Origin of the sequence: Rhizobium sp. YS-1r (assembly GCF_000757525.1) — a bacterium.
Lineage (GTDB): Bacteria > Pseudomonadota > Alphaproteobacteria > Rhizobiales > Rhizobiaceae > Neorhizobium > Neorhizobium petrolearium.
In genome coordinates, this window is sequence record NZ_JPYQ01000024.1 from 338,747 (window position 1) to 509,860 (window position 171,114).

A 171,114-nucleotide genomic window follows, 5' to 3' on the forward strand; every position below is an offset into this window, starting at 1 on the left:
TCGATGCGAGGACCATGCCCCAAGCAGCGTCGTCGGAAGGCAGGAAAAGAGCCGTCGCACGCTGTTTTTTATTGATGTCGATGAGCATGCCCTGCAGCATCGTGAGGCTGGCGGCATCTCCGAAATGAGAGAAGACGAAAACGGGAAAACCCGCGTTCGCCACCGCCCCCAGAAAGGCGTCGATATTGTCGAGCACAACAGATGCTTTTCTCGCAGCCAGTGATGCTCTGAGAACCCCAAGCACCGCATCGATGGGAAGATCGGACGAACCGGCGTCGACAACCTTCGCCCGTCGTCGCAATTCGCCGCTCAGGGCCGCAGTCGCCCTGCCCTTGATGTGAAACCAGCGTCGCTTGCCAGACCGAGGCAGGTCCGGCGTCGTGGCCGCAAGAGAAAGAAGCAGATCGTGATGAGCGGCAGGAACATCTCCGACGACGACAATCACATCAGCGCGACGCTGTACTTCCGTCGCCGTCCCAAAGAACCCGCCGATATCCGTATGCAGAGCGACCTGATGAACGAGATCGCGACCGTTCACATGGTCATAGGTCGCCCCGACCTGCTCTGCCAACGCTATCAGGCAGCGGCATCCATGGATGTCCGAATCGAGGGAGAATACCGGGCAGCGGCTTTTTGCCAGAAGCTTTGCCGCCTGCTCGATTGCTGCCGGCAAAGGAACTGTTCGGCTGCCGATCCATGCAACCATCACACTCCGAAACTTTCTGGTGCCGACCTGAATTTATCCGTTCTTCGCCAAATGTGAAGTCCATCCGGCGAAAAATGCAGTCAGCTATCGTATTTCAAGTACGCAAATCGCTGATCGGTATTGGGGGTACCTTCCAGAGCCCCACCTTCCTTGCCTGGCTCCCACTGGACGACGTCCTCAATCTTCCTGGCGAGTTCGAAATCCTTGTCGGTAACGCCTTTTGCCGCATGATTCGTCAGCAAGACCTCCACCCAGGCGTAGGATGCCTTGATATCCGGATGATGCCATGCCGCCTCTGCCAGATGGCCGACGGTATTGATGACCATCAACGTGGATTTCCAGCCATGCGTTTTGTATTTGCGGCGAATCCAGCCGTTTTCGTAACGCCAATGCGGAAGCTCCGCCTGCAGTTTCGAGACGATCTCGTCCTCCGAATAAACGTGCTCCCGTCTCCGTGCCGTCTCGTCGCTCATCGCAGATGCTCCTCGTTTCTTTCACCCGCCGCTTCACGCCGGCTTGCGCCGGTAGCAAAATAGGATAACATGAACTGAGGGCCCGATTATCAAAAAGTTCAGAATTGAACCGATGTCGGACTCCGTCTCCATTCAAGTTCCTGGCCGCTTGCACCTCGGATTTTTGGATATCCCTGGAAAGGACAGCTCGCGCTTTGGAAGCATCGGCCTGCCTCTCGATGGCATATCAACCAGGCTGGAAGTATCGAGGGCGACGAGGACCAGTGTTCATGGCAATGAGAGCGCCCGCGTATTCTCGCACCTGGCGGCTCTCCGATCCCATCTCGATCTCGCCGATCATCATCAGATCACCGTGTTCGAGACCATTCCCGCTCATGCCGGATTGGGATCCGGGACCCAGCTCGCGCTCGCCGTTTCGGCGGCTCTTCGGACATTGCACGGTCTGCCGTTTCGCGTCAGCGACGATGCCGCCTTTCTCGGGCGCGGCGCGCGATCGGGGATCGGCATTGCGGCTTTCGAAGAAGGCGGTCTCATTTTTGACGCCGGCAAGGCCAAGGACGACCTGACGCCGACCGTCATTTCCCGCATCCCGTTTCCGAACGAATGGCGCATCATCCTGGTCCTGGACAGCAGCGCCCAGGGCATTCACGGAGACGCAGAAATCAAAGCCTTCCGCACACTTCCACCGTTTCCTGAGGAGAGCTCCGCTTCGATCTGCCGCCATGCGCTGATGGAGATCATGCCTGCCTTGATTGAGAAGGACATCGCGACGTTCGGCAATGCGATCACGGCGATCCAGCAGAAGCTCGGCGATTATTTCGCGCCGGCTCAAGGCGGGCGTTTCGCCAGTCGGGCGGTAGAGGAAACGCTCACGAGGCTTGCTGAATGTGGCGCAGTGGGTATCGGACAAAGCTCCTGGGGGCCAACAGGGTTCGCTTTTGCTGAATCGCAGGTTGCGGCCGAACGCATCACCGCCGCCTCTGCGCTGCAGGATACCCAGACGACGATCCGTATCGTCGCCGCCAGAAACAATGGGGCGACGATCACGCGAAAGACAAAACCAGCCGAATTTGAGCTGGCATACAAGAACCGCTGCTAGGGGAGGCAAAGCAATGGGCCGGAAAACCATTCTTCATATGCTCACGCCGCTGAGACAGATGAGCCCCTTCGACGTCAACATGGCTCTTGATGCGGGTTATGATCATGTCATTCCCTACACGGATGTGGCGCTCGCCGACGTGACCGGCCTCGTTCAGGATGCAATCTTCTCGCGCCCACCGGATGCCGGTGTCTCCACCGGTGTTTTCATTGCCGGGCGAGATACCGTCCTGGCGCTCGACATGATCGATGCCGCGAGAGCGGCAATGGTGCCTCCCTTCGAAATTTCGGTTTTTGCCGATCCCGCCGGTTCGTTCACGACGGCTGCGGCAATGGCGGCCAAGGTCGAGGCGGCGCTCAAAAAACTGCATGGCCGAAGCCTTGCCGGAACAAAAGTGACGATTTTCGGAGCGACCGGCGTCGTCGGTTATTGCACGGCCGTGATATCCGCCAAGGAAGGCGCAGACGTCACGCTGGCGGGCCACGACGGAACGAGCCGCGTAGAAGAGATAGCGAAAGCCATCGAGGCCCGTTTTGGCGTCACGGTGACGGCGGCCGATGGCTCGACGGAAGAGAAAAAGACGGGCTTGCTGCAGGAGACCGAGGTTGTCCTGGCCGCAGCAAAAGCCGGCGTCAGAGTAATCTCGGCTGGGCAACTTCACTCGGCGACGCATCTGCTCATCGCGGCGGATGTCAATGCCGTACCGCCCTCGGGTATCGAAGGCCTGGCGGCCAATGCAAAGGCCGATAAACTGGGCGAGACATCGGCGATCGGCATCGGTGCTCTCACCATCGGAAACCTTAAATACAAGACTCAATCCGGCCTGTTCAAACAGATGATCGGCACCGAAAAACCGGTCATCTACGATTTCCAGGATGCTTTCGCCCTTGCCCGCAGCATCGAAAAATAGCCCTGCCATCCTGATCGCGGCCATTTCCGGCCGGTCACTTGCCGCAGCAGCGCGCCGCGCCGGTTTCAGACCGCTGGTGGCCGATCTCTTTGGCGACTCCGATACTGTCGCTCTGGCTGAGAGGACTGCACAACTTCCCGGCAGCATACGCGATGGAATCGACGGCGGAAAAATAGTCGACATCCTGATGGGGCTGGCACGAGAGGAGGAGCCGGTCGCACTGGTATATGGCTCAGGTTTCGAGCGTAGCCCCGACATCCTCGATATGCTCGCCCAAACCTTTCGGATTGCCGGAAACAGTGCTGCGACGATACGCGCGGTCAAGGATCCCGCAGGCTTGTCTCGCCTCTGCCGGGATCTCGATATCAGGCATCCGGCAATCCGCTTCTCCGCGCCGGAGCAGAACGGCTGGCTTATAAAGCTCGGCGGTGGCGCCGGAGGCTCGCATGTCCGGCCCGCAGGGGCGGCAACCCTGGAGAATGGCTATTATTACCAGAAGCTCGTCCAGGGCAACAGCATCTCGGCTCTCTTCCTGGCGCAGTCGGGAAGCGCCCGTATCGTGGGCTTCAGCCGGCAATGGTCCGCGCCCTCACAGTCTTCGCCCTATCGCTACGGCGGCGCCGTGCGGCTTAGGCGCTTCGACCGTGACAAGAAAAGGCAGATCACCGGCTGGCTCGACAAACTGACGAAGCGCACCGGCCTCGTCGGTCTCTGCAGCGCTGATTTCATCGATGGGCCGGACGGCCTGCACCTCATCGAAATAAATCCACGGCCGGGCGCAACGCTCGATATCTTCGACAGCGAAGAGGCACCGCTGCTCGCCGCGCATTTGAGTGCCGTGCGGGGCGAGAACATCACGGTGCCGACCTATCGCGGAACGAAAGCTTCGGCAATCGCCTACGCACCCTATGACATCTCCCGTTTTCCCCAGATCGAATGGCCTAACATGACGGCCGATCACCAGAACCCGGGATCGACGCTCTGCGCCGATGACCCTGTTTGTACCGTCCTGGCTCAGGCACGATCCGCCGCCGCAGCCGAACGGGCCGTGAAACGTCGTGTCAACGAAATGGCGGAACATTGGAAGGAAGGTTTCCAATGATGAACGGCAAAGCCCACCTCAATAGAAGTGCCCAGCGCATCGTAGATCGGATCATTGCCGATGGAGAGCGGCTAGGCATTACCCATACTCGCGGAACGCTCGGAGAACATCTGATCGATGCCGGCGCGGACAGTCCCGGCGGGCTCGAAGTGGGGCTGCGGATGACGGAAATCTGCATGGGCGGCTTGGGGACCGTCTCCATGGCGCTCGATCGCCACAATGAACAGTGGCCGCTAACTGTCACAGTCCATTCCTCGCAGCCGGTCCTTGCCTGCCTCGGCAGCCAGTACGCCGGCTGGCGCCTCACGCACGAGAAATATTTCGCCATGGGCTCCGGTCCTGCACGCCTTCTGGCACGCGTGGAGCCGTTGTTCGAGGAAATCGCCTATAGCGAAACCGACGCTTCCACATCCGTCCTCGTGTTGGAGGCAGACAAACCTCCTCCCCCCGCCATTGTCGAGAAGGTGGCGGCTGCGACCAGGCTGGCGCCTGAGGCCCTGACTTTCATCTATGCCCCGACACAAAGCCTTGCCGGCTCCGTGCAGATCATCGGCCGCTCCCTGGAGGTCGCCCTTCACAAGGCACACAGCCTCCACTTCCCCCTGGACAACATCATCGACGGGGCGGGATGCTCGCCGGTTCCGGCTCCTCATCCCGATTTCCTGCAGGCCATGGGGCGGACGAACGACGCTATCATCTATGGTGGGCTGGTGCAGCTGTTCGTTCGTGGCAGTGCATCCGCCGCACGCGAACTCGCCGAGCAACTGCCGAGCAACAGGTCACGCGACTACGGGCAGCCTTTCGCGGAAACCTTCAAGAAATTCAACGGCGACTTCTACGCGATCGATCCGCATCTCTTCAGCCCGGCCGAAGTGATCGTCACGGCTGTCGAAACCGGTGAGACTTTCCGTGCCGGCGAATGGAACAGGCAGATGCTGGAGCAATCTCTTGGCTGAACAGATAGCAATCTCCGATAAAATTCTCATCGTTTCCGACAAGCCCGACAGTCAGGTGAAACAGCTACGGCGCTCCTTCCGAGAACTCGGTTCAGAGACGCTCTTCTGCCCGCTTGCCGATATCGCGTTCGATACGCGCTACCCTTCGGGCATCGACATTCCGGCACTCGAAGGCGCTCTTCCGGCAGGGGTGATCGTCCGCTCCATCTCCGGCGGCACTTTCGAAGCGGTCACGCGCCGCCTCGGCATCCTGCACGCCCTCACGCATCTCGGAGTACCAGTTTGGAACTCGGCCAAGGCGATCGAGCGCTGCGTCGACAAATCGACAACCACGTTTTTTCTCGCGAATGCAGGCATCCCGACGCCGCAGACCTTCGCCGTGGAAGGTCCCGACAATGCCAAAGCCATCGTCGAGCGCGAGGTGTCTCACGGTCCGCTCGTGCTGAAACCGCTCTTCGGCTCGCAGGGGCGCGGAATCAGCCTCATCCGTTCGATCGAGGACCTGCCCGATCCTGATGATGTCGATAACGTCTATTACCTGCAGCGTCTGGTCGTGCGGAATGGGCCACCCTATCGGGACTACAGGATATTCGTCAGCAACGGCGAAATCCTCGGCATGATGGGACGCTGCGCCGACGGCTGGATCACCAATATCGCACGCGGAGCAAAGGCGGAATCTGTCGCAGGGCCATTGCGTCAGAAGCTTGAGGAACTTGCGCTTGCCGCGACCTCGGCCATCGGCACCGACTTTGCCGGCATCGACATCGTTCAGGGGTGCGAAGGCAATCTCCTCGTGCTGGAAGTCAACAGCATGCCCGCCTGGACCGGTCTGCAATCCGTCGTTCCCGTCCGCATCTCCGATTGCATCGCCCGGGCAATGGTCGAGCTTCTCAATCCTGACATCAAGGAAAGACCTGCCGCATGACGCTGACGCGGCAGCAGATCATGATCGCCTATCTCGGCGCTTGCCGGGCCGAGATCGAAGCCTTGAAACCCGGCAATGTCCATCGCTTCGCCGATGGCCACCGGATGACCGCGACCCAGTTCATTGAAAGCGCCGAGGTCAGCGCGCCGCTGGTTTGCGAACCACGAACATCGGTCGGCCGGCGCATTCTCGGCGCAGTGACGGCGACGCGCGAAAAGGTGGGAACGAACACCAATCTCGGCATCCTCCTGCTCTGCGCACCGCTCGCCAAGGCCGCCGAAAGCGCCACGACAGACTTCCGTAAGGACCTCGTCCGGACATTGGACGACCTGGACGCCGACGATGCGCGCGACGTCTTCGCCGCCATCCGGTTGACCAATCCGGGAGGACTTGGAAGCGCCGAAGAACAGGATGTCCGGGAGGAGCCGACCGTGTCCCTCCTCGAGGCAATGGGCATGGCCGCCGACCGCGACATGATTGCGAGACAATATACGACCGGCTTTGCGGACATATTCACCGGCGGCCTGTCTGCATGGACGGGAGCGGCAGACAGGGGCGAAGAGGACATGTGGCCGACGATCTTCGTCTACCTTCATTTCCTGTCGTCATTTCCCGACAGTCATGTCGGGCGCAAGCACGGCATCGATCTCGCCGAAGAAATCCGGAAAGAGGCGGAGATGATACGCCGCACGGTAACAGACGAGATGAACCCATCGAGGCGGGAAAAGGTCCTGCTGGCCTTCGACAAACAGCTCAAGGACATGGATATCAATCCCGGAACCTCCGCCGATCTCACCGTGGCCACGCTTTTTGTCTGCAAGATGAACTTCGGCTTGCATAATCCCGACTTAAATGGTTGAATTTGATCGGCGAACAAATCTTACTCGCTGCTATCTGGCCAACCGACCCAATCAAAGGGTGCTGCGAACAAGGATAGCTGTCCATCGAGCGCGTGTCTCGTGTGGTACGGCTTCTTTGGACGAACGCATTTTTGACCATACGGTACAAGGGAGGAATTGGCCGTGGCAAAGATTAGCAAGGTAATGGTTGGTGAGTCTCTCGTTGGTGAGGGAAATGAAGTCGCTCATATCGATCTTCTGATCGGACCGCGCGGAAGTGCCGTGGAAACGGCATTCTGCAACGCACTCACGAACAACAAGGACGGGTTTACATCGCTGCTGGCGGTCATCGCGCCGAACCTGGCATGCAAGCCTAATACGATACTGTTCAACAAGGTCACCATCAAGGGTGCAAAACAGGCCGTGCAGATGTTCGGCCCGGCACAGCACGCAGTTGCAAAGGCAGTGCAGGACAGCGTTGCCGAAGGCATCATCCCTGCGGAAGAGGCAGACGACGTCTTCATCTGCGTCGGCGTCTTCATCCACTGGGAGGCCGAGGACGATGCCAAGATCCAGGACTATAACTACCGGGCGACGAAGGAAGCGATAGAACGTGCCGTGACGGGCAAACCGACCGCAGCGGAAGCAACCGCTCAGCGGGACACCGTCAAGCATCCTTTCAGCGCTTAGACAAGCAGCAACCCCGCACAGAGCGAGTCGCCCGTGGAAACAGGCGGCCTGTTGCGCCGGTTGTCGAGGCTTCTAGGCTTCAGCAGCGCGCCGTCTTCAAGCGCGAACCGTTGAGGATGGCAACGCTTCGGGTTCGTATCGAAAGAATGGAGTGGGAGGTTGAGCATGCGCTCATCCCCGCTCCACAATCAAAGCCATATTGAGAGGCTGTGTACCCGAGAGAAGAGGCAAAAACTTCTTCTCTCGGATATATTTTACTTATCCATGAAAGCGGAGATTTCCGCCCCGTCGAGCTCACCGCTATGCAACGAGGTCGCAACGAGAGCGCCTGCAATACCCATGCTGTACAGCCGTTCCAGGTCATCCACGTTGCGGACACCGCCCGCCGCGATGATCTCACGGTTTCCGGAGGCATCCTTGATGGCCTGCAGACGATCGAAATCGGGTCCGCGGCGCGCTCCCACCTTGTCGAGGGTCATGACAATCACCCGTTTTGGCCAAAGGTGAGGATGCGAAAGGATGGACGGAGGCCCCAGGAAGGCACCGCCACGAAAATCGAGGGAGAGGATCAGTCTCGGATGCGTGCCGAACGCGCCGAGAACATCCGTATCGGCCTGGCTTTCCGAGCCAAGAACCGCGAACGTCTGCGAATCTGCAAGCACCGCTCCGACGTCCTTCGCCTCTCGAAAGCCGGCATCGAGCCAGACATCGGGTTTCGGCCGCAGAAGAAACAGAGGGTCGGCGGTCGCGGAAGGGCTCGAGCCCTTCTCGATGGCATCGAGATCGGCCACATAGAAAACCGGAAACGGATGGATTCGGCGCAATCCTTCGGCGACGCTTTCGATCGTCGGCGTCGGGCTGAGTGGCGTCTCAATGGGCTTATAGCTCTCGCGCATGCCCATCTGCGCGCGCACCACAAGGCCGTCTTTGACGTCGAGAACTGGAATGATAAGCAATGATCAAACCTCGGTAGAAACGATGACTCCCATGAAAGCCGGAACTGCGGGAGAAGAAAAGGAAACAATTATCGGTTGGGACATCGGCGGCGCGCATTTGAAGATGGCGCGGGCCGAACACGGCCAGATTACGCTTGCCACGACCCTCAAGGCATCGATGTGGCTCGGGCTTGACCAGGTGCGCGAGGCGCTGAATCGGTTGCGACCGCTTTTTCAAAGCAATGCCACCCATGTCTTCACCATGACAGGCGAGCTGTCGGATGGCTTTCCGTCACGAGAAGACGGTATTCGCGGTATCCTGGACTTCATCGATACAGAGTTCGGCCGCGACAATGTCCGTATCTATGCCGGCCGTGCGGGCTTTGTCGATCTTTCCCATGCCTACGATCTCGGCCCCGACATCGCCTCGGCCAATTGGCATGCAACGGCTGAATTGAGTGCGAGGACGGAGACGGACGGCCTGTTCGTCGACATGGGGTCCACAACCACCGACATCATTGCGTTCCAGAATGGAAAGCTTCGCAACGCGGGTTATTCCGACGCGGAGCGCTTGTTGACCGGCGAGCTCGTCTATACCGGCTTCACACGTTCCGCGCTGATCGGAATAGCCGAACGGGTTCCTGTGCGCGGCACGATGACGCCGCTGATGAACGAATACTTCGCCAACACCGCCGATCTGGGGCGCATTCTCGGAACTCTGGACGAGGCGGACGATCATTATCCCGCCGCCGACCGTAGAGCCAAATCGCTTGCAGGCTCCATTGGGCGCCTCGCCCGCATGGTCGGCCGCGACAGCACCGATCTCGACGAAAGCGAATGGATCGATATCGCCCGCTGGTTCAGCGAGCATCAGCTGCGCATGATCTATAACGGCGCATTCATGGTCGCCGGCAATGCCCGGCTGAACCCGGCCGCTCCCATCGTAGGGGCGGGGATCGGCCGCCCGCAGATCATGAAGCTCGCCAGGCGCCTGGAGCGGCCCTATGTCGATTTCGGCTCCCTCATCGCATCCTCGCAGGAAGCTCGGGACCACGCCAGCAAGGCAGCACCTGCCGCCGCCGTTGCCCTGCTCTGGTCCAAACGCGAAAAGCCATAAGGACGGCCTTTTGCTCGCGACCTCCCGACAAACGCTTCAATGCGTGGCACGGTGGGCGTTCACCCGTTCCATCAGCCAATCCCAGGCCTGCCGCTCGTCCGCCCCGGCCGTCTTCTCGATCGCGATCGTCAGATAAGCGATTTCGGAATCGATCTTTTCCTTCGGCAGCATTTGCAGCCTGCTCACCAGGATCGCGAGTTCCAGAACAGCGGCCTTGGCGCGGTTCATTCCCGTGAAGGGTGCGTGCGTGGCTTCGGCAACGACCTTGCAGAAATAGCGGGGGCGTATCTCGTCCTCTTTGACGGAGGCGACCTGCAGGACGGAATGGCTGAGCGCCGCCTGCAGACGCGGGACCGGGCAGCCTTCCACCGCAACGACCGGCCAGTCCCGCCGCCCGGTGAGGCAGCCTGCGAAAATCCGCATGTCATCCGTATAATTGGCGATGGCGAAAGGCACGGCAGTGAGGTTTTCAAGCGTCGTGGAGGGCCGGAAGGGCGCGATAACCCAGCCGTCATCCTGTGCGATGATGCCGAGCGGGGCGATATGCACGCGCCCTTCGGCGCTCACCGTCGTCACGATCGTTTCCCGAATATAGGTCATGAGCCTTCCTTCTTCGCCCGGAGCGTATGCCCGGCCTCGGCAAGCCGGGTGCGATCCTCGTTTGTCCGAGGACTCGCCACACCCCAGGCGAGTGGTTCGTCCTGCGAATAGCGTTTGCCCAGCTTCCAGGCGATTTCCGCCTTCATCAGTTCTGCGCCAAGATAGAAGGCATGCGCACCGTCCTGCGCGACATTGAGGGAAGGAAAGAGATCGAAAGCATCCTTCGCCGTCCAATGACCCTGATTGCTGAAGACATGAATGCCGTCCGGAGCGGTCATGATCCGAAAATTGGCGTCGCGCACGGTCTCAGCCAGCGTATCGATATCCGCAATGCTGCTGGCGAAGGGCGAGCGGTCGTGGATCTGCAGGAGGCCGGCATCGTAGCCGCGCGGCAGAGCATGATCGTTCTTCGCGGCAAACATGATCCGGCGCGCCCGATCATGCTCCTCCACTGTGCGCACCGTATGCGGACTGACGTTGACGACCAGCACATTGGCAATCGCCAGCTCGGAACAGAGGCCAGCAAGGATCGCCGTGACCCCTGACGAGTCCGCGTCCGTCAATTCGGTCAGATTTCCGGTGCCCATCATCATCTCGACATCCGGCCAGCGGCGTCGGGCCTCGATGAAGCGTCCCACAGAGGCTGCAAAGCCGAAATGGATCGGATCGAGAACCGGATCGGCGATGAAGGATATCCCGGCTTTCCGCGCCGCATCGATGGCACGCCCGAGGGAATCAAGCTCTCCCGGCACCGCCGGAACGAGGATGGACGTCACCTCATATCGAGTGGCGATGTCGATGGTCTTTTCGTTGAGGCTCAGGAGATAATCGACGCCGGATCGTGCGGCGAGTTCCAGCTCGCCGGGATTTGCCGAGTCGACGCTGACGGAAAGTCCCTCGGCCTTGAGTCGACCGATCGTTTCCGCCAGATGGAGGAAGGGCGTGTCGGGAAGACAGCCGAGGTCGATCACGTCCGCCCCGGCAGATGCAAGGGCTTTGGCCCGTTGCAGCAGGTCATCCAGCGAAAGGGTCGATGCATCGACGATCTCGGCGAAAATGCGCATGTCGTGGCGCGAGAGGTCGGGCACCTTTCCGGCCCGGCCAAGATAGATGGGTAGGTCCGCAACCTCGCCCGGTCCGCGAACGAAAGGGACGCCGAAGGTATTGCTCAACCGCTCCAGATCCCCTCTGAAACGCCCCGGCAGGACGACCCGGTCCGCTTTCAATGGACGAGGCAGGCGCCGGCTGACGATCTCCTCCGTCATCAGGGCGGCGACCTTCACGCCAATGTCGATGATCTCGTAAGTGAATGGCGTCGCTCCTAGTCCGGCGAGAACATTTGCGAGCCTGGTTTTTGCCAGGTGTCCGGTCAGGAAGACGAGATGCTCAGCCACTGCCCTCGACCACTCCCTTCCGGCGCGCCACCGCCAGTTTTAGATCGGCAAAGGATTCGACGACTTCGGTGTATTCAAAGGCCTTGAGACGTTCGGTGTTCTCCAGATCGATTGGCCGGGGATAAACTTTCACCATTCCGTGCGGCGCCATCGTCTCCAGTTCCGGCGCAGTGTCGCATGCGAATACGATCGACGGCAGACGGCATTTGCCGGCCTGTGCATAGACATTCGTGGCGATCGTATCGGAGATGCCGGCCACGCATTTGGCAACCGTGTTCGACGTCGCCGGAGCGATCACGACGCTATGGTAGACGCCGTGATAGAATTCGCCGACCGGAACAGCGCTCGCCGTCTTGTCGCGCAGCACGCGCGTCGTGTCCGAAAAATCAAGCTTCAGCCCGTACATCCTCAAAACCTCGTCCGCCGCCTTCGTCACGAAGACGTCGCAATGGTCGAGCGATCGGATCAATTCGAAACATTCGACGAAGAAATGGCCCGATCCGGTCAGAACCCAGGCCCAGCGCGGCGTATGAAGCCGCGTCATCCGCGAGTTTCTCCTCCAGCCGCCTCGCGCATCCGCACGCGGCGTCCCGGTATGCGCGTCATAGGCAACTCCGCCAGCTGCAAACGCAGCGATGACGGTCCGGCAATGTACAAGCTTGTCTCCTCCCCAAGCAGTTCCGGCAGCATGGCATCCACCACGCCATTGTCAACCAGCGCTTGCAAGTCCCGGGCGCCCGGATCGACCTGCTTGCACAGCAGGAGATGTCGGCTGTCGATCTGCCAGCACAGCCAGGCGGCAAGCGAGTCGGACGTGACATCCCAGGATTGTGCGATATCGGCACTGCGTGTCATTTGCGAAGGAAGCCATACCGGTACTCCGCCTTCCGCAACGATCATTTCGAGATCATGGAGCGAACGGGCCGGCTGAAAGCGCGGATGCCGTTCGGCAATCACGATGCCGAACTGCTCCATGGCGAGTATGGCCATCTCATGCGCTGCTGCATCCGAAAAATGCATCTCCTTCTGCGAGAAGCGCACCTGATCGGCAAACGGCCCACCGCCGGGGACGATCACCAAGGGCAAGGTCGCCGATGCCAGCACGGCAATCCATTGTTCCATCTCGATGCGACCGGCCGTGCTTCCTCCAAGCTTGACGACCAGCGGCGTCATACCACTTTCCTTCCTCCGTCGCCGGACGCCACGACCCGAAGCGGGTTCGACGACCGGGCGCTTTCCCTTTTCCGCTCGATCTGCACTCCGACACCACCTGGCCCAAGTTCCAGCTTCTCCACCCGCACGACCACACGGGCTACACGCGGATTTTCGAGAATGAATGCGGCTATCTGCTCGACAAGCGTTTCGACCAGGTCGACATGACCTCGTCCGACAATCGCACGGATGCCGTCCATGATGAGGTCGTAGGATACGATATGGTGCATGTCCTTCGGATCGCGGGTTACGCGAAGTACATCCGCCGTGACGTCGAACCGCACCTTCTGAGGCTTGCCGTGTTCGAAACTGTAGGCACCGATATGCACCGGCAGGACGAAATCCCGCACGAAAATCTGATCCGTGCCGAGATCCTCGTCTGCCGAACCGGGAAAATATCCCCGCGCCGCCAGGAGCTTGAGGTCGACGCCGGAAGGCTTTTCGGCGGGCCGGTCTCCAGGAATAAGAGCGCGGATTTTTGCCGTCGCTTCGGCGTCGATATCGCCATTCCGGGACAAGCCTTCGCAGAGCGCGCCGCGGAAGCCCAGATAATCCGGCTTGCTCGGCAGCAGTCTTGGAATGTCCGGCGCTTCCAGCGATCCCGCAAGACCGACCATCAATCCGTGCCGGTGCCCTTCGGCCACGAAATCGGGAATGTGATCAGGCGGCATATGATCCAGCAATCGCCCTTTCGATTTGTCGTCGGTATCCAGCATGATGCCGTAGAAACCGGCTTTGGCGAACGATGTCATGACGTTCTCCTCATATCGATGATCGGCAAAAAGGACGGCGATCAGTTTCTTCCGGCCGGCAATATCTGCCAAAGCCTCCACACCTGCCGCGATGGGAGAGGACGGAAGAAATCCTATCTTGATGAAATCCACCCCTGCCGAGGCTATCTCCTCGACCTTTGACCGCAGCGCCGCGGGATCGCCGGAAAACTCTCCGCAGGCGGCACTGACGAGCCTTTTGCCGGAGACGAAACCGCCCACATCGACGATGTGCCGGATATCGGCCGATCCAAGCGCGCCGCGCGCCGGATCCTTGAGATCAATGATATCCGCTCCCGCCTGCAGAGCGATCTCCGCTTCCTGGCGATTTTGAACACTGGCCAGCATCAACGTCATAGGACGCCTCTCCGCGTACCGCATTTCTCACGGCAAGGACGAGAAAAGCTGAGTACAAGTATTGAGTTTATCGGGGATTGGGCTACAAACATAGTGGGCACCTCATCTGTACAGCGCGTCTGCCTTCGCGGAAGGCCGGCGCAGGGCGTGGTATGACCATGAAGAGTACGGTGCCTAATACTCTTATATTTTTATTCGCTTGTTTTTTGCTCCTCGTCAATGCGCCGCAGTCGATGGCGCAGCAAAACCCGGCCGCTAAGCCCGCAACCGAGATCCGGATAGGCTATATTCGAGCTTATGAGCCGCAACTGGCCCTTTCGGTTTTGGATATCCCTCCGGCGGATGAAGGTGTCGCGGGGGCAAAGGTTGCTATCAACGACAACAACACGACCGGCAGGTTTCTCGGGCAATCCTTCACTCTGGACGTGGTTCAGACGAAGCGGGATGAGGATGTTGTCCCCGTATTCCGGGAAATGCTGGTCCGGGGCGAGAAATATGTGCTGACCGACATCTCGGCCAGGCAATTGCTCTCCATCGCCGATCTCGCCAAGGAAAACGGCGTGCTTCTTTTCAACGTAGGATCGACGGACGATATCCTGCGTGAACAGGAATGCCGCTCCAACGTCTTCCACACCGCTCCGACCCGGAGCATGCTTGCCGATGGCCTGGCTCAGTATCTGATCTGGAAGCAATGGCGCACCTGGGTCCTTCTCTATGGTTCCCACGAACCGGATCAGCTTTTCGCCGACGCGATCCGGCGGTCGGCGAAGCGCTTCGGCGCCAAGATCGTCGAGGAACGGCTCTACAAGGATACCGGCACAGCCCGCCGCACCGACAGCGGCGTCGTTCAGGTCCAACGGCAGATGCCGGTCTTCACCCAGAACCTGCCGGCACACGACGTGGTGATCGTCGCGGATGAAAGCGAAGTCTTCGGCAGCTATGTTCCCTACCGGACCTGGGATCCGAGGCCGGTCGCCGGAACAGCCGGCCTCATCCCATCCTCCTGGCATCCGGCCAGCGAGCAATGGGGCGGTTCTCAGATCCAGAACCGCTTCGTGAAAGCGACCGGACGCCGCATGCTGGGCAAGGACATGCAGGCTTGGACGGCCGGCCGCATTCTCGGCGAGGCGGCGACGCGGACCAACAGCAATGACCCCGCAAAAATCGAAGCCTTCCTGAAAGATGAAAATTTCTCGCTGGCGGCGTTCAAGGGGCAGAAGGTGACCTTCCGACGGTGGAATTGGCAACTTCGTCAGCCGATCTTCCTCGGCGACGGCCGCGGCGTGATCTCCACCTCACCACAGGAGGGATTTCTTCATCAGTTTTCCGGACTCGATACATTGGGGATAGATCAGCCGGAGACGGCCTGCAAACTGAATTGATAAACGGGAATGGGAGGAGAGAATGCGCAGACATGCTTACCTGCTGGCGGGAACCATCGCGGCTGTCGTCGATGTAGGGCCATCCTGGGCCAATGCCGTCTATGTCTCGAATGAGAAGGACAATACCGTCACAGTCGTCGATTCCAAGACGATGGAAGTAACGAAGACGATCGAGGTGGGGCAGAGACCGCGCGGGATCACGATTTCCCATGATGGGAAGCATCTTTACGTCTGCGCCAGCGACGACGATACGGTGGAGATCATCGATACCGCGACTCATCAGATTATCGGAACGCTGCCATCCGGTCCGGACCCTGAACTTTTCGTGCTCTCTCCAGACGGCAAGACCCTTTATGTCGCCAATGAAGACGACAATCTCGTCACCGTTATCGACGTCGACAGGAAAAGCGTGATCTCCGAGATACCGGTCGGCGTGGAGCCTGAGGGCATGGGCATCAGCCCCGATGGCAAGACGATGGTGAATACATCAGAAACCACCAACATGGCGCATTTCATCGACACGTCGACCCATGAGATCGTGGCGAACGTGCTCGTTGATTCACGCCCGCGTTTCGCCGAGTTCAAGCCGGACGGATCGCAGGTCTGGATATCCGCGGAAATCGGCGGCACGATCTCCGTCATCGACAACGCCTCCAGAGAGGTCGTCAAGAAGATCACCTTCGAAATCCAGGGCTTACGCTCGGAAGCGATACAACCCGTGGGCGTGCGAATCACGGCGGATGGCAAGAAGGCCTATGTCGCGCTCGGGCCTGCCAACCGGGTGGCCGTTGTTAACACGGAAACCTACGAGGTCGAAAAATACATCCTCGTGGGCCAGCGCGTCTGGCAATTGGCGTTCACGCCGGACGGCAAGAACCTGATCAGCACCAACGGCCTTTCGAACGATATCACCTTCATCGACACGGAGAGCGATGAACCGATCAAGTCCGTCACTGTCGGGGCGCTGCCCTGGGGTGTGACGGTCGCACCCGACTGATCCATATTTCGATTTTTTCAAAGGGAGGAAGACATGTCGAAATTCACAGCTATTGCCTTTGCCGCGCTCATCGGCGCCCTTTCGGTGCAGAATCAGGCCTTCGCCCAATCCGCCGATAGCGACGATGACGACGATGCGCCCAAGGTCACGCGCGCCAGCCAGAATGTTCCGGAATTGATCCTCGGATCGAAAGACGACAACTTCGCCGTGAACCAGAAGGATTTCGAACTTATTGCAGGACAGGGCTACCGCTGGAAAATCACATCTGCGGCCGGCCTCGAATACAAATTCATGACCGATCTGTTCCGTAACGTCTGGATGAACCAGATCGTCATCAACGATCTCGAAGTTCACATGAACGGCGCACCTGCATGGCTGGAATTCGATTCCGAAGGAACGATAAACGTCCAGTTCACAACGGTGCGGCCAGGCGAATACACGTGGTCGGTTCCCGATTTGGCGGGCAAGGGCATGACGGGCAAGATCATCATCAAGTAGCCGAACCAGGTGTGGCCCCATGCGGGCCGCGGCCAAGCCGCCGCTTGTGAAAGGCAATACGATGAAGCTGCAATCCCGTTTAACAGAAACGTCCCAAGATGAGGAGAGAGCGGCGGCGGCCGCTCTCGAACTCGCGTCTGTCAGCTATAGCTATGGCCAGCGAAAGGCGCTCGACAATGTCTCGTTTTCCATAGAACCATCGCGGTTCACCGTGCTCCTGGGGCTTAATGGCGCCGGCAAGACGACACTCTTCTCGCTCGTCAGCCATCTTTTCTCGCCGCGAACGGGCCGCATTCGCGTTTTCGGCCAGGATATCAACCGCAATTCGGGTCCGGCGCTCAGGCGCCTCGGCATCGTGTTCCAGGCACGCACCCTCGATCTCGATCTGAGTGTCCGGCAGAATCTCCTCTACCACGCCGCCTTGCACGGTATCGGGACGCGCGTGGCGCGGCCGCGGATCGACGAACTTCTTCAGTCGATCGATATGACCGACCGTATCGAGGAAAAGGTGCGCGGCCTTTCCGGCGGACAGATCAGGCGGGTCGAGATCATTCGCGCCCTGTTGCATCGCCCCTCCCTGCTGCTGCTCGACGAAGCGACGGTGGGACTCGACATCAAGTCGCGCGCGACCATACTGAAGGACATCCGCGCGCTCGTTCAACAGCAAGGGATCAGTGTGCTTTGGGCGACCCATCTGATCGATGAGGTCGGACAGGCGGATCAGGTTCTGGTTCTCGACCAGGGAAGGCTCGTCGCCGATGGCCAGGTGTCGACCATTCTTTCTGAGACAGGCACGGAGACAATCAACCAGGCATTCTCAAAACTGACCGGCATCGCGGATTTGAATGTTCGGGGAGGAAGGCCATGACCGATGCAGCCAGAACGTTCGCGGGTTCACCGTCGGAGAAATGGAAGGGGTTCACCCCGATCCAGTATCTCGTCTGTCTCAAGGGTATTCTCCAACGAGAATGGCTTCGATACCTTTCGCAGAAGGAACGTTTCGTCTCCTCCCTTGTTCGTCCCCTGCTCTGGCTCTTCATTTTCGCGGCCGGTTTCCGGCAGGTGCTCGGTGTTTCGATCATCCCACCCTACGAGACCTATGTTCTATACGAGGTCTACATCACGCCGGGATTGTGCGGGATGATCCTCCTCTTCAGCGGCATGCAATCCTCACTGTCGATGGTCTATGACCGCGAGATGGGCAACATGCGCATCCTGCTCGTCAGTCCCTTTCCCCGCTGGTACCTGCTGGTCTCCAAGCTTCTGGCGGGCGTCGCCGTTTCCCTCCTCCAGGTCTATGCTTTTCTGGCGATTGCCTGGTTCTGGGATGTCAAAGCACCGGTCGGGGGTTATATGCTGATCCTGCCTGCGCTCTTCTTCTCCGGATTGATGCTCGGAGCGCTCGGCATGCTGCTGTCGTCCCTCGTCAAGCAGTTGGAGAATTTTGCAGGCATCATGAACTTCGTGATCTTTCCCATGTATTTCGCCTCCTCGGCACTCTATCCGCTCTGGCGAGTGCAGGAGGCGAGCCCCCTGCTCTATCAGATATGCCTCCTGAACCCGTTCACCTATGCGGTTGAGCTCATCCGCTTCGCCTTTTACGGCCGTATCGAATGGATATCGCTGATCGTCGTCGTGGCCGTCACGCTCGCCCTGCTCGGCGGAGCTATTCTGGCCTATAATCCCGCACGCGGTCTCACCGTCCGCAAACAGGATATGGGAGGAAGCCAATGAGCCGATATGTTCCTCTGATCGCAATGCTCGCCGCGCTATCGGCCATACCGACGGCCTTCGCCGCGGCTAATGCCGATCCCGACTGGCCTTGCATTCAACGCAAAGTGCCCGAGATCTCGATCGGCCAGGTTTGGAACGGGGACGAACTGCCCGAAACGGCCAAGCAGTGGGACAGGGATCCTCGGGTGTCCGATCTTGCCGCCGAACTCGTCAAGCGCAGCAATCCGATCGAAAATGCTCGCAAGCAGGTTTCGGATTATGCCGCGACCCTGCCGAAAGAGCAGGTGCATGAAAAGTTGGAGCAACTTTTCATGGGGGTGTTCGACAAGATCAATATAGAGCGCGGCCAGATCATCTCTGGCATTGCACGCTATGCCGAAAAGCAAAGGCAGCTTGCGGCTGATGTCAGAAAGAAGGCCGCGGAAATCGACAGGATGCGAGCCGCAGCCGATACCGACCAGGCGGAGCTTGCCAGGCATGACCAACAGCTGACATGGGAGACGCGCATCTTCGAAGAACGCGTCCAGTCGCTAACCTATGTCTGCGAAGTTCCGACGCTGATCGAGCAGCGGCTCTACAGCATTTCGAAGATTATCGATGAGACGATGCAAAAGAACTGACATTCCGGTCGGCGAGAGATCAGATCAAACACGATGACCGGTGTGTAGCCAGCCATCGAATGGCTCACGTCCATCTCTCACGCAATATGGCCGAGACGTTTGACACGCCTCGGCCATTGATCGTGGTGGCAAAGCCTCAGTTCTGCCAGCTCTTCACGAGTTCGTCGTAGTTGATGGTGATCGGCTTTTCTTTCTCGTTCTCGACCTTCAACTGCGGCGCGAGATTGCCTTTCGAGACGGCGTCCTTGTTCCAGTATTCGAGGTCATGCTCCTCGGCAAGCTTGGGACCGATATCGCCCTGGACGCCGGCACGTTCGAGGCGCTGCAGCACCTTCTCCTGTTCGGCGCAAAGCGAATCCATCGCTTCTTGTGCGGTTTTTGCACCCGAAGACGCATCACCGATCGCCTGCCACCACAGCTGGGCAAGCTTCGGATAGTCCGGGACGTTGGTGCCGGTCGGCGACCACTGCAGACGAGCCGGCGAGCGATAGAACTCGATCAGGCCGCCGAGCTTGGGCGCACGGTCGGTGAAGGACTTGTGGTCAAGCGTGGACTGACGAATGAAGGTAAGACCGACATGGCTCTTCTTCACGTCCACGGTCTTTGATGTCACGAACTGCGCATAGAGCCAGGCTGCCTTTGCGCGATCGTCCGGGGTGGATTTCATGAGCGTCCAGGAGCCGGCGTCCTGATAGCCGAGCTTCATGCCATCCTTCCAGTAGACACCATGTGGGCTCGGAGCGAAGCGCCACTTCGGCGTGCCGTCCGAATTGACCACCGGCAGGCCTTCCTTCACGAAGTCAGCGGTAAAAGCGGTATACGTGAACATCTGTTGGGCGACTTCGCCCTGCGACGGTACCGGACCCGATTCCGAGAAGGTCATGCCCTGTGCAGCCGCCGGCGCGTAGGCCTTCATCCAGTCGAGATACTTCTGGATCGAATAGACGGCCGCAGGACCATTGGTGTCGCCACCGCGCGCAACGCATGAGCCCACCGGACGAGACTTCTCGTCGACCTTGATGCCCCACTCGTCGACCGGCTTACCGTTCGGAATACCCTTGTCGCCGTTACCGGCCATCGAGAGCCAGGCATCCGTGAAGCGCCAGCCGAGTGACGGATCCTTCTTGCCGTAATCCATATGGCCATAGACCTTCTTGCCGTCGATCTCACGGCCGGTGAAGAACTCCGCGATATCTTCATAGGCAGACCAGTTGACCGGAACGCCGAGATCGTAGCCGTACTTCGCCTTGAAATCCGCCTTGTTCTTCTCGTCGTTGAACCAGTCGTAGCGGAACCAGTAGAGGTTCGCGAACTGCTGGTCGGGCAACTGATAGAGCTTGCCGTCCGGCGCGGTGGTGAAGGACTTGCCGATGAAGTCGTCGATGTCGAGGTTCGGGTTGGTGACATCCTTGCCTTCATTCGCCATGAAGTCAGTCAGGCTGCGCGCCTGCTGATAGCGCCAATGCGTGCCGATGAGGTCGGAGTCGTTGATGTAGGCGTCGTAGATGTTCTCGCCCGACTGCATCTGCGTCTGCAGCTTCTCGACCACGTCGCCTTCGCCGATCAGGTCGTGAGTAATCTTGATACCGGTGATTGCCGTGAAGGCAGGCGCCAGCACTTTGGATTCGTATTCATGAGTGGTGATGGTTTCGGAGACGACCTTGATGTCCATGCCGGCGAAAGGCTTCGCCGCGTCGATGAACCACTGCATCTCCTTTTCCTGCTCGGCGCTGGAAAGCGTCGACATGTCGCCGATTTCCTTGCTCAGGAACTGTTTTGCCTCCTCCATCCCGGCGAAGGCCGAGCCGGTCAGTGCCAGCAGCATGGCTGCCGTTGTCGTCATAAGATGCCGTCGCATGATATCCTCCCAGAGTTTGCGATTGCACGTTCAGTTCGAGGCAGCCGGTATTCTGGTCGCCCGTATCAGCTTGCCTTTAGACGAAGCGGAAAACGCCGATGGCGTAGACCACCGCTATGGCAAGAGCCCACCACAGGTTGGGACCGACCAGCCCCAGCCATGCAAGATGAATGAATGCAGCCCCGAGCAGCGAGATGAAGAGCCGGTCTCCCCGCGTCGTTTCAAACCGCAGGATGCCGACGCGCGGCGAGCCTCCCGGTGCAAAATATTCCCAGACGCTCATGCCGATCAGCAGCATGAGGATCGTCAGGAAGAACAACGCCGTGGGAAGCGTCCAGGCCATCCATGAAAAGTTCATGCGTGCTTCCTCCTTGTCAGACGCGGCCGAGCGCAAAGCCCTTGGCGATGTAGTTTCGGACGAAATAGATGACCAGCGCGCCCGGCACGATGGTGAGCACACCCGCGGCGGCGAGCACGCCCCAGTCCATCCCGGCAGCAGAGACCGTACGCGTCATGATTGCGGAGATGGGTTTTGCCGCCGTCGTCGTCAGCGTGCGGGCAAGAAGCAGTTCCACCCACGAAAACATGAAGCAGAAGAAGGCGGCCACCCCAATGCCGGAGGCGATCAGCGGCGTGAAAATCCTGACGAAGAAGCGCGGGAAGGAATAGCCGTCGATATAGGCCGTCTCGTCGATTTCCTTCGGCACGCCGGACATGAAGCCCTCCAGGATCCAGACGGCAAGTGGCACGTTGAACAGGCAATGCGCCAGCGCAACCGCAATATGTGTGTCGATGAGACCGAAGGCGGAATAAAGCTGGAAGAAAGGCAGGGCGAAGACCGCAGGCGGCGCCATCCGGTTCGTCAGCAGCCAGAAGAACAGGTGCTTGTCGCCGAGGAACCGATAGCGCGAGAAGGCATAGGCAGCCGGCAGCGCCGCAAGCACCGAAATCACGGTATTCATCACCACGTAGATGATCGAGTTGATATAACCCGAATACCAGGACGGATCGGTGAAGATCACCGTGTAGTTCCTGAGCGTCGGGTTCTGCGGCCAGAGCGAAAAGGTGCCGGTAATCTCGGCATTTTCCTTGAAGCTCATGTTGATGAGCCAATAGATCGGCAACAGCAGGAAGACGATGTAGATCGCGGAAACGAGCCAGGAGAAATTACCGGCAGGCTTGTATTTCGTAGGCGAAGCCATGGCTCTCTCCTTTCTCAACGGTTCGCGTCGCTGCTAGTCATCACGGTGTAGAATATCCATGAGAGCAGCAGGATGATCAGGAAATAGATGATGGACATGGCAGCCGCCGGCCCGAGATCGAACTGTCCGACCGCCATCTTCACGAGATCGATCGACAGGAAGGTGGTCGAATTGCCGGGGCCTCCGCCGGTCACCACGAAAGGCTCGGTATAGATCATGAAGCTGTCCATGAAGCGCAGGAGCACGGCGATCAGCAGCACACGCTTCATCTTCGGCAATTGGATGTAGCGGAAAACGGACCAGCGCGAAGCGCCGTCGATCTTGGCTGCCTGATAATAGGCGTCCGGGATGGAGACCAGACCGGCATAGCACAGAAGCACGACCAGGCTCGTCCAATGCCACACATCCATGATGACGACGGTAATCCAGGCGTCGATCGGATCGCGGACATAGTTGTAGTCGATGCCGAGCGCCCAGAGCGTGTGGCCCAATAATCCGATGTCCACCCGGCCAAAGACCTGCCAGATTGTGCCGACCACGTTCCATGGAATGAGGAGCGGAAGCGCCATCAGGACGAGGCAGACAGGAACGCCGATGCCCTTCTTCGGCATGTTGAGCGCGATGAAGATGCCAAGCGGGATTTCCAGCGCCAGGATGATGAAGGAAAAGAGGAGGTTGCGCTGCAGCGCTTCCCAGAACCTATCGGAATGCAGGATATCGTCGAACCAGTCCGTACCGGCCCAGAAGAATTCGTTGTTGCCGAAGGTGTCCTGGACCGAATAGTTGACCACGGTCATCAACGGGATCACCGCCGAGAAGGCGACGAGCAGCAGGACCGGCAGCACCAGGAACCAGGCCTTGTTGTTCCAGGTCTTCTCCATGATCAGCCCTCCCCGCCGACGCGCCACGAATCGGCATAGATATTGATGGCTGCGGGGTCGAAGGTAACGCGTGGCTCGGATGGGATTTCTGCATCTTCTTCCGCAACAATGGAGATCGGCTGGCCTGCGAAGCTCGCGCGCACGATCTTAAGCCGGCCGATGTCCTCTATGCGGGTTATGCTTACCGGCATTCCCTCGCTGCCGATCCGAACAAATTCCGGGCGAATGCCGAGTTCAATCTTGCCGACGCCCGAGATATCGGGAGCGTAATCAAGCGAAATCTTTTCGTCGCCAATCGTCACGGTGCTCCCGTCGATCTTGGCGGGCAGCACGTTCATACCGGGTGAGCCGATAAAATAGCCGACGAAAGTATGCCGAGGACGCTCGAAGAGTTCTGCCGGCGTGCCGATCTGGACAATCTGGCCATCGTACATGACCACGACCTTGTCAGCGAATGTCAGTGCCTCCGTCTGGTCATGCGTCACATAGACCATCGTAAAGCCGAACTGTTTGTGAAGCCGCTTCAACTGCGAGCGCAGCACCCATTTCATATGAGGATCGATCACCGTCAGCGGTTCGTCGAACAGGATGGCGTTGACGTCGTTGCGCACCAGTCCGCGCCCGAGCGAGATCTTCTGCTTCTGGTCGGCTGTGAGCCTCTGGGCCTTGCGCTTCGCCCAATCCGAAAGATCGATGATCTCCAGCATCTCGCGGACACGCCGGTCGATTTCCGGTTCAGGGACACCGCGGTTTCTCAATGGAAACGCCAGATTGTCGTAAACTGTCATCGTGTCGTAGATGACCGGGAACTGGAAAACCTGCGCGATGTTACGGGCCTGAGTGGACAGATTCGTTACGTCCTTTCCGTCGAACAGGATACGGCCGTGGGACGGCTGCAGGAGGCCGGAGATGATATTGAGGAGGGTCGTCTTTCCACAGCCGGACGGGCCAAGCAGCGCGTAGGCGCCACCGTCGTGCCATTCATGATCGATTTCGCGCAGCGCGTAATCCTGATCGGATTGTGGGCTGGCTCCGTAGGCGTGGCGGATATGGTCGAGGGTGATGCGTGCCATATCTTTCCCCTCAATAGGCCGCGGCGGTCGCGATGGCGCGCCCGTTCGTTCCGAAAGCCATCAGATGGCGGGTGTCCAGGAAGACCTCGATTTCCGTGTCAGGATCGATATCGTGGATTCCCCGCGCCAGCATGACCCAGCGAATCCCCTTGAAATCGAGGTGAACGAAGCTTTCCGAACCGGTGATCTCGGAAATCTGGGTCCTCGCCCTGATATGCGCCGAACTGGACGTCTGCGCCGAAAGTCCGAGATGATGCGGGTGAAAGGCGACCGTCATCGGTCCGTCCGCGACGTTAGCGAGATGCGATGGCACCGGCATGCCATCGGAGTCCCCATGCCGGAACGAGCCGCCCGACTTGATGACTTCAATGAAGTTGAGCGGCGGATCGGCGAAGGTCTTTGCGGTAATGAGATCAGCCGGTCGGCGATAAACATCAATCGTCGGACCGAACTGCGTCACCCGGCCTTCGCAGAGTGTGACTGTATTGCCGCCAAGGAGAAGCGCCTCCGAGGGTTCGGTCGTCGCATAGACGAAGATCGCACCAGATTGCGCAAATATCTTCGGCAGTTCGACGCGCAATTCCTCGCGCAGCTTGTAATCGAGGTTGGCGAGCGGCTCGTCCATCAGCACAAGACCGGCATTCTTGACGAGGGCACGGGCAAGTGCCGTCCGCTGCTGCTGGCCGCCGGAAAGGTTGAGCGGCGTGCGGTCAAGATAAGGCGTCAGCCGCAGGAGGTCGGCAGTCTTGCGCACTTCCCGGTCGATCGTCGCCGCGTCCTTGCCGGCGATCCGCATTGGGGAAGCAATATTCTCGTAGACGGTCAGGGACGGATAGTTGATGAACTGCTGATAGACCATCGCAATGTTGCGCTTCTGTACCGGCACGCCGGTGACATCCACACCATCGAAATTGATGGATCCATCCGTCGGGCGATCAAGGCCTGCCATCAGCCGCATCAACGAGGTCTTGCCCGAAAGGGTAGGGCCGAGCAGGACATTGAGCGTTCCCCGCTGCAACGTCAGATCGGTGGGGCGAATGTGGTATTCGCCTCCTGCCATTTTCGACACATTGCGCAATTCGAGCATTGATGCCTCGGGCCTCCCAACCCTCGGTTCAGTTGCGGTTTCCTTGCTTCGCCTATGCTGCGCGGCGGATTCCAGCCATATAGTCCTCCAGTCGCACAGCCTCATCAGCCGTCAGCAACAGTCCCTGCTTGGTGCGGCGCCACAGAACGTCCTCCGCCGTTAGGGCCCACTCTTTCTCCATCAGCCAGCGTATTTCGATCTCGTAGAGGGAGCCGCCGAAATGGCGACCGAGATCGCCGGCGACAGCGGCGTTGCCGAGAATGACCGCAGCATTCGTACCATAACAGCGCACGAGGCGTTCGGCATGTCTTGTCTCGATGAACGGATAACGCTGCCGAAGCGACTTCACTTGATCCTTATAGCTGACGACAGGGAAATCACCGCCCGGCAGCCGGCTTTTGGCCGTCCAGGGTGCCGCCTTGGCGCCGATCGCCTCGCCAATCTTCTCCAGAGCGTGCTCTGCGAGCCGGCGATAGGTGGTCAGCTTGCCGCCAAACACGTTGAGCAGCGGAGCACCCTCGGCTTCGTCAACTTTCAACACATAGTCGCGCGTGGCTTCCTGCGCTTTTGACGCGCCGTCGTCATAGAGTGGCCGGACGGCGGAATAGCTCCAGACGATGTCCTCCGGCCGCACGGGTTCCGAAAAATATTCGCTGGCCGCGCCGCAGAGATATCGGACTTCTTCATCGCTGATCTTGACGTCCTTTGGATCGCCTTTGTAGTCGCGATCCGTGGTGCCGATCAGCGTGAAGTCGCGTTCATAGGGAATGGCAAAGATGATGCGATTGTCCGGATTCTGAAAGAAGTAGGCACGCTCACCGTCGAACTTCTTCTTCACGACGATATGGCTGCCCTGAACGAGGCGGACATTGTGAGCCTCGTTACGGCCGAAGACACCGCGGATGACGTGGTCGACCCACGGGCCCGCGGCATTGATAAGCATTCTCGCCTTATAGCTCGCGGTCTTGCCGGAAACAGCATCAACCGTATCGATCGACCAAAAGCCGTTCTCACGCTTGGCGGAGACCACCTTGGTGCGAGGCATGATCAACGCACCCTTGTCTGCCGCATCGCGGGCGTTCAGCACCACCATCCGGGCATCATCCACCCAGCCGTCGGAATATTCGAAAGCCTTGGTGAAAAGCGATTTGAGCGGCTTTGCAGCAGGGTCCGACCGCATGTCGAGCACGGCGGTCGGAGGCAGCAGCTTGCGGCCGCCCAGATGGTCGTAAAGGAAAAGGCCGAGGCGGATCATCCATGCCGGCCGAATTCCGCCCTTGTGATAGGGCAGAACGAACCGCAGCGGCCAAATGATGTGCGGCGCCATGGCCCAGAGGGTTTCGCGCTCCATCAGCGACTCGCGCACAAGCCGGAATTCGTAATGTTCAAGGTAGCGCAAGCCGCCATGGATGAGCTTGGTGGCGCCTGATGATGTGCCGGAGGCAAAATCGTTCATCTCGGCGAGAGCGACGGAATAACCGCGCCCGGCCGCATCACGCGCAATGCCGCAGCCATTGATGCCACCGCCAATCACGAAAAGATCGAAAACCGCTTTGCCCGACATTTCTTATGCACCAATTTCGCATTGCAGCATTATGCGCGATTACGAAAGATAAATTCATCTAAATCGAAACAAAATCGAATGTCAAAAGATATTCTTCGAAACCGCTTTCGCACCTTCATCGCCATTCTGAACATTCGTCTCGATCAACCGAACGTCGCGTTCCGCGCAGATTTGTCTGATAGACGGGACAGGGCAGTGATCGGTGATGAAGGTGTGGACCTGGGATATATGGCCGATACGGACCGGGGCAGTACGCTCGAACTTGGAGGCATCGGACACGAGAATCACATGCCGGGCGTTGGCGATAATGGCTTGGGCAACCTTCACTTCCCGGTAATCGAAATCGAGTAGCGCTCCGTCTTCATCAATCGCCGAGACACCGATCACGGCGAAATCCACCTTGAACTGGCGAATGAAATCCACTGCCGCCTCGCCCACAATACCGCCGTCCGATCCGCGCACGACGCCGCCGGCAATCACCACCTCGATGAAGGGGTAGACCCTCAATCTGTTGGCAACGTTGATATTGTTTGTGATGACCATCAGGTCCTTGTGGTCCACCAGCGCCTCGCCGACGGCTTCGGTCGTGGTGCCGATATTGATGAAAAGGGACGAGTTGTCGGGGATAATCGCGGCCGCCATCCGGCCGATCGCCTGCTTTTCCGTAGCAGCCATGGAGCGGCGCGCATCGTACTTCACGTTCTCGTTGCCGCTCGGGAACACCGCCCCGCCATGGATCCGCGTCAATGCCCTGCTATCGCACAGATCGTTGAGATCCTTGCGGATCGTCTGAGGCGTGACCCCAAAGCGGGCGGAGAGGTCATCGACGAGAACTCGTCCATGCTCCTTGGCAATGGACATGATTTCCGACTGCCGACTGCTGAGCAGCATTGGGTCTCCTCCGGCGGTTTCGCTTTTTTCATTTTACGGCAAAACGAAAGATCGCCAAGTACCCGTTCTCACTGTCCTGACTTATCCTTCCCGTGTCGGAGAAGGGGTTATCCGCCCTTTTGGGGGAGGCGGATACATCCTTTCCTGCGAGCCCGGGCATTCATCCACTTAGCGGTGCGTAACGCCGACGGCTTGGAGGATAGCCTGTGCTTGCAAGCGACCTTCATAGGCCGCATGGTACACGCCTTCCTGCGCATGTTGGTGGCTTCGCTGCTCTGCGCAAAATTGTGCCCCGTATCGGCGGGGAAGATCCGGAGATGCTTCTATGGAATTGAAATGGCTGGAGGATTTTCTTAGCCTTTCTCATTTCATGAACTTTACGCTTGCGGCTGGCGACAGGCACATCACCCAGTCGGCATTGAGCAGGCGCATCCGGCAGCTCGAGGAATGGGTCGGGCTTCCGTTGATAGATCGTTCCACCTACCCGGTGCGACTGACGCCTGCTGGAGAAAGCTTCCTGCCCCGCGCGCGCAAGACAGTTGAAATGTTGATCGCGCTTCGCGAAGAGACACAGGAGCAGCATGCCGCTCCTCAAGACATCCTCTCCTTCGCCACCATGAGTACGCTGGTTCTCACGTTCTTTCCGGTCTGGATGGAGAAAATCGAGGCAGACGGGGAGTCGTTCCGGACGCGCTTCACGGAGGCTTACTCCTCTTTTTCCAACAATGTATCGAAGCTGTTCCGCAATGAATGCGACTTCCTTCTGACCTACGCGCATGAGTGTGTCCCCGCGATCAAGGAATTGTCCGACTATCCCTATCTCACCCTTGGGTCGGAACGCGTCATCGCCATTTCAGCCCCGACCGACGACGGCGCTCCCATTCACCAGGTATGCGCCGACGGAACGCCCGTAAATTATCTGAGTTATCGGGATAGTTCCTTCTTCGCCCAGGCACTCCCCAAGACCATCTTTGACAAGACTGCAATCCGCTTGAATACCGTTTATGAAAACGCGATGTCGGCCGCCCTGAAGGCCATGGCCGTGTCCGGTCACGGCGTCGCCTGGATTCCCGAAAGTCTGGCAGTCAACGAAATGAGCACAGGGCAGCTCGTTCGGGCAGCGGACCCGTCACTCGACATGGAGGTGGAGATCAGGCTCTACCGTTCCTACCGTTTGCGCAGCAAGCGTGCAGGACAGTTCTGGAGACGTGCCGAAGAGGTCGGCATGCTCGCCGACCGCGTCGTTCCTTGATCCAGCCGATATTTGCCCCGAGGCCTGCTTCTTCAAGCCGCTGTCGTGCGATTGTCGAAGAGCTGTTCAAGAAAGCTCATATTCGTCAGTTCGTCGAGCGCTTCGAGAGTCGCGTAAAGTGCTTCTGCATCCTTGAGGCCTGCGACACAATCAAGGAACTTCGTCCTGCGGTCCTCTTCTGAAAAGGGGTCGGCAAGACCACCCCGCGCGAAGAAACGTTCCTTTTCGTAGACATGGCCGCCATCGAGTGTGATCCTTAACCGATGTGGCAGCTGTGTTGCGGCACGTTCTTCTGCCGGAGTGTAATGGGTCATCGAAATCTTCGCGAGCAGCGGGTCCCGCACCAAAGCGGCCACGCTTGGCGGCGTGAAATCCGACAATGACAGCTTCTTGCGGCGCAAGGCGAGGGCGAGGCAATATTGCATGGAGAAGCGTGCCTCCATCTCGTTGACTGGCTTGGTATAAGGGAGATTGCGAAAATTCGCGATACCGACATGGCATTCCGCGGAGACGACGGCGTCGGCATCAAGCGGCACCTCATGCAGGAGGTCGAGCGCCATGTCGACGACCAAATGTGTCGAGCCGCAGCAGGGGTGTCGCTTCGGCATGAGCCCGATGGTCTCGATGACATGATCACGGGTGCACGCGATAGACTCGCGATCATAGCCCACAGGGTCCGATCCGCCGAACATTTCGAGGAATCCCTGCGGCCCTTCGAGAATGTCCGATCTGCCGTATAATCCTTCGGCTGCCAGCAAAGCCGCTTCGACAGCGTTGCGGGCCGCCATTCCGGCATGGAACGGCTTGGCGGGAGTGCCGAATTGTCCCTTCGTGCCGGACGCCATGCTTGCCCCCAGGGAAAGGGCCCGGGCAATCCCGCCGGCGTCCAGTCCCAGGAGCTTTGCCGCTCCCGCCGCGGTACCGATGCTGCCGATCGTTGATGTGCCATGCCATCCGGCGGTGTAGTGTGATCCGGCAACGCCGCTGCCGACAAAGGCCTGTGCCTGGAGCGCCACAAGATAGGCATCCACCAGCGCACGGCCGCTTGCTCCGGTCCGGCCGGCAATCGCGAGCAATGCCGGCACGATGACCGCCGAGGCATGGCTCATGCCGGGTTTGAAATTGTCGTCGTAATCGAGCGCATGTGCCGCCGTGCCGTTCACAAGAGCTGCAACGGAGGGAGACTGGCGCGCGCCGGTCACGAGCGGTGCTTCGTCCACGGACTGCGACCCGAAGGCGCGGCTGACCGCCAGGCTGCTGATATCGCCCCGGCCCGCGTAGAGACAGGCAAGCGTGTCGGCGATCGCCTCGCGGGCAAGCCTCCGGGCAGTATCCGTGGTTGCCGGTGGTGCGGCGCACCATGCCGCAATGGTTTCGATAACGCTCATTGTCATGGGACTCATTGGTAAACCGTTCGGAGGAAACACAAATCCAGCTGCGGCCGACGAGAGACGCAGATGGCAGGAAGCAGGAATTCGGAAAGCCGTGCTCAGGACGTATCTATCGCGGCCAGCAGATGCCGCAGCAGCCGTCCCATACCAAAGTTCTTGACCTCGCGTCCGGGTATTTCGGTATCGACGCGGTGGATCACGACCATATCCAGTGCCGGCATGACCAGGCAGTAATGACCGCCGGCCCCAAGCGCCGCATAGCTGCCTTTCGGCGTGACGACACCTGGCAGGAAGACGCCGTCCCTCTCCAGCCACCACATGTAACCATAGGCGCCGCGTGTACCGGCGTGCGAATAGGGCATGACACATTCATGTGCCCATCCGACCGGGAGCACTGGCGCCCCGTTCCAGACCCCCCGCTGAAGGAAGAGTTGCCCGAAACGCGCGAGGTCACGGCTCGACATGCGGAACGGGTAGGCGGGATGGTCGCTGATGTCGAACGTCTCGTGCCATCCATCCGGTTTGTCGCCGTCAAGCGAGAAGTCCTCCATGCCGATCGGGCCGGCAATGCGGCGAGCGAAGGCCTCATGAACAGTCTCACCGGTCAAGCGGGTGAAGATCGTGCCGAGCGCGTTGAAGTCCCAGTTGTTGTAACACCAGAAGGTTCCGGGCGCGTGGGAATGTCGTGTCTCCTTGATCCGTCGCATCCAGACGGTTTCGTAACCGGCTGGATGATAGATGCCGGAACGGGCGGTCAGCAAGTCATAGACGGTGGCTTGCCTCTCGATGTCGCTCAGCCCCTCCCGGTCGTCGATGCCGAGGCTTTCCAGCGTCGCCGAAAGATCGATCCTGCCGCTTTCCACCTCGAAGCCGATCAGGGCGGCAAGGAAACTTTTGCGGATGGAATGGCAGAGGAATTTTCGCGCCGGATCGCCGAGAGAGAAAGCCACCTTGCCGTGACGAATGACGAGCAGCATGTCGGTCGCCTGTGATGCCGCGCAGGCGCGGACCGCCTCCAGCGCCCCCGGCCGGAAGCCGGCAGAGCTTTCGCTGCCATGCCATTCCCATTCAAGGTCAATCGGATCGTCTTTCTTGAACGCGACCTCGACATTCATGCTCCAACCTCCTCGCGGCGTGCCACCGCCTCGATGCTGGCTTCGAGAAACGCTCGCGTGTAGTCCTCCCTCGCCTGGAAATGGCGGATCTGTTCTGCGCTCAGCTCCTCGATGATCCGCCCCTGATGCATGATCCCGGCGCGCTCGCAGATATGGGCGATCACCGCAAGATCGTGCGACACCATGAGATAGGTCAGGTTGCGCTCGCGGCGCAGGCGCTTCAGGAGGTTCAGGATTTCCGCCTGCACGGAGACATCGAGAGCCGAGGTCGGCTCGTCCAGCAGAAGCACGTCCGGCTCGATGATCAGCGCCCTTGCAATCGCCACGCGCTGGCGCTGTCCGCCGGACAGTTCATGGGGATAGCGATAGCGGAAGGACGGGCCGAGCCCGACGGCCTCCAGTGTCTCGGCGATACGTTCCGACGGGCGGTCGAAGCCGTGGATGGCGAGCGGCTCGGCCAGAACCCGTTCCACGATCTTGCGCGGATGCAGGCTGCCGTAGGGGTCCTGGAAGACCATCTGCACGCGGCGGAAGAAGTCTTTGCCGCGCTTCTTCGGCAATTCACGAGCCCCGAGGACGAGCGCACCCTCGTAATCGCTGTTCAAGCCGGAAAGAGCGCGCAGGATCGTCGACTTGCCGCAACCCGATTCACCGATAAGGCCATAGGCCCCCCCTTTCTGGATACGGAAGGACACATCATTGACGACGCGGGTGCGCATGTTCTGGGCACCGAAGCTGATGGAAAGGCCGATGGCCTCTATCAGGGAACGATCGGGCGCGCTCATACAAGGACTCCGTTGCGATAAACAGGCCCGTCGAGCCAGGAGGGATCACGGACCGGTACCCTCAACTCGTCCACCGGATGGTCGAGGCGTGGCAGGCTTTCGAGAAGCGCCTGCGTGTAGGGATGGCGGGCCTGATGCAGGTCCCGCGCGGGAAGATCCTCCATGATCCTGCCGGCATACATGACGAGAACCCGGTCGCAGAAGCTGGCAACCAGATTGAGGTCGTGGCTGATGAACATCAGGCCCGTTCCCCTCCGGCTCACCAGTTCGTCAAGGATCGTCAGGACCTGGCGGCGCACCGTCACATCCAGCGCGGAGGTCGGCTCGTCGGCGATGATCAGGTCCGGCTCGGGGATCAGCATCATGGCGATCATGATGCGCTGCCCCATGCCGCCGGATACCTCATGCGGAAAAAGATCGAAGACGCGCTTCGGCTCGCGGATCTGCACCGCTTCCAGCATGGCAAGCGCCTTGGCCTTGGCTTCGGCAGGCGGCGCATTGTGATGCAGCCGGTAAGCCTCGACGATCTGGTTGCCGATGCGCATCAGCGGGTTGAGCGAGTATTTCGGATCCTGCAGGATCATCGAGATATGATTGCCGCGAATCCGGCGCATGTCCTTTTCGCTGGCGACCAGGAGGTCCGTGTCGCCGAACCGCATGTGCTTGGCGGTGATTTTCGCGCCCTTCGGCGTCAGTTTCAGCAGCGAGCGTCCGGTGAGCGATTTGCCGGAACCGGATTCGCCGACAACCCCGACCTTCTCGCGGCCGATGGTGAAGGAGATCCCCCGGACGGCGTCATGATTGCGATGCGCGCCGTGAAAGCGGATCCTGAGGTCCTCAACGTCGATGAGCGGCTTATCCATGGCGGGGGTCCAGAACGTCGCGCAGTCCGTCGCCGAAAAGATTGAAGGCGAGGCTGGTCAGCAGGATGGCGGAACCGGGAATGGCGGCGATCCACCAGCTCGTCATCACGAACTCCCGGCCGGAGGAAAGCATGGTGCCCCATTCCGGGCTCGGAGGCTGTGCCCCGAGGCCGAGGAAGCCGAGGCCGGCCGCCGTCAGGATGATCGCCGCCATGTTGAGCGTCACGCGCACGACGACGGAGGGGATGCACATAGGCACGACATGCCCGAAGATGATCCGCAATTTCGACGCGCCCTGGAGGCGGACCGCCGCGATATAATCGGACTTGCGAATGGTCAGGGTTTCGGCACGGGCGAGACGTGCAATCGGCGGCCAGGATGCAAGCGAAATCGCGATGATCGCATTCTCGATGCCGGGACCCAGGGCAGCGACGAACGCCAGCGCGAGAATGAGGTTCGGGAAGGCGAGGAAAATGTCGACGATGCGCATCAGAACCGTATCGACCCAGCCGCCCAGGTAACCGGCTGTCGTGCCCACCAGCAAACCGATGGGCGCAACGATGACGGTGGTCAGAAGAGCGATGTAGAGGGTGATCCGCGCACCATAGATCAGGCGGCTATAGACGTCGCGGCCGAGTTCGTCGGTACCCAGCCAATGTTCCGCCGAAGGGGGCAGGAGGCGCATCGCGAGGTCCTGCTCGAAGATGTCATGCGTCGCCAGAAGCGGCGCCAGAAGCGCAGCGGCAAGAATGACGACGATGACGGCAAGGCCGAACAGCGCCGAAACATTGGAACGCAATCGCCACCATTGCAGCCAGAGCTGCTGCATGCGGGCGTGAAAAGGGGAAGTGGGCACGGGCGCATGCAACCATGCGCCGAGGCCGGAGAGTGAAATGTTCTGGGACATCAAGGCTTTGTCGGTCATGGCGGCCTCACCGGGTTCTGGGATCGACGACGCGATAAAGGACATCGCAGAAGAGATTGAGGGTGACGAAGATGATACCGACCAGAAGCGAGCACCCGACCACGGCGTTCATGTCGCCGACAAGCAGGGCGTTGGTCAGGTATCGGCCGAAACCCGGCCATGCGAAGACCGTTTCGGTCAGTACCGCGCCCTCGAGGAGGAAGGCATAGGAAAGGGCAACGACGGTCACGACCTGCACGGCGACGTTGCGAAAGGCGTGGACCCAGACGGTCCGTCCCCAGGAGAGTCCCTTCACGCGCGCGGTTATGATGTATTCCTGGCCAAGCTGCTCCATCATGAAGCTGCGGGTCATGCGGCTGATATAGGCAAGAGCGCCGAAGCCGAGAATCGAGGCGGGCAGGATGATGTGACCGAAGGCATTGCGAAAAACATCCCATTTCCCCGTGATCGCCGTGTCGACCAGATAAAAGCCGGTAATCGGCTCGATATCGAACTCGTAGATGAAGTCGATACGCCCCGGTCCGCCGATCCAGCCGAGCGTGGCGTAGAAGATCACCAGTCCCATGAGGCCGAGCCAGAAGTTCGGCGCCGAATAGCCTATGAGGCCGGTGAAGCGGATCACATGGTCGATCCAGGAGTTCCGGTACATCGCCCCAAGCACGCCGGCCGGGATGCCGAGCCCCGTGCCGATAATGATCGACAAGGTCGCGAGCTCGATCGTCGCGGGAAACACACGAGCGATATCTTCGATAACCGGTTTTCCGGTGGTCAGAGCCTGTCCGAAATCAAGCGACAGTATGCCCTTCAGATAGATGCCGAACTGATACCAGAGCGGTTTGTCCATCCCGAGCGAGCGGGCCATGTTGTCATAGGCTTCCTGGGTGGCATTGTCGCCGAGAATGGCGACAACCGGATCGATCGGCAGCATCCTGCCGATGAAGAAGGTCAGGGCCGCAAGACCGAACAGGGTCACCAGAACCGGCAGCAACGTCTTGCCGATGATCCTCCCAACGAGGAATAAGGGGTTCGGCCTGAGGTCCGTCCCCGCATTGTCGCGGGGAACGGAGGTGGTGATTTCCGCCATGGACTCGCCTCCCCTATTTGGAGGCGGACGTGTAGTAGACGCGGAACCCGTTCCAGCTCCAATCCTTCACCTTGTCGCTCATGCCAAGGATGTTGTACATCTGAAACATGATGGCCATCGGGCCTTTTTCCATCACATCCTTCTGAAGCGCATAGTAGATTTGGTTGCGCTTTTCCGGATCGCCTTCAAGAAGCGCTTCCTGGACACGCTTGTTGAAATCCTCGTTCTGGAAGGCGGCGCGCCATGCTGGAATCTGCGTCAGTTTCGCTTCCGCGCGATTGTCCGGGTTGTAGACGAGGCGCGAGGCATTGCCATGCGCATCGGGAACGCCGGTCTGCCAGGCCAGCATGCCGCTCTTGAACTCGCGGCCGCGAATGCGGCTGAAGAGCTGGGCATTGGCCATGCGTTCCAGATTGAGCTTGACGCCCACCTTGGCCGCGTTCTGCTGGATGCTTTGGGCGATCGGCGCCGAATGCGGCAGGGTGCCGAACAGGACATCGCTTTCAAAGCCGTTCGGATAACCCGCTTCGGAGAGAAGTGCCTTCGCCTTTTCGAGATCGAGCGTAAAGGGCTGGCCTTGCTTCTCATCCAGAGCGCCCACAGCGCCGAGCTGCGCAAAGCTTGCACGCGGCACGCCGAGATAGGTCATGACCGACTTGGCGAGCCCGTCATAATCGATGAGATAGCGCATCGCCAGGCGCACTTTTTCGTTCTGGAAGACCGGGTCGGCCACGTTGAAAACCCAGAAGAAGAGCTGCGGCTTCAGTACGCGCTCGATCTTGAGGCCCGGCTTGCCGTCGAGATCGGCCAGATCGTCAGGTGAAAGATCGCGCGCAATGTCGACATCGCCCTGGATCAGCAGGAGGCGTTGCGTTCCCGGCTCGGCGACGTGGCGGATCAGAACGCGGGAGAGCTTTGGCTTGGTGCCGTAATATCCGTCGTTCGCCTGAAGAACGACGGATTCACCCGCGTTCCACTGCACCAGCCGATAGGGACCGACGCAGGCAGTGTTGGTGGCGAGATACTTGTTACCGAGGTCGCCATTCACCTGCTTCTCCATGAGCGTCTTCATGTCAAGAAGCGAAGAGACGCGGTTGGCGCCGATCGCCTGGAGAATGAGGTTGGTCGGATAGGGCTTGTCCAGCTTCATGACGAGCGTGTTGTCGTCCGTCGCCGCGATGCGTTCCTTCACATTGTCCTTGCTGAAGCCATATTCGGTAAGTGTCGACGCATTGCCGTAACCCAGCTGAACGACACGTTGCATGGACCAGGCAAGCTCCTTGGCGGTTGCCGGCTCGCCGCTCGGGAACTTCATGTTCTCATTGAGATGGAACGTGATCTGCATGCGGTCCGGCGAAACATCCCAGCTCTTCGCCAGAAGAGGAACGACCTTCGATTCGTCGGCGGGATCGAAATCGACCAGCGAGTCGCAGGTGTTCTGCATCAGTTCGCTGGTCACGACTTCACCGATCTGCGCCGGGTCGAAGGTGCTGATCGCATCGATATTCCAAGCCATGACGAGCGCGGAATCCGGCGTCGCGGCAAGGGCCGGCGGGCTGATTGACGAAAGGAAAACGCCGGCTGCTGCGGCAATCAGGCCGCGGCATTTGATAATTTGCTTTCTGGTCATGTTCTCAATTCCCCTTTTTTGATTGTTGACTGAAACAGGTGCCACTCGAAGCAATGCTGAAGGAATTTCAGGCCGCCTCCTTCGGGCGCGGCTGCAGCGGGGGCGTCACGTCGGCCGGAATGGGGCACACATAGGGCGTCCTGCCGACGCGCTCCTGATGATCCTTTTTCGCTGCAGCAAGCAGCTCGGCGTCGCTAAAAACGTCGATCGCGGTGGTGGCCATCATCTTGGCGGCATGGGTCATCCCCTTGTGAGCGGCGGGCATCTTGCCCTGCGCCGTCACCTGCCAGGAATGGCCGGGCGTGCCGATGGCAATCGTCGCGGCATGTGCCTGCACGGTCGGCATCACCCAGCTCACGTCACCGACGTCCGTGGAGCCGATCATTGGTTCGCCGCGGACATCGAGCGGTACGATGAAATCGCAGAGCGGTGTCTCCTGCCGGCGCGGAATGCCGACGGCGCGATAGGCGTTGTTGATATCCTCTTCGCTCAACGTCGCCTGAATCTTCGCCGCGAAGGCCTTGTCTTGCGCATCGAAAGGTATAGGCCCAAGGCGCTCAAGATTGCGCTGCATGGCTTCTTCCAGCGGGCGGTTCGGCAACAGATTGGAAACAGCACTCATGATGGAGATGTGAACCGTCGTCCCCGTCATCATTGCAGCGCCTTGCGCAACCTGTTTCACACGTTCGTTGAGCTCCTGCATGCCCTTGAGATCTCGAGAGCGGATGGCATAGCGGACGGCGGCCGTTGCCTGCACCACGTTCGGCGCGATGCCGCCGGAATCGAGCATCGCATAGTGGATGCGGCTGTCGGAGGGAACGTGCTCGCGCAGATAGTTGACGCCGACATTCATCAGTTCCACCGCGTCGAGCGCGGAGCGGCCGAGATGGGGCGCTGCGGCGGCATGCGAGGCCCGGCCGGTAAATCGGAAATCCATGCGGGTATTGGCGAGCGAAAGTGCGCGTGCCACTTCCGTGAAGGCGCTCGGATGCCAGGTAATGGCGATGTCGACACCATCGAACGCGCCCTCGCGGGCCATGAAGGATTTCGCGGCACCGCCTTCCTCGGCCGGGCAACCGTAATAGCGCACGCGGCCGGGTTTGCCGGACTTCTCCAGCCAGTCCTTGATCGCCGTCGCCGCCAGCATTGCAGCGGAGCCGAGCAGATTGTGGCCGCATCCATGGCCATGCCCATTGCCGGGCAAGGGGCGCGGCTGGGCGACACCCGCTTCCTGGCTGAGCCCTGGCAGCGCATCGTATTCACCGAGGATGGCGACGATCGGGCCGCCCTCGCCTGCCTCGCCCATCACCGCCGTCGGAATACCGGCCACGTTCTCGGTCACGCGGAAGCCCTGCTGGCGCAGCATGGCCGCATGCTCGGTCACGGAACGATATTCCGTATAGGCTATTTCCGGCATGCCCCAGACGCGGTCGCTCAGGGCCTCGAACTCGGTCCTGTGATTATCGACCAAGTCCCAGATCAGGTCGCTGTTCTGCATCGCTCACTCTCTCCAATCCATACTCGTCATCAAAGATGTTTTTCGAGGAACCGGGCGAAGGCGGAAAACACCGTTCGGCGGTTCTCTATCCGGGCAAAGCCGTGGCCCTCGTGGTCGACGCGCAGGTACTCGCAAGGGTGACGCAGACCGCTGAGGCAGGAATAGACGGTCTCGCTCTCTCCGATCGGTACGCGCGGATCACGATTGGCGTGGACAAGGAGCAGCGGCGCCTTCATGCGGGCGATCCGGTTGATGGGGGAGAAGCGCTCCAGCGCCTCGCGCATCACCGCCGGCTCGCCATATTCGGCGGCACGCTGCTGGCGCCCCCACGGACCGGTGGCGAGCAGATGGGTCAGGAAATTGCAGACACCATAGAAATCGACGCCAAGCGCCCACAGATCCGGATCCTCCGTCAGCGCGGACAGCACCATGAAGCCGCCATAGGAGCGACCGAAAATGCCGATACGTGCCGCGTTCACGTCCTTACGCGCGCCGATGGCAAGCCGAATGGCCCGCAGGTCTGCGACCGAGTCCATGCGCTTCTCACGGTCATCGAGTTCATGCCAGGCGCGGCCATAACCGGTGCTGCCGCGGACATTCGGGGCGACCACCATCACACCTTGAGAGACCAGGAACTGCACATCGGCGCGGAAGTCCGGTTTCCATTGCATCTCCGGGCCGCCATGCACGATGAAGAGCACGGGATATCCAGTTTCGGGGGGTGGGGAAGTCGGCTGATAGACGAGAGCCGGCACCATCCGTCCGTCGAAGCTTTCGAAGCGTTCCACGAGAGGTTCGACGAAGGAACCGGTATCCGTCCCCGCACCATCGACCGTCACCAGGGGTTCGAAGCTGCCGTTCTCCGGATCGAGTTTCCAGATACCGGGCAGCGTCGCCGCACCTTCGAGCGGGAAGACAAGCGATCGGCTGTCGGGAGTAAAGGCAAGCGATGCCACGACGCCGGGCGGGTGCCCCTCGAACATCCGGATGGAACCGCCGTCGCGGTCGCAGAGGCCGATACGGCTCCACCCCTCATCGTTGAGGACGAAAGCGATTTTCTGCTGGTCGGGCGAAAGCGCCAGCGCCTCGACGTTGCTTCCCGGCTGTTCGAAAATGTTTGCCGTCTCTCCGCCCTCGGCTGGAAACTGCCGGATGCCCATGAAATCGCTTCCCTGATCACAGACGGCAAGGCCGCCACTGCCGTCCTTGAACAGGCGGGCGGCGAGATATCGAGCACGCCCTTGATGCGGCATAAGCGGCGTCAGGCGTCCGGTCGCGATATCGAGGCGGTACATGTCCTGATCGTTGCCGGAGCGCAGGGACTCGCGGACGAGCAGCGATTGCCCATCGGGAAAGAAAGCCAGGACTTCCCGCATGCTGTCCCCCTCGCGGACGCAGGTCGCCACCTGCGTCGAGAGGTCCATGACATGGATGTCCATGTCGTGAGGCGAGCGAGCGTTGGAGGCATAGGCGATGCGTTGCCCATCCGGAGACCAGGCACCCCATAGATGAACGACACCGAGCGCATCCGTCAGCGCGACGGGTGGACCGGATGTGTCCGGCAGGAGCCAAAGCTGATGGCGTTCGTCGCCGCCGCAATCCGTCGTGAACAGGATATCCCGACTTTTCGGGTTGAAGGCCAACGCGCCGACTGGCTCCGGCATATCCGTGACCTGTCGTGCCGCGCCACCGGCAAGCGGCCTGATCCATATCTGGTTGAAGCCGCTTGCGTCGCAAAGGTATGCGAGAAGTGTTCCATCAGGGGATATCGCCGGCGATTTCACCGAACGGATTTCAAGAAAGGGCGCGATGGCGGCCGCATCGAAGGTAGACATCATCCTGCTCATGCGCATTCCCCCTCTTTGGGGGTGATCGGGGTCATTCGCTTGCGAAGCCGCTCGGTCGCCGCCTTCAGCTCATCGAAAAGAGGGCCTTTGGTGGATTGGTGGTTTGCTTCGGTGACGATCGAAAAGCCGGCTTCCGGCCAGGCACGATGCAGTCGCCAGGCGGAAAGCATCGGCGTGACGGTGTCGTATCGTCCCTGCACGATTTCACAGGGAAGATGTCTGATCCGATCGATGTCGCGCAACAATTGTCCTGGTTCCAGAAAAGCACCATTCACGCAGTAATGAGTGAAGAGTCTCGCCACGGCGAGCGCTGCTGTCGGTTCCATCAATGCGGCCACATGGCCCGGATCGGGAAGGAAAGTCTGGGTTTTCGCGGAAAAGCCGCGCAGGCTTAAGGCAGCCGCCACTTCCTCATGTGCGTTGCCGCTCGTCAGGCGTCGGTAATAGGCAGCAAGGAGGTCGGCGCGTTCCTCTTCCGGCACGAAACTCGCGAACTCTTCCCACTGATCGGGAAAGATCGAACGTGCGCCATGGAACCACCAATCTATATCTTCCTGTCCGGCCAGGAAAATACCATGCAGTCGAAAGCCGAGGCATCGTTCGGGATGCGCCTCACCATAGGCCAGCGCAAGACAGCTGCCCCACGAACCACCGGCCACAAGCCACCGATCGATCCCAAGCTTTTCGCGAATAGCCTCAATATCGGCAATGAGGGCATCGGTCGTGTTGTCGTGGAGGCTTGCAGACGGGACGGAACGCCCGGCACCACGCTGATCGAAAGTGACGACGCGGAATGCCGATAGGTCAAATGTCTCTACATGCTTGCGGGAAATGCCGGCGCCCGGCCCTCCATGCAAAACCACGACCGGAATGCCGTCATGAGCACCATATTCCTCGATATAGAGCTGGTGACATTCGTCGACCGGCAGATGAAAACGGCGCCTTGCCTTTTGTTCGTCCATCGCAAAGACTCTAGCCCAATAAAAATGGTCCACCGGCTAGCCACCGGAATGCCTACAAAATAGGCGAGACGATATTTTGGGCATGATGGTCCAGATCGGATAGAGCGTCTAATGCTAATTGCAAATAGCTCATTCCGATTTGGAATAGTTTTATCTCCGCAACATAGGCTGGTTGCCAGGAGGCGCCGCAAAGTGGACTTCTGGTCACCGAAGCCCCGACCGGACGACCCGCCCGGGGGCCGCACAGATCCCCCTACCAGGGCGGTCCGCTCTGCGCTTGCTTAGGTCAAGTCAGACAACGATCACCGCGATGACCGCTACGCAATCGCCGGCCTTCACCAATCCCGGAAAATGCCGTGCGCACAAGATGCCATCCATCTTTGCATGGATTTCGATAGGCGGTGCCCCGGTTCGTCCGGTTGGATAGATACGAGCCACCACGGCCCCCTCGCGGACCTCGTCTCCGAGGTCAAAGATAGGCTCGATCAACCCGCCCTCCTCGGCGAAGGAAAAGCAGTTGCCGTCCGGCATATCGAGCCAGGTCGTTTGTCCGGCCTCAGCCCCTCCCGCGACGATGCCGGTATGGCGCAGCACGTTCATGACGCCGCGCTTGGCGATGCCCGCGCTTTTTGCCGTCGCCGTGCCGCCGCCGCCAAGCTCGGTAGTGATGAAGACCTTGCCCATTTCCTCGGCCGCGGTGTCGTACATGCCGACCGCGTCGATTTCGAGCATCTTCATCGAATAAGGTGCGGAAAACGCCTCCACCAACTCGAAGGCACGAGCTTCCTGATCCTTGTCCGGCAGGATGTGCGCGGCGCAGAACGGTAGGAAATCCAAAGTTCTACCGCCCGAATGGAAGTCGAGGACGATATCGGCGCGAGGCAAGAGTTCCCGCTGGAAGTAGTCCGCGATCTTCTGCGTCACCGTCCCGTCCGGACGGCCGGGAAAGCTGCGGTTGAGATTACCCCTGTCGATCGGCGACGTCCGCGTTCCTGCTACAAATGCCGGATAGTTCATCGCCGGAACGATGATCACCGTGCCGCTGACGTCCTGCGCCTTCAGGCAGCGCGCGAGATCGAAGAGCGCAATCGGCCCTTCGTACTCGTCGCCGTGATTGCCGCCAGTCAGGAGTGCGGTCGGTCCGCTCCCGTTGCGGATGACCGTGATCGGGATCATCACCGATCCCCAGGCGGAATCGTCGCGGCTGTAGGGCAGCCGCAGGAAACCGTGCTGCACACCCTCGGTGTCGAAATCCACCGTCGGGCTGATCGGCGACGGCCGTAAAGCTGTCTCGCTCATCGCCGTCTCAATCCTTGACCATCAGCTTGCGCGGCACGTTCGCCAGGCATTCGACGCCGGTATCGGTGATGAGGATGCTCTCCGTCGTCTCGAAACCCATGTCCTCCAGCCAGAGGCCGGTCATGAAATGGAAGGTCATGCCGGGCTTCAACTCGGTGCGGTCGCCGGGGCGCAGGCTCATCGTGCGCTCGCCCCAGTCCGGCGGATAGGAAAGACCGATCGGGTAGCCCGTGCGGTTGTCCTTGACGATCCCGTACTTCTTCAGCACCGCAAAGAAGGCGTTGGCGATGTCCTCGCAGGTATTGCCGGGCTTGGCGACCGCGAGACCGGCTTCCATGCCTTCCAGCGTCGCCTTTTCCGCATCGAGAAAGGCTTGCGTCGGCTTGCCGAGGAAGACGGTGCGCGACAGCGGCACGTGATAGCGATTGTAGCAGCCGGCGATCTCGAAGAAGGTGCCCTCGCCCTTCCTCATCGGCCGGTCGTCCCAAGTCAGATGCGGCGCCGATGCCTCCCTTCCCGACGGCAACAAGGGCACGATTGCCGGATAGTCGCCGCCGATCCCGTCGACGCCGCGCGTGCCGGCATCGTAGATCTCGGCGACGAGATCGCATTTGCGCATGCCGACCTCGATCTTGTCGAAGATTCGCGCATGCATCGCCTCGACGATGCGTGCCGCATTGCGCATGTACTTGATCTCCGTCTCGCTTTTGACCGCGCGCTGCCAGTTCACCAACGCAGTCGCATCAACGAAGCGGGCATTCGGCAGGTGTTTCTGCAGGGAAGCGAAAGCGGCGGCCGAGAACCAGTAATTGTCCATCTCGACGCCGATCGTCAGCGTGCCGAAGCCGCGATCCGTGAGGATGCCGCAGAGGTAATCCATCGGATGGCGCTCGGTCGACTGCACGTAGTGGTCCGGATACCCGACAATGTTTTCATGCTTCAGATACGCCGTGAGCTTGGCACCGTTGGCGTCCTGTCCGCGGCCAAACCAGATCGGCTCGCCGGACGGCGGCACGATGACGGCCTGGTGCACATAGAACGACCATCCGTCATAACCCGTCAGCCAGGCCATGTTGGATGGATCGCTGACGATCAGCAGGTCGATCCCCTTCGCCTCCATGGCGCGCCGTGTCTTTTCCAGCCGCGCGGCATATTCGCCGAGCGAGAATTTGAGATTGGGCTGGGTCATGTTTCTTCCCTTCATTATCCGGCACAAGGCCGGCTCAGCTTTCGAATGCGGCGCCAGCGCCGGCGGCATCCGCTCGCGCGAAGGCAAGCGTGGCGATGGCGGTATCCTGGATGCCCGTACCGGTGAGGTCGGCAAGCGTGATCTGTCCGACGCTCTCGCGACCGCGGCGAAGGCCGGCGACGACTTCACCGAGTTGCGGAAACTCCGCATCCGGTGAAACGAGCCCTGCCTCTATGGCATGATGTAGCTCCCCCAGCCGCCGCGCCTGTTTCAGGCTGTCGGCGACGTAGACATCGGCTTTGGCAATCGCCGCCGGATCGATCTCGTTCTTGTGCTCGGCATCGGAGCCCATGGCAGTCATATGCTGGCCGGGCCGCAGCCAGTCTGCCTTCAGGATCGGCTTTTCAGACGGCGTGGTGGTGACGATGATATCGGCACCCGCGACCGCGGCCTCTGGATCGGCCTCGGCGCGAACCGGAAGCCCGAGTCTGGTCGTCAGATCGGCAGCCACGGCCTCTGCTTTTGCGGCGTCGCGTGCCCAGATACGGGCCTCGCGGATCGGACGGACCAGCGTCAGAGCCTCAAGCTGAAGGCACGCCTGCATTCCCGCACCGAAGATCGCCCCAACGCTCGAGTCCGGACGCGAAAGATGTTTTGCGGCTACCGCGCCGGCCGCGGCCGTCCGGACATCGGTCAGATAGCCGTTATCGAGCAGCAGTGCCTGCACCAGACCAGTGCGGCTGGACAGGAGGACCATCATGCCGTTGGTGCTCGGCAGGCCGATCTTCGGATTGTCGAAGAAGCCGGGGCTGATCTTGATGGCAAAACCTTCGATGCCCGGCACATAGGCCGTCTTCACATCCACCTCGCCGCGATGTTCGGGAATATCAAGTCGCAGGATAGGCGGCATGGCGACCGGCTTGGTGGCGAGCGCATGGAAGGCATCTTCGACACAAGCAACCGCCTCACGATCGAGCGGAACGAGCTTGCGCAGGTCTTTTTCGGTGAGAATGACCATCCGGCTCATGCGGCGTCCTTTCCATAGATCACGTCGCCGTTGATCACCTGCCGGTGCTGTTCCATGTCGACGTTGCGGCCGGAGAGAATGGCGACGATCGGGCCTCGACTTGCGACCTTGCCCGCCAACAGCGCCGCGATGCCGACGGCTGCAGCACCTTCGATGACTTCGCGCTCAACGGCATAGGCATGCCGCATCCCGGCCGCGATCTCGGCTTCGGAAAGCAGAACCACGTCATCGAGAAGTTCGTGGCACATGGGAAAGGTGACGCGGTTATCGAGGCCTATGCCGCCGCCGAGCGAATCCGCAAGGCTCGGCAGTTCCTCGACCAGAACCGGCCCGCCGGCATCAAGACTCGCCTTCATTGCCGCACCGCGTTCCATCGTCAGGCCGATGACTCGAGCCGATGGTTTCAAACCTTTCACAGCAGCGGCAATGCCGGCCGCAAGCCCGCCACCGGACAGCGGCACCAGAACAGTCTCGACCTCCGGCACCTGCGCGACAATCTCAAGGCCGAGCGTGCCTTGCCCCGCGACGACCGCCGGATGATCGAAGGGCGGCACCACGACCAGCCCCTCTTCCGTGACCAGCCTGTCCACCTCCTCCTGCGCCTCGTCCTGCGAACCCCCGATGATGCGAACACGAGCGCCGAGACGACGGATTTCCGAGACCTTGTTTTCCGGTACGAGCGACGACATGCAGATGGTCGCCAGCGAGCCTTCCGCTCTCGCGGCAAAGGCGAGCGCCCGGCCGTGATTGCCGGTAGACGCGGCCACGACGCCCCGTGCGCGCTCTTCTGCAGAAAGGGACAGAACGGCGTTGGTCGCGCCGCGCAGCTTGAAGCTGCCGGTGGTCTGGTGATGCTCCAGCTTCAGATGAACCGGCACACCAACGCGTTCACTCAGCGCGCCCGACTCCCCCATTGGGGTGCGGAGCACGCGGCCACCGACACGTGCCGCAGCGGCACGGATATTGTCGAGCTGAACTGGCAAGATTTTCTCCCTCATCAGCTCAGCCTTCCGGATAGGGCTTCGTCATCAGCATGCCCAGTTCGGGACGCGGTGCAATTTCGCCGCAGAGCCGCAGACAGGCCCAGGCTGTGGCGAGATTGCTGCTGACGACCGGCTTGCCGATTTCGGCTTCGATGCGTGCTGCGGCCTGAGCGGCTCGGACCGCCGTACAGGAGATGAAAAGCGCCTGCGACTCCGGCGCCATTGCCTCGCGGGCAAGCGAGACGATCTCGTCCGGGGCGATGCGCGCCATCTCGCGATCGTCCTCGAAACCCAGGCAGGTGAAACGATCGATCGTGAAGCCGAGGCCGGCGAAATAGTCGGCCATCGGCCGGCTCGTTTCCACGGTATAGGGCGTCAGGATCGAGATCCGGCTTGCCCCCACGGCCTTGAGGCCCTTCACGGATGCCGCCGTCGGCGTCACGACGGGAACATCCGGCTTGGCGACGCGGATCGCCTCCTCGATCCGGGCATCGCCGATCACCACCGAGGCGGAGGTGCAGGAATACATGACCGCATCCAGCGCCTCGTCCGGCAGGATAAGCGAGGCGCCTTCGGTCAGCACCGGCTGCATTTTCAACAGGTTCTCCGGCGTCGTCGGATTGGCATAGGGAATGCGGCTGACATAGACGCCGATGCGCTCGCTCGCGACCATGCGCTGGAAATCGGCTTCCGTCGTGTGGTCGGTGGCGAGAATGATGAGGCCGATCCGCTTTTGAAGCGGGCGGTCGTCCAGTCGCGGCTTCCCACCGGCGAGGCTTATCTCAACAGAAGTCATCTCAGTCATCCATCCGGGCATAGCGTTCCTCGAGCCAGCGCAGCCCGACGACCGAAACGAGGCTGACCGCGAGGAAGAAGACGCCGACCAGTGTCATCGGCTCGATGTAGCGGTAGTTGCTGTTGGCGATGCTCTTCGCCTGGTTCATCAGCTCCAGCACGGTGATGGCCGAGAGCAGCGGCGTTTCCTTGAACATCGCGATGAAATAATTGGCGAGCGCCGGGATCATCGGTGGCACGGCTTGCGGCAGGATGACATGGATCCAGGCTTGCCGTGTGGTGAGATTGGCCGCTCTCGCCGCTTCCCACTGGCCGCGCGGCACGTTCTCGATGCCGGCCCGATAGACTTCGGCCGTATAGGTCGCATAGTGGACGCCGATGCCGATCACACCCGCGACCAGCGGAGACAGCCGGATGCCGATATCCGGCAGCACGTAGAAGATGAAATAAAGCTGCACGAGAAGCGGCGTGCCGCGGATGAATTCCGAGACGAAGCCAACGGTGCGCGAGACCGCGGCGATCGGCGAACGGCGCGCAATGGCGAGCGCGAGGCCGATCACCGCAGCCACCGCCGCACCGAGAATGGTCGCCAGTATGGTGATCTTGAACCCTTCGAGAAGGGTCGGCATGATCTGCCAGACGAAATCCCAATCCCATTCCATGGTCAGGTCCTCACGCCATCGAGGCTGCGCGTCATCCGCCGCTCCAGCCAGCGCATCGCCGTTGAAATCGCCCAGGCCATGACGAAGTAGAGAATGAGGATCGTCGTGAAGGGGACGAGCGTATTGCCGGTCTGAGCACGGACGACCTGCGCCTGAAAAGTCAGGTCCGTCAGCGAGATCAGCGATACGACGGCCGTGCCCTTCAAAAGCTCGATGGCGTTGTTGCAGAAGGTGGGCAGCATCAGGGGCAGCGCCTGCGGCAGGATTACATGGCGCAGGCGCTGATAGCGGGAAAGATTGAGGGCGATACAGGCCTCCCCCTGCTCCCGTCCAATCGCCTTCACGGCACCGCGGACAACTTCTGCGCCGTAAGCGCCGACGTTCAGCCCCAGCGCCAGAACCCCCGCCTGAAGGGGCGTGAGAGTGAGCCCCGCAAAAGGAAGCACGAAATAGACCCAGAAGAGCTGCACGAAGATCGACGTGCCGCGGAAGAACTCGATATAGGTCGTGGCAAGCGCCCGCACGACGAAGAAGCGCGACAGCCGGCCGAGCCCGGCCAGGAAAGCCATCACCAGCGCGAGAGCCGACCCCATAATGGTCAGCTGCAGCGTTACCAGTGCGCCCTCCAGAATCAGCGACAGATAGCCGGACCAGTCGATCATCAGGCTTTGTTTCCCAGTCTCTTCCGACGAGTTTGCCCTCATCCGCCTGCCGGCACCTTCTCCCCGTGAGCGAGGGAGAAGGCCGACACGGCACCACCGGTGCACCCGGCGTAAGGGGCAAATTCTTTACTGCGCGGCAGCACACTGCTTGTCGCGGGTGGTCGACATCGCAGCCTTGGCGGAGAATCCGTAGGGTTCGATGAGCTTGGCGAACTCGCCAGAATCCTTCAGCTTCTTGAGCTCCACATCAAAGGCATCGCGCAGCGCTACATCCTGCTTGCGGAAGGCCGCGCCATCGCAATAGACCGGCGCACCGACGACCGGTGCGACGACCTCAAGGTTTGGATCCTTCGCCTTGTCGAGCAGATCGTGGATCGAAAGAACCGGAAGCGAATAGACATCGATGCGACCGTCCTGAAGCATCTTGAGACCGCTCTGCCCGTCCGGCACGACGATGACACGATCGCGAGGCACGCCGGCCTGAAGCGCGAGCTTCTCCTCGGTGCCGCCGCCGGGTGCCCCGATTTTCGCATTGGTGTTGTCGGCGATGTCCTTGTAGCTCGTCAGCTTCAGCGGATTGCCCTTCTTGACGGCAAAAGCTTCCGCATCGCAAAGGATCGGCTCGGAATAGGCAACCGCGTTGCAACGCTCCGGCTTCATGAACAGACCGGCGGTAATGGCATCGTGACGGCCGGCCTGAAGGCCGGGGATCATCGCGCCATATTCGGAGATCGAGGCAACGACCTCCTTGACGCCGAGACGCTCGAAAATGACGCGGGCGACATCAGGCGCCGCACCCGACACCTTACCGTCGGCACCGACTGCCGTATAGGGCGGCTCGTTGGCGATGGCGATACGGGCAAACCCCTGCTCCTTAAGCTCCTCCAAATCCGCTGCGGATGCAGACATGCCGCCGGCAACGGCGATAAAGGCCGCGATGCTTGCAGCGGTTGCGAGAATTCTTGTCTTCATTGTTCCCTACTCCTCTGGTTTCCTGATTATGTCTTCGGGCTATGTCGCCGCCGCCGGCGGTCAGACGCGGTGCCCCGCCGCGATGATCTTGCGAAGGAACGTCTGCGTGCGCTCCTGCCTGGGATTGCTGAAAATCTCCTCCGGCCTACCTTCCTCAACGATCTTGCCGCGATCGAAGAACAGCACGCGATCCGCAAAATCGTGGGCAAAGCCCATCTCGTGCGTCACAAGAAGCATGGTCATGTCGGTCTCGGCCGCGAGCCGCTTCATGACACTCAGCACTTCTTCGACGAGTTCGGGATCGAGCGCCGACGTCACCTCGTCGAACAGCATGATCTTCGGAGAAAGCGCGAGCGCGCGGGCGATCGCCACACGCTGCTTCTGGCCGCCGGAAAGCTGCGCCGGTACGCTCTTGGCCTTGTCCGCCATGCCGACCATGTCCAGCAATTCCATCGCCCGCTTTTCGGCGTCTGAACGCGCCACGCCCTGGGTCAGCATCGGCGCCAGGGTGATGTTGTCGAGAACGCATTTGTGCGGAAACAGATTGAAGTGCTGGAAGACCATGCCGATCTTCTTGCGCATGCGATGAAGATGGCGCTCGTCGGCGGGAACCAGATCGGCGCCCTTCTTCATGTGATAAAGCTGCTCGCCGTCGACCTCGATATGTCCGCCGCTGATCGACTCCAGCGTCATCAGGATGCGCAGGATCGTCGTCTTGCCCGAGCCGGAAGGGCCGATCAGCGCCAGCTTCTCCCCCGGCATCACATCCATTGATAACCCGTCGAGAACGGTCAGCGGACCGAACCTCTTCACGATGTTGTCGATACGGATGATGGGTGACGGCATTCATGTCTCTCCCTGTTGAGACAAGCAATGCATCAACGATGACGGCCTCTCGAAATCATGTCAATTCGGAAAATAATATCATGACAATATTTGTTGACCTGCACAATCGGCAGGCGCCAGCATCAAATCGCAAGCAGCAGCTCTTGAGGGTTTCCCTGCGCCAGCGAAGCAACGATCCCGAGCCCGGTACGCAGTTCGCTCTCCGTCGTCGAGCCGAGCGAGATGCGGACGGCCGGCGTCCACCCGTGATCGGTCGTATGGAACGATTTGCCGGGCGCGATCCCGACGCCGCGCAACCGCGCCTGCGCCACGAAGGCATCTTCGGTATGACCGCAGGAAAGCGGCAGCCACACATGCAGACTCTGGGGATGCGCCCGATACGGCAAACCCGCCAGCATTTCGGCAGCGATGGCATGACGGCTGGCAAGCGCGCGGCGCTGCCAGGCAACCAGTTCCATGGCCGTGCCATCGGCGACCCAGCGCGTCGCGATCTCCGCCATCGCCGGCGTTGCCATCCAGTTGGAGACCAGATGTCGGTTCGCGACGGCGGCAACATAGCGGTCCGGCGCGACAAGATATCCGATCCGCAATCCCGGAACAGTCGTCTTGGTAAATGTCGTCACGTAGAGCGTCCGCTCCGGCGCAAACGCGGCCATCGGCGGTGCGCGGCCCTCGACCATCGGGCCGAGAACGTCGTTTTCGATGATGGCAATATCATGCCTGGCGGCAACCGCTGCAAGCGCCTCCCGACGACCCGCGCTCATCAGAGCGGCCATCGGGTTGATGACCGAAGGCTGCAGAAAGATCGCCCGGATCGGACCTTTGCGGCAGGCCTCGTCCAGCGCTTCGGGGATCATGCCCTCCTCGTCGATCGCCAGCCCTTCGAGATGCAGGCCGAGATAGGTCGAGAGCGGAACGAGCGTATGGTGGCTGACTACTTCTGTGGCGACCGTCGAACCGGGCGGTGCGACGCTCATCAACGCCGTTGTCATCCCCGACGTCGCCCCGTTGGTCAAGCTGACATTGAGCGGCGAAACGTCCAAACCGCAACGCGCCAGCCATTCAGTCGCGACGGCGCGATGACGCGGGAAGACCATGTTGGGCCGGAACGACAAGGCGGAACTCGCCGGCAGGTTTTCAGAGAGCCAGGCAAAAGCCTGCCGCATCTTCTCGACATGGATCTGCTCGCAGACCGGTTTCAGGATCGAAAGGTCGATAACCTCGCCAAGCCTCTCCGGCAGGTAGGGTGGTTCCGGCTCGCGTGGCTGCGTCTGCACGAAACTGCCACGCCCGATCTCGCCGGAAATCAGCCCGCGGCGGATGAGATCGTCATAGGCCCGGCTGACCGTCTGGACCGACAGGCCAAGATCGTCGGCCATACGGCGATGGGTCGGCAGCTTGGTCCCGTTGACAAGCTTTCCCTCCTGAATAGCGCGCGCGATCTGCTCGGCGAGCGAAAGATAGGCCGGTCGGCGGAGCTGGGATGGATCGGGACGCCAATTTGTCATGAATTCGACTGTGCTTAAAATCAGTTCAATTGACAATGGCAAAACGAATTTTCATTGTCTTTCTCAACAGTGATGCAGACAGGAACCTCCATGAAGCTTGACGCCATAGACTTACGCATTCTGGAAGCAGTCCAGAATGATGGCCGCATCACGAAGCTGGCGCTGGCGGAAAAGGTCGGCCTCTCTCCGACCCCCTGCTGGATGCGCCTGCGCAAGCTTGAAAAGGCGGGCATCGTCGCCGGATATCATGCCCGGCTTGCGCCGCGAAAGATCGCGCCGATCGCCAGCGTCATGGTGGAGATCACGCTCGCCAACCATCGCCAGATCGATTTCGACCGTTTCGAGCGGGTCGTGGCGGCGATTCCGGAGATCACCGCCTGCTGGTCCGTCGGCGGCGGCGTCGACTATATCGCGAAGATCGTTGCTTCCGATATCGACGCCTACCAGCGCCTGATCGACAACCTGCTCAACCGCGAACTCGGCATCGAGCGCTATTTCACCTACATCGTCACTAAGACCGTGAAGGAGGAAACGGGCGTGCCCCTTGCTGCTCTCTTCGGGAGAGACGATAGTCAGCAGCCCTAGACAATCTCTCTGCAAGGCCGGGTCAGTTTAGACCATCTCTCTCTTTTCCCGCTCAGGAATGGACAATCTCTCGCTTCAGCGAGGCGATACTTGAGCCACGACCCTGAACGAGGATCTGGCCATGACCGCAATTTTTGCTCGCCCCGCCTATCACGAGGCCCTGACGCGTCTCACCGACCGTCACCTGCTGCGCGATCTAGCCTATGTGGATGGGCGCTGGGTTGCCGGCGCCGGGGGCAGCAGCTTTCAGGTCACCGATCCCACCTCTTCTGCGACGCTTGCCTGGGTCGCGAGCCTCGGCGCGGAAGAGACCAGCGCGGCAATCGATGCCGCCACGGCCGCCTTTCCTGCTTGGCGGGCAAAGTTGCCGCAGGAACGGGCAGCAATCCTCAGGGAATGGTGCCGCCTGATGCTGGCAGCCAAGGAGGATCTAGCCCTACTCATGACGCTGGAACAGGGCAAGCCGCTCGCCGAATCCCACGGAGAGATCGACTATGCGGCCTCCTTCATCGAGTGGTATGCCGAGGACGGCAAGCGCGTGAATGCGGAGAGCGTCACCAGCCATCTCCTGGGCGCGGAAATGATCGTCCGGCGGGAAGCGCTTGGCGTCGTTGGCGTCGTCACCCCGTGGAACTTCCCCTCCGCCATGGTGACACGCAAGGTGGGGGCAGCGCTTGCCGCCGGCTGCACGGTCGTTGCCCATCCCTCCTCCGAAACGCCGCTTTCAGCACTCGCGCTTGCCGAACTCGCCGAACGCGCCGGAATACCGGCGGGCGTGTTCAACGTCGTGACGGGCGATGCCGCCACCATCGTCGGTCGACTTTGCAAAGATACACAGGTGCGGGCGATGAGCTTCACCGGTTCCACCGAGGTCGGCCGGCTGATCGCCACTCAATGCGCACCCACGATGAAGCGGCTGGTGATGGAACTCGGCGGCCATGCGCCCCTGATCATCTTCGACGACGCCGATATCGATCGCGCCGCCGATATCGCTATTGCCGCCAAGTTCGCGACCTCTGGCCAGGACTGCCTCGCCGCCAACCGGATATTCGTCCAGCGACCCATCCTCGATGCGTTCAATGCGGCTTTCGCCAGGCGGATCGCCGCTCTGAGGGTCGGCGACGGGCTTGCCGAAGGCGTGGATATCGGCCCGCTGATGCATGAGCGGGCCGTGATGAAGGTCGAGGCGCAGGTGAAGGATGCGCTCGACAAGGGCGCAAGACTGCTGGCTGGCGGCGAGCGGCACAAGGCCGGTCCGCTTTTCTTCGAACCGACGCTTATCACCGATGTGCCGGCAGATGCGGCCATCATGCGCGAGGAAACCTTCGGACCGGTCGCGGCCGTCACGGCCTTTGACACGGAAGAAGAAGTCGTCGCCCGCGCCAACGACACCGAATACGGGCTCGTCGCTTATGTGGTCACCGAAAACGGCGCGCGACAGATGCGCCTTGGGCGCGCGCTCGAATATGGAATGGTCGCGATCAATCGCGTGAAGATCACCGGCGGGCCGATCCCCTTCGGCGGCTGGAAACAGTCCGGCGTCGGACGCGAGGGCTCCCGCCACGGCATCGAGGCCTTCACCGAACTCAAATACCTCTGCATCGACACCACCGCCTGAGTGGTCCCATAACCTTGAAGGATAGAACCATGCTCGAAAGAAACAACGAACTCACCGCTTGGGACCGGGACCATTTCTTCCATCCGTCGACCCATATGGGTATGCATGCGCGCGGAGAAACGCCAACCCGGGTGATCGGCAGCGGCGAAGGTGTCTACATCACCGACAAGAACGGCCGCACCAGCCTCGATGCGTTTGCCGGTCTCTACTGCGTCAATGTCGGCTACGGCCGCCAGAAGATCGCCGATGCCATCGCCGAACAGGCAAGGAATCTCGCCTATTACCACGCCTATGTCGGGCATGGCACGGAAGCCTCGATCACGCTTGCCAAGATGATTGTCGACCGGGCGCCGGAGGGCATGTCCAGGGTCTATTTCGGCCTTTCCGGCTCCGATGCCAACGAGACCAACATCAAGCTGATCTGGTACTACAACAACATCCTCGGCCGGCCCGAAAAGAAGAAGATCGTCTCGCGCTGGCGTGGCTATCACGGCTCCGGCGTCATGACCGGCAGCCTCACCGGCCTCGAACTCTTCCACAAGGCCTTCGATCTGCCGCGCGTGCCGATCGTACATACAGAAGCGCCTTATTATTTCCGCCGGCCGGACCGGTCGATGAGCGAGGAACAGTTCTCGCAAAATTGCGCCGACAAGCTGGAGGAACTGATCCTCTCGGAAGGTCCAGAGACGATCGCCGCCTTCATCGGTGAGCCGATCCTCGGCACCGGCGGCATCGTTCCGCCGCCGAAAGGTTACTGGGAAAAGATCCAGGCCGTGCTTCAGAAATATGAAATCCTGCTCGTCGCCGACGAGGTCGTGACCGGCTTCGGCCGCCTCGGCACGATGTTCGGCTCCGACCATTACGGCATGAAGCCGGACCTCATCACCATCGCCAAGGGTCTGACTTCCGCCTATGCACCGTTGTCCGGCACAATCGTCTCCAACCGTTTCTGGCAGGTCCTCGTACAGGGTTCCGATCAGCTCGGTGCGATCGGTCATGGCTGGACCTATTCAGCCCATCCGATCTGCGCGGCAGCCGGTATCGCCAATCTCGAACTGATCGACGAGATGGGACTGGTGCGGAATGCCGCCGAAACCGGGGGCTATTTCCGCTCCAGGCTTGCCGAAGCCGTTGCCGACCACAAGCATGTCGGCGAGGTGCGCGGTGACGGCCTCATGGCAGCGGTCGAATTCGTGGAGGACAAGGACGATCGGAGATTCTTCGATCCCTCTCAGAAGATCGGACCGCAGATTGCAACTGCACTTCTGGAGCGCGGCGTCATCGGCCGCGCGATGCCCCAGGGGGATATCCTCGGCTTTGCGCCGCCCCTTTGCCTCACGCGTGAGGAAGCGGATATCGTCGTAAAGGCGACGGCTGAAGCGATCGAAAATGTCTTCGCCAACCGCTGACGGGAGAAAAGACATTATGGTTTCAATCCCCGAAACGATGGCGGCGGTCCTGCTGACCGGCCACGGTGGGCTCGACAAGCTCGTCTACCAGCAGGACGTTCTGGTGCCGAAACCTTTCGCGGGTGAGGTTCTCATCCGCGTGACAGGCTGCGGTATGAACAATACCGATGTCTGGGTGCGCCAGGGTGCCTATGGCACCGAGGATGACCCCGGCGCCGTCTCCACCTGGCGGCGGCAGGGCAACACGCTCACTTTCCCACGCATCCAGGGCGCCGATACCGTCGGCCACGTCGTCGCTGTCGGCGAGGGCGTCGATCCGGCGCGGATCGGCGAACGGGTGATGGTCGATTTCTCCATCTATAACCGTGAGGACGACAGCCTCGCGGACATCGATTACATGGGGCACGGCCGCGACGGCGGTTATGCCGAATACATGACGCTGCCGGCCGAGAACGCTCATGTGGTTGACACAGACATGAGCGACATCGAGCTTGCCACGTTCTGCTGTGCCTATCTGACCGGCGAGCGAATGCTGGAGCGGGCGAGGCTCTCAGCCGGTGAACGGGTGCTTGTCACCGGTGCTTCGGGCGGCGTCGGCTCGGCGATCATCCAGCTTGCGCGGGCGCGCGGCGCCATTCCCATCGCCGTCGCAGGCCCCGGCAAGGAAAGCGCCATGCTCGATATCGGTGCCGAAGCGGTGGTGACGCGCGGCAAGGGCGATCTCATCGATGCCGTGGCCGAGGCGACAGGCGGCGAACCGATCGATGTCGTCGCCGATCTCGTGGCCGGCCCTATGTTCAATGATCTCCTGAAAATCCTACGTCCCGAGGGCCGCTACACGACCGCAGGCGCGATTGCCGGCCCGGTCGTGCAACTCGATCTACGCACGATGTATCTGAAGCAACTGGAACTGCACGGCTCCAGCCAGGGCAGCCGCGCCGATTTCCGTCGCCTCGTCGGCTATATCGAAAGCGGAAAAATCCGGCCGCTGGTCGGCGGCGTCTATCCGCTGTCGGAATTCCACCGGGCGCAAACGGATTTCATGGCCAAGAACTTCGTCGGCAAACTGGTCGTCGTTCCCGACCCCTGAAACGCTTCGGTCGTCAACGTCCGGAAGGCGCCGAAGCCGAACCTGGGAATGCGGCGCCCTTTATCTTGATCGTTCCACGATTTCCACGCATCGGAGCACCCTTTGGCACTCCGATGCGTGGAAATGTTATTGCAGGGGCCATCTTGCGGTCCGGGCCTTATCACTGTGGCGAGTTCACTGCAGCAGAGCTTCCGCTGCCGTCGTGCCGCACCGGAGATCAAGCCACGAGCACGTTGTCTCCCAGATTGAGGCCGATCAGTAATGGGTCGTGGTCCGACGTTCCATAGACATCGTCATTATAGAAGTCCGGGTTCTTGAACTCGGTGGAATAGCTGAGCAGATCGGGTTCCTGCGCATTGATGTGCCATTCCGCCACACCGCTGACCTGGCTGGCAAGAGACTGCGAAGATAGCCCCTGATCGAGCGTTCCCTGCTGTCCGTCGAAGATGTAACTGAACGCGTTCTCCTGGCCGATGAAGCTATCGATCAGATCAGCATAGCCTGCATCCCGAAGGGCATCCACCGGATCTTCCTGGGCATAGGAATTGAGGTCGCCGATAATCAGGACATCATTATCGCTGACGCCGTTTTGCACAAGATAGCCGTCAGGATTGTCAGCCGACAGCCATTCGGCGAGTTGCTGTGCGGCTGCCGTCCGCGTGGCGTTGAAAGCGCCCTGCCCGTCCCCCTGATCGGCATCGGCGCCCGTACCGGTACCGCCCTTCGACTTCAGATGATTAACCGAGACGGTGAATTGCTCGCCGGTGCTGATCTCCGCAAATGTCGCCGTCACGGCCGGCCGGCTCTGCTGCTGGTCACCGTCGTCGAAGACAAGGAAATCAGATGCGACGAGGCTGACCTCGTTGGTCTTGTAGATGAGGCCGGTGGTAATGGCATCCGTCCCGATAAAGCCGTCGGAACCGGGTTCGGTCGGGTCTACGAAGGCATAGGTTACGCCTGGTTCGGCGGCCGCGTTCAAGGCGTCGACGAGGGTTGCGATTGCCGAAGCATCGTCGAAACCATTGTTCTCCAGCTCCTGCAGGCCGAAGACGCTGGCGTCGATCTGCAACATTGCTTCCACGATCTTGTCGGTCTGACGCGCCAGATCCTCCGCAGTGGTCGCACCGCGAGGCTCTAGATTGTTGGGACCCGACCCCGCACCGGAGCCATCATCCAGGGTGGTGAAGAAGTTGAGAAGATTGAAGCTGGACACCGTCAGCCGGCCACCGAGATCGTCCGGCGCATCCGGACGGGCAAGCCCGTTGGTCGTCTCGTCGACCGGCAGGACGCCGTCGACCAGCATCTTGTATTCACCGAAACTATAGCTGAGGACACCGTCGACCGATCCGACGAGCTCCGCCCCGAGCCTCAGCGTCGGCCCGTCCTCGGTGAATGTATCGCCGGCATCCAGATAACCGTTGCCGTTGTCCCCGACAGAGGCAGGGACATAACGGAACTCGTCCGGATTCTGGGCGGACGAACCGTCGTCCAGGGTCAGCCGATTGTTGGCATTGGCCTCCATCAGCGCCTGGATCTCTTCCTGCTGCGTGGTGGGGTCATAAATCTGAGTGGGCTGATATTGGGAGCCGGCAGACACCGTGATTTCGCCATAACGGTCGAGATCGAAATTCTCGATCACGGTCAGCGGGTCATCCGTGCCGCTTGCCAGCGTAATCGCCATTCCCTCGTAATGTTCGAGATTGGCGGCAAAGTCCGGTGAAAGAGTGATCGCCGCCGAGCTCGGCTGAGCGTTGCCGCTCGAAATGGAGATGATGTCGGTGACATCGGTGATTTCGGTAAAATCGAAATATTCGGCCACCGTTCCGGCGACTTCCACATAGTCGCCGACGGTCACGCTCGGAGTTCCCCCGGTAAAGACGAAGATGCCTTCCGAAGTAGTGCTGTCCCCATCGGCATCGCCGTCTTCCTCCTGAAGGTAGAAGCCGTCTGCAACCGTGTAAGTCACGATTGCAGAAACGAGCACATATTCGCCGACGAGGAAGCTGGCAGTACCGCTGCCCTGAACCTCGGAAATGAGATAGGCGGTCGGCTCACCGCCACCGCCGGGATCACTTTCATTGGCGGCACCTGGGGTCTGGTCCTGGGGACCGACCCAATCGGCCGGACCGTCACCGGTCCGCTGCAGCGACAGGCCTGCAGTCTCGTTGCCCGCCTCCGCCACACCGATATCGGTCGAGGTCGTGCCCGCAGCCGCTCCGTTCGACGCCGTAAAGCTGCCTTCATAAGACAGGAATTCGATCAGCGTTCCGTTATCGGAGAGCGCCACGCCGTCCGGCGCGCCGTTCTGGACGCCGTTGGCCGGCAACTCCCATACGTAATAGTCGTATTCGCCGTCCGAGGTCATCGAAAGGCTGGAAACGTCCGCCGAACCATAGGTGGAGCCGCCATTTCCGTTATAGAGTTCGACCAGGAGTCCGGAGACATCGGCGCCGACAGCGACGCGGATCTCGATGAATTCGCCCGTATCGGTGCCGGCATTGTCGTAGTGGATTTCGTTGATGCGCGGTGCGACGGGAGCGGCTTCATCCGCCCCGTTGATAGCAATCGTAACGTCCTGTTCGGTCCCGTCCGTGCTCACGACTGTGAAACTGTCGGTGAGGCTCTCACCATCGCCGAGCGCATCGACAGCAGCATTGTCGTTGTCGAGCGTATAGGTCCAGTTGCCTTCTTCGTCGATGCTGTAGGTACCGTAGCCCATAACGCTCGACTGGTCGCCCGCAGCTCGGAAGCGATCGTCATTATCGACGTCGTCGGCGACGAGCCGGCCGGTCGCGGCCGGCGTTCCCGATCCGGCACCACCAGCCTCGGTTACCAACCCGCTAGCATCTCCGGTAATGACAGCGGCATCATTCGCACCGGTGATCGTCACTTCCACGGTTGCAGTGCCGGTGCCGCCCCTGCCGTCGTCAACCGTATAGGTGAAGCTGTCGACGGCGGTTTCGCCTTCGTTCAGGTGCTGGAAAATACTGCCTGGATCGTAGGAGACGACACCGCTCGCAAGCGAGACGGATGCGCCGGCCGTGCTTGTCCCCGAAACGGCAGTGACCGAGATCTGGTCTCCATCGAAGTCCCGGTCGTTCGCAGTCAGGTCGCGCGCACTGATCGCAAGTGCGCCGTCCTCATCCGTCGACACTGCATCGTCGCCGGCAAGCACGGCATTGTTGCGGCCATCGAGATAGAGCGTATAGCTGCTCGCGGTAAAGCGGATGGCTTCGATATCGTTGAGGATATCCTGATCACCATCGGCGTCGGTCATCGTAAAGAAGATGTCGGACAGGCGTGTGATCTGCGGCAGGCGATAATCGGATATGCTTCCCGAATAGATCGCAGTGTCGAAACCCCGCCCGCCGGAGATCAGATCGCTGCCGTCGCCGCCCTCGATCTGATCATTTCCGTCCCCCGCAATGACTAAGTCATTCCCCGCGCCTGCCTCGATGCGGTCATCACCGCCAAGACCGGTGATGATGTCGTTACCTGGGCTACCCTCGATATGATCGGCCAGGCGGGTCCCAAAATAGAGCCGTGGGAGGGAAAAGAAGAAGGACATCTATGCAACCCCTTGTTGGAGGACGATGGATGGCTTGACATAGCAGCCGACTACGACAGTCGCTTGACATATGCTAATTAGCAAGGACGGGCAGGTCCTACGTGCCGATCGTCTATGCTTAGCGACGTCTTCGGCTTAGTCCTCCCGAAACGCCCGATTGAAGCTGTCAACGATCGGTCTCGTCAGATACTCGAAAAAGGTGCGCTCGCTCGTCTTGATGTAGGTTTCCACCGGCATGCCGGGATAGATCTGCTCCATCTTGATTTCCGGCGGCAGCGCATCGGTCATGCGCAACCGCGCGGTGTAGTAGGGCTGGTCATTGTTGTTCTGATCGACCAGCCGGTCAGCCGAGAGGTAGAACACGGTCGCATCAACGGTCGGCGTCGTGCGGGTATTGAGCGCGCTGAAGCGCAACCGCGCCTCTTGCCCCACCTTGATGACGTCCACATCCTGCGGGGAAACGCGTGCTTCAATCATCAGGCTGGATGCGGTTGGAAGAAGTTCGAGCAGGGTGTCGCCCGGACGGACAACACTCCCGCGGCTGTTAAATGCCATTTCAACGATGATCCCGTCGCTCGGCGACCGGATCACGATCCGGTCTAGAATGGCCTTGGCCGCACGTCGCTGCTCATCGGCGTCAGCAATTTGGACGCGCACCTCGTTGAGCTCGGAGATTGCCGTCTCGACGCGCTGCGTCTTCAGCCTGGCTATTTGTTCCTCGGCTTCGGCGATTTGTGTGCGCGATGTCAGAATGGACGCCTTCGTCTGGCCAAGCTCGCCCAGAAGGTCGGCCTCGCTTCGCAGCAGAGCCGTATACTCGGACCGATCCGTCAGGCCTTTGTCCAGCAGCCCCTTCTTCCGTTCTGCTTCCTCCTGGACGACCTCGATCTGCCGTTCCACTGCGATCTGCTGAGCTGCCATTCCTTCGATCTGATCATTCAGCGCATTGATACGTTGCTGCAGGATGGCAGCTTCCTGACGGTGGCGTGCCAGGCGTGCCGTGAATTCGGCCGACTGCTCGGCAAGGACGTCGCTTTCGCCTCCCGGCCCGGTCGTTCTTTCGAGACTTTCCGGAAAGACAAGCTGATCGACGCCATCCCGCTCGGCCGTAAGCCGCGTGGCGCGTGCCGAAAGGGCAACGAGTTGCTTCTGGATTCGATTGTACTGGACGAGAGCACTGGTTCCATCGAGTTCGAAGAGCGGTTGCCCGGCTTTGACGCGGGCGCCTTCCTGAACGAGAATCTTGTCGACGATACCACCTTCCAGATGCTGAACACGCTGGTTTTGCCCGGCAGCAGCAACGACACCCGGCGCAACGGCGGCGCCGGCCAGCGGAGCAAGCGATGCCCAGGCGCCAAAACCAAAGATGAAAAGAAAGGTCGCGCCAAGCCCGACAGCCGCGACCCGCCGCGTACTGGTCGGAACACCTCTGGCCCAATCTGCTTTGTCGTTCATCTCCGTCATTCTCCGGCAGCTGCCTCAACGCCTGACATCGGTGACACTGGCAAACTGTCCAAGCACAACAGGCTGCGAGGCATTGCCGGCACCCCGCCTTTGGCTCTCCCGCAGAGCCTGCGCCTTTTCGGCCTGACGCCGAAGTACCTCCTCGCGAGGGCCGTATTCTTCCAGGCTTCCATCACGCATGACCATGATGCGGTCCGCTGTTTCGACGACCGAGCGTCTTTGCGTTGCGATGAGGACGGTGATCGCCTCCGCTTTCGCCATCGCAAGCGCTCGCTCTAGAGCCTTCTCGCCCTCAATATCGAGATTTGCGTTCGGCTCGTCGAGGACCAGGATCTTCGGCTTGCCGAAGAAGGCCCGGGCGAGGCCAACACGTTGGCGCTGCCCGCCGGAAAGCTGGAAGCCGCCGGGTCCGATCATCGTGTCGTAGGCTTTCGGCAGTTTCAGAACGAGATCGTCCACCTGCGCTTCCTGGGCTGCGCGGACGATGGCCTCGCTGGAGGCATTCGGATCAAAGCGGGCGATATTCTGCGCGATGGTTCCCGGCAGAAGCTCGACGTCCTGCGCGAGATAGCCGATATATTGGCCAAGACGATCGGGGTTCCAATTGCGAATGTCGGCGCCGTCGATCCGCACAGCACCCGATCTCGGCTCGATGGCTCCGATCAGCGTGCGCATGAGGGTGGTTTTTCCCGCCCCGGAAGGCCCGATGATGGCCACACATGCGCCTGCGGGAATCGTCGCGCTGATGCGCTTCAACAATGGCTCGCCGGCCTGCGCACTCGCGCGGCCCGCTGCCTCACTTGCCGGAGGAAAGACAATGACCGCTTCGAAGCTCACCTCGCCCTGCGGGGCAGGAAGTTCCGTGCGCGTCTCGGCCGGTCTCACGACGGCAAGAGCCTCGGTCAGGCGCTTCCACGCCTTGCGCGCTTCGATAAACCCCTTCCAGCCACCGATTACCTGATCGATAGGCTGGAGACCGCGCCCCGAGATCAGTGAGGCGGCGAAGATCATCCCCGCTGTCATCTCGCCGGCAAGCACGAGATAGCCGCCATAACCGAGGGTGGCGATCTGGAGGCTCAGGCGCAGGACGCGCGAAAGGCCGGCAAAGAGGGCATTGGTTGAATTCACCCGATCCTGTGCGGCAAGAGACAGCGCCTCCTCCGAACCCCAGCGATGGACGATGTTGGGTCTCATTCCCATCGCCTTCAGGCTTTCCGCATTCCGGACGAAAGCCTGGGCGGCAAGCGTCGCATTCATCTGGCGAGTGCCGGCATCGCCTGCTGCCTTGTCGCTCGCCCACTGGTTGGCTATCGCGATCGCGACGAGGACGACCACCCCCATCACTGTCAGCCAGAAGAGATTTGGATGGATAAGATAGAGAAGCGCGATGAAAAAAGGAGCGAAGGGCAGATCGAGAAAGGCGAAGAGCCCGCGCCCGGAAATAAAGCCTCGGACGGTCTGAAGGTCGCGAAGCGGCTGGACATCGCCAAGGCTTGCGCGGGGACCGGCCATCGAAGCCTGAAGTGCGTCCGCGCCAACCGCGACTTCGAGACGGCTGGCGAGCCGGCTGGCCATGATCGCACGCACGCTATCGACGATACCAAGCAGAAAAAGAGTGCCGAGAGCAATGATGGAAATATAAATCAGCGTCTCGATGGAGGCCGATGGCAGCACTCGATCATAGACTTGAAGCATGTAAATCGGCTGAATAAGCAGCAGCAGATTTACGACGAATCCAAAACCGAAGAGCCCCGCAAGACCCCGGCGAAAAGTGGCGGCAAGTCGCTCTCCGCCCCGCATTCGTAGATGGTCTCCTCGCAATATCTTCTCCGATTTGCCGAGCGCCATCGGTCGTCGCCGGCGATGATCCCTTTCCTGCATCATACGCATGTGACGAAGAAATGACACACGGATGATATGCCCCAAGTTTGCGGCTGCGGCATCGCCTTAACGTCAGGCGATCAAGTGAGGCGACGAAAGAAACAGCACGAGTTGCGAATATCCGGGCCTTGACATGCTGTTCCTGAGTCTAAACTTGGTAAGATGGTCCCCCGAGCGACAAGGCGCCAACGGATGGGAAAACGGCTGGCCCGCCAGCCGTTACCGTCATCGCTGGCGACGAGTGACGGGAGCGCATTTCAAACGAGCAAGTCATTCGCCGTTTGATCATTCAGGGAATAGGCGTGAATGTAATCTATCTGGAATTCCGCTCCGTCATTGAAATCCTCGGACGGAGTCCCAGCCAGTCCCCCAACCGCGAGATTGACGAGCATATACATTGGATCATGCATGTCGGAGGGGGTGTCGGCGTGCGCAACGGCCACGTCGTCGAAATACCAGACAATCTGGTCCTCGCCCCAAAGAACACCGTAGGTGTGGAAGCCATCCGTGCTCGGAACCTTGACCGCCGTGGAATCCTTGGTCTGCGAGCCCGTCTCGTTTGAGTGGACAGTGACATGCACGGTATTTGGGTCCTGCCCCCGCATCTCAACGACGTCGAGTTCAGGAGGCCAGGAACCGTCTTCGGGCAATAGCCAGAATGCCGGCCAGGCGCCCTGCTCCGTTGGCATGTCGGCGCGGATCTCGAAATAACCATAGGTCTGGGTGAAAGAGGAATGCGTGGTGAGGATGCCGGATGTGTAGTCGTAGCCATCGATCTGCGACTTGAGAGCATCCGGCGTTGGAGCAGCCGTGATGGTTAGAACGCCGTTATCGACCGAGAATGGATTGACGGCGGCAGTCCCCGCATAGGAGGGATTGATATACCATTGCAGTTCATCGTTTCCGGGCAGCGTACTGCCTTTTTCGGGTGCCCACCAGAACTTCGAATCCCAGGTGCCTTCATCGCCGTCGCGCAACGACAAGGTGTTGAATTCGTCGGCGAAAGTCAGCGTGAGAGCCGACCGATCGAGCGTGAGCTGGAACTGATCCGCACTGAGATCGTCGGCGGTCGTGTCTGCAAGGACAAGGCTCTCGCCGCCACCAAGATCCAGCCGCAGGTCGGCGCCCTCCTGCGTGGCGTGGCTGAGGACCTGATCGAACGTCGACAGCCCGTAGCTGTTCAATCGGATCGTATCGTCACTGCTGAAATCGACAATGAGGTCGCTGCCGTTGCCGCTGGTGAGGATGAACGTGTCGGAACCGCCGCCGCCGATGAGGACATCGTTTCCATCACCGCCATCGATCGTCTGGCTGCCTGAAGCACCGGAGATGATATTGTCGGCATTGTTGCCGAAGGCGTAACGGCCGTTGCCCGTGACAGTCAGGTTCTCGAAGTTCTCGGGTAACGTATAGCTCATCCAGGTATTGATGGTGTCGATACCCGCGTCCGAGGCTTCCACTGCACGATTGATGCTGGAATAGAGATAGTAGATATCGTCGCCGGTACCGCCCCGCATCGTGACATTGACCGAACTGTCGCCCCATATCGAATCGTTGCCGGCGGTGCCATAAAGCACGGGGCCTGAGCCGGTCGCCGAGAACCAGGCGCGTGATGCACCGCTGTAGTAGAGTGTTTCACCTACGGCATTCTGTATCGACTGCGACATGGTCAGCTCCTTTGGTTGCCTCCCATGTCGACGCTAACATTGCAGCACCATCATGGCACGCCTAAAACGTCCGGGTGGCTGATTCTCGGGCATAGCCTCCCCTCATGCTTACCATCCCCTCATTATCGGCACATGGGCTGTTCCGATCTGGAGCACGCGTCAACGGCTGCTCCTCGCCAGGCTCGGCAACATCGGGCACGGCGGTTTCGACATGCTGAGTTCTGGCGGCATAAGATCTCGGTTCACCTGTTACAAGCACGAAACCAGGTTGTCGGTCTGCGCCTGCGTCAGCCTGCCATTGGCTGTTTTGCCGTCGTGCTCTGGTATATCGAGAAGGCCCGCCACGATGCTGTCTACGAAACTCTCGGCATAGACTGCGTTATCGTGCTTACTCATCTTGGCAAGCGGGCTTCAGGCTGAATGCTGCTTTAGGATCGGTGCTCGATCAGCACCAATTGAGCTACGAGGAGAGTTGTGATGTAAACGCCTCGTCTTCGACTGCAATGACGAGGCCAAGGTGCCGAACACTCGCCGCCAACATGGTTACTTCTGACGGTTTCACCCGGCTGACCCTCAAGGCGAGATCCTAACAGGCTTTCCCTCTTCCGCCTTGTAGAAATACTGGCTCGCCACCAGCCACCCCTTGAGCAGCCGAAGCGGCGGGATGCAGGTCAGCAGCATGAAAGGGATGGTGATCAGAAGGTGGACCCACCAGGCCGCCTGGAACTGTACCTCCAGCCAGACACCGAGAAGGACGCTCGGCACGCAGGCGAAGCAGATGACGAAGAAAGCCGGACCGTCCGCCGGATCGGCGAATGAGTAATCCAGTCCGCACGCTTCACACTTTTGATTGAGCGTCAGGAAACCCTTGAAGAGGTGCCCTTGGCCACAACGCGGGCAACGGCCGCGAACACCGGTCTGCATCGGAGGGAGAGGAGGCCATTCGTTGTCCATGACGTCATTCCTTGTAAAGCCACTCAACAAGCACATTGAATGCAATCATTTTCATACATGACTGCATTCAATATGTCGATTGGCCAGAACGCCGCAGCCATCCTGGGGCATCACGCCTCGCAATGATGAAGGATCGAATCAGAAAAAGGAGCCTGCCATTTCGGGCGAATTCTCGAGCGCATGCCCCATGAATTCGAGGGCGCCCTTGAGGGTATCCCTCCGAATCGGGCCGCCGAGGCACACCCGGACCGCTTCCGGCGCAGGGCCATCCACGGTGAAGGCATCGCTCGCTACGACGCCGATACCGGAAGAGCGCATGTGACTGCCGAAGGTGGAGCGGGTCCATCCTCCGGTCAGCGGCAGCCAGATGTTGAAGCTGATCGGATCGCCGCGATAGCTTCCCTTTGGCAGAATATCAGCCACAAGCTCCTGGCGGGCAGCCGCCTCCGCGCGAATGAACCGTAGGATACTGTCAGCCGTACCGTCCTCGATCCAGCGGGTGGCAAGCGCCACCGAGAGCGGCGAAGCCATGACACTGTTCGCGCGCATGGCGCTCACGAAAGGCCAAGCAGCCTTGGTATCCGGCGCCACGACATAAGCGAGCCGAAGACCGGCGCCAATGCATTTGGCAAGCCCCCCGATGTGCCAGGTGAGATCCGGCGCCATCGTTGCAAGCGGCGGCGGCGCATGCTGCGGAATGAAACCGTAGGCGTCGTCCTCGACAATCGGAACATGGTATTTCCTCGCAACCGCGCAGATCTCTTCCCGGCGCTTTTCCGGAATCGTCAGCGTCATCGGATTCTGAAGCGTGGGGTTGAGATATAGCGCCTTAGGCTTTCTCATCTCGCAGGCCTCGGCAAAAGCGGCAGGGATGATCCCCTCCTCATCCATCGGCAGGCCTGAGAGGTTCAATCGGAGTTGGGCAGCGATCGAGCGCATGCCCGGATAAGTGATATTTTCCGAGAGCACCGTCTCGCCGGGCTTGGCCAGCATGCCGAAGATGGAAAGCAGCGCGGGATGTGCGCCGGGGGTCACGAAGATACGCTCTTGCGAGGGCACCAGACCACGCCGGCTGAGCCAGGCGGCAGCCGCCTCCTTATCCATACCCGCGCCACCAAAACCCTGATAGCGCAGAAGCGGGACAAGGTTTGTGGCAACGGCGGAAAGCCCTTCCCGCATGCGGGCAATGAGATCCGGATCATCAGGCTCCGGCGGCATGTTCATGGAAAAGTGGACGACGGACGTGCGTCGGGGATCGGGAGTCGCATCGGAAACAAAGCCGCGACGCTCCCTGTCGGCACCGCCGGTGACGAAAGTTCCACGTCCGACATGCGAACTGACGAGGCCGCGCTTCTGTGCTTCCAGATAACCGCGTGCCACGGTGGTGAAGTCGATCTCGAGCTGTCTGGCGAGATCCCTCTGCGGCGGCAGCCTGTCCCCGACAACCAGGTGCCCGCTTCTCAGATCCATCTCGATGACATCGGCGATCGCCATATAGCGAGGGCCATTGCTGCGGGTCAGATCGGGTGTCCAGGTCTTCATGGCATGCGGCATCCGGTAAATCAGGTACAATTGACCGTATATTGTTGCCCTATACCGATGTCACGTTCAAAAAACGGACATTGCGCCGCACCGCACGCCCTGCACGCGCGAAACTTTCTCTACAGCGGCAAACCTCTACCGCAATGATCGCATATTGAATGCATTCATTTCATTCATTACTGATCTCGTTTTTTGCGGGGAACTGCTCGTTATTTCGCCCATACAAAAACCGCCGCCCGCCATTGATCGCATAATTGAATGTAAAAATTGGTATTTTGACTGCATTTTAGGCAAACTCAATATTGGCACGGTGCTTGCAATTGGATGGCAGTACCCCGCAACGGGGCCTGACTTCAAACACAGGAGCCATTCATGCCCGCAGTTACCGCACCGGCCCATGCTGATGGGGACTTTTTCGTCGACTACGAGGAAAAGGTCTTCGAAGACGTTCAGGCCAAGGAGGGCGAAAAAGCCCTCATCACCTTCCACACCGTTGCCTTCGAAGGTTCGATCGGCCTCGTAAACCTGCTGCAGGCAAAGCGCCTCAAGCGGAAGGGTTTCGAGACCTCGGTCCTGCTTTACGGCCCTGGCGTTACGCTCGGCGTGCAGCGCGGCTTCCCCAAACTCGGTTCGGAAGCCTTCCCCGGCCACCTCAATTTCAACAACCAACTCAAGGGTTTCATGGAGGAAGGCGGCAAGGTCTATGCCTGCCGTTTTGCGCTGCAGGCGCTTTACGGCCATGGCGAACCGTCACTGATCCCCGGCATTACGCCGATCAGCCCGCTCGACGTGTTGGACCTCATCCTCATCCACCGCCGCGACGGGGCCTTCATCCTCGACACCTGGACGCTCTGAGCGGCAGGGGGCGGAGTCTCCTCCGCCTCCTTCATCTGAAACCGAAGGATTCCGTCATGGAGAACAAAACGATCGCCAGGAAATCGATGGTAAGGGCCGCAGCCGCGCAGATCGCGCCGGACCTCACCTCCCGCGAAAAAACCCTTGCCCGTGTGTTGGAAACGATCCGCGAAGCGGCGTTTAAAGGGGCGGAACTCATCGTCTTTCCCGAGACATTCGTCCCCTGGTATCCTTATTTCTCCTTCGTGCTGCCTCCGGTCCTTTCCGGCCGCGAGCATCTGCGCCTCTATGAGGAAGCCGTCAGCGTTCCCAGCACCGCGACCGATGCGGTCGCAGCCGCCGCCCGCGAACATGGCATCGTCGTGGCGCTTGGCGTCAACGAGCGCGACCACGGCTCGCTCTACAACACCCAACTTCTCTTCGATGCCGACGGCAAGCTCATCCTGAAGCGCCGCAAGATCACGCCCACCTTCCACGAGCGGATGATCTGGGGCCAGGGCGACGGCTCCGGCCTGACGGTGGTCGAAAGCAGCATTGGCCGGCTCGGCGCACTCGCCTGCTGGGAGCATTACAATCCGCTCGCCCGCTACGCGCTGATGGCACAGCACGAGGAGATCCATATCGCCCAGTTCCCGGGCTCTATGGTGGGGCCGATCTTCGCCGAGCAGATGGAAGTGACGATCCGCCACCACGCGCTTGAGAGCGGCTGTTTCGTCGTTAACGCCACCGGCTGGCTCACCGACGAACAGATCGCTTCGATCACACCGGACCAAGACCTGCAGAAGGCGCTGCGCGGCGGCTGCATGACGGCGATCGTCTCGCCGGAAGGCAGACACCTCGCCCCGCCGATCACCGAGGGCGAGGGCATCCTCATCGCCGACCTCGACATGAGCCTCATCGTCAAGCGCAAGCGGATGATGGATTCGGTCGGCCACTATGCCCGCCCCGAACTCCTGCATCTCGTCATCGACGGCCGCGCCGCGGCACCGATGGTCGCATCCCAGAATTCTTTCGAAACCGCACCCGTTAGGAGCAGCACCGATGGACACCACGACGACGCGTCTTCCGACCGAGATCCTGATCAACGAGTTGCAGTCCTTCGGAGCCAGGCTGGTTGATCCGAAGGCAGGGCACGAGAGCCGCCGGGGCGGTGCCGGCCCTTCCGACCACAAACCGATGACCATAGACGGCGTGACGGTCATGGTGCCGGTCCACACAGCGCCGGCTTTCGAAAGCCCCTATCTCGTCGAAAAACCGGACGAGACGGGCAAGAGCCGCATCAGCCGCGACGGGCGTATCCTCGGTGAGGTCTCGTTCCCGCTCCGCCCGCGCTTCTACGAACGCTCAACGGCAGACGGCATTCCCTATTCGCAGATCGCTGTTCTGCACGGCCGCGATGTACTGGCGACGACCGTGCTCCAGACCTGCATCCGCTACCAGAGCCGCACGAAAACCTGTCAGTTCTGCGCCATCGGTCAGTCGCTGGCTGCCGGCCGCACCATCGCCCGCAAGACACCGGAACAACTGGCGGAAGTTGCGAAAGCCGCCGTCGAGTTGGACGATGTCAAGCACATGGTCATGACGACCGGCACGCCGAAAGGACCGGATCGCGGCGCAGCCGTGCTTGCTGAAAGCGCCCGCGCCATCAAGGCGGCCGTCGACTTGCCGATCCAGGCGCAATGCGAACCGCCGGAAGACGACATCTGGTTTTCGATCATGAAGGGTGCAGGCGTCGATGCGCTCGGCATGCATCTCGAAGTGGTCACGCCGGAGGTCCGCGCCCGCATCATGCCCGGCAAGGCGCAGGTCTCGATCGGCAAATATATGGCATCCTTCAAAGCGGCCGTGGAAGTCTTCGGCCGAGGCCAGGTTTCGACCTATATTCTCGCCGGTCTCGGCGACACACGCGAAGCGATCCTCGACATCTGCGAGAAACTGGTGGCGATCGGCGTCTACCCCTTCGTCGTGCCTTTTGTTCCCATCTCGGGAACGCCGCTCGAAAGCCACCCGGCGCCGAAGCCGGATTTCATGCATTCGATCCTCGCCCCCCTTTCGAAAATGCTGGCCGACGGCGGCCTGAAGGCTGTCGACATCAAGGCGGGCTGCGGCAAATGCGGCGCCTGCTCGGCCCTTTCCACCTATGAAAGGATGCTGGCCAGATGATCTTCGAGCCCTTCGCACCCTATCAGGCCGGCGAATTCCAGGTGAAGTTCGCGAGATCCGCTTGGGAGCGGCAGGAGGCGCATGCGCTCCGCCGCGCCGTATTCTGCGAAGAGCAAAGGATCTTCAACGGCGACGATCGTGATGCGATCGACGACCATGCAATCCCGATCGTTGCGCTCTCGATGATGGGCGTCACAGCCGACAGGCTGGTCGGCACGGTGCGCATCCATCAGGCCGAGCCTGGCCTCTGGTGGGGCTCACGGCTCGCGGTACATGCAGATTTCCGCAAGATCGGTGCGCTCGGCGCAACGCTTATCAAGCTCGCCGTGTCGTCGGCCAACGCCATGGGCTGCCATACCTTCCTCGCCAATGTGCAGGTGCAGAACGGTCTGCTCTTCCGCCGCCTGCACTGGGACGTGGTCGAGGAATTCGAGATCTACGGCAAGCCGCATCTCAGGATGAGGGCGGATCTCGCCTGGTATCCGCCCTGCCCCACGCCGGAAGCAGGCTTCGTCGCCCTCCCGAAAAAGGCGGCATGACCATGGCGGCGATCGATATCCCGGCGCTTGCCGTCAAACTTGCCGCCTCTTCGAGCATAGCCGCCAAGGCGGATATCGGCACGGTCGCCGCCGGCCTTAGCCTTGCCGGCCAGCCGGTTGCTGTCGGCGACGATTGCGCCGCGCTGCCGGATGGTGACGGCTTCTTCCTCTTCGCCATCGAGGGCTTCATCAACGAATTCGTCGCCGCCGATCCCTGGTTCGCCGGCTGGTGCGGGGTGATGGTCAACATCTCCGACGTCGCTGCCATGGGCGGACGACCGGTCGCGGTCGTCGATGCTGTCTGGGCGAACGGCGAGGCGGGTGCCACTCCTGTTCTGGAAGGGCTGCGGGCGGCGGCAAGGGCCTATGGCGTGCCGATCGTCGGCGGACACACGAATATCCGCACTGATCGCGGACAGTTGTCCGTCGCTATCCTCGGCCGGGCAAAAAAGCTGCTGACCAGCTTCGACGCAAAGCCCGGCAATCTGCTGATCGCCGCGATCGACCATCGTGGTCGTTACCGCGAACCTTTCAACAACTGGGAGGCGGCGACAGACGCCCCGCCTGCCCGACTGCGCGGGGATCTCGAAATCCTGCCCGAAATCGCCGAGGCCGGGCTGGCTTTTGCCGCCAAGGACATCAGTCAGGGCGGCATTCCCGGCACTGCGATCATGCTGGCGGAATGTTCCGGCGTCGGCATCGAGATCGATGTTTCCGCCATTCCCGTTCCGGATGGTGTTGTGCTCGACCGCTGGCTCGCCACCTTCCCGAGCTTCGGCTACCTGATCTCCACCTCGGCGGAAAATGCCGAAGCCGTTCTTCAGAAGTTCACCGCGCGCGGCATCGTGGCCGCCGTCATCGGCACCGTCACTGCCGGCAGCGAGGTCGCCATCAATGCCGATGGCAACCGCGCGGTTATCCGCGACCATGCCGAAACGCCGCTCCTGCGGCTTGGGCGACGGGAGGATGCCGCATGATTCGCCCACTCCGCATCGCCATGCTGGCCCATTCCACCAATCCGCGCGGCGGCGTGGTACACGCCATGCAGCTTTCCGAGGCATTGACCATTCTCGGTCACGAGGTCGTGCTGCATGCGCCGGATGCCAAGGGAACGGGCTTCTTCCGCACACCCGCATGTGGGACCATGTGCATTCCGGTCGAGCCGGCACCTGCGGACATGACGGCGATGGTAGAACGGCGGATCTCCGACTATGTACGACATTTCGAAAGCCCCGCAGCCCGCCACTTTGATATCTTTCACGCCCATGACGGGATTTCCGGCAATGCGCTTGCGACGCTCAAGCAACATAGCCTCATCCCCTTCTTTGCCCGGACCGTCCACCATATCGATCAGTTTGCCGATCCCCGGCTGATGGAGCTGCAGGACCGCTCCATCGATCCGGCGGACATTTTCTTCACCGTCAGTGCAGCATGGCAGCGGGTGCTGTGGGACCGCGGGCTTAACGCCACCGTTGTCGGCAACGGCGTCGATGTCGAACGCTTCGCGCCTGTCTGGAGCGGCGAGCAGACGGCGCTCCGCGACCGCCTGAAGCTGCCCCCGGGCCCGATCTTCCTCAGCATCGGCGGCGTGGAGGCGCGCAAGAACACGATCGGCATTCTCGAGGCATTCCGCCAGCTCCGCGCCGTTCGACCCGATGCCCTGCTTGTCGTCGCGGGCGGAGCTTCGCTGCTCGATCACAGCGGTTACCAGGAAGAGTTCCGGTCCGAGCTCGCCCTGCTGCATGATAATGCTGCCGCCGTGCATCTGATCGGCCCCGTCGCGGACGATGATATGCCCAATCTCTACCGGCTTGCCGATGCCTTGGTTTTCCCCTCCCTGAAGGAAGGTTTCGGTCTGGTGGTACTGGAAGCAATGGCGAGCGGCGTGCCGGTCATCGTCTCTTCGATCGCGCCATTCACCGAATACCTCACCGCCGACGATGCGATCTGGTGCGATCCCCATCATCCGGCATCGATCGCTGAAGCCATGGCGCTTTCCCTCGTGCCGCGGATCCGCGAGCGCGTCATCCCGTGTGGCCTGGAGGTCGCTGGCCGGTTCTCGTGGCGCCGCGTCGCCGAGGCCCATCTCTCCGCCTATGCGACATTGAAGGAGGCTGCCAATGCCTGAAATGCGGTTCGTCATCGCCTGGCCGGATGGCCGGGAGGAAACCTGCTATTCCCCTTCGCTGGTCATCAAGGACTTTTTTGAAGAGGGCCGGACCTACCCGATCCGCGAATTCCTCGACTTGAGCCGCAAGGCGCTGACCATCGCCAGCGATCGCGTCGAAGCGAAATATGGCTATCCCTGCTCACTCGCACGCGGCCAGCTTGCCCGCATCGAGACGGCCGGCGCACTTTTCCTCAACGACGCCGAAGCGCGTGTCCGCTGCCAAAGCTTCATCCTCTGAAAGGATCTCTCCCAATGACCTTGTCCCTCAAGCCGCATTATAGTGCCGTCGTCATCGGCGGCGGGCAGGCCGGGCTTTCAGCCAGCCATTATCTCAAGAAGCACGATATCGATCACGTCGTCTTCGAAAAAAAGACTGTTGCCCACAAGTGGAAGGACGAACGCTGGGATGCCTTCTGCCTCGTGACACCGAACTGGCAGTGCCAGCTTCCCGATCATCCATACGACGGCGACGATCCGCACGGCTTCATGGTCAAGGACGAGATCCTTGCCTATGTCGACCGCTTCGTGAAGAAGGTGAATGCGCCGGTTCTGGAAGGCACGGCAGTCACCTCGGTCGAAAAAATCGGCGATCTCTTCAAGGTCGAGACTTCGGCGGGTATGGTCACCGCCGACAGCGTTATCCTCGCCACCAGCCTTTATAGCCGGCCTGCGATCCCGCGCGCCGCCGAGCGCCTGCCGGAAGAGATCGTTCAGCTCCACACGATCGATTACCGCAATCCGAACCAATTGCCGGAAGGCGCTGTCGTCGTCGTCGGCTCCGGCCAGTCCGGCTGCCAGATCGCCGAGGACCTGCATCTTGCCGGCCGCAAAGTACATATGGTCACCGGGAACGCACCGCGCTGCGCCCGCTTCTACCGCGGCCGCGACGTCGTCGACTGGCTCTCCGACGTCGGCCAGTACGACATCACCGTCGAACATGACGGCATGACGAAAAAGAAGCACGACACCAATCATTACCTCACCGGCCGCGATGGCGGACGCGACATCGACCTCAGGAAGTTTGCACTGGAAGGCATGTCGCTCTATGGCCGCATGTCTGGCGTGGCGGCAGGAAAAATGCTGTTCTCACCGAATCTGAAGGATAATCTGGACGCGGCCGACCGGGTCTATAATGGCATCAACGCACTGATCGACCGCCATATCGCCGAGAAAGGTATCGATGCGCCGCCGGCAAGCGTCTACATGCCCCTCTGGGAGCCGTCGAGCGAACCCGTCGAACTGGATCTCAAGGTCGAAAACGTAACCTCAGTCATCTGGGCGACCGGTTTCAGTCCGGACTGGTCCTATGTCGGCCTGCCGATCTTCGATGGCACCGGCTACCCCGTCCAGCGGCGGGGGGTGACCGGCATCGACGGCGTCTATGTGCTGGGCCTGCCCTGGCTCTGGACCTGGGGGTCCGGTCGGTTTCTCGCCGTCGGCAAGGATGCCGAGCATGTCGTCGACCATCTCGCCGATTATCTGGAAGCCGGTCAGCCGGCGCTCAGGCAGGCGGCAAGTCGTTGACGCTGCACCTCGCCATCGATATCTCGCCACACGCGCCTTCTCCCCGCGAGCTGATGGAACGTGCGCTCGAACCTCATGTCCTTCTCGGAATGCCGCACCTCAATCCTTACGGTCTTTCCGAGACCTGGCTGATGAAGGAACTGGGGCACCGGCATTGGGTGCTGCTGGCCATGCGGCTTGGCATGGAGAACGCGGACTTCCGAACGCCCGATGGTCGGGAGGTTTATGCCTCCCTATGCGCGACGTCGCTGCGGAAGGCGCGCCTTGAACTCGCCACGGCAAATGACGTCCTGACCATCCGCTCGTCCGTGGCACAAGTGTCCCGGACGCAATGGTCCAGCCGTCACTGGCTGGAAATCCGCGGCTTCTGCATCGGTGAAGTGGAGCTCGTTTCCGCTTTCGTCCATCGCACGGTTGAGGGCGATAACCGCACATTGGCGAGAGTGGGCCATTGGGGAGCACTGGCCGAACCGTTTACCAGGAGCGAGCTCGCAGCCACGGCGGCCTCCTTCCGCCGCGGAACTGCCGAGAGCCATCTCGGCATGTCGATCCCGTTCGATGCGGCTCTGCTCAGCCATAGCTTCAGGCCAAGCCCCCATCAGGAGTTCAACGGCGCCGGCCTGTTCTATTTCGCGGAATTCCAGGCAATTGCAGACCGCGCCGTTGAAACATGGTTTCCCGACGAAATCGGCTCCTTGACCCGCCGAGATGCCTTCTTCACGGGCAATATCGTACCTGGAGAAATGGTGACGGCCCGTCTCAGATATCTTCAGAAATCGGAGAGCCTCCGATATGCCTGCGAATTGACGCGAGAAGATGGAACAAGGATAGCCTGCCTGTTTGTGGAGGGGACGAAAGCGACTCGGCGCGCTATTCGTTAATCACCGGCTCGACAAGCCTTGCCAGATTTCGCAACGACTCCCGCCAGCCGAGATAGCAATCCTCGACAAGAATGACGTCCTGCCTGCGCCATATCCATTCGGTCCCGAGGGCGTCAATCAGGCGCAAAGGTCTTCTTGACCTTCCCCTGTTGGAAGGCTCAACATCTCCATCCTGGATCTAGTAGGCAGCCAGCCTGTTTGACGAAGGTCAAAGCCGGCAGCAACCGTTTTTATTAGCATGTGACAGCGGCGGGAATGAGCTGAGAATGGATCTGTGCATGCAGAAAAGGCTGATCTGGAGTGCGGTCGCGGCGCTCATCGCAGTCGCCGTTCTTTTCGGTGCCGGGGCATCCCATGCGTTGCTTCGGCCCTGCTCCAGCGAGCACGCCTCCATCAGCCATAACAACGTGGAGGAGTACCGTTCCACGAAAGGAGAGCCGGCTCCGGCGGACAAAGCCTGCTGCGCTGATGTCTGCGGCGCGTGTGTCCTCATCATCCCGGTGCGGAATACCGTCGCGGTGCGGCAAACACCTATGATCGCCCGGTTCGGTGAACTGCACGACCATCTCCTGGGACAGGTGCCTTCCCCCGGGCTGGAGCCTCCTCGACCTGCTGCCTGATGACATGCTCGCCTGACCGGTGAGCCAACTTCCTTCATCAGCATTGTCGGCACGCCGACACAGATCGAGAGGCATATCATGTATCGCCGTCAATTCCTGAAGACGCTGGCCAGTGCGGCAGCCGTCTCGCCTATCCTCAATTTCACCCCCGCCTATGCAAATCCCGCTCCCACTGATCTGGTCATCGGAAGGAGAATCCTGGAGGTCAATGGCAAGGCCGCGTCCGTCTTCGGACTGGCTGACCGCAATGGGAACCCTGGCCTCACTCTGGACGCGGGCGCCGATTTCAACGTCCGCCTCATCAACGAGACATCCGAAGGCACCCTCATCCACTGGCATGGCCTGACGCCGCCGTGGCAGATGGATGGTGTTCCGGACAATCCGGCCGCTCTGCTTCCCGGCAAGGAGATACGGGACTACGAGTTCCCTGTCGGTCCCGGCGGCACCCATTGGATGCACGCCCACACCCTGCAGGAACAGAGCCTGCTCGCCGCACCTCTGATCGTGCGGACTGCCGAGGATCGCGCCCGCGATGAACAGGAGGTCGTCATCCTGCTTCACGATTTCTCCTTCAAGTCACCCGAAGAACTGTTGGAGGGACTGAAGGGTAGCGGTTCGGGTCACGGCGGAATGCCGATGGATCATCAAGCCATGATGTCGATGATGACGAACATGCACGGTCAGCATCAGATGCCGAGGAACGGCACGCCGGGGATGGGCACGCCGGGGATGGGCATGTCGACTATGGACCTCAACGACATCGAATACGACGCCTATCTCGCAAACGACCGCACCCTTGACGACCCGGAGGTCGTCAGGATCGAGAACGGCGGCCGAGTTCGCCTGCGGATCATCAACGGTGCAACCGCCACCGCCTTCACCATCGATACCGGACGCGTTGTCGGCAGCCTTATAGCTGTGGACGGCATCGATATCGCGCCCATCTCGGCCAGCCACTTCCCGATCTCGATGGGTCAACGCCTCGACATCCGGCTGGAGCTTCCTCCAGGCTCCGGTTCGTACCCGGTCCTGGCACTGCGCGAAGGTGCAAGGGAGCAGACCGGCATCATTCTCGCGACCAGGGATGCGACCGTTGAAAAGATCGACTCCACAGCTTCGGGAACCGGTCCCGCTCTCGACCTCGGCCTGGAGCAAGAACTCCGGGCTGCGACACCTCTTGCCGCCCGGTCGCCCGACCATCAATTTGTGATGGAACTAACCGGCGACATGGCTACCTACACTTGGAGCCTCGAAACCAGCGAACCGCTGAATGTAGCCAAAGACCGGCGGGTAAGGCTCATCATGCGCAATATGTCGATGATGGCCCATCCCATGCATCTGCATGGACATCATTTCCAGGTCGTCGGTATCAACGGCCAAGTCCTGAGCGGAGCCGTCCGGGACACCGTGATGCTGACGCCGATGGCAGAGATCGTCGTCGACTTTGATACCCGCAATCCCGGACGGTGGCCGCTCCATTGCCATCACCTCTATCATATGGCCACGGGTATGATGACGTTCATCACCTATGACGGCGCGATCTGATCAGGAGACCGACATGGCACACGACCATCATGGACATGCCCACCACGATCATGATCATCAGCATGAAACGAACAAGACGGGGCCTGCAAAGGCTCCGTCACAACCCTCTATCGGAGAAGGCGTGGTCTACACCTGCCCGATGCATCCGCAGGTCAGGCAGATCGGACCGGGTAACTGCCCCATCTGCGGCATGACGCTTGAACCGGAAATGCCTGCGGTCGAGACGGGGCCAAGCCCGGAATTGGTCGACATGCAGCGTCGCTTCTGGATCGGGCTGATGCTGACCTTTCCGGTGCTTGCGCTGGAAATGGGCGGTCACCTGACGAACCTCCACATGCTCCTCGGTGCGCAAACGTCGAACTGGATCCAGATGGCTCTAGCCACCCCCGTCGTCCTCTGGGCAGGCTGGCCGTTCTTCGAGCGGGGTTGGAAGTCCATTGTGACGCGCCACCTCAACATGTTCACCCTCATCGCCATGGGCACTGGGGTCGCGTGGATTTACAGCGTCGTGGCGACAATCCTGCCGCGCATCTTTCCGGACACGTTCCGTTCCGCCGAAGGCGCGGTCGCCGTCTATTTCGAGGCAGCGGCCGTAATCACGGTCCTGGTGCTGCTCGGTCAGGTTCTGGAGTTGCGAGCCCGCGAACAGACAGGCGGCGCGATCCGTGCCCTTCTCGATCTCGCCCCCAAGATGGCGCGGCGCGTGAGGGCTGACGGTGCCGACGAGGACATCGGTCTTGACGCGGTGGCCGTCGGAGACAGGCTCCGCGTTCGCCCCGGCGAAAAAATACCAGTCGACGGTACCCTTCTGGAAGGACGAAGCTCCATCGACGAGTCCATGATCACCGGGGAATCCATGCCGGTGACCAAGGAGGTCGGTTCAAAACTCATCGGCGGGACGATGAACCAGACCGGGGGCTTCGTCATGGAAGCCGGAAAGGTCGGGCGCGATACGATGCTGTCGCAGATCGTCCGGATGGTCGCCGAGGCACAGAGGTCCCGGGCTCCCATCCAGCGCCTGGCGGACGAAGTGTCCGGCTGGTTCGTTCCGGTAGTGATCGCAATCGCCATCGCATCCTTCATTACCTGGATGCTGATCGGTCCGGAGCCCAAGTTCGCCCATGGCCTGGTCGCGGCCGTCGCCGTCCTGATCATCGCCTGTCCCTGCGCGCTCGGCCTGGCGACCCCGATGTCGATCATGGTTGGTGTCGGACGCGGCGCAAGGCTCGGCGTGTTGATCAAGAATGCCGAGGCATTGGAACGCTTCGAGAAGGTCGATACGCTGGTTGTGGACAAGACTGGAACCTTAACCGAAGGGCGACCGAAGGTTACGGCAATCGCGCCGCACGAAGGTATTTCCGAAACAGATCTGCTCCGGCTTGCGGCCACTCTGGAACGGTCGAGCGAGCATCCGTTGGCGCTTGCCATCGTCAATGCCGCACATGAACGTAACGTTCCCCTTGGCGATGCCCAGGATTTCGACAGTCCGGTGGGCAAAGGCGTGACGGGCACTGTCGAGGGCAGGAAGCTCGTCCTCGGCAGCCACAGGATCATGGGCGAGGCCCATATCGATGTGTCCGGCATGGCATCGAAAGCCGAGGAATTGCGCAACGAAGGCGCGACCGTGATCTTCATGGCCGCCGATGGCGTCCTGGCTGGGCTCTTCGCTATCGCCGATCCCATCAAGGCGACCACGCCGGAAGCCGTACGACAGCTCGTCGACGAGGGCGTCCGGGTGGTGATGCTGACCGGCGACAACAAGACGACCGCTCAGGCCGTTGCCCGCAAGCTCGGAATTTCGGAAGTCGAGGCGGAAGTTCTTCCAGAAGATAAGAGCAAGATTGTCGCTCGGCTTCGCAGCCAAGGCCGGATCGTTGGGATGGCCGGGGACGGCGTAAACGATGCCCCGGCGCTTGCCGCCGCCGATGTCGGCATCGCCATGGGTACAGGAACCGACGTGGCCATCGAAAGCGCGGGGGTCACCCTCCTGAAGGGCGATCTCCAGGGTATTGCACGCGCCCGACAGTTAAGCCGGACGACGATGCGGAACATCCGCCAGAACCTTTTCTTCGCATTCATCTACAATGCAGCGGGCGTCCCTGTCGCGGCGGGCATCCTCTATCCCGCCTTCGGCGTCCTGCTGTCTCCCATCATCGCTGCTGCCGCTATGGCGTTGTCCTCCGTCAGCGTGATCGGCAACTCCCTCAGACTCAGGAGTGCTCGCCTATGACTTCATCCCGCGTATGGCTGTTGATGGCGGCCTCCTTCGCCGTCATCGTCGTTTTCTTCATCCTCCGCGAACACTGGGCCCATGCATTGGGTCTCGCACCATACCTCCTCCTGCTGGCCTGCCCGCTCATGCACCTCTTCCACGGCCACGGCCGGCATGGAGGACACGATCATAAGGACCGCACCCCGTGAGCTATTTGCGCTCCGCATCCAGCACGAACTGCCGGAATATGCCTTCAACGCCCGGAAGGCGGCCGAAAGCGGAAGGTTGACCAATCCTGCGAGGTCACCATCCAGGAGGACCTGGTGTCGGTTCTTCTCCTTGGCGGTCGTAACAGAGGAAAAGCACGGACAAGCCAAGCTTCCCAGCTAATTCCAGCCCTTGCCGCTTACCGAGAACCATCATCGCGGTCGCCCAGGCATCGGCGCTCGTGCAATCTCCTGCGATCACCGTCGCCGAGGCGGGTGGCTCTTTGAGCGGCATCCCGAGCCGTGGATCCATTGTGTGGGAGAGGCGGCGTCCGCCGACGTCCACCCAATGGCGATAGTCACCGGATGTAGCGACAGCTGAATCCGTAAGCTCAATTATGGAATGCGCGGCGCGTTCGTGAAGATCAGGTTTCTCGACCGCAATCGCCCAGCCTCTGCCATCCGGCTGCTTGCCGAGCGCGCGCAGCTCTCCGTCGATCGCGAAAAGGCCCGCTTCTATGCCGTGCTGGCTTGCGGTTTCCGCCAGCCGATCGACACCATAGCCCTTGGCGATGCCGTTGAGGTCAAGGCGCATGTCGGCATGTTTGCGCGCTCGCTGATTGGCCGGATCTAGCTCCAGCATGTCATAGGCCGGATTGCGGCGTGCGAGGCGGGCAACCTTTATTGCCGTTTCGTCAGCCTCTGCAACTCCAAAACCCCAGGCGGCGACGGCGTCGCCCATGCCGATGTCGAAGGCTCCGCCCGAAGCTTCGCCGATGGCCAAACCGATCCCGAGCACCTTCATCAGGTGTTCGGGGAGGGCTACCCATTCGCCGGATGCGGCAGCGTTCAGGCGATTGAGATCGCTTTCGAGCTTCCATATGGACATCTGCCGGTCGACCTCTGCAACAGCGTCCGCCATGGCAGCGTGGACTTCTACGGTCTTGAAGTCGCCCGGCATGTGGAAGAGCGCCGACCAGCGGGTCCCCATGGAAGGCCCGTTCAGGGCATGACGGGTGAGATCAGTAAACGTCTTCGGCATAACGGCCCTCCGCCTTGAGTGTCGCGAGACTGACGCCTTGGGGCGCCAGGATATCGGAAAGAGCAGTGGCCACCCCCGCTGCCATCTCACGACCGCCGCAGACCAGGATCTGGCCGCCCGCCGCAATCAGCTTGCCGATCCTTGCGCCGTCTTTGCGCAGGATGTCTTGAACATAGGCCGGGTTCGCGGTTCGCGAGAAAGCGGTGGCAACGTCCGCCAGACGGCCTTCCGTCTTCCAGTTCGACAATTCCTCCGCATAAAGGGCGTCGCTCGCCGGATGGCGGGTTCCGAAATAGAGATACATGGGTCGGCTCGCCTTGTTTGCACGGGCAAAACCCGCAAGCGGTCCGAGGCCGGTACCGGCACCGATGAGGATGACCGGCTTGCGACCGCGTGCCGGACGGAAGCCCGGGTTGGAGCGAACGAAGGCGGTCACCGACTGGCCCGGCTCAAGTGCCGTGAGTTGCCGGGAACAGAGGCCGCCCGGCCGCTTGCGGACACAGATCTCGAGGAACCCGTCCTTTGTGCCCGAAGCGAGCGAATAGAAGCGCGGCACGTCCGAACCTTCGGGCAGGACGCCGACCAGGTCGCCCGCCTCGAACCGAGGAAACGCCTTGCCGGTCAGGCGCTGCCGGAAGGATGTCTTCGGCAGGGAAAAGCGCAGGATGACGGTGGTCGCCTGAACGTTTGCGCCGTAGTCGCGGCGCGCGATCAGCGACAGTTCCCAGGCCTTCGGTCTGGTCGGCAGATGGTTGAGCTCGAAGCCGAGACCGAGTGTCCGGGCAAGATCGCGGCCCCAACGTGCGAAATCCTGTGGCGACTGGCGATCCACGGTGTCGTAGGGCAGCAGCGTGTCCCAGCCCTTTTCTTCCGCGGCCCGGGCGACGTCGGCTGCGAAACCGCAATAAGCGGGGAAGCTGCGGTCGCCGAAGCCGAGAACGGCAAGCGAAAGACCCTGCCTGACGGGTGTACGTCGGAAGCACTCGATAAAGCCGCGCGCCGATGCCGGAGCTTCTCCGTCGCCATAGGTCGCGGCAAGCAAGATCAACTGCCGGGCGCTGGTCCATCGCGCCGGATCGAATGACGACATGGGTCCAACATGCACCTGCATGCCCTGCTCGGAGAGGGATTTCCGAAGCGTTTCGGCAAAGCCCCAGGTCGTGCCGCCCTCACTGCCGACAAGAATGATCGTGTCGGCGTGATTTGCTGGAGCCGAAGCCCCCCTCCGCTCGCCACGCCCCCTGAGCCAGACGGCCAGGCCTGTCCAGCAGAGGATGGGAACAGAAAGTGCGGAGAGACCGAGAAGCAGGCCGAGCCAGGCCATGCCCTGACCTGTGTGCAGCATGGCGAGGAAATTCGTCACGCGATCGAACCAGTTCGCATCGTTCCAGGCCAGCAGTTCACCATTGCCCTGGTCGATATAGCCTTCGCCTGCATCCGTCTTGATGGTAAACGCGTCGGTTGCATCGCCGGCAGCAGGAAAGCTGAGGGAGCGAAGTGTGCCGACCGGGGTCTCCCGCAGAACGGTTATGGAAGCGACCTGAATGCCCGTAGCGCCGCTGACTTCCGATGGAAAGGGCGGAGCGCCGGCGCCCTCGGGCAGATAGCCGAACGTTGCGGCGGTCATCCAGAGAGCCGTCAGCGACGACAGCAGGAGGCCGGGTAGCGCAAGCCGCGATATGACCGCATGAAGGCGTCTATCGCCCGTACCCTTGGCGGGTTTCAGGATATAGCGCCAGCCGCCCGCGCGGCGTGCCAGCAGCAAAAGACCGGAGAGGGCCAGCGTCAGCATCGCCGCTGCTCCACCGGCGACTACGAGGCGGCCGGTATCGCCGAGAAACAGCGAGCGATGCAGATCGGTAAGCCACCGCTCGAGGCCGGATGTGTCGGCGCTGCCGACGGGCGTGCCCGTTGCCGGATCGATGACGGAGGAAACCGGTTGGTCGCCATCGAAATAGTATGCCGTGATCCGGCCGGACGGTGCGCGCCTGATCTGCTCCACCGTGGGTTCTACGGCCTGGATCCGCGCGGCGAGTTTGGCCACGCTGATCTGCTGAGCGGCAGGGGTAGTGAGCGCCTCGGAGGTCGGGAAGACCGAAAGTGCCGTACCGCTCAAGGCAATGACTGTGAGGAGCGCAGCGGCGACCAGCCCGAACCAGCGGTGGAGCGACCGGATCATGGCAATTTTCCTTCGTGATTAACGCGTATAGGTGAAGTCGGCGACGTAGCGGCTGCCCGTGGCCGCCTGGCCAGATCCGGCCGAGGTCAACGGCACGACAACCTCGTTGGGGCTGTCGCGCATGTCTTCGACGGCGGAATCGATGTGCAACTGATAGCCGGCATCAAAGAGGGTATCGGCAAGATCGAGTGTGATCTTGAGCGAGCGGCCGGAACCGACGCTGGCGCCGGTAATGCCGTTGATTTCGCCCGTGTCGCCGCCTGTGGCGCGATACCAGCCGCTCAGGTGCTCGTAGTAGCGGGCCTTGCCGCCGGCCAACCACAGGCTGCCGACATATTTGCCCTGCGCATCCGTCACGTAATAGGCGAGATAGGCTCCGTCTCCTCCGTAGCTGCGCATATTGGTGGTGAAGGTCACCTCGCCTGCAAGCGCAAGACCGGGCGCCGTCAGTGCGGTTGTGACAGCCAGCATGGCCAGAAAGGATTTGATCCTCATTGTTATTCTCCGGTTCGGGACTTGTCAGTTCATCTGGGCACGCGGCTTGCTGCCGGGCATGAAGAGGCCGTTGCCCGGAGGATTGGTATTTTGCTGCACGGGAGCGCCACGATCGCCGTAGGCAGCACGGCCTTCGTCATCATCATCGTCATCGTCGTGGGCAGCGTAGCGGCCGTCCTCGTCGCCGTGGCGGCGATGTCCCTCACGATGGCCTTTGCTCTCGTGCTCGCGGTAGTCCGCCTTTACGATGTCATTCCTTGTGCCGTTGAATCTCAGTTCATCGAGTGGCAGGGCCTGGCTGGCGAAGGCGGCGAGAATGGCGGTGCCGGCGACAGCGGCAAGAAGAAGTCTGCGGTTGATCATGGGTGGATCTCCTTTGGGGTTGGCGACCATCGGGATCACCGGTGGCCGTGGTGTTCCTCGATTTCGATGACATCGAGCGTCACTGGATCGATTTTCGCTTCGAAGCGACGACCGGTCTGGTCCGTGCCATAGACCTCGTAGCAGCCGTCATCGATCTTGATGCGTCTCAGCGTCCAGCCGCGTTCCTCGGCAAGTGCGCGGACCGCCTCGCGTCCTTTCCAGTCGCGGAGCGGAGCGTCGCAATATTCCCTTGCCTGGGCTGATGTTGCCGCCATGATTGCAAGGGCCACGGCTGGCAGGATGCCGGTCTTCATCGTCATTTCCTCTCTTTGTCGGAACGATCATTCAGCCCGCAAACTGACCGCCACCTGACAGACGCCGGAACTTTGCTTCAGCTTCCCGTAAGCTGCCGGGTGGACTAGAGAGGAGGGTAAAGGGAGAAATCCGGCATGAGAGTTCTGCTGATCGAGGACGATACGGCATTGGGGGCGGCTATCCGGGATCAGATCGCCGCGGATGGTCATTCCGTCGACTGGATGGGTCGCCTCGACGAGGCGCGCGATGCACTCGCCACGGCCGCCTACGATCTCGTGCTGCTTGACTTGATGTTGCCCGACGGCCTCGGCATTCCCTTCCTCAAGGCCTTGAGGGCCCGCGGCGACGTCACGCCCGTTATCATATTGACGGCGCTGGATCAGGTTTCCGACCGGATCGCCGGGCTGAACGCCGGCGCGGACGACTACTTGGTCAAGCCCTTCGACCTTGCCGAACTCTCCGCCCGTATCGGCTCTGTCGCGCGTCGCTATACGGGGAACCCAAACCCGATCGTTACGCTTGGACCGCTGGAAATCGACCTTGCCGCCCGCAGCGTCAGGCTTAACGGCAAGCCGGTGGTTCTGACAGCGCGCGAATGGGTGCTGTTCCAGGCCTTCGTCCAGCGTCCCGGCCAGTTGCTGTCGAAATCGCAGCTTGAGGAACGGCTCTATTCCTTCGACCAGGAAATCGACAGCAACGCTATCGAGGTCCATGTCAGCCGCTTGCGCAAGAAGCTCGGCGCGCACGTGATCGAGACCGAGCGCGGACTGGGCTATCGATTGGGGCGGCCATGAAGATGATGTCCTCGCTTCAGGCCCGGCTGGCGATCGCGGTCGGCGTTTCCGTGACCGTCCTTTGGCTCGCGGCCGCCATCGCCACCGCGCATCGACTCGGACAGGAAATGGAAGAGGTTTTTGACGACGGTCTGAAAGCGACTGCGGAACGCGTCCTGCCGATCGCGCGGCATGACCTGCGAGAGAGACATCCGGGACGTGAAAGCATCGACGATGATGACGAAGACGACATCAGTCGTGACGCGCGACCTGAACGAGAAGCTCGCTACGGCGAGGACGTCACCTTCCTCCTGCGCGACAAGCAAGGCCGTGTATTGCTGAGTTCGCGGGGAGCGGACGCCTCGATCTTTCCTCCTTTTGAGAGGCAGGGATTTTTCCGTACCCGGACACATCAGCTCTACTATATGGCAAGCGCAGACGGCAACTTGACCATCGCCGTGGCCGAACCGCTGGATCACCGCCGGGAGCTGTCGCAGAAAATGCTGCTCGGTCTGCTGTTGCCGCTTTTGGTCGTCATTCCGCTCAGTCTGGTGGCGATCCTGTTCGCGGTCCGGGTTTCGCTGCGTCCGGTCCGCGCTCTCCGACAGGAACTGTCCCTGCGCGGAGCACAGGATCTGTCACCCTTGCCGGGCAATCGCTTGCCAAGTGAACTCCGGCCTATTTCCGCCGGCATCAATCAGCTTCTCACCCGGCTGAAGGCCGCTTTCGATGCCGAGCGCACCTTCGCGGCAAACGCGGCGCATGAACTTCGGACCCCTGTTGCCGGTGCGATCGCGCAGGCGCAGCGCATCCGCACCGAGACGAAGGAAGCGCTGACGGCGCAGCGTGCGAACGAGATCGAGACGACGCTCAAGCGGCTGATGCGCATGTCGGAGAAGCTGATGCAGCTCGCGCGTGCAGAAGGTGGTAGGCTTCGTGCCGACGAGCCCTCCGACCTTCGGATCGTGGTCCGCATGATCGCCCAGGATTTCGAGCAGGCCGGCGAGAGGCGGCTCGCACTCACCCTGCCGGCGGCGCCTGTGCTGTCGCTGCTCGATCCCGACGCAGTTGGCATTCTCGCCCGCAATCTCATAGAAAACGCATTGAAACATGGTGCGCAGGATCGTCCGGTCGAAGCGACGCTTGAGGCGGACGGCATGCTTTGCATTGCAAACGATGGGCCGCCGCTTCCGGCCGGGGCGATGGACCGGCTGACGCGCCGGTTCGAGCGCGGCACTGGCAAGATCGGCGGTGCGGGCCTGGGACTCGCGATCGTCAAGGTGATCACCGACCGGGTCGGAGCCACCATCGACGTGATATCCCCCCGCCCGGTTATGAACCAGGGTGTTGAGGTCCGCGTGAGACTACCTGTCGTTCGCCAATGATCCGCGGTTGCCTGGTGTTTAAAGAGCGCTCGATATCGAACGCAGATGAGCTTCACACCTTTGCGCTTGGCTGCAGGACGGGGGCCATCTGAGCTCCCGGAATGCGGACCGAAAGGAAATTAGTTCACTCTCTTCCTTCAAAACCAGCACCATCAATACAACCACCCAACGGCCATTGCCCGCCCCGATGATCAGGTTGCATCGCTCCGAATTGCCGATTTTGCGCCTCAATTCACGCAGTAGCGCCCTAATAATTCGGACACGCCGCGCATGAATTAGTGCTGGTAAAATCCGGTTCCTCCGGCAGATTAGGCAACCTTAGATAGGCGCACCGATTCACAACCAGCGGAGCAATCCCTCCATTGTGAAGGCGAATTTTCATCGTAGCCAGCCAGGAGCGGTAAATGACAGCCACCACATCCACCTTGCAGTTCTATCTCAATGGGAAATCGGTGACTATCGAAAGTCCCTCCCCCTCGATGTTGCTCGTTGACTATCTGCGATCACCCGAGGTGCGGCTAACGGGTACAAAAAAGCCGTGCGGGCAAGGCGGGTGTGGTGGCTGCACCGTCATTCTTTCTGATTGGCCGGATGGGGGTCTCATCAGGCACCGCGCCATCAATTCCTGCCTGCGCCGGCTCTGCTCGCTGAATGGAATGGCGATTACAACGATCGAGGGGACAGGCAGCCTGGCCGCCTCGTTGGCCGCTTATCCCGCCCATCATCCGACGGCCTCACGCGGTGGCCCGGATTTCCACGATTCCTTACCCTCCAGCCTGATCGAAGCGGTCAGGCAGGTGAAAGCAAGCAACAAGGGTGATCTCGCACTTGCCGCCGGGCCCGATATCTCTCAAATCAATCCCGTTGCCCATGCACTCTCAAGCAATAATGGCAGCCAATGCGGCTATTGCAGTGCTGGATTCGTGATGAACATGTCGGAGTTCATCACGAACAACCCCCAGGCCACCAAGCAAGATATCGAGGACATTTTCGACGGCAATCTCTGCCGTTGCACGGGATATCGCCCAATCCTCACCGGCATGAAAACGATGGCCAGCGACTGGAACTCGGAAGATGAGGACAGTCGGATGAAGTGCCTGGAGGACCCGGAAATCGATATTCCGAAAGGTACACCGGTCAAAATCGACGCACCGGCCTCGCCATTTCCGGTGGAACCTCTAGATGTCCCGGGGTCGGTGCAATGGTTTACACCATCGAACATGGATGAACTGGCAGCGGACGCGGCCGACCTTACGAATAGCGGCAAGACATTCCGTTTCATTCACGGCGGAACGTCCTACGGGGTCTACAAGACCGAATTCGAAACCGTCGATGCCTTTATCGACCTGCGATACGTGCAGGAACTGCAAGGCAAACCCAGCCCGGCATTTCACGACCAGCTTGATTACACGCTTCCCGCCGCCACCACCTACAGTGAGCTCATCGAATTTATCACCAACCTCGACGATGACTCTCCCGATTTTGCCGCCATCCTGTACATGGCGAAACGAACGGCTGGACGGATCGTGCGGAATGCCGCTTCGATCGGCGGAAACTTCATGCTTTGGCTCCACCACATCGCGAACGGCAGCGGCGAACCGTTCCCGTCTGACCTGACGCTTGCCCTGATCGGCACAAACATGACGATCACCTATTACGAACTGGATCTCGTCAATAGAGTACCTGGACAGCAGTCGACCGAGCAGGTCGATACGCTGCTTGCCAAGATCCAGACTGATCCCACGTTCCCGAGCAGAATTGTAGTCGTCAGCTTTCAGATCACTCCCGCCCGTACTTCCATCACGGATCTTTATGAGCGCTATCACTCCTTTGCCCAGAAGGCGGCGCTGCGGGAGGTGAATTCGCATTCGATCGTGAATTCGTTCATTTCATTCGATGTCGATACCCAATCGGGGACTTTGGATAGCCCTTCCAAGATTATATTCGGAGGGATCAATGCCTCGTATTGGAGGGCATCGGCCATTGAGAACTCGTTTTCGACTGGCAGTATCTTCTCGTATGAAAACCTGCTGTCCGCCTGCGCGCAACTCAAGGCAGACGTAACGCAAGCTCTGGCGGATTCCGCAGCTCGAAGGAGCGAGGCTCCATGGGAAGGTTTCACCGACGAGTACAAGGCGAACCTTGCCGTCGCGATGCTTTACAAGGCGGGAGTTGCGGTCTTTGTAAAACTGGGCTTCGCCATGCCGGTCAACGCCAATTCCGCCGGAGAAATGACCTGGGGAACCTGGCCGGTCAGCGATGGCCGCCAGGATTACACGGCGCAGAATTTCAAGGCGCCAGTCGGTCAGCCATATGTCAAAACGACGGCTCTGGAGCAGTGCTCGGGCCGCACAAACTATACCCACGAACTCGCCTATCCCCAAGGAACCTTGCATGCCGCTTTTGTGCAGAGCCGCAATGCCCTGGCCCGGTTTTCATTCCAGTGGGAAGGCTACGGGATTCAACCCGGTGATCTCAACGACAAGCTGGCGGACATGTTCCCGCACTTCCGCCGACTGCTGACATGCGAGGACGTACCGGTCCGGCCTGCCAATTTCCAAGGCATGGGCGGCGATCAACCCATGTTTGCCGAAGGCTCCGTTCTTTATTTCGGGCAGGCGATCGCAATGGTGCTTGCCGATACCGAGGAGGATGCCAACCTGATTGCCGACTATGTTTCCGAACATTGCCTCGGCTATCAGCCGATCAATTGGGATGCGAACTGGCAAGAACCGATCTTGACGATTGAGGACGCCATCACAAAGGAGAGTATCTTCCCGGACACTCCATCCACAGCAGCGTATCTCTGCCACATTTGGAAGGTGACCCGCCTGCGCAGCCGATTTGATTGGATGGCCTCCCAGCCAGCCATCCCGAGCGACTTCGACGCAGAACCAGTGACGACAGACAACGTGCCTGTCGACGGAGCGAATTGCATTCGGGTGGTGAATAACCAGAAAACCGGCGGTCAAGCGCACTTCTACATGGAAACGCAAGCCTGCCTGGCAATTCCGGCGGACGACGGAAGGATCATCGTCAACTCATCGACCCAGAGTCCGATGGAGATGCATCAGACAGTCGCCTCGGCACTGGGACGACAATACAACAAGGTCAAGATCCAGACGCGATTGCTGGGTGGCGCCTTTGGCGGAAAAACCGAGCAGGCGCGTTTCACGACGGGGCCGACGGCCGTGGCCGCGGCAGTGATGGATGCGCCCGTTCGGCTGGCGATGGCTCGCGACAGCGATATGACGATGATCGGCAAACGGCACGCCCTTTATGGAGTGGGACAGATAGCCGTCGATGACGGCTCGGCGCGTCCGGAAGACAGGGGGAGGATTAAGGGCACGCATCTGACTCTCTGGGCAGACGGTGGCGCATATTATGACTGTTCCTTCGTGGTCACGAACTGCATCCAGACCCGCATCGATAACGCTTATATGATCGACAACTTCGAGAGCCAGATCGATGCTTGCAGGACCAATACGCCGCCAAATACGGCGATGAGAGCATTCGGGGACGTTCAGGCGACCAATATCCTTGAGAACCTGATAGACGATGCCGCGACCGCGCTTGGCCTTCGCCCAGAGGATTTACGGGAGAAGAATTTTTACCAGCGGGGTGAAGTCACTCCTTACGGCCAAACCCTGACTGCCTGTTACATGCTGGAGGTCTGGAACTACCTGAAGGCAAAATGTCAGTTCGAATATAAGCTTATGGACGTCCAAGCCTACAATGCGCAGAACAAATGGAGGAAGCGAGGCATTGCGCTCATTCCCGTCAAATACGGGTCGGGATACAATTTCGAGCAATTGAAGCAATCCTCCGCGATCGTCGTCGTCAACCAGTCGGACGGCTCGCTGGTCATTCATCAGGGCGGCGTCGACATGGGCCAGGGCTTGTTGACCCAGGCCAGGCAGGTGGCTGCGTATGTGCTCAATATTCCACAGTCGCTCATCCATGTGGAAAGTCCGCAAACGGATACGACTCCCAACACCAGCAGCACCGGCGCCTCGACGGGAACGCCCTATAGTGCGGAGGCGGTCAAACGCACCTGCGAGCAGCTTCGGCAAGAGCTGACCGAATTCGGCTATAGGCTGCTCAAAGACAATGGAAATGACTGGTGTCAAGCGCACGGGTTTGACTTCTGGAACTATGGCGAGGCCGGCTGGAACACGGAAGTCACCATCAACAACAACACAGCCTTGATCTGGCAAAACCTGGTTAATTACGCCTATGTACAGCGACTGCCGCTGACCGCGACGTTCAACGCCAATATCGAGCACGGCGACTTCGATATGCCGGTCCTGACCTTCAAGCAGGCCGGAGATCAGCCGAATATCCCAGGCATCACCCGGGCGAACGTCCCAACGGTCACAGATGTGCAGAACCAGTTCGTGGGGTTCACCTACTCGGCAGCCTGTTCGGTTGTCGAGGTCGACATCCTCACCGGTGAGACCAAGATATTGAGTTCCGATGTCGTTTACGATGTTGGCTGGAGCCTGAATCCTGCGCTCGATGTCGGGCAAGTCGAGGGCGCCTTTGTCCAGGGCATAGGCTTCCTCATGACCGAAGATCTCGTCTATCAGCCTGAAACCAATGCAGGAAACGAGAAGGGGCAACTCAATACGACCAACACATGGCGATATAAGATCCCTGCTCAGGTCACGATTCCGCTCGAATTCAATGTGTCGCTGTTTCCGCGAAACGATCCATCGGTCGTCAACATCCCACCGGACGATCAGGGGATCTTCTCCGCCAAGGAAGTCGGCGAGCCGCCCCTGGTGCTTGCGAATTCGGTTTTCTTTGCCATCAAGGATGCAATCCGGGCGTCGAGAGTAGAACGCGGGCTCTCCGGCCTATTCAACTTGAGAGCACCTGCCACGGTTCAGGAGGTGCGTTGCGCATGTGCCGTCGACCTGCCTAGTTAGGGCAGACCTTCCAGGGACGGCCGGCTTCGGAGACTTCAATCAGCGTGTATCGGACGCGACGGTCGGCGCGGCCGAGCGCCTGTTGACGGCTACATAATCCATGAACTCGTTCTTAAGGACTTCGATAAATGCCGCCAGATAGCTGGGATGGACGCGTCCCCCCGGTATGAGCATGGAGATCCGGGCAGGCTCGATCGTTCCCTCGAAAAGCGGAACCCAGGCCAACGCCCCTTCGCTGACTTCCTTCTCGACGCCAAGCGAGGTAAGAAATGCAATGCCGAGGCCAGCGCGCACGAGCGCCTTCAATATGCCGGGACGCTCGGCGTGAGCGATCACTTGGCCAAGGGGATAATTGCCCTGGAACAGGACGTTGAGCCCGCTGTGGGAAAGCCAATCCCGCCCCGGAGCGATCAGCGGATAATCGGCGCAATCGGATAAGGAGACGACCGATCGCCGTGCGAGCGGATGGTCTTGCGTCATGATGACACCGATCGGCTCGCTCACCGTGTAAACAGTCTCGGCCCTGACATTGTCGCTGACGTCGTAGGCCAGCACCACATCGGCATCCTTCGCCAACAGCTCATTGGTGATGCGCTGATTGTCACCGGAGATGATCGTGTAGTCGACGTGCGGAAAGCGCTGATGCAGTTTCGTCATTGCGCCTGGAAGCACATGTTCGGTGAAAGTCTCCGCGGCCGCAATTCTGATCGTACCTCGAACCCCGCCGCGCAGGCTGCCGATCTCCTGCTTCAGCAGTGCACTTTCGCGGTTCCAGCGTCTGATATGTCCGAGCAGCACTTCTCCCGCCGCCGTCGGTCGTATGCCACGCGGCAACCGCTCGAACAATTCGATACCGAGTTCTTCCTCGAGCAGGAGGAGTTGGCGATTGATCGCCGAGGACGCCACATGCAGGCTTTCGGCAGCCTTTCTGATTGAGCCATGCCGAATGGCAGTGTCGAAATGAAGTAATGCCGTGCGTAAAAGGGCCATCGCTTACACCCCGAAGCGATCCAATAATTCGTGCAGTAAGCGCGAAATTTACTGCTGGTGCAACGCTTTTGATGATGCTTCTATTCCGATGCTTGAACGAAAGTGCCGCTAGAGCACCGTCAGGCGATGCCGGAATGCCGCCTTGCCGTTCTTATCCTTGCCGGCTTCCACATGGGGAACAGGATGATAGCATCACCTTTGGCAGTAGGAGGCGGCGACTTCGCTTTATCGCCAAGCGCCGCTGAGGTTGCGAAAACGATGCCCGCGGCCATAGAAATCAGCAACGTATCCATGTCCTTTCCCGGCAATGGCCGCCAGGTTGATGTGCTGGAAGATATCAGCCTGACCATCCCCCGCGACCAGTTCGTTTCGGTCGTTGGCCGTAGCGGATGCGGAAAATCCACGCTCCTGCGCATCATCAGCAATCTCATCGCGCCATCGAGGGGTAACGTCCGCATCAACGGGATGAGCAGCGAAGATTACCAGCGTCGGCGCAAATTTGGCTTCGTGTTCCAGGAGGCGTGTCTCTTCCCCTGGAAAACCGCGCTCCAGAACGTGGAATTGCCGCTTGAGATCATGGGGATGAAGTCGACGTCCAAGCGGCGCGAAAGAGCCCGCGAGCTTCTCGGTCTGGTCCGTCTCGATGGATTTGAGGATCACTATCCGGCCCAGCTTTCCGGTGGAATGCGCCAGAGGGTCGCGATCGCCCGAGCTCTATCCTACGAGCCGGAGTTCCTGCTTATGGACGAGCCCTTCGGTGCGCTCGACGATTTCACACGTCGCGAGATGCATGACGAGCTCATCAACATCTGGAAATCGCGCAGCCTGACGGTGCTGTTCGTCACGCATTCCCTTTCCGAAGCGCTGTACCTCTCCGACCAGATCGTCGTGATGGCACCACGTCCGGGCCGCATAAGGGCGGTCGTGCCCGTGATCGAACCGCGTGTAGCCGATCCCGCGATCCGGGCGAGCGCCAATTATGCTCGCCAGATCCAGCAACTGGAGACGCTGCTTCATGAGCAATGACAAGACGACACCCGGCTCTCGCAGCCGTTCCGGCGCGTTTCGGCGTGCTGCGGAACTCGGCCCCTCTCTTGCATTGTTTCTGGCCGTTGCCTGCCTCTGGGAAGCAGCAGTGCGCCTGTTCCAGATTCCCGGATACCTTTTGCCCGCACCGAGCGCGATTGTCGGCAAGATGTACGCCGTGCACGGAATGCTGCTCGATAATCTGATATCGACAATGACGGCCGCCTTTCTCGGCTTTGCGATCGGCACGGCCTTTGCCGTTCTTCTGGCTGTTCTTTTCCTCTACTCGCGTATTGCAGAACGCGCGCTTTTCCCTTGGGCAATCACGCTCAAGACAATCCCCATCCTTGCGATTGCGCCGCTGCTCACCATCTGGCTGGGTTTCGGCCTGGCGCCGAAGGTCGCCATCGCTGCGATCGTCTGCTTCTTTCCGACACTCGTGAATGCCACGAAGGGTTTTCGCACCATCGATCGCCAGTCGCTCGAATTCATGACGATCATCGGGGCCTCGCGCAGCCAGACGTTCCGTCACGCCAGGCTTTACGCCGCCCTGCCCTACATCTTCGCAGCCGCCAAGATCAGCTCCAGCATGGCTGTCATTGGAGCGATCGTCGCCGAATTCACGGGAGCCAATCTCGGGATCGGCACGGTTATCGTCACCGCCGGCTATCAGCAGGATTCCGCGATGCTCTTTTCCGCAATCGTCGTCTCTTCGGTTGCCACCATCCTCATGTTCTATCTCGTCGTCGCCGTCGAAAAACTCTGCCTCTTCTGGCCGGAGGCCACCGCCGATGTTTGATCAACCCTTTCCGGAGAAACCCGTCATGACAGCTGGCTTCAAGACCCTGCTTGCCCTCGTATTCCTATCGGCGGCCTGCCTGTCGACGGCAGTACCTGCCTCTTCCGCCGATGAGATCTCGCTGCGCCTTCCGTGGCTCCTCAACGTCCAGTCGGCAGGCTACGTGATGGCAAAGAAGCAGGGCTTTTATGAACAGGCAGGACTAAACGTCGAGATCATGGCTGGGGGGCCGAATCTCAATTCGACGGCACTGGTGGCCTCTGGTGCCAATACCTTCGGGACCAACGACGTCAGCCAGATCATCCTGGGCGCAGCGAACGGCATGGACCTTGTCATGGTGGGCGCCTGTTTCCAACGTCATCCGGGCGGCGTGATCTCGCTGGCATCGGAAACCATCGAGAAGCCGAAGGATCTCGTCGGCAAAAAGCTCGCGTATAACGAGGGAGGGCCATGGGTCCTCACACGGGCAATGCTGGCAAAGGCAGGTGTTGCCCTCGACCAGGTTCAGCTTGTGGTCTCGCCCAGCACCGAACTGCTGCTCAACGGTTCAGTGGATGCAAAAACCGGCTTTGCCATCAACGAGGCCGTCGCACTCGATCTACAGGGTCAGAAAACCTCAGTGCTCTTGCCCTCCGACTACGGCGTGCAGACCTATGCCGAAGTCATCTTCACGACCCGAAAGATCGTCGATGAAAATCCCGATCTCGTGAAGCGGTTCGTGGCGGCGACGCAGAAGGGATACGACTACGCCTTCGCCCATAAGGAGGAGACGGTGACAGCCGTCCTGGAGCTCAACAATCAGCTCGATCCAAAACAGCAGGCCGAGCAGCTCAAACTTCAGCAGGACTACGTCTACACGGACTTTACCAAAACCACCGGCGCGTGCGCCTTCGATGGTGATGTCATTCGCGAGACGAAGGCAACACTCATGGAGTTCGGCGGCCTCACGACAGATGTCGATGTGGAGACGCTCTATTCCACCGACTTCGTTCCCCACAAATAAGCGTTTCAAGAGGAAACACGGCCATGAACGTCCAGCACACGCCCATCCATCCGGACGGGGTTCAGATGCACCTAAAGATCAAACCGGGCGACGTCTCGCGTTACGTGCTGACACCGGGAGATCCGGGACGAGTCCCTGTCGTGGGAAGCAGTTGGGATACCTATGAGGAGGTTGCGCATTTTCGCGAGTATCGGACCGCTCGCGGCACGCTCGACGGCGTGGATATCACCGCATGTTCCCACGGCGTTGGCGGCCCTTCGACGGACATTGCGGTCGTGGAACTGTCGAACTGCGGCGCCGACACCTTCATTCGCGTCGGCTCCTGCGCGGCTTTGCAGCCGGAAATCGAGCCCGGCGACCTCGTAATCTCGACCGGCGCATTGCGTCTGACGGGCACGGTGGATGCCTATGTCGACAGGTCCTACCCGGCTGTCGCCAATCACGAAGTCCTTATGGCGCTGATCCAGGCAGCGGAAGAGATGGGCGAAAAATACCATCTGGGTCTGGCAGCCAGCGTGGACAGTTTCTACGCCGGCGAAGTCAATCCGATGCCCGGAGGTTTCTGGCAGTCGAAGATGGACCACGTTCTGGAGGACCTGCAGCGGTCCAAGGTTGCCAATTTCGAGATGGAAGCAGCAACGATCTTTACGCTGGCTCAGCTCTTCGGCTTCCGGGGAGGGATGATCTGCTCAGTGGGAGCAAACCGCATCACGCGCAAGCGCGCGGATTCGGCGGACTCTATCAAGCGCTGTTGCGCCGTCGCGAGCCGCGCTGTCGTGATCCTGGCTGGCTGGGATGCGAGGAAACAAGCGGCCGGCAAGCCTCATTTCTTTCCATCGTTGATTGCCGATCTGGCTTAGGACGACGACATGTCGCCCAAGATCATCTTTGACACTGACCCCGGCATCGATGACGCGACGGCACTGCTGTTTCTGAACGCGTGCCGTAACATTGAGCTGCTCGGCATCACCACAGTGTTCGGCAATGGCAACATCGATACGGTCACCCGCAATGCGCGCTACCTGAAGCGTCGTTTTTCCATTGCCGTACCAATTGCCCGTGGAGCGGATCGTGCCCTGGGACTCAGCGCCTCTCCGCCGCCGATCCATGTGCATGGGATCAACGGTCTGGGCGATGTGCCGATCGACGAAAACGACCTTCCCCCGCTTGATCCGCGTCCGGCCCATCGCTTCATCATCGACCAGGTGCATGCCTTTCCGCATGAGGTCACGTTGCTCGCCGTGGGTCGACTGACCAACCTCGCCTTGGCACTTTCGGAAGACCCGACGATTGCGAAGCGAGTGAAGGAAGTGGTGATCATGGGAGGGGCGTTCGGCCTTGCCGGTCCCAACGGCAACGTCACCCCTGTGGCGGAGGCCAACATCATAGGCGATCCGCATGCCGCCGACTTGGTGTTCGCTGCGTCCTGGCCGGTGACGGCCGTCGGACTTGATGTGACCCGGCAGGTGATCATGCTACCTGCAGATATCGAGATATTGGCCCGCGACGGCGGCGATGCCGGCCGGTTCATCGCCGAGATATCGCGACACTATATGACCTATCATCGGCGATTCGGGCTCGACGGCTTCTACGTCCACGATTCAACGGCGGTGGCCTTTGTCCTTGATCGCTCGCTATTCGAGACTCGAAAGGGACCGATCAGGGTCGCTACCGACGGGATAGCAATCGGCCAGACCATTATGAAGGACCGATCGACTTTCCATCCGCCGGGCAATTGGGACGATGCACCTGATCAGTCGATCGCCACCTCCGTTGACTGCGATGGTGTGCGGCGTTTGCTCATGGAAGCCTATCTGACGTCAGATGCCGCTCACCTCAGGACTGCGTAAACCGGAGATTGTCCGGCCGCAGGTCCATGAAATAGAACGTGGTCGGGCGCCAGCTGATCGAGCGCTTGATGGCGTAAGCTTCGGAAGGTTGATAGAGGATGGTGCCCGGAGTTTCCTCTTCCCACTGATCGAGCATCTTCACGAAGAGTTCCTTGCGCTTGGCCGGATCGGTCTCGGCCTCCAGCGCGCGGCCGGCATCATCAAATGCCTTGGCCGACGCCGCCTCCCAGTTGCCAGCGGTCTGGATCTCGCCTGCCGGCCCCCAGGCTACCCAGAGAGCACCAAGCGGATCGGGCAGACGGGTGGAATTCGACCAGTTGAAAACCTGCGATCCCGGGCCGCGCAGCGCCGCACCCTCGACCACCTGAAGCTCTGCGTTGATGCCTACGGCCTTCCACATCTCGATGAGAATCTGGGCCGCCTCCAAAGCGTTGGTATAGTAGCCGGCCTGGGTGCGGTAGGTGATCTTCTGGCCGTTATAACCGGCTTCCTTGAGAAGGGCCTTCGACCTCTCCGGATCGTAAGGCAGCTTGCGGCCTTCGACATACATCTGGCCATATTCCGGATAGTTGTGGCTGGCTGGAACCTTCGCATTGCCGAGCCAGAGCGTGTCGACCAGCTTCTGGCGATCGATGGCGCTGGCTAGCGCCTGGCGCACACGCTTGTCGGCGAGAACGGGATCGCGGGTATCGAAGACCAGGACATGCGAATTGGCCAGAACGACCGAACGCACGTCAATATCTTGATAGGCGCCGACGACAGCTTCTTGATCCGGGGGAATGTTGGTGATGAGGTCGAATTCACCGGAGACGAGGCCGGCGACGCGGGCGGCAAGCTCCGGAACCGCCCGGAAGGTAACCCGCTTCGCAGTCGGTTTGCCGAGGAAGTAGTCGTCGAAAGCCTCGAGAACCGTGGCATCACTCTGGTTGTGCGAGACGACCTTGTAGGGACCTGTGGCAACCGGCGCACGTGAATAGCCTTCGAAGCCCATTTCTTCATAGGCACGCTTGTTGACGATCCAGGCACACCAGGAGGCGAGGCGCTGCTCAAGCAGGACATCCGGGACACGCGTCGTGAAGCGAACAGTGTATTTATCGACAGCTTTCACATCGGAAAGGATGCTGAAATAGGCTTTACCGCCGGGAATCTGAGCCTTTTCGCCACGCAGGCGACCATCGCGGAATGTATAGGCCACGTCATCGGCCGTCAGCTCGTCGCCATTATGGAACTTTACGCCCTGGCGCAGCGTAACGATGAGCTCGGACGGGCTCTTGCGCTCCCATGAGGCGGCCAGATGTGGCTTCAGTTCGGAACCGCCGCCATCTGGAGAACCCAGGAAGTCTCGGCGGATCAGTGTGTCGAAGATCGAATAGGTTACACGCGTGCCGACATTTGAGAGTTCCCGCGCCGGTTCCAGCGTTGCGGGCAAAGCCGCAACGGCCACCGTGAAGTCGGGGCGCTCCCCGTCCGCGGCAAAGGCAAGTGGAGCATTGAGGATGAATGGGGTGACTACCGCCCCTTGCATGAAATGACGACGCTTGATCGAATACATGGAGTGCTCCAACGTTCCTGGAATATATTGGCGAAATCCGGATGGTGGCCCCCTGCTAGGCGGGCTTCATAACAGGGCGGTGACCCCAAAATGAACTTTAAATGACCGTTTTCAGACAGGTTGCGTCGCCTGTCCAATGACCTCAACCGCAAGTGAAGGATCATTGACCATCACTGCGTCAGGACCGTTGAAGCAGAGCTCCGCCAAGGCATCCGCCTTGATGAGTCCGACGGTGCCATCCATCGGATCGCCGGTCATGATCACCGTTTTCAAGCCGAGCCGCCGCAAGTTCGCGAGATTGTCTGCGGAAGCATCCGCCTCCCAGAGGCGGGCCCAGATCCCCCCACGAAGTGCGAGCGCCGGATAGTCCCCGATGTTGGAAAAAAGCCCGAGAGTCGGACATTGTGGAAGATGGCTGTGGACGACGTCGAATGCGTCGAGCGATCGCACACCGAAAGCAATCCGCCCGTCAGCTGTCCTCGATTCCAGAGCTGCGATGCATCGTTCCAGCGCTGCCTGTTCATGAAGTTTCGTATCCAGCAGGATGGAAGCGCGTCCGCCGATCATATCGATAGCGTCCGTCATTGCGACGAGGCCGGGACGAAGGCTGCGCAGCTCGTCCATGTCGAGCTCGGCAACCTTTCGCGGATCGCTGCAAAGACGTTTCAGGTCCGCATCATGAAAAGCGACCGGAATACCATCCCGGCTGAGACGTAAATCGGTTTCGATGAAATCCGCCCCTGCCGCAATCGCCGCCTCGAAAGCCTCGAGGGTGTTTTCCGGCGCGACGGCGCTCGCCCCGCGATGGGCGCCAACAAGAGGCGAACGAGCGGGGTATCCGTTCCAGATTGTCGTGCGCAACGCCATACCTTTCAATTAGCCCTCTTTGTCGATGGTCGGATCGAGGCGATCCCGCAGCCAGTCACCGAATAGGCTCATGGCCAGTGTTGTGAGGAAGATGATGATGCCGGGCAGAACTGCGATCCACCATGCGTTGAGCAGATAGCGACGGCCCTCGCCGAGCATGAGGCCGAGCGACGTATCGGGAGGCTGGACGCCGAGACCGAGGAAGGACAGCGAGGTTTCGAGCAGGATCGTACCCGGGAAGTTGAGCGTCGCCTGCACGACGAGCGACGCGGCGATATTCGGCAGTAGGTGCTGGAACACGACTCTCCCCGTTCCGGCGCCGAATGCCTCCACGGCACGGATGTAATCCGCAGTTTGCTCCGAAAGCACCAGCCCGCGCGCAAGGCGCGCATAGCGCTCCCATCCCTCGAAGCTCACTAGGATGATGAAGAGCACGATGTTGTTGCCGAAGAAGGCGAGAAAGGCGATGGCGATGAAAAGCGAGGGAAGCGCCGTTTGCACGTCACAGAGCATCATCGCGACCATGTCCACGATCCCTCGGAATCGCGCTGCGGCAAGTCCCATCAGCGTTCCCATGACTGCGCCGATCAGCGTGCCGAGGGTTGCGATCAGGATGGATGTCCGCAGGGCATAGATCATCCGGCTCAGCACGTCGCGGCCGAGATGATCGGTGCCGAGCAGGTGATCCGCGCTGCCGCCGGTCATGAAAGCCGGAGGCCGGAAGCGGGCGGTCAGATCCTGCGTCGTATAATGGATTGGCGCCAGCAAATCCGCGAATATGGCGATGAGGATCATGGCCAGGAGCCAGCCGATGCAAAGCACGATGACGGGCGACGCACCCCAGAGCCGCAGTGTCGAGCGGACGTCGACCTGTTCCGATGCACTGCTCATCCGGCACCTCCCAATGTCCGCGCGAGAGAGACCTTCGGGTCCAGAAGCGCATGCAGAATATCGACGAAAAGATTGGAAAGGACGATGATCAGCGTGATCATCAGGATGACTGCCTGGACGACGGGTAGGTCACGCATGTTGACGGAATCGACCAGCAGGCGCCCGAGCCCCGGCCAGGCAAAGATGGTTTCGGTGACGACCGCGCCCGAGAGAATAAGGCCGATCTCGATACCGAAGAACATCAGGAGCGGCACCATGGCATTCGGCAATGCATGGCCGAGGATCACCGCAAGCTGGCTCAGCCCTTTCGCGCGGGCCGTGCGGATGAACGGTTTTCCCATCACTTCCAGCGTGGCGGTTCTGGCAAAACGGGCGACCCGGCCGGCAAGCGGCAGCGCCAGAGTGATGGTAGGCAGGATCAGGTGGACTGGGCTCGACGAACCGGAGGATGGGAGGACACGAAGCTGCAACGCGAATACCAGGATCAGCAGGATGCCGAGGAAGAAGACCGGCATGGAATAACCGAGCACGGCGGCCGCTATCAACGATCGGTCGACGGCGGTTCCGTGTCGAAGGGCGGCTGTGACGCCGAGCGACATCCCGATCAGTGTAGCAAGCAAAAAGGCCGAGCCGCCGAGGAGAATGGTCTTCGGTATCGCTTGCATGACCAATTCCGTTGCCGGTAGATCGCTGGCGAAAGATTCACCGAGATCGCCGCGGGCAACGCGGCCGAGGAAGTTAAGATACTGGACGACAATCGGCCGATCGAGTCCCCACTGCACCCGGTAATCCTGGCGTATGTCCGGCGGTGTTTCCGGGGGCAGCAGCTCTTCAGAGGGGTCGCCGGCTGCGCGCAGGATCACGAAGACCAGAGTGACGCAGAAAAGCAGCGTGACCAGGGAGCGGACGGCGCGAAAGCCTATCGCCTTCAGGCTCGACATCTTCATCTTACGCAACGTCCTCGCTGGCTGCTCTGACAGGATTCAAAGGCGCGCGCGTTCGGGCGGGCGACGGGTCCGCCTGGTTTTCCGAGGGCGAACCGGCCAGATGGCAGGAAACCTTCCGACCGCCGCCAAGCTCGGCAAGCGCCGGCATCTCGCTTTTGCATCGGGCGACTGCGGCGGAGCAGCGCGGATGAAATGCACAGCCACTCGGTTGGTTTGCCGGATTGGGTGGCTCCCCCCGCAGCATGATGCGTCCGCCAAGCTTCGTGCCGGGAACCGGAGCCGCCGAAACGAGTGCACGCGTGTAGGGATGAGCCGGGCGAGCGAAGAGATCGTCCGCTTCTCCTTCCTCAACAATGCGTCCCAGATACATGACGGCTATCCGATGGCTGACCTGACGAACAACGCGAAGGTCATGACTGATGAAGATCATCGCCAGTCCCAATTCGGCCTGCAGATCGGACAAGAGATTGACGACCTGAGCCTGGATCGAGACATCGAGTGCGGAGACCGGTTCATCGCAGACCAGCAGGTCCGGACGGGTGACCAGCGCCCGCGCCAGTACCACGCGTTGGCGCTGCCCGCCGGAGAGTTCGTGCGGATAGCGGCGGGCAACCGCGTCGGACAGGCCGACGGCGCGCAGCAGTTCGCTGACGCGGGCGTCGCGCTCCCGCAGGCTGCCGGCTTGATGGATGTCCAGCGGCTCCCGCATCTGCTTCGCAATCGGCAGTCTACGGTCGAGCGCGGCCAGCGGATCCTGATAGATCATCTGCATGCGCATCCGTGATTTCCGCCATTCGGGCGAGCCGATGACGGGAAGCGGCCTGCCGTCAAAAGAGATCGCGCCACGCGTCGGCGGCTCGAGCCCGAGGAGGAGCCGTCCCGTCGTCGATTTGCCGGAGCCCGATTCCCCGACGATGCCGAGCGTCTCGTTGCGGCCGACCGAAAGCGTCACATCCGAAACGGCATGGACGACGGAAGCGTTGCCCCAGATATGCCGATTAAGCTCATAGCTGCGCGCGATATTCCTTGCGTGTAAAAGCGGTGCACTCATGCTTCGATCCGCTGTTCTTTCTGCCTGGAATAACGGATCGCTGCGGGCGGTTGCGCCTCGCTTACCAGGCAAGCGACACTATGGTCACGGCCGATGCCGGCAAGCAGCGGAATCTGTTCATGGCATTGCGTCTCTGCAAATGCACAGCGCGGGGCAAAGGAACAGCCGGCCGGCAGACTGCTCGCGTCCGGCACGGTTCCGCCGATCGCCGTGAGCCGTCGTCGCGGCCCATCGATGGCGGGCAAGGATCCCATGAGGCCTTGGCTATAGGGATGCGCCGGGTGCTCGAAAAGGCGTTCCACCGGTGCCTCTTCGACGATGCGGCCGGCATACATCACCGCCACCCGATCACATACCTGCGATACGACTCCGAGATCGTGGCTGATAAGGACGAGCGCCATTCCGGTTTCGCGTTGGGTCAGCGCCAGGAGATCGAGGATCTGCGCCTGGATAGTCACATCGAGCGCTGTCGTCGGCTCGTCGGCGACCAGCAGATCCGGTTGTCCGGCAAGTGCCATGGCAATCATCACCCTCTGGTTCTGGCCGCCGGAAAATTCATGCGGATAGGCATTGAGTCGCCGCTCGGCATCGGGGATGCCGACGAGATCGAGCAGCCGCTTTGCTTCCGCCTTGATCGCGGCACCGGAGAGGCCGCGATGCAAGGCGAGCGTTTCGCCGATCTGGCGTTTCACCGTCAGCATCGGATTGAGCGCGCTGACGGGATCCTGGAAGATCATCGCGATGCGCCCACCGCGGATACCGGTGAACTTGGAGTCGGGCATGTCGAGAAGATTCCGGTCATTCAGCATGACCCGGCCGGAGACTTTTGCCTTGGGAGGCAGGAGGCCTAGCGCTGCAAGCCAGGTCACCGATTTTCCCGACCCGGATTCGCCCACGAGGCCGAGGGTCTCGCCCGGACCAATCGCCAGATCGATTCCGTGGAGAACCCTGACGCCGTTGAAGGAAACGGTTAGTTCTTCGAGCGTGATGCTGCCGCGCATGTTGGTCGCTCCTGCTTGGGACGGCGAAGGGGTCCGTCGGCAAAAAGACAGACCATTCGTCAGCTAGACAAATCGACTCATCCGCGCATACCCGGGCACGCGCGGATCATGTTTTGGAATTTTCGACGATCGGCGACCGCAGGAAGACACCGCGGTCTCTTCTACTGCAAGCGCGCCATGTGCCCGTTGGTGTGCAGCTACTAGCGGAGGCAGATGACCGTTGCATGACGGTCTGACGGAAAAGAGGGTCCACTTCGCCGTTTTCGAGTATGACCATAGCCCACGGGTATCCATATCGTTTTCATCCTACTTGGATGCCTTCCGACCTCCCTCATTTCACAGTCGGGTCGATCCGGTCGCGCAGCCAATCGCCCATGATCGAGACTGACAGCGTTGTGACGACGATCACCGCTGAGGGCATCAGCATGATCCACGGCGCCGACTGGACATAGTCGCGGCCGTAACCCACCATGTTGCCAAGGCTGGTCTGCGGGGGCTGCAGGCCGATGCCGAGGAAGGACAGGCTCGATTCCAGGAGGATGACGCCGGGAACATTGAGCGTCATGGCAATCACGATCGTCGCGGAAATGTTGGGCAGGATATGGCGCAGATAGATGCGCCCGGGTGATGCGCCAATCTCGCGCGCAGCCGCCGCATAGCCTTGTGTATTGGCGGAAATGGCGAGACCGCGCGCGATGCGCGTCACCTGTTCCCAGCCGTAGAGACCGAGCAGCATGACAAAGATCGGCAGCGAATTGCCGAGGAAGGCGAGCACGGCGATCGCGATGATCATGAAGGGCATGGCAAGCTGTGCATCCACGATCGTCAGGATGACCTGGTCGACCCAGCCGCGGAAATAGGCGGCGATGAAGCCGAGCGTCACGCCGACGATTGTTGAAATGAGCGTGGCGCACAGCGCGATCGTGATCGAAACACGGATCGAGGCGATCGCCCTCGACAACACATCGCGGCCGAGCTGATCGGTGCCGAGAACATGGTTGAAGGTGCCACCAAAAAAGACCGGAGGTTTGAGCCGCGCCAGCACGTCCACGGCCATGAAATCATAGGGCGTCAGAAGCGGCGCGAAGATGGCGATGAAGACCATCAGCGCCAGCCAGGCAATCGCCAGGATGACCATGGGCGGCCAGTCCTGCAGAAAGGCCTGCAATCCGCTTTTTTCGGTGAACACACTGCCATCGGTCGAAAGTCCGTCCTGTTCGATGGCCATGTCACGCCGCCTGTGTTTTGCCGCCGCGCATGCGCGGGTCGATCAGACCGTAGAGAAGGTCGATGAAGAGATTGGAGAAGACCATCATCACGCCGATCAGAAGCAGGATGACCTGCACCACCGCCAGATCGCGTGACTGCACCGAAGAGACCAGCAGCCGGCCGATGCCGGGCCAGGAGAAAACGCTCTCTACGACGACTGCCCCGCCCACAACATTGCCCAGCATGAAACCGAAGACGGTTACGATCGGTATCGCCGCATTCGGCAGAACATGCCGCGTCACCACCTGTCTCGAGCGGACGCCCTTGGCGGCGGCGGTGCGCACGAAAGGCCGTCCGAGCACTTCCACCATGGAAGAGCGGGTATAGCGTGCGACTGTCGCCGCTCCCGCGATGCTCAGCGTCGCGATCGGCAGGATCATATGGTAGGGCGTCGCATAGCCGCCGGAGGGTAGCCAGCGGAGCTGCACCGCGAAGATCAGCGCCAGAACCAGGGCCAGGACGAAGGCAGGCACGGTGAAGCCGAAAACGGAGGCCGACATGATCAGCCTGTCGAAAGTCGAGTTGCGGTAGAGCGCCGCGGTCATGCCGGCAGCAACGCCGATGATCGTCTTGAGGAACAGCGTCGGCACCATGATCCACAGCGTCGCCGGCAGCCGGGCCAGTACGGTTTCCATTGCCGGCCGGTTCTCGCGCATGGAATTGCCGAGGTCGCCGTGAAGGACCGCGATGATATAGCGATAGAACTGCACCCAGATCGGCTGATCGAGTCCCCATTCGTGACGGAAGGCATTGACCACTTCCTGCGGCGTAGCCGGATCGAAGAAGCGTTCGGCCGGGTCGCCCGCAAGCCGGAGGACGATAAAGGCGAAGGTGACGATGATGAACAGCGTCACCAGGGCGCGCAGGAAACGCGTCGAGACGAATTGCAACATCAGGCAGCCTCCCCATTGGCAACCGCTACGCCGGCGGTCGACGGATTGTTGACAAGATGGCAGGCAACCGCCCGCCCGCCTTCCGACATGAGTTCCGGTCGCTCGATGCGACAGACGGGCTTCACCTGCGGGCAGCGGGTATGGAAGGGACAGCCGGGCGGAACATTGACCGGGTTCGGCGGATCGCCGGCCAGGATGATGCGCTCGCGCGCCGACCGACCCTTTCGCGGCACGGCGGAGACGAGCGCACGGCTGTAAGGATGCAGCGGCTGATGGAAGACCTCGCCCGGCCGGCCGATCTCGACAATGCGCCCGAGATACATGACCGCCACCCGGTCGGCGATCTGGCGCACCACTTTCAGATCGTGGCTGATGAAGACGCCGGTAAAGCTGTTGCGGGCGCGGATATCCTGGAAGACGTTCAGAACCTGCGCCTGAACCGAGACGTCAAGCGCCGAGACCGGCTCGTCGCAGACCAGGAGTTCCGGCTCCATGACCAGCGCCCTGGCGATGATGACGCGCTGCCGCTGGCCACCGGAAAGTTCGTGCGGGAACCGATCGCCGTGGTGCGAGGAAAGGCCGACATTGCCCATCACCGCCCGTACTTTGGCACGACGTGCATCCCGAGTAAGGTCCGGGAAATGGACGATGAGCGGCTCGCCGATCTGCTCACCTATGGTGATGCGCGGATCGAGCGCGCCGAGTGGATCCTGGTAGATCATCTGCATGCGCCGGCGCATCCGTCGCCAGGCGAGATCGGGCACCGCGCCGACCTTCTCGCCGCCGAACACGACCTCGCCCGAGGTTGGCGGGATGTGGCCGAGCAGCAGCCGCGCCGTGGTCGATTTGCCGCTGCCGCTTTCGCCGACGATGCCGAGCATCTCACCCGGTACCACGTCGAAAGTCAGTCCATCGACCGCTTTCAGCGTTTTTGTGCGGGCAAACAGACTGCCCCGCTGGCGGAGCCTGTAATGGCGCGTGAGGTTCTTGACGGTAAGCTGACCTTTCATCACACCAACTCCGCAGCGATCTCTACAGGAGCAGGCAGGCGAGCATTGGCCGGCGGTAGTATGTCGCCGAGCTTCACGCAGGCGGCCCTGTGGCGTCCGTCTGCCCCGGCATCGATCATCGTCGGCACGGCCCACTGGCATTCGGGACCGGCGACGGCGCAACGAGGTGCGAAGGTACAGCCGGACGGCAGCCGGTCCGGCGGCGGCACGGAGCCCGGAATGGCGAGAAGCCTCTGGCGCGGCCCGTCGATCGACGGAATGGCATCGATCAATCCACGCGTATAGGGATGGGCAGGATTATCGAAGAGATCAGCCGTCGGGCTGTCCTCCACGATACGGCCGCAATACATCACCACCACCCGCTCGGTCATTTCGGCGACCATCCCGAGATCGTGGGAGATCAGAACCAATGCCATGTTGCGCTCGCGGCGCAGATCATCGAGGAGATCAAGGATCTGCGCCTGGATGGTGGCATCGAGCGCCGTCGTCGGCTCGTCGGCGACAAGCAGGTCCGGATTGCCGGCAAGCGCCATGGCGATCATCACCCGCTGGTTCATGCCGCCGGAGAACTCGTGCGGATATTCGCCGAGCCGCTGGCGCGCATTGGCGATGCCGACGCGGTCGATCAGGCGCTCGGCCTCCCTGCGGGCTGCCGCGCCGGTCAAGCCCTGATGCAGGCGCAGCGCCTCGCCCAGCTGCCAGCCGATCTTGTGAAGCGGGTTGAGCGAGCTCGAGGGGTCCTGGAAGATCATCGCGATGCGGCCGCCGCGGATTTCGCTGAGCCGGGCATCGTCGGCGCCAAGGATTTCCCGCCCTTCAAGCCTTACGGAGCCACCGACCCGGGCATTGCGGCCGAGAAGCCCCAGCACCGCCATCCAGGTGATTGACTTGCCGCAGCCGGATTCGCCGACGATGCCGAGCGCCTCGCCGCGCTTGAGTGGGATATCGATACCGTGCAGCGCACGGGTGAAGCGATAGCGGCCTTCAAACTCGACGGTGAGGCCACGGATATCCATGAGATCGGTGGATCCGGTCATGCGCCTGCCTCCGTAGCTGGATCATTGGGGGATACTGGAACGCCAGGCCCGACCTGCAACAAATATCGCTCGGCGCCTTCGAGGATGACGCAGCTCAGCACCTGCCGCATATAGGCGCCGGTATCCACATTGATGCGGTTCGGGAGGCTCTCGACCTCCTGGCGCGGCGTATGGCCATGAACCACCACCTTGCCGAAATTCTTCCGCGAGAGGAGAAATTTGTCGCGTATCCATGTGAGGTCATCGAGCCGCTGATCGGTAAGCGGACGATCCGGGTCGACGCCGGCATGGGCGAAGAAATAGTCCCCATCGCCGTGCCACAATGGCAGCGAAAGCACGAATTCCTTGTGACGAATGGGGATTACGGCCGCAAACATCTGCTGCAATGCGACGGCGCGGCCGATATCGGCAATGCCCGCGAGAATGTCGCCTTCCTTCAGCCCATAGGAGACGAGCGTTTCAAGCCCGCCCTTCACCGCCCAGGCCGAGAGGACAGAAGGATCGGTCAGGAAGGTCGCCAGCCAATGATCGTGATTGCCGCGCAGGCACATGATCTCGATACCGTCTCCCCGCCGCTCCCGAGCCTCGATGATCGCTTCGACAACGCCCGCCGAATCCGGTCCGCGATCGATGAGGTCGCCGAGGACGATGATCAAGGCCCGATCCGCCGGATGGCGCTTCATATCCTCGGCGATCGCAGTCCACATGGCTGCGAGAAGGTCTGCTTGACCATGCACATCACCGACCGCATAGACGCGTCCGCCAGAGATCGCAGGATTGACGGCATCCTCGAATTCCGGCCAGGGCTCTCCCTGACGTTCAATGGCAAGCGGGCGGCGATGATGGCGCATGGCAACGAGAGTTCCGGATGACAAAAGCGGGGGCGCTGAAGCACCCCGCCGCCCTTCGATTACTTCTTGATTGAGAAGGAGCCCGGACGGAAATCCATCACGAACATCGCCGACGGCTTCCACTGGATGTCGGCGCGCTTGCCGTAGAGGATGGCATTCTGGTGCAGGACGACCATCGCCGGGTCTTCAGCCTCGATGATCTCCAGTGCGCGGGCGAAGGACTTCTTCACTTCAGCCTTGTCGGTTGAGGTGTTCAACACGTCGCAGAGCTTATCGAACTCGTCGTTCTGCCACATGCCGCTCTTCGGATTGGTCTTTGTATTATACGAACCGTAGGGGCAGTTATTGGCAAGCAGCGCAACCGGATAGGCGAAATAGGCCGTGTTCGACAGGTCAGCCATCATGCGATCCGGAGCCGGATCGTTCGGGTTATCTATGACCGAGAAGTCGATGTTGAAGCCAATTTTGCGGAGATTGTCGAGATCGAACTGCGCGACCGTCAGCTCGTTCGGATAATAATCGTTGTGGACGCGATAAGTGATCTTCTCGCCCTTGTAGCCGGCTTCCGCGAGAAGTTTCTTGGCAAGCTCCGGATCATAGGCCGGCGACTTGAAGTCCTCGACGAAAAGATCGCCGAACAGCTTGTGCTGGAAGCCCTGCGGCACGGCGGTCATGCCACCCCAGAGCGAGTTGACGATCGTGTCGCGGTCGATCGAATGCGAAAGCGCCTGGCGGATCAGCTTGTTCTTCAGCGGACCGTTGTTGGTGTCGAGCGCGATGAAGCGGATATTGGCGACGGGGCCGCCGACGACGTCAAAATCCTCGGTATTCTTCAAGAGTGGGACCTGGTCCGGGCCGAGGTCGCTGACGATATCGTATTCGCCGGACATCAGGCCGTTCACGCGGCTCGCCGCTTCCGGAACGACCATGAAGTCGAGCTTGGCGATCGGCGGCTTGCCGCCCCAGTAATCGTCATGGGAAACGAGATGGATTGCCGAACCCTGGTCGACACCGACGACCTTGTAGGGGCCGGTCGCAACAGGATGAAGCGCGTAGTCTGCCCAGGACTTGGCCTCCTGGAAGCCGCGCTTGGAAATGATCGCCGCATAGTTGACGCGGGCAAGACGGGCTTCCGTATCGAGCGTCGCCTTTTCCATGACGAAGCGGACCGTATAGTCATCGACCTTCTCGACCGACTTCAGCAGCGGCCATTCCGACTTCCGGTTGGCGGCTGTGATGGCCGGCGGGACGATGCCCTTCGTGCCGTCGGCGTGGGTGAAGGTTGTCTGGCCGGCCTCACGGGCTTTGACCTGTTCCGGCAGGCGGCCGTAACGTTCGTCGGAGAACGAGAAGACAACGTCATCGGCCTTCATCTCGTCGCCGTTGTGGAACTTGACGCCATGGCGGAGCTTCACTTCCAGCGTCGTGTCGTTCAGCCACTTCCATTCGGTGGCGAGGCCGGGCCGGGCGCTAAGATTGGGGTCGGAAAGATCAAGCTCGATGAGCTGCTCGAAGATCATGTTCTGGTATTTGCGGGCGGCGGTCCCGCCGTTGTCGCTCGTGTCGAGCGTACCGGCCGTGCCCATGCTCTGCAGGGCGACTGTGATGTTTGGCCGGTCCTCGGCAAAGGCGGCATGGGAAAGGAAAGTGCCGGCGAGCAAGGCGCCCGCGAGCGACAGGGTTTTGAGGTTCTGGATCATTGCGAAATCTCCTTCAAGGGGACATGCAGTGGAAAGTGAGACCGCCTTGTCGGGCGGCATGGCTTCGCCGCTCGCCGACTGGCGCTGTCCCGCCGGCGCTCGGTATCTCGAGGTCTCGATGTCTTACCGGGGCGCCCGGTCAGGCCGGGCGCATCGTCATGGAACGATCAATCCTGCAGTTCTGCGACCCTTGCAACGTCCATTCCAGCCGCCCTCTCGGTCACAAGATCAGCTTCGTCGACATAGGGACGTTCGCCGACATGGCCGATAATGATGCGCGACACCTTGCCGTCGATGGCCGCCGTGAATTCCTTCACGACCGGGGCCGGCACGGCTTCGCCGTCTTCGAGGAGCTCGAACATCGGCCGGCCGGTCATGCTGGCTGCAGGTTCGAGGCCAAGAAGTGCGAGAATGGTCGGCGCAAGATCGTAAATCGCCGTGCGCGAGGCGACGACCTCACCGCCGCTCTTCAAGCCGGCGCCCTCACCGATCAACACGGCCGCCAGTTCCACGGCATGCAGACCTCCGTGCGACCCGCCGCCGAGCGGAATGCCGCTGTAGCTGCCGGCGTCGCAGATCGACGTGCCCGGAACGCCGAATTCGTTTTCAGCGTCGGTGCCTCGAAGGTTGATGTAGAGGTCCGGTGCACGGCCATGCGCGGCACCGGTCAGTTCCAGCGCCAGCGTGCCGGCGATGATGCCCTCCTGCGCACCCGGCTCGACCGCCCGGGTGAAGGTGGCGCCATACCAGGGTTGCGCGGCGAGCGCATCGAAAACGCCCTGCAACAGGCCCTTGTCAAATTGCTTGAGCCAGAAGCCCGGTGCGCGCCCCTTCCGATAAAGCACATCGATGTCGTTGTCGAAGCGCGTGTCGGCGGCGATGCCGGCCTGCTTCAGGGCATCGCCGACGGAAATGAATTCGTTGATTGTCGAGTGGCCGTGGTCGGAGGTGACGAAGATGACAATGTCGTCCTTTTCCGGCTGCCTGTCGCGCCATTCGAGAAGATTGCCGATCGCCGCATCGCAATCGCGCATCGAGGCGAGCATACCTTCGGCGCCGAGACCATGACGATGTGAAGCGCTGTCCACTTCGGTGATCCAGATGATTGCAGCCGCCGGCTTTCTCTGCGGCCAGACGGTATCGGTGAAGGCGGCAACGGCCTGGCGTTCGGCGCCACGGTCGAAGCCGTTGGCCGGAACCCGGTGCTGCTCGGCTATGTCGACGGCGAGCTCGGGCGGGAAGCCGATCGCCGGATGGCGGACGTTGAAGCCGGCTTGTCCCCAGTCCGCCCCTTTCCAGTTGAGCGCAGTGAACGAACCCTGCCCGCTCGAATTGACCACCGCGAAGGATTTGCCGTTCTTGGCGAGCGTTTCGGAAAGATTGGTGGCCGTCACCATGCCGCCGACGATGCGGCGCTCGCCGGCACGCCAGTCGTGGACCGTATCCGTACCGGTCAGGCGGCCCGAGCCGTCGCGGGAATAGAACTCATTGCCGAGAATACCCGTCGTTTCGGGGCGGGCGCCGCTCGCAAGTGCAGTCAGTGCCCCGCGCGTCTCGCTCGGGAACACCGTGCGATGATCCTTGCTCGACACACCCCGCGCCCGCATGGCAGCGAGATTGGGCATAGTGGTTTCGTTGATCATGTCGGGGCGCAGGCCATCTATGCCTACAACGATTACATGGCGGATATCAGCCATTGTCATTGACCTTTTCTTGCAGGTGCGGAAATTCGGACACCTCGGGTGAGGCGGATTGCTCGGGATAGAAAACGCTGGCGCCCGCCTCGGTCAGAAGCCCGGCAAACGGCTCGTCGAGCGGCATATCGGTCACGAAGGTTTCTATGCCGGCGAACGGAATGCTGCGATAGCGGCCGACGGCGCCGATCTTGGTGTGATCGCCGACATAGATGCTGGCGCGGCTCTGCGTCGCAAGCCGGGTCTTCAGCTCCATATTGTGCTTGGTCCGCTCCACGAGCCCGAACTCAGCGTCGAGCCCATAGACGCCGATGATCGACAGGTCGAAGCTGCAATTGCGGATCGCGCCGAACACTTCGTCGCCGAACAGCGTCTTGGCGTTCCAGTCGTAATCGCCGCCGGTCAGGATCACCTTATGGCGCTGGCCTGCCTGCAGCGCGTCGCCGATCGCCGGCATGTTGGTCATGACGGCGACCGGCGGACCGTTGCGCATCGCCTGCGCGACCGCAAGAACCGAGCTCCCGCCCGTCATGAAGATCCACTGGTCCGGCTGGATCATCGCCGCCACCAGCGTGCCGATCGCCTGCTTTTCCGCCCGTTCCATGTTGACGCGCTCGTCAAGTGCCGCCTCGCGGCCGGAGGGGATGGCTCCCCCATAGACCCGCTGCAGCGATCCGCCCCGCTCCAGGGTAACCAGATCGCGGCGGATCGTCTCGGTCGATACCCCGAAGGTTTCGGCAATCGCGCTGATCGACATGCCGCTGCCGCCATTGACCAGGCGGATGATGGTTTGGTGTCGGCTGGCTGCCGGAATCTTCGACATAGACGATCGCCTCTTCTGATGGCGGTGTTCTAGGACGCAAACATTGCAGCGGCGTGACACATTTTTGAACTTATGTTGTCAGTTCAACAAAGCCACACAAACTCCCACATTTTTCTCTGCGCATCGTCCAACGGTCAGTTCAGATAGGTGCATCTAACTAAGCCGAACATACGCGCATATCCGGATTGCTAGACCGCAATTGCAACCAGGCCCTCGCCTTCAATTTCGTAGGCACACCCTCGTTCGTCATCCACGGGACAACCTTCGGCAGCGTCCCGGATGAAAAGGGACTGAAGGTGGCGATCGCCGAGGCCCGGGCAGCCTGATTCATGATTGCAGGAAAGTTGGGTCTTGGCCGAACGCAGTCCGCCTCAACATCCTCGGCGCCGCACTGGACACGTTACACAGTGCGAGTGCAGACGGTTGTTTCAGATCAATGAATTTGGTGACCGACCAGGGGTTAGATACTCCAAAACCGATAATGCAAAGTGGTAATTGATACCCATCGCACGGAGGCATCATGGCGAAGATCATCCCCTGCCCCAACTGTGGGCAACTTAACCGGCTGGATGACAAGCGGGATGGAAAATTGGCCCATTGCCCGGCCTGCAAGTCGCCGCTGTTCACCGGCCGGCCGATTTCCCTGCACAAGGGAAATTTCGACCGTCAGACTGGCTCCGACGATCTCCCGGTAGTCGTCGACTTTTGGGCATTGTGGTGTGGTCCCTGTCGTGCAATGGCTCCTGCCTTCGAGGCCGCTGCCGCCGCTTTCGAGCCCGGGGTGCGCTTCGCTAAGGTGGACACCGAAGCGGAACAAGGCCTTGCTCAAAAATACGGAATTCAGGCCATTCCCACCTTGATATTGTTCAAGGGAGGAAGGGAACTCGCCCGGCGCAGCGGCGCGATCAGTGCCGGCGCGCTCAGGCAATGGCTGGAGCAAGCGGGCGTCGCATAAACTAGCGATCTGCAGCAAGCTCCTCTCAAATCTGGCAAGCTCTTCAACCGCGATCATCCTCGACGTGGCCGATAATCACGCTGCTTCGCCCGTCGCTGTTGCACGGTGACAGAGATATCGAGCATCTGATTGGTGCGCTTATCCTGTCAATTACCGGATGCCTCGCGCACGATGTCGTCAAGGAGACTGTTGACGTCATCCCGGGCCTCTCCTTCCGGTAGTCGGCGAAACCCGACCTTCACGGTTCCGGGCGCTGCCTCTGCCTCATAGGCGAAGAGCACGTAGGGACAGAAGCCGATGTTTGCGAGATCTGCCTCCATTGCCTTGCGGGAAACGGTCGCCGAACAGAACTGCATGAACTCCGCCTCGCGGTAGAGCACTTTCCCGGCGCCGACATCGCCTGCCGTACGCGCCAGCATCTCGGCAACGTGGCCGTGATAGTCCACCACATAGCCTCGATTGACGATGGCGTCCTCCAGATCGGCTAGTACCTCCGCAAAGGGTGCCTTGCTTTCATAGATCTTCAAAACGTCCGACGCCGTTGCCCCGGTGCACCCCAGGGCCGCCGGCAGAGCGACCAGCGATGCCATCACGATCTTTATCATCTTCTCCTCCCATATCCTCATCGCAGAAAAGATCAGCCTAGCCGAGACTTCAAAAACATGCAAAAATATAAATGTATAAATAGGAGGAGCATCATGGCGTCGTTGAGTGTCTATGAGGCATCGGGGCGATCAAGCCGCAGGGGGTTTCTGGCGGGCAGTCTCGCCCTTGCGGCATCCGCAGTCCTGACGCGGCCGGCTCATGCGGTCGGTCGAGTTTCGATGGGCGACAGCGAATTCATCACGGTCAGCGACGGAACACTGACGTTACCCATGGGGTTCCTGTTTCCGGACGTTCCAAAGGATGAATTGCAGTCATTCCTGGTCGCCCAAAACATGCCGACCGATGCTCTGCATCCAGACTGCAATGTAACGCTGCTCAGGCAGAAGGGGAGACTGGTCATATTCGACGTCGGCTCAGGCGCCAATTTCATGCCGACTGCCGGAATGCTTATCGACAATCTCGCCGCCGCCGATATCGACCCTGGCAGCGTCACCGATGTTGTCTTCACCCACGCGCATCCGGATCACCTTTGGGGCGTAACCGATGATCTGGACGAGCTGGTCTTTGCCAATGCCCGTTATCACATCGGGCAAGCGGAATGGGACTTCTGGTCTTCGCCGAATGCCCTGCAAGCTGTCTCTGCGGATCGGCAGACCTTTGTGGTCGGCGCCCAGAACAGGTTTGCCGCACTGAAGGACCGGATCGCGTTCCTCAAGCCCGGGCAGGAGATCCTGTCAGGAATCGAGGTCATCGATACCGCCGGTCATACGCCGGGGCATCTCTCCTTCATGGTCCATGGTAGCGGCGACCAGACATTGATTGGAGGCGACGCGCTCAGCAATACAGCCATATCTTTCCGACATCCGGAATGGCGTACGCAGAGCGATCATGATCCGGAGCGCGGCGTCGCGATGCGCCGGCAGTTGCTTGCTCGCCTCGCAGGCGACAAGGCGCGGATCATCGGCTATCACTTTGACCACGAAGGAATTGGCCGCGTAGAGCAGCGAGAAGGTGCCTACGCTTTTGTACCGGGGGCCTGAGCGGCGACCGTCTCGAGCTATCGGTCAAGGCTGACGGAACTCTCGCGAAAGATTGCCAATCCGGAGCCCTCGATGAGATAGGCGAGACCGATTCTGGCGCCGAGCGCTATCGAAGCGAAAGCGAGCGGTGCCGAGATGGCGAGTGCGGAAACGCCGGTAATCCCTTGTCCGATCGTGCAACCCATGGCGAATACGCCGCCGACCCCCATTAGGAGCGCGCCCAGCAGGTGCCGGCTCAATTCCCGTGCATCGTCGCAGGCTTCCCAGCGCACGGTGCGGCGAACCTGCGCATTGATGGCCGAGCCGATGATGACGCCCATGACCAAACCGACACCATAATCGGGCACACTCCCGGTAAATGTCATGAGTTGAAGCAGGGCATCGCCCACCGGAACGACGAAGGAGCCGGCTTCGAGCTGGACGATTTCGAAGGAATTCCTTGAGGCCAGAGTGGTGGCAACCCAGCCGAAGGCAATGACTGCTCCAATGGTCATTCCCGCACCAATGGACCACCACCGACGCCGGTAATCGGAATCCCGGAATACCCAGCCGAACATGGCAAGCGCGACGATGCCGGCAATGGCAAGACGAAGATCGACGCCGGTGAAGTAGGACGCAACAAGCCCGACGGATTGCCCGCCGGCGAAACCGAAGTCAATCGCCAGGTTGTCCACGATCGGCACGCGCGCCTGGGCGATCAGCCCCTTCTGAGCGGACAGCGCGCTGACGCCGAGGATGATGAGAACGACAAGGGATCGCAGGCTTCCGCCGCCAAGCCTGACGAGCGCGCCGAAGCCGCAGGTGCCGACGAGCGCCATGCCGAAGCCGAACATCACGCCACCCAGGATCGCTCCGGTCCAGGCGAAGCTCGAACGGATGTAGAAGCTCTCGTCGGATGCGGCAAGCCCCAAGGCCTGAAGGCTCTGGGTCAGGACAAGAGCGGTCGCAGCGGCGAGAATCCAGGTTCTCAGGCCGGTGCTGTCATTGGCATACCAATAGCGCTCCAACGCGGACATCGTGCAGAAACGCTGATTGCGGGCCACAAATCCGAGCACGCAACCGGCAAGCAGCCCGGCAACGGGCAAGAACCAAGCCGATGCAACGATATTCTCCATTTTATCCTCCCGCGAACCCTCCCCGGTTCGCAAAGGTCGTAACGCCAGTCCCTCCGTTGACTGGTGTTACGATGGCTTCTCACCCTGTCGCACCGGTGCGCAGAAGAGCTCGTAGAGAGAGCCTATCACGGGTGCGATCTCCTTGTTGGCAAGTGAATAGTAGATCACACGCCCATCCCGGCGGGTCGTGACAAGGCGATCAAAACGGAGGCGCGCCAGTTGCTGCGATACGGCGGCCTGCGGCATTCCCATCGTGTTTTCCAGCTCCGAGACGGATTTTTCGCCTTCGGTGAGCAGGCACAGGATCAGCAATCGGTCCTCGTGCGACAAAGCCTTGAGCAGCTCACTCGCCTTTCGCGCCTGCGCGAAGAGCTTCTCCCGCTCTTCCGGCGTTTGCAGCGTGTTCAACTGTGGCAGGCTCATTCGCCCATACCTCCTAATTCGCATCCGGGCCCATATTGGCAGAAAGGACCACGCAATGTCCATTTCCTACGGAAGCTTGGCGATCAACTCATCGATTGAAAACCAGAAAAACTCATCTCCCGTGTAGCCGCGCAGGCGGCCGATCTCCTCACCCTCATCCATCAGGATGAAAGTCGGCGTAAACCGCTCCCGCTGTATATGGTCGAGATCCTCAGGCCACGCCTCGGTGATGTCAACGCGGCGAAGAGGCGCGCGTGCACCCTCTTCCGTCTTCGGCCATGCGGGGGCAATCTCGGCATTGAAGCGTGCGCACCAGACGCAACCCGGCTGCTCCAGCATGACCAGCTCGGCCGCCTTCCCCGAAGTCGCACCGGTGAGGATGAGCACCGCAAGAAGGGTCGATGTCCGCAAGGATGGAGAAGCGTCCGAAATCATCATTTGCAACATATAGCATTTTCTGAATACATGTGGCAATGCTGTGATGCAGGGTGGTCTTGGGAGGGATCGAATGCTTGATGTCAGCGTGGGGGGCGCGTTACTGGCTGGGTTGCTGTCATTCGTATCGCCTTGCGTTCTGCCCATCGTTCCACCTTACCTGGCCTGGCTTGCGGGGGTGAGCTTCGATCGATTGCGGGATGCCCAGCCGAACCCGGACGACCGGCGACAGGTCATATTTTCAGCAGTCTCTTTCGTTGCCGGCTTCTCGACGGTTTTCGTTGCCCTGGGTGCGACAGCGAGCCTGATCGGCAAGACGATCGCCCAATATTTCAATGTGCTTTCGGTGGCGGCAGGCGTGGTGATCATCGTCATGGGCCTGCACTTCCTCAAAATCCTTCAGATCGGGATGCTCTATCGGGAAGCGCGGGTACAGGTTACGGAGAAGCCTGCTGGTTTGGCTGGCGCCTTTTTGATGGGTCTGGCCTTCGCCTTCGGCTGGACGCCGTGCGTGGGACCGGTTCTGGCCGCAATTCTGTTCGTCGCAGGGGGAGAAGGGACGGCGACGCGCGGAAGTATTCTGCTGGCTGCCTATTCCCTTGGCATCGGACTGCCCTTCATCGCTTCGGCCGTTTTCGCCAGCCGGTTCCTTGGTTGGGCGGCGCGCTTCCGGCGACACATGCGTAAGGTGGAGGTCGCGCTCGGCCTCTTCCTGATCGTGACGGGACTGCTTTTCATGACCGGACAGATGTCGACGATTTCGCTTTGGCTCCTCGAGACATTTCCGGCGTTTCAGACAATCGGGTAGGAGGTCGCAATGCCGCAATTCGTTTTTCTGGCGTTCTTCGCCCTCTTCGTCAGTGCTTCCGCCGGAGCGGCTGCAACGATCGGCGAGGATGGCCTTCACAAGGAAGAGTGGTTTTCGACGACCTTTCGCGACATTGCGGAGGATATTGCCGAAGCCAAAGCCCAGGGTAAGCGCCTGGCGATCGTGTTCGAGCAGCGAGGTTGTATCTATTGCCGCCAGATGCACGAGAAGATTCTCTCCGATCCGGATGTGCGCGACTACATCAAAGCCAACTTCCTCGTCGTTCAGTACAACATGTTCGGCGATGAGGAAGTGACGGACCTCGACGGCGAGGTGCTGACGGAAAAAAGCGCTGCCCGCAAATGGGGTTATATCTTCACGCCGACGGTTGTCTTCCTTCCCGAAGATGCCGGGCCCCGGGTCTCCGTCAGCAAAGCCGCCGTCGCGACGATGCCGGGAGCTTTCGGCAAATGGACCTTCCTCAACATGTTCCGGTGGGTGCGCGAAAAGGGGTATGAAGGAAACGAGCATTTCCAGACCTATCACGCGCGCATTATCCAGGAACTCCGCAACTCGGGGAAGCTCATCGGCGAGGACTGATGCGTGTCGGCAACTGATATATTCAAAGATTTATATTTTTCTATTGATGGCCGTTGAACATAGCGCTATCGTAAAAATGGAGGCTTGAACCGGTCATGCCGGTTCGGTGAGTTTGGGAGGACTCATGACAATGAAGCGTTTCCTGACCTGTGTCGCGGTGCCTGCTTTCTTGTGCAGTCAGGCTGCGGCGGTAGAAATTGCGCCGGACGCCGTCAAGATCGACGAAATGAAGGTCTCTCAGTCTCTGACTGGTGCGACCGGGAATGCCGAAGAGGGCGCGAAAGTTCTGGCGAATCGCGGCCTTGGAAATTGTCTTGCCTGTCATGTCGTCACACCGCTTGCCAAGGAACAGTTCCACGGCAACGTAGCCCCTGCCCTGGATGGCGTCGCCGACCGCTGGTCCGAAGCCGAGCTGCGGGCAATCGTGGTCGACGCAAAGCGGGTTTTCTCCGAAGAGACCGTCATGCCCGCCTTCTACAGCCTCGAAGTCGGCATCAACGTCCGCAAGGACCTGGCTGGAAAGACGATATTGACGGCACAGCAGGTCGAGGACGTCGTCGCCTATCTCACGACGCTGAAGGGCTCAAAGTAATTTTCCGGAAGAGGAGATGAATGCATGAAGATCAACAGGCGACAGATGCTGAGCCTCTCGGCGGGCGCAGCACTCTTCTCGATAGCGGGACATCGCTCCACATGGGCGGATGTGCCGGCTGCCGAAAAGCGAATTATGGACTTTGCAGGCGGCAAGACGCCCGCATCCGGCAAGATCACCTTGACTGCACCCGAGATCGCCGAGAACGGCAACACGGTCCCGATCTCGGTAAACGTCGAAAGCGCGATGACTGGCGGAGACATGGTCGACTCCGTCATCATCATCGCGGATGGCAATCCGAATCCGGAAGTGGCCACCTTTCACTTCACCGCACTGAGTGGCACGGCTGTCGCGACGACCCGCATGCGCCTTGCCAAGACACAGAACGTCATCGCCGTCGCGAAGATGGCCGACGGCTCGGTTTTCATGGACAAGAAGGAAGTCAAGGTGACGATCGGCGGTTGCGGCGGCTGACGACAACAGAGGTGGAAGGAGACTAGTCAAATGGCAGCGCAACCAAAACCGCGTATCAAGGTTCCGAAGGAAGCGAAAGCTGGCGAGGTGGTGTCGATAAAGACCCTCATCAGCCATGAGATGGAATCGGGCCAGCGCAAGGACAAGGACGGCAAGGTCATCCCGCGCAAGATCATCAACAAATTTGCATGCGAGTTCAACGGGGCTCCCGTTTTCTCCTGCGATATCGATCCGGCGATCTCGGCCAATCCCTATTTCGAGTTCAGCGCAAAACTGATCGAAAGCGGCACGTTCAAATTCACGTGGATCGATGACGATGGCGCTATCTACACGGATGAACAGAAGATCACCGTAAACTGAGCATTGCACCCGCCGCAACGGGCGGCGAGTGCACACCCATCGGTCGTCATCGCCTTATTGGGGAGGTTATCTTGGGAGGGATAACGATGAAGAGACTATCCGTCTTGCTGCTGGTATCGGTGGCATCTATCTCGGGATTGGCAGTGATGGCCTACGCCGATCCTGTCGATGATACCCTGACCATCGATGATCGCGAGATGATCATAAGGGCGAAGGCGCCGGAAGGGCATCCGTTCGATGAAGTGCTGTCCGGTTGGCTTTTCCGGGAGTCGGAAACCCGTGCGACGGAAGCCGATTCGTTCGCCAATCCGGGAATGCTTGCGGTGGAACGCGGCGAGGAACTCTGGAACACCGTCGATGGATCGATGGGGAAATCCTGTTCCTCTTGCCACAATGATGCATCCGCGACGATGAAGGATGCCGGCGCGCATTTTCCCAAGTGGGATGCGAAGGCCAGGAAGCCCGTCAACATCGAGATGAAGATCAATGACTGTCGTACCGAGCGTATGGGTGCCGAACCCTACAAGTTCGACGCGGAGGAGCAGGTGGCGCTGACCACCTATATCAAGCACCAGTCCTTGGGCACTCCGGTACAGATCGACCTGTCTGAGGGCGAAATGCAGTCGTGGTGGGACAAGGGCAAGGAACTCTACTATACCCGTACGGGCCAGTTGGATTTCTCCTGTGCCTCCTGTCACGAGAAAAGCATGGGCAAGTTCATTCGCGCCGATCACCTCAGCCAGGGGCAGGTCAACGGATTTCCGACTTACCGCTTCAACACCGCCGGCATGGTCTCCCTCCACAATCGCTTCCGCGGTTGCATCCGGGATACCCGCGCCGAAATGCCAAAGGCCTTTTCGGACGAATTGATGGCGCTTGAGGTCTACGTCACCTGGCGCGGCACCGGTCTTTCGGTCGAGACGCCTGCGGTTCGCCAATAACGGGACCGACGACCAAGATTGTTTCTCATGCGCGGAGGGTTCGAAGCAGTCCCCTCCCTTGGTTATGGAGTCCTTGATGTTATCGAGACGTGAAATGCTCATGGCCGGCGCAGCCCTGTCGGCCATCGTCGGCTCCGGGCTTGCCGGCAAGTGGTCGAGGGTAGCCGCGCAGCAGTCTCTGAGCGAGGACGATCTCCTCCGCTTCGAACCGCTCGGCAATGTGACGATCCTTCATCTCACGGATATACACGCCCAGCTCATGCCGGTTTATTTCAGGGAGCCGTCGGTCAATCTCGGTGTTGGTGATGTGGCGGGCCTGCCGCCGCACGTCACCGGTTCCGATTTCCTTCGCCTCTATGACATAAAGCCCGGAACCCCCGAGGCTTACGCGTTCACCTCCGAGGATTTCGTGGCGCTTGCCAAGGGGTACGGCAAGATGGGTGGGCTGGACCGGATCGCGACGATCGTCAAGCGGGTCAGGGCCGAGCGCGGCGAAGATGTCTTGCTGCTCGACGGCGGCGACACCTGGCAGGGTAGTTACACCTCCTACCAGACCAAGGGTCAGGACATGGTGGACGCCATGAACGCGCTTGCACCCGACGCCATGACGGGGCACTGGGAGTTCACCTATGGTACGGAACGCGTCCAGGAGATTATCGAGACCCTTCCCTTTCCATTCCTCGGAGGGAACATTTTTGACGCCGAATGGGACGAACCCGCCTTCGATGCCTATAAGATGTTCGAGAAGGGAGGCGCCAAGATCGCGGTCGTTGGACAGGCGTTTCCCTATACGCCGATCGCCAACCCGCGCTGGATGTTTCCCAACTGGTCCTTCGGTATTCGCGAGGAGCAGGTCGCAAAGAACGTTGCGGCCGCACGCGCCGATGGCGCGGACATCGTCGTGCTGCTTTCCCACAACGGCTTCGACGTCGACCAAGCCCTCGCATCACGCGTGGGTGGAATCGACATCATTCTGACGGGACATACCCATGATGCGATTCCGGAGCCCGTCCTTGTCGGCAAGACCTTGCTGATTGCCTCCGGCTCGCATGGAAAGTTCATCACACGGCTCGATCTCGATATCCGGAATGGGGCCTTGAGGGGCTATCGGCACCGGCTCATCCCGGTGTTCTCGGATATCATTACGCCGGATCCCGAAATGTCGAAGGCAATATCCGACATTCGGGCGCCGTATCAGGCTGAACTCTCGCGAGAACTCGCGACCTGCGACGGTCTCCTATATCGGCGCGGAAACTTCAACGGAACGTTCGACGACCTGATCTGTCAGGCTCTGCTCGACGTACGCGAGGCGGATATAGCCCTCTCTCCGGGCTTCCGCTGGGGCACGTCAGTCCTGCCCGGGCAGAAGATTACCGTCGAGGACCTGCACAATGCCTGCTCCATGACCTACCCGAACGCCTACCGCAACATGATGACCGGTCAGATGCTGAAAGACATCCTGGAGGACGTGGCCGACAACCTGTTCAACAAAGACCCCTACTATCAGCAGGGCGGCGACATGGTCCGGGTGGGCGGCATGGGATATTCGATCGATCCCGAAGCGGCGATCGGATCCCGCATTTCCAGCATGGTCTTGCTGAAATCGGGCGAGCCGATCGAGGCTTCGAAAGAATACGTCGTTGCGGGTTGGGCCTCGATCAATGAAAGCACGCAAGGACCGCCGATCTGGGACGTCGTGGAGCAGTACCTGACGCAAAATCCGGTCGTCAGCGTGGAAGAGAACCAATCCGTAAAAATCATCAATCGGAAGTCATGAGGCAAAGCCTCGTTGGCAGACGGTTTGCGACGTGATATATAGAAAAAATTGAATATGTTTTATGAGTCATCTGTTCGGGAGGAACTGATGAAGACCGAGACAACCAAGACAACGCGCCGTGCCCTTCTCAGGGCCGGATTTGCAGGCGGCGCGGCGGCACTTGCCACCGGCACGGCGGCCGGTGCACGGGCCGCCGACGATCCGGCAATTACCGAAATCCAGGATTGGAACCGCTATCCGGGCAAGGGGGTGGATGCAACGCCTTATGGCTCGCCTTCTTCATTCGAGGCTCATGTCATCCGCAAGAACGTGCCCTGGCTGACCTCCGATCCCATCTCGTCAGTCAATTTCACGCCCCTGCATGAGATCGACGGTATCATTACCCCGAGCGGCCTGTGTTTCGAACGTCATCATGGCGGCATTGCCGAGATCGATCCGAACGCGCATCGGCTCATGGTTCACGGCATGGTGGACAAACCCCTTGTCTTTACGATGGCCGACCTGAAGCGCTTCCCAAGGGAGAACCGCGTCTACTTCCTGGAATGCGCGGCGAATTCGGGGATGGAATGGCGCGGAGCGCAATTGAATGGCTGCCAGTACACGCATGGCATGGTGCATTGCGTCATGTACACCGGCGTCCCGCTCAAGACTATCCTGAATGAGGCAGGCGTGAAGCCGGAAGGCAAGTGGCTTCTGGCGGAAGGAGCAGACGCTTCGGCGATGACGCGATCGATCCCGCTTGAGAAGGCATTGGACGACTGCATGGTCGCTTTCGGAATGAACGGAGAGGCGCTCCGTCCCGAACAGGGCTATCCCGTCCGCCTCGTGGTTCCCGGCTGGGAAGGCAATATGTGGATCAAATGGCTAAGGCGCCTCGAAATCGGGGACCAGCCCTGGCAGCAACGCGAAGAGACGTCGAAATACACGGACCTTCTCGCCAACGGCAAGGCGCGCCGTTTCACCTTCCTGATGGACGTGAAATCCGTCATCACCAATCCCAGCCCGCAGGCGCCGATCAGGCATGGCAAGGGTCCACTCGTGCTGACGGGGGTTGCATGGTCCGGCAATGGGCGGATCAAGCGCGTCGACGTCTCCGTCGACGGCGGCCGCAACTGGCACACGGCGCGTATCGACGGCCCGAGCCTGCCAAAGGCGTTGCACCGCTTCTACTACGAATTTGACTGGGACGGCTCCGAACTGTTCCTGCAATCCCGCGCAATCGACGAGGCTGGTTTCGTGCAGCCGACAAAGGACCAGTTGAGAAGCGTGCGCGGCACCAATTCCATCTATCACAACAACGGCATCCAGACCTGGCACGTCACCGAGGAAGGGAGGATCGAGAATGTCGAAATTTCGTAAGCCGCTGCTCATCATCGGCCTATCCGTTCTGGCTGGCGCTGGCACTGTTCTGGCGGGAGATGGAGAGCATTTCAAGCTCGGGCGCGTCGCAACTCCCGATGAGCTGCTTGCCTGGGACATCGACGTTCGTCCCGACGGTCTCGGATTGCCTGATGGACGGGGTACAGTGGCCCATGGGATGGAAATCTTTGACGAGAACTGCGCGTCCTGCCATGGCGATTTCGGCGAAGCCGTCGGCCGGTGGCCTGTCCTGGCGGGCGGGAAAGGGACGCTTCAGGCAGATCGGCCGGAGAAGACCATCGGTTCCTATTGGCCCTATCTCTCCACCGTCTTCGACTATGTCCGCCGTGCGATGCCATTCGGCAATGCCCGGTCACTATCGGATGACGACGTCTACGCTTTGACCGCATATCTCCTCTACCTCAACGACGTCGTGACGGATGACGAGTTCGAACTCTCCAAGGAGAATTTTGCCGACATCAAGCTACCGAACGAGGTCAACTTCACCGACGACGACCGTACGAAGGAACCGTTCTATGCCGACAAATCGGAGCCCTGCATGGAAAATTGCAAACCCGACAAGGCGACCATAAAGGCGCATGCCGCGATCCTCGACGTGACGCCGGAAGATGCCGGCGAGGATGACCAGCCGGCGAACGGTGGAATAGAATAGACGGATCGCCAGTTCGGATCCGATCCGCTCTGAAATCGATGACAACGCCGTTGCCACACGGCCGCAGACGATCAACCCGCGATCGAGATCAGATCCCCATTCATACAAGGGAGAATTACATGAAGAGGATTATCCTGGCAGCCGTATTGGCTCTGGCGACTGTAACCCCTGGCTTCGCGATAGCCGCCGATCACAGGGTCGAGATGAGGAACAAGGGCTCTGATGGGAGCGCGATGATATTCGAACCGCGCCTGGTCAAGGCTGAGGTCGGCGACACGGTGACCTTCGTCGCGATCGACAAGGGTCACAATTCCAGCGCCATAAAGAAGGGCGTTCCCGACGGCGCTGCTGAGTGGAAAGGCGAGATCAATCAGGAAATTACCGTAAAGATCGAGGCTCCCGGCGTGTATATGTTCCAATGCACGCCGCATTTCGGCATGGGAATGATTGGCGCCATCGTTGCAGGCCAACCGGTGAATCTCGAAGCTGTCAAGGCAATAAAATTTCCCGGCAAGGCGAAGCAGGTCGCATCGGAAATATTCGCGGAGATCGAGGCTGATGATTGAGCTCGATTTGAGGATTGGCCGGCCGGCCTGCTCGAAAACGCCACCAAATGGGCGCGCACGGCGATACGGCGGTTTCCGCGCCGATATTCTGTTCCCCCCGAACTGATGTCCGAAATCAGGGCTGCATTGCGCAAGATCAGTGCCCGCCACGATGAAAGCCCTACATAACCCAATGCGACGGAGAGTTGGGAGTTGAGATAATGGCTTATACCTTAGACAAGACGATCGACGGGTCGACATTCAACGAAGTGGTCGAAAGGACCAAAGCGGCTCTTTCGAACAATGGCTTCGGCGTTCTCACCGAAATTGACGTCAAGGCGACGATGAAGAAGAAGCTGAATACCGATCTTGATGATTACCTCATCCTGGGCGCATGCAATCCGGGCATGGCTTTCGAGGCGATCAAGATGGAGCCAAAGGTCGGAGCGATGCTGCCCTGTAACGTCATCATTCGATCCCTCGGCGAAGAGGGCGTCATGGTCAGCGCCATCGACCCTGTAGCCTCCATGCAGGCGATCGATAATGACGCCTTGAAGGAAACGGCGGGAAAGGTCAGGGGAATGCTGGCGGTCGTCGTTCAGGCGATATAACCGGTCCTTCGGAGATCGTGATGAAAAGGCAGAAGTTGGGTGGAAACACCGAGGGCGGATGCTGCCGGGGCCGGAATTGGCAATGATGACATGCTGCATGATTCCGGCCGAAGTCTCCGACACGAATTGGACCGGCATCACCATGGTCAGGATGGCGGTGTCTGCTGAACGCGCTTTTCTGACGGACAAAATAAGGTGGTGCCCGTCATCTGAAAGTTGGGCCGCTGTTTTTCGGAGCGCCTGCGGCAATCGCCTCGGCCGAGGGAGTTGAGCCGCGTGGAATATGCAAGCGCCGATCGATTGAAGAAGGCCCTCCTTTTGATTGCGCTGGCCGGCCTCGTGACGGGACTTGCCCTTTACTCTGCAGGCAGGATCGATGCGGCCGGCATCGTATGGTCGGCAGGGGTCGTCCCCGTCCTGGCCGCGCTTCTGGTGGAGATTCTGCGCAGTCTGTTCAGGGGCGAGGTCGGGCTCGACATCGTAGCCGCCTTGTCCATGTCGTCGGCGCTGGCATTCGGCGAGACGCTGGCGGCCGCCGTCGTCGCTGTGATGTTTTCCGGCGGCACTTTCCTCGAGAGCTTCGCCGAAGGCCGCGCTAGGCGCGAAATGCAGGATCTCCTCTCGCGCGTGCCACGGGTCGCGACCCGGCATCGCGACGGGGCGCTGGAGGATGTACCGCTCGACGATATCGAACCGGGCGACCGGTTGCTGATCCGGCAAGGCGATACGGTGCCCGTGGACGGCACGATTGCGTCCGACACGGCCTTCCTCGACACCTCCGCGCTGACGGGAGAATCCCTGCCCGTCCGGCTTGCTCGCGACAGGGAGGCGATGAGCGGTTCGACCAATGCGGGCGAGGCATTCGACCTCAAAGCAATACGCCGCGCGAGGGAAAGCACCTATGCCGGGATTGTCCGCCTCGTAGAGGAGGCGCAGAAGTCGAAAGCACCCATGTCGCGGCTGGCAGACCGCTGGTCGCTCGGCTTCCTCGCGGTGACGGTCGCGCTGGCTTCGACCGCCTGGTGGTTCACAAGCGATCCGATCCGGGCCGTTGCCGTGTTGGTGGTGGCCACGCCCTGCCCTCTGATCCTTGCAGTGCCGGTGGCGCTGGTGGCGGGCCTTTCGCGCGCAGCGCATTTCGGAGTTCTCATCAAGGGTGCCAAGCCACTCGAGGCGATGGCGCGAATACGAACCCTGATTGTTGACAAGACAGGTACGTTGACGGAAGGGCGTCCGCGGATCGTCTCGATCGACAGTCACATCGGCATCTCCGAAGTGGAGATCCTCCGCTTCGCCGCGGCGCTTGAGCAGGCATCGCAGCATCCCGTCGCACAGGCTATTGTCGCCATCGCGAAGGAACAGGGCCTCACTCTGCCGGTACCCTCGGAAGTCGCCGAGATTCCCGGCGAGGGCGTCGTTGGAAGTGTCCAGGGTCGCAAGATTGTAGTGGGTGGCGCAAGTTTCGTGGCAAGGCGCATCGGGCAGACATCGGACAATCATTCATCTCTCGCGGCAGGATCCGTTCTCGTCGCCGTGGCGGTCGACGGTAAGATGGCGGGACATCTGGTAATGGCCGATCCCTTGCGCAAAGGGGTGGAAACCATGTTCAAGCGGCTTCGGCAGGAGGGCGTGGCGCGGATCCTTCTGGCGACCGGCGATCGTCCCGAGGTGGCCGAACGCGTGGCGGAAGGTCTTGGTCTCGATGGTCTTCGGGCCGGGCTGACCCCGGATCAGAAAGTTCTCCTTGTCCTCACCGAGCGCAAGAACGGCCCTGTCATGATGGTCGGCGACGGAGTCAACGACGCACCGGCGCTCGCCGCTGCGGATGTGGGCGTCGCTATGGGGGCTCGAGGCGCTGCCGCCTCCGCCGAGGCCGCCGACGTCGTGCTGCTCGTCGACCAGGTCGACCGGCTCGGACCTGGGATCGTGATCGCCCGGCGCGCCCGCCGCATCGCGATTGAAAGCGTCGTCGCCGGGATCAGTCTGTCCGTGCTTGGCATGGTCGCTGCAGCCTTCGGCTACCTCACGCCGGTTCAGGGCGCACTGCTTCAGGAAATCATTGACGTTGCTGTCATCCTGAACGCCTTGCGCGCTCTGCGCATCACGCCGCCCGAACTCCCGGACGGCTAAGGCATGAATCACATCTCAATTGATAGACCCTGAGCCTAGCTCGCTCACTGCTGGCAGAGTTAGCTCAATCATCGACATCAGCTCAGTTTATATCCGATATTGTGATATAGATCACATTATATGTTGACTTCTATCCCCGGCTGTTAGACTATCACTCCCGTTCGGATAGCCGATGAGCACGCTGGAAACTGGGAGGATAACGGCATGCTTTCGAGAAGGACATTCATGTGGCTCGCGGGTACATTTCTCGCGACCAGGCCGGCGCTTGGGCAGGTGCCGGGCGGCGATTTGCCCCGAGATCAGTTGCTGATCCTGGAAAATCCAGAAGGCACAATTAAGAATGCCGGCTGGTTCAACATTTGGGCCATCAATGCAGGTGGCCAGACTACCGGCCTGCACCAGAACGCGATGGATACATTCTGGTATATTGACCCAGATCACGGGATCAACGGCGTCTGGGACAATTCTCTGGCAGCCGAAAAGCCGATCTATAATAAAAACTTCACGGAAATGACCGTGAAGTTGAGGTCGGGTATCTTCTGGAGCGACGGGGTGGAATTCACGGCTGACGACGTGGTGTTCACGATCGAGACGCACATGAAGACCAGTGGACTGCGTTGGAGCGCTCCGGTTCAGGTCAATGTGGCCGCGATCGAGAAAAAGAGCCCGACTGAGGTACTCTTCAAGCTCAAGAAACCCAACTCACGCTTCCACGCTCTGTTTACCGTCCGCTGGAACGCGATGTGGATGATGCCGAAACACGTCTTCGAGAAAGTTGGCGACGTGCTGAAATTCGACTTCAATCCGCCAGTGTCGCTGGGCGCATATACGCTCCACAATTTCGACCGTGGTGGCAAATGGTTCATCTGGAAGAAGCGGGACGATTGGCAACGGACGACAGTCGCGCGCTATGGCGAGCCCGGTCCTGGCTATCTCGCGTACATCGATCCGGGACCACCTGAAAAGCGCGTCATCGAGCAGCTCAATCACCGGCTCGACGTCATTCACGATCTTTCGCCCGAAGGCATGTTTACGCTCGCGAAGGATTCTCCGTCTTCGGTGAGTTGGTTCAAGGGTTTCCCTTATGCCCACCCGGACCCGACGCTTCCTTCTGTCATCTTCAATCATCGGCTGGAGAAGTTCCAGAACAAGGATGTCCGCTGGGCACTCGCGTTGCTGATCGATATCAAGGCCGTCAGCATGGCTTCCTATCGTGGCGCGGCGACATTCTCGGCCATCGGCGTGCCGCCTACGGGACTATATCCGAAATATTACTTCGAACCAATGGAGCAATGGCTTACTGGCTTCGAGCTCGATACCGGCAAACGGAAGATCAAACCTTACGACCCGACGGTGGGCAAGCAGATCGCCGATATGCTTCGGCCTTCGCTCAAGGATCAGATACCATCGGACCCCGCGGATATTGCGACCGCCTTCGGCAGAGGCTGGTGGAAGCCCGACCCGGAAGCGGCAACCGAGCTCCTCCAGAGGGCAGGCTTCACCAAACAGGGTGAGCGCTGGTTCCAGCCGAATGGCGAGCCGTTCACCGTGAAGGTTATGGTCGAAGGCGACCTTCGACCCGTCATGACGCGTGCAGGCTCGATCATTGCACAGCAATGGCGGCGTTTCGGCATCGATGCGAATATCGACGTCGCTCAGGGAACGATGCTCGACCGTCGTGGTGTCGGCGACTTCGATACGTTCATCGGCTGGAGCGTCGAAACCTGGGGCGGTCACCCAGACCTCTCCTTCTTCCTTGACAGCTGGCATTCGCAGTTCGTGGTCGATGTCGGCGAGGTGCAGCCGCCGAGAAACTGGCAGCGCTGGGCCGAACCTCGGCTGGACAAGATCATCGAAGAGATCCGCACGATCGATTTCGACGATCCGCGCGGCGTCGAACTCGGCCTCGAGTATCTGAAGCTGGCGGCGGCTGAGATGCCGATCATTCCGCTGATGGCATACAACGTGTTCGCAACGATGGACACAACCTATTGGACCGGCTTCCCGAGCCTTGCCACGAAGCCCTATACCAACCCGGTCTCCAACTGGGGCAACACAAAATACATGATGGTCAATCTGAAGCCGGCCAAACCGGCGAAGTGACCGGTGCCCGTCCGGCGTTCCCAGCGCCGGGCGGAACCTCTTTCCAAGACATGAGGCATCAATGCGATCCTACGTCATCTACGTGGGCAAGCGCGTTTTGCAATTCGCGCTTGTCGTTTTCGTCGGTATCAGCATCACGTTTCTGATCACCCATCTGACGCCGATCGATCCGGTCGAGCATGCCGTCGCACAAGTCAGTACATTTGGCTTTTCCAGCCCTGAATCGATCGAGCTTCTCCGGCAGTCGTTGCGGGAGCTTTACGGAGTGGGTGACAATCTATGGGAGGAGTATCTCGTCTTCTGGCAACGACTTGCCAAGCTCGACTTCGGCCCATCGTTGTCGGCATTCCCCACACCCGTGAGTGAATTGATCGGAAGAGCCATCCCCTGGACGATAGGACTCCTTACGGTATCAACCATTTTGAGTTGGTTCATCGGCAATATCATCGGCGGACTGGCCGGCTATTACAGCCGAAATCGGGTCCTCCGGATAATTGGCATGATCATGATGGGCCTGCATCCGGTCCCATATTACATCGTCGCCTTCGTCCTGTTGATCGCCTTTACCTTCGTGCTGCCGATCTTGCCAAGCAGCGGCGGCTACGAGATGAACATGAGGCCCGGATGGACGCTTCAGTTCATCGGCAGTGTTCTGCTTCATTCCATTCTGCCTTCGTTTTCCCTTATCCTTGTCGGTGTCGGAAGCTGGTTCATGGGCATGCGCGCGTTGGTCTCAAACATCGTGACCGACGACTATGTTACCTACGCGTCTCTTGCCGGCGTGCCCGAGAGACGGCTGGTGACCTCCTATGTGATGCGCAACGCCTTCCTGCCGCAGATCACCGGCCTTGCGATGTCGATTGGTGCGATCTTCAATGGCGCAGTCATCACCGAACAGGTCTTCGGATATCCAGGGATTGGCCGCCTTCTGGTCGAGGCGGTTCATGCGGCCGATTACTCGCTCGTCCTCGGTATCACGTCGATCGCCATCATCGCGGTGTCGGCCGCCGTCTTCATCATCGACATTATCTACCCATTGATCGATCCACGCGTACAGGTGACCCAATGATTGCCGTCTTTAGGGACCTGTTCCGCTACAACGGCGAATTCGCCATCGGCTTCATGATCATGGTGATCATCCTCGGCATCGCCGCCGCGTCGTTCTTCTCGCCCTATGAGCCGATCGATTCCTATCTGGTCGCAATGGACGCCCCACCGTCAGCCGAATATGTGTTCGGCACCAATTCGCGCGGCCAGGACATCTTCTGGCAGCTGACGTTCGCGATCCGCAACACGCTCGCCTTCGGCTTCATCGTCGCGCTGATCAGTCGCATTCTCTCTTTGGCGATCGGGCTGGTCTCAGGCTATGTCGGGGGAGCCGTCGATCGCGTCCTGATGTCGATTAACGACACCTTCATCGTCATCCCACTGTTCCCCCTTCTGGTACTCCTCTACTTCGTCCTGCGGGACGACATGACCTGGTTCGTACTTGCACTTGTAATGGCAGGGCTTGGTTGGGCTTATGACGCCCGATTGATCCGATCAGTCATGATCAGCCTGAGGACCAGGGAGTTCACCAACACCAGCGTTTTTTCCGGCATGTCCATGCCGAGGATCGTCACCCAGGAGCACCTGCCTTACGTGCTGCCGATTGTCTTTTCGACCTTCATGAACAACATGAACTGGTCGATCGGGCTGGAAGTCACGCTTGCGGTGCTGGGTTTTACCGATGTCGATACGCCGACAATCGGCGGCATGATCTTCTGGGCCAACCAGCACAGCGCAATGGTGTCAGGCATCTGGTGGTGGTATTTCTTCCCCACCCTGTTCGTGACGCTGACGTTCATCGGCCTCTTCCTCCTATCCATTTCCATGAATGAGTACATCGATCCGCGAAGCCGGCTCGACCGGATGGGGAATTCGTGATGACCCAGATCCCCGCCTCATCCGTCCGGGATAGTTCGCACGTGTTAGAAACGCATGATCTGCGTGCCTATTATCGTATGAAATATTTCGGTATCGACCGCGAAGTGCGGGCGGTCGATGGCATCTCGATGCACGTGCGCAAGAACGAGATCTACGGCATCGCCGGCGAATCCAGCTGCGGCAAAACAACTTTCATAAAGGCGATCGCCGCAGCGATCAGGCCGCCCTTGGAAATCGTCGCAGGGCATGTGAAATACAGCTTCATCAAGGACGGTCTGTATGAACTGCCTGCGGCAGAACGCACCGCCATTCGCTGGCGCCACCTATCCTATATTCTCCAGGGCTCCATGAACGTTCTCAATCCCGTTCGGCGGATCCATAAGACGTTTGAAGATTTTGCGTTCCGGCACATGCATTTGGGGCGCGCCGAATTCGATCTCGAGGTTAAGCGTCATCTCGAGCGGCTGCGCCTTCCTGCCGAAATCCTTCGTGCCTACCCGCACGAATTGTCGGGCGGCATGCGGCAGCGTGTCTGTATCGCGCTCGCCACCCTCTGCAAGCCTGAATTCATCATTGCCGATGAGCCCACAACCGCTCTTGATGTCGTTGTCCAGAAAGACGTCCTCGCCATGATCCGCGAGACGCAAAGTCAATTCGGATCATCGATGATCTTCGTGACCCACGACCTGACGGTTCACGCCAACGTCACGGACCGGCTGGGTATCATGTATGCCGGAAGGCTTGTTGAGGAAGGTCGAACGGCGGATGTGTTTTCCAACCCGATGCATCCCTATACCGCTCATCTGATTGCGAGCCTCCCAAAGATCGGCGACGCGCAACCACGTAGCGCACTAAGTGGATCTCCACCCAACCTGGCCGATCCACCCAAGGGATGCCGCTTCCATCCCCGCTGCCCTCTCGCCATGGAGATTTGTCGGCATGAAAACCCGGCGCTGACGACGCTTGCCGAGGATCATCGGGTGGCATGCTTCGCAGCGAGCACAAAAGTGCAGCCGAGCGACCACGAAAAGCCCGTCGAGGCGGGAACGTTGGGGGCGGTTTGATGAACACGCCTCTTTTGCACCTCCATAGCGTGTCGAAACTTTATAAACGCGGTGGTCTTCTCGGCCGTGAAGAATTTCGGGCTGTCGATAACGTCTCGTTCCATCTCGATGATAAAGAACCGCAGGTCTTCACGATCATCGGCGAATCCGGAAGCGGCAAGACCACGTTGGCCAGAATGATCCTCAACATGGTCCGGCCGACCGCCGGGACGATTTTTTTCAAAGGGCAGGATCTGGCATCGATCCACGGCGGAGGTGCGCGGCGAAGATTCATGAAGGAAGTACAGCCGATCTTCCAGAACCCTTTCGAGGCATTCAATCCCCTGAAGCGCGTCGATCGTTATCTGTTCATGACCGCGAAGAACTTCACAGGCGCAAGCTCATCCGCACAGCATGAAGCGGCGGCCGATGCAGCCTTGAACAAGGTTGGCCTTTCGCTCGGCGAGGTTCGCGGCAGGTTTCCTCACGAGCTGTCCGGAGGACAGTTGCAGCGGGTTGCGATTGCCCGCGCGCTCATCCCCGGCCCTTCGATGATCGTCGCCGACGAGCCTGTCTCGATGGTCGACGCCTCATTGAGAATGTCCATAGTCAATCTGTTTCGGACGCTTCGCGACGACCTGAAGGTGTCGATCATCTATATTACGCACGACCTTGCGACGGCCTATTACGTCAGCGACAGGATCATCATCATGCGCAAGGGCGAGGTTGTCGAAAGTGGTCCGGCACGCACCGTTCTGGAAAACCCGCAGCATTCCTATTCCCAGCTCCTGAAGTCCGCCGTTCTGTCCCCCGATCCGCATGGTCACGGCGTGTTGATCGGCGACAGCGCCGCTTCGCAGCAAGCGCGGGCATCGCCGCACCCGCATGTCAGCAGTTCAGAGCCGCAAGTGCGCTAGCGGCTGAAATATCCTTTTTTCTTTCATCGGAGCGAGATTTAAGATGATCAAGGCCCAAGTCCGGTTCGACCGGGACTTCATTATTGGTGAAACCGACAAGCGTCTTTTCGGTGCATTCATCGAGCACCTCGGCCGTTGCGTATATGGCGGGATTTTCGAGCCCGGCCATCCGACGGCCGACGGCAAGGGGTTCCGGCGAGATGTTCTGGAGCTCGTACGGGAGCTCAATCCGACCATCATGCGCTACCCTGGCGGCAACTTCGTCTCCGGCTACAATTGGGAAGATGGCGTGGGGCCGATCGAGCAGCGCCCCCGTCGGCTCGATCTTGCATGGAAGTCGGTCGATACGAACCACTTCGGGACCAACGAGTTCATGGACTGGTGCCGGGCTGCGGATATCGAACCGATGTTGGCAGTCAACCTCGGCACGCGTGGTCCTGACGAAGCGCGTCACCTGCTCGAATACTGCAACCATCCATCGGGCACCCATCTTTCCGACCTTCGCCGCAAGCATGGCTGGGAGACGCCGCACGACATCAAATTCTGGTGCCTGGGCAATGAGATGGATGGAGGTTGGCAGATGGGGGCAAAAACGGCCGAAGAATACGGTCGCATTGCCACTGAGACAGCCAAGATGATGCGGATGACGGACCCGACAATTGAACTGGCGGCATGCGGATCCTCCGGCCGAAAGATGGCGACCTATGGCGAGTGGGAAAGGATCGTGCTTGAGCACACTTTCGACCATGTCGAGTTCATATCTCTGCATACGTATCTCAACAATTATGCCGATGACACGCCTTCCTTCCTGGCAAGTCCTGACTTGATGGACAGCTTTATCGATGAGGTGGTTGCGATCGCAGATGCGGTGGCCGCGCGGCGCCGCTCGCGCAAACGCATTATGCTCAGCTTCGACGAGTGGAACGTCTGGTACCGCACAAGGCGCGGTGAGCATAACCGCGTCAAGGAGGGCTGGCCGGTCGCCCCGCCCATTCTGGAGGAGGAGTATAACATGCAGGACGCGCTTGCCTTCGGCGGCGCCTGCATTTCGCTTCTCAATCACGCCGATCGGGTCAAGGCGGGCTGCCTTGCCCAGCTGGTCAACGCGATCGCCCCGATCATGACCGAGACCGGTGGCCCGGCCTGGCGCCAGACGATCTTCTGGCCATTCTCGGATTTCAGCAACCTCGGCAGAGGTCGGGTGTTGAGAACCAACGTTGACACGCCGACGTATTCAACGCGTTATTATGATCCAACCCACACGGAAGATCTTTATGACAAGATCGATCAGGTGCCTTATCTCAAATTTTCAGCCGTGCATTCGGAGGCGGACAAAACCGTTACGCTGTTCATCTTGAACCGGCATCTCTCCGACGACATGCAAATCGACATTGCTGCGACAGGTTTCGGCAACCTGGGGCTGCAGCGCGCCCATACGCTTCACCACGAGGAGCTTAAGGCCAGCAACACGAAAAACAATCCGGACAAGATCGCCCCCCGCACATTGCAGGGCGTGGAGGCGCTGAGTTCTCGGACCACCGTGACTGTCCCGCCGGCTTCATGGAGCGTCGTCCGGTTTAACGCTGCTGCATAAGCTCCGGCTTCAGGCAATATAAAGACGCATCACGATGTCCTGGTCATAATTGCCGAAGCCGCGGCCAAAGATGTTGATGCCTCCCGGATGGGGGGCATTTTCCTCAATCCCGATCTTCATTCGAATGGAATGATGGTCGGCCATGCCGACATCGTCGATAGTGACATTCGAGATGGAAACTCCATCAACAAATGATCCCTGTTTGGTAATCCGGAAGGTTTTCAGCTTGCCGTATTGCGAACCTTCGAGCTTCCACCACTTGGGAGTATAGACGCCGCGCTTGTCACCGTAGTCTCCAGGAGATGTCCACGTCCCTACCTTGTGATCATTGACCCACAACGTGATATCGGACGGCCAATTGACATTCGTCCCTGGAACTTCAGACGACAGCTCCATGGAAAACTCCACCGCCTCGATGGTCGAGTTGAGAAGCCTGGCGTTATTCGGGAACTTGTATTCCACATTCCCGCGCCCGAACCAAATGAGCGCCGCCTGGACCCGACCGGGATCCAGGAAAAAGTCCGGCACGTCAAGCAATCCGATAACACCCTCGGGTGAGCAGAGGCCGCACGGCGCCGACACCTCACAACTCGTGAAGAGGCCCAGCGGCATCACAACCTCGATCTGGTTACTGTTCTGGCTTTTCTCGGGGGTATCGAAACGAACTATGATCTCGTCATATCGGGCGCTGCATACTTTCTGATTCCCCTTGGTCGCCTTCACCGAATGAGCATCAATCAGCCCCGCCTCTTCCAGCGTCAATATATTTACGGCCACAGTCGATTGAGGCAGCGACAGTGCGGCACTGATCTCGTTGACATTCATTTTGCCGCGATCGTGCAGGAGCTGCAGAATGTTGATCCGGATAGGAGACGCAAGGCCTTTAAGTACCGAACCGCCTGTATTTGCGGATATGGTGAGAAAATTGGGTTTCATGTTCAAAACTGCTGTTGTCGGTCCTTTGTATCAGGATTTTTGATTTGGTAAGAGCGAAATTTTCCAGGCAATAGGCGAGAGCGCGGCAGGTGCGGCAATGAACAGGCTCCCTGTTAATCAACAAGGCTTCGCAATTTCTGGAAATACCCAAATCCACGATCAGCAGACACCTTTATATGACGGCTGTCGTGAATCCTGACCATGGAGCTTGATAACTGGCAATAAGCATTATTTCAGCAATTTCTTCTACAGGTGTGAAGAGCGCACGAATGGGAGATTTGGCTGGTGACTCGTACAACGATTTTAATGATGGCATTCCTGTCGTCCTGCACGGTTATGCCCGACCATTCCCAGGCTGTGACGTCGATGACGTCGTCGGCGACCGGTTCTGCAAAGAGGGATATGACGGTCACTGCGGCAATCAACAAAACCACGGTTGAGCGCTCGAGGTTCCAGTCTTCGCAGTCGGTACTGGCCTATGGCGGACCCAGTCCTTGGATTTGCACCCCAAGCGGATTTGGTATGAAATCACAGTGCACATCGAAAGCTTCCCTCGACTACTGATCAAGGCGACGGTTGAGATCGGAAGTCCGGAAGCAGACGAGAGAGCCGGATGCCTCGTTCCGTCCGACATGTCGTGCGCCTTTCACCGCCTCTCGGCATTCGGCGAGCTGATCCGTCGGATCGAGCTGGGAGCAGGCACTCCGACCCGGCATCTGACCGGCGGCTCAAAGGAACTTGGTTTCCACGGAGAGTGTACTGAGGCTGGCGGCCATATCCGACAAGGCCGAGAATTTCCGCGGTATTGCCAAGGTTCTACGACAGCATTGGTAATTGGACGCACGCGAGCGCCGAGAATTGCATCTCGAAACCTCCCCCGAGACAAGAAGTAACTGAGAAAATTATTATTTCGCTGGCGGAGTGGCATTGAATGCAACACGTTTTGCGATATTTATTCAGAAATAACTAAATTAGAAAATGCAATTGAGCCGCATCGAAGCCAAGCGAATGTAAATGGATTAGCAGGATTGTTTTCCGAGAGGACCTTATGGAAGGGGAGGAAAGGATGCCGGACCGGGATGCGACACAGTCTGCTTCTGTCGAGACCGATCTCCTTGCCGACACCGACGACGTGGTCTCTCTTTATGACGAGAGCTTTCATCTTACGGAATATTCGGCGAGGTGCCGACAGAAATATGGCCTCGCGTCTCTGGTCGATACGACCTTGTGGCACATGTATCCGGAGCTGTTGGCTCCTTTAACGAAATCTGCGGTCGAACTCGTACTTTCGAATGGATTCCCGCGAAAGATCGAGGTTGCAAACGCGAAGACAGCAGATCAGCGCACACTCATCGTTTTCCGCAGCCCTCACGGCTTGGGTGTTGTCGAAACGAATGGTGACTCAAGCCTGCGCGGGACCTATAGCCAGGCTGAGAACGACCGAGCGCTTCTCTTTTACCAAGCTACCCATGATGTTTTAACAGGGCTGCCAAATCGGCGGCAGTTCAGCGATCAACTGCGAGACGTTCTGACCGCATCGAAGAGGGTAAAGTTCGCCCTCATGCAGATCGACCTCGACGATTTTAAACCGGTCAACGACACACTGGGCCACAGTGCAGGCGACATGGTTCTGAAGATGGCTGCCGAACGGATAAGAAGCGTGCTCGGAGAGCAGGAATTCGCTTATCGATTGGCCGGCGACGAGTTTGCAATCATTCAGCGGAGAAACGCTCAACCTGGGGAAGCGGAACGTCTGGCAGAAGCCCTCGTCCATGCATTCAGGGAGCCATTCATGGTCGAGGGCCTTAACGTCTTTGTCGGTGCAAGCGTTGGAGTTGCGGTTGCCCCAGCAGATGGAGACGAATTCGAGCAGCTCATGAAAGCGGCAGACATTGCACTCTACGCTGCGAAGGAGGATGGCCGGCGCAGGGCTAGGAGGTTTAATCGCTCCATGCTCATGGTTCTGGAACAACGAGAGACGTTGCGTCGCAGTTTGCGAACTGCGCTCAAAGAGGGGCAATTCTTCATTGAATATCAGCCGCTTGTGCAGCCGCCTTTCTCAATCGTAGGCTTCGAAGCGCTATTACGATGGCGTCATCCCGTCATGGGCATCATTCCACCCGGTCTCTTTATTCCGATGGCTGAGACGGATGGTTTGATGAGCGATATCGGCCAATGGGCTCTTGAACAATCCTGTCGCGAGGCAATGAAGTGGCCACCCCACTTCACGGTTGCCGTCAATCTCTCTCCGGCGGAATTCCTGCACGCAGGGCTTACCGATCGCATTGCTCAAACCTTGGATCTTGTCGGAATTCGCGCCGACCGGCTCGAGCTCGAAATCACCGAATCTGTGCTTCTAGAGCGAACGATCAACAATCTTGATACGCTCAACACATTGAAAATGCTGGGAGTGCAGATATCGCTTGACGATTTTGGAACCTACTATTCGTCGCTCAGCTATCTGAAAAATTTTCCCTTCGACACGATCAAGATCGACCAGTATTTCATCAAGGATCTCGAGGTGGATAACAAAAGTCAGACGATCGTCCGGTCCATTATCGCACTCGCCCACGGGCTCGGCATGAGCGTCACTGCCGAAGGTGTAGAAACGATGGAACAAGCCGCTTGGCTCAAGAAGAAAGCGTGTGATCGGCTGCAGGGATATTTTCTGAGTAAGCCAATGCCCGCCGAAAGGATAGGCGCGTTCCTCAGGAAGTTTACGCCGCCTGTCCCCTTCGGGACTTTCCAGATTCCTAAACCAATGCGACCTTTGGATCCTCAGCGAATGTGACAGCCAATTTTTGAACTTCCTCGAAGCGGGTATGGAAGGAGGGACCGGCATGCTTACAGCCAGCAAGAAGCCAGCGGAAATGGCCTTCTCGCCTCTGCTCCAGTTCGAGATGGACATGCGAACCTTTCTTTCCGAATGGCAGCATTGCGATCAACTCTCGACCTTCATCGCGCGAATGATCAGCCACAACCGCACGGATCCCATTCGGCATTCGAATTTCTTCTCGTTTGCTCTCAATGAACTGCTGGAGGTATCATTCCGGGGCGGTTCTCCCGAAGGCAGAATAGATTGCATCGTTTATCGACGCGACTTGATGGAGCGTGTGAAGCTCAGCTTCACGTGCCCTTCAGGGCAGCAGGAATTCTACCGTGAGGCGGTTGCGAGAACCCATCAGGAAGATGCGTTCTCGCGCTATCTCGGTGCCATTTCAACGGATCAGACGCCAAACAGGGAAGTCATCCTTCTTGATCTGGCGATCAACTTCGACGCCGACGTGCATCTGGAGGAACGTGCTCCGGCATCCATAACGTTCGTCGTCGACCTGCCACTTGAAAGGGCCATAAATTGAGTACGACTGTTTTCTCAGCGCCCTTCAATGCGGAGTTCGACGCCAATAGCCAGGAGTTCTCGCTGGCCGGCGTGATCCGGCCGCGCTCGGTCGATGAGATCGCCGCAAGCATTTCCGTGCTCAAAGGGGCTATCGATGACGTGCGCGGGGTTCTCTACATCAATGTGAAACGTCTCGTCCAGATGAACAACACAGCATTCCAGGCCTTTGCACGTGTCGTTCTGGACGCTTGTCGGGCGAGGTCCGATCTTCGCTTCGTGGTAGTGACTTCAAGCGTCGTCGGCTGGACCGAACGCATGTTCAAGCACCTGAACAGGATCGAGCCGCGGGTAACAGTGGAGGTCTACGATTCAAAATTCTATCCCGGCCAGGCCTTCGTCGAGGATACGAGTTTCATTCCGATATTGCGCACGCAGACCAAGATGACCTGGCGCCACGAGCGAACGATCCTTCCCCGTCACGGCATGCGGCCGGGAATCGTGATGGCCGATATCTGCTGCGGCATCGGCGATTTCGCCATGCTTGTCAAAAGGGAGTTCCAGCCGACCCGCATCGTGGCGCTCGACCATTCGAAGGCGAGCCTCGCCTATGCACGCGATATGGCAGCCAGCTTCGGCATTGCCGATATCGAATATACCTATGGCGACGCGTCCGAAATGTTGCTCGAGGACAATCAGTTCGACTTCGTGACCTGCCGCCATTCGCTTCAGATATTCAACCGGCCAACCGTGCTTTTGAAGGAGCTTTACCGGATCTGCAAACCGGGCGGGCGGGTATATATAACCAACGAAAAGAATTCGCACTGCCTGGGAGAACCCCGATCGAAGAGTATTCAATGGACATATAACGAGGTTGCGAAGCTGTTCAGCCACTTTGACATGGATGTGGAGCTTGGGCCCAAGAGCCGCCGATATCTCGTTGACGCCGGCTTTGACGATATCCTCATGGAATCCTTCATGGTCACCAACCTCGACGGAGACCCGCACGACTTCGCCGATGTCATCGCGGCCTGGGAAAACGTCTACGCCGGAGAAATGGCCATGAAACGTGGCGATCCTCCCGAGTTCATGGAACGCTTCCGCCAGGGCTTCAGCGACCACATCTTTGCAGCCCTTCATCCCAAGGGCTATGCCGGCTGGCCAATCTGGGCGGCATCCGGACGCAAACCGCCATGAGCACCCCCAGTCAGCAGATCGCACGTTTTGGCTTGCGCTCGTTCCGCGCGAAGTTCGTTCTCGTTGTCGGAAGCGCCGTGCTTTTCGATCTGCTCGTGACCGGAGGCCTGGCGCTTTGGAACGTGCAAAGGCTCTCCCGCGATGCAACCACCGAGGTCGGCCAGGGGCTGGAACAGGCCAATCAGGGATACATCCGCTCCTATGCGGAAACGACAGCCGAACACGTCAATCTGCTCCTGAACCAGGTTCATTCCGACGTGAACACATTGGCAGGCGTCCTTCAATCGCAGATCGATCGCCCCTTGAGGGAAACCCAGATCGGGGAGGCAATGGCCCGCGGCGCTCCGGGAACCGTCGACGTCGTTTACGATGCGAAAGGAGGATGGGCCCAGAACCTGCCCGGCCCGTTATCCGTCGTCAGCGTCTGGGGATATCTCTTAGGCCCCGATCACGTTCCGTTGCCCGAAGTTAAGAGGGACATCGAAAACAGTGCCGTCCTTGATCTGGTCGCACCGAGCCTCCTGGAAAACGGTCTTTCGAAGCTGCAGATGTATTACATCGGCCCGAAGGAACGCCCGATCTTCAGGACAGCACCTTACACGGAGCAGGCCCAGACGTTCGACAGGCTCTATCCGGGCCATAACAGCGCGGAATTCTGGACTTTCTTCTTTCCCGGGCTCTACGAGTCCTGGGAGCAATGGGCCACGGATCCGGGGCAGCGTCCGGTCAGCGACGTCATCACCCAAACGGCGCCTTATACGGATGCGATCACCGGCAAGCTCATCGTCAGTTTCTTTCAGCCGCTCTGGTCCCCTGACCGCACGAGAGTTGCAGGCGCTGCCGGAACGGACATCACTCTCGACCAGTTGGCGGAAATCGTCGAGAACGTCAAAGTCGCCGACAATGGCTTCGGCTTCCTCACCATGTCGGACGGCAATGTCGTCGCCATCAATCCCATCGGCGAGAAAATCATCGGTCTGCAGGCATCAAGCGATACGGGCGGCGAAGGCGTGACGGGCCTGAACCGCTCTCTGAGAAGAAGCCTGCAGCCCGAAATCGCGCAATTGCCGCTGGGAGAGGACGGACTGCTGCGGCACATTCTCCTTGATGAAAACGGCGAGAAGGTCCCCTACCTGGTCGTCCTGAAACAGCTGCAGCCGACGAACCTCTGGGTTTCCGGCCCTGTCCGGCGTGAGGCCATGCTGCTCGGCATCGTCGTGCCGGAGCGCGAGATCTACGCCTCGTTGTTTGCCGCCCAGGCAGGAATTTCACAAGCGACGAACCGGATCCTGATCTACCAGATTCTCGCCCTCCTCGTATCCCTGTGCTTCGTCATCGGAGCCGTTTTCGCCATATCGAAGCGTATAACCAGAGGCATCAGCGCGCTCGCCGATGCCGCCAAGCGCATACAGGCCAAGGATTATTCAGTCAGGCTCGATATCCCGACACACGACGAGGTCGGCGAGGCGGGCCTAGCCTTCAATCGCATGGCGGAACAGATCAGCTTCCATACGGAAAATCTCGAGCAGCTCGTCGAGGACAGAACCAAGGAGATCGAAGAGGCAAACCTGCAAATCTCCGCCTTGAATCATAAGTTGCGCAGCGAAAATTTGCGCCTCGGCGCAGAACTCGCCGTCGCACGCCGCATCCAGATGATGGTCCTCCCCAAGGCCCGTGAGCTGGAGGAAATTACCGATCTGGAAATCGCAGCCTATATGCGGCCAGCCGACGAGGTCGGAGGCGATTACTACGATGTCCTGAGGGACGGAAAGCGCCTGAAAATCGGCATCGGCGACGTGACCGGACATGGCCTCGAAAGCGGCGTCCTGATGCTGATGGTCCAATCGACTGCACGAGCCTTGCAGGAAGCGGGCGACATGGATCCGTCGCAATTTCTGAACAGTGTGAACCGAGCCATCTACAAGAACCTCGTCAGGACCAGCACCAACAAACACCTGTCGCTCGCCTTCTTGGATTATGACGGAAAGCGCCTGACCCTTTCGGGCCAGCATGAGGAACTGATCGTTGTCCGCAAGTTGGGAAAGGTGGAGCGGATCGATACGCTGGATCTCGGCCTGCCGATCGGGCTGGAACCGGATATTTCGCCATTCGTGGTAACGCGTGAAGTCTCCTTTGATCGCGACGACATGATTATTCTCCACACCGACGGCGTGACCGAGGCCGAGAATCGCGCCGGTGAGCTTTTCGGCATCGAGCGACTTTGCGAAAGCGCCGGTCGGCGATACGGCCAGAGCGCCGAGGATGTCAAAGTCGGCATCATCGACGACCTGATGACCCATATCGGAACTCAGAAGATTCATGACGACATCACACTCGTTGTTATGAGACACAGGTGAGCGAATGACGACCTTGTACGGATTGGAAGATCTGGCGATCGGAACAGGCGAAAATATTACCAGGCTTTGCCTCTTCGAGGGGCCTCTCGATCTCGGCTGGAAGCACTGCGCGATCACGTCGGATTTCGTCGCCGAGTTCGTTGCACTGCGCTACCGTGCATCCCGCAACCTCTATAAGGAGGTCCGGCACAACATCGGTTATCTGACGAACGAACTCATTGAGAACGCGGTAAAATTCCGGGCTGCCGGCGAAATCGTCGTGGAAGCCTCGGTCGACGACAATGTCTTCCGGGCAAAAGTCTCCAATCTCGTCGATGAGGAACCTGCCTTGCAGTTCCAGCATTTGCTGTCGGAAATCACCGCAGGAGATCCGGGCGAGCTTCTCATAAGGCGGATCGAGGCGAATGCGATCGGCACGAACACAAGCAGCTCAGGCCTCGGGCTTCTAACGCTGATGAGCGATTATGGCGCCCACTTTGCGTGGGTTTTTGGATCTGAAGAGCCAGACGGCAAAATTCCGCTGGAAACCTATGCGTCTATCGCAGTTCCGAATGTCTCGAATTGATTGGGCTGTTCAATATGGAAATCAAGCAAGAAGAATATCGCGTCTGGTCGGAGGGTACGGAGATCTATTTCGACGGGTCCATGCGCCTGCCCAGCACGGAAGCCTATGCGCCGATTTTTTCCCTCGTCATGAGTATTCTGGAAACCGAGCCGGATCACATTACCGTGGACCTTACCGGGTTGCAGTTTCTCAATTCATCCGGAATCAACCTGCTCGCGAAGCTCACGATTGAGATACGCAATAAGCCGAATGTTCACTTAACGGTACGCGGAAGCTCCGAATATCATTGGCAATCAAAGTCTCTTCCAAACTTGAAGAAGTTGCATCCGGCGATCGATCTCAGACTTGGTTGACGAAAGCCCTGGCAATAACCCCGGATCAACCTCCAAGGGTTAGCCAGTCGCCGATCGTCGTCCCGTAACGTTGCGTGGCACGAGCGACCGGACCGGTCGGGTGCTCGCTTGCCGCAGTCTTCCGGATCTCACGCGGGCTGAGCCCGAACTCGTGGCTGAAAGCGCGGGTAAAGTTGGCGGCGACGTCGAAACCTGCCGCCTCCGCGATCTGCGAAATCGGCCTGTTATCTGACGGGTTGCTAAGATCGGCATATGCCTGCAGCAATCGACGTTTGCGAATGTAGTTGAGGACGCCCCCGTTCGCTTCGAACAACTGGTAGAGCCGTGTACGGGAGATACCCAACGCGCGGCACATGACGTCAGGCGTCAAATTATCTGAATGAAGGTTGAGGTGAATGTAGCGATGCGCCCGCTCCATCGGGCCCATCGTCTGATCCTGATTGTTATTCAATTTTGTGGACGATGCAGCGCAGGCAACGACCATATCGCCGATCGTTCGTATGATCCGCGGCACCTCCGCTGCCGTCAAATTGCTCAGGTTCGCTTCCAGGCCGTTGATATAGCTGATGAGCAATTCAGCCAGACTGCCGGAGAGGACCACGTTGTTGGCGTTCTGAAGAAGACTCGCATCGCCAGCCAACAGTTCATAGGGCAAAAAGACAAGCACAGCGATCGAATCGGTTATTCGTCCGCGGTACGGACTGCCGAGAGACCTGAAAAATATCTCCCCCGGGCCGGTCTCCGTCACATGACGACTGACCTCAGTCCAGGCCCGACCGCTGCGAAACATACCGACGTTCCAATGGTCGATCGGGCTCGACCGCAGCATCGCTTGATCTCGGACATAGCTGTATGCCTGCGCGCGCTGCTGGACGATGAGTATGTCGTCGAGACGCCAACCAATCTGTTCGGCGAAAAAACTGTCGTCCGGTGATCTTTCGTCCGGCAGATGAACATCCACGAGCGGCGCCATATGTGACCGCCACGCCTTGAATTGTTCTTTCGGCGGCAGGTCTTGTGTCGAAAATCGCAATGGCACCAAAGCAGGTGGGACATCCAAACGATCTTCTTTCTCCGGGGACGGTTCGCGCGGCCAGCGCCGCCGCTCCATGTGGGTTGGCCATTCCTGTCCCTCGGCGGGTTTATCTCCAGACCCGGACCTCGTAGCCATCCAATTTCTCCAGCGCATAAGCCGATCCTGGCCGTTGAAATTGAGAGCAGACGCTCGTTTTCACGGCTGAACCTCCGCACACTCCGCCCGGAACAACGGAAGTGACTGAAACGTCACGTGCATAAGCTTTCTATCATATTCCCTCTTAAGCAGAAATGTACGGAACGACAATTTTTAGGATGCAGGGATAACGACAATTGCGCCTTGAGGCTGTATCCAATTAAGTAATGGTTAATTCCGAATACAAGCCGGGACAGCCAAGCATTCAATTGCCAGAGCGATGCAATTTTGCAGCACTCTCAATGTGAAACTAAACATATCTAAAACAAAAATTAGAACATGGGAGGATAGTCGTGAACTATCTCGGTACCATTCGTGCGCGTTCTGCCCGAACTTCGGCCAACGGCAGGAATTCTTCATCACATAGCCATCAATCGCGAAAGAGAATTCTTGTCGCCGGCGGCGCAGGCTTCCTTGGATCACATCTATGCGAGGCACTCCTGGCCGCGGGCCATCAGGTGATCTGCCTCGACAATTTTTCCACGGGTTTGAGGCGCAATATAGCTCGTCTGAACCACTTCGATGCCTTCGACGTCATCGCCCACGACATCGTGTTGCCCATCGAGCTGGAAGTTGACGAGATCTACAATCTCGCGTGCCCGGCATCTCCCCCGCACTATCAATCCGACCCGGTCCACACCACGAAGACCTGCGTGATAGGGTCACTCAACCTGCTGGAGCTGGCCGCGCGCACCGGTGCACGCATCCTTCAGGCTTCCACCTCGGAGGTCTACGGAGACCCCAATGTCCACCCGCAAGTCGAAAGTTACTGGGGCAACGTCAATCCTTTTGGCCCGCGCTCCTGTTATGATGAAGGTAAGCGTTGCGCAGAGACTTTGTTCTTCGACTTTCACAAAAAGCACGACGTCGAAATCAAGGTCGTCCGCATCTTCAATACATACGGTCCTCGAATGCGCCCGGACGACGGCCGCGTAGTTTCGAATTTCGTCGTCCAGGCACTGACGGGACAGGACATCACGATATACGGCGATGGTTCACAGACCCGTTCGTTCTGCTTTGTCGATGATCTGATCGATGGCCTCATTCGCATGATGGCGTCCTCGGCGTCGCTGACGGGACCGATCAATCTCGGCAATCCCGGGGAATTCACGATTGGAGAACTGGCTGAACAGGTGATTGAACTGACCAGATCCCGGTCGAAAATCATCCATCGCCCACTGCCCGCCGACGATCCTCGCCAGCGCCGCCCCGATATTTCGCTCGCCACGCAGGAACTCGGCTGGCGTCCGAATGTGGATTTGGCGAGCGGCCTCGTGCAGACGATCGGCCATTTCGATCGCCTTCTCACCCGCGCGACCCCCGAATTGGCGGAGGCGATCTGATGGGTGCGCCCCGGGTCCTTGTCACAGGCGGTGCCGGCTTTATCGGCAGTCACACTGCCAAGTTGCTTCGATTGGAAGGGATCGAGCCGATCGTCTACGACAATCTCACGACCGGGAACCGATCGTCTGTCCGCTGGGGGCCTTTCATCGAGGGCGACATCCTCGATTCCGACGGTCTGATCGAGGTCATCGAAAAATATGCCCCCGACGCCGTCATTCATTTCGCGGCATCGGCTTATGTCGGCGAGTCGGTGCAAAATCCCGCAAAATATTACAACAACAATGTCTGCGGTGCATTGTCGCTTGCCGATGCCTGCCGGCAGACCGGGCTTCAGAACATCATATTTTCATCGAGTTGCGCCGTCTATGGGATCCCTCCCACACTGCCGATTGATGAGGCGACACCAAAGGCTCCGATCAATCCCTACGGCAAGACCAAGCTGATCGGTGAGAATGTGCTCGCCGACTACGCGGTTGCTTTCGGCCTGCGTTACGTCGCGCTGCGCTACTTCAACGCCTGCGGAGCCGATCCGGAAGGCGAGCTTGGTGAATGGCATTTTCCAGAAACCCACCTCATTCCGCGGGCAATGCAGGCCGCAGCCGGCCAGATCCCGCACCTGGAGATCTTCGGTGACGACTACGACACGCCGGATGGTACCTGCATAAGGGATTATATTCACGTCGCCGATCTCGCACGCGCCCACGTCCTGGCTTTTGATCATCTCGTCAGAGGCGGGCCAAACCTTGCTCTCAACCTTGGCACCGGACGTGGTTTTTCCATCAAAGAAGTCTTGCTCATGATCGAGGAAACGACCGGGCGCGAGGTTCCGATCGTGATCCGTCCGCGCCGGCCCGGCGATCCGCCCAGCCTTTACGCGGACCCCGGCTTAGCGCGTGAGACGCTGGGCTTCCGGCCTCAACACTCCGACCTGAAGACCATCGTGCGAACGGCCGCTCCGTTCTTTGGATTGGAGGTGCGCTCGTGAACGAACCTTCAATCGTCAGAACGACGGATGCCTCGGAGCGATCCCAAGAGCCGCTGCTCGTGCCGGTTCTGACTGGGTATCGCCGAGCGGAATATCTTTCCGGAGCGGGCGTATGGGCCGTTGCTTTCATTTATTTTTGGGCCTGGTGGCTGGAGCCACGCCATCACATAGACGCGTTCGGCTCCATTATCGTGAGCCTCGTGCTGGCCTGGATCACCGTTCTGCCGGCCTATTTCATCATCGTCTTCTACCGGGCAGCAAAACCAAACGGCCCTTTGCGTCTACCGGCCGGCAGTCGCGTAGCCATGGTCGTGACCAAGGCACCGTCGGAGCCCTTCTCCGTCGTCAGGGAGACATTGCAGGCGATGCTTGCCCAGGATGTACCGCATGATACCTGGATTGCCGACGAGGACCCTTCCGCCGAAACCCTCGACTGGTGCAGCAGGCACGGCGTCTTCGTTTCGACCCGCAAAGGACGATCCGACTACCACAGGACCTCCTGGCCCAGGCGCACGCGTTGCAAGGAAGGCAATCTCGCCTTCTTCTACGACCAGTACGGGTACGACCGCTATGACTTCGTGGCACAGCTTGATGCGGATCATGTTCCTGAGCCCGGCTATCTTTTCCAGATGCTGCGCCCCTTCGCCGATCCGAAAGTCGGCTATGTCTCGGCGCCCAGCATCTGCGACAAGAACGCGTCCGAAAGCTGGTCGGCACGCGGAAGACTCCACGCCGAAGCCAGCATGCACGGCTCGCTGCAAGCCGGCTACAATGGGGGGCTGGCGCCGCTGTGCATAGGATCGCATTATGCGGTTCGCACGGCGGCGCTCAGGGGGATCGGCGGTCTCGGCCCGGAACTGGCGGAAGACCACTCGACGACACTGATGATGAATGCTGCCGGCTGGCGGGGCGTACACGCTCTCGACGCGATCGCCCATGGCGACGGACCCGGCACCTTCAGCGACCTTGTGACACAGGAATTCCAGTGGTCGCGGAGCCTCGTCATGCTGCTGTTGAGGTACTCACCCCGCCTTGTCGGCCGGTTGCCGCTCAGGCTCAAGTTCCAGTTCCTGTTCTCCCAGCTCTGGTACCCGCTTTTCGCATTCTTCATGCTGCTCATGTTTGCGATGCCGATCATCGCCCTGGCGCGCGGCGAAAACTTCGTGACCGTGACCTATCCGGATTTTCTGGCGCATTTCGCGCCGCTCTCGGTCATTCTCGTGCTGATGGCCTACCGCTGGCGGGCCAGCGGTTCGTTCCGGCCCTACGACGCGAAGATCCTGAGCTGGGAATGCATGCTCTTTCTTTTTGCGCGCTGGCCCTGGGCAGTCGCCGGTACCTTGGCTGCGATCTATGACTGGTTCACCGGATCGTTCGTCGATTTCCGGGTCACCCCGAAAGGTCGATCGGAAGTCGATCCGCTGCCGCTGCGCGTTCTGGGGCCTTACGTCTTCCTCGCAATCGCAGCTGTGCTGCCCGCCCTGTCCATCAATGGTGCCGGAACGCCCAAGGGGTTCTATCTCTTCACCATTTTGAACGCGGCAATCTACACGCTGCTGCTTGTGGTCATAGTCGTCCGGCATGCGCGGGAAAACACGATCGCAGCAGCCCCCCGTTTCTACCGTCCGGCAATGGTGACGGCACTCCTGGCGCTTATCGCACTGCCGGGGGTCGCGACGACCATACACGGGAAAGACGGGGCCGAGGCGCTCGCCTGGGGAAGTGGGCGCCTGCAGATCTTCGAAGAGCGTTACGCGGTTGCCGGCGCCGGCAAGGGCGGAGCCGCATTACGCAGGACCATACTGAAGCCACGATGGATTTCCGTTCCGGCGGGAATCGAAATGAGAACAGAGGCCGCTCATCCGGATTGGTGGCGTCTAAGCCTGAAGGAGGTTGACAATGCATAGCCTGTCAAAAGTAGTAGCCTTGTCGCTAACCAGCCTGTTGCTGTCCGGAGCCGTGCTCACGGCAACCGCCCCGCGCGGGATTCCCAAAGCGCCGTCACTTGCGATGACCGCGCCATCAACCACGCCGTCGATCAAGAGGCCGATCGTAACCCCTGAATCGATAATCCTCGGCGCCTATGATCCGCATGGCGATTTCGCCGAAGCACCCAGTTCGAAGATCGAACATCTCTTTCTGCCATGGGAAGACGTCGACCTCTCCACGCTGGCCTTTGCCGATGACTATGCGCAAGCTCGCGGCCGCACCTTACTGATCTCCGTCGAACCCTGGTCGTGGTCGCCCGACTGGCGCCAGACGTCGCAAGAACTGCTGCACAGCATCTTAAACGGTTCGCGCGACGGCAACATGGCCGCCGTTTGCTCGGCCGCCGCTACACTGAAAAGTCCGGTCATCATAAGGTGGGGGCAGGAAATGGACGAGACGGACAATCAGTTCTCCTGGTCGCACTGGCGTGGTGCGGATTATGTGGAAGCTTTTCGCCGGGTGGTTCGTGTCTGCAAGGCTCATCTGAAGACGGCCAAATACATGTGGTCGCCCAAGGGCAACGAAGGACTCGAAGCCTTTTATCCTGGCGACGATGTCGTTGATCTCGTCGGCCTCTCGGTATTTGGCCTGCAGCAGTACGACAGGGATAAAACCGGCCGTGACCAGACGTTTTCCGAGCGCCTCTCGCCCGGATATGCTCGTGTCGCGCGCTATGGCAAGCCGGTCATGGTTGCCGAACTCGGCTACGAGGGCGACGACTCGTATGTGCGAAACTGGGCCGAAAGCGTGACGAAGCGATATGCCGAGTTCCCTGCGCTCAGCGCCGTCATCTACTTCAACGATCGTGAAGTCTACCCGTGGCCAGACGGCTATGGCCGGCCTGACTGGCGGATTGCCCGCCAGACCATCAATTGAACAAGAAGGAACCCAGTCATGTCGACAATTCAAAAAGTGCTTCTTGCAGTCGCATTAGCCGGCAGCATCGCCACGGCCGCGTCTGCGGCTGGAACTCGGGAACCCGCCGGAATCGAAACCTCGAAGCCTCTGAGCAATGCGGAAATCTACAAACTCTACGGCCAGAATTCTTGGATCTGGAAAGCTGGCGCAGGCTATTTTTCAGTAAAGGCGCGCACCTTCACCGCCTGGTCGCGGGAAAATGGGGCAGCGTCCTACGGCATAGGCCGCTGGTTCATCACCGCCCCGGGTAAACTCTGCTTCAACGCCGATTGGCACGCCAAAAACGGAACGGCAGCGGCAATCACCTGCTTCAGCCACCGCAAGAAGGGAGGCCTGATCTATCAGAAGCGTGAGCCCGATGGCCAGTGGTACGTCTTCAAAAATGCGCCGGCACAACCGACCGACGAATTCGCAAAGCTTCGGCATGGCAATTACGTGAGCTCGCGACTGCGGAGCATTGAGGCGATCGTCGGTCAAGGCAAGTGACGGCGAAGCGAGAGGTTGCTCGCAACCCTCGCCATTCCACCGATGTTACGAACTTTCATATCAAGCAGCCCCTCTCATGTGGCAAACGGAGGCTAGGATGATTACCAGTTGCAAAGGGAACCTCATCGAACTGAAACTGATTTCGAACTGCAGAAGAGAGGTCGAAATCGCAATGATGGAAATGCTCGATAATCTGGAGAGACGCGGATGGTCCGCAGCGGAATTGGCACTGACGCTTGCGGATGCCTCCGAGGACCATGTTATGCTGATGGCGAGGAAAGACCCTGCATCGCATTATGCAAAGCGTCTTTAGCTTGTGAAAGCCAGGCGGCGCGAGCAATAACATCGACCGGGAAACGGCCGCGTCGGTAGATTGAAGCGCGATACCAGGTCATTGGCCTACTGCCCTTAATACTCGCTAAGGCGGGGATAATGCGGGCTCATGAGGTTATCGATTTGGGTACCGCAGGATTCCAATGGTTCGACGCTCTGCGAAGCCTTGGCCATAGACATGGCACCCGAAAAGCTGGCCACAATCAAGGTGGCCATTCTTCCGGGGTCAAGGGATTGTGCGAGACCAAGCTCGACATCCTTGCCGATACGCTCGGCAATCGCTTCTCGCCATTTCTGAAACAGCCTGTCGAGTTCCTCTCGGGCTTCAACATCGAGCGTGGAAAGCTCAAGCGCAAGATTGTTCAAAGGGCAGCCGGTTATCACTTCGGCATCCCTTAGTTCCGATCGAACGACGCCGAACATGGCGCGCACCCCGTCAAGTGCGTCAGGCGCTGTGAGAAACGGTTCAATGCACGTGCGATAGACGGCGCGGCCAAGCTGGGTGCGAATGACTTCCAGGAGCAAGTCCCGTTTTGCAGGAAAATGGTGCGCCAGCGCGCCTCCGGATACGCCGGCGATTTGCCTGATGTCCTGCATGCCAGTGGAGGCATAGCCGCGCTGCGTGAAAGCGGCAAACGCATCTTCCGCAATCCGCTCTCTCATTCGAATGGGGTCGTTCCTGCGTTTGGTCATCGCGCCCAGCCAAAAATATCGACACCCTGATCTAGACGCTTGACAATTACAGGTCAATCGTCCTGTTATAAAAACAGGTCAATCAACCTGTTTTGGAGAACCGAATGCCGGAAGGTCCTGTCTTTGAATTACGCCGCTACCGCCTGAAGCGCGGCAGGCGCGATGACCTCATCGAATTGTTTGAACGCGAATTTATCGAAAGCCAGATTGCCACCGGCATGACCCTGCACGGCATGTATCGTGATTGCGACGATCCCGACGCTTTTGTCTGGGTCCGGTCATTCCCTGACATGCCCTCCCGGGCCAGGTCGCTTGCAGAGTTCTACGGCGGCCCCGTATGGAAGGCGTTCGGAGCGACCGCCAATGATACGATGATCAACTCCGACAACGTGCTTCTGCTCCACTCTGCCGGGCAACCGCCGTTCACCGCGGCGCGTTCGGCCGACGGCGGCAAGCCGCTTGTAACGGTGACGACCTATTCTTTGGCGCCTCGGCGCGAAGACGAATTTGTGACGTTTTTCGGCAACTATGTCGCCCCCCTTATGCAGCGAGCTGGTGCACGCAGCGATGCGTGCTTCGTAACCGAACGGAGCGAAAACACCTTCCCCAGATTGCCGGTTCGCGAGGGAGAAACGGTCTGTGTGCAGGTCGACGCTTTTGAATCGGCACATGCCTATGCGGTATTCAAGGCAGATCTGGCCGACAGCACTGAATGGGTCAGCGATGTCCAACCCCGCCTGGACCAGTTCGTCTGGCGGCAACCGGAGACGATGCAGCTCTTGCCCACACGCAGATCCGCTCATGTCTGGTAGTCCGCTTCTGGAGCGGTTGAAGCCGCAACATTCAGCTTATCTGCCGTTTCGCCAGAGCCCTCCTACGGTGGGGCCGGCATGTCGGTCTCGGAGCCTGAGTGACGCGGTTCGCCGGTATCGATTTTGAATTCAGCGTGAGATAACTGTTGTCGCGGCGCTGTGCCTCAAATCAGAAGCTCCCCACGAAGCGCAGGGTGATGCGATCTTCCCGCCCGCCGTCACTGTCGCTGCCATGTGCATATTCAAGCGAGAAGCTTGCAGCGCCGGGGCCTGCTATCTGCCCCAAGGCGGCCCGGAACCCCACTCCGAAAACCGCAGCCCGCACGATCTCCGACTCCAGTGCAGTGGGTTTGTGCAGAACCGCAGACCCGCCGGACGCAAAAACATAGGGTGTGAAGGCTCCCCCGAGAGCGGTCTTGTCGGCAAGGGGAGAGAAGGCCAAGGGAAAAGCCAATTCGGCTCGCGAAACAATGCCGCTGTCGCCCTCAAGCGTGCCGGAATCGTAAGCGGAAAGCCCGTCCGGCCCGCCAAGACCGAGCTGCTCGGAAGCCGCCAGCGCCTGCCCGAAGGACGTCTGCGCGCGACCGTCGATACTCAAAAGCAGCCGGCCATCCATCACCGATTGGCTGTAGCTCCATCGGACATCCATCTTCTGGAAATCAGGTTCTGCGCCGTAACGCGTCATGGGCAGGTCAAACGTCGCCTGGCGCGCGCCCAATGCATCCAGGCCGAAGGATGCGGTAACCGCGCCCCGTAAAGAGGCGCCCCAGGGCGTTTCCGCATCAAGCGACTGGCCAAGGCGCAAAACACGCAAGCGATCCTCGTTAAAAGGAGACTCGCTGGAACCGAGAACGATCGTCTGTCGTTCGTTTGCCACATCCAGTGCCAGACTGCTCGAAAGATTGAGATCGCGCGAGCGGAGCCAGTCATAATTCAACCGCAGCGATAAGCGCTCGTAATGGTCGCTGAGGCGATAGCCCATTTCGGAGTCCGGATTGGTTTTCGTATCCGTCGCCTCGACATTCAGCGACAGCCCGTCGAGCCCCAACGGAAGAATGAAGCCTGCTGACATCTGGCGGTTGCGCGGATCGGCGCCGAAGAGATCATCGTCCGGGTAGCCTCCAATACGGAGGTATATCTGTTCGCCGAGGCCAAACAAGCTGTTGAACTGCGTTCCGATGCCAAAGACATAGCGCCCGAGATCCTCCGATAGACTGTTGTCCAGCGAGAGATCGGTCGTCACCGGATCGTAGCGACCGCCTATGACCAGTAATGTCGAACCCGGCTTCGCTCCCGGCTTGAGTGTTGAGTTCAGCACGACGCCCGGCGTGTCGTCCGCCAGAAGGAGCCGCTTTTCCAGTTCCTGCCTTTTTACGCGCCGCGCACCGACAAGCGGAGCAAGAAGGTTTCGAATGCGCATGCGTGCATTGGAGGGGAGTGCCGAAACGTCGATTGCTTCGACGTAACCGTCTGTAACCACCATCCTCAAGCGTGCGCCATCCCGGATCGTCTGAGGGGGAAGGCTCACACGCACCAGCAAGTAACCAGCTCGTGCATATGCCGCCTCCAGGTCGCGCGCCGCGGCAAAGAGATCCGAACCGGAAACCTTCCGCCCCTTTAGCCTGGCCTCGACCTCTTTGCCGGCGGCGGCCAGTTCGGGAAAGCCGTTCTCAACGTCAATACCGTCCAACGTCACAAAAAGCCGCTCGGCACCCGCGGGCGTGTCGAGGCCGGTTGTGGCGGGCAGGGAAATGCCGCCTGGCTGCCGCGTCTGCGGCGGCGCGTAGGAGGGCTGTGTGATCTGGCTCGCAGTCTGCCCGAAAGCTGGACTGCAGGCCAAGGCCATTGAGAGCACCGCCGCAGCGGAAACGTAAACGATTGGAAACGCCAGAGCCGCCCGGACGGAGAGCCTTTCTGCCCGGCTCTCAGAGCAGATCATTCAGTTCTTCCTCCAGAGTGCTGTTACCGCTGTCTCCGTTTCTGTCACCGCTGATGCCGGATGATTGCACACTCGGCTTGCTCGTCGGCTTCTCCGACTCGTCATAATCCGTGCCGTCCATTATGCCGGAAAGAGCCTGCTGCTGCCGGATGAACTGCTCGACGATTCCCGCAGGACTTTGAATGGTCGGCCCGCTTGTAACCGGGGGGAGTGTGGCAGACCCCTGTTCGACCACGGTCAAGGTTCCCGGCCGGAAAGTCATGGCGTAATTGGCAGAGCCGCTGAGACTGCCTTGCGAGATGTCGTAGCGTCCTGCGGCCGATCCGATACCGGCTGCCGTTGCAAGGCTGCCGGTCAGAACGTCGCCGTTGGCCAGGCCAGGCCCGCCAATGGAGTAGGTGAGCGCCGGATTGGCGCTACCGCCCCTTCTGACGATATCATTGGCCGTGACCGTGATATCTCGCGGCAGTACCGTCAGCACATTGCCCTGATAGCTGATCGCATAATTGTCGCTGTCCAGCGTGCCTTGCGTAATAAGGTAGCTGCCGGCGTCGGACTGTGCCGTCGCCTCCGTCGCGAGCATGCCGCCGAGGCTGTCGCCGTTCACCAGCCCTTGGCCACCGATGCTATAGGCGAGTGCCGGATTCTCGTTGCCATAGATCCGGCTCGCTCCGCTTGCGGTCACCGTGATTGCCCGGGGTGTCACTGTCAGGGTGCCACCCTGATAGGTGACGTTGTAATTGGAGGAAGCGGCGAGGCTGCCCTGGCCGATCGCGTAGGCGCCAACGCCCGAGGTGGCGGTCGCTGCCGCCGAAAGCACACCGGAAAGCACGTCGCCGTTGACGAGCCCTTCGCCGCCAACCGTGTAGTCGAGGACGGGATTGTTGTCGCCATAGGTGCGGCTCGTGTTGCCGGCGATGACGGTGATGGCGCGCGGGATGATCGTTAACGTCCCTCCCTGATAAGTGACGTCGTAATTGGAGGAAGCGGCGAGACTGCCTTTGTCGATCGTGTAGGAACCAACACCCGAGGCGGCACTGGCCGCCGTCGACAGAGCGCCGGAAAGCGTGTCGCCATTGACGAGACCTTTGCCGCCGACCAGATAGCCAAGAGCCGGATTGGCATTGCCATAGGTTCTGCTCGTGTCGCCAGCAACGACCGTGATGGCACGCGGCGTGATCGTCAGCGTGCCGTGCGTGAAGCTGATGTCGTAATTGCCGTTATCGAGCGTGCCCTTGGAAATCGCGTAGCTGCCAACTCCCGACGACCCCATCGCCGTGGTTGAAAGAGCGCCGGAGAGCATGTCTCCGTCCAGCAGCCCGCCGGCGGTATAGGTGAATGCTGGATTCGCGTCGCCGTAGTCGCGCGTCAGATCGTCGGCCGTGACCGTGATCGACCGCGGCACGATGGCGAGTGTTCCGCCCACATACGTAAGTGCGTAGTTTGACGAAGCCGCCAGACTTCCCTGCCCGATGGCGTAGGAGCCGACATTGGACCTTGCCGTAGCGTCGGTTGAGAGTATCCCGCCGAGACTGTCGCCATTCACCAGTCCCTGGCCGCCCACCGAATAGCTGAAAATGGGGTTGTCGTTGCCATAGATGCGGCTCGCGGCATGCGCCGAGACGGTGATAGCCCGCGGCGTCACCGTTAGCGTTCCGTCCTGAAAAGTGACGTCGTAATTCGACGAGGCCGCAAGGCTGCCCTGTCCAATCGCATAGGAGCCGACACCGGAGGAAGTGCTAGCCGCGGTCGAGAGAGCCCCCGAAAGCGTGTCGCCTTCGACGAGACCTGCGCCGCCCACCGTGTAGCCGAGTGCCGGATTGACATCGCCATAGGTCCGGCTCGTATCCCCGGCGATGACGGTGATGGCGCGTGGTGTGATCGTCAGCGTGCCGGAGGCATAGCTGATGTCACTGCCCTGTTGGCTGGAATAAAGGCCGGAAACGGTCAGCTCGTGACTGCCGACATTCCTGCCGGATCCGGCATATGAGGGGGTGCCGAGAAGCTCTGCGCCATCAACCGAAATGCTGTAGCCGGATTGGCCGCCCTGGTCCGTGCCGTCATAGACCTTGCTGGCATCATTGGCCTTAACGGTGACCGGCGTCAGGAAGCTGCGCAGCAGGGGCGAAGTATATCCGTCGTAGATTCGCCAAACGGAACCGGTGCCCCCTGCATCGTCTATATCCCAGCCAACCGTTTCAAAGCTCGCCAGCTGCATCATTTGCGCGTCATCTAGACCCGTCGCTCCGGCGATGGTGCCCTTGCCAAACCCATTGGCGAGGCCCGAGGACGTGGTGTTCCAGAAGCTGCCAACCACGGTTCCGAGATTGTTTCCAACAAGCCCTCCGAGATCGAGCTGCCCGCTCACGGCGCCTGTCGAATAGGAGCCACTGACCGTAGCATCCTGGTTCAGTCCGACCAGCCCACCGATCAGGCTGAATCCCGTAACATCGCCGGTTGCGTAGGAACTGCTGACAGCGCCGCCGGTACCGTTGACCCCGATGAGTCCGCCTGTACCATATCCGCCGTTCACATTGCCCGCTGCATAGGCATTGGAAATCGTCGCCTCACCGCCGCTCGTCGATGCAATATTCAGGCCGACAAGCCCCCCGGTCCCGTATCCCATCTGCCCACCGTCCGCACCGCCGGTATTGGTATCCACGTCCCCGGTCGCAAATACGTTGCTGATGGCACCGCCGTTCTCACCGATCAATCCGCCGACAAACTGGTAGATCACACCTTGAAACCCGGTCACCGTGCCGGTGACGTCGCCGGTGGCATAGGCATCGGTGACCACTCCGCTGTTGAAACCAACCAGGCCGCCGACCTTCTGTATGCCTCGCAGGTCGGTAGTTTGCGGGTAGGAACCGTGAACGTTATCCCCGAAGATGGGCATGAAAAGATCAGGAATGGGATCATTGACGATCTCGCCGCCAAGATCCTGGGTCGCTTGAACGTTTCCCGTCGCGTAGACATCGTGGACCTGGCCGGAATTGGAGCCGATCAGTCCTCCGGCGGCCGCAACCCCTGTGCCGCCGCCCACTCCGACACCGCCGGTCGCATATGCGCTGGAGATCGCCCCCTTGTTGTCGCCAACCAGTCCGCCGACATTGTTTGCTCCGTTGGTCGCGCCTGTGGCATAGGAATTGGTGATTGTCCCGTTGTTTGTGCCGGCAAGTCCGCCAACGGAGATAACACCGCTAACGCTCGATCCTGCATAAGACGAGGTTATCGTCCCGTTGTTTTCGCCGACAAGTCCGCCGATCGACGTTCTTCCGGAAATAGTGATTTCGGCATGACTCTTTTCAATCGTGCCGTCATTGCGTCCAACCAGACCGCCATTGCCATATCCGGTCTGGGTGCTGGAGAGCATTGCTTCAGTGTATGACCCATAAATCGTACCGGTGTTGAGGCCGACAAGCCCTCCCGAATACAGGCTACCACCCGCGAACACGCCGCTGGAGGAAGCGTTCTTGACGATGCCGCTGTTGACGCCCACGAGAGAGCCGACATATTTCGCACCGCTGGCGACGCCCAGGTGGAGATTCACGTCGCGAATGGTGCCGGATGAAACGCCGAACAGACCGGCGGCCTCCCGGTCGGGCTTCATCAAAAAGAGCCATTCGATGCTATTGCCCATTCCGGTAAACGTGCCTGTAAACGGGTCGGCATAATCGCCGATTGGGACCATGCCGGTCTCACCGTTCCACGCCATGGCGGATTCGAGGTCGAGCGTGCCGGCCAAGGCATAATTGCCGCCAAGGTTGCCATTCATCGCCTGCAGCTGTTCGGCGCTGCGGATGATCGTATACGCCTGCCCATTGATCGTCAGACCGGCATTGGCGCCTGAAAGGGTGACCGGCCGGTGGACGAAATAGTCGCTGCCGGCCGACGCGCTGCCGCTCGTGGCGAAGTCGCCATAGTTCAGCACCAGGCCTGCATTGGCGCCGGTGGCGACGATGGGGGAATCGATATGAATGTCGCCATAGGCAGAAAGAGTGAGAATCGAGTCGCTCGACCAGAAAAGATCGCCGGCAACCGCCACGGTAATATCGCCTGCCTGGCTGCCGGGCGACCCAGAGCCACCAGTTGCAATCGTGACATTTGCGGTTGCCAATGCGTTCTGGAGCGTAAGGACGTCTATGACACTGTCATTACCCGTGGGGGTCATGCCGTTGGAATTGCTGGACGACCTAAGGGCAATGGTGACGTTGTAGGGATCGAGAAGCAAATTACCGAAACGGCCGTTTTCAGCGGTCAGGTCCACCGCACCGGTAAAGTCGAGCTTCGCCTTGCCCGAGACCTCCACTTCTCCGCCCGATCCGGGACCGGTGCCCCTTGCCGTAATCAACCCGTCAAAAACAGTCATCTCGTCGGACCAGATGACGACGTCTCCGCCTGTACCGCCTTCGGTCGCATCCGCACGGATTATGCTTTTCCGATCCACCGCAGTGGTTTCAGCTCGCTGCAACAGTCCCTTGCCCTGACGATTGCCACCGACTTCCACCGTGCCGCCTCCCGCCGCGCCGGATGCATCGACTACGGCACCATTCAGCTTCACGGATTTGCCGGTGATCTTCACCTTTCCGCCCTTGCCGCCGCCTTTGGCGGTCGCATTCAGACGGCCGGATACGGAGACGCTCCCCCCTGCTCCACCGCCGATGACGATCTCGCCCTGCCTGCCGCTGATCGTTCTGGCCTCGACCGTTCCGGGAAGGTTGATGGCGTTTCTCGCCGCCTCTCGCGCAGTAGCCGCCGAAATGACGACACGGCCTCCATCGGCGGAGATCCGGCCCCCGTTCTTGACAAGCGCATCCGCACCGCCTGCTTTGGTTGGCACTGCGACCTGCAGAAAGCCGTCGCCGGACAGGTCGAGCGTGGCCTCTTCGCCCGATCCCAGTCCCACCTTGCCCATCGGCACGCTGATCAGCCCGTCATTGCTGACCCGCCCACCTATCAAGGCTGCATATCCGCCCCGGCCGATGGTGATCACGCCGCTGTTCTCGACTGCCGCGGAAGCCCCCTTGCCCGAAAATGTCCTCTTTCCCTTCAGGAACTCCTCGTCGCTGGTATCCAGCGTCGAGGCCACGAAGCCTCCGCCGACCTTGACATTGCCGGTCTTGGTGATCGCGATCCCGTTGGGATTGATCAGATAGACATGGCCGTTGCCGGTGAGCGATCCGGCAATCGTCGATGTGGTCGATCCGGTGACGCGGTTGAGGATTGCCGATGAGCTTCCGGGCTGAACGAAGTTGACGGCATGTCCTTGGCCGACCGAAAAGCTGTTCCAGTTGACGATGGCATTCTGCGAGCCTTGCGTGATCGTCATCGACTTTCCTGCGGAGCCGACCGATACCTGCCCCGCCGCAACACTTGCCCCGGCGGGAAGCGGATCGGCCAGGGCCGGCCGCGCGAGGCCGGCGCCTGCGGCAAGCGCAAGCGCCAATCCGGCCGTCGACAACAGTTGCGCCTTCAAGCCTGCAAAGCCGAATGGAATCATGATCCCTGCCCCGGTGGCCGCCAGCCCATGAACAGTCCACGGAAAAATTCCCCGTGTTGCCTTCGGTGCAAGTGTACAGGGTTCCTCGCCGCAAAAGCGTTCACACCCTTCTACTCTTGCCCGTCGGTCAGTCCGCGGACGACATCAAGTTGAGTTCTTTTTAGCCCCGCGTCTTATAGGAGACAGGCACGCTGGGTGGCAGTCCAAACTTTGCATCGATCCATGACGCGATGCGGCAATGTTAATGACAAGCGATGTCGCGGGTTTGATCTGCCTCAGGGGTGTGCAGAAATTGTCTCGGTCCCGGCCAAATCACGCATTTCTTCCGCAAGCAGCCGATAGTGGGCCATCTGCCCGACAGACCATGTTTCGAACTCGTCGACGAGCGCCGGACTGATTTCGGAAAGTTGGCCGCTGCTGACGGCAAACACACCGTTTTCTCTTGCTTCCGAAAAAAGATTACGGACGTGCTGGCGCGACACCCCGAAACGCCCGGCAAGGTTCTCCGGCGCCAAGCCGCCCTGCCATGGCTCGTCTTCGTGTATTTTGCTGTAATAAGATCCGATCACTGCCGTGAGTATGAGGTAGCCGGCATCGCGCGTGCTGAACTGCACGACATTAGGGAAAGGCCGGAAGACGATATCGAGCTTCTTGAATTCCTCTATGGATCGGGCGATCCATAGAGCAAGGAGATCTGAGTTTCCCACAAGAAGATCGGCGAGCGACCGATCGGCTGGTCTCATGCCTTCCGATATTTTCAGGAAAGACAGCGGTGAGCGCGCCACTTCGAGCAGAAGCTTCGGCGACGGGATGAGATAAATCGAACGACGGTCCGTCGCCTGCCGTTGGGCGGTGACGTGGTTGCTGTCCCGCAAAGCCGCAATCAGGTCGGCGACATGCCGGGGGCTGGCGGAAACGGTTTCCTGTAACGCCTTCAAGGTTGGTGGCTTTCCCTCGCCCCGTTTCCAGCTCATATAATTGCTGATCAGATTAAAGCAGGTCATATAGCGGAACTGCTGAGCGAAGATCTTATTCGAAGACTTTCGTAGTGACGGCTCCTGGTTCATCGTCGCGCAATATTGCAGAATATGTCGCCCCAGATGCTCATGCTGCAAGAATTCCGTCCCAAGCCGCCAGACATGCCGCTGCTCGTATTGCCGGACGGTGTGATAAGGCTCTTTGCGTGCCAGGGGGGCGGGCGATGAATTTGTCGTCAAGTGCTTCTGCAGACAGTGATTCTGATCAGGAATTGATATTCATCATCTCATTCATAAGAGATTTTCTCAATGGATGCGGCATCGAATGGAAGCCCTGCCTATGGACGGGCGGTCTTGAGACTAGCTTCCTGCAAAAGCTGGATCGTTGCCACCGTCCCCCATTCCCTCGGATTTGCATATTGGAGCAGCCGGCAGGCGCAGTCCGGACAAAGCTCATATTTGTCGTGGGCAAGTTGGGCCCCTGAGGCCGACGTGACGCTGATAGTGGTCCATCGGAATTCATCGATCTTGCGAAGTCGCCTCTTTTCGCCACACCCGTCACAGCGCCAAAACAATTGCTTCTCCAAATTCCAGGACGAACGAAGCTAATTAAGGCGGAGCTAATGCAGCAAAAAAGCAATTCAAGAGGCGTCAGAATCGCCTGGAAAACGTCAACAAAAGATCGCAGCCTCTTTCGAAGAGGCAGCATTTCTCAACATCGGTATGCGATGGAGGAGATTTCCATTGGCCAGATCATCGAGATAACCCGACCTCGGACCTGGGCCATTTACGAGGATCCGCCATATTGACGAGACGATTTTGACAGTCCGGACAAAGCTCGAAGGTCTCGCTCAGGCGTGGGGGACCTCGCCTGGACGAAATCTCCACGTGCAACATTCTCCACTGATCGATCTTTCTTAATTCGAACTCAACATCACATCCAGCGCATATCCATGTTAATTTTGCCATACCCCTCCTCCTTCTTTGTTTTTTTTTGGGTATTTTTTACGAAAGCAGGCATCACGCGATGCATATTTCCATTGGCATTCGCGACTTCGACCGGAGAGTGAATACGCTCCCGCAACTGGCAAGAATAACTTTACCAGAGAAATCCAGAGGCTGGCAAATCATATTGTATGTTAATATTAATACCTAAGAATATTTTGATATATACATTGATAGCAAACATCCACAAAGCATAAACCGCTATCACCGAGTATTTCGAATCGTGGGTGAAGTGCTGTTTTGGTGGGCTGGTTCAATAATGAAAAGTCGCCGCTGTCCCTGCCGCATCGGCCAATGCGTGCTCAGCTATACTTGCATGATCCGCCGCCTGCGATCCGGTTCAGCGCAGCTGACTTGGCGTCTTGCCCCTATATGTCTTCATCATGTTGGTAAGATGGCTTTGGCTGGAGAATCCACTCAGGAACGCCACTTCGGAGATGGGAAAAGCAGTTTGCGTAAGAAGGCCCTCAGCAAATTCCAAGCGTCGTTCAATAAGATAGCGATGTGGAGTGGTCCCGAACGTTTTCACGAAAGCGTGAGCGAAATGCCCCGGAGAAAGCCCGCAGATGTTGGCAAGCTCGGCAATCGTCAATTTTCGTCTGAAATGCACATCCAGATACTCCCGCACCCGACTGGCCGCGATGGTGGAGAGCCCCGCTCTCACCGGACGTTGTAGCTTTGCGATGCAATAGTTGCGAAGAATATGAACGCCGAAGGCGGTGATCAGGGAGTCGAGATAGAACTCGTTGGCGTAATCGGGATGCTTGAGTTCCGCTTTCATCAATTTCGCGAAATGCAGAGCAGTATGATCAACGGCCTGGTTCGCCAGCCTGATCTCGAAGTCCACGCGATCCAGCGCATGTCCCGCGAGATCGAGCATGCTTTCTTGCGAAATCGCTACGACAATGTTTTCCCGCCGCGAATTCCAGCTCGTCCTGCTAACCACCCCGGCGGGGATCACGACGGTCTGGCCCGCCGTCGCGTCAAAATTCTGCACCCGATCAGCCCCGAACGTCACGCTGATACCCGCGCAGGGAGCCAGCATGACGACGAAAACGTGACCTTCGGATACGAATTCCTGCGATCCTGGAGACCGCACAGAGTGCATCGCACCGCCTCGAAAAGTCATTTTCCGTGGCCCCGCGTCCTCGGGCAAAGATCCGAACAGGCGCGCGTCTGCAATTTTTTTCAGCATTTAATTCGATAACCCGCCACCCCGCGAACGCGCATCCCACCACACAGGGCGTCAGTAGAAAAGGATGCAGTTCGTCGACGATTACAATTTAGACGACATGGTTTCTTGTACTCATAGTTGTGTATCGATGTGGCACTGGCGCATCAGAACGACCAATGAACGCAGAAGTGGAATCAGCCGATGTATGGACCGTGTCGCGTTCAATAGTGCGAATGATGAGGCACCAGCATGACCGCTGCCTGAGGATCACAGATCAACCAGGCAGGCTTCGCCCGGACGTCTCTGAGGAGACCGTTGGAGCCGTCGCTGCGACGGACATGTTCCGCAGATCAGAACTTTCCCACGACGTTTAGGAAGACGCCCTCATCGTCAAAGGTAAGATCACGCAGATCGTCGGAGAACCTGCCGAAGTTGTAGCCTACGCCGACCTTGAAGTTGTCTCCCACATGGCGGTAGACCGCTGCGAGCGCCCCAAAGTCGGTCGTCTCAGCTTCGGGCATATGCATGACGCGGCCTTCAACCAACAAATCCCAGCTCTTGATGACGTGAAGATCGGCCCGGACGATGCCAAGATGGGCGGTCGATTTTTGCCACTCCTCCTCAAAACCGGAACCTGAGCCGTTGCTGGTCCGGTAGCGGACCTCGCTCAGGCGAAACCCGTATTTGCCTCCGATGGTAAGCCAGGGCGTCAGGTCGTAATTGACGTCCGCCGAGAGGATATGACTGCGCTGCGCCGGAGCGAACTGGTCGCCCGTGGCGCCGCTGATCAGCTGGTTGTTGCCCGGCAGGTCATAGAGCCAGGTGTATTTGAAAAGGGCGTTGAGACGTTCATTGTCCACCGGCCGATAGGCATATCCGATCGATGCTTCCACGTAGTCGGTATCTGCAAACGACGCATCGGATGACTGGCTGTCGGAAAGAACGGCATCCAGATGGGTGACCAGCCGCCAGTCGGGATTGGTCTTCCAGCCAAGCCCTGCCGCGAAGAGATAGGTATTCTGGTCGCGGGTACCATTGTCGGAACGTTCGATGCGCACTTCCCCTCGCACACGAGCGTTGATGCCCCTCTCCTCGTCCTTGTAGCCGACGGAGAGCGACGGCGCGTACCGCTCGAAGTCTTCATATTGTAGATCGGTATCGGCATTGACCGTCTCGTCGCGCACCTGGCCGATTTCCAGCCCACCGTCCAGGGTCCACATGGCATCCGGTGTGTACATGACGCCATAGGTCTGGGTGAGCGAGTTGCGATTGCCGAACATATCGTAAGTGCTCTCGCTGTAGGCAGAGAGCAGATCATTCATCTTGCGGCGCATGCCGAGAACAACGGTCCCCTTGTCGTCGCCGAACAGGTCATGGGTATTGTGGAGATCGAACGCGCGGTCGGGATCGAGCTTATAGCCTAGGTAGTAGTGACTGTCGGCATTCGGATCATAGGTAAGGCCGGCAAGACCGCCCAGGCCGTTCGTGCCATAAGAGACCTCACCTTCCGCCCCGATCGTGTCGGTAAGCTGAACCTTGGCACCCACGCCGGCCCTGTCGTTGCGGTCGATGTCACCGGAGCGATCAAGGGTCCCTTGTGCGAAGGCATAAATCAGCCGGTCGTCATCTATCCGGTAATCCAGACGCATCCCCGCATCCAGACGTGAACCGTCATAGCCGGATTTGCCGGATGCTATGGCCAAGGGAGACATCAATTCAGTGTAGTCGAGGCCGAGCGACAGCTTCCAATGTTCGTCGAATTTATAGCTGACACTCCCGGTACCGTCGCGGCGCACCTGACCGCGATCGTCGGTCAGATCGTCATAGGTGAACTTGACACCGGTTTTCGGGGTAAGATCGAGATCGGCATGCGCTCCCCAGATACGCTGATCGACGGTCACATCGTCAAAGAGGGTTGAGAAACCGGCCTCTTTCTTCTCGTAATACCCGCCGATCTTGCCTTTAATGCTTGTCCCAAGCTCCTCGAGATCGACCTGACCTTCCACGCGATAGGCCGATCCTTCATCGTCGTTTGGATCGCCATAATAGCTTGTTTCGTCGTTGCCCCAGGTCAGACCGCCATCGCTCGAGTGCGACAGGTCGAAGCCCCGCCCTTTTGAATGGGCGACCTCGGCCTTCAGAAAGGTATTGTCGGAGTGCCGGAGAGTGACATCGGCGCCATAGGCTTTCTGATCCGCCAGTTCGGTACTGTCGTTCATGCCGGTCACGCCGAGACGTATCTTGTCGTTTATCCAGTGCTGCGCACGGCCACCATAGACATAGCCGTCGACGTCGCTCACGATGGGTTCGAACTCGTACTGCACGGCCAGATAAAGCTTGCCGCCGCCAAGCGCTCCATTGCGGACCGGTTCGGAAGTCCCGGTCATGGAGGACATCGGCCGACGCAGGATGATGACGCCTTGCATGTAATCGAACGAGTAATCCTCGCCATAGGTAAGCACGCGCCGTTCGAGGACCCGGCCGGTCACCGCATCACGGGTCTCTACGGTTACCGTCTCGGAACCTTCGACAATGTCCTGGCGCTTCAGGAAATAGGCAGAGCCGCCAGTGCCCAGGAACTCCTCGCGCTGCGGCAGCGTGTCAGGTTGGGCGGCATAGGCGGTAATCTCCGTCCGACGCTCGCCGAAGGACGTCGTCTCTTCCGATCGGTGGACGGCGGAGGCCCCATAAAGCGCACGGTCGGAAGGAAGGAACTCGGTGCCGGTAATCTGGGTCTTGTAGTTGCCCCACATCACGTGGCTGTCTCCGCGCTCCAGCCGAACATAGAACTTGCCCTTGGTGGGTGCGTCTTCCGTGAAGGTGGAATCGTCGCCATAGACGGGGTAATAGTCATCGGGATCAAGCCGGCGCAGGATCTGCCTTGGATCCTGGCTGCCGAGATTGCGGAAGAGCTTTTCAAGGTCGTCCTCCCCCGTGTCGGCGGCGGCCGTAAGCAGGTATTTCCCCTTGACCTTGCCCTTGAGATAGAAAGCCAATCTTCCCTTCGAATAAACCTCGTCATATTCACCGGGGCGGACTTCCTCGATATGAGCATCGCCCGTGCGCTTTCCGATCGTGAGATCGGCGAGTGCCACGTAGAACCAATCGTTGTCAGGGATGTTGACATCACGGCTGAAGGACAGCCCACCGGTTTTTGACACGCCTTTGATGGCGACATCAACGGCGTGGTCCCCGGGCGGCAAGATCCGCTGGACCACAAAGGCCTGTTTCGGATCGACGGGGATCTCCTCGCCCAGCACGCGTACCGCATGTCCGGCCGGGACTTGCTTCCCATAGACCGTCACCGCCCCTCCCACAACGGGAATGTTGCGGAAGGCCGTCCGGTCTTCGCCTGTCCCCGGTGCCGTGGCCTTGTCCTGCTTCCGATCGGGAGCAAACCCGCGATCGGTTCTGGCGATGGTCAGCGGTACCGTCTCGTCGTAACGCCCTTTGGCATCGTAGACGCGCAGCACATACGCAAAATCGGCCTCCTTCGCCTCGGGCATGATCCAGGCTGCCTCACCGTTGACCGCAACGGGAATCGTGGCGATTGGCCGATCTTTATCGCGCCCCTTCGTTTCAAAGATGCGGACTTCCGCCCGTTCGATGAAGGCCGGATAGTTGGAGGTTGCAAGAAAGCGGACCTCCTCTCCGGCCCGATATGTCCTTTTCACGGGCACGGTCGAGACATTGAGCAGAGGATCGGTATCGAGCCCATCGAACTTAACCTGAATATCGACCGCGGACAAATCGAGATCCGTCTGCCGCTGCCGGTCCACCGGACGATCGCTCGGCTTTGCTTCGCCAGACGTCAAGCGGCTGGTTTTGGCGGCCGGCCGATCGGTTGCCTCCGGCTCGGCGCTCTTGTCCACTGTTTCCCCATCGACCTCGATCATGAAGGGAATGGCGGGAGCATCCGCAGGTGTTTCGGCTTCCGTATTTTCGCCGATCGCCAGACGGTGCACCGAACTGTCCGCAGAAATTCTGCCGCCCTTTTCGGCCTTCTCCTGCGCTGCCGCCGGCGGCGACATGGCAAGCAGGCCTGCCATCGCGGTGCAGCGGAGGAGGCCGAGCCGGCGGTTCAGGAGCAGCCGGGAAAGATCGATGTTCGTGACAAGAAGCCTCATTGTCCCGCCTCCACGCGCGTCTCGATGTTGAGCGGATAGGCCCGCTTCCGCTGCCGCCATCGGTCGGCAACCAGCTCCTTGATGTGGCGCACGCGCGCCTCGGCGAGTTCGGGCTCAGTGGCCGCATCGATGTAGGAGAGACGGAGCACCGACTGCTCTTGAGCCAGGACGGTTATCAGTTGGTCGATGCCATCCGCCCAGCGCTTGTCGAGTTCGGCCTTTCCTGACACGAAGGCTTCGCCCTTGAGGTCGAGCCGGACCACGCGGCCGATCGAAGCCCCAAAGTTGAGCTCGGTCATCTTGCCGGCCGTCAGGCGTACGACACGCGGGTTTTCCGTCGTCAGGCGGTAGCCGGTCGGCAGGGTTCTGGGATCGAGCTTCATGATGAAGTTCGACCCTATGCGTGTCTCGGGAAGATCCGCGCAGGCGACATGGAAGCGGCCATACTGGTCGGTGGTGATCAACCAGCCCTTGACCGTCGCGATCCTTACGCCGGGGAGTCCCGGCTCGCCCTCGTCCTGATAGCCGTTGCGGTTGGTATCATCGAACACCTTGCCGATGATGTCGCCGCAGTCGAAGACCGGTTCGACGATGATCTCGACGACCGCGCGGGCTTCATTGCCGACCTGACCGCCGCTGGGATCCACGACATGGGCAAGGTTCACATGCTCGCCCGGCCCGGCCGTGCTCAGCGCCAACAGCCTGATCTGAATCTCGACCGTGGATTTGCTGCCGACGGACACGTCGCGGAAGCGGATTTGTCGGCCGACCACTTCAGGCGTCACCTTGGTGCCGTCGACGGTCGCCGAGCCTTCCACATAGCGGAAGCCTGCCGGCATCGTGTCGATGACCGTCAGAGCATCCACCCGCGCGCCCGAGTTGTTGGTGACGCGGATGGTGAAGGGTGCCTTTTCACCACGACGGATGAACCTGAGGTTGGCAACCTTCGTAACGGAAATGTCACCTGGAACGGCCGCGGGCGGTGTGACAACGGACGTGGAATTGTCCGAACTGACTTCGCCGTCGGGGGTGCGACCGCTTGCTGTGGCGGAGTTGGCGATGCCATCCGGGATGCCCGCCGCGTTTTCGACATCTCCCTGCGTCAGCGTGTAGACTGCAGTGAAGTCCTGACTTTCGCCGGGAGCCAATGTGACAGGTTCCGGTGTGAACCTGGACAGGGAAGCTCCGGCTGGTCGGCCATTGAAGGTAGGCCCTGCATCTACCGGCCAGACATTGGTGATCGTCTGCCCGCCGTCGTTGGTGACCGTGAAGGTATAGGTCACCGTATCACCAGCGTTCGTATAGCTGTTTCGATCAGTATCGGTGAAGCGGCCGGTCTTCTGCAGTTTCAGGCTGGCAGGCTGAGGCGGCACGACAACGGTGTCGGGCGGGCTCTCCGTCGGCGGGCCGGATGGCGGCGTGCCGGTGCCGGTCGCGGTGTTCTCAACACGGCCCGCGTCGATATCGGCCTGGGTCGGCGTATAGGTCGCCGTAAACGTCGCGCTGCCGCCGGGCGCCAGCGTCTGGGGTCCCGGCGTGACCGATATGCCGGCATTGGCAAGCAGCGGATCGTTGACCGTGACGTTGGTCAGCGTCACGACACCGGTATTGCGGACCAGGAACGAGTAGCTGATCGTCTCGCCGGCATCGAGAAGACCGTCGCCATCGGCATCGTTGAGAGTGCCTGTCTTCTCGATCGTCAGTCCCTGCGTCTGCTCCGGAGGCACGACAACGGTATCCGGCGGGCTTTCGATCGGCGGCCCGGACGGAGGCGTGCCCGTGCCGGTCGCGGTGTTTTCAACACGACCCGCGTCGATGTCGGCCTGGGTCGGCGTATAGGTCGCCGTGAAGGTCGCCGTTCCGCCGGGCGCCAGCGTCTGGGGTCCCGGCGTGACCGATATGCCGGCATTGGCGAGCAGCGGATCGTTGACCGTAACATTGGTCATCGTCACCGCCCCGGTATTGCGCACCAAGAACGAGTAGCTGATCGTTTCCCCGGCATCGAGAAGGCCGTCGCCATCGGCATCGTTCAGCGTGCCGGTCTTTTCGATCACGAGATCCGATGCCGGATCGGGCGGCACAACGACGGTGTCGGGCGGGCTGTCGATCGGCGGCCCGGAAGGCGGCGTTCCGGTACCGGTCGCGGTGTTCTCGACACGGCCCGCGTCGATGTCGGCCTGGGTCGGCGTATAGGTCGCCGTGAAGGTCGCCGTCCCGCCAGGCGCCAGCGTCTGGGGTCCCGGCGTGACCGATATGCCGGCATCGGTGAGCAGCGGATCGTCGACCGTGACATTCGTCATCGTCACGGCACCGCTGTTGGTGACGAGGAAGGAGTAGCTGATCGTCTCTCCGAGATCGATGAACCCGTCGCCATCGACATCATTGAGCGTGCCGGTCTTTTCGATCGTCAGTGCGGGCGTCTGGTCCGGAGGGACCACGACGGTATCCGGTGGGCTCTCCGTCGGCGGGCCGGATGGCGGCGTGCCGGTACCGGTCGCCGTGTTCTCGACCTGGCCCGCATCGATCTCCGCCTGGGTCGGCGTATAGGTGGCAGTAAACGTCACCGTTCCACCAGGCGCCACCGTCTGCGGGCCAGGTGACACCGAGATCCCGGCATTGGCGAGCAGCGGATCGTTGACCGTGACATTCGTCATCGTCACGGCACCCGTATTGGTGACGAGGAACGAGTAGCTGATCGTTTCTCCGGCATCGAGAAGACCGTCACCGTCGGCATCGTTCAGCGTGCCGGTTTTTTCGATCGTCAGTCCGGACGTCTGGTCCGGCGGCACGACAACGGTGTCAGGCGGACTGTCGATCGGTGGCCCGGACGGCGGCGTGCCGGTGCCGGTCGCGGTGTTCTCCACGCGGCCCGCGTCGATATCGGCCTGCGTCGGCGTATAGGTCGCCGTGAAGGTGACACTCCCCCGCGGAGCCAGCGTCTGCGGTCCCGGCGTGACCGAAATCCCGGCATTGGTTAGCAGCGGGTCATCGATGGTGACATTGGTGAGCGTCACGGTGCCGGTATTGCGGGCGAGGAAGGAGTAGCTGATCGTCTCGCCGAGATCGATGAGCCCGTCGCCATCGGCATCATTGAGTCTGCCGGTCTTTTCGATCGTCAATCCGGGCGTCTGGTCCGGAGGCACGACAACGGTGTCAGGCGGGCTCTCCGTCGGCGGGCCGGACGGCGGCGTGCCGGTACCGGTCGCCGTGTTCTCGACCTGGCCCGCGTCGATGTCGGCCTGGGTCGGTGTATAGGTCGCGGTAAAGGTCGCCGTTCCGCCGGGCGCCAGCGTCTGCGGACCTGGGGACACGGAAACGCCGGCATTGGTCAGCAGCGGATCATCCACCGTCACGCCTGTCATCGTCACGGTGCCGGTGTTGCGGACCAGGAACGAGTAGCTGATCGTCTCGCCGAGATCGATGAGGCCGTCG

At 59.9% G+C, this 171,114-nt stretch carries 148 protein-coding genes and 1 pseudogene (1 of these 149 running past the window's edge); 72 read left to right on the top strand and 77 right to left on the bottom strand.

Features of this window, described 5'->3' with window-relative positions; genetic code table 11:
• Positions 1-706, bottom strand: the 5' portion of a protein-coding gene (locus JL39_RS17560; protein WP_052182943.1) for a hypothetical protein. The gene continues 386 nt to the left of window position 1, outside the view; 706 of the gene's 1,092 nt are visible here — the first part of the coding sequence; the start codon lies at positions 704-706; its stop codon lies beyond the left edge, outside the window.
• 80 nt (positions 707-786) lie between these two features.
• The gene (locus tag JL39_RS17565) at positions 787-1,179 is read right to left on the bottom strand and encodes a 4a-hydroxytetrahydrobiopterin dehydratase (protein WP_037153188.1); all 393 of its coding nucleotides are present in this window, start codon (positions 1,177-1,179) and stop codon (positions 787-789) included.
• A 112-nt stretch (positions 1,180-1,291) separates the two neighbouring features.
• Between JL39_RS17565 and JL39_RS17570 the strand changes: the two genes are divergently transcribed.
• The 7 genes from JL39_RS17570 (at position 1,292) to fae (ending at position 7,700) form a co-directional block, all read left to right on the top strand.
• A complete protein-coding gene (locus JL39_RS17570; protein ID WP_037153191.1) occupies positions 1,292-2,278 on the top strand; it encodes a beta-ribofuranosylaminobenzene 5'-phosphate synthase family protein in 987 nt (328 codons plus the stop codon).
• A 13-nt stretch (positions 2,279-2,291) separates the two neighbouring features.
• Positions 2,292-3,188: an NAD(P)-dependent methylenetetrahydromethanopterin dehydrogenase gene (locus JL39_RS17575; RefSeq protein WP_037153194.1), complete on the top strand. Its 897-nt coding sequence runs from the start codon at positions 2,292-2,294 to the stop codon at positions 3,186-3,188.
• Positions 3,166-4,290, top strand: a complete 1,125-nt coding sequence (locus JL39_RS17580; RefSeq protein WP_037153777.1) for an ATP-grasp domain-containing protein — start codon at positions 3,166-3,168, stop codon at positions 4,288-4,290. The genes JL39_RS17575 and JL39_RS17580 overlap by 23 nt, the downstream gene beginning before the upstream one ends.
• A complete protein-coding gene (mch, locus tag JL39_RS17585; protein WP_152601156.1) occupies positions 4,287-5,246 on the top strand; it encodes a methenyltetrahydromethanopterin cyclohydrolase in 960 nt (319 codons plus the stop codon). Before JL39_RS17580 ends, mch begins: the two co-directional genes overlap by 4 nt.
• Positions 5,239-6,171 (top strand): RimK family alpha-L-glutamate ligase, encoded by a 933-nt coding sequence (locus JL39_RS17590; protein WP_244446908.1) that lies wholly within the window; start codon positions 5,239-5,241, stop codon positions 6,169-6,171. The genes mch and JL39_RS17590 overlap by 8 nt, the downstream gene beginning before the upstream one ends.
• Positions 6,168-7,031 (top strand): triphosphoribosyl-dephospho-CoA synthase, encoded by an 864-nt coding sequence (locus JL39_RS17595; protein WP_037153197.1) that lies wholly within the window; start codon positions 6,168-6,170, stop codon positions 7,029-7,031. Before JL39_RS17590 ends, JL39_RS17595 begins: the two co-directional genes overlap by 4 nt.
• Positions 7,032-7,193: 162 nt before the next feature.
• Positions 7,194-7,700 (top strand): formaldehyde-activating enzyme, encoded by a 507-nt coding sequence (gene fae, locus JL39_RS17600; RefSeq protein WP_037153787.1) that lies wholly within the window; start codon positions 7,194-7,196, stop codon positions 7,698-7,700.
• A 254-nt stretch (positions 7,701-7,954) separates the two neighbouring features.
• On the opposite strand, the gene JL39_RS17605 is transcribed toward fae, so the two are convergent.
• Positions 7,955-8,656 carry a HisA/HisF-related TIM barrel protein gene (locus tag JL39_RS17605; protein WP_037153200.1) on the bottom strand — a complete coding sequence of 234 codons (702 nt, stop codon included), beginning with the start codon at positions 8,654-8,656 and terminating at the stop codon, positions 7,955-7,957.
• 31 nt (positions 8,657-8,687) lie between these two features.
• On the opposite strand from JL39_RS17605, the gene JL39_RS17610 reads away from it, so the two are divergent.
• The gene (locus tag JL39_RS17610; protein ID WP_037153204.1) at positions 8,688-9,752 is read left to right on the top strand and encodes a hydantoinase/oxoprolinase family protein; all 1,065 of its coding nucleotides are present in this window, start codon (positions 8,688-8,690) and stop codon (positions 9,750-9,752) included.
• A gap of 36 nt (positions 9,753-9,788) precedes the next feature.
• Here the strand turns inward: JL39_RS17610 and JL39_RS17615 are convergent, their stop codons facing one another.
• The 5 genes from JL39_RS17615 to JL39_RS17635 are packed head-to-tail and all read right to left on the bottom strand — an operon-like array spanning position 9,789 to position 14,085.
• Positions 9,789-10,352: a DUF447 domain-containing protein gene (locus JL39_RS17615; protein ID WP_037153208.1), complete on the bottom strand. Its 564-nt coding sequence runs from the start codon at positions 10,350-10,352 to the stop codon at positions 9,789-9,791.
• Positions 10,349-11,746, bottom strand: coding sequence for a DUF6513 domain-containing protein (locus JL39_RS17620; protein WP_037153212.1), 1,398 nt, complete (start codon positions 11,744-11,746; stop codon positions 10,349-10,351). Before JL39_RS17620 ends, JL39_RS17615 begins: the two co-directional genes overlap by 4 nt.
• Positions 11,739-12,290: a flavoprotein gene (locus JL39_RS17625; RefSeq protein ID WP_037153215.1), complete on the bottom strand. Its 552-nt coding sequence runs from the start codon at positions 12,288-12,290 to the stop codon at positions 11,739-11,741. The genes JL39_RS17620 and JL39_RS17625 overlap by 8 nt, the downstream gene beginning before the upstream one ends.
• Complete coding sequence (locus JL39_RS17630) at positions 12,287-12,919, bottom strand: hypothetical protein (protein WP_037153218.1); 633 nt, start codon at positions 12,917-12,919, stop codon at positions 12,287-12,289. The genes JL39_RS17625 and JL39_RS17630 overlap by 4 nt, the downstream gene beginning before the upstream one ends.
• Positions 12,916-14,085 (bottom strand): (5-formylfuran-3-yl)methyl phosphate synthase, encoded by a 1,170-nt coding sequence (locus tag JL39_RS17635; RefSeq protein WP_037153220.1) that lies wholly within the window; start codon positions 14,083-14,085, stop codon positions 12,916-12,918. The genes JL39_RS17630 and JL39_RS17635 overlap by 4 nt, the downstream gene beginning before the upstream one ends.
• A gap of 233 nt (positions 14,086-14,318) precedes the next feature.
• On the opposite strand from JL39_RS17635, the gene JL39_RS17640 reads away from it, so the two are divergent.
• The 6 genes from JL39_RS17640 (at position 14,319) to JL39_RS17665 (ending at position 19,316) form a co-directional block, all read left to right on the top strand.
• Entirely contained in the window at positions 14,319-15,467 is a 1,149-nt protein-coding gene (locus JL39_RS17640; protein WP_161784773.1) for an ABC transporter substrate-binding protein, read from the top strand.
• Positions 15,468-15,489: 22 nt separating this feature from the next.
• Positions 15,490-16,464: a YVTN family beta-propeller repeat protein gene (locus JL39_RS17645; protein WP_037153223.1), complete on the top strand. Its 975-nt coding sequence runs from the start codon at positions 15,490-15,492 to the stop codon at positions 16,462-16,464.
• Between the two features lie 33 nt (positions 16,465-16,497).
• A complete protein-coding gene (locus JL39_RS17650) occupies positions 16,498-16,962 on the top strand; it encodes a hypothetical protein (protein WP_037153226.1) in 465 nt (154 codons plus the stop codon).
• 61 nt (positions 16,963-17,023) lie between these two features.
• On the top strand, positions 17,024-17,830 hold the full coding sequence (locus tag JL39_RS17655) for an ATP-binding cassette domain-containing protein (protein WP_037153792.1): 807 nt from the start codon (positions 17,024-17,026) through the stop codon (positions 17,828-17,830).
• A complete protein-coding gene (locus tag JL39_RS17660; RefSeq protein WP_037153227.1) occupies positions 17,827-18,696 on the top strand; it encodes an ABC transporter permease in 870 nt (289 codons plus the stop codon). The genes JL39_RS17655 and JL39_RS17660 overlap by 4 nt, the downstream gene beginning before the upstream one ends.
• Positions 18,693-19,316, top strand: coding sequence for a hypothetical protein (locus tag JL39_RS17665; protein ID WP_037153230.1), 624 nt, complete (start codon positions 18,693-18,695; stop codon positions 19,314-19,316). The genes JL39_RS17660 and JL39_RS17665 overlap by 4 nt, the downstream gene beginning before the upstream one ends.
• 136 nt (positions 19,317-19,452) lie before the next feature.
• On the opposite strand, the gene JL39_RS17670 is transcribed toward JL39_RS17665, so the two are convergent.
• From JL39_RS17670 to JL39_RS17705, 8 genes are all read right to left on the bottom strand, one after another.
• Positions 19,453-21,174: an ABC transporter substrate-binding protein gene (locus JL39_RS17670; protein WP_037153234.1), complete on the bottom strand. Its 1,722-nt coding sequence runs from the start codon at positions 21,172-21,174 to the stop codon at positions 19,453-19,455.
• Between the two features lie 76 nt (positions 21,175-21,250).
• Positions 21,251-21,532, bottom strand: a complete 282-nt coding sequence (locus tag JL39_RS17675) for a DUF2160 domain-containing protein (protein ID WP_037153237.1) — start codon at positions 21,530-21,532, stop codon at positions 21,251-21,253.
• Positions 21,533-21,548: 16 nt separating this feature from the next.
• Positions 21,549-22,376, bottom strand: a complete 828-nt coding sequence (locus tag JL39_RS17680) for a carbohydrate ABC transporter permease (RefSeq protein ID WP_037153241.1) — start codon at positions 22,374-22,376, stop codon at positions 21,549-21,551.
• 14 nt (positions 22,377-22,390) lie between these two features.
• Positions 22,391-23,257, bottom strand: coding sequence for a sugar ABC transporter permease (locus tag JL39_RS17685; protein WP_037153244.1), 867 nt, complete (start codon positions 23,255-23,257; stop codon positions 22,391-22,393).
• 2 nt (positions 23,258-23,259) lie between these two features.
• On the bottom strand, positions 23,260-24,330 hold the full coding sequence (locus JL39_RS17690) for an ABC transporter ATP-binding protein (RefSeq protein ID WP_037153247.1): 1,071 nt from the start codon (positions 24,328-24,330) through the stop codon (positions 23,260-23,262).
• Positions 24,331-24,340: 10 nt separating this feature from the next.
• The gene (locus JL39_RS17695) at positions 24,341-25,417 is read right to left on the bottom strand and encodes an ABC transporter ATP-binding protein (RefSeq protein WP_037153250.1); all 1,077 of its coding nucleotides are present in this window, start codon (positions 25,415-25,417) and stop codon (positions 24,341-24,343) included.
• A 52-nt stretch (positions 25,418-25,469) separates the two neighbouring features.
• Positions 25,470-26,981 (bottom strand): glycerol-3-phosphate dehydrogenase, encoded by a 1,512-nt coding sequence (gene glpD / locus JL39_RS17700; protein WP_037153253.1) that lies wholly within the window; start codon positions 26,979-26,981, stop codon positions 25,470-25,472.
• 81 nt (positions 26,982-27,062) lie between these two features.
• On the bottom strand, positions 27,063-27,872 hold the full coding sequence (locus JL39_RS17705; RefSeq protein WP_037153255.1) for a DeoR/GlpR family DNA-binding transcription regulator: 810 nt from the start codon (positions 27,870-27,872) through the stop codon (positions 27,063-27,065).
• A 325-nt stretch (positions 27,873-28,197) separates the two neighbouring features.
• On the opposite strand from JL39_RS17705, the gene JL39_RS17710 reads away from it, so the two are divergent.
• Positions 28,198-29,124 (top strand): LysR family transcriptional regulator, encoded by a 927-nt coding sequence (locus tag JL39_RS17710; RefSeq protein ID WP_037153258.1) that lies wholly within the window; start codon positions 28,198-28,200, stop codon positions 29,122-29,124.
• 32 nt (positions 29,125-29,156) lie between these two features.
• On the opposite strand, the gene JL39_RS17715 is transcribed toward JL39_RS17710, so the two are convergent.
• The 20 genes from JL39_RS17715 to JL39_RS17810 all read right to left on the bottom strand — a co-directional run bounded on the left by JL39_RS17715 (position 29,157) and on the right by JL39_RS17810 (position 51,167).
• Entirely contained in the window at positions 29,157-30,512 is a 1,356-nt protein-coding gene (locus JL39_RS17715) for an MmgE/PrpD family protein (protein WP_037153261.1), read from the bottom strand.
• A gap of 101 nt (positions 30,513-30,613) precedes the next feature.
• Positions 30,614-31,630, bottom strand: a complete 1,017-nt coding sequence (locus JL39_RS17720) for a serine hydrolase domain-containing protein (RefSeq protein WP_052182945.1) — start codon at positions 31,628-31,630, stop codon at positions 30,614-30,616.
• The gene (locus JL39_RS17725; protein ID WP_037153265.1) at positions 31,627-32,415 is read right to left on the bottom strand and encodes an ABC transporter ATP-binding protein; all 789 of its coding nucleotides are present in this window, start codon (positions 32,413-32,415) and stop codon (positions 31,627-31,629) included. The genes JL39_RS17720 and JL39_RS17725 overlap by 4 nt, the downstream gene beginning before the upstream one ends.
• Positions 32,412-33,278: an ABC transporter ATP-binding protein gene (locus JL39_RS17730; RefSeq protein ID WP_037153267.1), complete on the bottom strand. Its 867-nt coding sequence runs from the start codon at positions 33,276-33,278 to the stop codon at positions 32,412-32,414. The genes JL39_RS17725 and JL39_RS17730 overlap by 4 nt, the downstream gene beginning before the upstream one ends.
• On the bottom strand, positions 33,271-34,203 hold the full coding sequence (gene nikC, locus JL39_RS17735) for a nickel transporter permease (protein WP_037153270.1): 933 nt from the start codon (positions 34,201-34,203) through the stop codon (positions 33,271-33,273). The genes JL39_RS17730 and nikC overlap by 8 nt, the downstream gene beginning before the upstream one ends.
• A 7-nt stretch (positions 34,204-34,210) precedes the next feature.
• Positions 34,211-35,287 carry an ABC transporter permease gene (locus JL39_RS17740; RefSeq protein ID WP_037153273.1) on the bottom strand — a complete coding sequence of 359 codons (1,077 nt, stop codon included), beginning with the start codon at positions 35,285-35,287 and terminating at the stop codon, positions 34,211-34,213.
• 13 nt (positions 35,288-35,300) lie between these two features.
• Entirely contained in the window at positions 35,301-36,917 is a 1,617-nt protein-coding gene (locus JL39_RS17745; protein WP_152601157.1) for an ABC transporter substrate-binding protein, read from the bottom strand.
• 67 nt (positions 36,918-36,984) lie between these two features.
• Complete coding sequence (locus JL39_RS17750; protein WP_037153276.1) at positions 36,985-38,415, bottom strand: M20 family metallopeptidase; 1,431 nt, start codon at positions 38,413-38,415, stop codon at positions 36,985-36,987.
• A 29-nt stretch (positions 38,416-38,444) separates the two neighbouring features.
• Positions 38,445-40,262 (bottom strand): S9 family peptidase, encoded by a 1,818-nt coding sequence (locus JL39_RS17755; protein ID WP_037153279.1) that lies wholly within the window; start codon positions 40,260-40,262, stop codon positions 38,445-38,447.
• Positions 40,259-41,224, bottom strand: coding sequence for a prolyl aminopeptidase (pip, locus tag JL39_RS17760; RefSeq protein WP_037153282.1), 966 nt, complete (start codon positions 41,222-41,224; stop codon positions 40,259-40,261). Before pip ends, JL39_RS17755 begins: the two co-directional genes overlap by 4 nt.
• A gap of 291 nt (positions 41,225-41,515) precedes the next feature.
• On the bottom strand, positions 41,516-42,523 hold the full coding sequence (gene doeB, locus JL39_RS17765) for a N(2)-acetyl-L-2,4-diaminobutanoate deacetylase DoeB (RefSeq protein WP_037153285.1): 1,008 nt from the start codon (positions 42,521-42,523) through the stop codon (positions 41,516-41,518).
• A 7-nt stretch (positions 42,524-42,530) separates the two neighbouring features.
• Positions 42,531-43,712 (bottom strand): ectoine hydrolase DoeA, encoded by a 1,182-nt coding sequence (gene doeA, locus JL39_RS17770; protein ID WP_037153288.1) that lies wholly within the window; start codon positions 43,710-43,712, stop codon positions 42,531-42,533.
• A gap of 34 nt (positions 43,713-43,746) precedes the next feature.
• The gene (eutC, locus tag JL39_RS17775) at positions 43,747-44,739 is read right to left on the bottom strand and encodes an ectoine utilization protein EutC (protein ID WP_037153290.1); all 993 of its coding nucleotides are present in this window, start codon (positions 44,737-44,739) and stop codon (positions 43,747-43,749) included.
• A complete protein-coding gene (eutB, locus tag JL39_RS17780) occupies positions 44,736-45,722 on the bottom strand; it encodes a hydroxyectoine utilization dehydratase EutB (RefSeq protein WP_244446909.1) in 987 nt (328 codons plus the stop codon). The genes eutC and eutB overlap by 4 nt, the downstream gene beginning before the upstream one ends.
• Positions 45,723-45,741: 19 nt before the next feature.
• Positions 45,742-46,518: an ectoine utilization protein EutA gene (eutA, locus tag JL39_RS17785; RefSeq protein WP_037153294.1), complete on the bottom strand. Its 777-nt coding sequence runs from the start codon at positions 46,516-46,518 to the stop codon at positions 45,742-45,744.
• 1 nt (position 46,519) lies between these two features.
• Positions 46,520-47,179, bottom strand: a complete 660-nt coding sequence (gene ehuD, locus JL39_RS17790; RefSeq protein WP_037153296.1) for an ectoine/hydroxyectoine ABC transporter permease subunit EhuD — start codon at positions 47,177-47,179, stop codon at positions 46,520-46,522.
• 2 nt (positions 47,180-47,181) lie between these two features.
• Positions 47,182-47,841 (bottom strand): ectoine/hydroxyectoine ABC transporter permease subunit EhuC, encoded by a 660-nt coding sequence (gene ehuC, locus JL39_RS17795; RefSeq protein ID WP_037153298.1) that lies wholly within the window; start codon positions 47,839-47,841, stop codon positions 47,182-47,184.
• Between the two features lie 126 nt (positions 47,842-47,967).
• The gene (gene ehuB / locus JL39_RS17800; RefSeq protein ID WP_037153300.1) at positions 47,968-48,813 is read right to left on the bottom strand and encodes an ectoine/hydroxyectoine ABC transporter substrate-binding protein EhuB; all 846 of its coding nucleotides are present in this window, start codon (positions 48,811-48,813) and stop codon (positions 47,968-47,970) included.
• A 60-nt stretch (positions 48,814-48,873) separates the two neighbouring features.
• Positions 48,874-49,659, bottom strand: a complete 786-nt coding sequence (gene ehuA, locus JL39_RS17805; protein ID WP_037153303.1) for an ectoine/hydroxyectoine ABC transporter ATP-binding protein EhuA — start codon at positions 49,657-49,659, stop codon at positions 48,874-48,876.
• Between the two features lie 122 nt (positions 49,660-49,781).
• Positions 49,782-51,167, bottom strand: a complete 1,386-nt coding sequence (locus tag JL39_RS17810; protein ID WP_052182972.1) for a PLP-dependent aminotransferase family protein — start codon at positions 51,165-51,167, stop codon at positions 49,782-49,784.
• Positions 51,168-51,257: 90 nt separating this feature from the next.
• Here JL39_RS17810 and JL39_RS17815 point away from each other — a divergent pair, with 90 nt between their 5' ends.
• The 4 genes from JL39_RS17815 to JL39_RS17830 all read left to right on the top strand — a co-directional run bounded on the left by JL39_RS17815 (position 51,258) and on the right by JL39_RS17830 (position 55,869).
• A complete protein-coding gene (locus JL39_RS17815; protein ID WP_037153800.1) occupies positions 51,258-51,752 on the top strand; it encodes an Lrp/AsnC family transcriptional regulator in 495 nt (164 codons plus the stop codon).
• Positions 51,753-51,873: 121 nt separating this feature from the next.
• Positions 51,874-53,370 (top strand): NAD-dependent succinate-semialdehyde dehydrogenase, encoded by a 1,497-nt coding sequence (locus JL39_RS17820; protein WP_037153307.1) that lies wholly within the window; start codon positions 51,874-51,876, stop codon positions 53,368-53,370.
• A 29-nt stretch (positions 53,371-53,399) separates the two neighbouring features.
• Positions 53,400-54,779, top strand: a complete 1,380-nt coding sequence (locus tag JL39_RS17825; protein WP_037153309.1) for an aspartate aminotransferase family protein — start codon at positions 53,400-53,402, stop codon at positions 54,777-54,779.
• A gap of 16 nt (positions 54,780-54,795) precedes the next feature.
• Complete coding sequence (locus tag JL39_RS17830) at positions 54,796-55,869, top strand: alcohol dehydrogenase family protein (RefSeq protein ID WP_037153311.1); 1,074 nt, start codon at positions 54,796-54,798, stop codon at positions 55,867-55,869.
• A 217-nt stretch (positions 55,870-56,086) separates the two neighbouring features.
• On the opposite strand, the gene JL39_RS17835 is transcribed toward JL39_RS17830, so the two are convergent.
• The 6 genes from JL39_RS17835 to JL39_RS17860 form a co-directional block, all read right to left on the bottom strand.
• Positions 56,087-59,437 carry an ExeM/NucH family extracellular endonuclease gene (locus JL39_RS17835; RefSeq protein WP_037153313.1) on the bottom strand — a complete coding sequence of 1,117 codons (3,351 nt, stop codon included), beginning with the start codon at positions 59,435-59,437 and terminating at the stop codon, positions 56,087-56,089.
• A 135-nt stretch (positions 59,438-59,572) separates the two neighbouring features.
• Entirely contained in the window at positions 59,573-60,892 is a 1,320-nt protein-coding gene (locus tag JL39_RS17840) for an HlyD family type I secretion periplasmic adaptor subunit (protein ID WP_037153315.1), read from the bottom strand.
• A gap of 24 nt (positions 60,893-60,916) precedes the next feature.
• A complete protein-coding gene (locus JL39_RS17845; protein WP_052182946.1) occupies positions 60,917-62,701 on the bottom strand; it encodes a type I secretion system permease/ATPase in 1,785 nt (594 codons plus the stop codon).
• A 338-nt stretch (positions 62,702-63,039) separates the two neighbouring features.
• Positions 63,040-64,449 carry a family 16 glycosylhydrolase gene (locus JL39_RS17850; protein ID WP_037153316.1) on the bottom strand — a complete coding sequence of 470 codons (1,410 nt, stop codon included), beginning with the start codon at positions 64,447-64,449 and terminating at the stop codon, positions 63,040-63,042.
• Between the two features lie 573 nt (positions 64,450-65,022).
• Positions 65,023-65,403 carry a DUF983 domain-containing protein gene (locus JL39_RS17855; RefSeq protein WP_037153318.1) on the bottom strand — a complete coding sequence of 127 codons (381 nt, stop codon included), beginning with the start codon at positions 65,401-65,403 and terminating at the stop codon, positions 65,023-65,025.
• A 138-nt stretch (positions 65,404-65,541) separates the two neighbouring features.
• Positions 65,542-66,945, bottom strand: coding sequence for a PLP-dependent aminotransferase family protein (locus JL39_RS17860; protein WP_037153803.1), 1,404 nt, complete (start codon positions 66,943-66,945; stop codon positions 65,542-65,544).
• A 372-nt stretch (positions 66,946-67,317) separates the two neighbouring features.
• On the opposite strand from JL39_RS17860, the gene JL39_RS17865 reads away from it, so the two are divergent.
• From JL39_RS17865 to JL39_RS17905, 9 genes are all read left to right on the top strand, one after another.
• The gene (locus tag JL39_RS17865) at positions 67,318-67,800 is read left to right on the top strand and encodes an MSMEG_0572/Sll0783 family nitrogen starvation response protein (protein ID WP_037153320.1); all 483 of its coding nucleotides are present in this window, start codon (positions 67,318-67,320) and stop codon (positions 67,798-67,800) included.
• A gap of 71 nt (positions 67,801-67,871) precedes the next feature.
• Positions 67,872-68,918 carry a Nit6803 family nitrilase gene (locus JL39_RS17870; RefSeq protein WP_037153805.1) on the top strand — a complete coding sequence of 349 codons (1,047 nt, stop codon included), beginning with the start codon at positions 67,872-67,874 and terminating at the stop codon, positions 68,916-68,918.
• Entirely contained in the window at positions 68,842-69,963 is a 1,122-nt protein-coding gene (locus tag JL39_RS17875) for an MSMEG_0568 family radical SAM protein (RefSeq protein WP_052182947.1), read from the top strand. Before JL39_RS17870 ends, JL39_RS17875 begins: the two co-directional genes overlap by 77 nt.
• A complete protein-coding gene (locus tag JL39_RS17880) occupies positions 69,960-70,502 on the top strand; it encodes an MSMEG_0567/Sll0786 family nitrogen starvation N-acetyltransferase (protein ID WP_037153322.1) in 543 nt (180 codons plus the stop codon). The genes JL39_RS17875 and JL39_RS17880 overlap by 4 nt, the downstream gene beginning before the upstream one ends.
• A 2-nt stretch (positions 70,503-70,504) precedes the next feature.
• On the top strand, positions 70,505-71,479 hold the full coding sequence (locus JL39_RS17885; protein WP_037153809.1) for a sll0787 family AIR synthase-like protein: 975 nt from the start codon (positions 70,505-70,507) through the stop codon (positions 71,477-71,479).
• Positions 71,476-72,630 (top strand): MSMEG_0565 family glycosyltransferase, encoded by a 1,155-nt coding sequence (locus tag JL39_RS17890; protein ID WP_037153324.1) that lies wholly within the window; start codon positions 71,476-71,478, stop codon positions 72,628-72,630. Before JL39_RS17885 ends, JL39_RS17890 begins: the two co-directional genes overlap by 4 nt.
• Complete coding sequence (locus JL39_RS17895; protein WP_037153326.1) at positions 72,623-72,910, top strand: MSMEG_0570 family nitrogen starvation response protein; 288 nt, start codon at positions 72,623-72,625, stop codon at positions 72,908-72,910. Before JL39_RS17890 ends, JL39_RS17895 begins: the two co-directional genes overlap by 8 nt.
• 14 nt (positions 72,911-72,924) lie before the next feature.
• On the top strand, positions 72,925-74,196 hold the full coding sequence (locus tag JL39_RS17900) for an MSMEG_0569 family flavin-dependent oxidoreductase (RefSeq protein WP_037153329.1): 1,272 nt from the start codon (positions 72,925-72,927) through the stop codon (positions 74,194-74,196).
• Positions 74,193-75,077, top strand: coding sequence for a Pnap_2097 family protein (locus tag JL39_RS17905; protein WP_348270568.1), 885 nt, complete (start codon positions 74,193-74,195; stop codon positions 75,075-75,077). Before JL39_RS17900 ends, JL39_RS17905 begins: the two co-directional genes overlap by 4 nt.
• On the opposite strand, the pseudogene JL39_RS31635 reads toward JL39_RS17905, so the two are convergent.
• Positions 75,067-75,156 (bottom strand): annotated as a pseudogene (locus JL39_RS31635) (toxin); the annotation flags it as partial. The gene JL39_RS17905 and the pseudogene JL39_RS31635 overlap by 11 nt on opposite strands.
• A gap of 199 nt (positions 75,157-75,355) precedes the next feature.
• Between JL39_RS31635 and JL39_RS17910 the strand changes: the two are divergent.
• The 4 genes from JL39_RS17910 (at position 75,356) to JL39_RS31080 (ending at position 79,663) form a co-directional block, all read left to right on the top strand.
• The gene (locus JL39_RS17910; RefSeq protein ID WP_037153331.1) at positions 75,356-75,697 is read left to right on the top strand and encodes a hypothetical protein; all 342 of its coding nucleotides are present in this window, start codon (positions 75,356-75,358) and stop codon (positions 75,695-75,697) included.
• A gap of 78 nt (positions 75,698-75,775) precedes the next feature.
• Positions 75,776-77,242 carry a multicopper oxidase family protein gene (locus JL39_RS17915; RefSeq protein WP_037153332.1) on the top strand — a complete coding sequence of 489 codons (1,467 nt, stop codon included), beginning with the start codon at positions 75,776-75,778 and terminating at the stop codon, positions 77,240-77,242.
• Between the two features lie 13 nt (positions 77,243-77,255).
• Positions 77,256-79,472, top strand: coding sequence for a copper-translocating P-type ATPase (locus JL39_RS17920; protein ID WP_052182948.1), 2,217 nt, complete (start codon positions 77,256-77,258; stop codon positions 79,470-79,472).
• Positions 79,469-79,663, top strand: a complete 195-nt coding sequence (locus tag JL39_RS31080) for a DUF2933 domain-containing protein (protein ID WP_081952881.1) — start codon at positions 79,469-79,471, stop codon at positions 79,661-79,663. The genes JL39_RS17920 and JL39_RS31080 overlap by 4 nt, the downstream gene beginning before the upstream one ends.
• A 94-nt stretch (positions 79,664-79,757) precedes the next feature.
• Here the strand turns inward: JL39_RS31080 and JL39_RS17925 are convergent, their stop codons facing one another.
• From JL39_RS17925 to JL39_RS17945, 5 genes are read right to left on the bottom strand one after another with little or no spacing between them, the layout of a single operon-like run.
• Entirely contained in the window at positions 79,758-80,702 is a 945-nt protein-coding gene (locus JL39_RS17925) for an FAD:protein FMN transferase (protein WP_037153336.1), read from the bottom strand.
• A complete protein-coding gene (locus JL39_RS17930) occupies positions 80,683-82,881 on the bottom strand; it encodes a PepSY domain-containing protein (RefSeq protein WP_037153339.1) in 2,199 nt (732 codons plus the stop codon). Before JL39_RS17930 ends, JL39_RS17925 begins: the two co-directional genes overlap by 20 nt.
• Before the next feature lie 18 nt (positions 82,882-82,899).
• Positions 82,900-83,370 carry a DUF2271 domain-containing protein gene (locus JL39_RS17935; protein WP_037153816.1) on the bottom strand — a complete coding sequence of 157 codons (471 nt, stop codon included), beginning with the start codon at positions 83,368-83,370 and terminating at the stop codon, positions 82,900-82,902.
• 30 nt (positions 83,371-83,400) lie between these two features.
• Positions 83,401-83,739, bottom strand: a complete 339-nt coding sequence (locus JL39_RS17940) for a hypothetical protein (RefSeq protein WP_037153340.1) — start codon at positions 83,737-83,739, stop codon at positions 83,401-83,403.
• A 35-nt stretch (positions 83,740-83,774) separates the two neighbouring features.
• Positions 83,775-84,059: a PepSY domain-containing protein gene (locus JL39_RS17945; RefSeq protein ID WP_244446910.1), complete on the bottom strand. Its 285-nt coding sequence runs from the start codon at positions 84,057-84,059 to the stop codon at positions 83,775-83,777.
• A gap of 129 nt (positions 84,060-84,188) precedes the next feature.
• On the opposite strand from JL39_RS17945, the gene JL39_RS17950 reads away from it, so the two are divergent.
• From JL39_RS17950 to JL39_RS17960, 3 genes are all read left to right on the top strand, one after another.
• Positions 84,189-84,848 carry a response regulator transcription factor gene (locus tag JL39_RS17950; RefSeq protein ID WP_037153344.1) on the top strand — a complete coding sequence of 220 codons (660 nt, stop codon included), beginning with the start codon at positions 84,189-84,191 and terminating at the stop codon, positions 84,846-84,848.
• Positions 84,845-86,212, top strand: coding sequence for an ATP-binding protein (locus JL39_RS17955; RefSeq protein WP_037153346.1), 1,368 nt, complete (start codon positions 84,845-84,847; stop codon positions 86,210-86,212). The genes JL39_RS17950 and JL39_RS17955 overlap by 4 nt, the downstream gene beginning before the upstream one ends.
• A 404-nt stretch (positions 86,213-86,616) precedes the next feature.
• Positions 86,617-91,143: a molybdopterin cofactor-binding domain-containing protein gene (locus tag JL39_RS17960; protein ID WP_037153348.1), complete on the top strand. Its 4,527-nt coding sequence runs from the start codon at positions 86,617-86,619 to the stop codon at positions 91,141-91,143.
• 39 nt (positions 91,144-91,182) lie between these two features.
• Here JL39_RS17960 and JL39_RS17965 read toward each other — a convergent pair whose 3' ends face one another.
• A complete protein-coding gene (locus JL39_RS17965; protein ID WP_037153350.1) occupies positions 91,183-92,133 on the bottom strand; it encodes a LysR substrate-binding domain-containing protein in 951 nt (316 codons plus the stop codon).
• Between the two features lie 119 nt (positions 92,134-92,252).
• A complete protein-coding gene (locus tag JL39_RS32175; protein ID WP_200883979.1) occupies positions 92,253-92,426 on the bottom strand; it encodes a hypothetical protein in 174 nt (57 codons plus the stop codon).
• Here JL39_RS32175 and JL39_RS17970 point away from each other — a divergent pair.
• Genes JL39_RS17970 through JL39_RS17990 form a run of 5 tightly spaced genes read left to right on the top strand, consistent with a single transcriptional unit; the run spans position 92,425 to position 96,811 of the window.
• On the top strand, positions 92,425-93,159 hold the full coding sequence (locus JL39_RS17970) for an ABC transporter ATP-binding protein (RefSeq protein WP_227704141.1): 735 nt from the start codon (positions 92,425-92,427) through the stop codon (positions 93,157-93,159). The two genes, JL39_RS32175 and JL39_RS17970, sit on opposite strands and share 2 nt — an antisense overlap.
• Positions 93,149-93,958, top strand: a complete 810-nt coding sequence (locus tag JL39_RS17975; protein ID WP_052182949.1) for an ABC transporter permease — start codon at positions 93,149-93,151, stop codon at positions 93,956-93,958. Before JL39_RS17970 ends, JL39_RS17975 begins: the two co-directional genes overlap by 11 nt.
• Positions 93,959-93,983: 25 nt before the next feature.
• Positions 93,984-94,961, top strand: coding sequence for an ABC transporter substrate-binding protein (locus tag JL39_RS17980; RefSeq protein ID WP_037153356.1), 978 nt, complete (start codon positions 93,984-93,986; stop codon positions 94,959-94,961).
• Positions 94,962-94,984: 23 nt separating this feature from the next.
• The gene (locus JL39_RS17985) at positions 94,985-95,821 is read left to right on the top strand and encodes a nucleoside phosphorylase (protein ID WP_052182950.1); all 837 of its coding nucleotides are present in this window, start codon (positions 94,985-94,987) and stop codon (positions 95,819-95,821) included.
• A gap of 9 nt (positions 95,822-95,830) precedes the next feature.
• The gene (locus JL39_RS17990; RefSeq protein WP_037153359.1) at positions 95,831-96,811 is read left to right on the top strand and encodes a nucleoside hydrolase; all 981 of its coding nucleotides are present in this window, start codon (positions 95,831-95,833) and stop codon (positions 96,809-96,811) included.
• Here JL39_RS17990 and JL39_RS17995 read toward each other — a convergent pair.
• The 14 genes from JL39_RS17995 to JL39_RS18060 all read right to left on the bottom strand — a co-directional run bounded on the left by JL39_RS17995 (position 96,798) and on the right by JL39_RS18060 (position 112,397).
• Positions 96,798-98,363 (bottom strand): ABC transporter substrate-binding protein, encoded by a 1,566-nt coding sequence (locus tag JL39_RS17995; protein ID WP_037153362.1) that lies wholly within the window; start codon positions 98,361-98,363, stop codon positions 96,798-96,800. The two genes, JL39_RS17990 and JL39_RS17995, sit on opposite strands and share 14 nt — an antisense overlap.
• 111 nt (positions 98,364-98,474) lie before the next feature.
• Positions 98,475-99,230: a glycerophosphodiester phosphodiesterase gene (locus JL39_RS30560; RefSeq protein WP_052182951.1), complete on the bottom strand. Its 756-nt coding sequence runs from the start codon at positions 99,228-99,230 to the stop codon at positions 98,475-98,477.
• Positions 99,231-99,239: 9 nt separating this feature from the next.
• Positions 99,240-100,121 carry an ABC transporter permease gene (locus JL39_RS18005; protein ID WP_037153367.1) on the bottom strand — a complete coding sequence of 294 codons (882 nt, stop codon included), beginning with the start codon at positions 100,119-100,121 and terminating at the stop codon, positions 99,240-99,242.
• Positions 100,118-101,068: an ABC transporter permease gene (locus JL39_RS18010; RefSeq protein ID WP_081952884.1), complete on the bottom strand. Its 951-nt coding sequence runs from the start codon at positions 101,066-101,068 to the stop codon at positions 100,118-100,120. Before JL39_RS18010 ends, JL39_RS18005 begins: the two co-directional genes overlap by 4 nt.
• A 1-nt stretch (position 101,069) precedes the next feature.
• Entirely contained in the window at positions 101,070-102,119 is a 1,050-nt protein-coding gene (locus JL39_RS18015) for an ABC transporter ATP-binding protein (RefSeq protein ID WP_052182952.1), read from the bottom strand.
• A complete protein-coding gene (locus tag JL39_RS18020; RefSeq protein WP_037153370.1) occupies positions 102,116-103,120 on the bottom strand; it encodes an ABC transporter ATP-binding protein in 1,005 nt (334 codons plus the stop codon). The genes JL39_RS18015 and JL39_RS18020 overlap by 4 nt, the downstream gene beginning before the upstream one ends.
• Positions 103,121-103,451: 331 nt before the next feature.
• Positions 103,452-104,348, bottom strand: coding sequence for an ABC transporter permease (locus tag JL39_RS18025; RefSeq protein WP_037153374.1), 897 nt, complete (start codon positions 104,346-104,348; stop codon positions 103,452-103,454).
• Position 104,349: 1 nt separating this feature from the next.
• Positions 104,350-105,282 (bottom strand): ABC transporter permease, encoded by a 933-nt coding sequence (locus tag JL39_RS18030; RefSeq protein ID WP_081952885.1) that lies wholly within the window; start codon positions 105,280-105,282, stop codon positions 104,350-104,352.
• The gene (locus JL39_RS18035; RefSeq protein ID WP_037153383.1) at positions 105,282-106,292 is read right to left on the bottom strand and encodes an oligopeptide/dipeptide ABC transporter ATP-binding protein; all 1,011 of its coding nucleotides are present in this window, start codon (positions 106,290-106,292) and stop codon (positions 105,282-105,284) included. The genes JL39_RS18030 and JL39_RS18035 overlap by 1 nt, the downstream gene beginning before the upstream one ends.
• The gene (locus JL39_RS18040; protein WP_037153385.1) at positions 106,292-107,329 is read right to left on the bottom strand and encodes an ABC transporter ATP-binding protein; all 1,038 of its coding nucleotides are present in this window, start codon (positions 107,327-107,329) and stop codon (positions 106,292-106,294) included. Before JL39_RS18040 ends, JL39_RS18035 begins: the two co-directional genes overlap by 1 nt.
• Complete coding sequence (locus JL39_RS18045) at positions 107,326-108,180, bottom strand: metallophosphoesterase (protein WP_052182953.1); 855 nt, start codon at positions 108,178-108,180, stop codon at positions 107,326-107,328. Before JL39_RS18045 ends, JL39_RS18040 begins: the two co-directional genes overlap by 4 nt.
• Positions 108,181-108,239: 59 nt before the next feature.
• The gene (locus JL39_RS18050) at positions 108,240-109,880 is read right to left on the bottom strand and encodes an ABC transporter substrate-binding protein (RefSeq protein ID WP_037153390.1); all 1,641 of its coding nucleotides are present in this window, start codon (positions 109,878-109,880) and stop codon (positions 108,240-108,242) included.
• Positions 109,881-110,047: 167 nt separating this feature from the next.
• Entirely contained in the window at positions 110,048-111,583 is a 1,536-nt protein-coding gene (locus JL39_RS18055; RefSeq protein WP_244446911.1) for a nucleotide pyrophosphatase/phosphodiesterase family protein, read from the bottom strand.
• A complete protein-coding gene (locus JL39_RS18060) occupies positions 111,570-112,397 on the bottom strand; it encodes a DeoR/GlpR family DNA-binding transcription regulator (protein ID WP_037153391.1) in 828 nt (275 codons plus the stop codon). The genes JL39_RS18055 and JL39_RS18060 overlap by 14 nt, the downstream gene beginning before the upstream one ends.
• A 520-nt stretch (positions 112,398-112,917) precedes the next feature.
• Here JL39_RS18060 and trxC point away from each other — a divergent pair.
• A complete protein-coding gene (trxC, locus tag JL39_RS18065) occupies positions 112,918-113,352 on the top strand; it encodes a thioredoxin TrxC (protein ID WP_037153393.1) in 435 nt (144 codons plus the stop codon).
• A 146-nt stretch (positions 113,353-113,498) separates the two neighbouring features.
• Here trxC and JL39_RS18070 read toward each other — a convergent pair whose 3' ends face one another.
• A complete protein-coding gene (locus tag JL39_RS18070; RefSeq protein WP_037153394.1) occupies positions 113,499-113,957 on the bottom strand; it encodes a hypothetical protein in 459 nt (152 codons plus the stop codon).
• 93 nt (positions 113,958-114,050) lie between these two features.
• Here JL39_RS18070 and JL39_RS18075 point away from each other — a divergent pair, with 93 nt between their 5' ends.
• Positions 114,051-114,998: an MBL fold metallo-hydrolase gene (locus tag JL39_RS18075; protein WP_052182955.1), complete on the top strand. Its 948-nt coding sequence runs from the start codon at positions 114,051-114,053 to the stop codon at positions 114,996-114,998.
• Positions 114,999-115,015: 17 nt separating this feature from the next.
• On the opposite strand, the gene JL39_RS18080 is transcribed toward JL39_RS18075, so the two are convergent.
• The 3 genes from JL39_RS18080 to JL39_RS18090 all read right to left on the bottom strand — a co-directional run bounded on the left by JL39_RS18080 (position 115,016) and on the right by JL39_RS18090 (position 116,974).
• On the bottom strand, positions 115,016-116,113 hold the full coding sequence (locus JL39_RS18080) for a YeeE/YedE family protein (RefSeq protein ID WP_037153395.1): 1,098 nt from the start codon (positions 116,111-116,113) through the stop codon (positions 115,016-115,018).
• A gap of 66 nt (positions 116,114-116,179) precedes the next feature.
• Positions 116,180-116,536, bottom strand: a complete 357-nt coding sequence (locus tag JL39_RS18085; protein ID WP_037153397.1) for a metalloregulator ArsR/SmtB family transcription factor — start codon at positions 116,534-116,536, stop codon at positions 116,180-116,182.
• A 66-nt stretch (positions 116,537-116,602) separates the two neighbouring features.
• Entirely contained in the window at positions 116,603-116,974 is a 372-nt protein-coding gene (locus JL39_RS18090; RefSeq protein WP_081952896.1) for a transcriptional regulator, read from the bottom strand.
• Positions 116,975-117,044: 70 nt separating this feature from the next.
• Between JL39_RS18090 and JL39_RS18095 the strand changes: the two genes are divergently transcribed.
• The 18 genes from JL39_RS18095 (at position 117,045) to JL39_RS18180 (ending at position 135,424) form a co-directional block, all read left to right on the top strand.
• On the top strand, positions 117,045-117,779 hold the full coding sequence (locus JL39_RS18095) for a cytochrome c biogenesis protein CcdA (protein WP_037153405.1): 735 nt from the start codon (positions 117,045-117,047) through the stop codon (positions 117,777-117,779).
• Between the two features lie 9 nt (positions 117,780-117,788).
• A complete protein-coding gene (locus tag JL39_RS18100; RefSeq protein ID WP_037153407.1) occupies positions 117,789-118,379 on the top strand; it encodes a thioredoxin family protein in 591 nt (196 codons plus the stop codon).
• A 124-nt stretch (positions 118,380-118,503) separates the two neighbouring features.
• Positions 118,504-118,971: a sulfur oxidation c-type cytochrome SoxX gene (soxX, locus tag JL39_RS18105; RefSeq protein WP_152601162.1), complete on the top strand. Its 468-nt coding sequence runs from the start codon at positions 118,504-118,506 to the stop codon at positions 118,969-118,971.
• A 24-nt stretch (positions 118,972-118,995) separates the two neighbouring features.
• Positions 118,996-119,445: a thiosulfate oxidation carrier protein SoxY gene (gene soxY / locus JL39_RS18110; RefSeq protein ID WP_037153410.1), complete on the top strand. Its 450-nt coding sequence runs from the start codon at positions 118,996-118,998 to the stop codon at positions 119,443-119,445.
• A 30-nt stretch (positions 119,446-119,475) separates the two neighbouring features.
• On the top strand, positions 119,476-119,805 hold the full coding sequence (soxZ, locus tag JL39_RS18115) for a thiosulfate oxidation carrier complex protein SoxZ (RefSeq protein ID WP_037153412.1): 330 nt from the start codon (positions 119,476-119,478) through the stop codon (positions 119,803-119,805).
• Positions 119,806-119,891: 86 nt separating this feature from the next.
• Positions 119,892-120,746, top strand: coding sequence for a sulfur oxidation c-type cytochrome SoxA (gene soxA, locus JL39_RS18120; RefSeq protein ID WP_037153415.1), 855 nt, complete (start codon positions 119,892-119,894; stop codon positions 120,744-120,746).
• 76 nt (positions 120,747-120,822) lie between these two features.
• Positions 120,823-122,523, top strand: a complete 1,701-nt coding sequence (soxB, locus tag JL39_RS18125; protein ID WP_037153841.1) for a thiosulfohydrolase SoxB — start codon at positions 120,823-120,825, stop codon at positions 122,521-122,523.
• An 87-nt stretch (positions 122,524-122,610) separates the two neighbouring features.
• Positions 122,611-123,882, top strand: a complete 1,272-nt coding sequence (soxC, locus tag JL39_RS18130) for a sulfite dehydrogenase (RefSeq protein WP_037153418.1) — start codon at positions 122,611-122,613, stop codon at positions 123,880-123,882.
• Positions 123,866-124,555: a cytochrome c gene (locus JL39_RS18135; protein WP_037153420.1), complete on the top strand. Its 690-nt coding sequence runs from the start codon at positions 123,866-123,868 to the stop codon at positions 124,553-124,555. The genes soxC and JL39_RS18135 overlap by 17 nt, the downstream gene beginning before the upstream one ends.
• Positions 124,556-124,674: 119 nt before the next feature.
• Positions 124,675-125,121, top strand: coding sequence for a pseudoazurin (locus JL39_RS18140; RefSeq protein WP_037153421.1), 447 nt, complete (start codon positions 124,675-124,677; stop codon positions 125,119-125,121).
• 200 nt (positions 125,122-125,321) lie between these two features.
• Positions 125,322-125,711, top strand: coding sequence for a DUF302 domain-containing protein (locus tag JL39_RS18145; RefSeq protein WP_037153424.1), 390 nt, complete (start codon positions 125,322-125,324; stop codon positions 125,709-125,711).
• Between the two features lie 276 nt (positions 125,712-125,987).
• Positions 125,988-127,841, top strand: coding sequence for a heavy metal translocating P-type ATPase (locus JL39_RS18150; protein WP_037153427.1), 1,854 nt, complete (start codon positions 125,988-125,990; stop codon positions 127,839-127,841).
• Positions 127,842-128,045: 204 nt separating this feature from the next.
• Positions 128,046-129,944, top strand: coding sequence for an ABC transporter substrate-binding protein (locus JL39_RS18155; protein WP_037153430.1), 1,899 nt, complete (start codon positions 128,046-128,048; stop codon positions 129,942-129,944).
• 61 nt (positions 129,945-130,005) lie between these two features.
• Complete coding sequence (locus JL39_RS18160) at positions 130,006-131,013, top strand: ABC transporter permease (protein WP_037153435.1); 1,008 nt, start codon at positions 130,006-130,008, stop codon at positions 131,011-131,013.
• The gene (locus tag JL39_RS18165) at positions 131,010-131,870 is read left to right on the top strand and encodes an ABC transporter permease (RefSeq protein ID WP_037153437.1); all 861 of its coding nucleotides are present in this window, start codon (positions 131,010-131,012) and stop codon (positions 131,868-131,870) included. Before JL39_RS18160 ends, JL39_RS18165 begins: the two co-directional genes overlap by 4 nt.
• Positions 131,870-132,934 carry an ABC transporter ATP-binding protein gene (locus JL39_RS18170; protein WP_052182957.1) on the top strand — a complete coding sequence of 355 codons (1,065 nt, stop codon included), beginning with the start codon at positions 131,870-131,872 and terminating at the stop codon, positions 132,932-132,934. The genes JL39_RS18165 and JL39_RS18170 overlap by 1 nt, the downstream gene beginning before the upstream one ends.
• On the top strand, positions 132,931-133,830 hold the full coding sequence (locus JL39_RS18175; protein WP_081952887.1) for an ATP-binding cassette domain-containing protein: 900 nt from the start codon (positions 132,931-132,933) through the stop codon (positions 133,828-133,830). The genes JL39_RS18170 and JL39_RS18175 overlap by 4 nt, the downstream gene beginning before the upstream one ends.
• A 43-nt stretch (positions 133,831-133,873) precedes the next feature.
• Positions 133,874-135,424 (top strand): alpha-N-arabinofuranosidase, encoded by a 1,551-nt coding sequence (locus JL39_RS18180; protein ID WP_037153438.1) that lies wholly within the window; start codon positions 133,874-133,876, stop codon positions 135,422-135,424.
• 9 nt (positions 135,425-135,433) lie between these two features.
• Here the strand turns inward: JL39_RS18180 and JL39_RS18185 are convergent, their stop codons facing one another.
• Positions 135,434-136,360 carry a helix-turn-helix domain-containing protein gene (locus tag JL39_RS18185; protein ID WP_037153442.1) on the bottom strand — a complete coding sequence of 309 codons (927 nt, stop codon included), beginning with the start codon at positions 136,358-136,360 and terminating at the stop codon, positions 135,434-135,436.
• A 1,066-nt stretch (positions 136,361-137,426) separates the two neighbouring features.
• On the opposite strand from JL39_RS18185, the gene JL39_RS18190 reads away from it, so the two are divergent.
• The 6 genes from JL39_RS18190 to JL39_RS18215 are packed head-to-tail and all read left to right on the top strand — an operon-like array spanning position 137,427 to position 144,169.
• Positions 137,427-139,151: a bifunctional diguanylate cyclase/phosphodiesterase gene (locus JL39_RS18190; RefSeq protein WP_052182978.1), complete on the top strand. Its 1,725-nt coding sequence runs from the start codon at positions 137,427-137,429 to the stop codon at positions 139,149-139,151.
• 49 nt (positions 139,152-139,200) lie between these two features.
• Complete coding sequence (locus JL39_RS18195; RefSeq protein WP_037153444.1) at positions 139,201-139,719, top strand: hypothetical protein; 519 nt, start codon at positions 139,201-139,203, stop codon at positions 139,717-139,719.
• The gene (locus tag JL39_RS18200; RefSeq protein WP_037153446.1) at positions 139,716-140,894 is read left to right on the top strand and encodes a class I SAM-dependent methyltransferase; all 1,179 of its coding nucleotides are present in this window, start codon (positions 139,716-139,718) and stop codon (positions 140,892-140,894) included. Before JL39_RS18195 ends, JL39_RS18200 begins: the two co-directional genes overlap by 4 nt.
• The gene (locus JL39_RS18205) at positions 140,891-143,251 is read left to right on the top strand and encodes a SpoIIE family protein phosphatase (protein ID WP_037153448.1); all 2,361 of its coding nucleotides are present in this window, start codon (positions 140,891-140,893) and stop codon (positions 143,249-143,251) included. Before JL39_RS18200 ends, JL39_RS18205 begins: the two co-directional genes overlap by 4 nt.
• 4 nt (positions 143,252-143,255) lie before the next feature.
• The gene (locus JL39_RS18210; RefSeq protein WP_037153449.1) at positions 143,256-143,816 is read left to right on the top strand and encodes an ATP-binding protein; all 561 of its coding nucleotides are present in this window, start codon (positions 143,256-143,258) and stop codon (positions 143,814-143,816) included.
• Positions 143,817-143,830: 14 nt separating this feature from the next.
• Positions 143,831-144,169, top strand: a complete 339-nt coding sequence (locus tag JL39_RS18215) for a hypothetical protein (protein WP_037153852.1) — start codon at positions 143,831-143,833, stop codon at positions 144,167-144,169.
• Between the two features lie 25 nt (positions 144,170-144,194).
• On the opposite strand, the gene JL39_RS18220 is transcribed toward JL39_RS18215, so the two are convergent.
• Entirely contained in the window at positions 144,195-145,340 is a 1,146-nt protein-coding gene (locus JL39_RS18220) for an AraC family transcriptional regulator (protein WP_037153451.1), read from the bottom strand.
• Between the two features lie 353 nt (positions 145,341-145,693).
• Here JL39_RS18220 and JL39_RS18225 point away from each other — a divergent pair, with 353 nt between their 5' ends.
• Genes JL39_RS18225 through JL39_RS18245 form a run of 5 tightly spaced genes read left to right on the top strand, consistent with a single transcriptional unit; the run spans position 145,694 to position 151,122 of the window.
• On the top strand, positions 145,694-146,743 hold the full coding sequence (locus tag JL39_RS18225) for a UDP-glucuronic acid decarboxylase family protein (protein ID WP_037153454.1): 1,050 nt from the start codon (positions 145,694-145,696) through the stop codon (positions 146,741-146,743).
• Positions 146,743-147,729, top strand: coding sequence for a UDP-glucose 4-epimerase GalE (galE, locus tag JL39_RS18230; RefSeq protein ID WP_037153459.1), 987 nt, complete (start codon positions 146,743-146,745; stop codon positions 147,727-147,729). Before JL39_RS18225 ends, galE begins: the two co-directional genes overlap by 1 nt.
• Complete coding sequence (locus tag JL39_RS18235) at positions 147,726-149,636, top strand: glycosyltransferase family 2 protein (protein ID WP_037153462.1); 1,911 nt, start codon at positions 147,726-147,728, stop codon at positions 149,634-149,636. Before galE ends, JL39_RS18235 begins: the two co-directional genes overlap by 4 nt.
• Positions 149,629-150,594, top strand: a complete 966-nt coding sequence (locus JL39_RS18240; RefSeq protein WP_037153465.1) for a glycoside hydrolase family 26 protein — start codon at positions 149,629-149,631, stop codon at positions 150,592-150,594. Before JL39_RS18235 ends, JL39_RS18240 begins: the two co-directional genes overlap by 8 nt.
• Before the next feature lie 18 nt (positions 150,595-150,612).
• Positions 150,613-151,122 carry a DUF995 domain-containing protein gene (locus JL39_RS18245; RefSeq protein WP_037153469.1) on the top strand — a complete coding sequence of 170 codons (510 nt, stop codon included), beginning with the start codon at positions 150,613-150,615 and terminating at the stop codon, positions 151,120-151,122.
• Between the two features lie 408 nt (positions 151,123-151,530).
• Here JL39_RS18245 and JL39_RS18255 read toward each other — a convergent pair whose 3' ends face one another.
• Entirely contained in the window at positions 151,531-152,148 is a 618-nt protein-coding gene (locus tag JL39_RS18255) for a TetR/AcrR family transcriptional regulator (protein ID WP_037153475.1), read from the bottom strand.
• 104 nt (positions 152,149-152,252) lie between these two features.
• Here JL39_RS18255 and JL39_RS18260 point away from each other — a divergent pair, with 104 nt between their 5' ends.
• A complete protein-coding gene (locus tag JL39_RS18260) occupies positions 152,253-152,960 on the top strand; it encodes an NIPSNAP family protein (RefSeq protein ID WP_037153479.1) in 708 nt (235 codons plus the stop codon).
• A gap of 169 nt (positions 152,961-153,129) precedes the next feature.
• On the opposite strand, the gene JL39_RS18265 is transcribed toward JL39_RS18260, so the two are convergent.
• From JL39_RS18265 to JL39_RS18290, 6 genes are all read right to left on the bottom strand, one after another.
• The gene (locus tag JL39_RS18265; RefSeq protein ID WP_200883972.1) at positions 153,130-154,899 is read right to left on the bottom strand and encodes a ShlB/FhaC/HecB family hemolysin secretion/activation protein; all 1,770 of its coding nucleotides are present in this window, start codon (positions 154,897-154,899) and stop codon (positions 153,130-153,132) included.
• On the bottom strand, positions 154,886-160,399 hold the full coding sequence (locus JL39_RS18270; RefSeq protein ID WP_052182959.1) for an MBG domain-containing protein: 5,514 nt from the start codon (positions 160,397-160,399) through the stop codon (positions 154,886-154,888). The genes JL39_RS18265 and JL39_RS18270 overlap by 14 nt, the downstream gene beginning before the upstream one ends.
• Positions 160,400-160,674: 275 nt before the next feature.
• Complete coding sequence (locus JL39_RS30565; RefSeq protein ID WP_152601163.1) at positions 160,675-161,616, bottom strand: MarR family transcriptional regulator; 942 nt, start codon at positions 161,614-161,616, stop codon at positions 160,675-160,677.
• A gap of 1,105 nt (positions 161,617-162,721) precedes the next feature.
• Positions 162,722-163,576, bottom strand: a complete 855-nt coding sequence (locus JL39_RS18280) for an AraC family transcriptional regulator (RefSeq protein WP_037153482.1) — start codon at positions 163,574-163,576, stop codon at positions 162,722-162,724.
• 329 nt (positions 163,577-163,905) lie between these two features.
• Complete coding sequence (locus JL39_RS18285) at positions 163,906-167,682, bottom strand: hypothetical protein (protein WP_037153485.1); 3,777 nt, start codon at positions 167,680-167,682, stop codon at positions 163,906-163,908.
• A partial coding sequence (locus tag JL39_RS18290; RefSeq protein WP_081952889.1) for a choice-of-anchor D domain-containing protein occupies positions 167,679-171,114 on the bottom strand: 3,436 nt, incomplete at its 5' end. The genes JL39_RS18285 and JL39_RS18290, both read right to left, overlap by 4 nt.

Excerpts from the sequence above, each read along its gene's own strand:
- JL39_RS17575 (WP_037153194.1), top strand. The coding sequence starts at position 2,292 with ATGGGCCGGAAAACCATTCTTCATATGCTCACGCCGCTGAGACAGATG.
- JL39_RS17825 (WP_037153309.1), top strand. The coding sequence starts at position 53,400 with ATGCTCGAAAGAAACAACGAACTCACCGCTTGGGACCGGGACCATTTC.
- JL39_RS17960 (WP_037153348.1), top strand. The coding sequence starts at position 86,617 with ATGACAGCCACCACATCCACCTTGCAGTTCTATCTCAATGGGAAATCG.
- JL39_RS17720 (WP_052182945.1), bottom strand. The coding sequence starts at position 31,630 with ATGAATGTCGAGGTCGCGTTCAAGAAAGACGATCCGATTGACCTTGAA.
- JL39_RS17655 (WP_037153792.1), top strand. The coding sequence starts at position 17,024 with ATGAAGCTGCAATCCCGTTTAACAGAAACGTCCCAAGATGAGGAGAGA.
- JL39_RS18070 (WP_037153394.1), bottom strand. The coding sequence starts at position 113,957 with ATGATAAAGATCGTGATGGCATCGCTGGTCGCTCTGCCGGCGGCCCTG.
- JL39_RS18080 (WP_037153395.1), bottom strand. The coding sequence starts at position 116,113 with ATGGAGAATATCGTTGCATCGGCTTGGTTCTTGCCCGTTGCCGGGCTG.
- JL39_RS17970 (WP_227704141.1), top strand. The coding sequence starts at position 92,425 with ATGTCCTTTCCCGGCAATGGCCGCCAGGTTGATGTGCTGGAAGATATC.
- JL39_RS17915 (WP_037153332.1), top strand. The coding sequence starts at position 75,776 with ATGTATCGCCGTCAATTCCTGAAGACGCTGGCCAGTGCGGCAGCCGTC.
- JL39_RS17730 (WP_037153267.1), bottom strand. The coding sequence starts at position 33,278 with ATGGATAAGCCGCTCATCGACGTTGAGGACCTCAGGATCCGCTTTCAC.
- eutC (WP_037153290.1), bottom strand. The coding sequence starts at position 44,739 with ATGAGCCGGATGGTCATTCTCACCGAAAAAGACCTGCGCAAGCTCGTT.
- galE (WP_037153459.1), top strand. The coding sequence starts at position 146,743 with ATGGGTGCGCCCCGGGTCCTTGTCACAGGCGGTGCCGGCTTTATCGGC.
- JL39_RS18155 (WP_037153430.1), top strand. The coding sequence starts at position 128,046 with ATGCTTTCGAGAAGGACATTCATGTGGCTCGCGGGTACATTTCTCGCG.
- JL39_RS17945 (WP_244446910.1), bottom strand. The coding sequence starts at position 84,059 with ATGACGATGAAGACCGGCATCCTGCCAGCCGTGGCCCTTGCAATCATG.
- JL39_RS18140 (WP_037153421.1), top strand. The coding sequence starts at position 124,675 with ATGAAGAGGATTATCCTGGCAGCCGTATTGGCTCTGGCGACTGTAACC.
- JL39_RS17890 (WP_037153324.1), top strand. The coding sequence starts at position 71,476 with ATGATTCGCCCACTCCGCATCGCCATGCTGGCCCATTCCACCAATCCG.
- JL39_RS17570 (WP_037153191.1), top strand. The coding sequence starts at position 1,292 with ATGTCGGACTCCGTCTCCATTCAAGTTCCTGGCCGCTTGCACCTCGGA.
- JL39_RS17910 (WP_037153331.1), top strand. The coding sequence starts at position 75,356 with ATGCAGAAAAGGCTGATCTGGAGTGCGGTCGCGGCGCTCATCGCAGTC.
- soxX (WP_152601162.1), top strand. The coding sequence starts at position 118,504 with ATGACAATGAAGCGTTTCCTGACCTGTGTCGCGGTGCCTGCTTTCTTG.
- JL39_RS17635 (WP_037153220.1), bottom strand. The coding sequence starts at position 14,085 with ATGACGTTGATGCTGGCCAGTGTTCAAAATCGCCAGGAAGCGGAGATC.
- JL39_RS17690 (WP_037153247.1), bottom strand. The coding sequence starts at position 24,330 with ATGGCACGCATCACCCTCGACCATATCCGCCACGCCTACGGAGCCAGC.
- JL39_RS18205 (WP_037153448.1), top strand. The coding sequence starts at position 140,891 with ATGAGCACCCCCAGTCAGCAGATCGCACGTTTTGGCTTGCGCTCGTTC.
- JL39_RS17660 (WP_037153227.1), top strand. The coding sequence starts at position 17,827 with ATGACCGATGCAGCCAGAACGTTCGCGGGTTCACCGTCGGAGAAATGG.
- JL39_RS17965 (WP_037153350.1), bottom strand. The coding sequence starts at position 92,133 with ATGGCCCTTTTACGCACGGCATTACTTCATTTCGACACTGCCATTCGG.
- JL39_RS17995 (WP_037153362.1), bottom strand. The coding sequence starts at position 98,363 with ATGTATTCGATCAAGCGTCGTCATTTCATGCAAGGGGCGGTAGTCACC.
- JL39_RS18265 (WP_200883972.1), bottom strand. The coding sequence starts at position 154,899 with ATGATCTGCTCTGAGAGCCGGGCAGAAAGGCTCTCCGTCCGGGCGGCT.
- JL39_RS18050 (WP_037153390.1), bottom strand. The coding sequence starts at position 109,880 with ATGATCCAGAACCTCAAAACCCTGTCGCTCGCGGGCGCCTTGCTCGCC.
- JL39_RS17610 (WP_037153204.1), top strand. The coding sequence starts at position 8,688 with ATGAAAGCCGGAACTGCGGGAGAAGAAAAGGAAACAATTATCGGTTGG.
- JL39_RS17845 (WP_052182946.1), bottom strand. The coding sequence starts at position 62,701 with ATGCGGGGCGGAGAGCGACTTGCCGCCACTTTTCGCCGGGGTCTTGCG.
- JL39_RS17725 (WP_037153265.1), bottom strand. The coding sequence starts at position 32,415 with ATGAGCGCGCCCGATCGTTCCCTGATAGAGGCCATCGGCCTTTCCATC.
- JL39_RS17745 (WP_152601157.1), bottom strand. The coding sequence starts at position 36,917 with ATGACCAGAAAGCAAATTATCAAATGCCGCGGCCTGATTGCCGCAGCA.
- soxC (WP_037153418.1), top strand. The coding sequence starts at position 122,611 with ATGAAGACCGAGACAACCAAGACAACGCGCCGTGCCCTTCTCAGGGCC.
- JL39_RS18095 (WP_037153405.1), top strand. The coding sequence starts at position 117,045 with ATGCTTGATGTCAGCGTGGGGGGCGCGTTACTGGCTGGGTTGCTGTCA.
- JL39_RS18020 (WP_037153370.1), bottom strand. The coding sequence starts at position 103,120 with ATGCGCGGCAGCATCACGCTCGAAGAACTAACCGTTTCCTTCAACGGC.
- JL39_RS17860 (WP_037153803.1), bottom strand. The coding sequence starts at position 66,945 with ATGAAGACCTGGACACCCGATCTGACCCGCAGCAATGGCCCTCGCTAT.
- JL39_RS17855 (WP_037153318.1), bottom strand. The coding sequence starts at position 65,403 with ATGGACAACGAATGGCCTCCTCTCCCTCCGATGCAGACCGGTGTTCGC.
- JL39_RS17840 (WP_037153315.1), bottom strand. The coding sequence starts at position 60,892 with ATGAACGACAAAGCAGATTGGGCCAGAGGTGTTCCGACCAGTACGCGG.
- JL39_RS18100 (WP_037153407.1), top strand. The coding sequence starts at position 117,789 with ATGCCGCAATTCGTTTTTCTGGCGTTCTTCGCCCTCTTCGTCAGTGCT.
- JL39_RS18220 (WP_037153451.1), bottom strand. The coding sequence starts at position 145,340 with ATGGCTACGAGGTCCGGGTCTGGAGATAAACCCGCCGAGGGACAGGAA.
- JL39_RS17940 (WP_037153340.1), bottom strand. The coding sequence starts at position 83,739 with ATGATCAACCGCAGACTTCTTCTTGCCGCTGTCGCCGGCACCGCCATT.
- JL39_RS18285 (WP_037153485.1), bottom strand. The coding sequence starts at position 167,682 with ATGAGGCTTCTTGTCACGAACATCGATCTTTCCCGGCTGCTCCTGAAC.
- JL39_RS18240 (WP_037153465.1), top strand. The coding sequence starts at position 149,629 with ATGCATAGCCTGTCAAAAGTAGTAGCCTTGTCGCTAACCAGCCTGTTG.
- JL39_RS17695 (WP_037153250.1), bottom strand. The coding sequence starts at position 25,417 with ATGCTCGAATTGCGCAATGTGTCGAAAATGGCAGGAGGCGAATACCAC.
- JL39_RS17895 (WP_037153326.1), top strand. The coding sequence starts at position 72,623 with ATGCCTGAAATGCGGTTCGTCATCGCCTGGCCGGATGGCCGGGAGGAA.
- soxY (WP_037153410.1), top strand. The coding sequence starts at position 118,996 with ATGAAGATCAACAGGCGACAGATGCTGAGCCTCTCGGCGGGCGCAGCA.
- ehuA (WP_037153303.1), bottom strand. The coding sequence starts at position 49,659 with ATGCCGTCACCCATCATCCGTATCGACAACATCGTGAAGAGGTTCGGT.
- JL39_RS17815 (WP_037153800.1), top strand. The coding sequence starts at position 51,258 with ATGAAGCTTGACGCCATAGACTTACGCATTCTGGAAGCAGTCCAGAAT.
- JL39_RS17900 (WP_037153329.1), top strand. The coding sequence starts at position 72,925 with ATGACCTTGTCCCTCAAGCCGCATTATAGTGCCGTCGTCATCGGCGGC.
- JL39_RS18255 (WP_037153475.1), bottom strand. The coding sequence starts at position 152,148 with ATGACCAAACGCAGGAACGACCCCATTCGAATGAGAGAGCGGATTGCG.
- JL39_RS30560 (WP_052182951.1), bottom strand. The coding sequence starts at position 99,230 with ATGGCGTTGCGCACGACAATCTGGAACGGATACCCCGCTCGTTCGCCT.
- JL39_RS18085 (WP_037153397.1), bottom strand. The coding sequence starts at position 116,536 with ATGAGCCTGCCACAGTTGAACACGCTGCAAACGCCGGAAGAGCGGGAG.
- JL39_RS17755 (WP_037153279.1), bottom strand. The coding sequence starts at position 40,262 with ATGAGCAGGATGATGTCTACCTTCGATGCGGCCGCCATCGCGCCCTTT.
- JL39_RS17710 (WP_037153258.1), top strand. The coding sequence starts at position 28,198 with ATGGAATTGAAATGGCTGGAGGATTTTCTTAGCCTTTCTCATTTCATG.
- JL39_RS17885 (WP_037153809.1), top strand. The coding sequence starts at position 70,505 with ATGGCGGCGATCGATATCCCGGCGCTTGCCGTCAAACTTGCCGCCTCT.
- JL39_RS17950 (WP_037153344.1), top strand. The coding sequence starts at position 84,189 with ATGAGAGTTCTGCTGATCGAGGACGATACGGCATTGGGGGCGGCTATC.
- JL39_RS17565 (WP_037153188.1), bottom strand. The coding sequence starts at position 1,179 with ATGAGCGACGAGACGGCACGGAGACGGGAGCACGTTTATTCGGAGGAC.
- JL39_RS18190 (WP_052182978.1), top strand. The coding sequence starts at position 137,427 with ATGCCGGACCGGGATGCGACACAGTCTGCTTCTGTCGAGACCGATCTC.
- JL39_RS17930 (WP_037153339.1), bottom strand. The coding sequence starts at position 82,881 with ATGATCCGGTCGCTCCACCGCTGGTTCGGGCTGGTCGCCGCTGCGCTC.
- JL39_RS17705 (WP_037153255.1), bottom strand. The coding sequence starts at position 27,872 with ATGCTGCTCAGCAGTCGGCAGTCGGAAATCATGTCCATTGCCAAGGAG.
- JL39_RS18060 (WP_037153391.1), bottom strand. The coding sequence starts at position 112,397 with ATGTCGAAGATTCCGGCAGCCAGCCGACACCAAACCATCATCCGCCTG.
- JL39_RS17645 (WP_037153223.1), top strand. The coding sequence starts at position 15,490 with ATGCGCAGACATGCTTACCTGCTGGCGGGAACCATCGCGGCTGTCGTC.
- ehuC (WP_037153298.1), bottom strand. The coding sequence starts at position 47,841 with ATGATCGACTGGTCCGGCTATCTGTCGCTGATTCTGGAGGGCGCACTG.
- JL39_RS18145 (WP_037153424.1), top strand. The coding sequence starts at position 125,322 with ATGGCTTATACCTTAGACAAGACGATCGACGGGTCGACATTCAACGAA.
- JL39_RS17820 (WP_037153307.1), top strand. The coding sequence starts at position 51,874 with ATGACCGCAATTTTTGCTCGCCCCGCCTATCACGAGGCCCTGACGCGT.
- JL39_RS17865 (WP_037153320.1), top strand. The coding sequence starts at position 67,318 with ATGCCCGCAGTTACCGCACCGGCCCATGCTGATGGGGACTTTTTCGTC.
- soxB (WP_037153841.1), top strand. The coding sequence starts at position 120,823 with ATGTTATCGAGACGTGAAATGCTCATGGCCGGCGCAGCCCTGTCGGCC.
- JL39_RS17830 (WP_037153311.1), top strand. The coding sequence starts at position 54,796 with ATGGTTTCAATCCCCGAAACGATGGCGGCGGTCCTGCTGACCGGCCAC.
- mch (WP_152601156.1), top strand. The coding sequence starts at position 4,287 with ATGATGAACGGCAAAGCCCACCTCAATAGAAGTGCCCAGCGCATCGTA.
- JL39_RS17835 (WP_037153313.1), bottom strand. The coding sequence starts at position 59,437 with ATGTCCTTCTTCTTTTCCCTCCCACGGCTCTATTTTGGGACCCGCCTG.
- nikC (WP_037153270.1), bottom strand. The coding sequence starts at position 34,203 with ATGACCGACAAAGCCTTGATGTCCCAGAACATTTCACTCTCCGGCCTC.
- JL39_RS17675 (WP_037153237.1), bottom strand. The coding sequence starts at position 21,532 with ATGAACTTTTCATGGATGGCCTGGACGCTTCCCACGGCGTTGTTCTTC.
- doeA (WP_037153288.1), bottom strand. The coding sequence starts at position 43,712 with ATGACCCAGCCCAATCTCAAATTCTCGCTCGGCGAATATGCCGCGCGG.
- JL39_RS17875 (WP_052182947.1), top strand. The coding sequence starts at position 68,842 with ATGGACACCACGACGACGCGTCTTCCGACCGAGATCCTGATCAACGAG.
- ehuD (WP_037153296.1), bottom strand. The coding sequence starts at position 47,179 with ATGGAATGGGATTGGGATTTCGTCTGGCAGATCATGCCGACCCTTCTC.
- JL39_RS18170 (WP_052182957.1), top strand. The coding sequence starts at position 131,870 with ATGACCCAGATCCCCGCCTCATCCGTCCGGGATAGTTCGCACGTGTTA.
- JL39_RS17980 (WP_037153356.1), top strand. The coding sequence starts at position 93,984 with ATGACAGCTGGCTTCAAGACCCTGCTTGCCCTCGTATTCCTATCGGCG.
- JL39_RS18010 (WP_081952884.1), bottom strand. The coding sequence starts at position 101,068 with ATGAAGATGTCGAGCCTGAAGGCGATAGGCTTTCGCGCCGTCCGCTCC.
- JL39_RS18025 (WP_037153374.1), bottom strand. The coding sequence starts at position 104,348 with ATGGCCATCGAACAGGACGGACTTTCGACCGATGGCAGTGTGTTCACC.
- JL39_RS17850 (WP_037153316.1), bottom strand. The coding sequence starts at position 64,449 with ATGTCGCAGTCGATACAGAATGCCGTAGGTGAAACACTCTACTACAGC.
- JL39_RS18035 (WP_037153383.1), bottom strand. The coding sequence starts at position 106,292 with ATGAAAGGTCAGCTTACCGTCAAGAACCTCACGCGCCATTACAGGCTC.
- JL39_RS18270 (WP_052182959.1), bottom strand. The coding sequence starts at position 160,399 with ATGATTCCATTCGGCTTTGCAGGCTTGAAGGCGCAACTGTTGTCGACG.
- JL39_RS17650 (WP_037153226.1), top strand. The coding sequence starts at position 16,498 with ATGTCGAAATTCACAGCTATTGCCTTTGCCGCGCTCATCGGCGCCCTT.
- JL39_RS18005 (WP_037153367.1), bottom strand. The coding sequence starts at position 100,121 with ATGAGCAGTGCATCGGAACAGGTCGACGTCCGCTCGACACTGCGGCTC.
- JL39_RS17630 (WP_037153218.1), bottom strand. The coding sequence starts at position 12,919 with ATGACGCCGCTGGTCGTCAAGCTTGGAGGAAGCACGGCCGGTCGCATC.
- JL39_RS17595 (WP_037153197.1), top strand. The coding sequence starts at position 6,168 with ATGACGCTGACGCGGCAGCAGATCATGATCGCCTATCTCGGCGCTTGC.
- JL39_RS17985 (WP_052182950.1), top strand. The coding sequence starts at position 94,985 with ATGAACGTCCAGCACACGCCCATCCATCCGGACGGGGTTCAGATGCAC.
- JL39_RS18075 (WP_052182955.1), top strand. The coding sequence starts at position 114,051 with ATGGCGTCGTTGAGTGTCTATGAGGCATCGGGGCGATCAAGCCGCAGG.
- JL39_RS17670 (WP_037153234.1), bottom strand. The coding sequence starts at position 21,174 with ATGCGACGGCATCTTATGACGACAACGGCAGCCATGCTGCTGGCACTG.
- doeB (WP_037153285.1), bottom strand. The coding sequence starts at position 42,523 with ATGAGCGAGACAGCTTTACGGCCGTCGCCGATCAGCCCGACGGTGGAT.
- JL39_RS17680 (WP_037153241.1), bottom strand. The coding sequence starts at position 22,376 with ATGGCTTCGCCTACGAAATACAAGCCTGCCGGTAATTTCTCCTGGCTC.
- eutA (WP_037153294.1), bottom strand. The coding sequence starts at position 46,518 with ATGACTTCTGTTGAGATAAGCCTCGCCGGTGGGAAGCCGCGACTGGAC.
- JL39_RS17920 (WP_052182948.1), top strand. The coding sequence starts at position 77,256 with ATGGCACACGACCATCATGGACATGCCCACCACGATCATGATCATCAG.
- JL39_RS17615 (WP_037153208.1), bottom strand. The coding sequence starts at position 10,352 with ATGACCTATATTCGGGAAACGATCGTGACGACGGTGAGCGCCGAAGGG.
- JL39_RS18210 (WP_037153449.1), top strand. The coding sequence starts at position 143,256 with ATGACGACCTTGTACGGATTGGAAGATCTGGCGATCGGAACAGGCGAA.
- JL39_RS17750 (WP_037153276.1), bottom strand. The coding sequence starts at position 38,415 with ATGCAGAACAGCGACCTGATCTGGGACTTGGTCGATAATCACAGGACC.
- pip (WP_037153282.1), bottom strand. The coding sequence starts at position 41,224 with ATGGACGAACAAAAGGCAAGGCGCCGTTTTCATCTGCCGGTCGACGAA.
- glpD (WP_037153253.1), bottom strand. The coding sequence starts at position 26,981 with ATGTCGGGCAAAGCGGTTTTCGATCTTTTCGTGATTGGCGGTGGCATC.
- JL39_RS31080 (WP_081952881.1), top strand. The coding sequence starts at position 79,469 with ATGACTTCATCCCGCGTATGGCTGTTGATGGCGGCCTCCTTCGCCGTC.
- JL39_RS17715 (WP_037153261.1), bottom strand. The coding sequence starts at position 30,512 with ATGAGCGTTATCGAAACCATTGCGGCATGGTGCGCCGCACCACCGGCA.
- JL39_RS17975 (WP_052182949.1), top strand. The coding sequence starts at position 93,149 with ATGAGCAATGACAAGACGACACCCGGCTCTCGCAGCCGTTCCGGCGCG.
- JL39_RS32175 (WP_200883979.1), bottom strand. The coding sequence starts at position 92,426 with ATGGATACGTTGCTGATTTCTATGGCCGCGGGCATCGTTTTCGCAACC.
- JL39_RS18090 (WP_081952896.1), bottom strand. The coding sequence starts at position 116,974 with ATGATGATTTCGGACGCTTCTCCATCCTTGCGGACATCGACCCTTCTT.
- JL39_RS17955 (WP_037153346.1), top strand. The coding sequence starts at position 84,845 with ATGAAGATGATGTCCTCGCTTCAGGCCCGGCTGGCGATCGCGGTCGGC.
- JL39_RS18015 (WP_052182952.1), bottom strand. The coding sequence starts at position 102,119 with ATGAGTGCACCGCTTTTACACGCAAGGAATATCGCGCGCAGCTATGAG.
- JL39_RS17990 (WP_037153359.1), top strand. The coding sequence starts at position 95,831 with ATGTCGCCCAAGATCATCTTTGACACTGACCCCGGCATCGATGACGCG.
- JL39_RS18245 (WP_037153469.1), top strand. The coding sequence starts at position 150,613 with ATGTCGACAATTCAAAAAGTGCTTCTTGCAGTCGCATTAGCCGGCAGC.
- JL39_RS18260 (WP_037153479.1), top strand. The coding sequence starts at position 152,253 with ATGCCGGAAGGTCCTGTCTTTGAATTACGCCGCTACCGCCTGAAGCGC.
- JL39_RS18185 (WP_037153442.1), bottom strand. The coding sequence starts at position 136,360 with ATGAAACCCAATTTTCTCACCATATCCGCAAATACAGGCGGTTCGGTA.
- soxA (WP_037153415.1), top strand. The coding sequence starts at position 119,892 with ATGAAGAGACTATCCGTCTTGCTGCTGGTATCGGTGGCATCTATCTCG.
- JL39_RS17925 (WP_037153336.1), bottom strand. The coding sequence starts at position 80,702 with ATGCCGAAGACGTTTACTGATCTCACCCGTCATGCCCTGAACGGGCCT.
- JL39_RS18180 (WP_037153438.1), top strand. The coding sequence starts at position 133,874 with ATGATCAAGGCCCAAGTCCGGTTCGACCGGGACTTCATTATTGGTGAA.
- JL39_RS18045 (WP_052182953.1), bottom strand. The coding sequence starts at position 108,180 with ATGCGCCATCATCGCCGCCCGCTTGCCATTGAACGTCAGGGAGAGCCC.
- JL39_RS18135 (WP_037153420.1), top strand. The coding sequence starts at position 123,866 with ATGTCGAAATTTCGTAAGCCGCTGCTCATCATCGGCCTATCCGTTCTG.
- JL39_RS17625 (WP_037153215.1), bottom strand. The coding sequence starts at position 12,290 with ATGACGCGGCTTCATACGCCGCGCTGGGCCTGGGTTCTGACCGGATCG.
- JL39_RS17880 (WP_037153322.1), top strand. The coding sequence starts at position 69,960 with ATGATCTTCGAGCCCTTCGCACCCTATCAGGCCGGCGAATTCCAGGTG.
- JL39_RS18165 (WP_037153437.1), top strand. The coding sequence starts at position 131,010 with ATGATTGCCGTCTTTAGGGACCTGTTCCGCTACAACGGCGAATTCGCC.
- JL39_RS17640 (WP_161784773.1), top strand. The coding sequence starts at position 14,319 with ATGGCGCAGCAAAACCCGGCCGCTAAGCCCGCAACCGAGATCCGGATA.
- JL39_RS18030 (WP_081952885.1), bottom strand. The coding sequence starts at position 105,282 with ATGTTGCAATTCGTCTCGACGCGTTTCCTGCGCGCCCTGGTGACGCTG.
- soxZ (WP_037153412.1), top strand. The coding sequence starts at position 119,476 with ATGGCAGCGCAACCAAAACCGCGTATCAAGGTTCCGAAGGAAGCGAAA.
- ehuB (WP_037153300.1), bottom strand. The coding sequence starts at position 48,813 with ATGAAGACAAGAATTCTCGCAACCGCTGCAAGCATCGCGGCCTTTATC.
- JL39_RS17740 (WP_037153273.1), bottom strand. The coding sequence starts at position 35,287 with ATGGCGGAAATCACCACCTCCGTTCCCCGCGACAATGCGGGGACGGAC.
- JL39_RS18055 (WP_244446911.1), bottom strand. The coding sequence starts at position 111,583 with ATGACAATGGCTGATATCCGCCATGTAATCGTTGTAGGCATAGATGGC.
- JL39_RS18040 (WP_037153385.1), bottom strand. The coding sequence starts at position 107,329 with ATGACCGGATCCACCGATCTCATGGATATCCGTGGCCTCACCGTCGAG.
- JL39_RS18195 (WP_037153444.1), top strand. The coding sequence starts at position 139,201 with ATGCTTACAGCCAGCAAGAAGCCAGCGGAAATGGCCTTCTCGCCTCTG.
- JL39_RS17665 (WP_037153230.1), top strand. The coding sequence starts at position 18,693 with ATGAGCCGATATGTTCCTCTGATCGCAATGCTCGCCGCGCTATCGGCC.
- trxC (WP_037153393.1), top strand. The coding sequence starts at position 112,918 with ATGGCGAAGATCATCCCCTGCCCCAACTGTGGGCAACTTAACCGGCTG.
- JL39_RS18280 (WP_037153482.1), bottom strand. The coding sequence starts at position 163,576 with ATGCTGAAAAAAATTGCAGACGCGCGCCTGTTCGGATCTTTGCCCGAG.
- JL39_RS17810 (WP_052182972.1), bottom strand. The coding sequence starts at position 51,167 with ATGACAAATTGGCGTCCCGATCCATCCCAGCTCCGCCGACCGGCCTAT.
- JL39_RS17685 (WP_037153244.1), bottom strand. The coding sequence starts at position 23,257 with ATGGAGAAGACCTGGAACAACAAGGCCTGGTTCCTGGTGCTGCCGGTC.
- JL39_RS18215 (WP_037153852.1), top strand. The coding sequence starts at position 143,831 with ATGGAAATCAAGCAAGAAGAATATCGCGTCTGGTCGGAGGGTACGGAG.
- JL39_RS18160 (WP_037153435.1), top strand. The coding sequence starts at position 130,006 with ATGCGATCCTACGTCATCTACGTGGGCAAGCGCGTTTTGCAATTCGCG.